Origin of the sequence: Mucilaginibacter robiniae, assembly GCF_012849215.1 — a bacterium.
GTDB lineage: Bacteria > Bacteroidota > Bacteroidia > Sphingobacteriales > Sphingobacteriaceae > Mucilaginibacter > Mucilaginibacter robiniae.
Genome location: NZ_CP051682.1, coordinates 2,535,944 through 2,766,629, shown reverse-complemented (window position 1 = coordinate 2,766,629; position 230,686 = coordinate 2,535,944). Strand labels below are relative to the sequence as shown.

The 230,686-nt window shown below is 40.5% G+C and carries 194 protein-coding genes, 1 tRNA gene and 1 riboswitch; of the genes, 82 read left to right on the top strand and 113 right to left on the bottom strand.

The genetic code is table 11. The features are described 5' to 3' along the window. Positions 1–121 precede the first annotated feature (121 nt). Positions 122–1,465, bottom strand: coding sequence for an APC family permease (locus HH214_RS12305; protein WP_169608081.1), 1,344 nt, complete (start codon positions 1,463–1,465; stop codon positions 122–124). A gap of 372 nt (positions 1,466–1,837) precedes the next feature. Between HH214_RS12305 and HH214_RS12300 the strand changes: the two genes are divergently transcribed. The 3 genes from HH214_RS12300 (at position 1,838) to HH214_RS12290 (ending at position 6,397) form a co-directional block, all read left to right on the top strand. Continuing rightward, positions 1,838–2,644, top strand: a complete 807-nt coding sequence (locus tag HH214_RS12300) for an SGNH/GDSL hydrolase family protein (protein WP_169608079.1) — start codon at positions 1,838–1,840, stop codon at positions 2,642–2,644. A gap of 193 nt (positions 2,645–2,837) precedes the next feature. After that, on the top strand, positions 2,838–4,799 hold the full coding sequence (locus HH214_RS12295; protein WP_169608077.1) for a sialate O-acetylesterase: 1,962 nt from the start codon (positions 2,838–2,840) through the stop codon (positions 4,797–4,799). A gap of 44 nt (positions 4,800–4,843) precedes the next feature. Continuing rightward, positions 4,844–6,397, top strand: a complete 1,554-nt coding sequence (locus HH214_RS12290; RefSeq protein ID WP_169608076.1) for a glucuronyl esterase domain-containing protein — start codon at positions 4,844–4,846, stop codon at positions 6,395–6,397. A gap of 158 nt (positions 6,398–6,555) precedes the next feature. On the opposite strand, the gene HH214_RS12285 is transcribed toward HH214_RS12290, so the two are convergent. Together HH214_RS12285 and HH214_RS12280 are read right to left on the bottom strand one after the other, a co-directional pair. After that, positions 6,556–7,473 carry a helix-turn-helix domain-containing protein gene (locus tag HH214_RS12285; RefSeq protein WP_169608074.1) on the bottom strand — a complete coding sequence of 306 codons (918 nt, stop codon included), beginning with the start codon at positions 7,471–7,473 and terminating at the stop codon, positions 6,556–6,558. Between the two features lie 35 nt (positions 7,474–7,508). Then, positions 7,509–8,249, bottom strand: a complete 741-nt coding sequence (locus HH214_RS12280; protein WP_169608072.1) for an SDR family oxidoreductase — start codon at positions 8,247–8,249, stop codon at positions 7,509–7,511. 262 nt (positions 8,250–8,511) lie between these two features. Here HH214_RS12280 and HH214_RS12275 point away from each other — a divergent pair, with 262 nt between their 5' ends. From HH214_RS12275 to HH214_RS12265, 3 genes are all read left to right on the top strand, one after another. Continuing rightward, positions 8,512–9,090: a Crp/Fnr family transcriptional regulator gene (locus tag HH214_RS12275; RefSeq protein WP_169608070.1), complete on the top strand. Its 579-nt coding sequence runs from the start codon at positions 8,512–8,514 to the stop codon at positions 9,088–9,090. A 98-nt stretch (positions 9,091–9,188) separates the two neighbouring features. Then, complete coding sequence (locus tag HH214_RS12270; protein WP_169608068.1) at positions 9,189–10,085, top strand: SDR family oxidoreductase; 897 nt, start codon at positions 9,189–9,191, stop codon at positions 10,083–10,085. 207 nt (positions 10,086–10,292) lie between these two features. Beyond that, a complete protein-coding gene (locus HH214_RS12265) occupies positions 10,293–11,093 on the top strand; it encodes a polysaccharide deacetylase family protein (protein ID WP_169608067.1) in 801 nt (266 codons plus the stop codon). Between the two features lie 93 nt (positions 11,094–11,186). Here the strand turns inward: HH214_RS12265 and HH214_RS12260 are convergent, their stop codons facing one another. Continuing rightward, positions 11,187–12,176, bottom strand: a complete 990-nt coding sequence (locus HH214_RS12260; protein WP_169608058.1) for an amidohydrolase family protein — start codon at positions 12,174–12,176, stop codon at positions 11,187–11,189. 143 nt (positions 12,177–12,319) lie between these two features. Between HH214_RS12260 and HH214_RS12255 the strand changes: the two genes are divergently transcribed. From HH214_RS12255 to HH214_RS12240, 4 genes are all read left to right on the top strand, one after another. After that, complete coding sequence (locus tag HH214_RS12255; RefSeq protein WP_169608056.1) at positions 12,320–14,203, top strand: M61 family metallopeptidase; 1,884 nt, start codon at positions 12,320–12,322, stop codon at positions 14,201–14,203. Position 14,204: 1 nt separating this feature from the next. Then, positions 14,205–15,500: a M28 family metallopeptidase gene (locus HH214_RS12250; protein ID WP_169608054.1), complete on the top strand. Its 1,296-nt coding sequence runs from the start codon at positions 14,205–14,207 to the stop codon at positions 15,498–15,500. Positions 15,501–15,655: 155 nt separating this feature from the next. Next, positions 15,656–16,321: an HAD family hydrolase gene (locus tag HH214_RS12245; protein ID WP_169608052.1), complete on the top strand. Its 666-nt coding sequence runs from the start codon at positions 15,656–15,658 to the stop codon at positions 16,319–16,321. A gap of 116 nt (positions 16,322–16,437) precedes the next feature. Further along, positions 16,438–17,154, top strand: a complete 717-nt coding sequence (locus tag HH214_RS12240; protein WP_169608051.1) for a 3-ketoacyl-ACP reductase — start codon at positions 16,438–16,440, stop codon at positions 17,152–17,154. 93 nt (positions 17,155–17,247) lie between these two features. Here HH214_RS12240 and HH214_RS12235 read toward each other — a convergent pair whose 3' ends face one another. From HH214_RS12235 to HH214_RS21955, 5 genes are all read right to left on the bottom strand, one after another. Then, the gene (locus tag HH214_RS12235; RefSeq protein WP_169608049.1) at positions 17,248–17,649 is read right to left on the bottom strand and encodes a GlcG/HbpS family heme-binding protein; all 402 of its coding nucleotides are present in this window, start codon (positions 17,647–17,649) and stop codon (positions 17,248–17,250) included. 124 nt (positions 17,650–17,773) lie between these two features. Continuing rightward, positions 17,774–20,110, bottom strand: coding sequence for a tetratricopeptide repeat protein (locus HH214_RS12230; RefSeq protein WP_169608047.1), 2,337 nt, complete (start codon positions 20,108–20,110; stop codon positions 17,774–17,776). A gap of 461 nt (positions 20,111–20,571) precedes the next feature. Next, positions 20,572–20,916, bottom strand: coding sequence for a four-helix bundle copper-binding protein (locus tag HH214_RS12225; RefSeq protein ID WP_169608045.1), 345 nt, complete (start codon positions 20,914–20,916; stop codon positions 20,572–20,574). Positions 20,917–21,135: 219 nt separating this feature from the next. Further along, positions 21,136–22,662: an IS1182 family transposase gene (locus tag HH214_RS12220; RefSeq protein WP_169608043.1), complete on the bottom strand. Its 1,527-nt coding sequence runs from the start codon at positions 22,660–22,662 to the stop codon at positions 21,136–21,138. An 86-nt stretch (positions 22,663–22,748) separates the two neighbouring features. Continuing rightward, positions 22,749–23,849: a DUF6515 family protein gene (locus tag HH214_RS21955; protein ID WP_211166214.1), complete on the bottom strand. Its 1,101-nt coding sequence runs from the start codon at positions 23,847–23,849 to the stop codon at positions 22,749–22,751. Positions 23,850–24,051: 202 nt separating this feature from the next. Between HH214_RS21955 and HH214_RS12210 the strand changes: the two genes are divergently transcribed. Continuing rightward, complete coding sequence (locus tag HH214_RS12210) at positions 24,052–24,375, top strand: hypothetical protein (RefSeq protein WP_169608042.1); 324 nt, start codon at positions 24,052–24,054, stop codon at positions 24,373–24,375. A gap of 82 nt (positions 24,376–24,457) precedes the next feature. Further along, the gene (locus HH214_RS12205; protein ID WP_169605910.1) at positions 24,458–25,984 is read left to right on the top strand and encodes an IS1182 family transposase; all 1,527 of its coding nucleotides are present in this window, start codon (positions 24,458–24,460) and stop codon (positions 25,982–25,984) included. Between the two features lie 166 nt (positions 25,985–26,150). Here the strand turns inward: HH214_RS12205 and HH214_RS12200 are convergent, their stop codons facing one another. Genes HH214_RS12200 through HH214_RS12190 form a run of 3 tightly spaced genes read right to left on the bottom strand, consistent with a single transcriptional unit; the run spans position 26,151 to position 31,748 of the window. After that, positions 26,151–27,005: a BT_3987 domain-containing protein gene (locus tag HH214_RS12200; RefSeq protein ID WP_169608040.1), complete on the bottom strand. Its 855-nt coding sequence runs from the start codon at positions 27,003–27,005 to the stop codon at positions 26,151–26,153. 14 nt (positions 27,006–27,019) lie between these two features. Further along, complete coding sequence (locus tag HH214_RS12195; protein ID WP_169608038.1) at positions 27,020–28,465, bottom strand: SusD/RagB family nutrient-binding outer membrane lipoprotein; 1,446 nt, start codon at positions 28,463–28,465, stop codon at positions 27,020–27,022. A 43-nt stretch (positions 28,466–28,508) separates the two neighbouring features. After that, entirely contained in the window at positions 28,509–31,748 is a 3,240-nt protein-coding gene (locus HH214_RS12190) for a SusC/RagA family TonB-linked outer membrane protein (protein WP_169608036.1), read from the bottom strand. A 178-nt stretch (positions 31,749–31,926) separates the two neighbouring features. Here HH214_RS12190 and HH214_RS12185 point away from each other — a divergent pair, with 178 nt between their 5' ends. The 12 genes from HH214_RS12185 to rpiB all read left to right on the top strand — a co-directional run bounded on the left by HH214_RS12185 (position 31,927) and on the right by rpiB (position 43,049). After that, entirely contained in the window at positions 31,927–32,259 is a 333-nt protein-coding gene (locus HH214_RS12185; protein WP_169608034.1) for a PadR family transcriptional regulator, read from the top strand. Between the two features lie 29 nt (positions 32,260–32,288). Further along, the gene (locus HH214_RS12180; protein ID WP_169608033.1) at positions 32,289–32,993 is read left to right on the top strand and encodes a PspC domain-containing protein; all 705 of its coding nucleotides are present in this window, start codon (positions 32,289–32,291) and stop codon (positions 32,991–32,993) included. Next, positions 32,978–33,931 (top strand): hypothetical protein, encoded by a 954-nt coding sequence (locus tag HH214_RS12175; protein WP_169608031.1) that lies wholly within the window; start codon positions 32,978–32,980, stop codon positions 33,929–33,931. The genes HH214_RS12180 and HH214_RS12175 overlap by 16 nt, the downstream gene beginning before the upstream one ends. Positions 33,932–34,289: 358 nt before the next feature. Continuing rightward, on the top strand, positions 34,290–36,770 hold the full coding sequence (locus HH214_RS12170) for an outer membrane beta-barrel family protein (RefSeq protein WP_169608029.1): 2,481 nt from the start codon (positions 34,290–34,292) through the stop codon (positions 36,768–36,770). A gap of 187 nt (positions 36,771–36,957) precedes the next feature. Next, positions 36,958–37,470, top strand: coding sequence for a YceD family protein (locus HH214_RS12165; RefSeq protein ID WP_248282084.1), 513 nt, complete (start codon positions 36,958–36,960; stop codon positions 37,468–37,470). 16 nt (positions 37,471–37,486) lie between these two features. Further along, complete coding sequence (gene rpmF, locus HH214_RS12160) at positions 37,487–37,681, top strand: 50S ribosomal protein L32 (RefSeq protein ID WP_169608026.1); 195 nt, start codon at positions 37,487–37,489, stop codon at positions 37,679–37,681. An 18-nt stretch (positions 37,682–37,699) separates the two neighbouring features. Next, a complete protein-coding gene (gene plsX, locus HH214_RS12155; RefSeq protein WP_169608024.1) occupies positions 37,700–38,638 on the top strand; it encodes a phosphate acyltransferase PlsX in 939 nt (312 codons plus the stop codon). Between the two features lie 10 nt (positions 38,639–38,648). Further along, entirely contained in the window at positions 38,649–39,638 is a 990-nt protein-coding gene (locus HH214_RS12150; protein ID WP_169608022.1) for a beta-ketoacyl-ACP synthase III, read from the top strand. 75 nt (positions 39,639–39,713) lie between these two features. After that, positions 39,714–40,193: an acetyl-CoA carboxylase biotin carboxyl carrier protein gene (accB, locus tag HH214_RS12145; RefSeq protein ID WP_169608020.1), complete on the top strand. Its 480-nt coding sequence runs from the start codon at positions 39,714–39,716 to the stop codon at positions 40,191–40,193. Between the two features lie 93 nt (positions 40,194–40,286). Beyond that, complete coding sequence (gene accC, locus HH214_RS12140) at positions 40,287–41,627, top strand: acetyl-CoA carboxylase biotin carboxylase subunit (RefSeq protein ID WP_169608018.1); 1,341 nt, start codon at positions 40,287–40,289, stop codon at positions 41,625–41,627. 75 nt (positions 41,628–41,702) lie between these two features. Then, positions 41,703–42,572, top strand: coding sequence for a twin-arginine translocase subunit TatC (tatC, locus tag HH214_RS12135; RefSeq protein ID WP_169608016.1), 870 nt, complete (start codon positions 41,703–41,705; stop codon positions 42,570–42,572). Between the two features lie 42 nt (positions 42,573–42,614). Further along, positions 42,615–43,049 (top strand): ribose 5-phosphate isomerase B, encoded by a 435-nt coding sequence (gene rpiB / locus HH214_RS12130; RefSeq protein WP_169608014.1) that lies wholly within the window; start codon positions 42,615–42,617, stop codon positions 43,047–43,049. Positions 43,050–43,181: 132 nt separating this feature from the next. Here rpiB and HH214_RS12125 read toward each other — a convergent pair whose 3' ends face one another. The 4 genes from HH214_RS12125 to HH214_RS12110 all read right to left on the bottom strand — a co-directional run bounded on the left by HH214_RS12125 (position 43,182) and on the right by HH214_RS12110 (position 48,785). Beyond that, entirely contained in the window at positions 43,182–44,984 is a 1,803-nt protein-coding gene (locus HH214_RS12125; RefSeq protein WP_169608013.1) for a cytochrome-c peroxidase, read from the bottom strand. Between the two features lie 99 nt (positions 44,985–45,083). Beyond that, positions 45,084–46,475 carry an alkaline phosphatase family protein gene (locus tag HH214_RS12120; RefSeq protein WP_169608011.1) on the bottom strand — a complete coding sequence of 464 codons (1,392 nt, stop codon included), beginning with the start codon at positions 46,473–46,475 and terminating at the stop codon, positions 45,084–45,086. Between the two features lie 165 nt (positions 46,476–46,640). Next, on the bottom strand, positions 46,641–47,915 hold the full coding sequence (locus HH214_RS12115; protein ID WP_169608010.1) for an ABC transporter ATP-binding protein: 1,275 nt from the start codon (positions 47,913–47,915) through the stop codon (positions 46,641–46,643). Positions 47,916–47,939: 24 nt separating this feature from the next. Beyond that, positions 47,940–48,785, bottom strand: coding sequence for an ABC transporter permease (locus HH214_RS12110; RefSeq protein ID WP_211166213.1), 846 nt, complete (start codon positions 48,783–48,785; stop codon positions 47,940–47,942). A gap of 627 nt (positions 48,786–49,412) precedes the next feature. Here HH214_RS12110 and HH214_RS12105 point away from each other — a divergent pair. Beyond that, positions 49,413–50,351, top strand: a complete 939-nt coding sequence (locus HH214_RS12105; RefSeq protein WP_169608008.1) for a glycosyltransferase family 2 protein — start codon at positions 49,413–49,415, stop codon at positions 50,349–50,351. A gap of 80 nt (positions 50,352–50,431) precedes the next feature. Here the strand turns inward: HH214_RS12105 and HH214_RS12100 are convergent, their stop codons facing one another. Genes HH214_RS12100 through glf form a run of 3 tightly spaced genes read right to left on the bottom strand, consistent with a single transcriptional unit; the run spans position 50,432 to position 53,390 of the window. Then, positions 50,432–51,295: a glycosyltransferase family 2 protein gene (locus tag HH214_RS12100; RefSeq protein ID WP_169608007.1), complete on the bottom strand. Its 864-nt coding sequence runs from the start codon at positions 51,293–51,295 to the stop codon at positions 50,432–50,434. Positions 51,296–51,333: 38 nt separating this feature from the next. Continuing rightward, positions 51,334–52,281, bottom strand: coding sequence for a glycosyltransferase family 2 protein (locus HH214_RS12095; RefSeq protein ID WP_169608005.1), 948 nt, complete (start codon positions 52,279–52,281; stop codon positions 51,334–51,336). Next, the gene (glf, locus tag HH214_RS12090; RefSeq protein ID WP_169608003.1) at positions 52,278–53,390 is read right to left on the bottom strand and encodes a UDP-galactopyranose mutase; all 1,113 of its coding nucleotides are present in this window, start codon (positions 53,388–53,390) and stop codon (positions 52,278–52,280) included. Before glf ends, HH214_RS12095 begins: the two co-directional genes overlap by 4 nt. 354 nt (positions 53,391–53,744) lie before the next feature. Here glf and HH214_RS12085 point away from each other — a divergent pair, with 354 nt between their 5' ends. Then, the gene (locus HH214_RS12085) at positions 53,745–54,005 is read left to right on the top strand and encodes a hypothetical protein (RefSeq protein WP_169608002.1); all 261 of its coding nucleotides are present in this window, start codon (positions 53,745–53,747) and stop codon (positions 54,003–54,005) included. A 143-nt stretch (positions 54,006–54,148) separates the two neighbouring features. On the opposite strand, the gene HH214_RS12080 is transcribed toward HH214_RS12085, so the two are convergent. Both HH214_RS12080 and HH214_RS12075 read right to left on the bottom strand, forming a co-directional pair. Further along, a complete protein-coding gene (locus HH214_RS12080) occupies positions 54,149–54,667 on the bottom strand; it encodes a DUF4142 domain-containing protein (RefSeq protein WP_169608000.1) in 519 nt (172 codons plus the stop codon). A 29-nt stretch (positions 54,668–54,696) separates the two neighbouring features. Beyond that, on the bottom strand, positions 54,697–55,701 hold the full coding sequence (locus HH214_RS12075) for an SDR family oxidoreductase (RefSeq protein ID WP_169607998.1): 1,005 nt from the start codon (positions 55,699–55,701) through the stop codon (positions 54,697–54,699). A gap of 362 nt (positions 55,702–56,063) precedes the next feature. Here HH214_RS12075 and HH214_RS12070 point away from each other — a divergent pair, with 362 nt between their 5' ends. Continuing rightward, positions 56,064–57,068 carry a hypothetical protein gene (locus tag HH214_RS12070; RefSeq protein WP_169607997.1) on the top strand — a complete coding sequence of 335 codons (1,005 nt, stop codon included), beginning with the start codon at positions 56,064–56,066 and terminating at the stop codon, positions 57,066–57,068. Positions 57,069–57,085: 17 nt separating this feature from the next. On the opposite strand, the gene HH214_RS12065 is transcribed toward HH214_RS12070, so the two are convergent. The 18 genes from HH214_RS12065 to HH214_RS11980 all read right to left on the bottom strand — a co-directional run bounded on the left by HH214_RS12065 (position 57,086) and on the right by HH214_RS11980 (position 76,386). Next, the gene (locus HH214_RS12065; RefSeq protein ID WP_169607995.1) at positions 57,086–57,856 is read right to left on the bottom strand and encodes a hypothetical protein; all 771 of its coding nucleotides are present in this window, start codon (positions 57,854–57,856) and stop codon (positions 57,086–57,088) included. A gap of 142 nt (positions 57,857–57,998) precedes the next feature. After that, positions 57,999–58,514 (bottom strand): hypothetical protein, encoded by a 516-nt coding sequence (locus HH214_RS12060; protein ID WP_169607994.1) that lies wholly within the window; start codon positions 58,512–58,514, stop codon positions 57,999–58,001. 35 nt (positions 58,515–58,549) lie between these two features. After that, entirely contained in the window at positions 58,550–59,146 is a 597-nt protein-coding gene (locus HH214_RS12055) for a hypothetical protein (RefSeq protein WP_169607992.1), read from the bottom strand. A 9-nt stretch (positions 59,147–59,155) separates the two neighbouring features. Further along, a complete protein-coding gene (locus tag HH214_RS12050; protein ID WP_169607990.1) occupies positions 59,156–61,915 on the bottom strand; it encodes an OmpA family protein in 2,760 nt (919 codons plus the stop codon). Positions 61,916–61,920: 5 nt separating this feature from the next. After that, the gene (locus HH214_RS12045; protein ID WP_169607988.1) at positions 61,921–62,397 is read right to left on the bottom strand and encodes a DUF4280 domain-containing protein; all 477 of its coding nucleotides are present in this window, start codon (positions 62,395–62,397) and stop codon (positions 61,921–61,923) included. 6 nt (positions 62,398–62,403) lie between these two features. Beyond that, positions 62,404–64,221, bottom strand: a complete 1,818-nt coding sequence (locus HH214_RS12040; protein WP_169607986.1) for a type VI secretion system Vgr family protein — start codon at positions 64,219–64,221, stop codon at positions 62,404–62,406. Between the two features lie 18 nt (positions 64,222–64,239). After that, positions 64,240–64,842 (bottom strand): hypothetical protein, encoded by a 603-nt coding sequence (locus HH214_RS12035; protein ID WP_169607984.1) that lies wholly within the window; start codon positions 64,840–64,842, stop codon positions 64,240–64,242. 4 nt (positions 64,843–64,846) lie between these two features. Beyond that, positions 64,847–65,749: a hypothetical protein gene (locus HH214_RS12030; protein ID WP_169607983.1), complete on the bottom strand. Its 903-nt coding sequence runs from the start codon at positions 65,747–65,749 to the stop codon at positions 64,847–64,849. A gap of 91 nt (positions 65,750–65,840) precedes the next feature. Continuing rightward, a complete protein-coding gene (tssD, locus tag HH214_RS12025; protein WP_169607981.1) occupies positions 65,841–66,233 on the bottom strand; it encodes a type VI secretion system tube protein TssD in 393 nt (130 codons plus the stop codon). 77 nt (positions 66,234–66,310) lie between these two features. After that, positions 66,311–66,712 (bottom strand): type VI secretion system tube protein TssD, encoded by a 402-nt coding sequence (tssD, locus tag HH214_RS12020; RefSeq protein ID WP_169607979.1) that lies wholly within the window; start codon positions 66,710–66,712, stop codon positions 66,311–66,313. 112 nt (positions 66,713–66,824) lie between these two features. Beyond that, positions 66,825–67,394: an NAD(P)H-dependent oxidoreductase gene (locus tag HH214_RS12015; RefSeq protein ID WP_169607977.1), complete on the bottom strand. Its 570-nt coding sequence runs from the start codon at positions 67,392–67,394 to the stop codon at positions 66,825–66,827. Between the two features lie 114 nt (positions 67,395–67,508). Continuing rightward, on the bottom strand, positions 67,509–68,897 hold the full coding sequence (locus HH214_RS12010; protein WP_169607975.1) for a DUF5458 family protein: 1,389 nt from the start codon (positions 68,895–68,897) through the stop codon (positions 67,509–67,511). 37 nt (positions 68,898–68,934) lie between these two features. Then, the gene (locus HH214_RS12005; protein WP_169607973.1) at positions 68,935–69,375 is read right to left on the bottom strand and encodes a type VI secretion system contractile sheath small subunit; all 441 of its coding nucleotides are present in this window, start codon (positions 69,373–69,375) and stop codon (positions 68,935–68,937) included. A 99-nt stretch (positions 69,376–69,474) separates the two neighbouring features. Beyond that, positions 69,475–71,952 (bottom strand): ATP-dependent Clp protease ATP-binding subunit, encoded by a 2,478-nt coding sequence (locus tag HH214_RS12000; RefSeq protein ID WP_169607971.1) that lies wholly within the window; start codon positions 71,950–71,952, stop codon positions 69,475–69,477. Positions 71,953–71,970: 18 nt separating this feature from the next. Continuing rightward, the gene (gene tssR / locus HH214_RS11995; RefSeq protein WP_169607969.1) at positions 71,971–74,352 is read right to left on the bottom strand and encodes a type VI secretion system protein TssR; all 2,382 of its coding nucleotides are present in this window, start codon (positions 74,350–74,352) and stop codon (positions 71,971–71,973) included. A gap of 15 nt (positions 74,353–74,367) precedes the next feature. Next, positions 74,368–75,327, bottom strand: a complete 960-nt coding sequence (locus tag HH214_RS11990) for a PKD domain-containing protein (RefSeq protein ID WP_169607967.1) — start codon at positions 75,325–75,327, stop codon at positions 74,368–74,370. A 40-nt stretch (positions 75,328–75,367) separates the two neighbouring features. Next, on the bottom strand, positions 75,368–75,862 hold the full coding sequence (tssO, locus tag HH214_RS11985; RefSeq protein WP_169607965.1) for a type VI secretion system TssO: 495 nt from the start codon (positions 75,860–75,862) through the stop codon (positions 75,368–75,370). Positions 75,863–75,867: 5 nt separating this feature from the next. After that, entirely contained in the window at positions 75,868–76,386 is a 519-nt protein-coding gene (locus HH214_RS11980) for a hypothetical protein (protein ID WP_169607964.1), read from the bottom strand. A 196-nt stretch (positions 76,387–76,582) separates the two neighbouring features. On the opposite strand from HH214_RS11980, the gene HH214_RS11975 reads away from it, so the two are divergent. Beyond that, positions 76,583–77,017 (top strand): GPW/gp25 family protein, encoded by a 435-nt coding sequence (locus HH214_RS11975; RefSeq protein ID WP_169607962.1) that lies wholly within the window; start codon positions 76,583–76,585, stop codon positions 77,015–77,017. A gap of 3 nt (positions 77,018–77,020) precedes the next feature. Beyond that, positions 77,021–78,868 (top strand): type VI secretion system baseplate subunit TssF, encoded by a 1,848-nt coding sequence (locus HH214_RS11970; protein WP_169607960.1) that lies wholly within the window; start codon positions 77,021–77,023, stop codon positions 78,866–78,868. On the opposite strand, the gene HH214_RS11965 is transcribed toward HH214_RS11970, so the two are convergent. Beyond that, positions 78,858–79,802 (bottom strand): type VI secretion system baseplate subunit TssG, encoded by a 945-nt coding sequence (locus HH214_RS11965; RefSeq protein ID WP_169607958.1) that lies wholly within the window; start codon positions 79,800–79,802, stop codon positions 78,858–78,860. The two genes, HH214_RS11970 and HH214_RS11965, sit on opposite strands and share 11 nt — an antisense overlap. A 118-nt stretch (positions 79,803–79,920) precedes the next feature. Here HH214_RS11965 and HH214_RS11960 point away from each other — a divergent pair, with 118 nt between their 5' ends. The 12 genes from HH214_RS11960 (at position 79,921) to HH214_RS11905 (ending at position 93,103) form a co-directional block, all read left to right on the top strand. Beyond that, entirely contained in the window at positions 79,921–80,814 is an 894-nt protein-coding gene (locus tag HH214_RS11960; RefSeq protein ID WP_169607957.1) for a TssN family type VI secretion system protein, read from the top strand. Between the two features lie 48 nt (positions 80,815–80,862). Continuing rightward, complete coding sequence (locus tag HH214_RS11955; RefSeq protein WP_248282083.1) at positions 80,863–81,981, top strand: hypothetical protein; 1,119 nt, start codon at positions 80,863–80,865, stop codon at positions 81,979–81,981. Positions 81,982–82,678: 697 nt separating this feature from the next. After that, positions 82,679–82,990 carry an STAS domain-containing protein gene (locus HH214_RS11950; protein ID WP_169607953.1) on the top strand — a complete coding sequence of 104 codons (312 nt, stop codon included), beginning with the start codon at positions 82,679–82,681 and terminating at the stop codon, positions 82,988–82,990. Position 82,991: 1 nt separating this feature from the next. Next, the gene (locus HH214_RS11945) at positions 82,992–83,357 is read left to right on the top strand and encodes a response regulator (protein ID WP_169607951.1); all 366 of its coding nucleotides are present in this window, start codon (positions 82,992–82,994) and stop codon (positions 83,355–83,357) included. A gap of 1 nt (position 83,358) precedes the next feature. Then, positions 83,359–85,275, top strand: a complete 1,917-nt coding sequence (locus tag HH214_RS11940; protein ID WP_169607949.1) for a chemotaxis protein CheA — start codon at positions 83,359–83,361, stop codon at positions 85,273–85,275. Beyond that, the gene (locus tag HH214_RS11935; protein ID WP_169607948.1) at positions 85,269–85,739 is read left to right on the top strand and encodes a chemotaxis protein CheW; all 471 of its coding nucleotides are present in this window, start codon (positions 85,269–85,271) and stop codon (positions 85,737–85,739) included. Before HH214_RS11940 ends, HH214_RS11935 begins: the two co-directional genes overlap by 7 nt. 36 nt (positions 85,740–85,775) lie before the next feature. Further along, on the top strand, positions 85,776–87,422 hold the full coding sequence (locus HH214_RS11930; protein ID WP_169607946.1) for a methyl-accepting chemotaxis protein: 1,647 nt from the start codon (positions 85,776–85,778) through the stop codon (positions 87,420–87,422). A 15-nt stretch (positions 87,423–87,437) separates the two neighbouring features. Further along, entirely contained in the window at positions 87,438–88,283 is an 846-nt protein-coding gene (locus HH214_RS11925; protein WP_169607944.1) for a CheR family methyltransferase, read from the top strand. After that, positions 88,284–88,784: a chemotaxis protein CheD gene (locus tag HH214_RS11920; protein WP_169607943.1), complete on the top strand. Its 501-nt coding sequence runs from the start codon at positions 88,284–88,286 to the stop codon at positions 88,782–88,784. It begins immediately after the preceding gene. Between the two features lie 2 nt (positions 88,785–88,786). Further along, entirely contained in the window at positions 88,787–89,857 is a 1,071-nt protein-coding gene (locus HH214_RS11915; protein WP_169607941.1) for a protein-glutamate methylesterase/protein-glutamine glutaminase, read from the top strand. A 182-nt stretch (positions 89,858–90,039) separates the two neighbouring features. Further along, positions 90,040–91,827 (top strand): mechanosensitive ion channel family protein, encoded by a 1,788-nt coding sequence (locus HH214_RS11910; RefSeq protein WP_169607939.1) that lies wholly within the window; start codon positions 90,040–90,042, stop codon positions 91,825–91,827. Positions 91,828–92,122: 295 nt separating this feature from the next. Then, positions 92,123–93,103 (top strand): nucleotide kinase domain-containing protein, encoded by a 981-nt coding sequence (locus HH214_RS11905; protein ID WP_211166212.1) that lies wholly within the window; start codon positions 92,123–92,125, stop codon positions 93,101–93,103. A gap of 17 nt (positions 93,104–93,120) precedes the next feature. Here the strand turns inward: HH214_RS11905 and HH214_RS11900 are convergent, their stop codons facing one another. After that, positions 93,121–93,768: an alpha-ketoglutarate-dependent dioxygenase AlkB gene (locus tag HH214_RS11900; RefSeq protein WP_169607937.1), complete on the bottom strand. Its 648-nt coding sequence runs from the start codon at positions 93,766–93,768 to the stop codon at positions 93,121–93,123. Positions 93,769–93,910: 142 nt separating this feature from the next. On the opposite strand from HH214_RS11900, the gene HH214_RS11895 reads away from it, so the two are divergent. Beyond that, positions 93,911–94,099, top strand: a complete 189-nt coding sequence (locus HH214_RS11895; RefSeq protein ID WP_169607935.1) for a hypothetical protein — start codon at positions 93,911–93,913, stop codon at positions 94,097–94,099. 255 nt (positions 94,100–94,354) lie between these two features. Here HH214_RS11895 and HH214_RS11890 read toward each other — a convergent pair whose 3' ends face one another. The 3 genes from HH214_RS11890 to metG all read right to left on the bottom strand — a co-directional run bounded on the left by HH214_RS11890 (position 94,355) and on the right by metG (position 97,887). Continuing rightward, complete coding sequence (locus tag HH214_RS11890; RefSeq protein ID WP_169607933.1) at positions 94,355–95,113, bottom strand: hypothetical protein; 759 nt, start codon at positions 95,111–95,113, stop codon at positions 94,355–94,357. A 547-nt stretch (positions 95,114–95,660) separates the two neighbouring features. Continuing rightward, positions 95,661–95,732: transfer RNA gene (locus tag HH214_RS11885), tRNA-Arg, on the bottom strand. An 85-nt stretch (positions 95,733–95,817) separates the two neighbouring features. Beyond that, positions 95,818–97,887 carry a methionine--tRNA ligase gene (metG, locus tag HH214_RS11880; protein WP_169607931.1) on the bottom strand — a complete coding sequence of 690 codons (2,070 nt, stop codon included), beginning with the start codon at positions 97,885–97,887 and terminating at the stop codon, positions 95,818–95,820. 41 nt (positions 97,888–97,928) lie between these two features. On the opposite strand from metG, the gene HH214_RS11875 reads away from it, so the two are divergent. Beyond that, complete coding sequence (locus HH214_RS11875) at positions 97,929–98,828, top strand: S66 peptidase family protein (RefSeq protein WP_169607929.1); 900 nt, start codon at positions 97,929–97,931, stop codon at positions 98,826–98,828. Between the two features lie 69 nt (positions 98,829–98,897). Here the strand turns inward: HH214_RS11875 and HH214_RS11870 are convergent, their stop codons facing one another. The 6 genes from HH214_RS11870 to panC form a co-directional block, all read right to left on the bottom strand. Continuing rightward, positions 98,898–100,358, bottom strand: a complete 1,461-nt coding sequence (locus HH214_RS11870; RefSeq protein ID WP_169607927.1) for a RagB/SusD family nutrient uptake outer membrane protein — start codon at positions 100,356–100,358, stop codon at positions 98,898–98,900. A 19-nt stretch (positions 100,359–100,377) separates the two neighbouring features. Next, positions 100,378–103,536 (bottom strand): SusC/RagA family TonB-linked outer membrane protein, encoded by a 3,159-nt coding sequence (locus HH214_RS11865; RefSeq protein ID WP_169607925.1) that lies wholly within the window; start codon positions 103,534–103,536, stop codon positions 100,378–100,380. Between the two features lie 467 nt (positions 103,537–104,003). Beyond that, positions 104,004–106,823, bottom strand: a complete 2,820-nt coding sequence (gene carB / locus HH214_RS11860) for a carbamoyl-phosphate synthase large subunit (RefSeq protein ID WP_169607923.1) — start codon at positions 106,821–106,823, stop codon at positions 104,004–104,006. Between the two features lie 220 nt (positions 106,824–107,043). Beyond that, entirely contained in the window at positions 107,044–108,042 is a 999-nt protein-coding gene (locus HH214_RS11855) for an energy transducer TonB (protein ID WP_169607921.1), read from the bottom strand. Between the two features lie 30 nt (positions 108,043–108,072). Continuing rightward, a complete protein-coding gene (gene panD / locus HH214_RS11850) occupies positions 108,073–108,423 on the bottom strand; it encodes an aspartate 1-decarboxylase (RefSeq protein ID WP_169607919.1) in 351 nt (116 codons plus the stop codon). 35 nt (positions 108,424–108,458) lie between these two features. After that, complete coding sequence (gene panC / locus HH214_RS11845; protein ID WP_169607918.1) at positions 108,459–109,298, bottom strand: pantoate--beta-alanine ligase; 840 nt, start codon at positions 109,296–109,298, stop codon at positions 108,459–108,461. A gap of 154 nt (positions 109,299–109,452) precedes the next feature. Between panC and HH214_RS11840 the strand changes: the two genes are divergently transcribed. From HH214_RS11840 to HH214_RS11825, 4 genes are all read left to right on the top strand, one after another. Next, positions 109,453–110,277, top strand: a complete 825-nt coding sequence (locus tag HH214_RS11840) for a glycogen/starch synthase (RefSeq protein ID WP_169607916.1) — start codon at positions 109,453–109,455, stop codon at positions 110,275–110,277. An 18-nt stretch (positions 110,278–110,295) separates the two neighbouring features. After that, positions 110,296–111,693, top strand: coding sequence for a DUF4270 family protein (locus HH214_RS11835; RefSeq protein ID WP_169607915.1), 1,398 nt, complete (start codon positions 110,296–110,298; stop codon positions 111,691–111,693). A 118-nt stretch (positions 111,694–111,811) separates the two neighbouring features. After that, positions 111,812–113,653 (top strand): glutamine--fructose-6-phosphate transaminase (isomerizing), encoded by a 1,842-nt coding sequence (gene glmS / locus HH214_RS11830; protein WP_169607913.1) that lies wholly within the window; start codon positions 111,812–111,814, stop codon positions 113,651–113,653. A gap of 102 nt (positions 113,654–113,755) precedes the next feature. Further along, entirely contained in the window at positions 113,756–114,691 is a 936-nt protein-coding gene (locus HH214_RS11825) for a hydrogen peroxide-inducible genes activator (RefSeq protein ID WP_169607911.1), read from the top strand. Between the two features lie 12 nt (positions 114,692–114,703). Here HH214_RS11825 and HH214_RS11820 read toward each other — a convergent pair whose 3' ends face one another. From HH214_RS11820 to HH214_RS11790, 7 genes are all read right to left on the bottom strand, one after another. Beyond that, positions 114,704–115,714 (bottom strand): ferredoxin--NADP reductase, encoded by a 1,011-nt coding sequence (locus HH214_RS11820; RefSeq protein ID WP_169607909.1) that lies wholly within the window; start codon positions 115,712–115,714, stop codon positions 114,704–114,706. 6 nt (positions 115,715–115,720) lie between these two features. After that, positions 115,721–116,716, bottom strand: a complete 996-nt coding sequence (locus HH214_RS11815; RefSeq protein ID WP_169607907.1) for a zinc-binding dehydrogenase — start codon at positions 116,714–116,716, stop codon at positions 115,721–115,723. Between the two features lie 9 nt (positions 116,717–116,725). Further along, positions 116,726–116,899 (bottom strand): hypothetical protein, encoded by a 174-nt coding sequence (locus HH214_RS11810; RefSeq protein WP_169607906.1) that lies wholly within the window; start codon positions 116,897–116,899, stop codon positions 116,726–116,728. Between the two features lie 126 nt (positions 116,900–117,025). Further along, the gene (locus tag HH214_RS11805; protein WP_169607904.1) at positions 117,026–117,640 is read right to left on the bottom strand and encodes a superoxide dismutase; all 615 of its coding nucleotides are present in this window, start codon (positions 117,638–117,640) and stop codon (positions 117,026–117,028) included. Positions 117,641–117,719: 79 nt separating this feature from the next. After that, the gene (locus HH214_RS11800) at positions 117,720–118,196 is read right to left on the bottom strand and encodes a nucleoside deaminase (RefSeq protein ID WP_169607902.1); all 477 of its coding nucleotides are present in this window, start codon (positions 118,194–118,196) and stop codon (positions 117,720–117,722) included. 2 nt (positions 118,197–118,198) lie between these two features. After that, positions 118,199–118,570 (bottom strand): SdpI family protein, encoded by a 372-nt coding sequence (locus tag HH214_RS11795; RefSeq protein ID WP_169607900.1) that lies wholly within the window; start codon positions 118,568–118,570, stop codon positions 118,199–118,201. 6 nt (positions 118,571–118,576) lie between these two features. Further along, entirely contained in the window at positions 118,577–118,912 is a 336-nt protein-coding gene (locus HH214_RS11790) for a tRNA-binding protein (RefSeq protein ID WP_169607898.1), read from the bottom strand. Between the two features lie 66 nt (positions 118,913–118,978). On the opposite strand from HH214_RS11790, the gene dinB reads away from it, so the two are divergent. The 3 genes from dinB to HH214_RS11775 all read left to right on the top strand — a co-directional run bounded on the left by dinB (position 118,979) and on the right by HH214_RS11775 (position 122,012). Then, positions 118,979–120,079 carry a DNA polymerase IV gene (gene dinB, locus HH214_RS11785; protein WP_169607896.1) on the top strand — a complete coding sequence of 367 codons (1,101 nt, stop codon included), beginning with the start codon at positions 118,979–118,981 and terminating at the stop codon, positions 120,077–120,079. A gap of 98 nt (positions 120,080–120,177) precedes the next feature. Further along, positions 120,178–120,750, top strand: a complete 573-nt coding sequence (locus HH214_RS11780) for a hypothetical protein (protein ID WP_169607894.1) — start codon at positions 120,178–120,180, stop codon at positions 120,748–120,750. A 74-nt stretch (positions 120,751–120,824) separates the two neighbouring features. Beyond that, complete coding sequence (locus tag HH214_RS11775) at positions 120,825–122,012, top strand: class I SAM-dependent rRNA methyltransferase (protein WP_169607892.1); 1,188 nt, start codon at positions 120,825–120,827, stop codon at positions 122,010–122,012. 22 nt (positions 122,013–122,034) lie between these two features. Here HH214_RS11775 and HH214_RS11770 read toward each other — a convergent pair whose 3' ends face one another. From HH214_RS11770 to HH214_RS11755, 4 genes are all read right to left on the bottom strand, one after another. Beyond that, positions 122,035–122,499 (bottom strand): DUF4920 domain-containing protein, encoded by a 465-nt coding sequence (locus HH214_RS11770; RefSeq protein WP_169607889.1) that lies wholly within the window; start codon positions 122,497–122,499, stop codon positions 122,035–122,037. Positions 122,500–122,566: 67 nt separating this feature from the next. Further along, the gene (locus tag HH214_RS11765; RefSeq protein ID WP_169607887.1) at positions 122,567–123,673 is read right to left on the bottom strand and encodes an acyl-CoA dehydrogenase family protein; all 1,107 of its coding nucleotides are present in this window, start codon (positions 123,671–123,673) and stop codon (positions 122,567–122,569) included. Then, complete coding sequence (pnuC, locus tag HH214_RS11760; protein WP_169607885.1) at positions 123,670–124,296, bottom strand: nicotinamide riboside transporter PnuC; 627 nt, start codon at positions 124,294–124,296, stop codon at positions 123,670–123,672. Before pnuC ends, HH214_RS11765 begins: the two co-directional genes overlap by 4 nt. Positions 124,297–124,410: 114 nt before the next feature. Beyond that, positions 124,411–126,804: a TonB-dependent receptor gene (locus HH214_RS11755; RefSeq protein ID WP_248282082.1), complete on the bottom strand. Its 2,394-nt coding sequence runs from the start codon at positions 126,802–126,804 to the stop codon at positions 124,411–124,413. Positions 126,805–127,267: 463 nt separating this feature from the next. Between HH214_RS11755 and HH214_RS11750 the strand changes: the two genes are divergently transcribed. After that, on the top strand, positions 127,268–128,617 hold the full coding sequence (locus HH214_RS11750) for a M28 family metallopeptidase (RefSeq protein ID WP_211166211.1): 1,350 nt from the start codon (positions 127,268–127,270) through the stop codon (positions 128,615–128,617). A 244-nt stretch (positions 128,618–128,861) separates the two neighbouring features. On the opposite strand, the gene HH214_RS11745 is transcribed toward HH214_RS11750, so the two are convergent. The 5 genes from HH214_RS11745 to HH214_RS11725 all read right to left on the bottom strand — a co-directional run bounded on the left by HH214_RS11745 (position 128,862) and on the right by HH214_RS11725 (position 132,134). Further along, positions 128,862–129,659 (bottom strand): ABC transporter permease, encoded by a 798-nt coding sequence (locus HH214_RS11745; protein ID WP_169607883.1) that lies wholly within the window; start codon positions 129,657–129,659, stop codon positions 128,862–128,864. Positions 129,660–129,677: 18 nt separating this feature from the next. Continuing rightward, positions 129,678–130,577, bottom strand: a complete 900-nt coding sequence (locus HH214_RS11740) for an ABC transporter ATP-binding protein (RefSeq protein WP_169607882.1) — start codon at positions 130,575–130,577, stop codon at positions 129,678–129,680. Beyond that, the gene (locus tag HH214_RS11735; RefSeq protein ID WP_169607880.1) at positions 130,571–130,780 is read right to left on the bottom strand and encodes a hypothetical protein; all 210 of its coding nucleotides are present in this window, start codon (positions 130,778–130,780) and stop codon (positions 130,571–130,573) included. Before HH214_RS11735 ends, HH214_RS11740 begins: the two co-directional genes overlap by 7 nt. A 406-nt stretch (positions 130,781–131,186) precedes the next feature. Then, a complete protein-coding gene (locus HH214_RS11730) occupies positions 131,187–131,585 on the bottom strand; it encodes a cell division FtsX domain-containing protein (protein ID WP_169607878.1) in 399 nt (132 codons plus the stop codon). Between the two features lie 3 nt (positions 131,586–131,588). Next, entirely contained in the window at positions 131,589–132,134 is a 546-nt protein-coding gene (locus HH214_RS11725; protein ID WP_169607876.1) for an RNA polymerase sigma factor, read from the bottom strand. 103 nt (positions 132,135–132,237) lie between these two features. Between HH214_RS11725 and HH214_RS11720 the strand changes: the two genes are divergently transcribed. Both HH214_RS11720 and HH214_RS11715 read left to right on the top strand, forming a co-directional pair. Next, the gene (locus HH214_RS11720) at positions 132,238–132,582 is read left to right on the top strand and encodes a DUF6249 domain-containing protein (RefSeq protein ID WP_169607874.1); all 345 of its coding nucleotides are present in this window, start codon (positions 132,238–132,240) and stop codon (positions 132,580–132,582) included. Positions 132,583–132,598: 16 nt separating this feature from the next. Next, positions 132,599–133,771, top strand: a complete 1,173-nt coding sequence (locus tag HH214_RS11715; RefSeq protein WP_169607873.1) for an alpha/beta fold hydrolase — start codon at positions 132,599–132,601, stop codon at positions 133,769–133,771. A gap of 20 nt (positions 133,772–133,791) precedes the next feature. On the opposite strand, the gene HH214_RS11710 is transcribed toward HH214_RS11715, so the two are convergent. Together HH214_RS11710 and HH214_RS11705 are read right to left on the bottom strand one after the other, a co-directional pair. Next, a complete protein-coding gene (locus HH214_RS11710) occupies positions 133,792–134,487 on the bottom strand; it encodes a response regulator transcription factor (RefSeq protein ID WP_169607871.1) in 696 nt (231 codons plus the stop codon). Positions 134,488–134,497: 10 nt separating this feature from the next. Further along, on the bottom strand, positions 134,498–136,336 hold the full coding sequence (locus HH214_RS11705) for a sensor histidine kinase (protein WP_169607869.1): 1,839 nt from the start codon (positions 136,334–136,336) through the stop codon (positions 134,498–134,500). Between the two features lie 141 nt (positions 136,337–136,477). Between HH214_RS11705 and HH214_RS11700 the strand changes: the two genes are divergently transcribed. Further along, positions 136,478–137,314, top strand: coding sequence for a T9SS type A sorting domain-containing protein (locus HH214_RS11700; protein ID WP_169607867.1), 837 nt, complete (start codon positions 136,478–136,480; stop codon positions 137,312–137,314). A gap of 73 nt (positions 137,315–137,387) precedes the next feature. Here the strand turns inward: HH214_RS11700 and hflX are convergent, their stop codons facing one another. The 15 genes from hflX to HH214_RS11625 all read right to left on the bottom strand — a co-directional run bounded on the left by hflX (position 137,388) and on the right by HH214_RS11625 (position 160,420). Continuing rightward, positions 137,388–138,590 (bottom strand): GTPase HflX, encoded by a 1,203-nt coding sequence (hflX, locus tag HH214_RS11695; protein ID WP_169607865.1) that lies wholly within the window; start codon positions 138,588–138,590, stop codon positions 137,388–137,390. 553 nt (positions 138,591–139,143) lie between these two features. After that, positions 139,144–141,306, bottom strand: coding sequence for a xanthine dehydrogenase family protein molybdopterin-binding subunit (locus tag HH214_RS11690; protein WP_169607864.1), 2,163 nt, complete (start codon positions 141,304–141,306; stop codon positions 139,144–139,146). Positions 141,307–141,319: 13 nt separating this feature from the next. After that, the gene (locus HH214_RS11685; protein WP_169607862.1) at positions 141,320–142,309 is read right to left on the bottom strand and encodes an FAD binding domain-containing protein; all 990 of its coding nucleotides are present in this window, start codon (positions 142,307–142,309) and stop codon (positions 141,320–141,322) included. Beyond that, entirely contained in the window at positions 142,306–142,953 is a 648-nt protein-coding gene (locus HH214_RS11680; RefSeq protein ID WP_169607860.1) for a (2Fe-2S)-binding protein, read from the bottom strand. Before HH214_RS11680 ends, HH214_RS11685 begins: the two co-directional genes overlap by 4 nt. A gap of 223 nt (positions 142,954–143,176) precedes the next feature. Continuing rightward, positions 143,177–144,241, bottom strand: a complete 1,065-nt coding sequence (locus HH214_RS11675; RefSeq protein WP_169607858.1) for an SGNH/GDSL hydrolase family protein — start codon at positions 144,239–144,241, stop codon at positions 143,177–143,179. Between the two features lie 47 nt (positions 144,242–144,288). Beyond that, positions 144,289–145,425, bottom strand: a complete 1,137-nt coding sequence (locus HH214_RS11670; RefSeq protein WP_169607857.1) for a glycoside hydrolase family 26 protein — start codon at positions 145,423–145,425, stop codon at positions 144,289–144,291. Between the two features lie 15 nt (positions 145,426–145,440). After that, positions 145,441–147,411, bottom strand: a complete 1,971-nt coding sequence (locus tag HH214_RS11665; protein ID WP_169607854.1) for a sialate O-acetylesterase — start codon at positions 147,409–147,411, stop codon at positions 145,441–145,443. Positions 147,412–147,437: 26 nt separating this feature from the next. Then, positions 147,438–148,712 (bottom strand): glycoside hydrolase family 27 protein, encoded by a 1,275-nt coding sequence (locus tag HH214_RS11660; RefSeq protein WP_169607852.1) that lies wholly within the window; start codon positions 148,710–148,712, stop codon positions 147,438–147,440. A 77-nt stretch (positions 148,713–148,789) separates the two neighbouring features. Further along, a complete protein-coding gene (locus tag HH214_RS11655; RefSeq protein WP_169607850.1) occupies positions 148,790–149,998 on the bottom strand; it encodes an AGE family epimerase/isomerase in 1,209 nt (402 codons plus the stop codon). An 8-nt stretch (positions 149,999–150,006) separates the two neighbouring features. Beyond that, positions 150,007–151,203, bottom strand: a complete 1,197-nt coding sequence (locus HH214_RS11650; RefSeq protein ID WP_169607848.1) for a glycoside hydrolase family 130 protein — start codon at positions 151,201–151,203, stop codon at positions 150,007–150,009. Positions 151,204–151,211: 8 nt separating this feature from the next. Beyond that, the gene (locus HH214_RS11645; protein ID WP_169607846.1) at positions 151,212–153,044 is read right to left on the bottom strand and encodes a sodium:solute symporter family protein; all 1,833 of its coding nucleotides are present in this window, start codon (positions 153,042–153,044) and stop codon (positions 151,212–151,214) included. Between the two features lie 187 nt (positions 153,045–153,231). After that, on the bottom strand, positions 153,232–154,107 hold the full coding sequence (locus HH214_RS11640) for an AraC family transcriptional regulator (RefSeq protein WP_169607844.1): 876 nt from the start codon (positions 154,105–154,107) through the stop codon (positions 153,232–153,234). A gap of 200 nt (positions 154,108–154,307) precedes the next feature. Then, complete coding sequence (locus tag HH214_RS11635) at positions 154,308–155,573, bottom strand: IPT/TIG domain-containing protein (protein ID WP_169607842.1); 1,266 nt, start codon at positions 155,571–155,573, stop codon at positions 154,308–154,310. A 17-nt stretch (positions 155,574–155,590) separates the two neighbouring features. Next, complete coding sequence (locus HH214_RS11630) at positions 155,591–157,210, bottom strand: RagB/SusD family nutrient uptake outer membrane protein (RefSeq protein ID WP_169607840.1); 1,620 nt, start codon at positions 157,208–157,210, stop codon at positions 155,591–155,593. Between the two features lie 18 nt (positions 157,211–157,228). After that, on the bottom strand, positions 157,229–160,420 hold the full coding sequence (locus HH214_RS11625) for a SusC/RagA family TonB-linked outer membrane protein (protein ID WP_169607838.1): 3,192 nt from the start codon (positions 160,418–160,420) through the stop codon (positions 157,229–157,231). A gap of 875 nt (positions 160,421–161,295) precedes the next feature. Here HH214_RS11625 and HH214_RS11620 point away from each other — a divergent pair. The 4 genes from HH214_RS11620 (at position 161,296) to HH214_RS11605 (ending at position 167,554) form a co-directional block, all read left to right on the top strand. Continuing rightward, a complete protein-coding gene (locus HH214_RS11620; RefSeq protein ID WP_169607836.1) occupies positions 161,296–163,647 on the top strand; it encodes a S9 family peptidase in 2,352 nt (783 codons plus the stop codon). Between the two features lie 197 nt (positions 163,648–163,844). Then, the gene (locus HH214_RS11615; protein WP_169607834.1) at positions 163,845–165,401 is read left to right on the top strand and encodes a M28 family peptidase; all 1,557 of its coding nucleotides are present in this window, start codon (positions 163,845–163,847) and stop codon (positions 165,399–165,401) included. 168 nt (positions 165,402–165,569) lie between these two features. Further along, positions 165,570–166,958: a lactate utilization protein B gene (locus HH214_RS11610; protein ID WP_169607832.1), complete on the top strand. Its 1,389-nt coding sequence runs from the start codon at positions 165,570–165,572 to the stop codon at positions 166,956–166,958. An 8-nt stretch (positions 166,959–166,966) separates the two neighbouring features. Then, complete coding sequence (locus tag HH214_RS11605; RefSeq protein WP_169607830.1) at positions 166,967–167,554, top strand: dihydrofolate reductase family protein; 588 nt, start codon at positions 166,967–166,969, stop codon at positions 167,552–167,554. 98 nt (positions 167,555–167,652) lie between these two features. Here the strand turns inward: HH214_RS11605 and HH214_RS11600 are convergent, their stop codons facing one another. Then, positions 167,653–168,240 carry a DUF4142 domain-containing protein gene (locus tag HH214_RS11600; RefSeq protein WP_169607828.1) on the bottom strand — a complete coding sequence of 196 codons (588 nt, stop codon included), beginning with the start codon at positions 168,238–168,240 and terminating at the stop codon, positions 167,653–167,655. 139 nt (positions 168,241–168,379) lie between these two features. Here HH214_RS11600 and gcvH point away from each other — a divergent pair, with 139 nt between their 5' ends. The 5 genes from gcvH (at position 168,380) to HH214_RS11575 (ending at position 172,512) form a co-directional block, all read left to right on the top strand. Continuing rightward, the gene (gene gcvH / locus HH214_RS11595; protein ID WP_169607826.1) at positions 168,380–168,760 is read left to right on the top strand and encodes a glycine cleavage system protein GcvH; all 381 of its coding nucleotides are present in this window, start codon (positions 168,380–168,382) and stop codon (positions 168,758–168,760) included. 74 nt (positions 168,761–168,834) lie between these two features. Further along, entirely contained in the window at positions 168,835–169,152 is a 318-nt protein-coding gene (locus tag HH214_RS11590; RefSeq protein ID WP_169607823.1) for a VanZ family protein, read from the top strand. A 372-nt stretch (positions 169,153–169,524) separates the two neighbouring features. Next, complete coding sequence (locus HH214_RS11585; protein WP_169607821.1) at positions 169,525–169,743, top strand: FeoA family protein; 219 nt, start codon at positions 169,525–169,527, stop codon at positions 169,741–169,743. A gap of 8 nt (positions 169,744–169,751) precedes the next feature. Further along, the gene (gene feoB, locus HH214_RS11580) at positions 169,752–171,866 is read left to right on the top strand and encodes a ferrous iron transport protein B (RefSeq protein ID WP_169607819.1); all 2,115 of its coding nucleotides are present in this window, start codon (positions 169,752–169,754) and stop codon (positions 171,864–171,866) included. A 34-nt stretch (positions 171,867–171,900) separates the two neighbouring features. Next, the gene (locus tag HH214_RS11575) at positions 171,901–172,512 is read left to right on the top strand and encodes a SprT-like domain-containing protein (protein WP_169607817.1); all 612 of its coding nucleotides are present in this window, start codon (positions 171,901–171,903) and stop codon (positions 172,510–172,512) included. A gap of 7 nt (positions 172,513–172,519) precedes the next feature. Here the strand turns inward: HH214_RS11575 and ruvC are convergent, their stop codons facing one another. The 4 genes from ruvC to HH214_RS11555 all read right to left on the bottom strand — a co-directional run bounded on the left by ruvC (position 172,520) and on the right by HH214_RS11555 (position 177,858). Then, positions 172,520–173,128 carry a crossover junction endodeoxyribonuclease RuvC gene (ruvC, locus tag HH214_RS11570; protein WP_169607815.1) on the bottom strand — a complete coding sequence of 203 codons (609 nt, stop codon included), beginning with the start codon at positions 173,126–173,128 and terminating at the stop codon, positions 172,520–172,522. A 27-nt stretch (positions 173,129–173,155) separates the two neighbouring features. Further along, positions 173,156–173,791, bottom strand: coding sequence for a leucyl/phenylalanyl-tRNA--protein transferase (aat, locus tag HH214_RS11565; RefSeq protein WP_169607813.1), 636 nt, complete (start codon positions 173,789–173,791; stop codon positions 173,156–173,158). A gap of 202 nt (positions 173,792–173,993) precedes the next feature. Further along, on the bottom strand, positions 173,994–175,940 hold the full coding sequence (locus HH214_RS11560; RefSeq protein WP_169607811.1) for a DUF3857 domain-containing transglutaminase family protein: 1,947 nt from the start codon (positions 175,938–175,940) through the stop codon (positions 173,994–173,996). A gap of 4 nt (positions 175,941–175,944) precedes the next feature. Beyond that, positions 175,945–177,858: a DUF3857 domain-containing protein gene (locus tag HH214_RS11555; RefSeq protein WP_169607809.1), complete on the bottom strand. Its 1,914-nt coding sequence runs from the start codon at positions 177,856–177,858 to the stop codon at positions 175,945–175,947. 289 nt (positions 177,859–178,147) lie between these two features. On the opposite strand from HH214_RS11555, the gene HH214_RS11550 reads away from it, so the two are divergent. The 3 genes from HH214_RS11550 (at position 178,148) to HH214_RS11540 (ending at position 182,022) form a co-directional block, all read left to right on the top strand. Then, positions 178,148–179,530 carry a DUF1800 domain-containing protein gene (locus HH214_RS11550; protein WP_169607807.1) on the top strand — a complete coding sequence of 461 codons (1,383 nt, stop codon included), beginning with the start codon at positions 178,148–178,150 and terminating at the stop codon, positions 179,528–179,530. Between the two features lie 118 nt (positions 179,531–179,648). Continuing rightward, a complete protein-coding gene (locus HH214_RS11545; protein ID WP_169607805.1) occupies positions 179,649–180,848 on the top strand; it encodes a DUF1501 domain-containing protein in 1,200 nt (399 codons plus the stop codon). Positions 180,849–180,951: 103 nt separating this feature from the next. Beyond that, positions 180,952–182,022 (top strand): PA0069 family radical SAM protein, encoded by a 1,071-nt coding sequence (locus HH214_RS11540; protein ID WP_169607803.1) that lies wholly within the window; start codon positions 180,952–180,954, stop codon positions 182,020–182,022. 62 nt (positions 182,023–182,084) lie between these two features. Here HH214_RS11540 and HH214_RS11535 read toward each other — a convergent pair whose 3' ends face one another. Continuing rightward, positions 182,085–182,819, bottom strand: a complete 735-nt coding sequence (locus tag HH214_RS11535) for a tyrosine-protein phosphatase (protein ID WP_169607802.1) — start codon at positions 182,817–182,819, stop codon at positions 182,085–182,087. A gap of 234 nt (positions 182,820–183,053) precedes the next feature. Between HH214_RS11535 and HH214_RS11530 the strand changes: the two genes are divergently transcribed. Together HH214_RS11530 and HH214_RS11525 are read left to right on the top strand one after the other, a co-directional pair. Further along, entirely contained in the window at positions 183,054–184,679 is a 1,626-nt protein-coding gene (locus tag HH214_RS11530; protein ID WP_169607801.1) for a carboxylesterase/lipase family protein, read from the top strand. Between the two features lie 343 nt (positions 184,680–185,022). Next, positions 185,023–187,614 (top strand): M1 family metallopeptidase, encoded by a 2,592-nt coding sequence (locus tag HH214_RS11525; protein ID WP_248282081.1) that lies wholly within the window; start codon positions 185,023–185,025, stop codon positions 187,612–187,614. 62 nt (positions 187,615–187,676) lie between these two features. Here HH214_RS11525 and HH214_RS11520 read toward each other — a convergent pair whose 3' ends face one another. The 9 genes from HH214_RS11520 to HH214_RS11480 all read right to left on the bottom strand — a co-directional run bounded on the left by HH214_RS11520 (position 187,677) and on the right by HH214_RS11480 (position 196,485). Continuing rightward, positions 187,677–188,489 (bottom strand): TerC family protein, encoded by an 813-nt coding sequence (locus tag HH214_RS11520; RefSeq protein WP_169607800.1) that lies wholly within the window; start codon positions 188,487–188,489, stop codon positions 187,677–187,679. 159 nt (positions 188,490–188,648) lie between these two features. After that, entirely contained in the window at positions 188,649–189,611 is a 963-nt protein-coding gene (locus tag HH214_RS11515) for a hypothetical protein (RefSeq protein ID WP_169607799.1), read from the bottom strand. A gap of 9 nt (positions 189,612–189,620) precedes the next feature. Next, on the bottom strand, positions 189,621–190,730 hold the full coding sequence (locus tag HH214_RS11510) for a toxic anion resistance protein (protein ID WP_169607797.1): 1,110 nt from the start codon (positions 190,728–190,730) through the stop codon (positions 189,621–189,623). 67 nt (positions 190,731–190,797) lie between these two features. Beyond that, on the bottom strand, positions 190,798–191,412 hold the full coding sequence (locus tag HH214_RS11505; protein WP_169607795.1) for a TerD family protein: 615 nt from the start codon (positions 191,410–191,412) through the stop codon (positions 190,798–190,800). 7 nt (positions 191,413–191,419) lie between these two features. Further along, entirely contained in the window at positions 191,420–191,974 is a 555-nt protein-coding gene (locus HH214_RS11500; RefSeq protein ID WP_169607793.1) for a TerD family protein, read from the bottom strand. 99 nt (positions 191,975–192,073) lie between these two features. Beyond that, positions 192,074–192,748 (bottom strand): TerD family protein, encoded by a 675-nt coding sequence (locus HH214_RS11495; RefSeq protein WP_169607791.1) that lies wholly within the window; start codon positions 192,746–192,748, stop codon positions 192,074–192,076. Positions 192,749–192,753: 5 nt separating this feature from the next. Further along, entirely contained in the window at positions 192,754–193,329 is a 576-nt protein-coding gene (locus HH214_RS11490; RefSeq protein WP_169607789.1) for a TerD family protein, read from the bottom strand. A gap of 287 nt (positions 193,330–193,616) precedes the next feature. Next, on the bottom strand, positions 193,617–195,881 hold the full coding sequence (locus HH214_RS11485) for a response regulator (protein ID WP_169607787.1): 2,265 nt from the start codon (positions 195,879–195,881) through the stop codon (positions 193,617–193,619). A gap of 7 nt (positions 195,882–195,888) precedes the next feature. After that, positions 195,889–196,485 (bottom strand): DUF6436 domain-containing protein, encoded by a 597-nt coding sequence (locus tag HH214_RS11480; protein ID WP_169607785.1) that lies wholly within the window; start codon positions 196,483–196,485, stop codon positions 195,889–195,891. 276 nt (positions 196,486–196,761) lie between these two features. Beyond that, a riboswitch (cobalamin riboswitch) is annotated at positions 196,762–196,953 on the top strand. Between the two features lie 98 nt (positions 196,954–197,051). On the opposite strand from HH214_RS11480, the gene HH214_RS11475 reads away from it, so the two are divergent. The 4 genes from HH214_RS11475 to HH214_RS11460 all read left to right on the top strand — a co-directional run bounded on the left by HH214_RS11475 (position 197,052) and on the right by HH214_RS11460 (position 202,291). Then, positions 197,052–199,127, top strand: coding sequence for a TonB-dependent receptor (locus HH214_RS11475; RefSeq protein WP_169607783.1), 2,076 nt, complete (start codon positions 197,052–197,054; stop codon positions 199,125–199,127). Positions 199,128–199,139: 12 nt separating this feature from the next. Beyond that, positions 199,140–200,252, top strand: a complete 1,113-nt coding sequence (locus HH214_RS11470) for a DUF5074 domain-containing protein (RefSeq protein WP_169607781.1) — start codon at positions 199,140–199,142, stop codon at positions 200,250–200,252. 21 nt (positions 200,253–200,273) lie between these two features. Further along, positions 200,274–201,386: a YncE family protein gene (locus HH214_RS11465; RefSeq protein ID WP_169607779.1), complete on the top strand. Its 1,113-nt coding sequence runs from the start codon at positions 200,274–200,276 to the stop codon at positions 201,384–201,386. Positions 201,387–201,451: 65 nt separating this feature from the next. Next, on the top strand, positions 201,452–202,291 hold the full coding sequence (locus HH214_RS11460) for a cell surface protein (RefSeq protein ID WP_248282080.1): 840 nt from the start codon (positions 201,452–201,454) through the stop codon (positions 202,289–202,291). 28 nt (positions 202,292–202,319) lie between these two features. Here the strand turns inward: HH214_RS11460 and HH214_RS11455 are convergent, their stop codons facing one another. The 3 genes from HH214_RS11455 to HH214_RS11445 all read right to left on the bottom strand — a co-directional run bounded on the left by HH214_RS11455 (position 202,320) and on the right by HH214_RS11445 (position 206,117). Next, positions 202,320–203,012, bottom strand: a complete 693-nt coding sequence (locus HH214_RS11455) for a response regulator transcription factor (protein WP_169607775.1) — start codon at positions 203,010–203,012, stop codon at positions 202,320–202,322. Then, positions 203,012–204,601: a sensor histidine kinase gene (locus tag HH214_RS11450; RefSeq protein ID WP_169607773.1), complete on the bottom strand. Its 1,590-nt coding sequence runs from the start codon at positions 204,599–204,601 to the stop codon at positions 203,012–203,014. Before HH214_RS11450 ends, HH214_RS11455 begins: the two co-directional genes overlap by 1 nt. Before the next feature lie 64 nt (positions 204,602–204,665). Next, positions 204,666–206,117, bottom strand: a complete 1,452-nt coding sequence (locus HH214_RS11445; protein WP_169607771.1) for a TlpA family protein disulfide reductase — start codon at positions 206,115–206,117, stop codon at positions 204,666–204,668. 222 nt (positions 206,118–206,339) lie between these two features. Here HH214_RS11445 and HH214_RS11440 point away from each other — a divergent pair, with 222 nt between their 5' ends. Together HH214_RS11440 and HH214_RS11435 are read left to right on the top strand one after the other, a co-directional pair. Next, positions 206,340–208,079, top strand: coding sequence for a M14 family zinc carboxypeptidase (locus HH214_RS11440; RefSeq protein WP_169607769.1), 1,740 nt, complete (start codon positions 206,340–206,342; stop codon positions 208,077–208,079). After that, positions 208,080–208,703 (top strand): rhomboid family intramembrane serine protease, encoded by a 624-nt coding sequence (locus HH214_RS11435; protein ID WP_169607767.1) that lies wholly within the window; start codon positions 208,080–208,082, stop codon positions 208,701–208,703. A 17-nt stretch (positions 208,704–208,720) separates the two neighbouring features. Here the strand turns inward: HH214_RS11435 and HH214_RS11430 are convergent, their stop codons facing one another. Both HH214_RS11430 and HH214_RS11425 read right to left on the bottom strand, forming a co-directional pair. Next, on the bottom strand, positions 208,721–209,644 hold the full coding sequence (locus HH214_RS11430) for an AraC family transcriptional regulator (RefSeq protein ID WP_169607765.1): 924 nt from the start codon (positions 209,642–209,644) through the stop codon (positions 208,721–208,723). A gap of 40 nt (positions 209,645–209,684) precedes the next feature. Further along, a complete protein-coding gene (locus tag HH214_RS11425) occupies positions 209,685–210,674 on the bottom strand; it encodes a hypothetical protein (RefSeq protein ID WP_169607763.1) in 990 nt (329 codons plus the stop codon). 89 nt (positions 210,675–210,763) lie between these two features. Between HH214_RS11425 and HH214_RS11420 the strand changes: the two genes are divergently transcribed. Next, positions 210,764–211,774: a dipeptide epimerase gene (locus HH214_RS11420; RefSeq protein WP_169607761.1), complete on the top strand. Its 1,011-nt coding sequence runs from the start codon at positions 210,764–210,766 to the stop codon at positions 211,772–211,774. A 219-nt stretch (positions 211,775–211,993) separates the two neighbouring features. Here the strand turns inward: HH214_RS11420 and HH214_RS11415 are convergent, their stop codons facing one another. Together HH214_RS11415 and HH214_RS11410 are read right to left on the bottom strand one after the other, a co-directional pair. Further along, entirely contained in the window at positions 211,994–212,188 is a 195-nt protein-coding gene (locus tag HH214_RS11415; RefSeq protein ID WP_169607759.1) for a DUF6358 family protein, read from the bottom strand. A gap of 4 nt (positions 212,189–212,192) precedes the next feature. Then, the gene (locus HH214_RS11410; RefSeq protein ID WP_169607757.1) at positions 212,193–212,507 is read right to left on the bottom strand and encodes a rhodanese-like domain-containing protein; all 315 of its coding nucleotides are present in this window, start codon (positions 212,505–212,507) and stop codon (positions 212,193–212,195) included. Between the two features lie 129 nt (positions 212,508–212,636). Here HH214_RS11410 and HH214_RS11405 point away from each other — a divergent pair, with 129 nt between their 5' ends. Next, the gene (locus HH214_RS11405) at positions 212,637–213,755 is read left to right on the top strand and encodes a DUF4407 domain-containing protein (protein WP_169607755.1); all 1,119 of its coding nucleotides are present in this window, start codon (positions 212,637–212,639) and stop codon (positions 213,753–213,755) included. 78 nt (positions 213,756–213,833) lie between these two features. Here HH214_RS11405 and HH214_RS11400 read toward each other — a convergent pair whose 3' ends face one another. After that, complete coding sequence (locus tag HH214_RS11400) at positions 213,834–215,516, bottom strand: ArnT family glycosyltransferase (RefSeq protein ID WP_169607753.1); 1,683 nt, start codon at positions 215,514–215,516, stop codon at positions 213,834–213,836. A 155-nt stretch (positions 215,517–215,671) separates the two neighbouring features. Here HH214_RS11400 and HH214_RS11395 point away from each other — a divergent pair, with 155 nt between their 5' ends. Further along, positions 215,672–215,953, top strand: a complete 282-nt coding sequence (locus tag HH214_RS11395) for a hypothetical protein (RefSeq protein ID WP_169607751.1) — start codon at positions 215,672–215,674, stop codon at positions 215,951–215,953. Between the two features lie 149 nt (positions 215,954–216,102). On the opposite strand, the gene HH214_RS11390 is transcribed toward HH214_RS11395, so the two are convergent. Genes HH214_RS11390 through HH214_RS11370 form a run of 5 tightly spaced genes read right to left on the bottom strand, consistent with a single transcriptional unit; the run spans position 216,103 to position 222,957 of the window. Further along, a complete protein-coding gene (locus HH214_RS11390; RefSeq protein WP_169607750.1) occupies positions 216,103–216,963 on the bottom strand; it encodes an N-acetylglucosamine kinase in 861 nt (286 codons plus the stop codon). Beyond that, on the bottom strand, positions 216,960–217,343 hold the full coding sequence (locus HH214_RS11385; RefSeq protein WP_169607749.1) for a response regulator: 384 nt from the start codon (positions 217,341–217,343) through the stop codon (positions 216,960–216,962). Before HH214_RS11385 ends, HH214_RS11390 begins: the two co-directional genes overlap by 4 nt. A 48-nt stretch (positions 217,344–217,391) precedes the next feature. Next, positions 217,392–218,720, bottom strand: coding sequence for a TolC family protein (locus HH214_RS11380; RefSeq protein ID WP_169607748.1), 1,329 nt, complete (start codon positions 218,718–218,720; stop codon positions 217,392–217,394). Positions 218,721–218,728: 8 nt separating this feature from the next. Further along, the gene (locus HH214_RS11375; RefSeq protein ID WP_169607747.1) at positions 218,729–221,854 is read right to left on the bottom strand and encodes an efflux RND transporter permease subunit; all 3,126 of its coding nucleotides are present in this window, start codon (positions 221,852–221,854) and stop codon (positions 218,729–218,731) included. 14 nt (positions 221,855–221,868) lie between these two features. Continuing rightward, a complete protein-coding gene (locus tag HH214_RS11370; RefSeq protein ID WP_169607746.1) occupies positions 221,869–222,957 on the bottom strand; it encodes an efflux RND transporter periplasmic adaptor subunit in 1,089 nt (362 codons plus the stop codon). Between the two features lie 347 nt (positions 222,958–223,304). Between HH214_RS11370 and HH214_RS11365 the strand changes: the two genes are divergently transcribed. From HH214_RS11365 to HH214_RS11345, 5 genes are all read left to right on the top strand, one after another. Beyond that, positions 223,305–225,056 (top strand): M61 family metallopeptidase, encoded by a 1,752-nt coding sequence (locus HH214_RS11365; protein ID WP_248282079.1) that lies wholly within the window; start codon positions 223,305–223,307, stop codon positions 225,054–225,056. Between the two features lie 75 nt (positions 225,057–225,131). After that, a complete protein-coding gene (locus HH214_RS11360; protein ID WP_169607744.1) occupies positions 225,132–225,314 on the top strand; it encodes a hypothetical protein in 183 nt (60 codons plus the stop codon). A 92-nt stretch (positions 225,315–225,406) separates the two neighbouring features. Next, complete coding sequence (locus HH214_RS11355) at positions 225,407–226,258, top strand: dienelactone hydrolase family protein (protein ID WP_169607743.1); 852 nt, start codon at positions 225,407–225,409, stop codon at positions 226,256–226,258. Between the two features lie 90 nt (positions 226,259–226,348). Continuing rightward, the gene (locus tag HH214_RS11350; protein WP_169607741.1) at positions 226,349–227,320 is read left to right on the top strand and encodes a lysylphosphatidylglycerol synthase domain-containing protein; all 972 of its coding nucleotides are present in this window, start codon (positions 226,349–226,351) and stop codon (positions 227,318–227,320) included. Further along, the gene (locus HH214_RS11345; RefSeq protein ID WP_169607740.1) at positions 227,304–228,434 is read left to right on the top strand and encodes a glycosyltransferase family 2 protein; all 1,131 of its coding nucleotides are present in this window, start codon (positions 227,304–227,306) and stop codon (positions 228,432–228,434) included. Before HH214_RS11350 ends, HH214_RS11345 begins: the two co-directional genes overlap by 17 nt. A gap of 27 nt (positions 228,435–228,461) precedes the next feature. Here HH214_RS11345 and HH214_RS11340 read toward each other — a convergent pair whose 3' ends face one another. Continuing rightward, positions 228,462–228,713, bottom strand: a complete 252-nt coding sequence (locus HH214_RS11340; RefSeq protein WP_169607738.1) for a hypothetical protein — start codon at positions 228,711–228,713, stop codon at positions 228,462–228,464. A 120-nt stretch (positions 228,714–228,833) separates the two neighbouring features. Continuing rightward, positions 228,834–230,372, bottom strand: a complete 1,539-nt coding sequence (locus tag HH214_RS11335) for a S53 family peptidase (protein WP_169607736.1) — start codon at positions 230,370–230,372, stop codon at positions 228,834–228,836. Positions 230,373–230,686: the final 314 nt, after the last annotated feature.

Genomic DNA, 230,686 nt, shown 5'->3' with positions numbered 1-230,686 from the left:
GTAGATTTTTTATTTGATAGAATAACGGCTATATACCCTCTGAGTTTTAATTATTTATTAACATTTGTTAGTAAAAAGAAAAAAAACATTTATACCCATGCAAACCCCTACTCATATTTGCTTAATTATTTATCGGTAAAATACTACGCTTGCTTTGCTTAATTACCTGCCAACCTACCTCGGCCGTTAGTAAAGCGGCAATAGCGAACAAAGCTGGTTTAATACCCTGCCCTTCTGACAAGAAAGCGCCCGCAAGAGCTACCACATACACACTGAATGGTAACAAGAGTAACCAATACAACCCTGTTGTGCTCAGCGGAATTTTAAATGGCCGGTTAGTTAATGGCTCTTGCCGGCGCAGCTTGATTAATGTAAGATACTCTAACGACAAACCAGCACCATATACTGTAACATCAATAATCAGCAGTTCTGAAAAACTCCATAATACCATCAGACTTACTACCACTGAGCAAATGATAATAGAAACGTATGGCGTTTTAAAACGCGCATGCAAACGATTAAGTTTAGTAGGCAACAATCCATCCTCCGCCATTACTTGTGGTATGCGGGATACGGATAATAGTACAGCCGAGTAAATACCCAAGGCACTAGCCATTCCGCCTGCTGCCAGCAACGCTCCTAGCCAATAGCCTGCTGTTTTTAAACCTAATACCGGAAAACCTTCTTCATTTAAAACCGTGGCGCTAATGCCGGAATACTGTGCTACCGCTATAGCCAATGCATACACCACCAATACTAATAAAAAAGCAGCGATTACCGCCACCAAATAGGCGCGCACAGGTTTTTCAACCTCCTGCGCATAAGTAGTCACATTATCCCAACCCAAGCAGTTCCACATTACGGTATATAAAGCCATACCCAGTGAAGAAAAACCCATAGAATGTGCATCAGGCGTTACTGTTACAGTATGAGTACCTTGATGCCCAATAGCTATTATAATTAAAATTACAAAAGGCGCTAACACCAGGATGCTCAACAACAGAGAAGCTTTACTAACCTGTACAATACCCAAGATGTTCAACCCGGCCGATCCCCAGATGATGAGTAAGCAGATAGGCATTTTGTAAGCAAGTAATGCCGGAAAGAAAAAAGAAGCATATTCTACAAATAACACTGGATATATAGCTAAATCAACAAACGTATAGAGCCAGGTCCACCAACCTTCATAAAAGCCCCACCGCCGGCCTAAAGCATACTTTACCCATTGGTAATAGCCTCCAGTAACAGGCATCATGCTATTCAGTTCTAATACAGTTAATATAGCGGGCACATCCCAAAGCATAGGAGTAAGCAGCAACAGCAGCATAGCATAATGCTGACCTGCATAAGCCAGCAAGGGTTCCAAGCCATAGGGCCCGCCTGATACGGTAAAGAAAATAATAGCAATAAGCTGTAGGGAACGTATCTTTTTTCGGGGTGCAGCAGAGTTATCAGGAAGGTTCATGCACAGGTAAAACTAACTTTTAATTAGTAAAAATTAAAATGCCTGAGCAATCGGCAACGTGGCATATAATCCCCACAAACAGAATAATTTTGCCTGATAAAATAAGCAGGAGCAGGTATAAACTAAAATTCCCAATTGATTACCTTAAACTTGAAAATAAATACCTAACCTCATTTGCTTTTTTGGCAAGACTATTCCTGAGAAAAGATACAATTACTCGTTTTTAAGGGCATTATTACTCCACTTCTTTTAGTTGTGAAATATTTATCATTTAAGTTAAATATAGGATGGTATTTATTTTGCAATTCAAGTAATTGTAATATTTTTGTTATCCAATAATCCCTAATTAAAAAACTCGTGTACCCTAGTTTAATGATGAACTATTGCAGGCAATGGTGTTTATTTTTTGTTGTTGCCTTATCTGTTGGTTTCACCTCTTGTAAAAAGGAAGAAGACGCTGCTAGTCCGCTTCAAACCCCTACCAGCACAGTTACCGGAATTTTGTATCAAACCAAGGTTGTAAGTCAGGATACCACATGGATGCCTATTGATACAGAACGAAAAATGATTGTTGTTTTAGGATCCTCAACAGCAGCGGGCTATGGGGCAAGCCAGATAGACTCCAGTTGGGTAAACCGCTTGAAAGCTCGGCTAAGAAACGAGCAGAAACCTGTGCACGTGATTAACTTAGGGGTTCCGGGTTATAGTACCTATCAACTTCTGCCTAAAGGTTCAATTGTACCTAACGAACGTCCGAAAGTTGATTCCTGCAAAAATATTACAGCAGCTTTCAGATTCCATCCTTCGCTGGTTATTATCAACCTACCTAGTAATGATATTGGTAACAATTATAGTGATGGTGAAATATTAAACAACTATGCTCAAATCACCCATAAATTAGATTCGGCCAAAGTACCTTACATTATTACCGGAAGCCAGCCACGTAATTTTGCGACTGTAGCACAGCGGCAACGCCTGAAAACTTTAAATGACGAACTACTGGCAGCTTACCCTGGCCATATAGATAGTTATTTAGCGCAACTCAGTACATCAACATGGTCTATCCAAAGTACCTATATGGCTGGTGATGGAATCCATCTGAACGATAAAGGCCACTATGTAATCTTTCAATCGATATTTAACTTCCCGATATTTAAAAGTATTATAGGCTATAATTAACAGCCAATTTTTTGTTATTTGAAACAGGCATTACAGTTTATGTAATGCCTGTTTTGTTTATAGCGCATTACATAAACTACCCATCCAAACTTCCTCTTATAACATTTCCTTTACAAGCAATGTAATCGATTGCATTTGTAGTTTATAATAAATAGATTTGAACACTACTAACCATTGCACCAAAAACCTGTTTATGAAAATTGCTAAATCTGCAGCGGCTTGCTTGCTTTTATTTTCATGTTTAAAAACCTATAGCCAGGTACGCCTGCCACAACTCATTAGTGATGGCATGGTATTACAACGTGATGCCAAAATTAACGTTTGGGGATGGGCTTCTTCTGCCGAAAAGGTTACAGTCAAGTTTAATAACAAAAGCTATAAAGCTACTACTCATAGTGATGGCAAATGGATGTTGCAATTATCTCCAACCAAAGCTGGCGGACCTTACACGATGCAAATTGATGCCAGCAATCATATTACCTTGAGCAATATTTTAGTAGGCGATGTATGGTTCTGCTCTGGCCAATCCAATATGGTTACGCCCATGGAACGTGTGAAGGAAAAGTACCCGGAAGAAATTACCGGAGCTCACTATCCGCAAATCCGCAATTTTTTTGTGCCTACCGTATCAGATGTTAGTAAGATACATGCAGACTTGCCACCGGGAAAATGGACAGAAGCCAACCCTAAAGACATTCTGAACTTTGGTGCAACATCTTACTTTATGGCTAAGCAGCTTTACTTAAAATATCATATCCCGATAGGTATAATTAATTCTAGCGTAGGCGGTACACCTATACAGGCCTGGATGAGTGCAGAAGGCTTTACAGGTATGCCGCAGTACATGAATCGGCTTGCGCAGTTTAAAGATACCACTTACATGAACCGTGTTATGCAGCAAGCAGCTATGCAAGCTGTAGCACCGCGCCAGCCCGTTAAAGAAACGGATAAAGGCTTAACTGGCGCAGTTAAATGGTATGAAATCAGCTACCAGCCTGAAGGCTGGCATAATTTCTGGCTGCCCGGTTATTGGGCCGATCAGGGCGTAAAAGGCTTAAATGGCGTAGTCTGGTTTCGTAAAGAGGTAGAAGTACCGGCATCTATGGCGGGTAAACCAGCTAAGCTATTTGTAGGCCGTATTGTAGATGCAGATGAAACTTACGTGAATGGTGTGAAGGTAGGTAACATTACCTACCAGTACCCGCCAAGGCGTTATGATGTACCCGCAGGTTTACTTAAGACAGGCAAAAATTTGATTGTTGTACGTATCACCAATACATTCGGTAAAGGAGGCTTTGTGCCTGATAAACGTTATGAGCTTACCGGCGGAAATACCCACATTGATATACGTGGCGACTGGCAGTACAAGGTAGGACAGGTATATGCACCTCGTCGCGTGAGTATGGGCGACCGGGAAAGCGGTTATGCGGTATCCGCCCAAAATGAACCGGCCGGATTGTATAACACGATGGTTGCACCAGCTATCCAATATACTATTAAAGGTTTTGTGTGGTACCAAGGTGAAACTAATACCGGTAATGCAAAAGAATACGCAAACCTCTTACCAGCACTCATTGCCGACTGGCGCAGCAAATGGCAGCAAGGCAGTTTACCTTTCCTCTTGGTACAATTACCTAATTTTATGGAAGTACAGTACTCCCCTTCCGAAAGCCAATGGGCCGAACTTCGTGAAGCTCAACTTAAAGCCTTATCTGTACCCAATACAGCTATGGCGGTTGCTATTGATGCCGGCGAATGGAACGATATACACCCGCTTGACAAAAAAGATGTAGGCAACCGATTGGCCTTAGCTGCTGAGCATATAGCTTATCATGACAGCAAAGTGGTAGGTTCCGGACCTATTTACCAGTCAGCAAAAGTGGAAGGCAATAAAATCATCATCAGCTTCAACAGCATTGGTGGAGGGCTCATGGTAAAAGGTGGCGGCGCTCTGCAGCAATTTGCCATTGCAGGCACCGATAAACACTTTGTGTGGGCCGATGCTAAAATTGAAGGTGATAAGGTCATAGTATCCAGCCCGGAAGTCACTAATCCCATGTATGTACGTTATGCCTGGGCTGACAATCCGGAAGGTGCTAACCTGTACAATAAAGAAGGCTTACCAGCTTCTCCATTCCGAACGGACAATCCTTAAAACTCAATCGTACTAAGCACGCTAAACATTAACAGCATTCGGGCATGAAAAAGACCTTGTTTTTAACTTTCCTGGCCATGAGCACACAGGTGATAGCTCAGCAAATGCAACCTGCTGCCGGTCATTATCCACCACCAGTTACCTTTACAGCCGAGCAGGATCATGATAACATGATGAAGCAGTTAGGCATTAAAGCCTTAAGGCCAGGCCCGAGTGGGGATGAAAAAGCGCCTAACCATGCTAATTATGATGAAGCATTAGCTAATCCCTACCCCAATCTGCCGGATGTACTCACCTTGAAAAATGGCAAGAAAGTTACTACACCTGCCCAATGGTGGAACCAACGTCGACCTGAAATTCTGGAGGACTTTGAACGTGAAGTATATGGCCGTATTCCAAAGAATGTACCTTCAGTAAACTGGCGGGTAAAAGTAACTGATCGCGAGTTTGTAGGTTTTACACCGGTAATTGCCAAACAACTGATTGGTCATGTAGATAATTCAGCCTACCCGCTTATTGATGTCAACATCAACATGACTTTAGTAGTACCGGCTAATGCTAAAGCACCAGTACCCATACTCATGATGTTTGCCCCAAGTGCCTTACCAGCTCCGGCTCAACCACCTAAAGAAGATTTAGAAAAAATTAATGATGCGGTAAAAGAATTATTAGTCAAAGCACATCCGGAACTTAAAGAAATATTTGACCGCTATCCGGCCTACAATCCTATTGCGGCACAAACCAGCGGCTTTAACCCATTTGCTCCTCGTCCAGCTGGCGATCCACCTACTGCACAGCAACTCATTGCTGATGGTTGGGGTTATGTTCTGATTGATCCATCCAGCATTCAGGCTGATAATGGTGCAGGTTTAACACGTGGCATTATCGGGCTGGTCAATAAAGGGCAGCCCCGTAGGCCTGACGATTGGGGCGCATTGCGTGCTTGGTCGTGGGGAGCGGCACGTGCCTTGGATTACCTGACGGTTAATGAGCCTATGGTAGATGCGAAGCATGTAGGCATTGAAGGCGTATCACGCTATGGCAAAGCAGCATTAGTAACACTGGCCTTTGAACCTCGCTTTGCTCTAGGGCTTATCGGCTCATCAGGCGAAGGTGGCGCTAAGTTGCACCGGCGTAATTGGGGCGAAGCTGTAGAAAGCCTCACTGGTGGTGAATACTATTGGATGGCAGGGAACTTTATAAAATATGGCGCCTCCGAAGCCAGCTTTGGTTCTAAAACATCTAATGATTTGCCGGTAGATGCACACGAGCTGATCGCCTTATGTGCCCCGCGTTTAACCTTTATCAGTTATGGCATACCCGAACAAGGTGATGCGAAATGGCTCGATCATCAGGGTAGTTATATGGCTGCAGTAGCGGCAGGACCAGTGTTTAAGCTACTAGGCGCAAAAGATTTGGGAGTATCTAATGATTACCATACTGAAAAAATGCCGGGTGTTAACATCGGCTTACTAAATGGCGAATTAGCCTGGCGGCAACATGATGGTGGACACACTGATGCACCAAACGTTAAGTATTTTATCAAATGGGCAGATCAGATGATAGGGGATAATACCACAGCCCGCACAAAGCGATAAGTAATTTACAAAACACAACATAAACCTTAATGCTCTGCAATAGCCGGCAGTGTCTCATTTTAGTTTCAAGATAGATATCATATAATAAGTATGACTACAGGAACAGTCTACTGAGTTTATTATATCATCGGCTTTACTAATTCTTTTAGGGAAATTATTTAGTTCACTTGTTGACGAAATACAGCGGGCGATACTTTTGTCTTTTGTTTGAAAAGCTTGCTGAACGATTGCGGATGCTCAAAGCCCAATTGGTAAGCAATCTCAGCAGTAGTCAACCGGTTATGGCTGATCAGCTCTTTGGCCTTTTCAATCAGCGCCAAGTGTATATGCTGCTGTGTAGTTTTACCGGTCAGTGCTTTAAGCATATCTGAGAGGTAGCGGTGAGAGACGTTTAAATGCGCGGCTACATCCTTAGGGGAAGGCAAACCTTGAAGCAAAGTCTCTGAATGATCAAACTGCCTGCTCAACCATAAGTTCATTCGGTCAATTAGTTCGTGATGTTGATTCTTCCGGGTGAGGAACTGCCGGTTATAAAAGCGATTGCTGTGATTCAGTAGCAGTTGAAGCTGCGAAATGAGCACATCATCGCTAAACTGGTCAATGTTGTTCTCCAGTTCAGCAATATTAGCCTGAAAAAGTAGCTCCATTGTATCCTTCTCTCGCTTGGACAGGAATAATGCCTCAGAAACGGCGTAAGAGAAAAACCCATAACGGTGAATGCCCTGCTCCAGGGGATAATTATGCATCAGATCTGGGTGAAAGTACAAGGCGAATCCCTGGTAATCCTTCTTGTCGGCAGACTTTTGTACCAGTTGGTCCGGTGCCAGAAAAGCCATTCCACCTTCCTTGAAATCATAAGTGCCATACCCATAGTTTATGTTTCCGTTGAAGCTTCTTTTAAAAGTAATCTTGTAAAAATCCAACACGAACCAATTACCGGCATCACTGAGATTCATAGCTGTTCGGTCATAGTTGATTAATGCAATCAGCGGGTGCAACGGCGCTGGCAGCCCTGAATGATGCAGGAGGTCGGAGATATTCTTAAACCGTAACGCTTTATCCGGAAGTGGCTTCATAAGTGTTGGTGTTTAGCTCAGGTGAAGATAGAAATTTAGCTTTGGATTGTCGGACGAATAACAATGTCGCCGACATCAACATTATCCGGCTGGTCTATAGCATAAGCCACGGCTTGCGCTATGGCATCTGCAGAAATTGAGATTTGATCAGCTTTTTCCTGAGTGGCGTTTCTAAGCGCTTCGTTCTTGATATTGCTCACAAATTCTGTTTTCACATACCCCGGCGAGATACCGGTTACTCGCCATCTGCCCTCAGATTCCTGACGCAATGCTTCAGTAATAGTGCGGACTGCGTTTTTGGTCCCGGCATAAACACCCATTGTAGGCACTATGGCAATTCCGGCAGTTGATATAATATTGATGATATGCCCGAAGCCCTGCTTTTTGAATTCCGGCAACGCTGCTGCTATTCCGTAAAGGGTTCCTTTCAAATTAACATCAATCATCTGCTCCCATCCTTCTATATCCAGTTCCTCCATACGATAGAGTTGAGCTATACCGGCGTTATTGATCATCACATCCACTTTGCCATATGTATCAACGGCAAGATTTAAAAGTGCCTGCACCTCATCCCTACGAGTGACATCTACCTGCATGTATATGGCCTTTCCTCCTTTTTCCCGGATCGCGTTCACAATTGTTTCAAGTGCACCGCCTCGGCGGGCTGCCAAAACTACCTTGGCCCCTCTTACCGCCAGCAGTTCGGCGGTTGCCCTGCCGATTCCGCTGCTAGCACCAGTAATCGCGATTACTTTGCCTTCAATTCTGTTGTTCATAATATTATCGTTTACAGAATACAAAGTTCTTGAAGCGATGTCGGTGTGACGTAGCCAATATGGATTAATTTGTAGCCAATTTGGTTAATGGTATGAATCAGCAAAAACTGATTTCTCGTATTATGATATTAGTTAAATGGGCAAATCATTACTAAAAACTAATGCCTCATTTGGAAGCAACGTTGGAAATTAAATATTAAACTGAGACACTACCCAATAGCCAGCATTTTATCTTATATTTTCTATAATTTTGAGATAATCTATGTTTGCTGAATTCGAAACTTATATCAAGGAAAAAGCAGAGTTATCTGATGCAGCTATTAAATTAATCAGCTCAGCAGCTACGTCAAAAACTTTGCGCAAAGGTCAGGTACTACTACAGCAGGGTGAGATATGCCGATGCAAGATATTTATTTTGAACGGTTTGCTGCGGGCTTACCGTACTAAGGAAGATGGCAGCGAGCACGTTATGCAGTTTTCGCCTGAAAGTAGCTGGACTACTGAACCTGAAAGCTACAATAATCTTACGCCATCGAGTTATACCATTGATGCATTGGAAAACAGTGAAGTTATTTTATGGACCAAACGAGATTTTGATAACTTGTTTGAGCAAATTCCTGAACTGAGGATTTATTCAGAAAAGCTGATTTTTAATAATCTTAATCTAAGCAGACAACGCATCTTTAATGCAATCAGCTTAACTACCGAAGAAAAATATGACGATTTTATAAGAACCCATCCGAGCATTCTTGCACGTGTGCCATTGCACATGGTGGCTTCTTATTTGGGTATTTCCGTTAAAACACTTAGCCGCATCAGGCACGCTCAGCTTAAACGATAAATGAAAAGAGGGACAAATGTCCTCGTTTTACACAAGAGTTCTGATCAATTTTGCTTTGGATAAAAACTAAGCATTTTGTTAACTAAATAATCAGAAACATGCGTGTATTTGTAACTGGCGCTACGGGCTTTATTGGCTCTGCCATTGTTCAGGAATTATTAAGTGCAGGGCACCAGGTATTGGGCCTTGCCCGTTCAGATGCATCAGCTAAACTACTTACTGATGCCGGTGCCGAAGTACATCGGGGTTCCCTTGAAGACCTTGACAGTTTAAGAAGCGGAGCCGCTGCTGCAGATGGCATTATTCACACGGCCTTCATACATGATTTTTCAAAATTTAAAGATAACTGTGAAATAGACAGGCAGGCTATTGAGGCACTTGGCTCTGTGCTTGTGGGTACTGAACGCCCGTTAATTGTTACTTCAGGAACCGCATTAGTTAGGCAACCGCATTTGGCTACTGAGGAGGATAAACCTACTTTAGACTCCAGTTCAATTCCTCGTGTAGCTTCAGAAGAAGCGGCAGTTTCACTTATAGAACGTGGCGTACATGCATCGATAGTACGCTTAGCGCCATCAGTACATGGCGAAGGCGATTATGGCTTTGTTCCTATAATTATCAACACCGCCCGTCAGAAAGGTGTTTCGGCGTATATCGGCGATGGACTTAACCGCTGGCCGGGCGTACACCGGTTGGATGCGGCTCGACTTTTCAGATTAGCATTAGAAAAAGGTGCTAAAGGAGCTCGTTATCACGGTGCGGCAGAACAGGGTGTACCCATTCGCGATATTGCTGAGGTTATTGGCCGGCATTTGAATATACCCGTTGTTTCACTATCGTCAGAAGAAGCTACTAACCATTTCGGCTGGCTAACACATTTTTTGGCGTTAGATAATCCAACATCAAGCGAGTTAACTCAAAAACAACTAGGTTGGCAACCTACCCAACTGGGGCTTATTGCCGATCTTGAACTAGGTCATTATTTTAAGTCTTAAAAGAAGCAACAGGTGCTTCTGCCCGAGTTGTTGGCAGAAGCACCTGTTTCAATACCTGTCCTATTCTTAAATCAGCCAAAAAGAGTTAGTTAACTACTGTACATTATCACAGGTTGAATCTACCTTATTTTCTGCAAAATCCCGTTCTGCTCCGGTGATGACATAACAGCATTCTTTCCTATCTTTATGCTTTTATATCACCATTTTATGAAATTCAAACACCTGCTACTCTCCGCTTCATTACTCTTCAGTATTACTCTATTGCATGCACAAACTGCACCTTTGTGGAATGGTAAACAATGTGCCGTGGTACTTACTTATGATGATGCTATTGACGTTGATTTAGATAATGTGGTACCCGCATTAGATTCGGTAAAACTCAAAGGCACTTTTTACCTGATTGGTTCTTCACCGGTAATTACCAAACGGATGAATGAGTGGCGTAAAGCAGCTAAAGAAGGTCATGAACTAGGTAATCATGCTTTATTTCACCCCTGCGACGGCAGCAAACCCGGTCGCAGCTTTGTATCGCCCGACCATGATTTAAGCAAATATACCGTAGGCCGTGCAGTTGATGAAATCCGCTTGAATAACACCTTACTAAAAGCTATTGATGGTAAAGAACGTCGTACCTTTGCCTACCCTTGCGGCGACCTAACTATTAATGGTGAATACTTCTATAAAAGTCTAGCTAATGATTTTGCCGGCGCACGTGGTGTAAGCGGTGGCATGCAAACAGCTACTCAGGTGGATTTAAGCAACATTGATTGCTACGGTATTAATGGCCAGAGTGCTGATTACATGATTGATTTGGTAAAACAAGCCCAGCAAACGCATACTTTATTGGTCTTCCTGTTTCATGGCGTAGGTGGCGGTCATAATATCAATGTTGATTTGGGTGCTCATAGCAAACTATTGCACTATTTGAAACAACATGAAAAAGATATCTGGATAGCACCTATGGTAACTGTAGCCGATTACATTAGCAGCCAGCAAAAGAAAAGTTAAAGTGTAACTTTTTGTACATAGCTATTAAAAACTAATAAGGGAGAACTTAGCTGATGTTCTCCCCTATTAGTTTTAATTTAAACAACGTCCTGCTTAAAGCTTCAGTAAACGATCGGCATTGCCATGCAATAGCTTCTCTTTATCCTCCTCATTCAAGTCCAATCCATCCATAAAAGCTTTTCCTTGCTCGTTAGGACTGTAGGGGTAATCAACCGAAAATAAAATACGGTCAATGCCAAAGGTAGCTATAGCTGCCTGGAGTGGTGGGTTGGTAAAAATACCACTGGTAGTAATATAAACCTGCTGTTTCAACACTTCACTTACCGAACGACTGGTTTTCGCATCAGTTGCCTTAAACATAACATCGCAACGGGCCATCATCACCGGCAGCATTTCACCCATGTGCCCAATAATAAGTTGTAATTTGGGATAACGATCAAAAGTACCCGATACAATCAGGCGCAGTATATGTATAGCTGTTTCCGCATGCCAGCCAAAACCCGCCGTAGCTAGTACAGCTGCTGCTTTTTCGGGCAGGTTACTATAATAGGCATTCACTACGGTTTTAGGCGGTATACCCGGATGCAAATATAAAGGCACTTCTAATGCTTCGGCCTTAGCCAGCAATGGCGCAAATTTAGGATCATCCAAAAATTGGTCTTGTGTAAGGCCGTTAATCATGGCGCCCTTAAAGCCATAGGTATTTACGGTGCGTTCCAACTCTGCGGCAGCAGCTTCGGGGTTAGTTAAAGGTGAGTGGGCAAAAGCAGCAAAACGCTTTGAATAAGTAGTAGTAGCCTGTGCTAATGCATCATTATACTGCCGTGCTAAAGCTGGCCCTTGCTCAGCGGATAACAACTCGGCTCCCGCTCCTGATACCGATAGCACCTGCACACTAATCCCGTTCTCATCCATACTGTTCAACCGCTCGGGGCCAATTTCGGCTAATTGGGGCTCCACCTTTTTTATGGTAGGCACCAAATCGGGCGGTGTGGTCAGGCTATGCTTAGCAATAGCTTCAGCTGGTATCTGCTTTACTAAATCTGGCAGACTAATATGTTCTTCAAGAGCAACAACGCGCATAAGTTTTCATTTTAAATAGAATTTATAAAGCTGCCCAAACCAGCATTTGTTTTTCTATAAATGCTTCATGATAAAAGAACTACAAACTTTTTACTTTGGCCCTCCTGTTTTTATCTTAATTTCAGCGCTGCTAAAATGCGGATATGAAAAAATTGTACTTAGCTGCCGCAGCCCTGTTTATATCGGCTGCTACTTTTGCCCAAAATGAAATAGTTTATACGGTATCTTTCCCGAATGCCGTACATCACGAAGCCGAAATTAATATGCAGGTACCGCAGGTACCAGCTGGTGTAATGCGGTTCAGAATGAGCCGTTCATCGCCAGGGCGTTACGCAACACACGAGTTCGGTAAAAACATTTATAATGTAAAAGCTTACGGGCCAGGCAACCAACTGCTTACTGTTAAACAGGTAGAAGGCGATGTGTATGAAATAGCTCAGCATGGCAGTACGGTAATTATCAACTATACTTTATTCGGCAATTGGATAGATGGTACTTATGTAGGAATTGATGCCAGTACAGCACACCTGAATATGCCAGCTGCTTTTATGTGGGTATTAGGTATGGACCAACGTCCTATGCGCTTCAAGTTTAACAATTTGGATAAATACGGCTGGAAGGTAGCTACCCAGTTGAAACCCGAAGCAGGCGGCACTTACTATGCCCCCAATTTGGAATACATGATGGATAGCCCAACCTCGTTGGCTAATTATAAAACATATAGTTGGGAGATTAGTAACCCGGATGGTAAAAAGCAAGCCCTACATTTAACCAGCCATAGTGATGATGACCAAACCGTAGTTGATAATTTCGGTAAAATGGTACAACGCATGAGCTTGGAAGAACAAGCCGTATTTGGTGAGCTACCGGCGTATGATTATGGTAACTATACCTTTTTGCAGGATGTGTACAGTACCGATGCTGGCGATGGTATGGAACACCGCAATTCTACCAGTATTGTACAAACCACACCTAAAATAGCAGGTTTTGAAAACCGCCTATTAGGTACCTTTGCGCATGAATATTTTCATAGCTGGAATGTAGAACGCATCAGGCCTAAAACGTTGGAGCCTTTTAATTTTGAGCACGCCAACATGAGCAACGAATTATGGTTTGCCGAAGGCTTTACTCAATATTATGGTGAAATGCTACTGGTGCGTGCTGGGTTGAATGATGTTAACAACTATACTCGTACCATGGCTGGGCTAATTAATACAGTTCTTAATACACCAGCAGCGGCACATTATTCGCCGGCACAAATGAGCCGCTATGCTGTTTTTGCCGATGCAGGTGTATCGGTTGATCAAAACAACAATGCTAATGTGTTTACCAGTTACTACACCTATGGTGGCGCTACCGCATTGGCTTTAGATTTGCGCCTGCGCAGTGAATTTAACCTGACGTTGGATGATTACATGAAAGCAGTTTGGCTGGCTCATGGTAAACCACAGGCTACTATTGGCTACGTAGCCAAGCCTTACACCATACCTGACCTACAAAACGTATTAGCATCCCTTACCAAAAGTCCAACATTCGCCGCTGATTTTTTCAAGCGTTACATCTACAATGCAGAGAAGAATGATTATTACAGTTTGCTAGATAAAGCAGGGTTTGTGTTACGCAAAGCACAACCTGGTAAACCGTGGGCTGGCCCGCTTAGTACAGAAACAGGTCGTAACCGTTCTGGCCAGACTCGGGGTAATGATAATGAAGGATTGCTGATTCGTACCAGTACGATGATGGGTACTCCTGTTTATAAAGCTGGACTGGATGCTGGCGACATTATTTTAACTGTGGATGGTAAAGAGGTAAAAGATATGCAGGCTTATGCTGATGTTATTGCCAGCAAAAACATAGGCGATAAGGTGACCTTTACTTATAAAAACCGAACTGGTAACCACGAAGCTGTAGTAACCTTAGAAGAAAACCCAATGCTAGAAGTGGTTACTTATGAAACAGCCGGTAAATCACTTGCTGCTAAGCAAGAGGCTTTCCGTAAAAACTGGTTATCTACTAAAGTAAAATAAGATGAAAAAATATAGTATATGTGCTGCTTTAGCCTTATTGAGCTTCAGCAGCTTCGGGCAAGATGTAAACAAGCTGATTAAGCAAAAGAATGTAGAGCACATCATTCAGACCTTAACTTCTGATGATATGCAAGGTCGGGCAACCTTTACGCCAGGCATTGAAAAAGCAGCTCAGTTTATTGAAAATGAATTCAAGCATATCGGTTTACAACCTTTACCTGGCAATCCTGATTTTCGGCAGAACTTTACCATGTTGCGTACCAAACCCGGAACTACACAGGTAACCATTAACAATGAGGCTGTACCAGCCAACCGCGTCATTGTGCAAGGTAGTGATGCCTTTAACTGGACTAGTGCTGCGGATGTAGAAGTGGCGAGTATAGCTGCTGGTCAAAACTTACAGAACCTGTACCGCACGTATGCGCGTTCCAACAAAAAGATGCTGGTGTTGGTTGACCCAAGCTTTGAGCCCTTATTCAGCCGTTTGCATGATCGCATACAGCAGGGTAGCATTAGGTTTGATGCAGCTGCCAGTCAACCTATAGTGTTTGTTCTAGGTAACTTTGACAAGGTAAATACACTAAGCGTAAATTATCAAACTAAAACAGACCGGCCAGTGCTGTTTAACATTGCCGGTATGATTCCGGGCAAAACCAAACCTGATGAGTACGTAATATTTGCAGGGCATTATGACCACTTAGGTATTTTAAAACCAATGCAAGGCGACAGCATTGCCAATGGTGCAGATGATGATGCCTCAGGCACAACTGCTATGATTACGTTGGCTAAGTACTACAAAAAGCTCAACAACAATGCCCGTACCCTCATATTTGTAGCTTTTACCGCTGAAGAAATTGGCGAGTTTGGCTCACAATATTTTGCCAAGCAGATAAACCCGGATAAAGCGGTAGCCATGTTCAATATTGAAATGATTGGTAAACCTTCTAAATTTGGCGAGAACTCCGCGTTCATAACTGGTTATGAGCGGTCGGACTTTGGTGAGATTTTGCAGCGTAACCTGAAAGGTACCCAATTCAAATTCTACCCTGACCCTTATCCTGCACAAGACTTATTTTACCGTAGTGATAATGCTTCACTGGCACGGGTAGGTGTTCCGGCCCACACAATATCTACCGACCAGATTGATGTAGATCAGTATTACCATACCGTAAAAGATGAACTGAGCACACTGGACGTTGCTAACATAACCAGCACCATTCGAGCTATTGCGCTAAGCTCACGCAGTATTGTTGATGGTACAGATACACCTAAGCGTGTAGCCAAGCTAGAGCGATAAAATCCATTATAGCAGCTGCTATAAAAGCGTTACAGTAAATCAGGATGTAGTTTTATCTATACTGCGTTTCTATTTACTGTAACGCTTTTTTATTTCCGGTCAGGAAATCATCAAAAACATTTGTCTTACACCAGTATTTTAAGTTTCTTGCCAGCATGATAGCTACACCACAAGCCTTGATTTTCGACCTAAATGGTACCATGATTAATGATATGGATTACCATACCCGTGCCTGGCAGCAGATTTTTAATGAAGACCTAGGCGGCAACTTCACTTGGGAGGAAGTAAAAGCCCAGATGTACGGTAAAAATCAGGAAGTATTAGTACGGGTATTTGGTCCCGAGCGCTTTACCGAACAAGAGATGCAAGCCCTATCACTGGAAAAAGAGCGCCATTATCAACAAGCCTTTTTACCTGAACTGGCTTTGCTACCTGGGCTACCTACCTTTTTGGAACGTGCCTGGCAGCACCAAATACCGATGGCTATTGCATCAGCGGCTATTCTGTTTAACATTGATTTTGTACTAGATAATTTAAACATCAGGCACTACTTCAAAGCTGTGGTTAGTGCCGATGATGTTACCTTAAGCAAACCGCACCCGGAAACGTTTTTGAAAGCAGCCGAACTCATGGCTATTGAACCTACCAATTGCCTGGTTTTTGAAGACGTATCTAAAGGTGCCGAAGCCGCTTTAAATGCAGGCATGCAAGCCGTTGTTTTAACCACTACGCATCAACCTGCTGAATTTAATCACCTGAACAACATTATTCATTTTAGTGCTAACTTTCAGGACGGCTTTTTTGAGAGCTTAATTAAGTAGTCACTTAGCATGAGCAGTTGGTTTGCTACACTTAAGTCATGTTTTTTGCAGATAGTTTAACACGTTATCACCTAAACAACGTATGCTGTAGCTTTGAGGTTTTATTAATTAACCTTATGGAATCATTACAAGGAAAAACCGCTTTAATAACTGGTGCTGGCAAAGGTATAGGTAAAGCATTGGCTATTGCCCTGGCACATGAAGGTGTAAACGTAGGCTTACTGGCTCGCACAGCTACCGACCTGGAACAACTGACTGCTGAACTACAACCCTTAAATATTAAAACCGCTATTGCTACTGCCGATGTAGCCGACATGGAGGCTGTAAACATTGCGGTACAGAAAATACAAGCTGAACTAGGCTTTATCGATATCTTGGTTAACAATGCCGGTATATCTACCTTCGGTGGCTTTTTAGATTTGGAGCCAACCCGTTTTGAAGAGATTATTAAAGTAAACTTGCTAGGTGTTTATTATACTACTCGCGCCGTTTTACCAGCTATGATTGAGCATAAAACAGGTGATATTATCAACATATCTTCTACAGCTGGTCAGCGTGGTGCCGCAGTAACCAGCGCCTATAGTGCGTCCAAATTCGGATTGATTGGGTTATCCGATTCGCTGATGCAGGAGGTACGCAAACATAATATTCGCGTAAGCACTTTAACACCAAGCACTATAGCTACTGATTTAGCCATCAATTTAAAACTAACAGATGGCAACCCTGACAAGGTAATGCAACCGGAAGATTTTGCTGAATTTATTGTAGCCAATTTAAAATTAAACCGGCGAGTATTTGTGAAAGAAGCTGGATTGTGGTCTACTAATCCGTAATCAACGCGTAATGTATTCTGCTAACTCGAACACGTATTATGGTGTTTAATGCAAAGCTACTATTACGATAATAGTAGCTTTGCATTGTTTAATTTATTTGAATGCCGCTAAACCTGCTGTGGCTACTTCATGATCTTGCTCTACCGAGCCACCAGATACTCCAATAGCACCAACAATTTCACCATTTGCATTTTTAATAGGAATACCACCTGGAAAAGAGATCAGCCCGCCGTTTGATACTTCAATGTTATATAATGAACCGCCCGGTTGCGACAATTTTCCTATTTCGCCGGTTGGCATATCAAAAAAGCGTGCTGTTTTAGCTTTCTTAACAGCAATATCTACCGAACCTAGCCAAGCATTATCCATACGGTGAAACGCTTTTAAATTAGCTCCCGCATCTACTACAGCGATGTTCATCGGCACCCCAATTTCTTTTGCTTTTTGCTTAGCAGCTGTTGATACCGCTTCTGCCTGTTCTAATGTAATATCCATTTTGCTTATATTTAGTTTGTTTGGGAATTACAAACAGCATAATGATAAGTTTGATTATCAGAGCAAACAGTTGTAAATGTTACTCACTAATTTATTCTGGTGATAAGCAGAACTGCAACAAGGCTTAATTACAATATTTACGGATAGCCTCGTAAGCTTCCTTCATGCCTAGCTCTCCGGCCTTACTTAAATCCAGGCAACCGCTATTTTTGTCGATAGCATTACTGACCCGCGCCATCCCGCGCCTGAAATAAGCAGCCCGATTACGCGAATCCAGATTAATGGCTTCTGTATAATCGGCTATTGCGCCACGCACATCTTTACTGCCCATTTTTGCATTGGCACGGTTCAAATAAGCTACTTTGTTACCAGGTAACATTTGTATAGCAATGTTATAATCTTGTACTGCCCCACGGTAATCCTGCTCCTTAAACTTGGCTATACCACGGTATAAATAGGCATCCGAATTATTAGGGTTCAGGTCGATAGCAGTATTGTAATCTCGTATGGCGCCAATAGAATCTTGTAAATTAAGTTTAGCGGTTGCTTTAGCCACAAAAACCTCTTCATTGTTAGGCTCTATTTCCAGGGCTCTGGCAAAATCATCCATTGCGCCTACCGAATCAGGAATCATACTCTTGGCAATACCACGTGCATTGTAGGCCTTTACACTAGTTGGGGTAATACCTAATGCTTTATTGTAATTATCAATAGCACCCAAGTAGTCATTCTGGTCAGCTTTTAAATTACCTAAAAACAGGTAGGCTTCCTCATTAGCTTTAAGCATTATTGCTCTGTTAATATCATCAGTAGCTCCTTCATAATCGCCATAGCCTGCTTTTAGGTTACCCCTGTTCTGGTAGGCTTCATTTGAGGCAGTATCTAGCTTAATAGCAGCATTAAAATCGCGCACAGCACCTTGCGTATCTCCCAGGTTGCTCTTAGCCACCCCTCGTCTTACATAAAAAGAGCTGTTTTTAGGATTGATTCGTATGCCTTCATTATACACCTGTATGGCGCCCTGATAATCACGAAACAAGTTCCTGGCATTACCTAAACGTACGTAAGCTTCTTCGTTTTTAGGCGCTATATCAATCAGGTGCTGGTAATCTTCAGCAGCGCCTACTAAATTGCGTGTACGCATACGGGTATTACCCCGGTTCAGGTAAGCATCTGCGTTATCAGAACGCAATTCAATAGCCTTGGTATAATCTGTTACAGCACCGGCATAATCTTTCAAATCACGTTTTACATTACCACGTGCATAATAAGCATAATCGTCGCGAGGGTTTAAGCCAATGGCCAAATCAAAATCATGCAACGCATTTAGTGTATCTTTCAAACTAGCCTCGGCACTACCCCGTACCACATAAGCCCGCTGGCTTTTTGAATCTAGTTTAATCGCTGTATCTGCATCGGCAATAGCCCCTTCAAAATTGCTGGCATCATTGCGGGCATCGGCACGATTACTATAAGCAGCTGCATAGTCGGGCTTTAAGGCAATAGCTTTATCAAAATCAGCCAATGCCGTTTTCTTATCTCCTGTTCGGTTACGGGCTACGCCGCGTAATAAATAAAGTTCCGCATTATCCGGATTGCTGGTAATCGCTTTGGTATAAGTTGCAATAGCGCCGCGATTGTCTTCTACGTTAATTTGAGCATTACCCAAGTAATGGAATAAACCAGCCAATTTAGGATTCATTTTGCCAGCCTGATTGTAATCTAATATGGCACCTGCATTATCGCCTGAATTAGCTTTAGCATTAGCCCGGTAGTAAAAGGCTTCCGCATTCTGCGGATTCAAAGCAATCGTTTTATTAAAATCATCAATAGCGCCCCGATAGTTTTTTATGGAAGCTTTCGCATTAGCCCTAAAGTAGTATACCTCACTATCGGTTGGTCGTAAATGTAAAGCATGGTCGTAATCCAGTATGGCCCCCATATAATTACTGATATTGCTTCGGGCCACACCACGGTATTTATACAAATCTGCCTCGTTGGGCTTAAGCGCAATGGCTTTATCAAAATCTTCAATAGCGCCGGCATCATCCTTCATGTTTGCTTTGGCATTCGCACGAAAATGATATAAATCGGCTATATTAGGTTTCAGGCGTATTGCATTGGTATAATCGGCAATGGCATTCATGTACTGCTTTAAATTACTATAAGCATTAGCTCGGTAATAAAAAGCCTCGGCATTGCCTGGCCGAAACTCTATGCTTTTGGAATAATCAGTAATGGCATTCTGATAATCACCAGCATTAGTACGCGCATTGGCCCGGTAAAAATAAGCTTGTACGTTATCAGGTTTTAGTTCAATAGCTTTGGTAAAATCATTAATAGCGCCTGTATAGTTTTTCACTTTAGCTTTTGCGTTACCGGCCTGCAAGTAAGCATCAGATGTTTGGGCAAATGCCCAAATGGGTAATAGAAGCGTTAGTATCAGTAAAAACTTCCCCATATATAAGGAGCATTCTGTTGCTGAACAAAGCTTTACAATGTTTTTCAGCATTTGCCTTTAATAATTTTCAATGATCAAATCTGGTTCAAATATCTTCTAATATAGCTATTTCCTTAAACTTAATAGCTTAAGCTCATAAGCAATTCACTCGGTCTAAATAAATTATTATTTACAAAAAACTCAGACATTATAGTTTAACAAGCAATAATCGTGCTTGTTCACCTTTTCAAATGCAAGTACAAATTTATATCAAAATCAGCATTTCATAACTTAAACTAAAAAGGTTTTTAGCATAATCTGCTTAGGCGCTGTTGTCAGTAAGTTACTTTCTGACTATTTTAAAAAATTGTGAGACAAGCTTAGTACTACATAAAACAGCCTATAAAAAGATTAAAGCCCAATGAGGCCGATCTTTTTATAGGCTGTACATAACTTAACAGTTTTCCTGCGAACTATACAATTTAACTTTGTGTAATTTGCTGGTGATGAGCATGACATGCTTCTGCACAGGTACGGCAGGCTTCTGCACACTGCTGGCAATGGTCATGTTCATGCTTACCGCACTCATCACCGCACATACGGCAAATTTCTTCGCATAGCAGTAAGTATTGCAATGCAATATCTGATTCACGTTGTAATAGGCGGGCAGCCTGCAAGCACATGTCGGCACAATCACGATCTAGCTTGATGCAACCTGCCATAGGGGTTACATCGGCCTCCTGTAAGCAGGCGGTAGCACAGTGTTCACAAGCCAAAGCACAATTCCATAAAGTTTGTATCAGGCTTTCATATTTAGTATTTTCCATAATGGTATGTGTTTTAATTCTTATTAAACAAGAAATTATAACTATGATATGTTTAAACAATTTGAATAAACTAAAGAGGCCGTCTCATAAGTCAAATATGAGGCGGTTTTTTATTTAGTTATGATTTTTGGTTGGAAGGTTGAGTGAAAGATGTCAGCAGCCGTTTAAGAACCGGGGATTGATTCTAACAGGTTCTAAAAGTCTATAAAAAGCTTGTTTTCAGGTTTTCCATTTTCTTAGGTTATGTGCGATGGATAATAAGCCGATTTCGACCTCGGCCTTGGACATCCCTTTCAGCAGGAATCGTCTGAAGCCATGGTTATGCTTTAATTGGGCGAATACCGGTTCCACATCGGCCGGCCTTCGTTTCCTGAGGTTGATACCCTGTTCTGTATTCAACCGTTCTTTGGCTGCCTGTTTATGTTGTCTTAGGCTGTGGTTGATCTCAACGACCCGGTTACCCTGTGTAGTATGGCAAACACCACGCATCGGGCAACCTTCACAGTTCTGGGCACGGTAACGGCTGATCAGTTGTACAAAACCAGATGAAGTGACTCGCTGACCGTTACCGATATGCGCCATCCATTGACCTATCGGACAAACAAGGTAATTCTCCGCTTCGTTATAATGCAGGCTGTCGTTACTGAACGCTTTGATACCGTCCTTTTGTTCCTTATCGAACGTATTGTATTTGATGTAAGCCTCAATGCCTTTTCGCGCTAACACACCGTAGTTCTCATCCGATCCGTAGCCGGTGTCGGCAACAATGGCTTTGGGCAGGTCTTTATATAAGGCTTGGTATTGTTCAATATGGGAAGACAAGGTTTGGTAATCGGTTGAGGTTTGATGCAGGGTATAATTAAGGATGAATTGCTCCTGGGTGGATATCTGCAGGTTATAGGCCGGCTTAAGTTGTCCGTTCAGCATATGGTCTTCCTTCATCCGCATGAAGGTGGCATCCGGGTCGGTCTTTGACATGCTGTTACGGCCGGCTAATAACTTTTCCTGCTCGTCATACCGTGCCAGGCTCTCCGGCCAGTGCTTCTTTGCGTAGTTCAGCTTTTGCTTTACTTTTTTGTCTACGTCTTCTTTATCATCTAAGGCTGCATTGATCTTTGAGATGGTTTCCTTTACTTTCTCCGGGTTGATCTCACTATATTCCAAGGGCGCTGTATCTTTTAGTTCTTCGGCGGCAATGCTTTGCGCATAACCCCACAGTTCATCAAGCTGGGCTTTCATCTTATCTTTATTCGCCTTGATGTTTTTGCCCCATACGAAGGTGTACTTGTTCGCCGCTGATTCGATCTTGGTACCATCAGTAAAAACGGCTTCTTTCAAGGATACGATACCTTCCTGCTCGAGCAGCAACACGATTTGTGAGAAGATCTGCTTTAAGACGCCTGACAACTTCTCGCTGCGAAAACGGTTGATGGTGTTGTGGTCGGGTTTTTTCATCCCTAAAAGCCACATGAAGTGTACGTTCTGTGCCGCCTGTTCTTCCAGTTTGCGTGAGGAATAAGTATTGGTCAGATAGCCGTAAACCAGCAGCTTCAGCATCAGCCGGGGATGGAAACTTGACGCCCCGCCGCCTTTGTACTTCCGGTTGATCGGTTTGACATCTACCGCGTCCACGACCTGTTTAACGATACGGACCGGATGACCTGTCGGTACCAGTTCCTCCAGTTTGTACGGTAAAAACGTTAACTGGTCTGGATCATATTCCTTAAAGACTATCTTGCCTCCCATGCCTTTAAGATACCAAAAATATCCTAAAACAACAAGAGACTGTCCCTTATGAGACAGCCTCCTAACTATTATATCAGAAATATTATTTATTGTTGACCACCATCACTTGGAAGGCTGGCTACTACATATATCTTTTTACCGCTGGCATCACGTTGCTCATGGAAATAGATACCATCGGGCGATACGAAATATTTTTCACCATTTACACTCACTTTACGGCTGTTGTTAGGTAACTCGTTTATTACGTCACCTACTTGCGGATAATCAGCTGGGCTGCCCTGATCCATTTGTCCACCTTGTTGAGGCTGGCCATATTGACCTTGATCTACCTGACCATTATATGCATAGGTACCACCTTGATCGGTATTTAACTCGCCATCTTTACCCACTACACGGTAAACTACACGGCCGTTATTGTTTTGAACCGGTAAATAATACACACCGTTCAACTCATAATATTGCTCACCATCAATAGTGATTGGTTGTGCATCAGCTGGCAATTCATTTAACTCAGCACCCACTGGAGGGGCTACTACTTGGTAACCACCGTTGTAAGGTTGATAGAAATAACCACCGCTATAATAGAACAAATCAGAACCGTAATAGAAAGGATAATAGCCGTAAGGTAGTACATTTAAGTAAAAGCCTAAACGCGGACCATAGTAACGGCCATAAAAGCCTCTATAATAATGATTGAAGCCTCCTCTGTAACCAAAACCACCATATACACCACGTACACCATTACGGAAGTAGCTACGACCAGCATAAATATTACCTCTTGAACTAAACCCGCCACGACCAGCAAAGCCTCCACGTGCACCAAAGCCGCTAAAACCACGGCCAGGACCTGTAGCAAAGCCTTGACGACCTGCAAATCCTGAGCGCCCAGCAAAGCCGCCTCTCACTCCACCGCCATTACTAAAGGCACCACGAGAAGCAAAACCACCACCACGCTGGGCAAAACCGCCGCCATTACTGCGCCCAGCAAAGCCGCCTCCACCATTACCGCGGAATCCACCACCAAAGCCACCGCCTCCTCTGGAGGAGAAACCACCACCACCTCCGCCGTGAAAGCCACCACCACCATGAGAACCTCCACCACGTTGAGCCTCGGCTGGAACGGTAGCCAGCAAACCAGTTATTGCACTGATAACTACGTAAACTAAATATCTATTTAACTTTTTCATCTGCTGAATTTTTGTAACTTATATTGTGTATAAGCTTTTGTTGTTATTTGGAAGATTTGACTATAAATCTTATCAACAGTTTAACATAGGTTGAAAAAATTTATCATGGAATTAAAAATATATCACAACTACAATGCCAGCAAATTAACTATTCATTAAAACCGCTAGAGATATATGCCGTTTAGTATATAAACATAGAAGCATGACAATACCTGATAATGATTTAAGCAATCAGAGTGATTACTTAAACACTGACCACGACAAAATACAAGATGCTGCTAATAGTGACGCCGCTAAGTTTAATACTGATGAGCAGGAAGAAGCAGCTAATAACATTGTAGGTACAGCCTTTAATGATGTAGGCAATATCAATCCGGATACTGCGGCAAACCGTAATGAAAATTCGGCTCCACTAACCACACAAGGCAGTATTGAAGAAGTAGAAGAAGATTTTAGTGGCACTACCAACCTGAGTTTAGATCAGCTGAAAAAAGAACGTGACCCGGAAGGGATGGATGGAGAGTAACTGTTATAACGTAAATAAAAAGAGGCTGTCTCATAAGGGACAGTCTCTTGTTGTTTTAGGATATTTTTGGTATCTTAAAGGCATGGGAGGCAAGATAGTCTTTAAGGAATATGATCCAGACCAGTTAACGTTTTTACCGTACAAACTGGAGGAACTGGTACCGACAGGTCATCCGGTCCGTATCGTTAAACAGGTCGTGGACACGGTAGATGTCAAACCGATCAACCGGAAGTACAAAGGCGGCGGGGCATCAAGTTTCCATCCCCGGCTGATGCTGAAGCTGCTGGTTTACGGCTATCTGACCAATACTTATTCCTCACGCAAACTGGAAGAACAGGCCGCGCAGAACGTACACTTCATGTGGCTTTTAGGGATGAAAAAGCCCGACCACAACACCATCAACCGTTTTCGCAGCGAGAAGTTGTCAGGCGTCTTAAAGCAGATCTTCTCACAAATCGTGTTGCTGCTCGAGCAGGAAGGTATCGTATCCTTGAAAGAAGCCGTTTTTACTGATGGTACCAAGATCGAATCAGCGGCGAACAAGTACACCTTCGTATGGGGCAAAAACATCAAGGCGAATAAAGATAAGATGAAAGCCCAGCTTGATGAACTGTGGGGTTATGCGCAAAGCATTGCCGCCGAAGAACTAAAAGATACAGCGCCCTTGGAATATAGTGAGATCAACCCGGAGAAAGTAAAGGAAACCATCTCAAAGATCAATGCAGCCTTAGATGATAAAGAAGACGTAGACAAAAAAGTAAAGCAAAAGCTGAACTACGCAAAGAAGCACTGGCCGGAGAGCCTGGCACGGTATGACGAGCAGGAAAAGTTATTAGCCGGCCGTAACAGCATGTCAAAGACCGACCCGGATGCCACCTTCATGCGGATGAAGGAAGACCATATGCTGAACGGACAACTTAAGCCGGCCTATAACCTGCAGATATCCACCCAGGAGCAATTCATCCTTAATTATACCCTGCATCAAACCTCAACCGATTACCAAACCTTGTCTTCCCATATTGAACAATACCAAGCCTTATATAAAGACCTGCCCAAAGCCATTGTTGCCGACACCGGCTACGGATCGGATGAGAACTACGGTGTGTTAGCGCGAAAAGGCATTGAGGCTTACATCAAATACAATACGTTCGATAAGGAACAAAAGGACGGTATCAAAGCGTTCAGTAACGACAGCCTGCATTATAACGAAGCGGAGAATTACCTTGTTTGTCCGATAGGTCAATGGATGGCGCATATCGGTAACGGTCAGCGAGTCACTTCATCTGGTTTTGTACAACTGATCAGCCGTTACCGTGCCCAGAACTGTGAAGGTTGCCCGATGCGTGGTGTTTGCCATACTACACAGGGTAACCGGGTCGTTGAGATCAACCACAGCCTAAGACAACATAAACAGGCAGCCAAAGAACGGTTGAATACAGAACAGGGTATCAACCTCAGGAAACGAAGGCCGGCCGATGTGGAACCGGTATTCGCCCAATTAAAGCATAACCATGGCTTCAGACGATTCCTGCTGAAAGGGATGTCCAAGGCCGAGGTCGAAATCGGCTTATTATCCATCGCACATAACCTAAGAAAATGGAAAACCTGAAAACAAGCTTTTTATAGACTTTTAGAACCTGTTAGAATCAATCCCCCGGTTCTTAAACGGCTGCTGACATCTTTCACTCAACCTTCCAACCAAAAATCATAACTAAATAAAAAACCGCCTCATATTTGACTTATGAGACGGCCTCATTTTATTATTTCAGTTTCAATTACTGCATTTTTATTGTTTCTGATATGGTACGATCACCTGATGCACCTACATATTTATAATTCAATGTAAATGTTTTGGTTGATGGATCATATTTACAAGTACCATTGTTTTGCAAAGTTTGGTTAGCAGAAGATGGTGAAGGCGTTACAGTAACTGTATTATCAGCATTAACTTTCAAACGCATAATATAGCTGCTGGTTCCTAAATCAGCTGCTTCAGTTTCACTTGTAGTAGCATCAATGGTTGCAAGCGTTTTAGAACGGCTTGACCAAGTACGTGATGTAGATGGAGGAATATTAATAGTTCCGTTTGCTAAGTAACTACCATCGTACTGGTTTTTTACCTTAATAGCATACAATATAGTATTGTACTGATCAGGAGTTGCACCAGTAGCACTTGATATAACCAAAGGTAATACATAGTTAGCTGTAGATGGTATTGCAGATGTATTAACATTAACTGTTAATGTACCTGTACGTGAATTAGCAGGAATTGTTAAAGTTAACCCTGAAGTTGTATAAGCTGTTGAAGGTAAAATAGTGTAAGAGGTATTATTAGCTTTGTTATAAGCATCCAAAGCAGTTTGACTTACGGCTAAATTAACGGTAACAGGAGTTGAAAGCAATGTTGGTGATGCTAAGTTTACAGTTACAGTAAATGGCGTTGTAGAAGTAGATGCAACTAATCCTACAGTATTAAATGTACCAGAATATGCGGCTACCGGAAACTCAACTAAGGGCTGACTGCCACCAAAGTCTACATACCGATGATCTTTCAAACACGAACTTAACAAAGACATAGCTGCTATCATAACTGATAACGCAGCTGTTTTTATGTATATTTTCTTTTTCATTTTTGCAGAGTTAATTATTTAGCCCAAAATATTTTAGAAGTAAACCTGTCAATATTACCTTGAGCAGCTACGTTAGCAGCATTAGTTTGATACTCAATTGCAGGATACAAAATACGGGTAACTTGATTTGGTGCATTAGCGCCAGGGTAAACAGATAAAGGAATATTATCAGGATAACCAGTTCTGCGGTATTCATTATATGCTTCTAAAAACCCATATCCATTTAAAGCAGCCCACTTCTGTACGATAATAGCTTTTTCTTGTGCTGCGGCTCCAGTTGTTGGATAAGCAATTGCTGATTGCGCATAATAAGTAGCAGCAGCAGCAGAAGCATTCGTAACACCAAATTCAGTGAAAGAAGCAGTAATACCAGCTTTGTATAAAGTAGCGGCGTCACCACTAATATACCCAGCATTTACGGCCTCAGCTTGCAAGAATAATGCTTCAGATGAATTCATTATAATAGCATCCATAGTAGGCGATTTTAGTAAACCTGGCCCAAATTTACTACCTGTCTGTCCAGCTGGTGTAGTTGAGGTGGCCCCAAAAGGAGTAGCTACGATGTTGCCACTTGCATTAGCCTGATAAGCTAATGTTAAACGCGGGTCATTATCATTTGAATAAAAGCTAACTGCATAGGAGTTGGCCTGATATTGCAAATTGTTAGTTTGCCCTGTACCTGACTGAGTATAGCCATAAGAAATCCAAAATGGACTTTGTTGCCCACCATTAGCATCAACACTTAAATATCCTGGATTTACAGCAGCATGGAAAGTAGCATCTATATAGCCGATTGAAGAAGTAGCTGCAATAGCCGTTTTTAAGGCAGATGTTTTAGAAGAAATATTGCTTTGTCTAATAGCTAATCTTAATTTTAACGTATTGGCAAATTTCAACCACTTGGTCATGTTACCCTGAAACATTACATCTGATGTACCTGGATTTAAAGCAGAACTTGATGCTTTTTGAATTAAGCTTATGCTAGCGTCAAGTTGTTTAAGCAAATCATCATATATAGCAGAGCCGCTATCATAAGTTGGCGTAAGATTACTTGTTGCCTGTATAGCATTAAAATACGGTACATTGTTATAGTTATCAACGAGTTGCTGATAATCATAAACAGTCATGATTTTAGCTATAGCCTGAAAATAAGGTTCAGTAGTAGATGATGTCAATGCTGAATAGTTAGAAATATTAGCATATAGCGGAGTAAACACATTATAATCAGCAGTGGTAAAAGTGTATTGCTCTAATGCCACATTAGGCTGATAACTTGTGCTCCAGCTTAAATAGCCCATCCAGTTACCATATTGTGTATAACCAGTACCATTAATGATACCAGCACTAGTTTTTAACGCTCCAGTTAGAATTAACTGCGGCGTAGCAACTGATGGCTGGTTAGGGTTTGTACTTAATTCTAGAAAGTTTTTTTTGCAACTGCTCTCAGCAATAGCAAGCATAATAAATATTATTGATAAATACTTTTTCATAACTCCGTTTTTTTTAGAAAGTTAAGTTCAGGTTAGCGCCGAATATACGGGTTGGCGGAAGCTGGCTACCATTGTTAATCCCGATGGCGTTACCTGTTGTAAATGAAAATTCAGGGTCTGCCCATGTGTTGGTTTTTGGTCTGAACATTAATAAGTTTCTGCCTGTTAAAGCAAAAGATGCTCTTTTAATAAATTTTGATTTTTTAACAAAAGATGAAATATCAAAATTTAATGTTGCTTCTCTTAATTTCCAGAAAGCACCACTAGCTACATAACTACTAGCAGCACTGTACCAGGCACCACTATCCCAGAAACCTATATTACCATCATTAACCGCTACACTGGTATTTGGCACATAAGTATTGGCACCGGTTTGAATAACTGAACCTGGGAAAACAAAACGTTGGCGGCCAGCACTAGCAGAAAGCTGAGAAATACCGGCAGCAGTAGCTTCAGATAAACCTTCATTGTAAATCACGTATCCTGTACGAAACTCACTCACTAAGGTTAAAGTCATGAATTTATAGCTTACGTTTTGAGTTAAACCTAAAATGTATTTAGGTGTAGTACGGCCTAAAATTACTTGACTGGTTGCAGATGACGGTAAACCTGTGGTAGGACTAACTACTACATGACCTTGTGGGTCACGTACAACATCAGTACCATATAACACAGGATAAGGCTCACCTACTATAGCTTGAGAAGAAAGTGTGGTATACCCACCTAATGAAATTTGTTTTAAATCTCCATATAGAGATAATACTTTAGAATTTTGGATAGCTAGGTTACCACTTAAATTCAAACCAACTTTGTTTTGTTGTTTGGTAAGTGCTTGTATGTCTAATTTTAACTCTACACCTGAGTTTTTCACCTCGCCTACGTTAATAATAGCATTTTGATAACCTGTAGATGGAGATGTACTGATATTAAGGGTTTGGTTACGGGTATGGCTATCATAATAAGTTGCACTAGCATTAATACGATTGTTAAAGAATCCCAAATCAGCACCAAACTCAACCTCACGGGTAAGCTCAGGCTTTAAGTTTGGATTATTTAATTGCGTAGCCAACGTTAAACCACCAATATTGCCGTATGGAAAACCTGATGTTGCAGTATAATAAGGAACAGTACTGTAAGCAGGAGTATTTACCTGGCCAACCTGGCTGTATGATGCCCGCAATTTACCATAGCTTAAAATTCTATTCCCTTTCAAAGAAGATATGGCATCTGTAAATAAGAATGAACCTTTAACTGACGGATACCAGAAAGAACGATAAGCAGAACCTAATCGAGAATCATGATCGTTACGTAAAGTTGCTTCTAAGAAAGCATAATCCTTGTAGTTAACGTTAAGGGATCCAAAATAAGCAATCTGGCGGATTTTTGCTTCGGTAGTTGCAGTACTAGGTACACCTAAAATGCTGCCAATGTTATAAAAACCATTAATCAGCAAGTTTGTACTACTGTTAGATGTTTGCTTGTAATATTGTTGCCAAATACTATTACCTAACAGTAAATTAGTTTTAAAATCTTTAAAGAAAGTGTGGTGGAAATTAGCATAGATATCTTGCTGTATGCGTGAATATCCCTGCGGACCAGCTCCTGTAGAACCACTGCCATCACCAAATTGCGAAATATTTTGAACCTGGCCAGGAATTTTACCAGAACTACCACCATATGAAGTAGCTTCATTGCCATAACCGCCAGTTGGATCACTCATAGCATAAGGGCTAAAATCAACCTCTGCCCGGGTATACTGCTGCTGAAAACTTCCAAAGTTGGTAGCTATACGATAGTTGGCATCAACCCAATCAGCTGGTTTAATATTACCATTGAAGCTGGCATTAAGTGCATCGGTACGTGAGTTATACCTGGAGTTATTGACAGTCCAATAAGGGTTAACGCTATAAGAGTTATAAAAAGTGTTTACATCAGCAAACGGCTGTGTAATATTTTTAAAATTGGTTAAGGGCACCCATCCTGGGGTGTTCATAATTTCTGAATATAATGTTCTACCACCATCTAATGACGTACCATCATATCCGTTACCATAAGTACTGGTATGAGATTGTGTATAACCAGCTGTGAAATCGGCACGGAAGATGCCGTAAGTTTTAGTAGCTGATACACGGGCCGTAGTACGTGTATACTTATCATTAGGTACAATACCTGTACGATACAGATTATTTGCTGTTAAATTAAAATTGTTATTTGCGTCACCTGAATTGTAAGATAAGTTATTCTGATCACTATATCCTGTATTAAAGAAAGCTTTGCGAGGATCCTTTTTGAGTGCCGCATAAGGATAAGTTTGCACTGTACCATCAGCTAGTGGAACACCTAATTGGATAGGCTGTCCGTTGTAAGCCGGGCCATAAGATTGATTTTCGAACGTTGCAGGTTTTATAATAAAGCCAGTTGTTGGATCCTGGTATTCACCACCTTCACCACCGTAACCGCCAAAACCATTTTGCAATTTTGGAAAATACGAAATTGTTTCCAATTGAAATGAGTTGGAGTAGTTGATTTCAGGAACACCGGTTGAACTACCACGCTTTGTAGTAATAATTAATGCACCATTTGATGCTTCTGAACCATACAATGCTGCAGCACCCGCACCATTTAAAACGTTCACACTTTCAATATCATCCGGATTGATAGTATTTACCGCATCTGGTGAAATAGGAACGCCATTTAATACAACTAATGCATAGTTATTTCCTGTTACATGTCGGTTGCCTCGTAAAGTAAAACGGGTAGAAGGGTTAACACCATTATTTACGGTACTTAATACCAAACCCGGAACTTTAGCTGTCAAGCCATTTGTAAAGTTGGTAGGATGAGTTTGCGTTAAAGACTGGCTGGTAATATTAGTTGCTTGGTAGCCTAACTCTTTAGCCTGCCTTTTGATACCCAAAGGACCAGTTACAACCACCTCACCCAATTGCCGGGTTGATACCTCAAGCACTGCGTTAATTGTATTACCGTTACCCCTAGCTACGATATCTTGTGATACATAACCAATAAAGCTAAAAGTTAAAGTAGCATTATTGGGCACACTGGATAGTGAGTATTTACCGTTGGCATCAGTTTGCGTACCGGTATTCGACCCACTCACCTTTACAGTTACACCCGGCATTGGTTGTCCATCATCTTTAGCCGTAACCGTACCGGTTATGGTACGATTTTGTGCATAGAGCTGCATAGCAGAAAGCAGCAACAGACACAAACTTACGAGTAGAAGTTTCTTCATGTTCTTTAAATAAGATCAGTTAATAGTTAATTATCAATAAAAGTAGACTTAGAATTTTATAAAATCAAGAAGAAGGTTAAAAAATGTTAAAATTTATAACAATTCTAATCAAAATTTAATTCAACAAAATTAGTACTATGTATTGCATAGTACATTACAAAACATATATCTTTGTTATATGATTGTAGAGAATACGCAAACACAAATGCGCAAGGGCATTTTGGAATATTGCATTCTATGTATTATAGCAAGTGGCGAGATATATGCTTCAGACATAATTGCTGAGCTGAAACGGGCACAGTTGCTGGTAGTAGAAGGCACGCTTTACCCCTTGCTTACCCGATTGAAGAACAATGGCTTACTTACCTATAATTGGGTAGAATCCACATCGGGACCTCCCCGAAAGTATTACACACTATCGCCCGAGGGACGTAATGTGCTGGAGCAATTAGATAAAACCTGGCAAGAACTGGCATTTGCCGTACAAACCTCTATAGAAGGCAGAAAATAAAACACCAACACCCATCACACCAAATCATCATGAATAAAACAATCATTATCAACATAAATGGCATCATCTTTCATATTGAAGAAGACGCTTATGAAGTATTGCGAACTTATATGACTGAAGTAAAGCGACACTTCTTTAACTCGGCCGATAGTCTAGAAATCACTACTGATATTGAAAACCGCATTGCTGAAATGTTTACTGAAATACTAGCCCGCGAACACCGCCAAGTAGTTACCGAGCAGGATGTAAAAGCAGTAATTGAACAAATGGGCTCAGTACAGGATTTTGATTATGAAGAAAGCGGCACATCAGCTGCCTATACAGATACAACCGGACGACGCCGATTATTTCGCGACTCTGATGATCACTTGGTAGGTGGTGTATGCGCCGGCATTGCCAACTACTTTGATGTAGAAACAGTTTGGATACGTTTAATTTTTGCGATATTTTTTGTAGTAGGTGGTACAGGCTTGCTATTATATATCGTATTATGGATCATTGTTCCGCAAGCTACCACCCGGGCCGACCGTATGGCTATGAAAGGTGAACCTTTAGACTTACAAGGCTTTAAGCGAAATTTTGAAGCAGAATTGCATTCGGTAAGCGGCCGCTTATCAGCCATGCACCATGAAGCACGACCACTTATGTACAAAAGCCGTGATTTTATCAGTGATTTTACCCACCATTTAGGCACCTTTTTAGGGGAGCCGGCAAAATTTTGCTTAAACTTATAGGCATTGCCGTTATATTAGCCTGCGCAGGCGGCATTATTGGTGTAATTATAACCTTAATTACAGGTTTAGTATTCAATCAATACCATTTTAGTTTGCCCATCAACTTTTTTGAATACCACTATATCAATCAAGTGTATGTGGTAATTAGCTTGGTCGTTATTATACCGTTGGTAGGCTTAATTATGTTGGTATCGCGCTTAGTTTTTAATACCGGCAAGTACAACTCTACCATAGGTTATACTTTACTCATGATCTGGATATGTGCGTTTGTGATGCTGATTTATCATGGTTCGAGAGTGGCAACAGAGTTTAATGAATCTGCTAGTTTTACGCAAACCATCAACATCAAGCCCGTAGCTAAACAAACTTATTATTTAAGGTTGAATGATGTAATGTTTCTAACTAAAGAAGACAGTGCCAGGTTGGACATTGAGAATCGCTTTAAAAACATGACGCTGACTGATGATCCGGATGAAGATAACCGGGAGCCTCGCAGTTTAGATATCGACATTGTTAAAGCCGAGGTAAGCCACCCGGTATTAATTGAAAATTTCACCTCACGTGGGCGCGACTATGACCATGCTTTAATTAATGCACGCAACACCCGCTACATATTTTTACAGCAAGATTCCATTCTAAAATTTGATCGTATAGTTCGCCGAAACCAGCATGACTTATGGCACAATGAACGAGTGAAGCTAACATTGCAAATACCACTAAATGCTACCATTTTTATTGATGATCGTATCAATAACTATATCAACAACAGTATAAATATTTACGAATGCAACATTGCACAAAATCATGGCAAAGAGGCCTCATCTATGGCCTTCATCATGACTGATAATGGCTTGGAATGCAAAACCGATAGCATTATGGATAACATCCAACACAAGAAAGACAGTGTAGCAACATTGTCACCTATTTCCAAACAATAAGTATTTAACCTATACTCTATCCATATCACTTATTCATCATAGCCAGCCGGCCTTTAATTTATAATGTTTTATATTTAAAGGTCGGCTGCATAACTCTTGCTTTATCTTTTTCTTACCCATTATTTTTATTGATCTGATTAGCTTTTAACCAATCATACGCTTTGGCATTTTGCATGGTACATCTTTTTTTAAATAATCTGTAACCCAGTACCTCTTTGATGCATCCTATAAGCAAAACAGGCTGCAAGTAACTGATCACTCGAAAGCCTAAAAAAGCTCCCGGCTTATTATTAATTACTTTTTAAAAAGATCAAAAATCTTTAACAGGATAACTATTGCCTAATTTATTCAACCAGCCATGAACACAATCAATTATAAATCAACTTTGTATTGCATAGTAATTTTAATATTATCTATTTCAACTGGCACCCAATATAGCTTTGCTCAGGGTAATCTTTCATCCTCTAAAGTCTCTGGTCATGTGGTAAAAACCAACGCCCAACCCATTGATTATGCCAGCGTAACCTTAATCAAATCAACTGATTCGAGCTTAGTAAAAGGCACTTTAACCGATGCCGATGGTAAATATATATTTGACCACTTGCCTGCCGGAAATTACTTGGTAAAGGTCAATAACATAGGCTATGCAAAATGTTATAGCAATACGGTTACACTAACTGAAAACACTACAATTGAATTACCTCCCTTACAACTTGTAGCCAGCACACAGCAGTTACAAGAAGTTACCGTGGTATCGGCCAAACCACTTATTGAACACCAAACTGACCGTACAGTGATTAACGTAGAAAACAGCACCCTAGCAGCTGGCAATTCGGCATTGGAAATTCTGCAAAAAGCGCCTGGCGTAACTTTAGATAAAGATGATAACATCAGCTTAAATGGAAAGCAGGGGGTTACCGTCATGATTAATGATAAACTTACGTACCTCTCTGCTACACAATTAGCCGCATTGTTACGCTCGACTGATGGAAATACTATTCAGTCGGTTGAAATCATTCCTAACCCTTCCGCAAAATACGATGCGGCTGGCAGTTCAGGTATTATTAATATCAAGTTGAAAAAGAATAAACAATCAGGAACCAACGGCAGCCTAAATACCACTATAGCACAAAGCACCTATTTTAGAGACAACTTCAGTCTCAACTTGAACCACAAAACGGGTAAACTCAACCTATTTACTAACCTGAGTCATAATGATGGCAAAAACAAGCACAAACTAGATTTAAAACGCACGGTAGATAGTGCAGGCAAATCAAACACCTATTTCAATCAGGATTACAAAATGGTGAACGTTCGCCATAATAGTCAATTCAGGATAGGTGCAGACTATGATTTATCATCCAAAAACACCATTGGGGTAGTAGCTAGTGGTTATTATAATACCGAAACAGGAAATAACAATGGTATAACCTATCTGGGTACACAACCTGATGTTTATACATCATACCAGCATCTAGTATCGCGTGAAGCTCAAACTTATAAAAACATAGCTTTCAACATCAACGATCGTTATCAGATTGATACAGCCGGACAAAGCTTGAGTGTAGATATGGATTATTTGTATTATAAGAACAATGGCAATATGCAGTATAACACCTATTTTTATGTACCCAGCAAACCTAGTGCTTATGATTCTTTATTTATCCGCAACCTAATACCGTCTTCTATACGCATCTATACCTTAAAAGCTGATTATGTATATCCTTTTAGCAAAACATTAAAGCTAGAAACAGGCATTAAGTTAAGTGATGTAAAAACAGATAATGATTTACAAGCACAAACCAAATCAGGCTTACCCGGCGCTATTTACGAGAACGACGCTACTCGTACCAATCGCTTTATTTATGATGAAAAAATAAGTGCAGGCTATGCAAACCTTAGCAAAAACTATAAAAACACCTCTGTACAAGCAGGTTTAAGAGCCGAATATACACATTCAGAAGGTGAACTATTAGGTGGAGGATCTGATATTAAACGGCATTATTTGAATTTCTTTCCTAGCGTATTTGTTAAACAAACCTTAAGTAGCAAAAATGAAATAGGTATATCTTACAGTCGCCGTATTGATCGGCCAAGTTATGAATCACTTAATCCTTTCGTGTATTATGTTGACCAGTACACCTATCAACAAGGAAACCCTTTTTTAACGCCTCAATACACCAATGCCTACAATTTAGATTACACTTACAACCATACCATCAATGTAAGTATAGGATATAGCCATACCCATGATGTGATTACCGAAGCCATATTAACCAATGTTGAAAAGAAAACCACTTATGCTACCAACCTTAACTTAAGCACACAGAATTATTATAATATCAGTTTCAGTTCGCCATTCAAATTAAATAAGTGGTGGAATGGTAATTTCAATGCTGTAGGCTTTTACTTAGTTACCAAATCTGATACCTTACTAGGCAATCAACTAAATAGAGGCAAGGCCGCTTACAACCTGAATTTAACACAAACTTTTACACCAGTAAAAGGCTATAAGTTGGAAGTATTAGGTAGTTACGAATCCTCATTAGTATATGGCTTATATGATGTAAAGGCTCGCTATTTTGTAGATGCAGGTATTAGCCATTCTTTTGCTGACAAGAAGGCCAACATCAAGTTTGCCGTAAGCGACATTTTTAACACCCTCCTTTCAGGAGTTAGCAGTAACTATCAGACCAATCATTTTACCCTGCGCCAGAAAAATGATACCCGTGTTGCACGAATAACTTTTACTTACAATTTTGGGAACAGCAAGTTTAAAACACAGCAGCACAATACCGGATCTGACGACGAAAAAAACCGGGTAAAAGGCGGCAACTAATATCGTGCATATACCGCTTTGTCTAATAAGTCAAAGCAGTATATTTATATTACACTCTTTTCTTTTAAATGCACCTGCATTTATTGTTTTAACTAACCTATACCCTATTTTTCTAATTTCAAAAAACGCTTTCCCTTTCAATAAATAATCTCTACATTTGCGGGCTAATTATCGCTCATTGAAAACGTTGCGAACATATGCAATACCTTTTACAGGCCTTAAGCTGGGCAAGCACCAGTTTGAGTATGTAATTGGTAGTGATTTTTTTAACGATTTTGACTATTCGCTAGTTAAAAAGGTTAATTTGCAATGCCAGGTAGAGCTGGAAAAACAGGAAACTATGTTAATCCTGAATTTTCATATCAACGGCACTATTGACCTGACCTGCGATCGTTGCCTTTCTGAATATCCACAACACATTGATATTCGGGAACAACAAGTAGCTAAATTCAGTGAAGAAGAAATTGATGCAGATGAAGAAATTATCACCCTGACTAAAAATGATACAGAAATCAATATAGCAGGGCTGATTTATGAATATGTAACTGTGGCTGTACCGTTTATTGCGGTATGTGATAATGAGGGTAACACCCCTTACTGTGATAAAGACATGCTAGATCGCTTGAATAAGTTATCCAGCAGTGACGAACAAGAAAAAAGTACAGACCCACGATGGGATGCACTTAAAAAATTAAAATGATATAATTTAAAAGGTTATGCCAAATCCAAAACGCAAATTCTCCAAATCAAGAAGAGATAAACGCAGAACACACTACAAAGCTGAAGCACCTACTTTAACTACCTGTGCTACTACAGGTGCTGTGCATTTGCCTCATCGGGCCTATACTGTTGATGGTAACTTATACTACAACGGTAAATTACTGATTGAGAATACAACTGCTACAGCCTAAGCTAGGATTTTCGCTGAAATGAAGATTGGCTTAGATATTATGGGCGGTGATTTTGCACCCCAAGCGGCAGTTTTGGGTGCAATCGAAGCTTATAAAACCTTATCGGCAGGGCAACATCTGGTGCTGGTTGGCGATAAAGAAGTAGCGGTAAAAATTCTTCAGGAAGAGAATTTTAATCCTGATCATTTCGAGTTTATTCATACCACCGAGGTGATTGGTATGGGCGAACACCCAACTAAAGCTATCGCACAAAAGCCAGATTCCAGCATTGCAGTTGGTTTTAAACTGCTTAAAGAAAATTATATACAGGCTTTCTCATCGGCCGGTAATACAGGCGCTATGCTGGTGGGCGCTATGTTCAGCGTAAAAACTATACCGGGTGTATTACGCCCGGCCATGACAACCATTGTACCCAAACTGAAAGGCGGTTTGGGTATTTTGTTGGATGTAGGTGCCAATGCCGATTGTAAACCCGATATGCTGGTGCAATTTGGTATGCTGGGTAGCTTGCTGGCACAATCAGTATATGGCATTGATAACCCGCGTGTAGCCCTCATGAACATTGGTGAAGAGGAAGAAAAAGGCAATATGCTTTGCCTGGCTACCTACCCGCTCATGAAAAGCAACACCCAGTTTAACTTTATAGGTAACATGGAAGGTCGCGACCTTTTTGGTGAGTTTGCCGATGTATACGTATGTGATGGGTTTACTGGCAATGTGATCATCAAAATGGCCGAATCATACTATGTTATAGCGCGTAAAAAAGGCATTAACGATGAGTTTTTTGACCGCTTTAATTATGAACAGTATGGCGGAAGCCCGATACTAGGTGTTAATGCACCGGTTGTAGTAGGCCATGGTATCTCCAGCCCTGAAGCCATCAAAAACATGGTGCTTTTATCCCGCAATATGGCTGAAAGCCATTTGGTTGAAAAAATTAAACAAGTTTTCGTATAAAACTATAAACATGCATAAACTACAGGCTGCAATTACTGCCGTAAATGGCTATGCACCCGATTATGTACTGACAAATCATGAATTGGAAACATTGGTTGATACCAATGATGAGTGGATCACCTCGCGTACTGGCATTAAAGAACGCCGTATATTGAAAGGTGAAGGCTTAGCTACTTCTGATTTGGCCGTACCAGCTGTACAAGGGCTGCTGGAAAAGCGCGGTATCAGTGCTGAAGAAATTGAGCTGATTATTTTTTGTACCACAACTCCCGATATGCCTTTTCCGGCAACAGCCAACATACTGGCTGATAAGGTAGGCGCAAAAAATGCTTGGGGATACGATTTACAAGCTGCCTGCTCGGGCTTTGTTTATGGTTTAGCTACCGGCGCCAGCTTTATTGAAAGCGGCCGTTATAAGAAAGTACTGGTAGTAGGTGGCGACAAGATGTCGTCTATCATTAACTATCAAGACCGGGCTACCTGTATTATTTTTGGCGATGGCTGCGGCGCAGCGTTGCTTGAACCTAACACAGATGGCTATGGCATTATTGATACAGTGCTGAAAAGCGATGGCTCAGGCCGTGAGTTTTTGCACATGAAGGCAGGCGGTTCGCTTAAACCTGCCACCCATGAAACCGTTTCTGCACGCGAGCATTATGCTTACCAGGAAGGTCAAACCGTATTTAAATTTGCTGTAACCAACATGGCTGATGTAGCTGCCCAGATTATGGAACGCAATCAGTTAAGCGCTGATGATGTGGCTTGGCTGGTACCTCATCAAGCCAATAAACGTATTATTGATGCTACTGCTAACCGGATGGGCGTGAGCGCTGATAAGGTAGTGATCAATATTGAGCGTTATGGTAACACAACTAACGGCACCATACCGCTTTGCCTGTGGGAATGGGAAAGTAAATTTAAAAAAGGTGACAATATTGTGCTGGCTGCATTTGGTGGCGGCTTCACCTGGGGTTCACTATACTTAAAGTGGGCTTACTAATTTGCACAACAATTTTAGTTTATTTTGTTATAACTTAGGCTTTTAATCAATTATCCAAAACTACATACCTAACTCATGGATATTAAACAAATTCAGGACCTGATTCGCTTCGTGTCCAAATCGGGCGTAAACGAAGTATCGATTGAACAAAACGATTTTAAAATCACTATCAAAACCAATCAGGCCCCTACTATTGTTAATGCTACCATTCCGGGACAGCAACCTATATCTGCGGCTGCACCTGTATCTACACCAGTAGCTGTAGCCCACACACCGGCTCCAGCCGAAGCACCAGCAGCTGCCGATGTTTCCAAATATGTTACTATCAAATCGCCGATGATTGGTACCTTCTACCGTTCATCATCTCCTGAAAAACCATCGTTTGCTAATATAGGCGACGAAATACAAGCAGGTAGCGTATTGTGTATTATAGAAGCCATGAAACTGTTTAATGAAATTGAATCAGAAGTTTCAGGCCGTATCGTGAAAATATTGGTTGATAATTCTTCACCAGTAGAGTACGACCAACCGCTGTTTTTAGTAGAACCGATGTAATTGTGTGCGATTACTGCGTTGTCAAAAATAATCTTTATGGATAATATTTACTTTATAACCGTTCAGTAATCAGCCGCCCAATAATCAACAATCATGTTTAAAAAAATATTAATTGCTAATCGTGGCGAGATAGCCCTACGTGTTATACGTACCTGTAAGGAAATGGGCATCAAAACGGTAGCGGTATATTCCACTGCCGACCGTGATAGTTTGCATGTGCGCTTTGCTGACGAAGCTGTATGTATTGGTCCGCCGGCTAGCCGCGATTCTTACCTGAACATTCCTAACATTATATCCGCAGCCGAGCTAACCAATGCTGATGCCATCCATCCAGGCTATGGTTTCTTGTCTGAAAACGCTAAATTCTCTGCTATTTGCGCTGAGTACGGTATTAAATTCATTGGTGCCACTGCCGATCAGATTAATGCTATGGGTGATAAAGCTTCGGCTAAAGCTACCATGAAAAAAGCTGGCGTACCTACTATTCCAGGTTCTGAAGGCTTATTGCATGATGTAAAAGAGGGTATTAACGTAGCTAATAAAATTGGCTATCCTATCATCCTGAAAGCTACTGCAGGTGGTGGTGGCCGTGGTATGCGTATTGTATGGAACGACTTAGAGTTTGAACCCGCATGGGATTCGGCCCGGGCTGAAGCTGGCGCTGCCTTTGGCAACGACGGTATTTACCTGGAAAAGTACGTAGAAGACCCACGCCACATTGAAATACAAGTGGTAGGCGACCAATATGGCAAAGTATGCCACTTATCTGAACGCGACTGTTCTATTCAGCGTCGTCATCAGAAGTTAGTAGAAGAATCACCTTCACCATTTATTACCGAAAAGTTACGTCGTAAAATGGGTGAAGCTGCTATTAAAGGTGCTAAAGCTGTAAATTACGAAGGTGCAGGTACCATAGAATTTTTGGTGGATAAGCATCAAAACTTCTACTTTATGGAGATGAATACCCGTATTCAGGTAGAACATCCGGTGACAGAAGAAGTGATTAATGTGGATTTGATTAAAGAGCAAATTAAAGTAGCTGCAGGTACGCCTATATCGGGCAAGAACTATGAGCCTACTATGCATGCTATTGAGTGCCGTATTAATGCCGAAGATCCATTCAATAACTTCCGTCCATCTCCGGGTAAAATCACCAACTTCCATTCGCCGGGCGGTCATGGTGTGCGGGTAGATACTCACGTGTACAGTGGCTATGTTATTCCGCCTAATTACGATTCGATGATTGCTAAGCTAATCTGTGTGGCACAAACCCGTGAGGAAGCTTTAAATACAATGGAACGCGCCTTAAGCGAATTTGTAATTGAGGGTATTAAAACTACGATTCCTTTCCATTTACAATTGCTGAAAGATCCGAACTTCAGAGCCGGTAATTTTACCACCAAGTTTATGGAAAGCTTTGAAATTGTTGCTTAATTTCAGCGTTCAATAAAATAAAAATATAATACCATTCTAATTTCATCGGAATGGTATTTTTGTTTGTTATACAACATGAGCGATAATAGAATAGTAAAAGCTATAAAAAATAAAACTAAGGATTTAGAGGTGGAAATGTCGTTTTTCGACCACCTTGAAGAACTACGCTGGCATTTAATCAGGGCATCTATCGCCATTTTGATATTTACCAGTTTAGTTTTTTACTATTACGATTTTATTTTTGACCGTATAATCATGGGGCCAAGTCACTCCGACTTCTGGACCTACCGTACCTTATGCAGCATAGGTAATTACCTGCATCGGTCGGGCTGGTGTATGGGTACTATCAACCTACATCTGATGAACAATGAGCTGGCTGGGCAATTTACATTGCAGATCAATTCTTCATTAATCATTGGTATCACTTTAGGTATACCTTACTTGTTGTGGGAAATATGGCGTTTTATTAAACCTGCTTTGCATGAGAATGAACGTAAAGCGGCCAGCGGCTTTGTAATTTATGCCAGTTTCCTGTTTATACTGGGCGTATTGTTCGGATATTTTGTAATTACCCCGATGTCGGTTAACTTTTTATTAAGTTATCAGGTAAGCTCCAGTATCCAAAACTTAATTTCTATTGATTCATACTTATCATCAGTATCAACATTAACCTTAGCAACAGGATTGGTATTTCAGTTACCTATACTCGTTTACATATTATCTAACCTGGGCATTTTAACGGCTAAGTTTATGCGTAATAGTCGTCGGTATGCTATTGTAATTATCTTAATTGTGGCCGCGGTAGTTACTCCAACTCCCGACATGATTACCATGACGGTAGTAAGTATTCCGCTGTTTATTTTATACGAAGTAGGTATTGTTGTAGCTGGGCAGGTTGAAAAACGTAAGCTTAAAAAGCATACTGACTTACTGGCCTCAAAGTAAAAGAAATTATACGGATAGTTAACTAACCATAATACATCCCCCATGAACACAAATCTAAAAATAGCTATCGGTTCTGACCATGCCGGGTTCAACTATAAGCAAGCTTTGTTAGGCTGGTTGCCTCAAGCTACTATCAAAGATTTTGGCACCTACTCTACTGATTCTACCGATTATCCTGACTTTGCCCATCCGGTAGCCTCAGCTGTTGAAAGTGGTGAGTTTGACTTTGGTATTCTGGTTTGCGGTAGCGCAAATGGTGTGGCTATTACAGCCAACAAGCACCAAGGCATACGTGCAGCTATTTGCTGGCAAACTGAATTAGCCAGTTTAGCCCGTCGGCATAACAATGCTAACATCATCTGCATACCTGAACGCTTTGTATCATTAGATGATGCTAAAAGCATGGTAGAAACTTTTCTAACTACTGATTTTGAAGGAGGCCGTCATGCTAACCGCGTGGGCAAAATGGCTTGCTAAACAGCTTCTCTTTCTCTTATAACTTATAAAAGCCTGCTTATGCAGGCTTTTTAGTATACTTTAGTAATATTACTTGTACTCTAAAGCTGTTAGAGAAAGTTTAATAAAGCCAATTGTACATCGTAACTGTATTTAAAGTACCACTTTGCTATCCAAGCTTTTGATAAAAGCAGTAATTTCATGACTCTCTTTTTGGCTTAGATGTAACTGATCAAACGGCAAGGTTTGGTTATCTACTTTCAAACCTAAACCAGCCCCTCCTCCTTTGTTATAAAAATCAACTACTTCATCCAAGGTAGTAAATACACCATTGTGCATGTAGGGAGCTGTACGTGCAGCATTGCGTACAGTTGTAGTTTTAAAGGCATGTTTGAAAGCATCTATCTTTACGAAACTAAATCGACCCATATCTTGATCTAATGCTTTGTTGGCTATAGTTTGGGGCACACCAATTACTTCAGTCTCAATTTTGGTAAACCGCGGCGGGAAAGTACCATTAAATAAAGGCATATAATGGCAGGTACCGCATTTAGCTTTTCCCATAAACAAGTTAAAGCCATTTACCTCTTCTTGGGTCATAGCCGCTTTGTTCCCTCTCATATATTCATCAAACCTGCTGTTCAATAAAGTTAAGCTACGAACATAGGAGCCTAAAGCATTTACTACTTCATTAGAATCTATGGATGTTCTATTCTTTTTGGGAAAAGCGTTTGTAAACAGTTTTCTATAAGTTGCATTTTGCCAGAGCAGATTAGCAGCCTTACTAACTGAACCATGCATTTCCTGCTTATTCGCTACTACATTCAAAGCTTGATCTTCCAGCGAGATAGCTCGTATATCATAAAATAGTGAAGGTTGCAAGGCTGCATTCAGCAAAGTGGGCGTATTCCTGCTGAGTAAAGCATTTCCTTCTACTACAGTATTTTTGGTCAATCCATCAGTAAAAGCCTTTTCAGGCTGATGACAGGACTGACAGCTGCGGGTTCTACTTCCTGATAATATGGGATCGGCAAATAACTTTTTACCCAAAGCAATCTTCTCCTGAGTCATGCCGAAAGAAGCATCCGTAGTATAAGCGTTCACGTTAAATGCATTCTTATCAAACAATGTTTTAGCATCCTGATTTAGCAAACGGTTGTATTGGATAACATGAATGTGCAATTGCTGTTCTAAGTTGCTTAGGCTAACGGTAACCGGATTTCCATATTGCGTAATAAACTCGGCCCTGTTAAACGTATTGAAATTGTTATGCGTTTTCAAGTACATAGCTGCTGAAATAATACTATTTAACAATGGAGCAGTATCGTCTTCATTACCGTAATAAGCGAGGATAGGCTTCAAACTTTCTAAACTTACTGCTGATTCGGCCAGGCTATTTTGCAGCAAAGGCGTATCAAACCCGGTAATACCCAAAGTGAGCACCCGAAATACCTGCAACTTGGCCGCATCAAATACCTGCCCATCTATAATATCTACATTATTAAAATGACTTTTATATTGATCGCAGCCTGTTTGCAGTAATTTGAGCCGTTGTATGAGTTCCTGTTTCTTGCTAATGTTGTACTTAGGAAATAGCAGACTTTCTATCACCTGCAAACCTTGTGGATCCAGTACCAGCGTTCCGGCCATTTCTACTTCTGGTGTTGGTGCTCCATTAATAAACCGGGTAGTTTGCGGAACAAAATACTCAGCGGCCCATTCAAACTTTTTGTATGATAACCGAACTTGTCTGAACAACTGCTGCAGTTGCTGATCGGTAGTCTTACCACTTTCTACTGCATCCAGCAAGGTATTTTTTATTGCTGCAAAGCTATCCACCTGAGTAACCAGTGTTTGTGCAATAGATTTTTCAGGTGTTACCTTTTCACGAAAACAAGAAAAGGCATATCCTGCAACAGCCATTACCAATGCTGATATGAATAAAAGTTTTTTCATGGATGCATAATTATATCAACAAGGCTTAGTATCGGTTAACTAAGCCTTGTTAATGAAAAAATATGAGAAGTCGGTTTGCTGCTTAAAGCAGATGATCTCTTAATTGAAATTAAATACGTTTTGTAGCGGATTTGCATTTTTATCACGATCAGTCAATGGCTTTAGCCCCCATCTTTTTTCAATGAAAGATAAAATACTTACTGTTTCGTATTGGGTATGATCAACATAACCTTGTTTAGCAAATGGCGAAATGATGATAGTCGGTACACGAGTACCAGGTCCCCATTTCTTGTCAATTACCGGAGGCGCTACGTGATCCCAGAAACCACCGTTCTCATCATAAGTTATAATGATTACGGCATCTTTTCCGTTAGGTCCGTTCATCACATCGTTTATCAACTCCACGGTATGGTTTTCACCAGTAGTTAAATCAGCATAACCTGGGTGCTCATTGTTTAAACCTAAAGGTTTCACGAAGGATACACTAGGTAAGGTACCGTTTTTAGCTGCATCAATAAATATAGTTTCATCTTTTAAGTGATCTTTTTTGGCTTGTGTACCGTCAGCATATTTGGCAAAGTAAGCAAATGGCTGATGGTGGAATTGGAAGGTAGCATCAGGTTTACCAGCTAAAGCATTATCCCATCCGCCTGAATACCAAACCCATGATACATTAGCATCACTAAGACGATCACCAATGGTCGGCATAGTTTGATTAGGCACCAAGGTAGTAGTAGCAGCACTAGCCGGGTGTGGTGCATTTACGGTATAACTGGTATTGACTACATAACCGTCAGGCGTTACATTGCCATCTTTTACCACATTGCCTGATGCATCAACAGTAGCTACCATGCTTGATGGCGCATTTGGAAATACCGGGCTGGCAGCTGCAATAAGCCATTGGTGATTTAAGAATGAACCACCGAATGCGCTATGAAAGAAGTTATCGCAAAGGGTATATTTTTGTGCAAAGTTAAGCAAAAGCAGTAAGCTGGTTTTGTAATAGCCCATGGACAAGCCTGCCGAGGTGTTGTATAAAGCAAACTTGTCCATTTTGCCGCCATCAATTTGCATTTGCTCCTGATAATAGCGGTGCAGTACATCCGGAATTTCCTGATCGGCCGGCACATACTGGTCAATGTTAAAATAGTTATTAGGCAGGTTGGTTGGAAATGCGCTGGTACCCGAAATAGCTGGCAAATAAGTGTAAGCTTTACCCGTAGCATCTAACTGAGTAATGTTAGTAGATTGGGAATTTGACAAGCCATTAACTCCCGAAAGCTGACCATACAAATTATCAAAGCTATGATTTTCCAGATAAATTACCACCACGTGTTTTACCTGGCTGATATCGCCTGTTGTATCAACCTTGTCTTTCTTTTTACAACTGAATAGGCTTAAACTTAAAAGTAATACCCCGACAGTTCGCACGGTAGGCCGATAAACGTTAAAGCGCTTTTGACCTTTGCTAAATGCGTAAATTTTGTTCATGCTGTTGTGTTTTATATACCAAATTTCGGTAACCAACATCAACACAACATTATGCTCAGATAACGGAATAATGAAGCCTGCATTAACACAACATACCCTTTTTAATCTTAAATTAACCACAAGTTTATGAAAGGTGACTAAATAAGATATTTAAGCTAAATATCGCTATGACTTTTGTGCCCAATCCGGCCTGAACACGCTTACGCGACCGCGGCCCTCTAAAGCAAACTTTCTTCCGATACCGTCCAAGTTGTTTAAAGTAAAAAAGATGTCGCACTCATTATGTATTACACGCTTCACATATTGGATGCCTATATCAAATTCTATTCTGTACTTTCCTAAAGCAAGTGAGTTTGCCGGTATTCGAAATGCCTTTTTAAATTTTTGCGGTTCAAAGGTTTTTATCTTTTCTTCCCGGTCATCATACAACACGTAAGCTAACTGGTAATCAAATTCCGACCACAAAGTAAAGCCCATAATTAAACCCAGTACAGGGTTAAGCACTTCACCTTCCATTTCTACAATTAAATCATTAGTAGTTAAAAAACCTTTCTCCTTATCGCCCGGGTACACTACACATTTATAAAGCCTCACTTTGTCATCACCAGAATCCCCTATCCACAACTCCGATTTAGGTTTACTATTACCCTCATTAAAATAATTAGTAACGATGTTGTCAATCTTTCCAAATTCTGCCATACGGCCATTTTTCAGATACAAGCCTGTTGTGCAAAGTGCTGTTATAGCTGCCATATTATGGCTAACAAATATTATGGTCCGGCCTTCACTTTTACTCACATCATCCATCTTGCCGATACATTTCTTCTGGAACTCTGCATCGCCTACGGCTAAAACTTCATCAATAATTAAAATTTCAGATTCTAAGTGGGCGGCTACCGCAAAAGCTAGGCGGATGTACATACCGCTACTGTATCGTTTTACAGGTGTATCGATATACCGTTCAATGCCCGAGAAATCAACTATTTCATCAAATTTTTTCTTGATCTCCCATTTCTTCATGCCCAAAATAGCACCATTCAAAAAAATATTTTCACGGCCGGTAAGCTCTGGATGAAAGCCGGTACCTACCTCCAGTAAACTGGCAATACGCCCCTGCCCCATGATGAGCCCTGTAGTGGGTGATGTTACTTTAGTAAGAATTTTCAGTAAGGTACTTTTCCCAGCTCCATTACGTCCTATAATACCTAAAGCTTCACCTTTCTTAATTTCAAAACTAATATCTTTTAAACTCCATACATAGTTACCTTTTCCCTTGGTTGTACGGTCGTTAGTTTCGCCAATGGTCGAAAAAGGATCTTCTTTACCCCGTATTCTGGCCCACCACTTTTCAAAATCTCGGTTTAAGGATCCGGTACTAAACTCTCCTATCTGGTATAATTTGGAAATATTTTCTGCTCTGATAGCTATGTTATCGTTCATCCTGACTATACTAACCCTGAATTGTTATACCGTGTCAATAAAGTTTTTTTGAACTTTATTGAACACAATAACTCCTACTAATAAAATTATCAATGTAACTACTGTTGTATAAGCCAACATGCTCCAGCTAAATGTTGCCGCCCCTAAAAAGCCCATTCTGAATGTTTCAATAATGCTGGTCATTGGATTACACTTAACAATACTGACAAACCTTGCAGGAGTAGCTGACAACGGATAAGCAACAGTAGTAGAATACATGAGTAAAGGCACACCAAAATTAACCAGAAATGCCAAGTCGCGGTATTTGGTAGTTAGGGCGGATATAATCATGCCTAAGCCTAAACCTAAACCTGCCATTAGCATGATCAATAATGGAAATAAAATCAGGTATTGTGTAATGTGATACTGCATACCTGTAATATAGTAGTACAGCATCATTAGTATAAACAACAGCAACTGTACGCCAAACCTTACCAGGTTTGAAAATATAATACTGAGTGCCATAATTAACCGTGGGAAATATACCTTTCCAAATATGTAAGCATTGTCTCTGAACACGGCTGAGGTTTTAATGAGGCAATCAGAAAAGTAATTCCAGGTAATTACACCTGCCAAATAAAACAAAGGTTTAGGAAGCCCATCAGTTGATATACCTGCCACACCACCAAAAATTAAGGAAAAAATCACAACGGTGAAGATGGGCTGTAAAAAGAACCATATCGGTCCTAATATGGTCTGCTTATAAAAGGAAACAAAATCACGCTTAACCAATAGCCATAGCAAGTCGCGGTACTCCAGTGTTTCTTTAAGCTTAACATCAAATAACGAAGTATCAGGCTTTATCTCCCAGTATTTATCAGATTCATGCATTATTTCACTTTCTATACTTGTAACTAGCTATTATGCTTTCTTACTTGAACAACAAAAAGTAAATATAGTAGGTGAAAATACTTTCAGGTAGCAAACTTCTACTAATAAGTAAAATGCAGTTCACTCAATATTATACCTTTTAAATATATTGTACTTCACTAAAATAGCAGTTTCTACATGTACATTGTTGCTATTTAAAAATAAATCGGGTTAAAATATTAGTTCATTGATGATGAACATTACTAGTATCAGCAGAATAGGAGAAAGCTTAAAACAGCTGTGTAAACATACAGTATTTATCATTATTCTGATTTAATACTGTGTAAGTTTTTCGATGCAGTAATGTAGTTTTCTAATCAAACTTTGCATATTTACAACCTGTTGCCAAGCATTATCTTTTCTATAGGGTTGTAAGGCTACAAAATTTACATTCAGATCTGGCTCATTTTTTACTTAGAGCATTTTTTTAAGCATTAAAGCCGTTACTTTTACTTCTATACTAAAAGGTATAACGTAAGCTAAGCGGCATTAAATTTCAATGTACAGCTTTAAGCTTTTGAATCTGTTCAATATCAGATAACTGGCTATACATACATTTTTTAATTTTAATATACTTTTCAAACCGAGATGAGAGGATCATTTGTACTGGTAAACTATAACCGCAGGGAAGAGTTGTTAATAACGCTCGCTAAAACCAAGGCGATTATTGCGCAAAGCCGAGGCGAGTATGAGATTGTGGTGGTGGATAATGCTTCTACGGATGGCAGCTCAGCAGCAGTGAAGGCGCAGCATGATGATGTGGTGCTGATTGAAAATCCGGTCAATACCGGAGCACCAGCCTGGAATTTGGGTTTTGCAAGAGCCAGGGGAGAATACTTTATTATTATTGATGATGACAGTCATGTAGTTTCGGGCTTGCAGGAGGCTTTAGATCACATGGATGTGCATCAGGATATAGGCGTGCTGGCTTTGAATGTGCTGACGGGTCCGTACACAAGTGCAGGCTGGGGCTGGCAGGATGGGCAGAACATTGTAGGCTTTATTGGCTGCGGAGCTATTTATCGTAAAAAGGTGTATGAACAGGTAGGCGGTTATGCAGACTGGATCTTTTTGTATGCCAATGAATGGGATTTAGGTTTGAGGGTGATAGATGCGGGTTATCGGGTGTCGTACTTTGCTGATTGCACGGTGGATCACCGAACCAGTGCCCTCAACAGGACCAATAAACGCCTGCGCATTTTATGTACTAAACATGAAATGGGTATTATTTACAAACACTTTAATACTTCCAGATGGAAGTATATATCCCGTTTAATTTTAAACAACTTAAAGCCCCTTCAAAGAGGGCATTTCAAGGAAACATATTATAACATTCTTGGCTTTTACGAATTTTTTAGGTTTCGTAAATCATTAAAGCAAACGCCTGTTTCCATGGCTACGCAAAACTTCTTTTTGAATAATTTCACAACCGCACGCTTTGCTTTTGGTTTCATAAAATATAATGCTACAAGAGTAGCCAGAGTTTTAAAAATAAAGCCTGCACATACTTTTATTAAAGCTAAATAGTGGTTTTTCTAACTAAGATTTATAAAAAAGTTACTTACTAACTCTCTTACAAAAGGTATAGTGTTTTACCTTTTATATTCTTAAACTATTTTATAAAAACGCCGGGTTGCCCAGCAGCTAACGCTGTAAAAGTCTTGTACGGCTTTATTAACTGGTGTATTTTCTATGCTTTTTCGCATTTTTAAAAACTCTCTTAATGCAGCAATGTGCCAAGGAATAACTTTCAGCCCGTTTGTAGGAATAGTTTTTAAATGGTTGAGGTAAACTCTGGTTACATAGCGAAGACGATCTTTCTTGTTAAAAAACTTGTACACTATAGCCATTTCATTTCGGATAGAAAAAACTTTAAGCCGTTCAGAAGTACGGTTTATACTGCTGGTACGATGGTTAACATGGCAATTTTCGAAATACCTGATTTTATACCCAGCATCCAAACACCTAATAGCGTATTCCCACTCATGCGTATAAATGAACAGCCATTCAGCAAATCCACCTATCTTGTTATACACTTCTTTACGAATAATAGCTCCGCAACCAATAAAGTCAATACTATCACGTAAATGGTAAAGGTAATGTGTTGTAAATGCCCCATTAACAATATTTAAAGCTACAATTCCTACATCCAAATTAGTATCTAAAACCTCAATAGCACAATCTAAGCCGTCTTCAATGTTACTGTCGTCATCCAGAACTATCAAATACTTACCTTTAGCCACCTCAAAGCCATCATTCCAGCCTGCAACTCCATTGTTTACTTTTCGCTCAACAATAATTACATCAGGAAATTGCTTTTTAACAGCTGCTACTGAATTATCAGGCGATGCATTATCCACTACAATAATCTCATAATCGTCTTTGTCAGCCATTAGCTGTTTTGTTTTTTGTATTGTAGTTAATAATTCTTTTTCCCGATTATAATTTAAGATGACGAACGAAAGTTTCATACAGATTTATGAAGAAATTAGGGTTTTATTTGTGGGTATTATTTCTTAATTAATAAGGTTGGCTTATCTGCTTTAAAGGTGTTGGTTATACTTTTAACAATGCTTAATAAGTCTCTTTTGATAAAGTTAAAAGCCGGATTAGTGTGCTTAAATATTGATAAAAACATATCCTGACTTCTTTTATTGACAGGAGTACGAGTAAGCGTTTTTTTAATTTTAAAAAACTTAACAGCTCCTAGAAAATGATACCACGTCAGTTTGAATTGTGCCTGCCGGAGTCCTTTCATGTTATTAAAAAATATTCTGCTTATATACTTCCACCTGTTTTCTGGGAAATGTTTATAAACAATGCCCATTTCATGACAGGTGACAAACACACGCAGGCGTTTATTAGTTCTGTTGAGGGCACTGGTTCGGTGATCCACCGTGCAACCAGCAAAATACGACACCCGATAACCCGCATCTATCACCCTCAAACCTAAATCCCATTCATTGGCATACAAAAAGATCCAGTCTGCATAACCGCCTACCTGTTCATACACCTTTTTACGATAAATAGCTCCGCAGCCAATAAAGCCTACAATGTTCTGCCCATCCTGCCAGCCCCAGCCTGCACTTGTGTACGGACCCGTCAGCACATTCAAAGCCAGCACGCCTATATCCTGATGCACATCCATGTGATCTAAAGCCTCCTGCAAGCCCGAAACTACATGACTGTCATCATCAATAATAATAAAGTATTCTCCCCTGGCTCTTGCAAAACCCAAATTCCAGGCTGGTGCTCCGGTATTGACCGGATTTTCAATCAGCACCACATCATCATGCTGCGCCTTCACTGCTGCTGAGCTGCCATCCGTAGAAGCATTATCCACCACCACAATCTCATACTCGCCTCGGCTTTGCGCAATAATCGCCTTGGTTTTAGCGAGCGTTATTAACAACTCTTCCCTGCGGTTATAGTTTACCAGTACAAATGATCCTCTCATCTCGGTTTGACCTGAATTTGATCTTCAAAAATTTTTAATGAACGAGCTACAACCTGATCCATATTATAATACTTGTAGTCTGCAAGTCTGCCGCAAAATACTACATGGTCTAACTTATCAGCTTCTTCTTGATATTTCCTGAATAACAAATGGTTATCTTCCTTAGGTATCGGATAATACTTTTCCATACCACCTTCGGCAGGCATAGGATACTCACGGGTAATTGTAGTTACCTGGCTTTTTTGCTGCGTAGCATGCTTCCATTCAACAACCCTTGTAAAATCATAGTCATTCGGATAATTGATTTGCTGATGGCTTTGATACTGTTCTTGGTTTAAAGTCTCATGCTCAAAACGTAAAGACCGATAAGGAAGCTTACCATACTTGTAATCAAAAAATGAATCAATAGGTCCGGTATAGATAAGCTTTTTATGGGAAATCTCATTAATTATGGTGCGATAATCCGTTTGCAACATAATAGAGATGTTTGGATGTGATAACATTTTTTTAAACATGGCAGTATAACCATGCTTAGGCATACCCTGATAACTATCCGTAAAATACCGATCATCACGGTTAGTGCGTACTGGTATACGTCCGGCAACACTTGCTGCTAATTCCTTAGGTGGTATTCCCCACTGCTTTAAAGTATAACCTTTAAATAGCTTGTTATATAAATCTTCACCAACTTGGCTAGTTACCACTTCCTCCGAATTAGTTGGTGTTTTTACTGGAATTTTGACCTGATCGTAATAAGCCTGCACTTCTGCTGGTGATTGAAGATTTAAACCATACAGCAGTTTTAAAGTATCTAAATTTATAGGTATAGGAACTAAAGTGCCATCAACATAAGATTTTACCCGATGATAATGATAATGCCAGTCTGTAAATGCGGACAGATAACTAAAAACACCTTTATCGTTAGTATGGAACCAATGCGGGCCGTATTTATGAATTAAAATACCGGCTTCATTATAGTAATCAAAAGCGTTTCCGCCTATATGATCTCTTTGGTCTACAATTAGAACCCTTTGGTTAAGCTGTGAAGCTATACGTTCTGCGAAAACACTACCCGAAAAGCCAGCCCCCACAATTAGGAAATCAAACATTCAAAAACTAGTTTTATAACTTACTCTAATGATTACTACTAACAAAAAGTGTATATATGGTGGATCGGATGAGGACTCTAATTTAATAAGATCAGCTGTATTTAACTATAAAAATATTAATTTAATTAGATTGTAACTACTTTTTTATAAAGCACTGCATAAAGTTTATACTTTATCCCTATAAAGAGCTTTATTAAAGCAATTACTACATTAAAATTCTCATACCTGTTGAATGCAGTTGGATATTCTAATCTTATTAAGTCCCTAAGCACTTAGCTGAATTGTTCAATAGATGTTTATCTATACTAACCTGTAAATAATGTTTACCTTGCCTTAAGCATACTATTCATACTCATGAGCAAAACCAACACTATAGGCTTTTCATACAAAGTGGAACACATAACTTTACAAGGCTTTGATGATACCTTACAGGTAACCAATAGCTTTGTAACAACCGATGTTATTGAGCAGATTAACCAAAAACTAAAAGATAAAAACTTTAAAGTTGACGAAAGATCGTTACATATTAAGTATGTAGCAGATCAACTTTATATTGATGGCTTTGCTTTAGAAATTCAAGAGCCTAAAACAGTTGGCTTTCTATCAGGTAGGTAAAAGCCATTTTGGAACAAACTCTAACATTTTTGCAAACAAAAAAGCCTACTTGATTAAATATTCAAGTAGGCTTGATTTTTATCTGTTTCCGCTTTTAGTATCAGCTTATTACTTATAGACTGGTTCTTAGCTGATGATAAAAACTACTTAGCTACATCTTTAATTTGAGCATCAAGAGCCATAATTGCAGCCAGATGTTGCTTTAATATGGGCAAGGTTTGCTGAACAAAGGCTTTCACTGCAGAATCTTTTCCTTTGATAGCATAATCTTGAAACAAGATAACAGCTTGCCGGTGGCTAGGCGCCATCATATGTACATACATCCGGTCAAAATCTTTACCGGATGCTTTGCTCAACATCGGATCGTTTACCGGGGGAGTTGTGGCTTGTGATGGTACTTGGTAACCTTTAGCTTTGGCCAGCTGCATTAACTGCGTTTGTGCCTTAGTATGATCAGTTACCATACGCTGACCATAAGCTTTTACGTCTGCTCTGGCAGCTTTTTGTGAGGCTAATTTACCTGAAGCAATTTCATGTAAATTGGAAATGCTGGCATGCGTAATAAAGTGCAGCGTTGCAGTATCAGTATTAGCACTTTGTGCCCTTGCGTTGTTTAGCACCGCAACACTGATAAGGGTAATTAGAATGATTAATTTTTTCATAGATTTTTTAATAATAATTAGTGTAAATATTAAGGCTGACCAACACCTCCGGCCGCGCCATATATTTGCCCATTAGCATAGCTGGCATCACTAGCCGCCAGCTGCACATAAATAGAAGCCAGTTCGGCTGGTGCACCAGGACGGCCAAGTGGCGTCCAGCTGCCAAAAATTTGCTGCTTTTCTCCAGTGGTTCCGCCACTTACCTGTAGAGCCGTCCAGATAGGGCCGGGCGCTACACCATTTACGCGAATACCTTTTGGTCCTAACTGCTTAGCTAGTGACTTTACGTAGTTCATGGTAGCTGCTTTAGTTTGTGCATAAGCATACAACCAGGGGTCCGGGTTATAAGCCTGTTCTGAAGTAGTCCCAATGATAGCCGATCCCGGAGGCAGATGTGGCAAAGCTTCTCTGATAATCCAGAATGGGGCGTAGATATTCGTTTTCATTATAGAATCGAACTCCTCACTGGTTACATCTAAGATAGAACTGGCTGCTTGTTGCCGGCCTGCATTGCTTACAATAATGTCTAATCCGCCTAGTTCAGTTAAGGCTTTTTGTACCAATTGCTTACAAAAAGCTTCATCCCGTAAATCGCCAGGAATAGCTACAGCTTTACGACCTTCCTTTTTGATTAATGCAATAACCTCACGAGCATCAGGTTCTTCAGTAGGATAATAGTTGATAGCGACATCGGCACCTTCACGGGCATACGCAATAGCAGCTGCACGCCCCATACCTGAATCACCGCCGGTAATCAGTGCTTTTCTGCCAGCTAAGCGGCCAGAACCCTTGTAGCTAGTTTCGCCACAATCAGGTACCGGGTCCATTTTGCTTTGCAACCCTGGCCAGGGTTGAGGTTGACTTTTAAAAGGTGGTTTAGGATATTTTCCTTTAGGATCTTCAAGCTTCGGAGAACTTGGTAAGTCAATTTCAGAGCCAGTTGCTCCCAGAACTGGCGACACCGCTGCTACAGCCATTGTAGTGCCCAAACCAGCAATTACCTGGCGCCTGGTTAACTTATTTTCTTCATTCATAATAGGTAGTATTTGGATGAATAACTAACTATCTGGTAAATAGATTTAATTAAATTTGCTTTCCTGATAAATTAGCTTAAAACATTAATTCTTATTACCGTCGCTTCGGCTTAAGCATATCCTGTTTTCAAGGCAACCATATTTAATTTTTTCATCAGATGATTCGACTTTAATTCTGCTTGAACTATTGATTTAGACAAGCTTCTGAAATTGAGTTTTCAAAATAATTATTACTGTAAGTTCAGCATCTACTAATATTAATCATGTTACTTTGAAATCTAAAGGGAGTTTTAATTGTTAATCGATAACATAATACAATGCCTTTTTTTAATCAAGTAGGATAAAGAACTGGTTACAGCAAAATGGACGTAGAAAACAACTTTGAACCTAATAAAAAAGTTTCCTTTTCCAATAGCTTTTCATTGCTTTTGAAACTGGCACCAGCTAATTTTAAAAGAAGTTATGGCTATTTACTCACCGTAAAAGATGGAGAGCACGAAAATACCTTAAAATATGAAGTAGATATTACTTACATTAAAACTATTCCTGAAAAAGCAAGGCTATTTGAGCTTAAACGAACTTCTAAAGTTTACATTAATGATATGGAGCCCGATCTTTTAATTGATCAATTGGCTTATGAAGCTGGCTCGGTTATATATCCTTTAGTAGTAGAAATAGATTTTGATGGAAAATTTTTAGCTATACATAATTATGAGGAAATAAAAAACCGTTGGCAGGTAAAACGAAAACAAATTACTTCGTATTTTACTGGTGAAGAAGCAGAAAAATATTGCAAACTGATGGATAAAACAATAGCATCAGAAAGCAAACTTAACTGGAGCCTTGCTAAAGACTACTTAATTAGTACGTACTTTTCTCCCATTTATAAATCATACACCTCAAAGCTTGAGATTACTGAACCAAATGCATTTCCTTTAGCTGGTAAAGCACAGCCTGTTGCTTTTCAAATAACGCAACAAGTACAAGAAAACCTTAATGAACTCAATGCAATAGAACTATGGCATGGAGGAGTAACTTCAGATGAAAGAAGCGCTCTTGATGTAGAGCAGGAGCAAGATTTTCCATTGAACAGGGGCGTTGATGAAAGCTTGAATGCAGTGGAAGGACAATACACAGCACGTTATTTATTACATGCAAATACAAAAGCTATACGGTCTATCAATGCCGAATGGAAATTGAGTTTAAGAATGCCGTTAATAATTACTTTAAGCTTATACGAAACTCAGCCCAATAATACACCTACACAATCACAAAATAATGACAGTTACAATAGTTTATTATTGTTAGACAAAGAAGAACCAACAACTTTATTAGGTTCTATCTGGAAGTCACTGTTTGGCGGCTAATATCAACAACCTAATACTTAAATTACCTCCATTGTTGTTTTACCTTGCGGCAAATAGACGGAGAGTTCAATTGTTAATTCTTCACCTGTTTTCTTATCTATTAGAGTTAATGCTGATTCTCCATTAGGCTTCTTTAGGGCAGCTATTTTACCATTTGCATAAAGATGTACAACTGCATCAAGCGGCAAAGCCTCTACTTTGAATCCTGATTGAAAATCAGTAATTAGTTCTTGTAATCTGGCATCAGATTCTTGTTTATTAAGATACATAGTAGTGGACATAATTTGTTCACGGTTAGCCAAAGCTGCCTTAAAACGGTCGTACGCTGCCTGATCGATTAAATCAGCTACTTGCTGGTACGCTGCTCTTACCTGTTCTTTAAGATCGGGCATTGTTCTTAAATCTGTAGCATTTTGAAAAGCTTGGATGGTATAAGGTACATCAGCCATAAAAATGCTTTCATGTGTAAGAACAGGATAATACTTGGATGCATCTACCGGAGGGAATTCATATCCTGGAAGTTGTTCTTTGAACGTAAAGCTATGATTAACATCAAAGACTTTAATATTGTACTTGAATTCGGCGTTAGGGCTCACTGACAATTCGCCTGGTAAAGGCAGTAACTTAATACTTAATTTTTGTTTGCCGCTTTGAAATATACCGGGGTTAATAGGAACCATGGTAGAAGCTTGCCCTGCCACACTTAAAGTAAATACTGGTATGTCGTTCACGCTAGCTTCAAATTGACAGGAAGCTGCGCTAAAATCTATTTGATAATAAGGCTGCATTATTTTATAGTTTTTACTTTTCTCAATAGTTATAGGTTGAGCATTTATGTCCTGACCGCGTTTAGGCGTACATGATATGCAGGTGCTTACACCTACTAGAAATGTTATAATTCGTATGAGAAATTTCATCAACTAATCTTACTCACTGTTTTAAAACTTTAACCTCAACAAGGTTTAAACGCCTTTTTAATCGTTCTGCAATAAAATTTACCTGTTGCTTATAAGAACCTGCATCCGACCAAATGATGAAGAGATATTTATCTTTTGTAAAATACCTTCGATCCAATTTTGCAGTTAGCTTTCTTATTTCATTTTTTAGTAGAGGTAAGGATTTGTAGCCTACAATATATACTCCTAATTCCTGATCGTGATGCGGCTGTACATACATAGCCATCAATACACCACTAACTGCTTGAATGTTGACACCATCATAAATACTACTTATTATATTAGCATCAGTTACCACAGCCGGATTAGAAGTGATACCCATTGATTTGGCTTCTTGACTAATTGGCTGGATTACAAACCCTGATGGAATTTCACTGGCAAGTAGTTCAAATGTATTTGGAAAAAGAGTTGAATTCTTAATTTTATTTGATTGTGCAACACAAGTTATTATCGTACAAATAAGTATAGTACTTAATCCTAGTCTTTTCAATGAATTTAATCTTTTTTGGGGACTGTCACTCAAATTTATGGCTTGTATGTTTTTATTACTCTGTCCAATACAGTTTTAAAGTTGGTTTCATAACTTGGCTTCACCATGTTATTAATGAGTACTACATTTGTATTTTCAACAAGCTTTCCGTTTTCTATAGGGTGGCTTTTGGACAACAAAAGTGATAATCCTGGTTTTACATTTCTCCACAAATAAGCCGAACTGCTAGGGTAAAGTTTATTGTTCCTGTCTTTCTTTTGTACTTCCGGCTCAAGTACAACGGGCTTGCTATAATGACTAAAAATATATTTATTAATAGCCTTTGAGGTAGCATCGGTTTCGAAACCGATAATTAAGCCTACTAATTTTTTATCCTCTACAGAATTTAATAAGTAAGAAACGAAACAATCTTCCGTAAGCGCAACTGGGCCAAAGTTATAACCAGCAATATCATAGGTGGTATAGGCCGGTAAACTGGTTAAAGGTTCTGTCCGATCGGCAGATTTTTTCCGGTTTTTAACTAATACGCGTGGGTCTTCCTTAAATGTCAGCTTTTCTAAATCAACCTTTTCTTGTGCGGTACAAGAGTAGCTCATAAAGCTTGCAACCATAATTATTAATATTTTTCTCATATTTACTGTTTAATCATTTTTAATCAGCATAAAGTTTGCACTGATACCAGATACTTCCTCAAAGCTTTTAATCACATCAAACTTCGGTATCAAATCGCGATACTCACCTTTTTTCTCATAAAACGTGTGGTCTTTAGAAACACTTGGAACTTTTTTCGAAGAAATTCCCGCCTTTACAACAATTATGTATTCTACATCTAGTCCATCAAAACCAAGCACAGGGCGATAATAAATGCCATCATCTACGCAGTTCAATTTATGCCCAAAGGTAACCGAGCCGCTGCTTTTAGCACTCATTTCAAAATAGCCGTTGGCTTTAACAACAACTAAAGATACTTGTGCCTTAACATACATGCCGGCTTTAATCTCTACCTTTAGTCTTGCTGTAGTTTGTAATTTTAATGCTGTGTCTGATCCGTCACTTACCGTATTAAATGAAAAATTAATATTGTCAAGGTTAATGATACCGCTTACTACCAAATCAATATACACATCTGCCTGCGTTTTAAACCCGAAATCGTCGTCACCTACATCAACACCCTTGTTCATCATATCTTTTATTTTTTGATATAGTTCAAGTGCAGGTCTTGATGCAGCGCCTTCGCTAAAAGCACCTGCAACAGCCGAAATTGTCAAACCCAGCAAATCCACCGTCATCTCCAATCCTATGAGCGGCGTTGCAGATATATTAAATTCAACTTGTGTGCCAATCTTCTCTATGGCCTGCTTTGCTTTTCTGGCTCGTTTTAAATACCAACTGGCATCTATCGTTAAATTGGGTGGTTTTACCTCAAATAAAACAGGTGTGTTTTTAAATCCAATGTTTCTGATGAATCCTTTAGTTCTGTTGGTGATCGCATCAGCCATATTACCCATGGAGGCAAACAAGTCATACAGTTTCTTGAGCTTTATATCATAATCTTTGGTTTGATAAAGCTTTTTCTTTTGCCCTTTGTTCCATTCACTTTGGAGACTCATTTTCCAACTGGCTTCCTTTTGCTCCCACCGCCGTTCAGCGCCAATTTTACCAGCTTTTTTCTGCAAATCTTTAAGCTTATCTTTTGATAAGTTTTGCCCTTTGATGCTTAAATCGTTCGTAAGGTTCAGATGGAAGGCAAATATCCATTTGATATCAGGATATGCCTTAACTAAAATACTTGGCTTATTTTTATCAGAAAAATAACGGCAGGTATTTACATAGTACAAAAAGTTGTTAGTCTGGTTATAGATAGGCCATATATACCTGAACGGGAAAACTTCTACATTAGCTAAGTTAGCAAAAATTTCTGCCGGTAAAACTTCACCTTGCATGGTAACGCTGGTAGCTGGTTTTGATTCTTGTGCTGAAATATGGCTTACAACTTTGATCTTTTTGTTATCGTGCACCTTGGGTGTGCCTTTGTATAAACATCCGGCTACATTGAAGTCTTTAATGGTAATATTAAGCTTCTTCTTGAGGTTGATATCTGGCGATATGGTTTCATAAATCAAGCTTTGTGCATCACTCGAAAATATCTTGAACTTTATAGTAGTTCTTCGATTTTGTTCATGCTGTTCTTTGGTAAGATGCTCGCCTTTGATGAGCAGCATAGTTTTTCCATAGCCTTTTGCTGTTATACGGTTTGCTGAAATGCCTTTTGATATCAAATAATCAACAGCGGCTTTAGCCCGTCTTTCAGATAGGGCCATGTTATACTCAGGCTTGCCTCTATCATCAGTGTGCGACCCTAATTCAACCGGCACATAAGGCGATTCCAGTAAAAAGTCTCCTATTTTATTGAGTATAGGTTTGGCATCTGCCCTAATAAATGATTTATCAAAATCATAATGAATCATCTCTGAAATGATAAAATCTTTATGAATTTCACCTTTCAGGCGCAGCTTACCTTCATCAAACAATACAACTCTATCCTGGTCATCAGCAACTTCAATACGGGTAAAGCCACACAGCTCATAGCGTTTAATATTAAGCTCGTTTGCACCAAGCTTAACCGGACTTAAATTGGCTGATGGTAGAACTTTAGGCGTATTAATCAACTTATGCTTAACCCTCAAATACCGTGCATGATACACATCACCATTAGGGGTAGTATCTTTGATAAGACCGTTAACCTCTTTGGCTGTAACTGTAATATAAAATTCGTTATCCTCGGTAGCATACTTCATTTTGCCGAACCAGGAAAACGTGTTACGAATAAATAAATTAACCTGCCCATTGGTGCATTTAACACCATTATAGGTGTGCACTAATACATCAGGCCCCCATCTGTGGCTATAAACGTTAACAACAAGCTCGCTGTTACATAAGCCTACTGTATCAATATGTAGTTTAACATCATCACCGTAATAAATAGGATTCGCTACTGTAACGGGTTTGCCATCAGCCCAGCTCCAGCTCGACTTTACTATAGCCGGTGGGCAATATCCTCTTACTAAAAGACCAGTATCTTTACTTTTATCAATTTGCCCAGTTAAAGTAGCTTCTAGATAATACTGATTATAAACTCCGCACTTTTCTGGAGGAATGCTTAATTGGCTAACTACAGGCCCACGATTACCAAATTGCATGAGTATTTTATTTCTACGCCCATCCTCAAGCAACCATTTAACAGCCTTTTTATCTTCATCCTTAGTGCCTGTAACCCATTCAGAAACCTCAAATTTGTTTGGCTGATTAGCAACTATAACTAAACATGTTCCATTACCCATTTTGGGATAATATTTACCTCCGGCATGTTTAATTTTTAATACTCCTTTTTGGTTAGACATATCAATCACTGAAATATTAAACCTTCAATATCTTCTTCTGGCTGATCCATTTCTTTAAGATCAACAGCCGGATTTAAAGCATTAGCAACTGCTGGTTGGGCATTTTTAAAGTTCTGCTTACTTAATTCGGCAGATTGTCCGTGCAAAACAATCCTGATGCATTCCGGACCACCAATAGGGCAAGTAGCTTTGCTGTTCTCTAACAAAATTTTGCCACCATTACTTAAAACAACCTCTTCAAAATAATGCTTCCATTCACTAACCACGGCTGTACAAACTCTATTGTTTTGTTTACTGCATGAGCCGAAAGTGTTTTTTTCGAAAGTTGTACCAAGATCTTTTGTGTTAGCTATTAATTTAAAAGCTGAATTTTGGTCATTTGCGTATTCCTTTTGCTGTGATAGCACCTTTAATTTATCTGTAGCTGTGCCAAAATTACATTGACAGGTAGCGCCTTGTACAACTAAATGTTCTTGTGCCATAGCTTTTTAAAATAAATTGACCTTTTCAGAGCTTTGAATATTTACCTTCTTAGATGAAACGAGCTCCATATCTTCATCAGCACTATGGGCTGTTACCTTGCCAGCAATCGTTTCCGACAGTTTGGCCCGGTGTGTAGCGCTATCATCAGCTGTGGATAGGATATCTTTAGCGGTAATTGTATGTGTTTTAATTGCACTTTCACTCAATGTATCGCCGGCAGTAGTATAAACATTTTTACCTGCAGTGCTGGTTAAATTTTCTTCAGCACTAATAGTTATATTTTTAGCAGATATATTAATATTTTCAAGTGCAGTAATAGTAATATTGTTGCCAACCGTATCAATTTTAATCACATTATTGTTACGATCGGTGATTGTGATAGCCTGTGTGGCAGCACTATCATCAAAACCTATGATATGCCCACTACGTGTAGCAATGCTCTTTAAATGGTTATTAACTTGACGTATGCTATCGCCACTATTTCCGTGATATACACTACCCATAATTACAGGACGTGCTATATTCCCCTCTTCAAAACCAACCAGCACTTGGTCATTAACTTCAGGTATGGCAAAAAATCCTCTATTATTTTGACCTTGATCGTCATGTCCGGCACTTGGAGTAACCAACCTCAACCATTCTGTTGGGTCGTTGGAAGTACATTGCCATTTAAATTGAACTTTTATGCGCCCTTGCTTTTCAGGATCATTATTGTCGAGTACCGTAGCCAGTTGCATATCAGCAAGTGGCTTTTCAACTTTACGTACTGGCAACTTTTCAGAATCTGCTGACACACCCTCAAAAGTATTTTGGTAATGACCCACGCCATCCAATTGATGATAAACTGCAGTAACCAAAAATTTACCAAAATCCTGAACCTGAAAACCTATTTCGGCACGCATACTAGTACTAATGCTTACTATTCCTCCAAGTTTCACTTGCGGGTTATCACCATTTCCCATTATACTCAACAACTCAGATATTAATGCTTTATGTTCATTTGTCACAAAGTTATCTATCTCTTTTTGCGAATTCACCCTAACATCTAAAGGCTCATTGTATTGTTTACTATAAACCTGGTTAGATGCTGCAATAGCATGAGAAAGATCGGGCGAAGAAGGATTGCTGCGTGATGGTTGTGCGCTCAATAATTGATCTTGCTGTGAATGATATGAAAATTTCTGATAATTAAGCGGCGCTATTTGCATGCCGTATTGCAAACTATGCAGATCACGTCCGTAGATAAGCGTTACTTCATCCAGCTTGGCTGGCTTTCCAAAATTAAGCTTAACACCATCGTAATAAAACCATTCATGATATTCTGCCGAAAGACGATTAATGAACTCAAAATCACTTTCTCGGTACTGAATAATATAATCTATTGGTGAGGTATAGGTCGGAGCAATATTCATGCTCAGATCATTCTGCGGTGCATCAGCTGTTGCTTTCTCTACAATAGTTTTAAGATCTTTATTTAAATATGAGCCTAAATCTGGCCCACGATCAATCAATATACTCGGACTAAATCCACTTACTACTATATCGCCCTGGAAACCATGACTTTGAGCAATCTCAACCCGGGTTATTTTACCTATAAACTGGTGCTCATAATCTTGACCCCGGCCAAACTGAACCGTCAAATTTTTCCCTATAAACTCTTTAGATTTTTCGAGGGTAACTTTATTAGTATTTTCTATCTGGTCGTGGTTAAAACGCAATTGAAAAGTGTGGTGTTCATTAAAGCGTTGCGCCAGGTTAAAACTCGAAAAGTGTGTGATGGATGTACCTTCTATACTAATATCAATTTTTATCTTGGTTTCCATATTATAAGGCTTAATGTGTTATTTCAAAGGCCAAGGACGGTAGTAGCTAATTATCTTATAGATACCTCCAACTTTTCCAAATACAAACCCGAATGAGGTTTCTTCTCCATTATCCTGCGTATATTGTTTTTGCAGCTCGTATAGTGTACTACCTTTATCGGTTACTTGTTGCAACATCTTATAATAATTTTCAGGAGTGGCTTTGTCTATTTCTGATAAATCATCCTCTTTACTTGCTGGTATAAGCTTTATTGCATCTTTAGTAAAAATATCATCGAAATACTGTAAGAACTCTGCTTGTTTAATCAAACCATCCTGCGGTTTTATATTTGAACTTTTCAATTCATCGTTCGTCCACTGGGGTGCCGTTTGCAATGGAAAATAAAAAAACGCAGTGACTGCGACTTTGTTCTTGACCTTCACAGCACTTTTAAACTTTACTAAAGTGTTTCTAAACTGTTTTTCATCATTTGATGACGTAGCATTAATATCTGCCTTTTGATCGATGATCGTACTTGTATCAGCCGCTACATGAGTATGCTGCTTGTTGGTGCAGCCTTGTGCCGTTTGCATTAAAAAGAGCACAACGATGTAATAACCCAACTTTTTAAAAGGCTTCATGGGTTTAATTTCTAGGTATATGAATTAAAGCTCGCTGTTCCATTCTTTTTAAAATAACAGCTGCTCCTAACTGGCTTGATACTGCATTAGCATCATAAATACCATCTTTAACATATTTACCTTTGGTGTAATGATTGGAATAGCTCCATAAATAAGGTGTGCGTATACCTTTTCTATTGTAACCAAAACCATTATAACCTTCTAATTTTAAAAGTATAAAAGGCAAACTCCAGTTGGTAACTTGATCATATTTCATCAGCTTTATGGCATCTACTGCACTTTCTTCAAAAGTAAATGGCGGTGCATGTCCAACTTTAGGTCGGTGAGCCGGCACATGTACTGTATAACCGGTTAGCGGATCACCATTGTGTAAATGCTTTTTAAAACTAAGAGAACATTCAAGATAATGCACACAGGCAATAAAATACCAAGGCACACCTGAACCGCTTATAAATGCAGTATCTGAAAATATATCTCTGTTTAAACCGAATGCACTGCTGTTATCAGCAAATTTCCCCTGTAGCAAATCCTGAGTTCTGCTAAAATAGGAACTTTGTACAGGTTTGGAATTGTTAAATAAATTGTAAGCTGCTACTGTACTTGCTGTAGTTGGTAGCGAATTAAAGCGATTGTAAAAAGGAATATAAGAAGATTGAAATAAAGGTTGGCTATTAAATATTGACCCGTTATTAACTCCTCCACCTCTTACCAAGTTACTGATCCCTTCATATCTTGCTCGGTTGACTACAATCTTTTCGTCAATTACTTTGTCTATTTCGGCAACCTTTCCTTTTGTTATTTCGCAAGTATTAAAAAGCATAATGTACTCCATAGATGTTGGTGCTATGGAACTTACTTTTTTATTTACTGTTGGTGAACCGGGCTTAATTATCTTTTTCTTCTTCATAAAAAACAAAAAGAACTGATCGGAAAATAAAAACGGAGAAGATTCTTTCCATCCTCTCCGTTTTACTAAATAACTTAATGTTATTTATTTTTTATTTAGGCCAATCATTTTCATGCTCGGCATTACCAATTTTTAAGGTACGTGCAGAAATCACAAAGCTTAGAGACATTGGTGCATTACCAACAATTGATAATCCTTCATTATACTGAATTATGTAGCCATCCTGAAAAGTTAACTCCTTCATTTTGGCATCCTCTTCAGATTTTTTAAAGGTGATAGTACCACTAAGCGGCTTATATTGATTGTTCACCATTGATTCAATTACAGAAGTATCTTCTGTAGATTCTACTTCAACTTGGATGGTACCACCATACACACCTGAAGATGGACGCCCTTTAGCATCAACATCTCTGCTTAACGCAAAACTGCATTGCAGTACGTCAAATTCTTTTGAACCTATATTGATTCTTGCTTTGAAAGCCATAATAGTAAATGTTAAATAGTTTATAAAAAAGCCAAATGCTTGCAAGCAGGGCTTATGCTCAATAAAAAATAACTAACTTAGGCCTTAACACCTGGCCAGTCGTTCACATGCTCTGCATTGCCTAACTTTAATTTGCGAGCAGATATGGTAAATTTATAACTCATTGGCGTATCACCAATGATACTTAAACCTTCAGAATACTTGACAATGTAAGCATCCTCAAAAGAGAGTTCTTTCATTTTCGAATCTTCTTCAGATTTTTTAATCAGCAAGGTACCAGTTAGTGGTTTATACTGATTATTTACCATTGATTCTATCACAGAAGTGTCTTCAGTTGACTCCACTTCAATGTCGATAGTGCCACCGTAAACTCCTGAGGACGGGCGTCCTTTTGAATCCACATCACGGTTTAAGGCATAAGAGCAATTAAGCACATCGTACTCTTTGCCCGAAAAATTTAATCTTGCTTTGAAAGCCATAACGATAAATTTTGAGGTTAATACTTTAAGCCAAACGCTGGCTTATTTTATATTAACTACAACCAAGCAGATATATTGTTTCAGATAAATAACATTGCGTTGTAATTGTTTTTTACGACAACTTTTTACCAAAATTGAATAGCTTGTTTAGCCACTTTTGAGCATACTCATTCTCTATAGAGTAGAGGTACCCAATAGTACTTGTATGTACAGGGTTTATGTTCCTTTTTGCCAGTACTGACCGTTTAATGGATAAATAAGTGGCCTTTTGCGTGGTCCGCCAATCTTTCCATGCCTCTTCATCCAATATAGATATAATACGTGCAGAGCGTCCGTAAAAATCGCTGTCAAAATTGTCCTTGCCGGAAACGAATACACGATGAGGCAAAAATACCCGATCAAAAAAACCTTTAATTTTAAAATTGATAGACTGCTTAAAAACCGGGCAAAAAACAACTATATGGCTGGCCCACTTCAGCTTTTTTACAGCGTCAGCCAAATCAGGTTCTATGTCGGCAATACGATCAGGAAGTTGCTGATTAGGGTTAAACTTTAAATTAGCAATTACAATCTCTTTAACTATAGCTTGCGCACTTTCAGCTCCCTTACGATAAATATCAATAAGCGTTTGGGTTATTTCACCCTTGTTATTGTCTGCATTTATAATTACTACCTGTTTCATTTTGCCATACAAAATTACAGATAATAACAATAAAGGCAACAACTTGCTAACCTACACCTAATTAGTAGAACACCCCATACTATTTAAGTATGAGGTGTTCTACTAAATGCAAAACTACTGCTGCTTGTAGTCTGTATTCCAAGTTGCACCACCATCATCTCCCTTGTGGCCATCCAGCTTTACCACAAAACTTTTGGCAGGAAAATAAGGTGTAATATTTATATCTAAATGAATTCTGTCTTTCTGCACTTCGTCACGCTCAAATTTTATAATTTTAAAACGTTCTATAAGGCGATCAGGCCCCTGAATACCATCTAAAAACTTGACAATTTGTGAACGTAGATCTTGCTCTGTTTTAGAGTTCCAATTTTCAAATGCGCGCCTATTCAGAAAATCGAATAAAACTTTGGTTATATAATCAAACACTCTAACTACAGAGTAGGTTTGCAAACCTATATTATCGCCATTGAACAAAGTTTTAGCCGAGAAAGCCATTACTTTGCCGTATTCGTTAACCATAGGTACTAAGCCTATTCTCTCCAAATGGGAAATTTCACTCTTTTTCAGATCAAAACGTACACCATCTACTTCATTTACCGCACCATGCTTTTTACCCGCAGTAACTTGCGACATTAAAGTATAATACATTTTACCTGCCAATGCGGCGGAACCCGGAACAAATAAATCGTCTTCTTCTCCTACTTCAGCTACTTTACCACGCCCAACCATCCAGTTACACGTCATGATAGTATTTGATTTGAAAGCCTCTCCGCCAGTCAAGTTAGCTGATGTAAACAAATCAATTACATCATCTGGTTGATCAAGGTCTGCAAAGTCGGTTACCAACATCACCTTATTCTCAAACGCCATTTTAGACCACCGTTCTACCACCTTGTTTGAACCTAGATAACCAGGCACAACCATTATAGAGTAATTTTGGCGCAGATCTAAACGGTCATAATTTTGCTTAAGCTCATCGCTTACATACTCTATAAATCTGGGGTTATCCAGCTCTTTCAATTGATCAAGCGAGGCGTTCATGATAACCACATTTTTAACTTTGTCCGCTTCCGTATTTTTGTAAAACAAATGTAGAGAGCGATAAGCTTGCTCTAATTCACGGGTACCTTCAAGTACAGTATTAATATTCTTATTTAAATTCTCTTCGGCAAGTTGAAGATTTTCAGTGCTTTTTTCAACCATTTCACCAACAGAGCTACCTGTTTCCAAAGCTTCAATCCATTGGTTTAATTTTTGTTTAAGCTCTTCACGCTCCTGCTTCTTTTCATCATCAGTTAAGAATATCTGCTTACGAGCCTTACGCACCGGGTTCAGGTTTTGTAAACCATCAATTGTGGTTTCTAATAAATCAAATCCGCCAACTCTCGACAGTTTATCTAAGCTTTGCGCCAAGGTAAGTTCTTGCTCGGCGGTCTTTTCAGCAGGTTTAAACCCTTGAGCCGATGAGGTTCCGTTTAAGGCTTGCTCGTTTGGTGTTGCCATGTTAATACGTGTTACTGTTTAGGGTAATATCGAAATGTTATTGATCAAGTTCCTTAACAAAGTTTTTAAGTGCGCTCACGAAGGCAGCTCTTGTTTCTTCATTATCAAGCGTTGTTTTTAATGTTTTATTGGTTTTCAGCTGCTTAATAATATTCAGATACATTTCGCGTTCGATATTGAGTTTACGCAAATAACTGCTTTGCTGCACCAAGTTTTTAACTCCGAAATCACCTAGGTTTTTAAATTTTAGGTTTTCAGTAATCACTGAACCATCCTGTTTGTCAAGTGTTACATTAACATTGGGATTATAATGTTCAAAAACTTCTTCAACTGTTTTTAAACCTTCTACCTTTTCAGGCCGAAGAGGTTCGTTGTCTGTAAGCTTTTGTATGAATAATGTTTTATTGGGAGATATCTCACCAAATGCTTCTGAGGTATCGACTTTTCTTTCGTTTCCTCCTATTTCATAATTAAACATAGGTATGGGATCAAGTGTGATATATGCTGATTATTTTATACTAAATGCTTTTGATGCAAAATTGTTTTCACAAGCAGCAATGTATCAAACGGTTAATAATTAATTAATTTTCCAAGCGAGTTCATCGCTTCCTTGCTGCTTATCAATACTTATGGTATGTCCTTTTGTTAGTTCGCCCGAAATAATATACTTTGATATTGGCCGCCTTAACTGGTTACGGATTACACCAGATAACTGCCTTGCACCATATTTAGGAGTAAAGCCTCCTAAAGCTAGCATGCTTTTGGCATCGTCGCTAATGGAAAAGCCAATACCCATTTTCTCTAAAGAATCTATTAAGCTTTTTAATTGAATATCAAATATCTTAACCACATTCTCTTCCGCAATAGGCTTGAAGGGAACTATTTCAGATATTCTGGCTAAAAACTCGGGTCTGAATTTGTGAGCCATTACTTCCATTAACTGGTTGGAGGTAGGCAAATGCCCTTGGTTTAATTGTTCGGCAATCCATTCGCTACCAATATTAGAAGTAAACAAGATTAATGAATTGGAAAAATCACCCTCTTTGCCGAGCCTGTCGTGCATGTGGCCTTCATCAAGTATTTGTAAAAAGATATCGAACACCGAGGGATGCGCTTTTTCAATCTCATCAAAAAGCAGTACTGAATAAGGCTGCTGACGTATTTTATTGACCAGCAGGCCACCTTCTTCGTAGCCTACATAACCCGGAGGCGCACCATACAGCAATGCGGCAGAATGCTCTTCCTTAAACTCTGACATATCAAATCTGATCATCGCCTTTTCATCATTAAACAAGAAATCGGCAATAGATTTAGCCAACTCAGTTTTACCTGTACCAGTTGGGCCGAGCAGGAAGAATGAGCCTATGGGCTGGCCTTTTTTGTTTAAACCACTACGCGATTCAAGTATCGCATCGGCAACTGCTTTTAAAGCTTGATCCTGACCAACCACACGTTTTTTGAGGAATGCTTCCATATTTAAGAGCCTTTCCTTTTCATGAGCTTGTATCTTGCCAAGTGGGATACCAGTTTTGTAAGATATAATAGCGGCAATATCCTGCTTATCTACTTCGCTTGTTTTATCCTGAGCTAATCGCTCCAGCAATGGCAAATTCCGGTCAAAATATTCAATGTATTCATCAGCAGTTTCAAAACTGCTCACCTGCGCTTCATCTTCTAATTTTCCGAGTAGTACTGCGCTGGTTTTATTTTGCATTAAACTGTAAAGCCATTTGTACTCGCTTGTTCCGGCTCCACCTTCAGTATCTTTAAGTGTGGCAAACTTTTCTTTCAACTCCGCCAATGTCATACCTGAGGTATCATTCATCAGCCGTATGGCAGCCATAGTACGATCCATCAGATCAAAGGCAGAATCGGGCAAACGACGATCTTTCATGTAACGCTTAGCTAGGCGTACGCAATCTTGCACCGCCTCATTGCTGATTTGCAACCCATGATGCTCTTCATAGTAAGGCACCAATTTATCAAGCATTTTAATGGCCGTATCAACATCAGGCTCATTTACCTGTAATACTTCAAAACGACGGCTAAAAGCCTGTTCTGGCTCTATAATTTTGCGGTACTCATCAATAGTAGTTGCACCAATCACAGTAATCTCTCCGCGAGCGAGCTCTGGTTTAAGTAAATTCCCTACGCCTCCACCAATAGGACCTTTACTATCTAATAGCGTATGTATTTCATCTATAAATAAAATGGCTTTATCAAACTGCTTGATTTCGCGCAAAATACTTTTAAGCCGATCTTCTATTTCTCCTTTGTAAGATGCTCCGGCAATAAGAGAACCGAGATCAAGCTCAAATAAATTTACATTGAGCAAGGATTGTGGCACCTGATTATTTACTATTTCTAAAGCAAATCCATCCACCAACGCAGTTTTACCTACTCCAGCATCGCCAGTTATGATTACGTTTGGCTTTGTGCGGCGACTTAAAATTTCCATAATCATCCGCGTTTCTTTATCGCGTCCTATAATAGGATCTATTTTACCTTGACGTGCTAAATCAGTACGCTCCACACAATATTTCAACAACGCAGTGGTACTTCTATTACCAGAGCTGACAGCACCTCCATTATCTGGTGCTGATGCTACAGCATGTTGAACACCTTCATCTTGTATATATACATCCAGCAACTCTTTTTCCTTTAAGGGGAACGATTTTAACTGTCCGGCATTAAAGCCCACGTTAGGTTTCGTAAGCGCAATCAGGATACATACAGGTGTTATAACATCAAGTCCGAACTTTACACGCACATTATCTGACTCATCAAATACAACTTTAACAGCATCGTTACCCAGCATTTCATCAGGTACAGTAATAGACTGTGGATATTCTTCCATGCGGATATCAGCCCAATCGCTAATGTAAGCAACATCTTTATCAATAGAGGTTAAAAAGCTTCTCAGCCCCACTTCTTGATGCATCAAACCTTTTAACAAATGGGCTGGACCAAACTCTTTATGATGACACTCTTTTGCCAGAGACTGGGCTACTCTTACTGCGGTTTTAACCGATTCGCTTAAACTAATTACGCTCATAATATTAAAGGTTGAACACTAATTGTTCCAGTTTGCCTGGGTCACATAATAATACATTTTACCATTAGATGTAAAGTGCTGCTGAAGTAAAGCTTGCTGTTTAATAGTATTACGACTTTTAATGAGATAATTAATGTAAGCTTCAAACTGCGCCTGTGGCATAGTGCCACTACGCTTTAAATGAACTACCTTATAATTGAACTGCTCTTTAACACTTGTGGGAACGATCATACCAGTAGCTTTTTGAATATAATCACTTAGCAGCATGTTCTTAATCTCTGACCTTGATACATTCTTTTGTCCCATGTACTCACGCAAAATCTTCAGGTAATTTTTAAACAGCTTTCTGCGGTAATTACTGGCATCCTGCTCCAGGTTTTCACCAATCATCATTGAAAGAATATCAGACATCTGCTTATACTCCGATTCATTTAAGATAACCAAGTACTGCAACTGCGTAGGGTTGTCAGCTACTAAATTGGTTGGTGCCTGTGCGGTCAAGTAATACTTGAAAGCATTATGCGGCAAGTTATTACCCAAGTCGGTAGATACTGGTGCCTGAAACTGAGACATGACTACTGGGGTCACATAACGATACTCCCGCCCGGTTAGCCTGAACGCACTATCTAATGAATGTACTTGCGTATAAATATCGGCTTGGGTTTCTTGCATCAAGCGTTTAAGTGCACCATCCATCGCTAAATTGGATTTAACTACTCCTTTGGGTGGAAAAATTACCGCACCCTGAACTAAACTGTTTTTAGGATAATCCAAGTAAAAAGAAATAGAGTCAGATAATGAAACGTTGAATTGCTGCGTATTACTTAAACCTTCACCAACTACCATGCGGTTTTTCTTGCGCTCGGCCAACTGCATAGCTGATTCGGATACCAGTTTACGTGCCTGTATTACAAAATCGTTATATATGGGATTATAATCGCTATAAACTTGTATAGCCAGCAAACGTGCATCGGCGTTAGCCACTTCTGTAGCCATATCGTACACTGTTGTAGTTTCCATACTGTTACCAGTGCTGCCAATAAGTACGACTAAATTAGTTTCGTGCTTGTGATTGCCAAACATATTTAATGAGGCATGCAGCCCTTCAAATACGGGTTGACTATTAGGTGCTGTAATACATGATGACGTAGTTATATTAGCTTGTTTATCCAAAAAAGCAACTACTTTCCTATAATCTGCATCAAAAGCCTGCCTTTCAATACCACTAGTTGAACAGTTGTTAGCGCCGCGGTAAACTACTGCTCCATAACTAATTTCATTGCCTTTGTTATAGATGTTAAATACATTTTCGAAAGACTGTATAGTACTAGTTATTCCCGGAAAGTAATTACGCATGGAACTTCCACCATCTACCACAAATACTACGTTAACCTTCCGGATGTTCTTGCGAATAGCAAGGTATTCTTTATAGCTTATATGCCCGCCTTTGATATTCAGGATACTGTTGTGCGATTTATCATAAACATCGGTAGCAATGCCTAGCTCCATGTTACTTGTTGTTGAACCTACTGTCGGATAAGAAATTACCGGGATGCTACGCATTAAAGGTTGATCTTGATCTATAAGCGGATCGAAAGTAAAAGAAGCTTTACCAGGACCAGTAAACTGCAGAGACTTATTGATGGTTGCGGCTACAGAGTCATCAGCATCAAAGCCTGTTTTTGCCGAACTAATATAAAGCCTATTGCCCCAGTTATGTACAGCATCAGCGGGTACCCAGCCATAAACACTTCGGGCTGCACTATCTGCAATCAGTTGAGGTTCAGAACCCACTAGCAAGGTTTTACCATCGGCCGACTTCTTGAATATATACAATAATTGATGTAAAGCCAACTTTGATTTTTTATGCTCCATTTCAGGAGAGTCAAAAACATAGAGAGAATCGGTACGATCATAGTAAGTGGCTGGCGAAGTTAAAGGCCCCTTTCCAGATACCAGCGTTATAGCTTTTTCGGGATAACTGCTGCTGGCACTTACATAAGCCGACTGCCAAAGCAATACTTTGTCTTTACTAATCCAGCCGTAGCTTTGCGCACCTTTTTTGTTGGTTAGCTTGCGCCCTTGTACAATGCCTGGCTGGTACTTAATCAACTTAACATAACCGTCACGAACTCTACTTACATAGAACGGCTCCATAAATTTCACTTTTTTCATTACCAATGATCCGCCTGGTGCGGTATAGGTATAATTTTCATCACGATCAGAGAAAACTATCCAAGGCAATGATGTGGTTTTACCATCATCGTACACATTGGTTTTGCTGTTTGGCTTTTCAAAAGCTTTAGGCAGGGTAGCTACCTTTTTTTTAATAGATACCGGTGATTGTGCATTAGCCGCTAAGGTAAAAAGCAGAATGGTAACAAATGATATATTTTTCATGATTGGATAGGCTAGTTATTTGGTGCGTTTGATACCGGTTGTTGTGGATGAATGCTGCTTAACGGTGAGCAAGTTTGAGCAAGTTGATTTAGCTTTTAATGCTACTTCAGCTTCATCAATAGTTACTCCACCCCCAAAGGTTAAGCGCATACAGTATGAATAAAAATCGGTTTGCTTACTGTCGCCGTTATTCTCTATGTTCACAGTTACCTTTTCATCACCACAGAAGTATTTATTTACCAAATAATAATAATGATTATTGAAATCGGATCCATTGGCTATGGCCTGCAAGTGTGCGCGTATATCATCTACAACTTTTTGTTCACTTTCACCAGGTGCTACAATGGTGTTAAAGGTAGAGTCGGGATTAGTAATTAATATTTTATGGTAAATAGGCCGACTGTTATTATCAACCCTTAACCTTACAAAATAAGTACCGGGGTTGTGATACACATACAAAGCAGTTGGCCCTTTAATATCCACACGACCGGTTTCACCAAAAGACCACTCGTAAATACGGGCGTTGCCTTGCGCTTCCAGTCTCACCTCTTCGTTAACAATACCGCGAGTTGGTCCATTGATGGTTAAAAGGGTATCTCTAACAGCCGTTGCCACAGTATCTTTTACATTAATAGGAAACTGCTGCTGAAGATTTCCATCAACCGTTACTCTAACAATATACGCACCTGGCTTTTTAAACCGGTAACTGCCGTTCTGTTGCTTAGAGCGGTCTCCATTACCGAACTCCCACAACCACGATTTTGCGCTAGCTGTGTTGTCCGAATAAACAAGATCTTCATTTAAAAAAATCTCATCTTTTAAAATACGAGCGTTAATGGTTCTTTTGTCAAATAATGAACTTTTAAGTAAAAAGATAAGGCCAGCCAAAAGCAGGATAGTGACTATTATGTAGAGAAACAAATAACTTTGCCTGTTAGTGTTAATTGGCCTGCCGCTGTTGTAATCGTCTTGCATGGTTTAAGGTGAGGTTATAGTACAGAATCAATTGTTTATTTTAACGTCCGGGAGTACTGAGGCTTTGCTGTAGCTGCCGGGTAGAAAGCTTACAATCATCTAAAAGTTTATTGAGCCGAACAATGTCGTTGTAAGAATTTCCCCTAAGTTCTCTTTTATCATAAAAAAGATCTTCTTGTATTTTAGATGCATAAATAAAGCTCTTGTACCTGCTATCATAAGGCCGTGCATTGTAGTAGGACCTTATAGCTGTAATAGAATTTTTAATATCATTTTCCAAAAACAAAGCCTGCACATTAGGATTAAATTTTACTATACGTGCATAAGTAGTATCAATAGTGGGTAAGGCTTCTTCAACAGCTGTTTCAAACCGATTTTCTTCTTGTAACCGTTTAGAAAACTCGCTCTTCGAAATAGAGCTACCATTGCTATAATTGTAAAATATAGCCACACATAGTACAGTAGCAGTAAACAAAAACATGCCTAGAAAGAGTAGAAACTTTTCTCGCCTTTCTTTAACACTAAACTTCATCATAATGGTTATCGTCCGAAACGCCCTTTAATTCTGTTAACTGCTGACTTGTTTGTTCGGTTGCAAGATTCGAGTTGCGAACGCAAACTTTCTATTTGAAACCGGGTGGTAAACAAAGAATCTTTAATATTAGCTTCTGTTGATATATTATCACTCAGCTTTTTATACAGTTCGAAGCTTTTTAAAGCAACAGGATTTTGCTGTAGCTTACCTTGTATTTTCAAGTTACATTCCTGAATGTCGTTCAATAACAAAGTTTGGTTATTCATCTCCTCGGCATTCATCTTCGTGTATTGCGACAGCTGTTGCATACGTTGTAATATAATGTCAAAGTTGTTGTTGATATCGCTACGTATCGCAATCAGGTTGTCGGATTGTTTTACCCGTTCGTTAAGCATGACCACTTCACGGTCTGAAGTAAGGAAAAAGCAGTATAACGTTAATATACTAAAAGCAATTAAAGTTGTGAAGTACAATATAAACCTTATATAGGCATTGCGCAGATCGCTACTATTTTCTGGCTTCATTCAATTTATCAACAAAGTTTAAAGATTCTTTAAGACTTCTTCACCACTATCAAGCATTATTAATGGAACTTTAATGCTTAACTCCCTGATCTGCTAAGTATTTTTCAACCTGCGAGATTGTGATTACAACTATTTAAGAAATGATTTGTTTATTCATAAATGAAATTTAACCCACAGTTACACGCCTTTTATAGCCATGCCTTCACCATTATATAATAAGCCGTTTAGATTAAGCAAAATATTTAGCGGACAAGATCTTGATAAACAAGATATTGGATCCTCTATTTCTCAGTATATAGAACTTATAATTTTTACCCGCTACGGTGAGCACCGTTTTAAACCCGATTTTGGATGCGAAATCTGGGATCTAGATTTTGAGTTGATTATTAGTGAAAGTATATGGGAAGAAAAACTCAGACAGTCACTTTTACGATCAATAACCCAATACGAAAAACGTATTTATGATATAAATATTAATGTGCACATTAAAGAAGTAAACAAATTTTACCCATTAAGAAATGTAAGCGAAATTAAAAAGAAGGTAGAAATTGTGGTAAGCGGGAAAATGCAGCAAACCGGCGAAAATTATGTATTCACTACTTCTTTGTTTTTAAGTCCGTTATCTGCCTAAGCTATGAGCAATATACTTTTTAATACTAAAGAAGACATCAGGACACGGATGCTGCGTAATGCTATGGATTACTGGGGAACCACCAATATAAATGACATGGACCCCATGGTAAGGCTTTTAGTAGAGGCTTTAAGCATTGAACTTTTTAATGTATCTAACGATGTAAAAAACTTAGAAAATAGGGTACTGAGTAAAATATCACGCATCTTAGCCTCCGATTATCTTACCTCAGCCTTGCCTGCCCACGCGGTGCTTAAAGGCCAGCCTGTAGAAACCCGGGAGTTTATTAATATAGATAACTACTTCTTTTATAAACGACAGTCTTCAAACGACATTGCACGTACGGGAGAACCTACAGTTTTCTTTTCTCCTGTGGGAGAGGTAGCATTGTTTAATGCTAACATACGGTATACTTACAGTGGTGTAAACTTATATGAATATGATGAGCTTATGCGACGTAATACCGTGTTAACAACATTGTCTAAATTAACTACGGAACACAATACATTATGGTTAGGTATTGATTGTGCGCCAGCATTAAACAATCTGCAAAATTTGTCTTTGTTTTTTGAGTGGTCTGACTATGCAGCTAATGATGATTTTTACAAACTACTTTCTGTTGTAAAATGCTATGTGAACGACGAGGAGATTGAAACGGCTCCAGGGCTAACCTATAAAGAAGATCAAGATGCCGGAAGCCGACCAGTATTTTACGAACAAGATATAATTAATCTTATTACCCGCGACATTAAAGAGTATTACACTAATCGATTTATTTCTTTAATTGACAATAAGTTAACAGACATAAGTAGTTACCGTCAAACTTTTCCGGATGCCTTTACAACCATGTTTAATCCATCCGAATTAAGCAGACTTCAATCTTGCGTTTGGATAAAGCTTACTTTTCCGGCGGCTATATCGCCGGGGATAATTGAAGATTTGCAAGTATCTGTAAATTGCTTTCCGGTATTGAACAGAAAAAAACACGAGCAGAAATACCGTTTAAGGGAAGTAAATAACATCATACCTATCAAAGTAACAGATAAGGATCACTTCTTATCTGTAAAAGAAGTACACGATGACAGAAACGTATTTTACAGCGAAATACCTTACACTCAGGCAACTCACAACTTTGAAGGGAGCTACTCTATACGCAATGGAGGTGCAGAACGGTTTGATTCGCGCAATGCACGACAGATGATTGAATATCTTCTTGAATTACTGCGCGATGAAAAAGCCGCTTTTGCGAGCTACGGCACCGATTTTTTAAATAGTGTGTTAAAAACACTGGAGCAGAACTTAGCTATAATTGAAAAAAAGTCTCGCCTTGCAGAAGAAGGGCATGAGCCATTTAATTACCTTATAGTGAAGCCCGGAGATAAAGCAACTATGCTTTACCTGCAATACTGGACCACCCTGGCCAATGCAGCTAACAACATACGCAGAGGTGCGCGCTTACAGCAATTTGAAACAATTAAAATTAAACCAGATAGTTTACAATTAATGACTTCGACCCTGGGAGGACGTGATAGCCTTGGAGCAACCGAACGTGTACAAGCCTATAAGTATGGCCTAACCACCAAAGACCGTATTGTGACCCAAGCCGATTTAATTAGCTATTGTTTTTATGAGCTCGGCAATAAAATAACCGATGTTAAAATTAGTAAAGGCCTGACAGTATCAAGCAATCCTAAAGAAGGATTTAAAAAAACAGTCGATGTGTATTTGAAACCCGCTGATGAAGTTAAGCTATCAACAGAAGAATGGGATACTTTGTTAACCCTGCTGGAATCTAAGTTAACCAGTAGAAGCGTAATCAACTCAAATTACCGATTGTTTATTAATAATTAATAGTACCCAGATAAGTGGTAAAACCTAAACATGAATTTTCCTGTTCCAAGCCCAAAACTGTTTTTTGGCATTCAGCCCCTACTACAAATTTGGTATTCACTATGGTTTGTAGCGGTATAAAATATGATAATAGTACATCTAGTGCTTGAGCAGCACGCGTGCCGGGTAAGTAGTTAAGCATTTGGTTTGCGGTAACTGGCCCAATGGTAATAGTTAATTCTTCTTCAGGCTCATAGACCTGGCCTGCAATAAAGTTGACACCTAATATTCCTATTCCAAGTTTTGTTGCAAGGTGTTCGCTTTCTACAGTTGATGAACTTGTTCTTTTTAGTTCATACTGCAACTCAAAATGACTTTTAAACATAATGCTTAATACATTACCGATAAAAGCTAGATTATTACGTTGTTCATGTATAACTGGAAGCACATGCATCAAGATAACCATTTGCTCGTTGGTAAAACACTTAAACTCTCGCCATTCCTTCAAAAAAATGTTTACTAACTCGTCGTAATCACTTTTTTTATCAAGGCGGTTTTCATAAAGCTCAACAACAGTACGAATGTGATATAATTCTGTTTCCAGCGGTGCAAAAAGTAACCGGGCCTGCTTTTCTTCTTCTCTACGAGCGGCTATATCCTTAATCATCTCCTCTTCAGTAATCATTACACTTGAAGCCGGTGATTGATGGAATAACCCTTCGGGCAGCATGTCATACAAACCTTCCCTGTTGATATTTATAACCAGCATTGGCCGATTACGGTAAATGGAAGTATAATTGGTTACATTCTCAATCTCTTTAGCATAGGCCCTTTTTTGAGGGCCAACTGGTAATATAACAATATTGTCGGCAGCTACACTACCCTGTTCAATAAGCTCCGCAGCTAAAGTTACTGCTTTAAAGTCTGTATCAAGTTGGTTGAAATTGACATTCATGTAACTTGTTTTTTGTGCTGGTTTATGAAACAATAACCATAATTAATGGTAATTGATTAAACAAAGTTCACATTTAATTAAGTGGGCTTTTTTTTATCTATACAGACCTATAACTTTTATGGACGTTAAATCCTTTTTTATCCGCTACCTGCTCTTTCCGGTAATGTTTTTAATTGCAACGGCAATAATGACCATTATCAATAAAAAGAACAAAGTATTAAATAATAAAAGGCTTATAGTTATTATGTTGCTCACAGCTATAACCCTTGGCTTACCTGGGTTTTTAGGCTTTCTTGACCTACATTTTATGCCTTGGGGCTATATTATTTGCCAGCTATATTATGTAAGTTTAGGCATTGTCTTCATATGGCTAGCCGGCATCTATTATGAAAGCGAATTGTTGGAGCGCAAGGGTTTCTTCTTCTTATGCAGTTTGATAACCTGCTTGCTTGGCTTGTTCTTATTTAGGCTGGCGTTTGATTGGCTGAATGATCTTAAGTATGGAATTTGGGCGGCTTCTTCAATTTTTGCTTTTTTACTGCCTACTTTGTTTTGGTGGGCTTACATCGCATTTTTAAACATCCCGCTAGAAATTTATAAAATATGGCAATATCCGGTAGTTCCTGCTGATATAAGTATGGAACATCTTGATTTTAACCGCCTGTTGGTTTTAGAAGTAAATTTATATAAAAATATTAAGGATGTTGAACCATTAAAAGTTAAAGCCAAAGCACCGCGCAATATGAACTATGGTTTGTGGTTTCAAAAGTTTATTGATGATTATAATCTCAAATTTCCAGAAGTGCCTATACAATATCAGCAAAGCAACGGTGAATACTACAAATGGATATTTTACATTAAACCATCGTTTTTTAAACAAAGGCAGTTTATTGATCCCGATTTAGATATTGAGCAAAATCACATTACAGAGTCATTTACCATTTTTGCCAAACGAGTTTCGGAGGTTGCCAGTGTAATCGAGCGCCAAGGGGATGAAGCCGTTTATTTATAAGTACTAAAAGCTTTTAACGTTATGTATTTACCTTTAAAGTATAAATCCGTGAATTGGGTTGACGGCATGAAGATATCAAGCGGTCATTTCGTACAAACAGATAACTTTATTCAGGATATTGTAAGAGACAGTAATTCCCTTGCATTAAACAATAACAATTTTGGATTATTGGCTCCTTTCAACGGCGAAACTTCATCACTAGATATACAAATTAGTGAGCGGGCATCTAACCATATACAGGTAAAAATAAGACAGTGTAATGCAGTTACTTCAGAAGGCTACCGTATCCACATAACGCCCCAGGTACTTGGCGAAGAACTTACCTTTACCCACTATTTTACCCAAGATACCATAAACGATTCGGTAGAAACTTATTATATTGTACTAACTGTTAACCCGCACGAGAGAGTACCTGGCGGCAAACCTGACCCAGAAGAAACACCATTAAGGTATCCAGAAGTGAATAGCTTTTATAGCATCAACATATTATTGGCATCGCAAATAAGTGCTAAGAACAACCATTATTTAGAAATAGGCAAGTTTACACGAAACAGTTCGGGCGTACAACTTATCAGTAATTATATCCCTCCATGCAGTACTTTGCTGAGCCACGTGGATCTGATTAGATATTATGAAACTTTTAGCAATCAGCTAAACGATTTTCAACTGTTGTCTTTCCGCATCATTGATAAAATTACGTCTAAAGATACAATATCGCCTATTGGTAAAAACGTAAAAATGTTATGCGATAAAATGCTGGATTATATTGCTCGAATATATTTTTCTTATCGTAATGTGGCTTACCAACAACCACCTATTATATTGGTGGGTTATTTCTCGGAAATGGCACATATTTTCTTTAGTTCTATTAAAAGTATAGCTGGCAATGAACGCGAAGAATTACTTAAATATTTCTACGAATGGAAAGATGTTACGCCAGGAAATTTTGAGGAGTTACTGGCCCGGCTAATTGAGGTGGTTTATAATCATCATGATATCCGCTCATCAATGAATGTAGTTGATGAATTCTTAAGGGTTATTATTGCACTTTGGAACAAATTAAGCACCTTAGAATATATTGGACAACGAAAAGAAAATATCGTGGTTGCCGAACAGCAGCTGGTACAGACTGTTCAGGCTAAACGTAATTGGACTTTATTAGATTAAAATATAAGGCGTTTTCTATAAAAAAATGCTTTTTCTTATAGGTATTTGATAGAAAGAAACAAAGGCTTAAAGAAATTTTGTTTATTCAAAAATTTAATTTTTATCAAGAGTTAAGTAGCTTGTATATAGTGTATGAGAGCGGCTTTATGATGAAGTTCATACTTTGTTTAATCTTTTAATTTCAGTATTAAAAGATAAATTACATCTTCTCTGTCTTGTCCAAAAATTCATTTTTCAAACTTTCAACCGCACTTTGCTCACTAGCTTTACTTAACATGATTTACATCCTTAACTTTAGAATACCAGTTGTTTAAAAAGTCTTGAATGACCAAACATCTTCTTTATTTCCCAAAGTACGGTTTGCATAGACTTCTAGTAAGGAGATAAAGTATAATGATAGTTCCTGTAAGCTATTTCATATATAGTTAGCTCCTTGCTTGATCACCCTCAATCTAATTCATATACACAAAGTTTTTAATTGAATAAAACTCAACTGACCAATAAGTTCATCTTTTAAAATTTCCACTCTTGTATAAAGTAGCCTAGACAAAGCAACTAGCTTATTACCTGTATTTTTCTTTAATGACTTTAATTAAGAACTTGAATTCTTAAAGCATGTAAATTAAAGCTTAATATATGATGGTTATCAATGTAACATCTTTGCTATCTATTCGTAAGCAGGTTAATAATTTCTATCATGAGTTTTAACGTCCGTGTCGTTACCACAGATAATGTACAGGCTTCTGTGCATCTTACAGGAAAGCTGTTGGTTAACCATGCGGCATCATTGCAGGGGCAACTTGCATCTGTCTTAAACCGCTTTGCCGGCGGCACTATACATTTAACCGACGTCTCCCGCATTGATATTGCCAGCCTGCAGGTACTTGTAGCATTTAAAAAAAGTGCTGAATCATCATCTAAACCTTTTCGCTTTTCGTTCGATTTCTCACCTTACCTGCAAAACATAATTGCGCTGTCAGGATTTGACCAGCTTTTTAAAGTTAAGTGATATGAGAGGAAGGATTTTGTTGGTTGATGATTCTGATATGGTAATCAGGCTTGTTGCGCACACATTGAAAAAAGCGGGTTATGAAGTTACTCCTACAAATAATGGTGATGAAGCCTTAGCGCAACTTAACGGACAAGATTTTGACTTACTTGTTACTGACCTCAACATGCCTGTTAAAGACGGCATAACCTTAATCAGAGAGATGCGTCACCTTGATGATTATCGTTTTCTACCTGCTATGCTGTTTGTGAACAACCCGGATGAAAACATAGCGGAATACATTCATAATCAAGGAGCAACCTTACTTTTTAGTAAAAATCATCTTAAAGATAAGCTGGTAATCACTGTAGATAAACTGATAAGCTAAGATGGATTCTTACAAAGATAATTTTACAGATGAAAGCCTTGAGCTGATTACAGAGCTAGAAAAATGCTTGCTGCTGCTGGAAGGTTCTCCTACAGATAAGACACTGATTGAACAGGTGTTTCGTGCTATGCATACTATAAAAGGTAATAGCTCTATGTTTGGCTATCAGGTTATAGCTGATTTTACGCATCATCTGGAAACGATTTATGAATACATTCGCAGCGGTAAACAGCAGGTCACTAAAGAAGTATTAGACATAACACTTACGGCAACCGACCATTTATCATGGATGGTTCAGCATGCAGAAGATGAAGGATTGTCAACAAACGAAAAGCATCAAGCCTTATTACAGACTATTGCAGCAGTTGCCAGCAAGGCAGAAGGTGTAGAGCCAAGTGTAGAAACCAACACCTTTATAATTAATTTTCAGCCACATCAGGATTACTTTTATAATGGTGCCAATCCATTAGTGATATTACATGAGTTAGCTACCTTGGGCGAATGCCAAGTGCAAAATAATTTAACACAGCTTCCAGCACTAGAAAATTTAGACCCAACACGCTGTTATACTTCATGGCAAATAACGCTAACAACTAAAGCAAGTATAGAGGAAATCAAACAACCTTTTGTTTTTGTAGAAGGACGTTGTGCGCTAAAAATTGAGCTACAAGCAAAACCGATTCAAACTGATATAGTAAGTTCTCAACCGACTATTACATCTTTGTCATCGGCAGAACTTTTGAGTAAAAAGGTAATCTCCAGCATTAGGGTACCCTCAGAAAAGGTAGATACACTCATGAGCCTGGTAAGCGAGCTAATTACGCTGCAAGCCAAGTTAGGTGTACTGGCCGAGCAGAATCCTTATGCTGAGTTAATAGGTGTATCGGAAAACTTAGAAAAAATACTTACACGTTTAAGAGACAACGCATTTAGCATCAGCTTGGTGCCGTTAAAAACTATTATAACGCCTTTTAACAGATTAGTAAGAGATTTAGCCGCACAACTTAATAAAGAGATAAAATTTATTACTGAAGGTACTGAAACCGAATTAGACAAAAACATCATGGAGGGGCTGTCTGACCCGCTGATGCATGTGCTTAGAAACAGCATTGACCATGGTATTGAAGATGCAGTTACCCGCCAGAAACTTGGAAAGAATCCTTGTGGTACCATTTTACTGAAAGCCTATTGTGCCAGTAACCATGTATTTATTGAAGTTCAGGATGACGGGAAAGGCCTGGACACGGAAAAGATTAGAAACAAGGCCATACAACGTGGTTTAATCAGTAGCGATGATTATTTAACACAAAATGAAGTATTAAACCTGATTTTTTTACCCGGATTTTCTACTGCTGAACAAATCAGCCAGATTTCTGGTCGGGGTGTTGGTATGGATGTGGTTAAACGTAGCATTGAAGATGTACGTGGCCGAATAAAAGTTACTTCGGTTATCAACCAAGGTACAACCATTACTATCAAGCTTCCTATTACTATATCTATTATTGATGGCCTGCTGATTAAAGTTAACCAAACGTCTTATGTAATTCCCCTATCATCTGTTGATAGATGCTATGAAGCTCCAGCTGTCCGCCAGCTTAACCGTTTTAATAATATAATGATTTTAGACGGACAGCAGATTCCATTTATCAGCTTAAGTGAAGAGTTTGAAAACTATAGCAATTATTCAGACACTTCAGAAATCGTACTGGTATATGTAGAAGAGAAACGGGTTGCCTTTATTGTAGATCAGGTGCTCGGTAAATTTCAGGCTGTTTTAAAACCATTGGGCAAACACTTTCAGGGCATGGAAAATATTTCGGGCGCTACCATTCTCGGCGATGGCAGCATTGCACTTGTTTTAGACCCTAATAAAGTAGCTGAACAGTACTTACAAAATAAAAAAGCTGCATTATGTTAACTGTAGAAATACCTTCTTACTTAACTTTCAAACTGCATAATGAGCAATTTGCCATTAATGTAAGTCAGGTACTGGAAATATTGGAAATGAAGGCAATCACCAAAATCCCAAAGGCTCCAGATTTTATGCTAGGCGTTATTAACCTGCGCGGCAACATTCTGCCGGTTATTGATACCCGTAATAAATTTGGAATGCCATCAGCAACATTTACTATTGATACCTGCATTATTGTGCTTAGTATTCAAACCGGAAAAGACACGGTACTGGCAGGTGCTGTTGTTGATGCCGTACAGAAAGTGATTGACATACCCACCGAACAAATTCATCCATCATCCAGCCTGAAAACGATGTACCGCGAAGATTTTATCAGCGGCATCAGCAAGATAGATGACGATTTTGTCATGATTTTGAATATAGATAAAGTATTCTCGGCTAATGAGGCTGAAGCACTGATAGTGAACTAACCTCATATCCAATATATAATAATCCAAGTAAACGATATGAATAACATTAAAATATCCACTAAGCTGATAATTAAATCTACACTTACGGCGCTGATTCTGGTTGCCATGGGTATTTATGAGCTTAATAACCTAAAAAAGGTTAATCAATCTTTAGAAATAGAGTATAAGGATCGCGTAACCAGCCTTAAACAGCTTAAAACCATATCAGACATGTACGCTATACATATAGTTAGCGCTACGCATGATGTTATCAATGGTGATATCGATTTTAAAACCGCTAATCGGGACATTACTCAAGCTGAAGGCTCTATTAAAACCAACTGGAAACAGTATATAGAAAACGCTAACATGGCTGAAGAGCGGGAAGTTGCTGCAGAAACCGAGGAACTGATGCACAATGCCGACGTATCGATTGCATCTCTTCACACCATCCTTTCTACTGGCGATAAAGAAGCATTAACCACGTTTGTTACCAAAAATTTGTATTCACAAATTGATCCAATTGTTAGCAAAGTTGCCGAGCTTACTAACATACAGCTTACCGGAGCTCAACAGCAATATCTGAGCGGTAGAGATGTTTATTCATCTGCCATTACCGGTTCATGGATGTTTATCATTGCTGGTATTGTTTTTTTAGTTACAGTATCCACTTTAATAATCAGAAACATACATCGTGAAATGCGGGAAGCTACTGCTATAGTTTCCAAATTAGCTGAAGGAGATTTAACTATTTCTATTAAAGATACTGGTAAAGACGAAATAGGTTTATTGCTTGCTGATCTTAAAGCTATGATTGATCGCACTAAGCAGATAATCAGTTATGTGTATTCAGCCTCAGATACCATTGTGGCAGCAAGTCAGGAGTTAAGCTCCGCATCTCAGCAAATGTCGGAAGGCGCCAATGAACAAGCTGCTGCAACAGAACAGGTTTCTTCATCAATGGAAGAGATGGTAGCTAGCGTGCAGCAAAACAATGATAACGCTTTACAAACCAAAAAAATAGCTGTAAAAGCTTCCGGGGATGCTATTACGGGCCATGAGTCCATTAAAGAAGCCGTTATTTCTATCAAAGCCATTGCTGACCGTATCAATATCATCAGCGACATTGCTCGGCAAACTAATATTTTGGCCTTAAATGCAGCCGTTGAAGCAGCACGTGCCGGCGATCAAGGCCGTGGCTTTGCAGTTGTTGCAGCCGAAGTCAGGAAACTAGCAGAAAAATCGCAGGCAGCAGCAACAGAAATTATTGAACTTTCTCATTCTGGAGTTTTAATTACCGAAAAGTCAGGTAATTTATTTGGGTTTATTGTACCTGATGTTCAGCATACAGCCAAGCTGGTTGAAGAAATTAGTGCATCAAGCAGTGAACAAAACCTGGGTGCTTCACAAATTAATAATGCACTGCAGCAACTTAACCAAGTTACTCAGCAAAACGCTGCCACCTCAGAAGAGGTAGCCGCCAGTGCCGAAGAACTGGCTACTCAGGCCGACCAGTTAAAGGAACTAATATCCTTCTTTAAATTTGAGGAAGAAGTTAAGGCTAAACGCCCTGCTCCCCTGCAAGTTCAACCACTTAAAACTCGAAAAAACGTAGGCAGAAGTATACCTGTACGCAATAGCCAGTACAATAAGGGTATTAGCATCAATATGGATGAATTGGACAGCAGCTACGAAAGATATTAAGAAACTTTCAACACCATGAGCTTTTTAAATATGGAACAGCGGGGTACAATGTCGGCATCAGATTTTACGCGGCTTAGTAATTTTATTTATAATAATTACGGTATAAAGCTTCCATTGTCTAAAAAGATTATGCTGGAAGGAAGGCTGCAAAAAAGGTTAAAGGCTCTCAACATGTCGTCGTTTAAAGATTATTGCGACTACATTTTTAGCCACGAAGGTCAGCGCGAAGAAATTGTAACGATGATTGATATGGTAACCACCAATAAAACTGATTTCTTTCGTGAAGCTATTCATTTTGATTTTTTATCCAACCAAGTTCTGCCATCGTTTGAATCAGCCAGCAGTCGTTCATTTAAGTTATGGAGCGCAGGGTGCGCAACTGGTGAAGAACCTTACACCATAGCTATGGTTTTAGAGGAATTTAGTGAAAAGTCTGGCAAGATTGATTACCAAATTTTAGGTACCGACATTTCAGCACAGGCATTACAGCAAGGCATAACTGCAGTTTATGCAGAAGAAAAGGTTATTCCTATTCCTATAAATCTAAAAAAGAAATACCTGCTACGCAGCAAAAATCAAGTAAAAAAAACGGTGCGGATAGTGCCACAGTTGCGCCGCAGAATAGAATTTGAAAGATTAAATTTTATCAATAATGATTTTGGATCGTTACCTATGTTTGATGTTATCTTCTGCCGTAATGTATTAATTTATTTTGACCGTAAAACGCAGGAAAAAGTTATAGGTAAATTATGTTCAAGATTGATGACCGGAGGTATATTATTTCTGGGCCACTCAGAATCGATCACTACCATGGCGCTGCCGCTAGTACAAATACACCCTACCATATTTAAAAAGATTTAAGTGACAGAACTTAAAAAAATTTATCTGCTGCCTGGCTCAGTATTTATTGATGAATTACCTCATGTAATTGAAATGGTATTAGGTTCTTGTATTGCAGTTGCACTTTGGGATGTAGTGCTTCAATATGGCAGTATTAACCATTATATGTTACCTGAGTGGAGTGGCGAAGGCAATCCTACTTATAAGTATGGTAGCGTTGCTATCCCCTACTTAATAAACAAAATGCTTACCCTAGGCAGTAAGCGTACAAACTTACAGGCAAAAGTATTTGGAGGTAGTGTTTTGCATACCACCAGTGGAATTTTTAATGTTGGGCAGAGAAACACACAATTTGCATTTAACTTGCTGCAACAGGAGCATATACCTGTTGTTAATCAAGATGTAGGTGGCACACAAAGCCGTAAAGTAATTTTTAATTCAGCTAGCGGAGAAGTATTTGTCCGGATGATTCAGCCTGTAACCAGCCGCAGCTTGAATAATAAACCTAAATTTAATCAGTAGTTATGGTACCTAAAATCAAAGTACTCATAGTTGATGATTCAGCTTACTTTAGGCAGCTGTTACACCAATTATTGTTAACTGATGAGTCATTTGAGGTTATAGCCACTGCTGCAGATCCGTTCATAGCAGCTCATAAAATGGAGCGGCAAGCTCCTGACGTCATCTTGCTGGATAGTGATATGCCACGTATGTCGGGGTTGACGTTTTTGCGTAAAATAATGCATCAGCATCCCATCCCAATTATACTTATGTTGGATGCCACAGAACCAGAAACTACTACAAATCAAGCCAAAGAGTACGGTGCGGTAGCCGTATGGGAAAAGTCCCATTTGGAACATATGCAGCTACAACACAAGCTTTACTTTTGCGATGCTATAAAAACGGCTGTACAAAATAAACTTAAAAAAAGCTTAACGGCAGATATTTCTATTGTTAAACCTAAATTATCTGCTGATGTTATTATAAAGCATACCTCTTTTTTTACTAACCTGGCAACTCATAACAAAGTCATTGTGGTAGGCGCTTCTACAGGTGGCACTGAAGCTATCCGTACATTTTTGAAAGGTTTACCTGTTAATTGCCCTGGCATTGTAGTGGTGCAACATATGCCCGAAGGCTTTACCCGCTCTTTTGCAGAGCGCTTAAATGAGCTATGCTGCCAGCAGATTAAAGAAGCTGAAGAAGGTGACCAGGTTAAGCCAGGAACAGTTTTAATTGCACCCGGCAATCAGCACATATTGTTGAAAAGGAATGGCAGCCATTACTTTGTTACGCTTAACAGTGGCCCCTTAGTAAACCGGCACCGACCTTCAGTTGACGTACTGTTTCGATCAGCAGCAATTGATGCGGGTAAAAACTGCCTGGGAATTCTATTAACAGGTATGGGCAATGACGGTGCACAGGGTTTGCTGGAGATCAAACAAGCTGCAGGTCATACCATTGTTCAGGATGAAGCTTCCAGCGTGGTATTTGGCATGCCTAAAGAAGCCATTCGGCTTTGTGCTGCAGAGATAATTTTGCCGCTAAAAAGTATTGCATCACATGTAAGTAAACTATATTCCACTACAAAATAGTGAAACCGCAGCTTATTTGAATATCACAATCAATAAACAATAATCTTATTTTGATGCTCCTTCCGCTTAATTTTAAAGACAAACTGACATCATATTTAATAGTTAATCTTCTGTTTATAATAATTTAGTTGCCAACAAACTTTTTACAGCTACATCACTTAAGTTAGTTCGGAACCAAGGTGATGATCTATAAAAAAGTACTGATATTTGTTTTAACTTGTTTGCTCAGCGGTAGTTTGCTAGCCCAGCATCATACTATTTCAAATCATCGTGATTCTCTGAAGAACAGCCAGCTCATCAAGCAGACAACCAAGCTTCAGGAGATAGCTTCTGTACATCAGAGCGACTCTATTCAGAAAGCTGTGGTGCTACAGCTACAAAATTTGAATGTTCAGGATAGTACTAAAATTCGACTGCTGGTTACTACTCTACAAGCCTTGAAATTGTCCGACTCGCTGGAAAAAAGCCAGTTACCACATCATATTGATTCTTTAAAGCGACTGGTTACCGGCTTTCAGGTCATACCATTTGATCAGCCTCTATTTACCATCCGCAGTCCTTTAGGTGCTTTCTCACCACAAGAAAGGGCAAAAGCCATTACCGAAAAGCTTAAACAGCTTGCTCGTGATTATGTATTTCATCAGGATTCTCTTGTTATTAGTAGCCAATATGCAATACTTCAAATTCAATATGCACATCAACCTATTTTAAGCATTGACACTACAGATGCCTTGTGGATGAATTCTTCCAAACTCAAGCTGGCGCAACATTACCGCAATCAGATAGCTTTAGCAATGGCTAGTCATCAGCAAGCTACCAGTTTACAATCCCTTTTAAAAGAAGCTGGCCTTGCCATTTTAGTTATACTTGCCGTAACTTTACTGATTTACTTCATCAGAAGACTAGCCAAGAAACTCAGCCGTAAAATTACTGAGCAGCGTGGGAAAAGAATTAACGGCATTAAGATCAAGAGCTATGAACTTTTCAACGCCGGCCAACAAATAAGTGTACTACTGTTCTTCAATAATGTGATTAAATGGTCCCTAATTATTTTGTTGGTCTATTTGGCTTTGCCAGTACTATTTGGCCTATTCCCCTGGACTAGGGGTATTGCAACTACTTTGTTTGGCTTGGTGTTAAATCCAGCTAAGAAAATCATCAAAGCTTTCTGGAACTACATGCCCAACCTCTTTACTGTGCTTCTAATAGGCGTCGTTTTCTGGTATTTTCTCAAAGGCATTCGTTATTTGAAGCGGGAAATTGAAAAAGGGAATCTTACTATTCCTGGTTTTTACGCAGACTGGGCCGCACCTACTTACCAGATCGTCCGGGTGATTGTACTTGCTTTTATGTTCATCCTTATCTTCCCCTATTTACCTGGTTCAAATTCACTGGCATTCAAAGGGGTATCTGTTTTCTTAGGTGTGTTATTCACCTTTGGCTCGGCAGGTCCATTAGGTAACCTTATTTCTGGTATGGTACTCACTTATATGCGTTCCTTTAAAGTGGGTGACCGGGTTAAGATAGGTGAAGTTACGGGTGACATTATGGAAGAAACCCTACTAGTCATCCGCATCCGGACGATTAAGAATGAGATTATTTCTATTCCAAATTCCAGTGTTTTGGCCAGTCATACCATTAACTATAGCAGTGAAAGTGCGCAAGAAGGCTTAATCATCAACACTACTATTACCATGGGTTATAATACGCCATGGAAGCAGGTGCACGAACTGCTCATTCAGGCTGCGCTCCAAACGGAATATATTCAGCCCTCGCCAGCACCTTACGTTTATCAAACCAAGCTGGATGATTACTACGCCAGTTATCAGATTAATGCCTACACGCGGGAAGCCAATCAACAAGATCTTATTTATTCCAACCTTCATCAGCACATACAAAACATATTCAATGATGCCGGATTAGAACTGGTGTCTCCACATTACCGGGTTATTAGAACTGAACGGACTTAGTTGCATACTTGCTTTCTATACATCCAGATATAAAGCTGATTAAATATTTCGAGGCAAAGCATACAAATTTCTTTTTCTATTTCCATTATTCTGCAGAATAGCAATAATAGGTCAGTAATACTTATAGCTTTATAAAAACATTCAATTAGATTTAATGCAAGAGCAAATCCATCAGTACCGCCTTTGCACTTTTCGCACCATTTACTTCTGATATAAATTAAAGTTTTTTGATACGAAATGCAGGCTTAACGTCTACACTGAAAATGGTATAGAACTTTTGCTAACTTCGATGCTGATGATTACGGTTACCAAACAGCTTCCCACTCCTACTTATGTACTAGACACCTACTGGAGGTTTGCAGCAGCAAGGCAGGAAATCTTCTTTAACCGAATCAGCGGAAAAACGCTACTAACCGCCGACCCCATCTTGCTCAAGCACAAGTTCACGAACGCTTACCGCGCTGCCGACCGGGTTAGTCAGTACCTTATCAGCGAAGTTATTTATAAAGGTAACCAGTCGCCAGACGAGCTTCTTTTCCGCATTTTATTGTTTAAGCTGTTTAATAAGATAGAAACTTGGGAACTCCTGCAACATGAGCTAGGCGATGTGACTTGGGCTAACTACTCTTTTAAAACCTACAGCCAGGTTCTATATCAAGCTCTGCAAGCTGGTGAGCCGATCTATTCCGGCGCTTACATGATGGCTTCCGGCAGTAGTGCCTACGGCTACGCCCGAAAACACGAAAATCATTTAAAGCTGATTGAGCACATGATGCACGCGCAATTGGCAGACCATATCGTCAATGCCAAATCACTGGAAGCAGTTTATGAACTTTTATTAAGCTTCCCTACCATCGGAAAATTTTTAGCCTATCAATATGCTATTGACATCAACTACAGCAACCTGACTAATTTTAGCGAGATGGACTTTGTCATGCCCGGCCCCGGGGCAAAAGATGGGATCCGCAAATGCTTTAGCAGCTTAGGGGATTACTCCGAGGCTGACGTAATCCGCTATGTTACCGACCGGCAGGAACAGGAATTTGAGCGCCTGGGCATTTACTTTAAAAGTTTATGGGGCAGGCGCCTCCAGCTCATTGATTGTCAGAACCTATTTTGCGAAACAGATAAATATGCACGTGTTGCGCACCCTGAAGTAAATGGCATCTCTAAACGGACGAGAATAAAGCAGCTTTATTCCATGATTGACCGTAATATTGACTATTTCTTCCCACCCAAATGGGGCCTGAATTCCCGGCTGAACATTGTTCCCTAATCATCAGCCGATTAGGCTTAGCTTAGCTGCGCTATAGCTTCAGGGCTGATGTTAAACTTCTCTTGCAGAAGTTTAGCCACCTTGCCTTCCGGGTTAATAGGATGTACTTTTTTCGGTTTCACTTTACGGTAAGTAATTGATACGCGTCTTTCTCTGTGGTGTACGTTCCCGTCCACTTTATCTTTTTTTCGGGGTGGTATGCCATGTTTCCACTTCTTGCGGGCGTCATCCTGCATTACATATATAGAGCGCCTTGGTATCTCTATATCAATAACCTCTTCATTCTTTCCTTTAATGAATCGCATTACACAGCCACTGCCTAGGTTCACACCACAGATTTGATTCTCGTAATACGCCCTATCCTTATGCGGTTTGAGGCCTTCTCCTGGAACATACTCGTTAATAATCACTTGGTCTGGCTGAAGGTCTATAATTTTCTGTTCTACGAGTTCTTGTGATAGCTGGTATATCATCGGCGGCATGGCAACCGGAAAGGGTATCAGATCATAAGGCTTGTCTAGCTCATTGCGATAGCCGTAGTATTGCAACCGCCTTAAGTAATCCACTATCCAAGTCTGGCTGTCAATTTCGCTCAATAACTGCTGCTCCCGTGTCTCGTCAATAAAATCGGGATATAAATATAACCCAGGTAGTGCTGTTTCCATTTTCGAATATTGTAGATGTTGGTGCTAAAAATCAGGTGCATAAAGTTCTTGAGAGCAACAAGTATGATGGGATTAGGTTTGAAAATTTGACAGCTAGTCTTGAGTGCTCAGCTATATTTTGATCCTCTACTGTTTTAAGTACATGACTAATATTTTTGAGCAAGTTTCTTACTCTATTGTTGTGAAATATTCAGAGCAGGATTGTGAAAGCTTACTGATTAAGCAGAGCCAAATTAAAGGGGAGTTTTGTGTCATCATCTTATCCTTCACCATTACTGAAATGTACGCTAAAGAACAAGGTTGGAGCAGTACTCGGTTGAGCAAGGCGTAACGGTGATCAACAAGGTGGTTACCTAAAACGCAAGATGGAAGTGTTAACTGCTAATTATCCGTTTGAATAGAAAGAAGCACTGACGGACAAGTGTTTTGCGAACATTCATTAGAACAAACTGCCCAAAAGCAGCTGTCTCCGAGCTTGTACCTATAATGGGTAAATAAAGCTTGAATAGTGGTGTTTTAATAAATTGCGCGTGGCGGAGATATGGAAAAATATACTACTTATGCATGTCTATTAAATAAATAATTGCTATGTTAATAGTTTAGTCAATATTTCTCCGCGATTACTTTTTGTAAACAAGTCAAAGTTGCATTTAATAAATTGATGTAACTCATTGTAGAGTTCTAATAGTTCATCGTTGTTGTACCTGATTTGATGTGATAGCATTCCGACTGTAACGCTGATCTCTTTCCATACAAATGTATTTTTAGGCAAACTTTTCAAAAAGCTATATTTAATAAAAGGAGTCTCAAGGCCATCAGCATGTGAGGCAGTATTTCTTAAGATATAAAGCATTATGTACCAATCTTTCATCTGTAGCCTATTTCTTAAATGGGTTCTACGAGATATTGATTTTTCAAACTGTTGCTCATATTTTAATATATATTTTTCTAAAATTTCATAAATGGAATTTATAAATTTTGTTCGTATAAAATGAAAGTTTTGGAAGTTTAAAGAAGCAAGGGTACTTTCGATATCAACTGCTCCAAATCGCGTAAGTTTATTAAAATTATCCTGTATAATATCTTTCTGTAGTTCCACTGTCCTAAGTGAATTTGGATCTATATATGCTGTGTCATGCAGCTTTTGAATTTCAGCATGACCGGCTCTATAAAATTTGACTACTCGATCATATGTACTATCAGAATAACCTTTATAAATTTCTTCGCTTAATAGTAGTTGAGCAAAATTTAGAGTAAAGAAGTTGATTTTGTAATCTTCTAAAAAGGATAATAAAGTATAATAATTTAAAGGTATATCTCCATTTTTTATAACGATTCTTTTCATTGTGTAAAGTTTAAGTACACACAAATATAAACTTCGTTAGGTCTTGATACGTGATTGGCTTGTCCTTTTTTTTTAAACTACATTCTCTACTATTTGCATAATGGAAAGTGTAAAAGAGTGGCTTAACAGTAGTCGAGAATTTGATGTTGGTATTAAGTTGTTTAGGACTAATGGTGGCAGCCAATTCTACTATCACATGTTTATTAATGTTGGTGTTACTAATTTTTTAACTAAAAGTTGGTAGTTGAACTAAAAAGTTAGCAGAGCAGTTGCCGCAACAACAATCCGCGCCTCTTTCTACACCATCCCCCATTAAACAATCAGCACCGAGCCAGCCACAGCTTGCAACTGTTCAGAAAGTGGATAATCGCAAATACCTCAACCTAGTTAAGCAAAACATATCTTTGATCAAATTCTGCCTTTTTTATATTACTAAACAGCACAAAACCGTAAAGCTTCATTTTCTTGCAAAAGCAAAAAAGTGCAAAAAAACAAAACCGCTTCTATTTGATAAAAAGCGGTTTTTGAACTCAAAATTTAATGATAGTAGCCCCGACGCGAATCGAACGCGTATCTAAAGTTTAGGAAACTTCTATTCTATCCGTTGAACTACGGGGCCATTCAAATGTTAGGCTATGCAAATGTGCAAATTTTAATTAAATCATCTGCACATTTACATATTTACTTATTTCTGCACCTGCTTGCTAGCGTACTACTGAACCGTTGTGCATTCCTTCTCCTGGCGATACAAAGCTTAGTTTACCTTCAGCATTCTCAGCCATTAAAATCATTCCTTGTGACAGGATACCTTTAATTTCACGCGGTTCTAAGTTAGCCAAAATGCTTACTTGCTGACCAATAATAGCATCGGGTTCAAAGTGTTCAGCAATGCCTGACACTACCGTACGCTGGTCTAAACCGGTATCAATGGTGAGCTTTAACAACTTTTTAGTTTTGGCTACTTTCTCAGCCGTCAGAATGGTACCGATACGGATGTCCATAGCGGCAAATTGTTCGTAGTTAATATTTTCTTTAGCCGGCATTAAAGTTGGTGTGGTAACTTCTATAGCTGGTGCTTCCATTGCTTGTTTTTTATTAATTAATTTTTGTATCTGTTTTTCGATGACCTCATCTTCCAGCTTCTCAAACAATAATGAAGCTGCATTCAACTGATGCTCATTGGCAAATGCGATTTGCTGATCGAAATGGATTATATCAGTCGGCCAGTTCAACATAGCTAATAGTTTTTGAGCAGTACCCGGTAAAAAGGGCTGCAAGCAGGTAGCAATATGGCCAATTAGTACCAAACAGTTATGTAAAGATTTCCGAGCAGCTTCCGGGTTGGTTTTAATAGTTTTCCAAGGCTCCTGCTCGGTTAAATACCGGTTACCCAAGCGAGCCATATCCATCACAATCTGCTGTGCCTGCCTGAACTTATAGCTTTCAAAACTTTGCTCCAAATCGGCATACAACTGCTTTAATTGCGTTTGTAAGCCTTCATGGGTCAAAGTAATCTCTCTAGCATCGGTTTGTACCTGCCCATTAAAGAACTTATGCATTAATATCATTACCCGGTTTACCAAGTTACCCAAGATAGCTACCAACTCGTTATTCACGCGAGCTTGATAATCTTTCCAGGTAAACTCACTATCACTGGTTTCAGGAGCAATAGCAGTCAAGTAGTATCTTAATTCATCTACTTTGTCGGGGAAATCTTCCAAATACTCATGCATTTCAATACTCCACCCTCGGCTGGTCGACATTTTATCACCTTCCAGGTTCATGAATTCGTTTGCCGGCACATTTTCAGGTAATACAAACTCGCCATGAGCTTTCAACATAGCCGGAAATACGATACAATGAAACACAATATTGTCTTTACCAATAAAGTGCACCAGCTTAGCATCCGGGTCTTGCCAGTAAGGTTTCCAGTCATTACCTGTATTGATAGCCCATTGTTTGGTAGCCGATATATAGCCAATAGGTGCATCAAACCAAACATATAGTACTTTACCATCGGCACCAGGTACCGGAACTTTAATACCCCAATCTAAATCGCGGGTAACGGCACGTGGGTGTAAGCCGCCATCAATCCAGCTTTTACATTGCCCGTAAACGTTAGTTTTCCAATCCGTAGCATGACCTTCCAGTATCCACTCACGCAGCCAGTTTTCATATTTATCTAATGGTAAATACCAGTGTTTGGTTGGGCGCAGTACCGGTTTGTTACCACTTAGGGTAGAGCGTGGTTCAATCAGCTCTTCCGGACTTAACGAGGTACCACATTTTTCACATTGGTCTCCATAGGCATTTTCATTGCCACAAACCGGGCAAGTTCCTATAATATAGCGGTCAGCCAAGAAAACACCCGCTTGCTCATCAAAATATTGTTCTGATTCCTGCTCGGTGAAAATGCCTTTATCATTCAGGTTAATAAAAAACTCCTGAGCAGTTTCATGATGTATAGGTTCACTGGTGCGATGATAAATATCAAACGAAATATTCAGCTTACCAAAGCAATATTTAATTAGTTCATGATATTTATCAATAATGGCGCGCGGAGTAGTATGCTCTTTCATAGCCTGATTAGCTATAGCCGTTCCGTGCTCGTCAGAGCCGCACACGAAAACTACATCACGTCTTTTTAAACGTAGATAACGGGCATATAAGTCGGCCGGTATATAAGCGCCTGCTAAATGACCTATATGTTTAGGACCGTTGGCGTATGGCAGAGCTGCCGTAATAGTGTAACGTTTATATTTTTGAGTTTCCAAAATTCAGTTTGCTTGTTGTACTTTGGCAAAGATAAGTCAATATGAGCATAACTCCTCCATTTCTGCGTAAAGGCGACCGTGTTGCCATTGTTTGTCCGGCTAAAAAGTTACCTCATCCTATGGATGATGCTGTAAGGCTATTGCAATCTTGGGGATTGGAAGTGGTTTTAGGTGAAACTGTCACCGCCTCTCACCACCAGTTTGCCGGCACCGATGAGCTGCGGACACAAGATTTACAACAGTTTATTAATGATGACAGCATCAAAGCTATCTTTGCCGCCCGTGGGGGTTATGGCACTGTCCGCATAATTGATTCACTCCGTCTTTACCACTTGGTTACTCATCCTAAATGGATTATTGGTTTTAGTGATATTACCGTATTACATGCTCATTTATATAGCATACATGAGCTAGTTACCATTCACGGTCAAATGCCCATTAACTTACCCGATGCTTCGCTACCATCACTTGAAACTTTACGCAAGGCTTTGTTTGGCGAACCTTTAAGTTACCAAATACCTCCCCATCCACTAAACCGATTGGGGCAAACTGAAGGCGTACTGGTTGGCGGTAACTTAGCTATTTTGGTTTCTATAGCAGGCTCCGTATCGGACTACCAATATGATGGAAAAATATTGTTTATTGAAGATGTAGGGGAATACCTTTATGCTATTGACCGTATGATGTATAAAATGAAACGAGCCAGCAAATTAAAAAAACTGGCCGGCCTGATTGTGGGTGGCTTTACTGATTTAAAGGACAATGACATTCCATTTGGGCAAACAGCACAGGAAATTATCTTAGATGCCGTAAAAGAATACAATTATCCTGTTTGTTTCGATTTTCCAGCCGGGCATGTGGCTGATAATAGAACTTTGCTTTTGGGCAAATTAGTACAATTAAATGTTCTGAAAGATAGAGTAACTGTTAATTACCTTTGAATGTTATAAAAAAAGCCTCATCAGAACTGCTTAATCTGATGAGGCTTTTTTATGATCAAACTTTGTAGCTTACCTACCTATAAGTTTGTTATACAATTGCTCATTACCGGACATTGGCCAAATGTAAGAAGCATCTGTAGGGTTAACTTGTGGAACGTTTGATTTTGCAGGGATCGGCAAATTAAGACGCATCAAATCGGACCAGCGCAAACCTTCACCTAAAAACTCGATATTTCTTTCTTTCAGAATCGCATTAATCAAGTCATTAGCTGAACTGAAACTAGAGGCCGTATATACTGTTGTTGCATCATTTCTACCACGAATGGCGTTCAGTAAAGCTATAGATTGCGCATCAATACCTGAGGTACGTGCACGGGCTTCGGCTAAGTTCAAAACAACCTCAGCATATCGCATTACAGGTACCCAGTCAGTATAAGGTGAAGAAGTTGGAAACTTCAGTTGATAGCTACGGCCACTTTTCACAGTAATTAAGCTTCTGCGTGTATCAGTACTTTTCCAGGTAGCATCAGCAATAATACCATTCGGATTTAAATAAAACTCAGATGAACCCAAACCACTGAAATAAGTAGCTATTTGGTTTTGTGTTCCAGGAGTTTCATTAGCATTAAATGGCATGGCCAAAATGTATTCTGTGTTGGTATAATTAGCCTTAAACATATTCACCTCATTGGCTTGTAAAGCGTTAGGATAGCCTGTAGTAGCTGTAAAAGGCGCGGCGCTGCTTACAATTTTGTTAGCTTCGGTAATTACATTAGCATACTGCTGCATGCTCAGGTAAACTCTGGTTTTAAAAGCTATAGCTGTATTACGGTGTGCTCTGGTAGTATTGGAGGCTGCATCAATTGTAGTGGTTCCTGTTGTATAATATACCAAAGGCAATCCAGTTTCAGCACCATTTAAATCACTGATGATTTGCGCATAAACCTGAGCTACAGTAACAGGCGCTAAATCATAATTACCATATGCAGAATTTCCGGTAAGGCGTAATGGCACGCCTGGACTAGCACCGTTATTAACTACATAAGGCTGGCAATAAAACTGCAATAAAGCGTAATAAGCAGCAGCTCTGATAAACTTAGCTTCGGCTACATACTGTGCACTTGTTGCAGCACCTACTACAGCGGTGCCTGTAGAAGCCATACCATCAATAAAAAGGTTACAATTATTAATGGTTAAATAAGCTTGTGACCACAAGTTTAAAACTTCCGAACTGGTACTGCTTACCGTTTCTGTCCAAGTCTGGTAAGCGGTTACCGAATTTGAGGTAGAATTAATCCAATTTTCACCTTTTACATCTTCATACACTTCATACCGACCTCCATATAATTGTCCGCTTCTCATAGTGGCATATAAGCCTAGCACCTGACTTTGGATACGAGCGGAAGTGGAAAATGGCTGCCCATCTTGGTTGGAAATAGAAGTTTGCGAAACTGGATAGAGCTTACTTTTTTGGCAAGCCGTACTACCCAATAATGCTATACCTAATATAATTAAAAATTTCTTTTTCATTTCATTTTCAAATTAATGATTAAAACTTAATTGAGAAACCTGCAGTAAAAGACCTGCTGTTCGGGCTGGTATTTCTATCAACACCCGAAGTACTGTTACCGTTAATAGAATCACCATTAGAAGAAACTTCAGGATCAGGTCCAGGATATTTGGTTATTATAAACAGATTTTGTGCGGTTACATAAACTCGTAAGCTTGATAAGCCTGTTCTGCCTAACAAAGATTTGGGCAGCGTATAACCCAAATTAACTGTTTTGAACTTTAAGAAATCTCCGCGATAAGTATTGAAATCTGTTGGGAAGGAAGTACCGTTTGAAACGTTATCACCGAATACTACTTGTGGGTAACGTGCTATCTGGCCTGGAGTAGTCCAATGATCTAAAATAACAGTAGAGTTATTCCAGAAACGCTGATCGGTTAAAGTAGATTGAGTACCGTAGTATACATAAAAGCCTAATTGGTAAGTAAATAATACATTCAAATCAAAATTTTTGTAATGGAATGAGTTGCTGAAACCGCCTGTTTCTTTAGGTACAGTATTACCTTGATTATGCGCATCGGCCGCTTGGCTGATAGCAGGGGCATTGCTACCATCCATATAGTACCAATGCTGTGTACCTAAAAAGGTATATTCCACTTTCTGACCTTTACCATTAATGAATATTCTTCGTCCGTTAGTAGGATCCACACCAGCTGAATTAACTAGATATAAGCTACCAATTGAATGGCCAACCTGATTAATATTGCTCACCTCGAGTGATGATGTAGAATAAGTAAAGTAGTTAGTACCTGGAATTAAAGAAGTGATTTTGTTTTGATTGAAAGCAATGTTAAAGTTAGCGCTCCAGCGGAAATTTTTACTTCTTACAATATCAGCATTTAAGTCAATTTCAAGACCTTTGTTGAACATAGAACCAACGTTTACCGGCGGGTTAGTAGCCAAACCGGCAGAAGGAGCTAAAGGCACGTTAAGTATTAAGCCGGATATATCATTTTTGTAATAAGCCAACTCACCTGTAATACGATCACCGAATATACCAAAGTTTAAGCCCACATCTGTTTTTCTACTAGTCTCCCATTTAAGGGCGTTATTACCTGCTTGTGTAGCAGCCAATGTTGGGTTAGCGTTGTACAAACTGTTGCCATAAAAACCATAAGAGGCATAGTTATTCAAGCCTGCATTATTACCTACTTGTGCGTAACTTCCTTTTAACCGAAAACTGCTAAATAGTTTATCTGCACCAATTTTACTCCAGAACTTCTCACGGGTAATTTCCCAGCTTACACCTACACCAGGAAATATACCGTACTTATGATCGGAACCGAAAGCTGAATAGCCGTCTCGACGAACAGTAGCTGATAAAAAATATTTTTTATCAAAATCATAATTTAATCTTCCAAAAAATGAAACTAGATAATTTTCTGTATTAACTAAATTACTGGTAGCAACATTAACAAAACCAGCTTGTATCTGATTAAAAGCAATATCAGATAGTATAGAGCGTGATAAACCAAAACCATATTGCGTGGTGCGTTGCTGCTCATTACCCAATAAAAATGAAAAATTGTGCTTATCAACAATGCTACGATCTAATTGCAAGGTGTTACTCCATACATAACGCTTATATTGTTGATAGTTGTCATTAGCATTGGCGTTATTAGTAACTACTCCTCCACTAACTGTAAAGTTACTTATTGGATTAGTAAAGTTATCATTCACACTATTTATATAGTCAATACCATATTGTGTTTTCAAAGTAATCCATGATAATGGTTTTACTTGTAAATAAACATTTGCTGCGGTATGAAACTGCTCATTATTAGCCCGGTCCAGATCTAAAGCTGGTTTAGGATTTGGATAGCTATTACTATAACCTTTGTTATTTTGTAAACCTATAGCACCTGTAAGTGGGTTTAAATTGTAACTGCCATCAGCATTGTAAGCACCGATATTTGGAGGAAGTAATAAAGCCAAACGACCTAAACCTGCTGTAGCATACGCCTCTCCCGATAATGAACCTGAAGAAGTAGCTGCCAAATTTTGCTGATCAACATAAGATAGCTTTGCTCCTAGTGAAATGTATTTATTAGCTTTATGATCTACATTAAATAATAAACCTTTGCTAATGAAATCATTTTTACGAATAATACCTTCTTGTTTGCTGTAATTAGCAGAAGCGTAGTAATTAGTTTTTTCAGTGCCTCCTGACACGCTCGCTGTAGTATTGTAAGTGGTTCCGGTTCTATAAATTAATTTTGCCCAGTTCGTATTAAAAGGTACACCATTAGCATCTGGTGTTGTAGTTACATAATAACTATTAGCATTGTATAATCCTGCATTAACTAAAGCTTCATTTTTTATAGATATATACTGATTAGCATCCAACACTTTAGGCAACCGAAATACATGATTTTGACCAATCCAGCTATCTAAACTTACTATAGCATTTCCCTTTTTACCCCTTTTTGTTGTAACAAATACTACACCATTTGCAGCACGACTACCATAAATAGCTGTAGCAGCACCATCTTTAGCAATGGAGATGCTTTCTATATCATCAGGATTAATATTAGCTAAAGCATTACCCCCAGACTCGCCACCACTTAAATCACCTGTAATACTTACCACACCATCAACCACAAACAAAGGTTGTGAACTTAATGATATGGAGTTTACACCACGAATGTGAATTACTGGAGGCGTATTAGAAACACCATTAGGAATGGTAACCTGCACACCCGGAGCACGTCCGGCAAGCGCTTGCTCAAAGTTTTGAACAGGTTGTTCAATTAGGTCGCTTCCCTTTACTTGGGCTATAGTACCTACAGTAGCCCTTTTTACCTGTGTACCGTATCCCACAACTACCACTTCATTTAAGTCACTAGATCTGCCCGTTAATACGATATCCTGACGATTACCACTTGGCGTAATTGTTTGCGTATTAAATCCTACAAAAGTGAAAACCAAAGCTTGACCGGGTGATACTTTAATGGTATAAGAACCGTCTGGTCCTGTTTGTGTACCCGTTTTGGTACCTTGAATGGTAACACTTACGCCTGGCAGCGGAAGACCATCATCTTTTCCGGTTATTACGCCGGTAACTGTACGGGTTTGTGCATAGACCTGAGCGCCTAGCAACATGAACACCCCTAAGAAAAAGAGTAAAGTTTTTTTCATGCGTTGATAGTTTAATTAATTGGGCTTAAATTATAACATAAAATTTACATTGCAACTTTTTATGAAAAAAATTTAATAAAAAACCTTTTATCATGTAAATAAAACATTAAACCTTTATTATTTTACCATTAATTAAAATAAACTCACTATTTATAACTCACCTTCTATAAAATAAATTTACTCCTATTTCATATTTACTGTTTTATAACATATAAACTTTAAAAATATCTAATACAAACACCCAAAAAAACATTACCACTAAAATAAATTTATTATTTATATTAAAAAACAACTTAAATACCTCGAAAAAGCAATTATCAACCACTTTCATGCTATTTCTCAAAAGTTAATTATTAAAATACTTATAGGCTAGTTATTCCAACAGCAAGTACTATTCCTAACAAAAACGCTATAAAATAAAAAGAGGCGCAACATGTTGCGCCTCTTTTTATAAGATTGTATTAAAATTATTTACTTAAGTACATAGATTTTTCCCGATATAAATGACGGAAGTAAGGATCTTCCAGATTCGGGATAAAACGAATAGCTTCACCGGTTGACTTCATTTCTGGGCCTAATTCTTTGTTCACTTCCGGGAACTTATCAAACGAGAACACAGGTTCTTTAATGGCATAGCCTTGTAGTTTACGTTCAATTTTAAAGTCAGTCAGCTTATTTACCCCCATCATTACTTTAGCAGCAATATTGATGTAAGGCACATCATAAGCTTTGGCAATAAAAGGTACAGTACGTGAAGCACGCGGATTAGCTTCAATTACATACACCTTATCATTCTTGATTGCAAATTGAATATTCAATAAGCCTCTTACATTTAAAGCCTTAGCCAGCTTTATGGAGTATTCTTCCATTTGCTGCAATACAGTTTCAGATAAGTCAAACGGGGGTAATACAGCATAAGAATCGCCGGAGTGGATACCTGCAGGTTCAATATGCTCCATCATGCCAATAATATGCACATTTTCGCCATCACAAATGGAATCTGACTCTGCTTCTGCCGCACGATCTAGGAAGTGGTCAATCAGTACGCGGTTACCTGGCAAGTTTTTCAGCAGGTTTACTACAGCACGCTCTAAGTCTTCATCGTTAATTACAATGCTCATGCCTTGTCCACCCAATACATAGCTAGGGCGTACTAGTACCGGATAACCTACTTGATGAGCTACTTCCAATGCTTCTTCAGCACTTTCAGCTACGCCATATTTAGGATAAGGAATATCCAAATCTTTCAGCAGGTCGGAGAAACGTCCACGATCTTCGGCAATATCCATATCATTATAAGATGTACCGATGATTTTGATACCATATTCATCCAGCTTTTCGGCCATCTTTAACGCCGTTTGCCCCCCTAGCTGTACAATTACACCTTCAGGTTTTTCCAGGTCAATAATTTCACGTACATGCTCCCAGAACACCGGCTCGAAATATAGCTTATCAGCCATATTAAAGTCGGTAGATACTGTTTCTGGATTACAGTTAATCATGATGGACTCATATCCCGACTCCTTAGCTGCTAGTAAGCCATGTACACAGCTATAATCAAACTCAATACCCTGACCAATACGATTAGGACCAGAACCTAATACAATTATTTTCTTTTTATCAGACGGAATTGATTCATTCTCCCCTTCGTAAGTAGAATAGTAATAAGGGGTTTGTGCCTGAAACTCAGCAGCACAGGTATCTACCATCTTATAAACGCGGTTAATTCCTAATGCTTTGCGGCGCTGGTATACTTCTTCTTCGGTAGTATTTGCACCCAATATCCAGGCAATCTGCACATCCGAAAAGCCTTTTTGCTTAACGGTACGGAATATATCTTCAGGAATATTGTTTACTGAATAACGACGCAATTCAGTTTCTAAACTAACTACTTCCTGTATCTGGTTTAAAAACCAACGATCAATTTTGGTTACTTTACGAACTGACTCAACAGGTACACCCAAGCTCAAGGCATCATACACATGGAAAAGGCGGTCCCAGCTTGGATGTTCCAGACTGCTCATAATTTCATCCAGGTTCCGGCTTTGGCGACCATCAGCACCTAAACCGGCACGGCCAATCTCCAAACTCTGGCAAGCCTTCTGTAAAGCCTCAATAAAACTACGGCCAATACCCATTACCTCACCTACCGATTTCATTTGCAGGCCCAACTCACGGTTAGCACCTTTAAATTTATCGAAGTTCCAACGAGGAATTTTGACAATCACGTAATCCAATGTTGGCTCAAAATAAGCTGATGTGGTTTTTGTAATTTGATTTTCTACCTCATCTAGGTTATAACCAATAGCTAACTTGGCTGCAATTTTAGCAATTGGGTATCCGGTAGCTTTAGAGGCTAAGGCTGATGAACGCGACACCCGCGGATTAATCTCAATAGCGATAATCTCTTCATTAGCCGGATTAACCGAGAACTGCACATTACAGCCACCGGCAAAATTGCCAATAGCCCGCATCATGCGGATAGCCTGGTTACGCATATCTTGATAACAGCGGTCGCTTAAAGTCATGGCTGGTGCTACAGTTATGCTATCACCAGTATGAATACCCATAGGGTCAAAGTTTTCAATAGAGCAAATAATGATTACGTTATCACGATTATCACGCAACAACTCCAGCTCATATTCTTTCCAGCCCAAAACAGCTTGCTCTACCAACACCTCATGAGTTGGCGAAGCTTGCAACCCCCGGCTTAAGGCTGCATCAAAATCTTCTTTTTTGTGTACAAAGCCTGCACCTTTACCCCCTAAAGTATAGCTTGGGCGTATTACCAACGGAAAGCCAATTTCCTGAGCTGCTTCTTTACCCTCTAAAAAGGAGTTAGCAATTTTTGATTTTGCTACACCTACGTTGATGTCTACCATCAACTGGCGGAAAGCTTCACGATTTTCAGTCTTTTCGATAGCGGCAACATCTACCCCAACTACCTTTACGCCATACTTTTCCCATATACCGCGCTCAGAAGCTTCAATACACAAGTTAAGTGCAGTTTGCCCGCCCATGGTAGGCAGTACGGCATCAATTTGCTGTTCACTTAAAATATGCTCTATACTTTCGCAGGTTAAAGGCAACAGATACACATGATCGGCAATTACCTTATCCGTCATGATGGTGGCCGGGTTGCTGTTAATGATAGACACGGTAATGCCTTCATCTTTTAAAGAAAGAGCTGCTTGTGAGCCAGCATAGTCAAATTCGCAGGCCTGTCCAATAATAATAGGGCCAGAGCCGATAATCAGTACCGATTTAATGGAGGTATCTTTGGGCATAGTTTTATATAATCTGTAGTATAAAGTGAGTAGCTTTTAATTAGTTAGCACCAAGCTAAAGCTTGCGAACTACTAAATATCAACTTACCAAAAATCTATGCGCTGAAAACAAAAAACCCGACTTCAGCGTCGGGATGCAAAGATATAATTTTAAGAGTTATGTACTTTAAAAAAGTGACATTAAATCAATAAGCTTTATGAACACTAACTTAAATTAAACTTACTTTCCTGTTTTTGCTTTAGCTGGTGCTGCAGGTGCAGTACCGAATACTATAGGCATTCCCCATGAAGTTTCTACCGGCAGTCCGTTAATCAAACGCGGCTTCCAGGCAGGTGATGCATTAACAGCGGCAGTAATGGCTTTATCAGCCTCAGGCGAAACACTGCCTAATAATAGCGGATTACCTACAGTTCCATCTTTACGAATAGTAAAAGACACAAAAACCTGGGTACTTTTATTTTTTAATGTAGCCGGAACTTTTACTTTCTTTTTTAATAATGCGATAAATGCAGTATTTCCTCCAGCAGGAAACTCTGGTGATTGCTGTTTACCGGTGTACGTATATTTAGTACCTGCAGCTGTTACACAGTAGCCAGAAATAAATTTACCATTCTGGTAAGTGTCTGTATAGGTAACCTTTTCGGCAGGATAACTGCCATGCCACTCGCCTACTCGCTTACCATCTTTCACATCACCCTCTTCACTAATAGCATAAGTTAAATTATTGTAAACTACATAATGCCCGTTACCATCAGTTACTAAAGCTTTACCAGTAGTATCCATACAGCTCATTACGCGCATATTTTCTTCAAACGACTGGTTTCTTAAGGTATCCATGGTAAAAATCAGGTACATTTTACCATTAGGATGATAAACATAGTTAGTACCCGTAATTGCTCCATCAGTGTAGTTTAGCAGCATTTGCTTTTTACCCGACGGGTAAAAGGTTAAACACTGCCCATCATAAGTAGCCGGATTGATAGTTGACGATTTACCAATCAACTTAGCCTTACCATTACGGTAATATTCAGCTACATTAAACAATACAGAAGAGGAATCTGGCGGACGCACAACTCTGACATAATCTGAGCTATCAGGTTCTTTTACCTGCAAACCGTTATTTTTAAAATAAAATAGCTGCTGATTTTCGGCAGGCTTGTTTTGCGCCCATGCTGCTGTAACTGTTATAATCAGGAACAGGCTTAGTAAAAGTTTCATTTGTAGGTTGAATTAATTCGGAGTACTAATTTAACGAATTAATTTATTATCCGTATCCGGAAATATCAAAATAGGTTCATAACGGCGTGCTTCCTCCATTTCCATAGAGGCATATGACATGATAATCACAATATCACCCACCTGTGCTAAACGGGCAGTAGCACCATTCAGGCACACAATACCACTACCACGTTCCCCTTTTATTACGTACGTTTCAAAACGTGCTCCATTGTTATTATTTACAATCTGCACTTTCTCGTTCGGGATAATGTTAGCCGCCTCAATAAGGTCTTCATCTATAGTAATGCTGCCTACATAATTCAGTTCAGCCTGCGTTACTTTTACTCGATGAATTTTAGACTTTAAAACCTCAATAATCATAAAACAAAATTAACAATTAATAGCCGTAAGGCTTATCAGCGAATTATCACATTATCAATCAAACGGGTGGCACCGGCTTTAGCAGCTACCAACGCTACCACATGATGAGTTTGTTCAGTAGCCAGATGCAAAGTATCCCCATCAACCATTTCAAAATATTCTAACACCATCTCCGGCTCTTGCTCAATCAACTTCTTGGCTTCTTGTTCAATGTCAGCAATACTTTGCCCTGCTGCAAAGTTTTCTTTAGCCTGGTACAATGCCTTAGAAAGCACTAGGGCATGCTGATGATTACTCTCAGTTAAATGTATATTTCTGGAACTCATAGCTAACCCATCAGGTTCGCGCTCAATCGGGCACATTACTAATTTAACAGGCAAATGCATTAACGTTACCATTTGGCCAATTACCATAACCTGCTGATAATCTTTCTGACCAAAAAAGGCAAAGTCGGGCTTTACTATCGTAAACAGTTTATGAACCACCTGCATCACACCTTGGTAATGCCCCGGCCTGAACTTACCTTCCAGCAGATGTTCCAGATCGCCAATATCTAAATGCCAATGTTCATTATCGGCATACATTTCAGTAACTGGTGGATTGAATAGTACATGGCAACCGGCTTGCTGCAATTTGGCAATATCAGCCTCAATAGGTCGTGGATAGCGTTCTAAATCTTTAGGATCGTTAAACTGCGTAGGGTTAACGAAAATACTGCATACCGTAATATCCGTTTGCTGCTTGGCCTGGGCCAGTAATGATAAGTGCCCTTGGTGTAAAGCACCCATGGTAGGTACAAAACCAACTGTTTTGCCGGCCAAATGCAGTTCACTTACGTACTGCTGTAATTCGGTTTTATTGGTAAAAATTTTCAACTAAAAAATAATTTTACAAAGTGGGCAAAGGTGAGCAATTGCCTACTTATTACCAAAAGTACTTGCATAATTCATTGATAGTTCATAAGATAATGCTTATATTTGCACACTCAATTTTTTGACGTATATACATAAATTTTAATATTGATTAGTGATGGGTAAATCTAAGCTTTTGTTTATAACTCATGAAATGTCGCCTTTCCTTGAACTCACTAAAATTTCTGAAATAACCCGTCAGCTACCCCAGGCCATGCAGGAAAAAGGCTTCGAGATACGCATCTTGATGCCCCGTTTTGGAAATATTAACGAGCGCCGGAACCGATTGCATGAGGTTATTCGATTGTCAGGCATGAATATCATTATTAATGACAATGATAACCCTTTAATTATTAAGGTAGCCTCTATACCTGCGGCACGCATGCAGGTGTATTTTCTGGACAATGAAGAATACTTTCAGCGGAAGCATGTTTTTACAGATAAAGAAGGCAAATTCTACGCAGACAATGATGAGCGTATGATTTTCTTTTGCAAAGGTGCGCTGGAAACTGTTAAAAAACTGGGCTGGTCTCCTGATATTGTACACTGTCATGGCTGGATGAGCGCGTTGGTACCAACATACATCAAAACCACTTACAAAGATGATCCTACTTTCAAGAACTCAAAAGTAGTGTACTCTATCTACGAAAATGGCTTTACGGAACAGCTGAATGCTGACTTTTCACAAAAAGCTGTTATGAATGACATGACAGAAAAGAACACAGAAATATTTAAATCAGGTACGAACGATGCGCTCCATATTGGTGCTATTCAGTACTCTGACGCTGTTGTTTTAGCTACCGATCAGATTGACACGGAAGTGTTAAATAATGTTAAAAACAGCCAAAAACCTGTTTTAAGCTTTGATTCGACCGCTGATTTCGAAAATTATTACAATTTTTACGACGAAATTACCGATGATGAATTGGTGAACGTTGCATAAGATTTGAGAATACACAATATGAAATTTTTCAGACTAGACTTGTTAACCCTGTTAATAAGTCTTTTTATTTTAGGTAGTTGCAAAAACCAGAGTACAGTTACCCTGCCATTAGGCAACCAACAGTTAAACGGTACTTTACTGGTTGATGATAATATTACCATTAACACTACAGCCGAAGATTCGGTAATTACTTCCGGGTTAACTAAAACACCGTTAGCTTACTTTAAAGATAATATTTTAGGCACTACCGAATCAAATATTGCTACTGCTGTTAGCTTGCCAGGTAGCAGCGCATATACATTGCCTACTGGTAGCTTAAGTATTGACTCAGCTGTTCTGGTTATGCGTTATGCTGATGGTTTCTATGGAGACTCTTTATCATCCAACTATAAAGCTAATGTTTATCAGCTAACAGAACAGCCAACCAGTAGCTCGTATTATTATAATAATAAAACCTGGGCACATGCAAGTAGCCTTATTGGTTCACGCTCATTTAATGTGCGCCCTAAAACTATTATAAGAATTAGGGACATTGTAACCGGAGCTGCAGACACCCTGAAAAAAGTACCAGCACAGTTAAGAATAGCACTTAGTTCAGATTTTATTCAGAAAAACCTGTTCAATGCAAGCACAGCTGCATTAGCTAACAATGCCATTTTCCAGAATGCCATTAAAGGCTTGTATGTAACTTTAGATAAAAACCAGAGTGGTGCTGGTGGTGCTATCATGTTTAACCTTGATTCCAGCAACATTGCTGTTTACTACAAGGCTACCACAGCCAGTGCTGTAGATACTGCAGTAACAACGCTTTCCTTAGGTACACATGCTGCTGAAATAAAGTATACACGCAGCATAGCTGTTACTGCGGCTTTAAACAATACCAGTTCAAACAACTTGGTTTACCTACAAGGCTTAGGTGGTTTAAGAGCCAAAATCAGCTTTCCTAGCCTTAGCTCCTTGTTTGGCACAACCGATGTAAGCACAGTAACCTTAAACCGTGCCGAACTGGTACTTACGCCTAACCCAGGCTCGGATATTCCTTATACGCCACAGCCGCAAATATATATGTACCGGTATAATATAGCTCATCAGCGAACGGTATTGCCTGATGCTAACGGAACCTCATCAGGGGCTTCTGATTCCAGGTATTTTAGTACTGCCATATTTGGCGGAGGTTATGATAAAACCGAAAAGTCATATCACTTTATAATTACTGGCTATTTGCAGGATCTACTTCGTGGCAAAACAGTTGATTATGGTACTTTTATAGGCCCAATTGATACTACTAGCCGCACTAACGCTACAGATGTATTAGCTACGGCACAAACTGCTGGACGTACTGTGATTGTAGGCAGTGATAAAACATCAGCTTATCGTATCAAGCTAAACATTATCTATACTAAAACCACTTTGTAATACACAAGCCCACCCTGCTTGTAACACTTTTTGCTGCTAATATATTTGATATATTAGCAGCAATTTTTTTATACTGCCACCAGTATAAATCCGTTTTATAATTTTAAATCTTTCACACATGTGCGGAATTGTAGGATATATTGGTTATCGGGATGCTTATCCGATAGTAATAAAAGGACTGCACCGACTAGAATATCGTGGATATGACAGTGCTGGTGTAGCCATTGTAAATCAGGAGAATGACCTTAAAGTTTATAAGAAAGCCGGTAAAGTACGTGATCTGGAAAACTTTGTTCAAAAAGTAGATTTAACCGGATCGTTAGGAATGGGGCATACCCGCTGGGCTACACATGGTGCCCCAAGCGATCGTAACTCCCATCCGCACTCATCAGGTGATCGGAAGCTAACTATCATACACAATGGTATTATTGAAAACTATGCCGTTCTGAAAGAAGCTTTACAAGCCAAAGGCCATATATTTAATAGTGATACTGATACAGAAGTATTAATACATTTTGTAGAGGACATACAACATGAAACCGGCTTAGATTTGCGTGAAGCTGTACGCGTTGCCTTAAATAAAGTAGTAGGTGCTTATGCCATTGTTATCATCAGTGTTGATGATCCTGACCAGATTATTGCGGCCCGCAAAGGCAGCCCTATGGTTATTGGCGTTGGTGAAGGCGAGTACTTTATCGCTTCAGATGCTACACCCATTGTGGAGTACACTAAAAATGTAATTTACTTGAACGATAATGAAATTGCCTATGTACGCCGTAATGATTTGCTGATTAAAAACATTGACAATACTGTACAAACACCATACATACAACGGTTGGATTTACAGTTGGAAATGCTGGAAAAAGGCGGTTACGAGCACTTTATGCTCAAAGAAATTTATGAGCAGCCTCGTTCTATACACGATTGTATGCGCGGACGCATCTATCCGGAACAAGGCAAAGTACAGTTGGGTGGCCTTAAAGAATACACGGAAAAGCTGAAGAATGTTGACCGGATTATTATTGTGGCTTGTGGTACTTCATGGCATGCTGGCCTGGTAGGTGAATATTTAATTGAAGAATATGCCCGCATACCTGTTGAAGTAGAATATGCTTCAGAATTTCGATACCGGAACCCTATAATTTCTGAAAAGGATTTAGTAATTGCTATATCACAATCAGGCGAAACGGCTGATACTATGGCTGCTATTGAACTGGCTAAAGAAAAAGGTGCTACTATTTTTGGCATCTGTAACGTGGTAGGCGCTTCTATACCCCGTATTACCCACGCTGGTGTATATACACATGCCGGGCCTGAAATTGGTGTAGCTTCCACCAAAGCTTTTACGGCACAGGTAACCGTACTTACCTTAATTGCTTTTTACACTGCCCAGCAACGCGGTACCATTACGCAAAGCAAGCTGATTGAATACTTAACTGAACTCAACACCATACCTCAGTTGGTGGAGCAAGCGCTACAAGTAAACAATCATGTACATGCTATAGCTCAGAAGTTTAAAGATTCTGCCAACTGCTTGTTTTTAGGTAGAGGCAGTTCTTTCCCGGTGGCTTTAGAAGGCGCCTTAAAGCTAAAAGAAATATCTTACATCCATGCGGAGGGTTATCCGGCTGCAGAAATGAAACACGGGCCAATTGCCTTGATTGATGAAGACATGCCGGTTGTTGTTATTGCTACTAAACATTCTTCTTACGAAAAGGTAATCAGCAACATTCAAGAAGTAAAAGCCCGTGGCGGTCATATTATCGCTATTGTGTCGGAAGGTGATAAAGAGGTACGTGAAATGGCCGATTACGTGATTGAAATACCTCAGGTATCCGAGCCTTTTGTACCATTGCTGGCCACTATCCCGTTGCAACTCTTGGCTTACCACATAGCTGTAATGAGAGGCTGTAACGTTGACCAGCCACGTAACTTAGCCAAATCAGTTACTGTAGAGTAATACAGAGCTATCAATAAAAAGGGAGTTATTAATTAATAACTCCCTTTTTATTGATAGCTTTTTTAAATAGATAAACTACTTTTGTATAAATACTTCTTATATATGACTATTACACAACTGGAATATATTGTAGCAGTAGATACTTACAAAAGCTTTGTGCTGGCTGCCGAAAAATGCTTTGTAACTCAGCCTACTTTAAGTATGCAGATACAAAAGTTGGAAGACACCTTGGGCCTCAAAATTTTTGATCGTACCCGACAGCCTATTGCGGCTACTGAAACTGGTGCCGATGTAATAGCCCAAGCCCGCATTATGCTGGCTGAAGCTTATAAGATTAAGGAAATTGTAACAGATCGTCAAAAAGACTTAGCAGGCGAATTGAAATTAGGTATTATCCCTACTATTGCGCCTTATATTTTACCTAAAATTATCGCCCGGTTTATTGAAAAGTACCCGTTAGTGAAGCTTTTGGTATGGGAGCAGAATACAGAGCAAATTATTCAGCAGCTTAAACTGGGCACGTTGGATTGTGGCATTATGTCGACCCCGCTACATGAAAGCACATTAACTGAAATACCTGTTTTTTACGAGAACTTTGTGGCTTATGTATCTAAAACCAGTAAGCTTTTTAAAAAGAAACACATTGCGGCAGAAGAATTAGATCTGGAAGAATTATGGGTGTTAAATGAAGGCCATTGCATGCGCGAACAGGTGCTTAATATTTGTCAGCGTCGCCGCTCTACTAAAGGTTTTCAGCATTTCGAGTATAATACCGGCAGCATTGACACGCTGAAACGTATGGTTGATCAGAATAGTGGGGCTACTATTCTACCTGAATTAGCTTTAGCTGATTTGCACGACAAACAATTGGAAAAAGTACGCTACTTTAAAGCCCCTGAACCCGCCCGCGAGGTAAGCTTGGTTATACAACGCAACTTTTTGAAACGCCGCATGATAGAAGCTTTAAAAAACGAAATTTTAGATTTCGTACCGAAAAAGCTTCGCACCAAGAAAAAGAAAGAGATAATTGATATTTAAGATTGCGGTAGTTTATTCATAGTCTAACTGCACGCCATCACTTACAGCATAACCCGTACAAGTAAGCACCCAACCTTGCTGTATTTCACTATCAGTTAGTACTTCGTTTTTAACAATGGTTACCTTACCACTTTTACACTTCACGGCACAAGCGGCACATACCCCATTTCCACAGCTATAGGGCAGATGTAATTGATTTTGCAGTGCGGCCTGTAATATGGTTTGATTTTCGCCAGCCATTAAATCGTGCCACTCATCTTGAAAATGAATGCGGAGTTTACGAGGTGCAAAGTTGGTGGCATTGCTATTCACCGGAACTGTTTCCAGCACGAAATTTTCTTTATGGATATGCTCAGCCTTAACACCCATGTATAATAGCGTAAGCCTCACCATACGCATGTAGGTGAACGGTCCGCATAAATAATACTCGGCAGCTTCAAAATTAGTGGTATGCTTTTTCACCAGTTGCTCCACCATGATATTGTTTAACCTTTTGCCTTCATCGCTAATCAAATAATGCACATGTAGCTGATTAGGATAAGAGGCTGACAATGCATCCAGTTGTTGCTTATAAATTATGGTCGAGGCGCTCTGATTACTGTAAAACAGGGTGATAGTATATTTTTCATAATGAGCCAGAATATACTTTAGTTGTGCAAACACAGGTGCAATGCCACTACCTGCCACAAAGTAGACTAACTCTTTGGAGATTGCTGTATTGGGCACAGTAAACCTCCCGGCAGGCTCAACTACATTCCATATATCACCAATACGCGCATGGGTTAACAGATACCTTGATATTTCTCCATTTTGTACCCGCTTTACCATAATAGAAAGCAAATCCTCATCAGGTGATGAGCTAAGCGAGTACGAACGCCTAATTTCCTCACCATGATGATCAACCACCAGGGTAATAAATTGTCCGGCTTGGTACAATACCTTTTGGCCTGATACAGGTTTTAGATAAAACGTAGCTGTATCAGGCGTTTCAGGTTTAATAGCTTCTACCTGTAACTGAAGCATTCGGAATTATAGGGTTAATACCAGTTTACCAAACTGTGATGAGTTCCCCATCTTATCTACCGCTTGCTGCGCATTGGCTAGAGGGAATACCTCATCGATAACAGGTACAATTTGATATTCATTAATCAGGTCCAGCATAGCTTTAAACTCATCCGCAGTACCCATGGTAGTACCCAACAGTTGTATTTGCTTCCAAAACAAAACACGGGCATTCAATTCTGGAATGCTACCTGCTGTGGCACCAAAAAACACGACGCGAGCGCCAGGATTACATAAATCGATTACTTTGGTAAAATCTTTACCTAAGGCACTATCAATAATTACATCAAAGCCACCGGCCATATGCTTTAACTCGTCGGCCCAATCCTGAGCTTTATAGTTTACGCCAGCTGCTGCGCCCATTTCACGAGCACGTTCAATTTTATCACCGCTACCTGATGTGACAAATACTTGGCAACCTGCCGCTACAGCCCATTGTAGAGCAAAGCTTCCTGTACCAGAACCTACGCCTACAATCAGGACTTTATCTCCTTTCTTGGCCCTACCTTTTGTGAACAATGCCCGGTAAGCTGTTAAGCCTGCCAGCGGAATAGCAGCCGCTTGTTCCCAATTTAAATGGGCTGGCTTAGGTTGCAGATACTCGGCTTTGGTTTTTACGTATTCCGCCATTGTGCCGTATTCAGGTAAGCCTAATATTTTGAAATCTTGAGATTGATACTCCGTATGCTCTCCCCAATCGTGTGAAGGATTAATAATAACTTCTTTATTCAACCAAGATTGATCTACACCTTCACCTACTTCAGCTACGATGCCAGACCCGTCAGAACCTAAAACAGAGGGGTATTGAATACCTGCATACTGTCCTATGGTAATCCAGTAATCGCGCCGGTTTAAGGCTGCGGCTTTAACTTTCACCAACACTTCGCCCGCTCCTAAAGTGGGCTTATCAATATCTTGTAATTGCAAAGGCTGATCTTTGCCTACTAAAACTACTGCTTTCATACTATTTGATTAACGGTTACTGCCGCCCCTAAATTTGGAAATGAAATAAATGATAACCGCAATAATAACAACCACTACCGTTATACCTGCATAAAAACCAGCTTTAAAAATATCGCCAACTACCCGGCAGCTATCCAGCAGGAACAGCATAGAAATTAAAGCCGGAATTATCATCTTTTTCATACCTGAATAAATAAAAAAACGGCAGGATTTGTTTATATCCTGCCGTTTTAATTTTCATGCAATTGCAACAGAGAGCGATTACAGACTTTTGCGTCTGACTCCTTTCTATTGCCTGTATTTTTCTGCTTAAACTGCTTTTTTATACAGTTCAGCTACGTGGTTCCAGTTAACTACATTCCAGATAGCTGATAAGTAATCCGGACGACGGTTTTGGTATTTCAAGTAATAAGCGTGTTCCCAAACGTCAATACCTAAAATTGGGGTACCTTTTACTGTAATTTCAGGCAAATCCATCAAGGGGTTATCTTGGTTAGGCGTTGATGTTACGGCCAGTTTTTTATCTGCTGTAACTACCAGCCAAGCCCAACCTGAACCGAAACGAGTAGCACCAGCCTCGTTCATTTTGGTTTTTAGCTCATCTAATGAGCCAAAAGTGTTTTTAATAGCCTGAGCTAATTCGCCGGTAGGCTCGCCACCACCATTAGGTGATAACAAAGTCCAGAACAGGGTATGGTTATAGTGGCCACCACCGTTATTACGTACGGCTGCCGGATATTTAGAAATATGAGTGATGATCTCTTCAATGCTGCTGTTGGCCTCTGGTTTGCCTTCCAGTGCTTTGTTCAGGTTGGTTACATAAGCCTGGTGATGCTTACCGTGGTGAATTTCCATGGTTTGCTTATCAATGTGCGGTTCCAAAGCGTCGGTAGCGTAAGGTAACGCCGGTAATACGAATGCCATAGTGCTATTTTTTAAGGTTAATGAATGTTGTATGGTTGCAAATATAATCGCGTTGGTTACATATTTGTTCTAATAAATGTCAACTTTTCAGACGCTTGCTTCTGAAAAACTCGCGTACCAATTCAGCGCATTCAGCCTCACGTATGCCACCAGTAATTAAAGTTTTAGGATGTGTAATCTTTTGATTAAGTCGGCCGAAGCCTAATTTAGTATCATAAGCGCCAAATACAATTTTGCCTACCTGAAACCAATAAGAGGCACCGGCACACATTACACAAGGCTCAATAGTTACATACAGCGTACAATCTTTCAGGTATTTGCCGCCTAAATAATTGGCTGCTGCCGTAAGCGCCTGCATTTCGGCATGGGCCGATACATCATTCAGGCGTTCGGTTAGGTTATGCCCGCGGCCTATGATTTTACCCTGGCAGGTTACAATAGCACCAATCGGTATTTCATCTTCAGCTAATGCCAAGCGAGCTTCGCGCACGGCTTCATTCATAAAGAACTCATCCGGTGATACCGAACTTTCATTATCAAAACTTATAAAACGCATGTTTAAGATTCAAGGTGGTTACCGAATACTTTTTTCAGGTATTTTTCGGTAAAATAAATTAACCCTCCAGCTATACCAAAGGTAGGTACTAATACCAGAACTAATTGAATAATGCTTTGTGTTGTTTCAGCAAAATGAAAGAAAGTCATCATCCAGGTAATCAATAGCCCTGATGCTAAGGTTATTCCTCCTGCTTTAATCATCAGCTGCGCACTATAACGGTTCGCTTCATTCCAGCTTTGCGAGTTACGCATAGAGGAAGCTGTGCGGTAGCCGTAAAGACCATTGATGGTTTTGGGAGGGAACCGCTTTTGTATTAAACCAGCTAGCAAAATAATAAAACCAATCAGTTGCGGACCTACTATCCAGTTCATACTTTGTTAAATCAGCTTGCTACCATTGGGTACTACCCGCTCTACAGCAGTTAATACAATATCACCGTTTTCATCGGCTAAACCAGTTACCAAAAACTGCGACATAAATTTACCAATCTGTTTCTCCGGAAAATTAATTATGCCTAATATTTGTCGACCTACCAACTCCTCCTTCATATAATGCCTAGTAATCTGCGCACTTGACCACTTTACGCCAAATGGACCAAAGTCAACCTTCAGTTTGTAAGCAGGCTTTCGAGCTTCCGGAAAGTCTAATACCTCCAATATGGTACCAGCCCGTAGCTCTACTTTCTCAAAATCGTTCCAAGTAATGGGTTGCATAAAAGTAAAGATAACAAGGGCGAGACAGGATAGTGCTTAAATTTATCACATCTCTTATCTTTGTATATGCCCTCCGCTACACCATACCGCAAAATCATCCACATTGATATGGATGCCTTTTATGCATCGGTAGAGCAACGTGATGAGCCGGAATATCGCGGTAAACCTATTGTAGTAGGTGGCTCGCCGGAAGGTCGGGGCGGGGTGGTGGCTACAGCCAGCTACGAGGCGCGTAAGTTCGGCATACGCTCGGCTATGTCGGCTAAGCAAGCGAAACAGCTGTGTCCGCAAGCTATATTTGTACGTCCACGGTTTGCGGTGTACAAAGAAGTATCGCAGCATATTCGGGAAATTTTTCGACGATATACGGATTTAATAGAGCCGCTATCGTTAGATGAAGCTTACCTGGATGTAACTGAAGATAAATTAGGCGTAGGTTCGGCCATTGAAGTGGCCAAGCAGATTAAACAGGCTATTCAGGAGGAACTGAACTTAACCGCATCAGCCGGTGTATCTATTAATAAGTTTGTGGCTAAAATTGCTTCAGACATCAATAAGCCTGACGGGCTAAAATTTATCGGCCCGTCTGCTATTGAAAAGTTTATGGAGAACCTGCCGGTCGAAAAGTTTTTTGGTGTAGGTAAAGTAACAGCCGAAAAGATGAAAAAGATGGGTCTGCATACCGGTGCAGATTTAAAAACACTGACAGAGCAGGAACTCACACAACACTTTGGTAAAGTAGGTGGCTTTTATTACCAGATTGTACGGGGCATTGACAATCGGCCGGTACAGCCCCATCGTGAAACTAAATCCATGGGGGCTGAAGATACTTTTGCCTATGACCTAACCACCACCGAAGATATGCACGAGGAATTGGATAAAATAGCGCAAACAGTAGCTGCCCGGCTAGATCGCTACCAACTTAAAGGCCGCACTGTTACGCTTAAAATAAAGTATAGCGATTTCAAGCAGATCACTCGGAATCAATCTTTTAACCATCCAGTAAGAGATGCTGATACATTAACCCAAACCGCTAAACAACTGTTAGCCGCCACCAATCCTGAAGATGCCCGAATACGACTACTAGGCATTTCAGTTTCCAACTTTGGAGAGCAACCTATTAAAGAAAAAAAGACAGTGATAGGTGAACAGCTTAGTTTGTTTTAACTACCATAGATAGTAAGAAGGCAGACGGTTTTTTATCTATTGGTTAAATAATTCTACCTTTCATAAATTTTAATTACAACCCGTTGAACCTAATCATCATGAAGAAGCCTATTTATATCACAACTGCTATCATATTTCTATTATTAAACCTGTGTTTAACACAAGTTTACAGTCAAGCCCGAACATCTACCAGCTTAGGGTATGATGTTAACTTACCACTACACTCGGGTTACAAGTTTGGTTACGGTTTCAATTGGCAAACCAATATTAAGGTAAGCAATAAGGTAGCTATCTCGCCCGTATTGGGCTATGACAGAATTAATAGCGATGGTGGCATTATTTATAGCAACGATGGTTACGGGCACTATCGCTACAGAGATAATATCGATTTATTCTATTTAGGCTTAGGCGCTAAATATTATTTCGATAAACAGTTTTTTGCCCGTGCAGGAGCCATGATTTACATAGGCGGCGGTAACGAAGATTTGGTTACCGGCGGTATAGGCGGAACCGCAGCCGTAGGTTACGATTGGACTATAGATAAGCGTAGCACATTTGAACTTACCTTACGTACAGATATTATCAACTTCAAAACTAACCATCGTGAAGTAGGCGCCATAGCAGGGTTGGGGATTGCTTATAAGTTCAACTTTAGAAAACTAAAAGAGTAAACTAATTTCATGCTATTAACAAAAGTCTAGTTAGTCAGGGCAGATTTACACAGGGCTGCGTATCTTTGCAGCTTATGGTGGATGTTATCCTGAAAAAAGGTAAAGAAAAAGCAGTACTACAGCGTCATCCCTGGGTATTTTCAGGGGCTATTGAGCGTGTAAAAGGCAAGCCTGCAAATGGCGATTTGGTAAAGTTAGTAGATGCCCAAGGCAAATTTATGGCTTATGGCTTTTACAACAATCAATCGCGTGTGGCTTTGCGTTTGCTAGAATGGGATGAACATACGCCAGTTGATGAACAATGGTTCCGCACTAAAGTAGCAACTGCGGTACAAAGCCGAAGCTATATTTTGCAGGATGGTCGCACCAACACCTGCCGCTTGGTTTTTAGTGAAGCCGATTACCTTCCTGGCCTCATTGTAGATAAATATGCAGACTACCTTTCGCTGCAAATTCTGACCTCGGGTATTGAAAACAACAAAGCAATTATTATTGATGAGCTACAACGCTTGTTACAGCCTAAAGGAATATTTGATAAAAGTGATGCATCATCACGCGCCCATGAAGGCCTCGACACAGTTAATGAAGTACTGGCCGGCAGCCCACCACCTGAACTGGTAGAGGTTAAAGAAAACAACCTGACTTACGGCATCAACATTGCCGAAGGTCAAAAATCAGGTTTCTACTGTGATCAGCGTGATAACCGCCACTTGCTAGCTGCTCATACGGCAGGTAAAAAAGTGCTGGATTGTTTTTGCTATACGGGTGGCTTTACCCTGAACAGCCTGCAACAAGGCGTAGCCTCGGTAATCAGTGTAGATAGTTCCGCCTTAGCCATAGAAACTTTAAAAAAGAATATTGTACTAAATGGGCTGGATGCCACCAAGCATGCGGCCATTCAATCAGATGTTAACAAACAGCTACGCAAGTTTAAAGAGGATGGGGAAAAGTTCGACGTGATTGTACTGGACCCACCCAAATATGCCCCATCACGCTCAGCATTAGATCGCGCTTCACGGGCTTACAAAGACTTGAATCGTATAGCGATGTTATTGCTGAACAGCGGTGGCTTACTGGCCACTTTTTCCTGCTCCGGCGCTATGGATATTGATACTTTTAAACAGGTATTAGCTTGGGCAGCACTAGATGCTGGTAAACAAGTACAATTTATTTACCAGTTTTGCCAACCTGAAGATCATCCGGTACGAGCTTCATTCCCAGAAGGTGAGTACCTGAAAGGGTTACTTTGCCGGGTATATTAATTTATCCGGCAAACGTACGCTGCTACTTATTAACAAACAACCCGGTTACTTCATAAGTAAGCTGCGGCGGTTTGTTTTTGGAAGATAACGTATTTTTATCTGTTTTACGGTTACCGGCCAGTTGCTGATGATCATCAGCAATGAACTCTTTTTGAGCCACACCGGCAATTACCACCTGCCTGCCTTTTAAATCTTCGGGCAAAACAACATTGTAGTTTCTAAAATGGGCTTGGATGGTTTGTCCGTTGCCAGCATCTAAAATAAACCAGCCCCCTTTAGGCTTGGTTACTTTAATAACGGTACCAATAACCGAGGCCGTAGTACGCGTACGCTTGCCCATAAAAGTTTCTAGCTTTGAAGCCGGCATCAGGCTTACATGGCTGGGTGCCGAACCAAATACCATACCATGCGGTAGTGGTGTATGTTTTTGTGCCTGCGCAGTTACCAACAAGCAGCAATATATCAGGGATGTGATTATAAACTTCATTTGCCTGCATTAACAGCCAATTGAAAGGTTGGTTTGCTTTGTTTTGAACATCCAGATTATAGCATGATTATTCAGTAAACGTAAGTAGCGAGTGCTGACTGGCCGTATGTAAATCGCGCCACACCAAATTTAATTCTGTATCAGGCGATGCTGCCCATAAGCCACAATAAGGATATAAGGCATCTACACTTTCGCGGGCTATCTGCGCCAGTAAACGGCTTGAATTGCTTACAGCCTTTAGGTAGTGGTCATCTATGTTTTCTGCTGATACACCAGCCTGCCACGAAGCATCCAGTGCATGGTAAAACTGGGCACGTATGCCTTGTAGATTATCTTTCACCTCCTGCAACGTACTTTTAAGTACATGGTGTTGCTTTTCTGTTAATTTAGGCTGCTGCATCTTTTCCATCAGCACAGGCTCGCATAAATCTACAAAGTGTATCGCCATACCTGATAAGTTGGCAGCCAGCGTAGCTTCTGCCAATTGCAAAAAGGGATAACGATACAGTGGGGTATTCACATAAGCAGCTGCACCATCTATTTTAAAGCAGCGATTGGCTGGCACCTCTACATTCTCAAAACGAAAAGCATGGCTCCCCGTGCCCATCATGCCTATATATTTCCAAGCCGGAATCAATTCAGCCTTTTGTGCATCTACAACAAAGGATTGCACCAACGGATTGTTGTTTGCATACGACAAGACTTCCTCATCTTGTTCAACCAAGCAATTAGCTGTAAAATGAGTAGCATGACGTACGCCACTGGCATATTTCCAACTACCATTAAGCAGATAGCTATTTTCGGTTGAGTTAGCAGTACCTGTACTGGCACCACTACCTGCTAAGCATACTTTAGGATTGGCAAATATTTCTTTCGCAGCATCAGGCGCTATAAAGCCGCCGAACCAGGCTGCACCAGCACATAAGGTAATTACCCAGCCCAAGCTACCATCGGCCCAGCTCAAGGCTTCTTCTAAACGCACCATATCAGGCAAGGGCAATTCAGAACCGCCGTAAACCGTAGGTACCAACATTTTAAACCACTGCTGTAAATAAATCAGTTCCAGTTGTTCAGGCTGCAACTCGCCCTGCTGCTCGGCTGCAAATGCATGGATACGAATAATGCTTACCCATTCCGGTTTTAATAAGGCCGATGGATGTGGTTCAGTTCTCATGCCAGCAGATTAGAAGATTTAATAATTTGTTCCCGATATAATTTTCGCCAGTCGTAATAACCCAAAATTGCAATCACAAATAAAAACAACGTTAATAAGGCAAACAGCGGCAAATGCTTGTAAAACAGTAACGGTATGGCAAACAGATTAGATATATTGAGTACCACCCAATTTTCAATACGTCGCCGGGCCAGCAACCAGGTACCTGCCCACGCTGATGAGGATACCCATGCATCAGAAACCGGCACTGTTGATGAAGTATAATTCTTCAGAATGAAATAGATTACACCCCATCCAACAAAAGCAATCAAGGCTGTAATTAACCATTCCCGGCCATTGGCATGTGCTATTTGTACCGGCGGCTCGTTTTTACGACGGCTCCAGATTATCCAGCCATACAAGCTCATCAGCACATAGTAGCCGTTTAAGCTGGCATCGGCAAATAAACCGGCTTCAATAAATAGAAATATAGAAATAGCTGAACCGGCTATACCCGCAGGATATAACAACACGTTATTTTTACGGGCTAGTAATACTTCGGCTATACCGAATATCACTGCCACCCATTCTAACCCAGTAGTTTGCCGTATTTGCTCCAGCAAAAGGTCTGCCCAGTGTTGCATTACTATTCTCCTTTAATGTCATTGCGAGTGTCAGCGTAGCAATTCCGTTGCTTCATTGATAAACCAATGAGATTGCTTCGTTGTTGATACGCCTCGCAATGACAAATCTTGTTTTTAAAACCTTAAACTCAATGACCCTAAAAAGTTGATTGGAGCTTGCGCGAACCAATAGTTATAGTTCACCACTTTGCCGCCTTCAAGGTCTGGATAGGTGGCTCCGTCAGATTGATATTTTTTGCTGAACACGTTATTCACCAGTAAACTCACACCGATGTTCTTGATAGAAAAAGCACTGAAACTATAGCCTAATCTTACATTGCTTACAAAATATGGGTTCAGTGAACGGCTTTCGGTTGAGGTATTGTCCAGATACTGCCGACTTACATATTTGCTGATAAAAGCAATTTCGCTATTCTTGATAGGATGGTAGCTAATTTCGCTAGAAGCTACTACACTTGGTGAAAAAGCAATATTGGTTTTGCCATATTGAGCATATAAATCGGTGTTATCGGTATCGACGTTATACAAGTACTGTTGAAAGTTTTTCACCCTATTGGCACTAAATGAGGCGTTAGCTGCCCAACTCAATTGCTCTATAATTCTTACCCGACCATCCAGCTCAACACCGGTACGGTAACTATCTTTGATGTTGGTGCGGATAGCTTCACCCACATCGTTTAAAGAGCCTGTTAACACCAACTGATTTTTGTAAAGCATATAAAAGCCATTAATGCCTGCTGTAAAATTGGTACCACGTACACGGTAACCTGCTTCAAAATCTTTCAGGTTCTCAGATTTTGGGCGACTTTCGGGTGATGAATTTACATAATCATCACGGTTGGGCTCATGGTTACCTACCGCAAATGAGGCATATACACTGTTGTGATCGTCGATCAGGTAGGTAGCTCCAACTTTCGGATTGAAGAAGTTAAGCTGCACAGCTTGCTGTACGTTGTTCAGATTCCGGTCATAACCCAGAAACGAGTAATTAATGTGGCGGTACTGCATATCGCCATACAATAACACTTGCCCTATGCGGTAATCTATCCGGCCAAAAAGGTTGAAATCTTTCTTCACCCCTTTATTGCGCGAATATTCATAATCGGGCAAAATATTAGTGCTTTGTTGGGTCCATTCAATATTGTTAAAGTGATCGCCGCGGTATTCGTTGTAAGCACCACCCAAAGTCAGGTTCAAGTTATTTTGCGGCTGATATTTAAAGTTGTAAGTAACCCCATAAAAATCATTCTTCAACCACAATCGGCGTACTAGGTCGGTAACATTCAAGGTATCACCTCCAACAATGGCTGGTGTAACACCATAACTGGTTAGCTTAGCATCATTCTTATACTCTTCATAGTAACCTTCTCCTCTGGTATAATGCAAGGCACCCGCAAAGGAAAGCTTCGGCGTAATTTGCTGATTGTAGAGCAACTGGTAATGGTTCTGCGTATAATTATCCGTTTGATTAGGATAATACGTTCCAGTACGGTTAATGTAACCTAATTCATTGTACCGACGGTTGCCTTTGCGTACACTATCTTCCGGTACGCCATCCCAAGCTTGGTAAGTTTGTTCGTAACCTGAAAATACGTTTAGGCGTACTACGCTGCTTTTACCATAATAAGCACCGCTCACGAAAAACGATTTCAGCTTAGAGAATGCCCGATCAATATACCCATCGGAGTTCACGCGCGATAAGCGGCCATCTACCGTGAAGTGCCCACCCAGCAAACCAGTACCCAGGCTAACGGTATTTTTTACCGTTCCGTACGAACCGGCCGAATTATCGAGCTGCGCATAGGCTGTATCTTGCCGGGTTGTAGTTTGAATATTGATACTAGCCCCAAAAGCACCAGCGCCATTGGTTGAGGTACCTACGCCACGTTGTATTTGAATATTATCTACTGATGATGCTAGATCAGGTAAATCAATAAAGAAAGCGCCTTGACTTTCCGCATCATTTAATGGGATACCATTTAATGTTACGTTGATACGGGTAGCATCAGAACCCCGTATGCGAATACCAGTATACCCCACACCAGCCCCTGCATTGGAAGTGACTACAGCCGAAGGCGTCTGATCGAGTAGAAATGGCAAATCCTGACCTAAGTTGTTTTTCTGTAAGTCTTTTTTGCGGAGGTTGGTAAAGGCTGTTGGCGAGTTAGCTGATGCCCGGGTAGCACTTACAGTTACATCTTCAGTCATTAAATTACTATGCATTAGGGCAAAGCTAACCGTCATGCTCCCCCGAACTGTTACACTTTTGGGCAAGGCCTGATAACCCACATAACTAACAAGAACAGTATAGTTACCGCCTTTAACATTGCTAAGCTCATAGCTACCATTGGCATTAGTTACGGTACTTTGCAGGTTAGCAATACTCACAGTAGCACCAGGCAATGGCTGTCCGGTTTGCTGATCGGTTACTTTTCCGGATACGGAAAACTGGGCTGCAGCCACTACAGGCAACAGCAAGGCTACAAAAGCCAGGTAAAAATTTTTCAAAATGTAAATAAAAACATTACGTTAAACCATCTGCTCGCTAAGGGTGTAAATTGCGTGCAGTACACTTAACTTGTTACCTCTCCCTACGCCGGCATTACCCGGATCAGGTGCTGGGGGAGTTGAAAGTGAAAGATTGAAAGTTTAAAACATCTTTTAACTTTCAACTATAGTCTTTTAACTCCTCTCCATGGGTATGATCTCAGCCTGTCTTTCAGTTTGATTGCTCAAAGCAAGGCACCCCTTAAGAAATTATGCCGCAAAGATAGGTTTAGGATTCAGATTTAAAGAATGGATTTGTGATTTGTGCTAGAATTGACGATAAATGATCCATGAACAAGCTAAAGAAAGGTTCATTTATCTTGCTTTTTTATTAAAATCGTTTCAAAAGTAAAAATCTTGTTCCTGTAGAGCCTGTTCTTGAGGTTTACAGTATATTGGCGGTACGCAACAACCGCTAACGCTCATGAAGTTTAAATTTTTACTCCCTTTATTGTTTGCCGTTCCGGCTATGGCACAAACTACCATTAAGCCAGATGCTCAGATCACCCAGATGACAGATGAAATATCTGTTCAAAATATTGAAGGTATTGTACGTAAACTGGTCAGCTTTAAAACCCGCCATACGCTAAGTGATACCACCAGCAAAACTACAGGTATTGGTGCTGCCCGTAACTGGATTAAAGCTGAAATGGAGCGTTATGCCGTTGCCTCAAACGGGCGCATGCATATAGAGTTTGACACCTTTACCCAGCCGGCAGGTGGCCGCGTAGGTAAGCCTACGGTATTAAAGAATGTACTGGCTATTTTAAAAGGCACCGACCCTACCGATACACGGGTTTACCTGGTTTCAGGTCATTATGATTCGCGGGTGAACAACGTGATGGATTCAGCTTCGGTAGCACCGGGTGCTGTTGATGATGCTTCAGGTACCGCTGTATCTATGGAACTGGCCCGGGTGATGTCTAAGCGTTCGTTCCCATCTACCATTATATTTATGGCGGTAGCAGGCGAGGAGCAAGGGCTGAATGGTTCGGCCAACGTAGCTAAACGAGCTAAAGCGGAGAAGTGGAATGTAGATGCCATGCTGAACAATGATATAGTAGGTAACACCTATGGCATGGAAACCGGCTTGAAAGATAACCGCAGCGTACGTGTATTTAGCGAGGGGGTACCTACGCCTATAGCTACAGAGCAACGAGCTTTAGCCGCTTTAATTAATAATGGTGGCGAAAACGACAGCCCATCCAGGCAGTTGGCCCGTTATATTAAAGAGGTGGCCGAGCGTTATGTAGGCCAACTGGATGTGAAACTAATTTACCGTCGCGACCGCTTTTTACGCAGCGGCGATCATGTACCATTTTTACAGCAAGGCTTTACCGCTGTGCGGTTTACCGAGATGAACGAGGACTTTAACCGCCAGCATCAAAACATACGCAAAGAAAAGGGAGTAGATTATGGTGACTTACCTGAATTTGCCGATTACCCATATATACAGAAAGTAGCCCGCATGAACCTGTCTGTATTAGCTAACCTAGCCTTAGCACCGGCAGAGCCACAAAATGTAGGCGTAACTACCAGCGGACTTACCAACCGTACTACGTTAAAATGGGAGACACCTAAAATGGGTAAAAAACCAGTTGGTTACTACATACTAATGCGTGAAACCACCAGCCCTTATTGGGAGCGTAAATACTACGTTACAGGCAATGAAGCTACACTGGATTACTCGAAAGATAACTACTTCTTCGCCGTACAATCGGTAGATGATCAGGGACATGAAAGTTTGCCGATCTATCCAAAACCGATTAGATAAAGCTTATACTTGATCTGTTTTAGTACTGGAAGCAGTGTTACAGGTGTTACATGTTTCAGTGTGTAACACTTGTAACACCCTGTAACACTGACAAACCATTGGCAGTGGTGGCACTGTTCTGTCAGTACGTTATGGGTAAAAAACGTTCCATATAGGTTTACAAAGGAACATTAACCAGATTTTTTAACAAAAAAAGAGACGCCCATTGGGGTGTCTCTTTTGGTTTGTCAGTATGTAGATAAGGTTATTTTATGCTTTTACGTTGTACAATAAAGTACCCCATAATAAATACCACTAAGGCTATAGCCAGGCTCACTAATGTCGCATTAGTAAAAAAATCAAAGCTCACCTGCTCTAAGGCTCTTGACTTAGGCTTGTCATTGTTAGCCATAGATAGCAGTGGTTGCGCGTACGGAAACATATAGGCATACTCCCACTTACTGCTAAATAATACAACACCTACAATAGTACCTACAAAGCCAATGCCCATAGGCTTCAAAAAATCGCTCCATAAAATGCTTAGCAAAAATTGTATAGACAGAATGGCCAATGCACCCAAAAACAGTTTAAAATAAATTTCATATAGTTGCTTTTCCATGTGGAAGCCACTAAACTTCAGCTCGGGTTTAAGCACACCTAACAAATTACCAAAACCAACAGTTAAGGTGGGGAACAGCATCAGGCACAGTAAAACCAATAGTAAGGCATATAAGTACTTGGCACTATATATAGCCCACTTAGAAATAGGTAAGGTAAACAACGTTTTCCAAGTATCTGCCTTATGTTCTATACTGTTTACTGAATAAGCTACAAATATCACGAACATAGGAAGCAGTAAAGAACCCATAATACCCAGCATAGGGGTGGCAAAATCAATCCAGAGCAGTTGAGGAGGTAGATGAGCTAGCTTGGCACTTTTAATAAAAAAGCCCAATGCCACAAAAAAAGTTAATAAAAGTGGCAGTAAGATAGCACTCCAAAACCCCAATGTTTTTCGGCTTTTATAAAATTCGGATTGCAGCGAGAGGAAAAATCCTTTCATAAATAACAGTGATAAGGTTTAGGCTTGTTGTGTAATATTCAGGAAAAGTTCTTCCAAATCTTTCTGCACTTTAAAAATGCTATATACCTGATGACCTTGCTGGTGCAGTAATGCATTCATAGCCGCCATGTTTTCTTTAGAAGTATAAGGCACAGAAAGATAAGTTTCGTAAGCATCTGTAACGCTAAAACCCTGGTTTTTTAGCAAGTTGGCGGCATCGGCAGTCTGGTCGGTTTCGATATGAACTACCGGCTGACTGATATTTTTCAACTCACTAATGCTGCCCTGAAACAGCATAGCACCGTGATTGATAATGCCCACGTGTGTGGCAATTCGTTCAATCTCAACCAGCAAGTGGCTTGATATAAACACGGTTTTACCTTGCTGGGCCACCAGCTTAACTAGCAATTCGCGGACTTCAATAATCCCATTAGGGTCTAATCCGTTGGTAGGTTCATCCAGCACCAGTAGTTTTGGGTCACCCAATAAGGCTAAGGCTATGCCCAAACGCTGCTTCATGCCTAATGAATAGTTACCGGCTTTCTTATGTGCGGCATCTTTCAGGTGCACCAAAGCAAGCATATCTTCAATCCGGCTTACGGGTACCTGCAATAAACGGGCTCGGTTAACCAAATTTTCTTTGCCGGTTAAATGCGCGTAAATAGCAGGCTGTTCAATCAATGAGCCAATTTGTGACAGGATGGATATACGGTTACCAGGCAAATCGTGGCCAAAAAGCTCAATCTGGCCTTCTTGTATTTGCAACAGGCTTAACAACAACTTGATCGTCGTAGTTTTTCCGGCGCCGTTAGGGCCCAGAAAACCGAATATACTGCCTTCGGGCACTTGCAGCGATAGTGATTTAACCACTGGCTGCGACCCAAAGTAATGTGTAAGGTTTTCGGTACGGATTACCATACGTTCAATTTAGAAACTGAACATACTGTTTTTACCAATTGTACGCCTTTGTAAAACAACGAGGTAGCCTGCACAGTGCTAAACTGATGCTGAGAAAACTCGCGTGCTTGCTGTACCTGATAGCTGATACCCATAATTAAGGCAAACAGTACTGGAACTAACAACAGAACAAAAGGGCTTTGGTTAAAAATCAACTTTTTCATTGTGACTGACTTGATGAAACAAAAGAACATCAAATTGTCATTTCTCTAAAATGATTTAGACTAACGGTCAGTAATCATAGATAAACGGTTGTTTACACCGACTAAATCATTCATCGACTTTAAAGTGGGTTTCGTCGACACAATAAACGCATATACTTCCCGTATAACAACTTTGCATAAATTTTATCAGCAACACTGGAGATAAGAAATTTTGCTTTTCAGGTAACCTTAACTTGACTAACTACGTACAAGACAGTATTCTATTAAAAGCTAAAACCGCTTTAAGGTAGATAAAATTTTATGCTGATAGGTTTATATATTTGCCGATACCCGCCCGCTTTTAGCGGGCTTTTTTTATGCTTTATTTTAGAGATTCCAATTATTACTCCACTATTTTCAGCATAGGTTACTTTATATTATACCACTTTATAGCCCATTGTTTATCCAGCACCTCTATCACAACTAACAGTCCCAATAGAAGTAAGATTAACCACTTGTAAGTTACAATTACGTTTAAAAATTTATTTATCAATTGAACATCTACTAAGCCGACTCCAATAACCAAGACCGCCGTTCCAAGCAGCAGTATACCAGCAGCTATCATTAACGATTTAAAGAAACCACCCCACTCGTGATGATGTTGAATTTTTTGTATTACCTGAGTAGATAAATCCTCTACTTGTAGCCGAGGCTCTTGCTCTAGTTGTTTAAACACTTGCTGGTAAAGTTCAGCATCAGGGTTATGCTTTACCGGCAAACCATTTTCCAGCATTTTTTGTAAATATTCGTCGCTTAATTCTTTCATAACTTACCTATGGTAATAACGCGCTAAACGCTCTTTCAACAGCTTTCGCGCTCTGAATAAATAACTTTTTACCGTACCTTCCGGCATTCCTGTTATCTCTTCGATTTCCTGATAGGAAAACTCGTTTAAATGATATAAGGTTAACACCGTGCGGTATTGTAATGGTAGCTTACTAACTTGATTGTGTACAAATTCAGCTTCATTCTTTATATGTAACAAGTGTTCGGGCGTTGTATAATCAACTAATTGCCGTTTCAGCTCAATATCTTCTGTAACCCCTTGTTTGTTGTACTTTTTCACATAGTTAATAGCGGTACTGTAAGCAATTCTGGCAATCCAGGTAGATAGCTTGGCTTTGAAGTGAAACTTGTTTAGGTTATGGTATACTTTAATAAATACTTCCTGACTTACATCTTTAATATCTTCCTCATTATTAATAATTCTGCCTACCATATGTATAACCAGTCGTTCATGCTGGCTGATTAACTGCTTGAAGGCAGATAAATCACCAGTAACAACTTTTTTAATAAGGCTCTCTTCAGATTGCATGAGGCTGTTAGACCTGTATTCTGCTACAAATGTTGCAGAATTTTTTTTGCAACATCTGCTTTCCATGGCTTGTCTAATGCAGCAAATTAAACAAACCAAGCTTATGGATAGTAATTCAAGTGTCGCTGTCATGTTTGTATCTGCTTTTGCAGCTACTGCATTCATCATTCACACCATCCTCTATTACCGATTAAAATCCAGGTTAATTAAATCGGGCTTAATGGATGCAGAAAATTTGAAACTACTTAATCAACTTCATGGCGATAACAAGCAAAAGTCGTTAAAATGGGCATTACTGCTATTTTTTGGTGGTTTGGGCCTTATCCTACTACAATTTATTCCTTATACCATAAACAACCCTTTGCCGTATGGCATCGAAGCCATTTTTATAGCATTAGGTTTCTTCATTTACTATAACATGGCTTACAGAAAAGCCGACAGATTTTAACGACTTACATTACATCATGAAACATTTGCATTGTACTATCCTGCTGCTTGTTTTAGGGTTCACTCGTTTGCATGCTCAACTAAGTGAATTGCAGCCGAAGTTAACCGTAACCTTACATGCAACTGCCAGCAATACTGATTATAGTATTTACCTGCAACTGCCTCAAAGTTATGGTAAGCTCAATAGCCACTATCCAGTTATTTTATTGTTTGATGCACAGGACCCAACCTTGTTTAATTATACCTCAAGCACTGTTGATCGGTTGATGTACACCAACGATATACCAAACGCTATTTTGGTAGGTATTGTACAAAACGACAGGAGTAAAGAACTAGGGGTTGAACGCAATGATACAACTGCCAAGCAGTTTTTAAACTTTGTGAAGAATGATTTGATAGCCTACCTGCATAGTCATTACCGAATTAATGATTATTTTACCTTTATAGGCCATTCCTTAGGCGGGCAATTTGTAACCTATGCCCTAACGGTTGAACCTAAAGTTTTCCGGTCGGTAATCAGCATTAGTGGCGCACTGAATTATCCATCTGAGTACACTTTTTACCAGCGGAAAGTATTAACCGCATTGCAGAATTATGTAAGCGTACCGCATATTAACTTAGCCAAACAGAAATACTATTTTTCGGTAGGTAATGAAGGTTTTCAGGATAGCGGTTTCAAGATAGGTGCATTAACGGCAGACAGCTTGCTTAAACAATATCCTACACCCTGTTTAAACTGGCATTTTGATAAAATGAGAGGATTCAATCACATGACGATGCCTCTTGTAAGCATACCAGCCGGACTCACCTTTATATATCATGACTGGCATTTTGCAGACAGCTTGGCTATGGATGTTTTACTTATGCACCAAACAGACCCCATTGTAGCTTTACAGAAGCAAAAAGAGAAAATCATAAATGATTATGGTGTTGATATAGCACTACCTTATAGTGTGTATTACCAGTTTGCCAAAATGTGCCTGAGTACTAATAAAATACTCCAAGCCAAGCAACTGGCTGAAATGATTATCAACCTATATCCTAATGATGATGAATCATATGCATTGATGGCCGATGTGCTGCACAAACAAGGTAATATTAAAGGAGCTATTCAGTATTTGCAATTGGCACAAGCTAATTCGAGCATAGCAAAATACCAGGAGAAAATAACACAATTGCAGCGTAACTAACCCCTAGGCTACTGCTATCCTTACGCATTTACCAGCAACTTATAGCCGCGACCATGCACATTGATGATTTCTACACTCGGATCGTCCTTCAAATACTTGCGTATTTTACTTAGAAAAACATCCATACTGCGACCGTTGAAATAGTTGTCGTCGTTCCAGATGTTCAGTAGGGCTTCTTCGCGGGTAAGCACTTCGTTTTTATGCAGGCACAATAAGCGTAGTAAAGCAGCTTCTTTGGTGGATAGCTTTTGCTGTACCCCATCAGTTGTAATGGTTTGCTGCATAAAATCGAAATCGTAACGGCCTACCTTAAAGTGAGTGGGTTTTTCTTCTTCTTTAACAGGGTTTGTGCCGGCACGTTTAAGTAAAGCGTTAATTCGCAACAGCAATTCTTCAATGCGGAACGGCTTGGTAATATAGTCATCGCCACCTAAAGTAAATGCCTGGGTTTTATCCTCAATCATGCCTTTGGCTGTGGCAAAAATAATAGGTACCTGCTGGTTCAGTTTACGGATTTCCTTGCCTAAGGTAAAGCCATCTTTTTTAGGCATCATTACATCCAGAATCAGTAAATCATAGTCGCGCTGTGTAAACTCTCGTAAGCCAGCATCGCCATCTTTGCACAACGTTACATCAAACTTACCTTTCAGCTGCAAATACTCCTGCAACAAAGCTCCTAAGTTAGGATCATCTTCAACCAGCAAAATTTTCTTCATATATTTTAGTTTAGGCAACGGCTAAGCCAAACTTTAATTCAAACTCTGAGCCTTTTTCTTTTTCTGATTTTACGCTGATCATGCCATTCAAGCGCTTCACAATGGTATTCACATAGCTAAGGCCCAAACCAAAGCCTTTTACATCATGCAGATTGCCCGTTGGTACACGGTAAAACTGTTCAAAAATTTTAGCTTGCTGGTCGCGGCTCATACCAATACCTTTATCGGCCACCCGAATTACCAGCTGGCTGTTCCTGTTCAGGGTACTAATGGTAATTTGCGGCGCTTCACGACTGTATTTGATGGCATTATCAATCAGGTTGTACAACACGTTTGAAAAGTGTAATTCATCAGCTTCCACCACTGGATTGATAGCATCCAGATGTAATTCAACCTGTGCGTTATTTTTTTGCAGCTTTAAAGCCATGCTATCCAACACATCCGAAATTAGTTCATTTACATCCAGTGGCTTTTTATCCAACTTGAAATCGTCTTTTTCTATACGGGCAATGTTCAGCACCCGTTCAATATGACTGCCCAAACGTTCATTTTCTTCAAAAATGATATCGGCTAACCTACCTACCCGGCTTTTATCCTGCGCCACTTCCGGATCTTTCAACGCCTCACTAGCTATCATGATGGTAGATACCGGCGTTTTAAACTCGTGCGTCATATTGTTGATGAAATCCGTTTTCATTTCCGATATCTTCTTCTGCTTCAGGATAGAAAATATGGTATAACCAAAACAAATCACTAACACTACCAGCAATCCACCGCTAATAGCCATCGTGTACGTCATGCGGTTTAAAATGAGCGTGTTTTTATCTGGAAAGGTAACCATGATCTTTCCAGGATCATTAATTACATCATGCGTAAATATCGGTGTTTGGTAAGAAGATTTGGGATCAAATACAGGCCGCTCACCTTTCAAATCATACGCTTTGGAGTAAATTACCGAATCATTGTTCGCCGTACTGACCTCATAGCTGAAAGGCAGAGAAATACCTTGATTTTTCATCTCAAAGCGCAACAATGAATCAATCCACATCAGGTTAATACGTTCAATCAGCGGCTTGCCTGCTTTTTGGTATTCTTCGGCCAAAGCCATAATAGTAACCTGATTGCTGCCGGTTTTAGCATTAGCAATTGAGTCGGCTGTTTCAGCAGCCAGCATTTTTTTAATTTGGTTTAGTCGGCGTGTTTCCAATTTGTGCTGCTGTTCTTGCGCCCACAAAGGGTTGATATAAGTTTTAGTGAGCACCTGCCTACCCAATTGCGGATCGAGGTAGTAAAAATAGGCCGTATCGTACTTGCGCAGTTTGGGTTTGATTAACTGATTTTTTGGAAGCGCAGGAAGCGGGGTAAAAGATTGCCGCTGATGAATAACACCAAAATCATCTGTATATTCTTCCAGTTGCCAGCGGCCGCTTACCGTAGTAGCTTGGGTAAGGCTTTCCAGTTCATTATTTAGCCGGGTACGGTCTATCATCCGTTTCAGGCTATCGCGCAGCTTGGCAATTTGCCGGTTATGCTGTGTTTGACCTTTGGCCGGCACCTTCCGGTTACTTACTGGCGGTGGCACATCATTTTGAATATGCTGATGGGTAATAACTACCTGTTGGCGGTTAACCACCACATTCATAGCGTTAGCCTTTTTGTTCAAAAAACGGTTTGCATCTTGTAACGATAGTTTAGCCACTACGGTATGCAATGCCTCACTCACATCACGGTCAAACATGGCCGATTGCATCAGGTACGATTGATGCAGAAAATACAATTGCATGGCCATTACACCCAACAATGCAAATCCCATCAAACCTACAATAAAGCCAATACTTCTTTTCTTCATACCCAATTCAACAAAAATACTTTAAAAGCCAACCTTTATCGAGTGTTTAACAAAATTTAACAATTTTGCATACACCAACTTAACCTACTGATTAATAATAGCTTTAGCTTTGCAAAACAATCCAGTTAACACTTATCTATCATGAAAAATTTAACCCGTAAACTTAGTTTGGAGTTACTGTTTTCGGTCAGCATTATAGCGATTATTATTATACCGCAAATACTGATGGCACAAGACCATAAAAACATGGAAATCAGTATTCATGGTCAGGACACCCTTATTAACGGCAAAAATTTGAAGGACTTACCTGCTAACGACCGGCAAGAGGCGGTAACTGAAATCGAAAAACTCAGTCACCTGGCGCCGGGAGGTGTGGCCCGCATCAACTACTTACGGCACAGCAATCCTATGATGCCTGCACCAGCTGATGATTCGGCACACCTGCAGGTAAACATAGATCATTTCAGAAACGATAATATCAATGGCTTTGGCTTAATGCACCATCGCCCGTTTAATCCGGATAGGAATGGCCCTGAACGCATGGGTAACTTTCCATTTCCTAACAGTAACCCTGCCGGGGTAACAGGCATACGTTATTTTAAGCGCCGTAACATTCAAACTTTTGATTACAGCAACACCGATAATAATGGCATTAATACGCAGGTCAGCTTCCAAATTTCAGACCCGATGGAGAATGAAGTGCAGCAACTAATGGGTACAGCTAAAACTGGTTTGGAGCTAAAAGATATTAGCCTGGTGCCACAATTTACAGCAGGCAAAACATTACTTACCTTCGGCCTGCCTGCTAAAACATTGGCTGAAGTAGAGCTGACTGACAGCGAAGGGAAAGCTATTTGGAAAGAGAAAGCCAATACGGAAACCTTCAGCAAATCATTCAGCTGGACGCTGAATGGCATTTACTTTTTAGTGGTAAAGCAGGGCAGCTTAACTGCAATGAAGCGTATTGTAAAGGAGTGAGGACTAGAACCAAGAATATAGAATCAAGAGTTTATAAACACAACTTCTTGATTCTATATTCTTAACAACGTATTTACTCTTGTTCAGGGATGGTGTACAGCAAATGATCGTACGGGTACCTTTCGGTATGAATAGCAATTACTTTATCATACAGCATTTTCCTGAACTCGTTAACATTTTCCTTTTTCAAAGCCGAAATAAAGATAGCAGGGCTGTTATTAGCTGCCATCCAGCTATGTTTAAAATCTTCCAGGGTTAAAGGTTCAGCCACATCTTCGGGATGAGTTTGAGCAGGCTGGTACGCATCAATCTTGTTAAATACGGTAATTACCGGTTTATCAATAGCACCTATATCTTTCAAGGTTTCGTTAACAGTGCGTATCTGGTCTTCAAAGTTTGGGTGAGATACATCTACAACGTGTACTAATATATCAGCCTCGCGCACCTCATCTAAAGTAGATTTAAAGCATTCTACCAAATGGTGAGGTAATTTGCGGATAAAACCTACCGTATCGGATAGCAGAAAAGGTAAGTTTTCAATCACCACCTTACGTACGGTAGTATCCAGCGTAGCAAACAATTTGTTCTCAGCAAATACTTCCGATTTGGAGATCATGTTCATGATGGTAGATTTACCTACGTTGGTATAACCCACTAAGGCTACACGTACTAGCTGATGTCGGTTTTTACGTTGGGTTTCATTTTGTCGGTCAATACTTTTCAGCCGATCTTTCAGCAATGATATTTTATTCAGGATTAAACGGCGGTCAGTCTCAATCTGCGACTCACCCGGTCCACGCATACCAATACCACCTTTCTGGCGTTCCAAGTGGGTCCATAAACGGGTAAGGCGAGGCAACAAGTATTGTAGCTGGGCCAACTCTACCTGCGTTTTAGCTTGCGCCGTTTGCGCACGCCCGGCGAAGATATCCAATATCAGGTTGCTACGGTCTAGTATTTTAACCTGTAGCTCATTTTCAATATTACGCAGCTGTGAAGGTGATAGCTCGTCATCAAACACCACCATATCAATCTCTTCAGCAATTACATATTCTTTAATTTCTTCCAGCTTACCGGAGCCTACAAACGTAGCCCGTTCTGGCCGCTGCATACGCTGCGTAAACGTTTTTACTGTTTTACCACCAGCAGTATCCACCAGAAATTCTAACTCTTCTAAGTATTCTTTTTCCTGTTCGTCAGTTTCATTAGGGGTAATGATACCGACCAGAACAGCGGTTTCCTGCTTTACCGCAGTATCATAAAATTTTTGCTTCATTACGGGTACTATTGCAATAGCAGTGCCAAGTTAAACCAAGGTTAAATATTTGATTTTGAAGTGCCAAAATAGCAGAAAAGCTTTACTAATTGAATAGCTAGCTGCATTTGTGTGAATGATTACTGTGCTTTATTCTACGCTGGTTCTTCGTGAGGATGGGTAAAGTGCTATCTCAAAGTTAGTGGATGTTACTTTTCTTTTATACAAAAGAAAAGATAACCAAAAGAAAACTTGCGGCTACGTTATGTTGCTTTGTAAGTGAGTGCTTTTGCTATCTAATGCTATCCGCAACATTCCTGATGCCGCCTAAAAAGGTTATTGGTGGTTCTGTGTTTTTTTATGTTGTTTTCTGCCCACCATTGTCTGTGTCCTCACAGACAATAATATTTACTGGATTGCAAGTAGCACTTCCGCCTTGTTATTAGCAAAATTATCTGTGAGGACACAGACAATGGCGAAAAGCTACCATAACGTACACCTTCTAAAAGAAAACTAAAAAGCCGTAACGAGTACAACTCGTTACGGCTTTCTTTTACTATTATCTGTTTAAGATTTACCCCAGCAATTTATCTGGCGTAATAGGTAATTCTCTAATCCGTTTGCCGGTGGCGTTGTACACCGCGTTGGCTACTGCGGCCGACATACCAATTAGGGCAATTTCGCCCATACCTTTGGCACCTATAGGGTTCACCTTGTAGTCGGGTTTGTTTACAAACAAGGCATCAATCTGCGGAATATCAGCATGAACAGGTACGTGGTACCCGGCCAAGTCGGCATTAACGTAGCGGCCATAACGATGATCCATAACGCCATCTTCCATCAAGGCCATACCAATGCCACCAATGGCACCACCTATTACTTGACTACGTGCCGTTTTCGGACTTACAATATGACCTGAATCAGCTACTGACACTACTTTATTCACCCGCACCACACCGGTTTTGGGGTTTACTTTTACCTGCACAAAATGCACCGAAAAGGAATACATTGAGTAGTTACGCATTTCGGGTGAACCTTGCGAAATTAGCGTTACATCCAGTTGCGGCAGGTTTTTATCTTTTAATATTTTTACATAATCGGGGTCATCCGTTCCACCATTGCCTAATAGCTGCTGAAACTTTTCGCGCAGGGCCACGCAGGTATCATGCACGGCTGAACCTACCGTTGAGGTAATCATCGACCCACCTTGCGTTGGTGAAGGCGGCAATGAGGAATCACCCAGTTCAATTTTAATGTTTTGCGCAGGTATACCCATTACTTCGGAGGCTACCTGCGTCATGGCAGTACCCGTACCAGGGCCAATATCGCTTACAGCTGTTTGCAGGGTTAACCTACCATCAGCTGTTAAAATAGCTTTTACAGTAGCTTGTCCGCGGCCAGCACCAAACGTACCCGACCCCATGCCGTAACCTACCAGCCAGCCATCTTGCATCAACGTGCCGGCTTTAGCAGGGCGGTCTTTCCAGCCAATTTTATCAGCACCTAATTGGTAAGCCTCTTTCAGGTACTTACTACTAAAAGGTTTGCCATTCTCCGGGTCAGTATCGGCATGATTACGTATGCGGAACTCTATAGGGTCAATGCCTAACTTATCCGCTAGTTCATCCATAGCCGATTCCAACGCAAAAGCACCCGTAGCCTCTCCCGGACCACGCATCCAGGTGGGCGTGTTTACATCAACCGGCGCAATTTTATAAATGGTACCTACACTAGGGCAGGCATACATAAAGCGGGTTAGGTTCACGGTGCCTTCGGTAAACTCTTCAAAAGTGGAAGTTTGCCCGGTAGCCTCGTGTATCATAGCTGTTAATTTACCATCGGCAGTAGCCCCCATACTCATTTTTTGCCAGGTATAAGGGCGATAACCTACCGAATTGAACATTTGCTCGCGGGTAAGTACCAGCTTTACCGGGCGTTTAACCATTTGGGCAGCCATTACCGCAGCGGTTTCATGAGGCCAGGTGCGCAGGGCTGCACCAAAAGCACCGCCTACAAATTTCGAGATGACCTGCACGTTTTCGGGTGGTAATTTAAAGGCTTGGGCGATGCTACGTTGGGTTGATTTTACACCCTGCGTTTTATCATACACCGTTACTTTATCCGGTGCATCCCAATTGGCAATAATAGCGTGCAGTTCCATAGGGTTATGCACGTTGACAGGTATAACGTATTCTGCCTCTAATTTTACCTGAGCGTTTTGCCAATCGTCAGGCGTGCCACGTTTGTAATCGGAAAAACGTGGGCCATGAGGCGTAGCCGCCTGATTTAATTTTTTAGATGTATCAGTTTGAAAAGATTCCTGCTCATACTCGGCCTTTACCAACGATGCAGCATAGGTAGCACGTTCAAAGCTATCGGCTATAACCAGCGCTATGGGTTCGCCATTAAACTTGATGGTATTATCAAAAAACAACCGAAGCGGTCCGCCAGCAGTTGCTGGCTTTGATGGATCTTTACCCGTTTCATAACCTGGCAATTTGGGAGCATTCTGGTAAGTAATAACCGAAATAACGCCGGGCGCCCTTAGGGCAGCTTTAGTATCGAGCGTTTTAATAGTGCCTTTGGTAATATTACTGGTAGCAAATACGGCATAGGTCATGCCCGGCAAGGTAAACTCAGCCGAATACTGGGCAGCGCCCGTTACCTTCAGGCGCCCGTCAACTCTGCTGATCGCATCTGTTTCGGGCGGTATATTTAGAAGTTCTTGTGGTTTCATGATGGTAGAATAATTAAGCTAAGCCTGCAGCATGGGTTAAAGCCTCTGTAATAGTAGCCGGAGCCAGTTTTAACTTGAAGGCATTGTCTTTATAAGCTTTGGCACCCTGCATAGCTATTTGTGCAGCCTGCTCAAAGCTGGCTTTATTGGCAGGTTTGCCCACAAGTGCCTTTTCAGCCTCATGTAAGCGCCAAGGCTTATGAGCTACGCCGCCCATAGCTAAACGTGCCGAACGGATAGTACCATTATCAATATCCAAAGCAGCCGCTACCGATACCAGTGCAAAAGCGTAAGAGGCTCGGTCGCGCACTTTCAGGTAATAGCTATTTTTAGCAAAATTATTGGTAGGTACAATAACGCGGGTAATCAATTCATCATGCGCCAAATTGTTATCCAGTTCAGGTGTATTACCTGGCAACCGGTGAAAATCAGCAAACTTAATATAGCGTTTTCCTTTACGGCTGGCCACTTCTACGGTTGCATCCAACGCCACCAATGCTATGCACATATCACTGGGATGTACAGCAATACACTTATCGCTGGCACCAAATATAGCATGCATACGGTTAAAGCCTTCCAATGCACCACAGCCCGAACCTGGGTTGCGTTTATTGCAAGGCATCGCAATATCATAAAAGTACGGGCAACGGGTACGCTGCATCATGTTACCACCAACGGTAGCCATGTTACGCAACTGCGCCGAAGCTCCGGCATTTAAAGCTTGTGATAATAACGGTAGTTCCTGTTTAATTAAAGCATGTTCTGCAACGGCGCTGTTCAGTTCTAGTGCACCAATGGATATAGAACTTGTATTTCCTAGCGACTTACTGATTCCTCTTAACGGCAGCTTTTGAATATCGATCAATTTATCAGGGGACATGACGCCATGTTTCATTAAATCGACCAGATTACTACCACCGGCCAGAACTTTGGCGCCGGGTTTGGCTATAGCATCCAGCACGCTTTGCTGCGTGGTTGGGCGTACGTATTGAAACTGTTTCATACCTGCTGCCCTCCTGCTTTTACTTCCTGTATAGCATTTACAATGTTGGGGTAAGCGCCACAACGGCAAATATTACCACTCATATACTCACGAATTTCAGCTTCTGAGTTAGCGTGACCTTCACGAATACAAGCCACCGCCGACATGATTTGCCCTGGCGTGCAATAGCCGCACTGAAAGCCATCATGCTTAATAAAAGCCTCCTGCATCGGGTGCAATTCGTCGCCATTAGCTAAACCTTCAATAGTGGTTACTTTTTTGCCATCTACTGTCATAGCCAAAGTCAGGCATGAATTTACGCGATGTCCGTCAACATGCACGGTACAAGCACCACATTGGCCATAATCGCAACCTTTTTTAGTGCCGGTCAGGTGTAATTGTTCGCGCAATAAATCCAACAAGGTAACGCGGGGTTCAATAGAAAGGCTTTGATTTACGCCATTTATTTCTACATGCAACGGCATTTTTTCAAACACAGCCGCAACAGCTTCGTCCAGGTGATTTTCGGCTGCTTTTACCGCTACGCCGGGCGTTAAAGCCACTGCGGTAAGCAGCGATGTTTGTTTCAGGAAATTTCTTCTCGGGTTCTCCTTCGGCTCATTCCCATGATGATGAGGACAAGCATCCTTATTCAGGTCTTCCATCAGTTAATTTAAATTGTCTATACCAAGCTACCTGTTTTATGGCACAGCAGGGCAATAAAATGTTTATTTATACTGATTCCAAGAGGTTTTAAATGGCAGTTATAAAACCTTCCATTTTTACATATAAGTCTTCAATTTTTAACTAACAAAAAATAGCTTGTTGAATACCATTAAATTTATTCAGCAAGCTATTTTTTGCTCTAAGTTTTTTTCGATTAAAAGGCTACCAACCTTTCAGCTTTTTGAGATAACTACCCAGTTCGGCAGCAATCAACCCGTGTTCTTCCAAACTCGGGTGACTATCACAACCACTATGATATTGGCGGCTAAAGAAGTAATGATGCACTTTAGTATCTCCATTTTTTTGCCGATCAGCCTCAATGCTCAAAATGTATTTTTTAAGAACAGCAGTAAGTTTTTCATCTCCCATCGGACTGGTTAAAGCAACAATATCAGCTTGCGGATAGTGCTGCCTAAGCTGCCCTATAAATTTCACATAAGCACTGCAAAATGCGGTAGAATCTTGAATACCATCATTCTGACCCAAGCAAACCGTAACTACATCAGGCACGTACTTATTGAAGTTCCATTTCAATGAATCCTGCAACAAGTTGGTACGATCAAAAATGTCAGGCATCGTGAATTTTATATCGCAACAGCTATGAATAAGGCCAATGCCGGAGTAAGAGGTTAAGTTCCATTGGGCATTCAGCATACGTGCTACCCGCGGGCCATAAGCCATATAGGCATTGTGCTGATCTTGCCACACGCCTTTACCGCAAGGCACTACCGACTGATCGCTTCCTGTACCGCAGGTAATAGAGTTGCCAATGAATTCAATTTTATGTTGGGTATGCTCTACCCAGGGTAACAGCTTAGCACATTGCAGCCCTACCATTTCCAGATAGCCGATATTAGTTTCTGTGTCTTTACAGATGGTGGCTGTATGTATGCCTGGCGATAAATGTTCTGCTACAACAATATGGTTGCTTTTACCCGTGGTTTGAATACGGTAAGGTACACGCTGATCAACCGCTATCTCGATATAGTTATGATTTTTATTGTATAGTACTTCATCATTCAAATCCATCATTAATGAAGTGCCGCTGAAACGTACCTGCATATATACGCCGGGTGCCCAGAATTTAGGTTTGGCTGGATTAGTAAAATCAATACGCCCTACGTAATGGATGCTAGAATTATTGGCTTTATAATACTTTAAAGCTACTGGCTTGGCATGTGCCCAAACGCCGAGCAGAGTAAGCATAATGAGTAATTTATATTTCATAAAGTGATAGTTTTTATGATCGCTTTATAGCTTTTGTAAATGCAATGCTACTCTTCCTTGTTGGGCACGATGTATTTACCATACACTGCCAGTGCTGTCAAACGATTCTGAAAGATATTGCTTTGGTTATTGAAAAATCGTTTAAAATCATCCGCACTGATTTGCCCGGCGTAAGGAACATAGTAATGATCGGTACGGCCATTACGCCAGGTAAGCACGTAGGCTGTTTTATAGTTCTTTTGCAATTCGGGTTGTAAAACAGATGTCCACCAATTAGCCAAAGGTATTTGCTCGTAACCCGTTTCGGCCAGGCAAGCTACTTTGTGGTGCTCCGTTGCTATTTCCTGTTGTAAAGCTAAACGCTTGCTGAGGTTACGCTGATAATCAGGGATGCTTTTGGTGCAGTAATTATCAAAACCCATAAAATCCACATATTCATCACCGGGATAACGGCTCAGAAAATCTTCTTTGGTATTAAAATCAGCAACAGAATATACGATGAGTAAGTTATGCAGCTTTTTCTTTGTACGCAGATAATCTACAGTAAAGCGCCATAAAGCTTTAAACTCTTCTGGGGTACACGTGTTGCGGCACCACCAGAACCAGTTACCCGTAAGCTCATGAAAAGGACGAAACAAGATAGGAATAGCTTCGCCTTCATCACCTTTCAAGGTGTGCATATAATGGGCCGCCCTATCTAGCCATTGTACATACCTCGCGTGAGCGCTACCGTTTGGCAACAACTCTTTTACTGAGTTGTGAGTAGTATCCCATGCCGTTTTATTATTAAACGGATTATCCATGTGCCAGCAAAAAGTATTAATGCCACCACGACGATAAGCCTGCTTTACCAGCTTACGTTGCAGTTTAAAAGGAATGCCATTGATATCTTTTGCACTTTCATGTTCTACCCGGGCTAAATCCCAACCGTATAGGGCCGGGTAGGAGCCGGTTACACTTTTTACATCCGACCGGTTTTTATCAAAGCGCCAGCCTACGCCATAAGCAGTATCATCATGGTGCCCAAATAGCACACCGGCACCCTGCAACCGTTGCATGCTACTGTATAGCCAGTGGGTTTCCGTGGTAGCTTGATTGTCGCACGGGGCATAAAGCTGAGCTTTTGCATTAAAACTGCTTGCAAATACCGCAGTAGTCAATAACCATTTGATATAGTTTTTCATGCACTAATTGTCGGTTTATTTATCTACCGTATTATTGTCTGATAAGCCTTTCCACGCATCTGTTCGGAAAGGGAATAGTGGCAAATTCTCGCTATTGTAAATGTTGGCATCTGCTGGGTTATCTTCCCAGGCATAACGCACGGCAACCGGAGCAGACACTTCCTTAGCATAAACCTTTATGGTGCTTTTACTTACTATCTTAGCCTGTGCCCAGTGAAATTGCTGATCGGCACCTGCTATCTGAAAAGCGCCGGGTTCGCCATTAGCTTTCAACCCGTCACCTGCATTTTTAATGTTTACCAGTATGTAATCACCTTTTACCTGGTAAGATGCCAATCGTGGCTCTTGCCCTTTAACCGGCAAATTGTACACTTGCTGTTCGGCCAGCAACACCAAACGATGACCTACAGCCTGCTTGTTTTTAGGATGAATATTTCCGGCATCGCCCACATCAATAGCGGTAACCATGCCGGTATTTTTTAGTTTTAAGGTCCTATCTTGCGCTTCGCGCACTTCGGCCCAGTAAGAACCGTAGGGTGTAGCTGATTTACGCTGATAATTGGCTAATTGTACATACAAGAACGGAAAATCGTCCTGTTTAAACTTTTGCCGCCAATCTGTAATCAGGCGCGGAAACAAATCACGGTACTGATGCCCCCTAAACCAGTTCGACTCACCCTGATACCATAATACCCCTTTAATGCCATACCGTGTCAATGGGTTAATCATGCCATTGTACAGCAACGTTGGTGCATTATTAGGGCCGAATTCTTTAGCTGGTCGGTCGGACTTAGTCAGTTTATAACCTATTTTAAACTGCCATTCGCCTGCTATGTCTATTTTCCGGCTAGCTGTTTTCAAATAAAAGTTTTTGGCAGGATCGGTAAAGCCGCCATCGCCGCCGTAGTTTTCTACCTTAACGGCAATTACATTTTCCCCTTCTTTCAACACGGAAGTTGGAATAGCGTACGAACGGTATTTGCCCCAAGCTTCAGGTATGCGCCCAACCTCAATACCATTTACATAAGTTACATCGGCGTTTTGTATCACACCTAAGCTTAACATAGCATTACCTTGTAAATCCGCTTTGGTCAGGGTAATCTTTTTACGGAACCATACTGTACCATCCATGTTCCATAAATCATCTATGCCTGTCCACTCCCATATAATGGGTAAATTAATTGGCTTCCAATCGGCTGTGTTCAGCTCGGGTGCAGCCCATATTGCTTGGCCGTTTTGCGTACCTGTATCCTGTTGCTGAAAGTTAGCTATCCAAGCGGCATATTGCTGCCGGTGTGTGGTGTTATAAGATAACGTATCTAAACCAGCTACCTGCGTTGCTGACTGGGCAAAGGTGGGTTCGCCAGCTAAACCTTCGGTACTAATCCAGGTTTCTACCACCGTACCGCCCCAACTGGCATGAATTAAACCGATAGGAACATGCAGCTTTTGTTGAATCTCACGAGCAAAGAAGTAACCGATAGCTGAAAAGTTAGCTACTGTTTCGCTATTGCATGTCAACCATTGGCCTTGGGTATCATCAACTGGCTTTAGCGCTATCGTTTTGTTAACTGTGTATAAACGGATGTTGGGGTAATTGGCATTTCGTATCTCTTCGTCAGCATTTTTAGCTATGGATAAAGGAAACTCCATGTTGGATTGCCCGGAACATACCCATACATCGCCGATTAATATATCGCTAAGCACTATCTTGTTACTTCCCTGCAATACCATCTGGTATGGACCACCAGCCTGCATTTTGGGCAACTGTAAACCCCACTCGCCTTTTACGTTAGCAGTGGCTAGATAATTATAATTATTGAAGCTTACAGATACCTTTTCGCCTGCATCAGCCCATCCCCAGATATGAATAGGTTTATTGCGCTGCAATACCATATGATTGCCAACCAAATGCGGCAACCGGATAGTGGCTTGCGCTGCTAAACTGACTAAAAGCGTTAAAGCTAAGCCTACAAAATTTTTCATGTAAAAACGATAACGGCTTACTGCGTTTAAGATTGTTTTAAAGTTAACAGCACCACATCATGCGCAGGAATGGTTTGCTTAAAAGCTTTTTTGGTAGTGCCGATATCTTTCTTATCCCATAGACTATGCAATTTGTAAGTAGTTTTGGTAAAATCAGCATCCTGCTTTGTTTGAGCATCATGCAGTGCATTTTTGGTCCAGTTATAATCTACCGTTTGTGGTTGTGCACTCCGGTTTAAAAAGCATATCGCCCAGTTTTTATTACTTAACGGCTTTATCCAAATCTCAACCCCATCAGCATTACCCGAAATACGGTAAGCAGCTACACCCATAGCATCCTGATTGATTGCTATAGCTTCCTTGTCAGTTAAAATACCACGGGTTTGAGCCGACATTTTGCGCAGATCATTACCAGCTACTAAGGGAGCCGCTAGCATACACCACATGGTAAAATGCGCTTTATCTTCGCCATAGCTCATGCCATTACCCACCTCCAACATATCAGCATCATTCCAGTGGTTGGGCCCATTATATTGCCTGATGGCTGGTTGTTTATCCACAATGGTTAGTACACTTAAGGCCGTCCAGGTACCCATGTGCTTGTCTTTATCAAAATTGGCGGTAATATCACCAGTAGCCCGGTACATTTCGCCTACACCATCAGCCCAAAGCCAAGGCTGGTGATTACCCCACTCGCACAAGCTGAACAAAATAGGCCGGCCGGTGGCCTGTAAGGCACGAGCCATTGTGATGTAAGCCTCACGAGCGTTTAAACTATCGGTATTGCACCAATCGTACTTCAACAAATCTACGCCCCATGAGGCGTACAAACGAGCATCTTCATACTCATGTCCGCGTGTACCGGGGTAGCCAGCACAGGTTTTATCACCGGCGCAGTTATAGATGCCGAATTTCAATCCTTTGCTATGCACATAATCAGCAAAAGCTTTCATGCCGGATGGAAACTTTTTAGGATCGGCCACTAATTGCCCGTTCTGATCACGCTCCATCGACATCCAGCCATCATCCAGCGTAAAATACCGGTAACCGGCATCCTTCATGCCTGATGATACATATACATCTACCATATTACGCAGCAATTGCTCGTTGATATTGGTTTGAAAAGTATTCCAGCTGTTCCAGCCCATAGGTGGTGTAGGTGCCAGGTTGGTTACTTTATTAACGCGACTTGCTTTTTCAACTTTCACAGGCGCTTCATTGCCGGTTTGCGCTAGCAGAGATGAGGTAGAGAGCAGCGTAAATACGCCCATCCATAAAATTTGACCAACTGTTTTCTTCATAGTATAGATAGTTATATTGGTGCTATTACGCTAAAATTACAGACCAGACCAACCTTCAATTTTAACAGCATAGCTATTTATTTAATTCGTTTAATAATTTCTAAACAAGTACGACTGTTATGGTAAGGGCATTTCCATAAACCAGCTTTATCTTCACCAAGCATTAAGCTGCCATCGGCCGTTATGCCCCACACCCATTCTCCATTTTCACGATCCAAAATATGTTGCTTAACAAAGTTCCAATTGTTTAATGCCAGCTCAGCATACTTCACATTGTCTGTAATTTGCCAGGCATTGTAAAAACCTACTATGGCTTCGGCTTGTACCCACCAGTGTTTTTCTTTAATCAGGTGCTGCCCGGCAGGTTCATATTCGTACCATAAACCACCATCGGCATCCAAGCCTTCAGTAGTTGCCTCAGCCATTTCAACAGCTAGTTTTTTAAGCTGAGCTATACGACTTTCATCACCAATAATTTCGGCAGCTTCCAGCAATAGCCAAGAAGCTTCGATATCGTGCCCGTATGATATTGTATCGGATCGTTGGTTCCAGTTCTCATCAAAAAACAAGATTAAATGATGCGTTTGTGCATCAATAATATGGTTAATGAAATTATCGAGCAGGGTAGCTATCTGTTGCTTTAAACCTTTATCTGGCCAAATGCGGTATAGGTTAGCATAGGCCTCCAGTACATGCAAATGGGTATTCATGGTTTTCTTCTCATTAGCATCTTTAGCACTCAGGCGCAAGTCGCTAATAGGTTGCCACTCGCGGGTAAAAGCTTCCAGATAACCGGCTTGCGCTGTATCATAGCTTTTTTTAACCAACAACCGGTACAAACTAATAGCTAGCTGCTTTGCATCCTCATTCCCGAAAGTCTTGTGGTACTCGGCTAAGGCATAAATAACAAAAGCATTAGCATATACCTGCTTTTTGGTATCTAGCGGCTTTCCATCGTAAGTAACCGTCCAGTAAATTCCACCATAGGATTTATCTATAAAATTGCTTAGTAGATATAGATAGGATCTTTCTGCTTGTTGCTTGTAACTTTCATCAGAATATAAGTTATAAGCAGCCGAAAATGCCCACAAAATTCTGGCATGTAATACCGAACCTTTAGGTGCATTGGCATATACATGATTTTGATGGTCTATTTTGCCATAAAAGCCACCATTTTCCTGATCGGGCGTATGGGTAAGCCAATACGAGAGTATTTGGTGCAACTCTGTTGTGACTTCCTCTTTAAAAGTAATAAGTTGTTGCTCTATTGTAGATTGTAGCAGCATTCTGACACTTAATTATGATGTGAAAGGCTTAAAGCAGCCTGCTTATTGCTTTCTATCAATTTATAGATGCTCTGTACCGACACTGCCGATTTAAAACCATCGGCCGGTGTATGCATTACATAATCCACCAGCTGCTCAATAGAAGATACCGCTACATGCATACGGGTGTCAGATGAAGCATAATAAATATATACCGTGCCATCCTCATCCTTAATCCAGCCGTTTGAGAAAGCGACGTTAGATACATCGCCCACACGCTCTATACCTTCAGGCGCTATAAAATAACCGGCAGGCTTGTATATTACTTTAGTCAAATCATCCAGCGATGTCATAAACATATACAGCACATAACGCAAGCCGGCAGCCGTATTACGTACACCATGTGCCAGGTGCAGCCATCCCTTTGCGGTTTTAATAGGGGTTGGCCCTTGTCCGTTTTTAGCTTCATAAACGGTATGATAAGCTTTATTATCAATAATGGCTTCTTTACCGATATAGGCATTCTCCATACTGGTGCTTAATCCGAACCCAATACCACCACCTGTACCAGCGCTAATAAAACCATCTTGCGGACGAGTATAAAAGGCATATTGCCCATCAACGAACTCCGGATGCAGCACCACATTGCGCTGCTGCGGAGAATTGGTTTTCAAATCTGCCAAACGCTCCCAAGTCATAAAATCTTTGGTACGTGCTATACCACAGGCGGCAATAGCCATTGATTGGTCGTACGCTGGCGCTTCGGGATCACGACGCTCGGTACAGAATAAGCCATATATCCAACCATCCTCGTGTTCAGTCAGGCGTATATCATATACATTCACGTCAGGATCATCAGTTTCCGGTAAGGCAATAGGATAATCCCAAAAGCGAAAATTATCTACCCCATTCGGACTTTCGGCCACAGCAAAAAACGATTTGCGGTCAGCACCTTCTACACGGGCCACCATTAGGTACTTGTTATTCCATTTAATGGCACCTGCATTAAAGACAGCGTTTACGCCAATCCTTTCCATAAGATAAGGGTTGGTTTCAAGATTAAAATCATAACGCCAGGTTAATGGCGCATGAGCTGCCGTAAGCACCGGGTTTTGATACCGCTGGTAAATACCATTGGTATGAGGTACGGCCACATTGGGTTGCTGTATCAATTGCTCATAAGCTTCGGTTAGCTGTTGCAATCTGGCTTCAAAATCCTTTATCATAATTATTATCAATAATCTTTTAATTTATCCCACCACGTTTTTTTCAGTATCAGTATAATTATGGCTAGCAGAGCTACAGTAATTAGCAGAGGCATTTTCTGCATCAATATCAAATACATGGGTAGTATGGTGAGGCATAGCTGCGCTATGGTACCCAGCACAACATTGAACATATTTAGTTTGAAGTTTCTGTTGGGTTGGAAGCTTGGGTCATCAATCATCACCTGCGTTCTTACAGGTTCCCAAAAGCCCCAAGGACGCACATTGACATAAAAAGATTTTAACACCGCAGCCTCCGTAGGGGGCGTGGCGTAAGAGCCAATAATAGAACCGGCTAAAGACAAGCCAAACAGTACCGGAAAATAATAAAGTAATTGATTGTCGGTAACTAATTTGGATAATACCATAGCCGAAACAATACCAGTAAGCATTCCCCAAAAGAAGCCATTGGCATTGAAACGCCACCAGTGCCATTTTAATACATTAGCTGCTATGTAGCCGCCATACAGGGCCGACACGATCCAGTTGAGCATCTGGTTTACATCCCGAACAAAAAAACCTAAAATTACGCCGATGCCAACAACCACAATGCCTACTAAGTAATTCATGTAAATTACCTTTTTGGTAGAAGCATTAGGGTTGAAATATTTCAGGTAAATATCATTTACAATGTAAGCTTGTGCAGCATTAACAGTACCGCTGAAGGTACCCATAAAAGCACCCAATAGGCCGGTCAGCAGAATACCAATCAATCCTACAGGCAGAAAGTTATTGATTACCTCAGGTAATATACGCTCAAAATCTATACTGCCATTGGCACCATGCAAGTCCATTTGTTTATAGTACAGCAAACCTAATACAGTAAGACTAATTACCAGCGAATAACGAATAGGTAACAGAATAAGGTTCACAAAACCACTCATCTTACTGGCCTCCTCTGGCGAACGGGTAGATAAGATTTTTTGCATATCGTAGTTGGGAGCGGGTCCAGCTAGTGCTGCAAAAAATCCCTTAAAGGTCATCATCATAAAAAACAAAGCGAATAATGAGTAACCGTCGCTCTTGATTTTTCGATTAACCTCCGGTATAATTCGAGTCCAGTCCAGTTGCAAGTGAGTACCGAAAAACGGACTATACCAGCCGCCGGGTACGTGTATAGTACCACTTTGCAGCTTAATAATTGCAATAACTGCTACCCAAATGCAAGCCACCGTCATGATGATATACTTAATTACATCGCCTACTACAATACTGTGCATACCACCCAGTATAGAATAAAACATGGCAAACAGGGTAAATACAATACCATATACGTGCGGTACATATTGCGGCGCTACCTGAAAAGGCACATACGCTTTTACATAGCTCCACGGAATAAAAATTTCAATGAACTTACCTAAGCCGATAAAGCCATACGCTAAAAAGGCGAGGCAGCTTAGTAAAGCAAAAACAATTACAATTTTATGAGAACTGCTTACACCAGGGCCTTTGATCCCAAACCTCGTTTCTAACCATTCGGCACCGGTTGTGGCATTGGAACGGCGCAACCAGCGTGATAAGTACATCATTAAGAATATTTGGTTAAACACCGGCCATAACCAGGGTACCCAGATACTTTTCATACCGTAAGTAAAACACAGGCTCACCATCCACATGGTACCGCTTATGTCGAACATATCTGATGCATCACTCAGCCCCAGCATATACCAAGGCAAACTTTTGCCACCCAGCATGTAACTCTCTTTGTTTTGGCGCGCTTTTTTACGGTACCAAAAACCAATAAATACTGTGGCTAATAGGTATAAAACGATTATAGTTATATCTATGAAAGATAACTTCATACTAAATTTTCAGCAAGGATAATTTATTTACAACACGGGCTTATTAATGAGTAGCCGGATAAATCATCTACCAAAAGGTGCTTATAATTGATAGCTCAAATATATTTTCTCAAACAGCAACAAACTAATACTATTTTAACTAAAAGCTATGTAATTACACTTTAATAAGACATTACAGTAAGGTGGTTTATATAAAAATTCGGCTACCTATGTAAGTTTCTCTAAACTCTTTAGGAATGCATAGCTTTTTGCGCTTGAACAATCTATTAAAGTTTGAAATATTATTAAAACCGCACTTATAAGCAATTTCAGCCACAGTATAAGTGGTGTCAATCAGCATTCGGGAAGCATGGCCTAAGCGAATTTCATTTAAGCTATCAATAAAGGTTTTATTAGTTCTCTTTTTTATAAAACGACTAAATGAAGCTTCAGGCATATTGGCAATTTTAGCCACTTCGGCCAAGGTAATATGCTTGCTATAATTAGCATTCATATATTCAAATACCTTTTCAATACGACGGCTATTGTAAGTAGGCTTTTCGTTAGCAAAGAAAGGTTCTGAAAGTGTTTTAATATTACGTGATATGGATAAATCATGCAGTATAGACATTAATTCCAGCACTGAATCAAAGCCGCTTTTTTGACTCAAAGAAATAATTCGATCTTTAATAACCTGTATGGTTTCACGCGAAAATGCCACTCCACGCTGTGAACGATCAAGCATGTTTTTAACAAACCCTAATTGATTTCGCCTCAAGAGTTTCTCATCAAATAAGTCATGGTGAAACTGTATAGTTACTTCGGTAATAGCCTCACTCTGGCACTGATGCGTCATCCAGGCATGGTATAAATTAGGCCCTACCAACACCAACTCCAAATCCTCAATTACTTCCATGTGGCCGCCTACAATGCGCCGCGCACCCGGTGCATTTACAATCAGGTTCAATTCATACTCATCATGATAATGCAGCGGAAAATCAAATTTCTGCTTAACTCTCGAGAAAATAGTAAAACAATCGCCGGGTGTAAGCGGCGTAATTTCATGCATCACATTTGCGTTCATGGGAAGGCAATAATTGGTTAGCAGGTGTTTACCCGACTATGATACAAATTTAACAATATTGCTAATTTATCAAACTAATTCATAGAAAAACATGGCTATACGCCATACTTTATACTAGCTGGAATTATTCTATTAAGCCATATAAAAATAAAAGCCATCCTAGTACAGGATGGCTTTTATTTACAAGATATGAATAAGCTTTATTTCACAAACATCACTTCATCAAAGTAGTAGGTTTCATTAACATCGCCAGATTGCCCCATCAGGAAGAAACGCAATGTAGTTGCTGTATTTCCTTTAGCCCAATAGTTCAATTGATTTACGTTAGTTGAACTTTGTGAAGTAGTTAACGGGATTTTGAAGTAGGTCCAAACTTTCGCTGGCACTTTAATCAACTGAGCTGCATAAGCATTAGCATTTTGCACCTGCGCATCTCCGCCAGCCATTTGGTCACCAACCAATACCAGCGTGTGATCTACCGTTCCACCTTTTACCCAGAAAGTTAAGTATTTGTAAGAAGCATCATATTTAAAGCCTCCTGAATAATTAGCGAAGCCTTCAATTTGCCATCCACCTGCAGGATAGGTAGCCACAAATGAACCCTGACCTGATATAGAAGGTGCAGTTGGTGTTGCTCCTGATGGATTTGCCCAAGAATTATTTGTCCAGTTATTTTGGTATTGACCGTTTGTAAAAATTGAATAAGCCAAATCTATGTTAACAAACTCTTGTCCTGAAGCTGTTTGTACTGTACTAGAACCAGAAGTGTAAGTAAACAACAAAGTTGATCTGGTAGCGGTACTCTTAGGCATAGTAACTACCAACTGCGTATCAGCTTTAGTCACTATAGTTACGGCCTCATTGCTTGCTCTAAGCTTTATGGCTGTTACTGCACTGAAGCCAGTACCCTTAAGGGTAATTTTTGTACCTGATGTAAAATTATAATCTGATGCTGCAGAAATACTTGGCGCTGGTGGCAATGTAGTAAAACTGTAAGTCACCGTTCCATATAAAGTAACAATAGTTAACGTATTAGGCTGCGGCTGTACATAAGGAATACTGCTTGGTATGTTGAATATTACTGAATTATCAGAATTCAAAGCTCGGTTAAATGGGATAGATACATTATTAATCATGACCTTGGTTGCGCTACCTAAATGATCCCCCATAGCTGCATAGTAGTTACCCAGCTTACCAGTAGTGGTTGTAGAATCAAACGCTGATATTTGCGGGTTATAGTTAGAGACGGTGGTGGAAGAAGAAGTACCGTTACTAGCAATAGTCGTATAAGTTTCAGTTTTTGAAGAATCAACTACTGATTTGCTGATGGTACGTACGCTGCTGATGGTTGGCGTTCCTTTACTACCCTCCAACTGCCCGTTACTATCCTTTTTACAGGACGAGAAGCCTATTACCAGCAGAACTGCTGATAATAGGTATTTTATTAAGTTGTTAGTCTGTTTCATATTACTTACTTAATGTCTTATTTAAATGTGTATGGAACCGGTGCCTTTAACAGGTTTGGATCAGACGTAGTTTCGCTTACCGGAATTGGGAACAAGAATAACGCATCGGTTATAGTTGCCTTTTTGCTATAGATGGTATAATCACGATAATAAGGAGAAGTACCACCACTTGAGTCACCCCTTTCCTGATTATTGATGATAGCTGTAGCTACCGGATGCGAAGTAACATTGTATCCATCAATACGGCCCAAATCAAACCAGTAATCTTGTTCTAATGCAAACTCGCAACGGCGTTCCAATAACAAATCACTATAAGTAAACTTAGTTACACTTGGAATATGAGCGCGTGTTCTAACCGCATTAAAGTATTGCAATGCTGTAGCGTTAGATGTGCTGGCAGTTAAAGGAATACCTTTACCTGCACTAACACCAGCTTCCTGACCTAATATGGCCTCAGCTTCAATCAACAAAACATCAGCATAACGCATAATGTAGGTATTATTACCAGATGCCTGAGCGGCACTTTTACCACCGTTATCAGCTGGCGAGCCTACTACATACTTTTTAGCTTGAGCATGTGTGCCTGCCGAACTGGCATTGAAAGGCAAAGTATAACCTCCACCAGCTTTATTAAGTTCAGGATAATAGCTTCCGCCTACCATGTAAGTAGCATGGCGGCGAGTAGTGTCTGAGCCTTCTGCTGCAAAAGCGCTTTGCAAGTCAAACGATGGCGCTAACACACCGTAGCCATCACCAGTTTGTGTGATAGCACTACTGAATGCCCATGATGCTTGGATAGTGTTACCATAATCGTAACCACCATTATAAATCCACTGCATAGCCAAAATAGATTCTTTGTTATTATTATTGGCTGTCAGGAAAAGATCACCAAAGTTTGGCAACAAGGAGAATTCGCCGCTGGCAATTACTTTCTCAGCTTCTTTACGAGCATTGGCATAATCCTGCATGTACAAATACACTTTAGCCAATAATGCCGATGCTGAACCGCTTGAACCATGGCCTGTAGTGGCAACACTAGCAGAGCAGTTAGCTTCAGCAAATTGAAGATCACGTACCATGAATTTATAAACATCAGTTACCGGGTTAGGATATACGCTTTGAAAGTTGCCTACATAATCTAACGGGTTTTCAATGAGGGGCACATTACCAAATACTCTTACCAGATAAAAGTAAGCGGCAGCTCGCATCAAATGCGCTTCGCCCAAAGCATTGTTTACCGCAGTTTTTGATACCGAAGATGGTACCGTAGTGGGTAAATTGGTTAATATACCATTAGCTTGCGCGATAACGGTAAAAGGTGAATCCCAGGCAGCAAGTATTTCAGGGTTAGTATTGGAAACGTTTAAGTTTAAAAATGCTACCACATCTGATGAGTACGTACGACCATTACCGCCGGCTAATTCAGTAATAGCCCAACCAGCTTTATTATTCCAACCAAACCAAGGTGAACCATATAATCCGTTAGTACTGGCTCTTACCTGATCTTCGGTTTGGTAATAGTTACCTACAGTAACACCCGATTCAGGCGTACGATTAAAAAACTCTTTTTTACAACCGGTAGCTGTGATACCCACAACAGCTGCCATGCTGAATAAATATTTTATATATTGTTTCATATTGAAAAATCTAAAGGATTAAAATGATGCGTTAACGCCAACGGTTAATACACGAGGAATAGGATATCTGCCCAAATCAACGTTAGATAAGGTAGGGTTTTGATTCAATGAACCTACCTCCGGATCTAAACCTTTGTATTTAGAAATTACGAATATGTTTTGACCACTTAGGTACACCTTTAAGGTTCTTAGTTTAGCATATTTAGCCCATCTTATTGGTAAGTTGTAACCTATGCGAGCATTTTGCAAACGCAGGAAAGAGGCACTTTCTAAAAACCGGTTAGACATTACCAAGTTCGGATTATCAATACCGGCACGTGGTGCCGGCGTATTGGAGTTCGGGTTGGTTGGTGTCCAGTAATTAGCGGTTGATGCTAATTGGTTCAGGTACAAACTTGATAAACCTGCAGTTTGATATTCCAACACGTTCAGGATTTTACCACCGTAAGAACCATAGAAGAAGATAGATAAATCAAAATCTTTGTAGTTAAAGGTGTTAGTAAATCCATAAGTAAAGGTTGGGTTAGGACTACCTAATTGTGTACGGTCATTAGCATCTACTTTACCGTCTCCATTTACGTCTACATACTGTAAGTCACCCAACCAAATAGAATTTGACACGTTTGGATCATTAGTAACCGCTTGCGGAGTAGTACCAGTTACGTTTTGCGGGTGAGCAGCCAAGTATTGTAATTGTGCCTGAGTTTTAACTACACCCTGCACTTTATAGCCGTAAAATTCACCTACAGGGAAACCTACTGATGTTTTGGTAGGTGCAATGCTAATATAGCTGGTAGTTACTGAAGTATTGATTTCAGGAGCACCGTTAAGTGAGGTTACTTTATTGTTGTAATGGCTAAACGTTAAACTAGTTGACCATTTAAAGTTTTTAGTAACAATGTTACGGCTGTTTAAAGTAATATCAATACCACGGTTACGAATTTGACCAGCATTAATATAAGGAGGATTAATACCAGCAGGGTTATCACCATACTCGTTTGGACCACCTAGCAAGAAATAAGGAAGCGGTTGTTGGAACAGGAATTTGCTTGATGTTTTGTTGTAGTAATCTACCGATCCATCAATACGATTCAACAATGTAAAGTCAACACCTAAATCGGTTTGCTTAGCATGCTGCCAGGTTAAGTTAGGGTTAGCTACATTATTAATCAGGAAGCCTGTACCGAATGCAGTAGCTACTGCTCTAAGTGAGGCACCATATACATACTGACCTACGTTAGAATTACCTACTTCACCATAACCGGCTCTGATTTTAATATTATCAGCAAATGATTTTATACCAGATAAAAACGGTTCATCAGACAATCTCCAGGATACAGCCACACCAGGAAAATAACCTACTTGGTGGCCTTCTGCAAAGTTTGAGCTTTTATCACTACGAATATTAGCCGTAATGCTATACCGGTTATTGAAAGTATAAATTACACGAGCCAGATATGACTCCATAGTAGTAGTTCCTTTTGATTCAGCAATAGTAGAACCTACTGTATTAGCCAAGGCAATGCTTTGCACGTTATTACCAGCCACAAAGTTTGAACCTGACAATGGAACATTATCATATTTGGATTCCCAAACCTCACGACCAGCCAATGCACTAACACTATGCTTGCCAAAAGTGTGAGAATAGTTGAAATACTCTTTCCAGCTCCAGTAACTTGAGTTACTGATTAAGCGGTTTAAAGTAGCTAGATTATTACTGATTGGATTAATGCTGCCCGGAGAACCATAAGAATAAGTTGGATTAAAGGTTTGCGCATCGTTCCAGTTAAAATCACCGCTAACTTCTGATCGTAAATTTAAATCTTTAAAGAATTTTACTTCAGCATAAAGATTACCGTTTACGTTATTTCTAACTGTATTATTAGTAATACTTAAGGCTTGCTGAACTGGATTAAGACCACCTAAACGCTGACCAGACGCATCTTCTTGAGGACCTGCATAAGTACCATCAGCATTATAAACTGCTTGGTCTGGTGCAGCTAATAAAGCATAATAAATTACACCCGAGTTATTACCAATTACTGAACTTTCGTTGCTTCGGCTTGCACCTAAGCTAGTACCCAGTTTCAACCATGATTTGGCTTGCGAGTTAACAGAAGTACGGATAGTATAACGATCATATTTACTACCGATGATAGTACCATTTTGCTTAAAGTACCCTCCCGAAACGTAATAGTCAGTATTGTTGTTAGCGCCAGAAACGGCAATATTATGGCTTTGCTCTAGTGCGGTACGGAAAATAGCTTTTTGCCAATCGGTACCAGGGCCTAAAACACTTGGATCAGAAAACTCAGCACGAGGTTGAATACGGAAAGCAGTAGCCAGTCTGTTTTCTAAAGTAGCATATTGCTGCAAATTCATCATATCCAGAAACTTGCCTTGTTGCTGCATACCTACAAAACCATCGTAAGTAACAATTGGCGTTCCGGTTTTACCTTTTTTGGTCGTGATGATTACCACACCGTTTGCGCCACGGCTACCATAAATGGCAGTTGCTGAAGCATCTTTCAAAATGTCGATAGATTCAATGTCATCAGGGTTCAGCGTAGCTAATGCACTCACACCGGTTTCATCCTGACCACCACCAGGCCTCCCCAATACAGCAGTTGGTGCAGAACCTGATCTTTCCACCCCATCAATTACATACAGCGGCTCGCTGTTACCAAACGCAGTAATACCACGTATGTGAACTGAAGTTGCACTACCCGGCGCACCTGAGTTTTGAGTAACCGTTACACCGGCTGCTTTACCTTGCAACATCTGGTCAACACTGGGTTGTGGAATGTCGGCTATTTGCGTAGCTGTTACTGAAGCTATTGCACCGTTTACGTCGCCTCTTTTTTGGGTACCATAACCAATCACCACTACATCATTTAATGCTTTAGAGGATTGCCCAAGCGTAGCATTAATTACTGTACGGCCAGCAATATTTTCCACATGCGTTTCCATACCTACGAAAGTGTAGGTTAAAGATTTTGCGCCGGCTGGGGCAGTAATAGTGTATTTACCATCTAAGTTGGTTACTACTGCATTCGAGGTGCCGGTTACCTTAACGGTTACACCAGGCAGAGTAACACCTTTGTCGTCTGATACTGTTCCAGTAATTCTCGTACCTGCATCTTGAGCAAAAGCCCTGATACAAGCAAAAAAACACACAAACAGCATAGCTATTCGTAGAAATTTTCCCATAAATTATTATATAATTGATTAGTTCAAAAGTAGTTGAGCACTCCGCTGCCTGCATAATACTATTTTAACATTATGCAATACATAATTGCCTATAGTATTCTTTATTCTATTGAACAAGAAAGTAGGAATTAGAGTGTAAAGGCAAAATAGTATCAGCTATAAAACCTAACATTCATCATAGTTGCACGCAGGAGTACTTTAACACAATATTTTGTTATTATAAATTCCTTCGCTTAATTATTATAGGCTGCGGTGTGTTATTAATTTTCTTATTAATAGATACTAAACATAGGCACCTTTACGAAGACTAACCTATAATATAGCCTACGCCTATGTTTCAACCGATTGCAATTGTTATTAAACCAACGCTCAAAATTTATTTTCAGTTAAACAGTTTATAAGAACTCTGTTATAAAACCTCCCAATAACCTCTTATAAATACATCTTACTAATTTGAAGTGGTAAGTGACTCCAGCTAAATCCATTTACTATATTTCGTGTTAAAATGAATTATATAGCATATATAATATCAAAAAAACTATCAGGAACATTACAACTTTGTAAATATTTATTAAAGTTGATATTATTTTAACTACACCTGTATAGTTGACACTTAAAAATCAACTAAACTCAATTAGTTGATTTTACACGTTAGGTTAGTCAAGCTTAAACTATCAATAAGAGCATTCAAATTTTATACAGCTTGATTAATATGTACAAGTATTAGCAGATCATTCATGGTACAGGTTAGCTATAACAAATAATTTACTATCAATAACGGGCAAATAACTTTCTAAAAATGTTACTTTGTTGTTTATTGATTTTTTTGTTCAAACACGTACTATATCCAATACTCATAACATATTTGGCCAGCTATGCATAAAATTTTACTCCCGGCCTTGGTTGTAGCCACTACCCTGAGCGCACAGGCTCAGCAGAGCAATACTTTAACCACCAAGGACTATGAACATGCAGAAAGTTTCATGACCTACAACACGGCACCGTTAATTGATCATGCCAACGTACGCCCCAATTGGCAACCTAATGATCGTTTTTGGTATCGTGATCTCACCGCTCAAGGAAGCGAGTACATTTTGGTTGATCCGGTAAAAAAAACGCGCACTGTAGCGTTTGATCATCAAAAATTGGCTATGGCGCTTTCAACAGCTACAGGGAAAAGCTACCAAGCAGCTATGTTACCTTTTCAAACCATTAGCTTTTCATCTGATAACCGGTTTGTGAAATTTCAGGCAGAAGGTAAGTCATGGAAATACAACCTGCAAACTCAACAAGTAGCTGAAGATACAGAACCGGCAAGCAACGAAGCAGCAACCGGCTTTGGACGCAGACGTGGTGGTGCCGGTAATGAAGTTTTATCACCTGATGGCAAACGGGCGGCTTTTATTAAAGATTATAACTTGTGGGTACGCGATACTAAAACTAATCAGCAAACCCAACTTACTACTGATGGTGTAAAAGATTTTGGCTATGCAACTGATAATGCCGGCTGGTCGCACAGTGACCGGGCTATATTGCGTTGGTCACCTGATTCTAAAAAGATTGCTACTTTTCAACAAGATCAGCGCAAAGTGGGCGACATGTACTTGGTTACTACTAACGTAGGGCACCCAGAATTACGCAGCTGGAAATATCCACTACCTGGCGATAAAAATATTGCCATGATTCAGCGCGTAATTATTGATGTAGATCAGCCCAAAGTAGTACGATTGCAAGTACAGCCCGATCCGCACCGCGCTACCTTGAGTGATGATATATCCAGCAGCGGTACTTTTGATGATATAGATTGGAACGCGGATGCTTCACAATTAGCTTTCGTATCTACCTCACGCGATCATAAGCAGGAAAAATTCCGTATTGCCAACGCCACCACTGGCACTGTGCGTGAGGTGTTTGAAGAAACCATACCTACACAGTATGAGTCGGGCTGGGGCAGCATTAACTGGCGCTATCTGCAAAAAACCAACGAAATTATCTGGTTCTCGGAACGTGATAACTGGGGCCACTTGTACTTGTACAATGCTTCAACCGGTAAACTAAAAAACCAAATTACCAAAGGCAACTGGTTAGTAACCCAACTACTCAAGGTAGATGAGAAAAATCGCTTAGTGTACTTCCTGACTACAGGTCGTGAATCAGAAAACCCTTACTTTAGTCAACTATGCCGGGTAGGTTTTGATGGCAAACACTTTACGGTGCTTACTCCAGAAGCTGGCACCCATCAGGTCACCTTCTCACCTTCAGGTAGCTACTTTGTTGATACTTATTCTAAACCAGATATGCCGCCCGTTACAGTTTTGCGTAACCTAAACGGCAAGCTGTTGACTACTCTTGAAAAAACCGACGTTTCCAGATTAACTGCAACTGGCTGGAAGGCACCTATACCAATTACAGTAAAAGCTCACGACGGCAAAACTGACCTGTATGGGTTGATGTTTGTGCCTACTCATCTGGATCCCAACAAAAAATATCCAATTATTGATTATATCTATCCTGGCCCGCAGGGAGGTAGCATCGGTACTGGTGGTTGGTCTTTTGGTGCTGCTACTCGCGATAACCAATCATTAGCTGAATTAGGCTTTGTTGTAGTAGCCATTGAAGGCACCAGCAATCCGCTGCGCTCTAAGAGTTTTCATGACATGAGCTACGGCAACATGTCTGAAAATACCTTACCCGATCAGGTTACCGGCATACAGCAACTAGCACAGAAGTACGCCTATATCGACATTAACCGTGTGGGTATTTGGGGGCATTCAGGCGGCGGTTTTGCTACAGCAGCAGCTATGTTCCGTTATCCGGACTTTTTTAAAGTGGGTATCTCTGAATCGGGCAACCATGATAATCGCAATTATGAAGACGATTGGGGCGAACGCTATGACGGTTTAGTTACGGCATCTGACTACGCAGCACATGCCAACGAGATTTTTGCCCAAAACTTAAAAGGCAAACTCATGCTGGCCCATGGCTTGATGGATGATAACGTTCCGCCTTCCAACACACTATTAGTAGTTGAAGCTTTAGAGAAGGCCAACAAAGATTATGATTTAGTTATATTCCCGAATAGCGCGCATGGCTATGGCACCTATTCCTATTACATGATGCGCCGTCGCTGGGATTATTTTGTTAAAAATTTATTAGGTGTTGAGCCTCCTCATGAATACCGGACGAAACCTAAATCTGATCCCAGATTAGGCAACCGACCGCAATAACATATAATAACCCCTAAAAAAAGCTGCACCAAAGAACAGAGTGCAGCTTTTTTATTTATAAAATGTAGTGCATAAGCCATCTACTACAACATTTTACTATATTATCTGCATCCCTATAATGCCTCTCAAGATTGTTACCTTTTGAATTTTCAAATTTTTCTACCTTTCAGCCTTTTGTTAATATGTATCTCCTGAACATGAAAAAAACTTTATTGTGCACTGCGGCCTTAACAGCTGCCGTGGGTGCTTTTGCGCAAAAAAACGCTACGGCGGTTAAATATGCGCAGGTAATTACGGCCGAAGATGCCAAAAAGCAGTTAAGCGTAATAGCCTCTGATGCCATGGAAGGCCGCGAGACTGGCAAACCCGGTGCTGATCGTGCAGCTAACTATTTAGCCGGCGAGTATAAAAAGATTGGTTTACTGCCTGCTAATAAGGGTTCTTACTTTTTAGATGTTCCATTAACTAATACCGCGTTTACCTTTAAGTCGTTTATGGTGAATGGCCACGAACTGGCTTATGGTAAAGATTATGTAGCCATGGGCGGTTCAGGTACTAAAACTATTAAAGCAAATGAAGTAGTATTTGCCGGCTATGGTACTGAGGCCGAAGTAACCAATGCCGATTTAACCGGCAAAGTAGTATTGATTATTGGCGAACCTAAACCCGGCACACAAACAACAGCCGATCCACGGCAACGCGCTAACTTTGGCAGCCAGGCTTTACGTAGCAAAAACCCCGCTTTGATTTTACTGGTGGGTAATGTACGCCCAGGCATGACAGGTAAAGTAAGCGAACGTTTGGCTTTAAAACGGAATGAGGAGACCGCATCAGCGCCACGCCAAGGTATGGCAAGGCCGCTAATGTTAACGATTACTCCTGCAGTTGCTGATCAGTTACTGAAAAGCAGCGGTAAAACTTTTGAGCAATTAAAAGCGGCTTCAGCCGAAACCACTACCGCTCAAACTATTAAAGCTGATGTTAGTGCTGATTATGCTACGGAGGTAAAAGATGCCAAAGCGGTAGATATTGTGGCTTACATGCCAGGTTCAGACCCGAAATTAAAAGACGAAGTGCTGGTGTTTTCAGCGCATTATGACCATATAGGCATGTTACCTGAAGGTACTCCTGGCGACCGCATTAACAACGGTGCTGACGATGATGGTTCAGGAACTACTGGTATTCTGGAAATTGCTCGTGCTTTCGCCCAAGCCAAAAAAGATGGTAAAGGCCCACGCCGTACCTTACTATTTTTAGGCAACGTAGGTGAAGAAAAAGGCTTACTAGGTTCTGAATACTATTCTGAACACCCGGTGTTCCCACTGGCTAATACCGTTACCGACTTAAATATTGACATGATTGGTCGTCGCGACCCGGCACACAAAGATTCGCCAGATTATTGCTACCTGATTGGTTCTGATAAATTGAGTACTACGCTGCATAAAGTCAGTGAAAATGCAAATAACACCTATACCAACCTAGCAATTGATTACAAGTACAATGACCCGAAAGATCCTGAGCGCATTTACTACCGTTCAGATCATTATAACTTTGCTAAGCACAACGTACCTATTGTATTCTATTTTGATGGAGTACATGAAGATTACCACCGTGTAAGCGACGAAGTAAGCAAGATTGACTTCCCTTTGCTGGTAAAACGTGCGCAACTGGTATTTTTTACCGGCTGGGATTTAGCTAACCGCGATATCCGCCCGGCTGTTGATGTAACCAACGACATGCCTAGCAGCCGGTAGTTGAACAAAACCGCTCCTGCTACAAAAACACCCATTACCAACCTTTAATTGTTAAAACAGGGTTAATAATGGGTGTTTTTGTATTTTATTATTTATAAACCTGCTCCAATAAAGCCATAACAGCACATCAACTATTGATTAAATACTAAAAATACTATCTTCGCCCTTATGAGCAGCACTGCCGAAAAGTTTTCCGCTGAATCAGCCGCACAGGCGTTTAATTTGCCTAAACGGGATGTGTTGCAGGAGAATCTGCAAACTCAGGAAAATGCTATTGGGCTGGGCACTTATCAACTAGCTAATTTGGCAACGGCCAAGCGCAAAGCGCACGTTATTAAATGGCGGGCCATAGAAAACCTGGATAAGTTGTTACCAGAGTTTGAAGCCAATTTTCAGCGGCGGGGCGGCAAAGTAATATGGGCTAACGATGCAGAAGAAGCCCGGCAAGAAATACTCAACATCATACAACGTGTTGACGCTAAAACAGTCATCCAATCGAGAAATATTGTTACCAGCGAGATTGATTTAAAGCCGGCATTACAAAATGAACAAGTAGAACTACTGTCGGCTAACATTGGTGAGTTTATAGTAGATTTATTAGGGCAGAAACCCACACACTTGGTTAAACCAGGCATGCACCTTTCTGCCGAAACCATTGCCCAACTATTTCATGAACGCTTTGGCTTACCAGCCCAAGCTACACCAGAACAAATTACAAAAAAAGCCCGCGAGTTGCTTCGCAATAAATTTATACAGGCCGATGTAGGCATTACGGGCGCTGATTTTTTAATAACAGATACGGGCAGCATAGCCTTAAGTGAAAATGAAGGCGACGCCCGCTTAACTACCAGTTTCCCCAAAATACATATCGCTATAGCAGGTATTGAAAAACTGGTTCCCTCATTAACCGACCTAGATTTATTTTGGCCCATGCTGGCTACACACAGTACCGGGCAGGGGCTAATGCGTTATAACACCATCATCAGCGGTCCGCGACGGGCAACCGAAACTGATGGGCCCGATGAGATGTACATTATCTTGCTGGATAACGGGCGCACCAACCTACTGGCGCAAAAAGAACAGCGACAAGGCTTGTACTGCATTCAGTGCGGAGCTTGTTTAAACGTATGCCCAGTATATCAAACCATTGGTGGGGCCGTTTACAACACCACTTACAATGGCCCTATTGGTTCTGTAATCACCCCACACACGCAAGGTATGGATGAGTTTAAACACCTCAGTTACGCTTCAACTCTTTGCGGGGCCTGTACCGAGGTTTGTCCGGTAAAAATTGATCTGCATAAAATGTTGCTTCTTAACAGGCGCGATGCAGTAAAGGAGAACCTGGTTCCTAAAAAAGAAGTATGGGGCTGGACGGCCTGGAAACGCGTAATGCAAAGCCGCAAATTGACCGACTTTTTAGGCACAGGCATTAAAAACTTCTTTTTGAAAACCTTTTTTAAAGATTCGTGGGGGCAACGCCGTGAATTGCCACAGGTGGCTGAAAAATCTTTTGCACAACGTTGGGCCGAGCAGAAAAGCCAACCCGAAGATTAAACATTAACATGAGAAAAGTAATATTGAACCTGGCCGTGAGCCTAGATGGCTATATTGAAGGCCCAAATGGTGAATACGATTGGTGTTTCACCGATGAGGATTATGGCATGTCTGACTTTTTTAGCACTGTTGACACCATTTTCATGGGCCGCAAAAGTTATGAACTGATTGCCGGGCTAGAGGAGCAAAGCTTTCCGGGCATGAAAATAGTTGTATTTTCTGACACGTTAACTGCCGATCTAGAACTATCCAACGTTAGCCTTATCAATAGTGCCAACTTTATTGATGAGGTAAAAGCTATACTATCACAGCCCGGCGATAATATTTGGCTTTTTGGCGGAGCTACCTTGTTATCATCATTTTTAGAACACAAACTTGTTAGTGAATTTTGGCTTTCCATACATCCGGTTGTATTAGGCGGCGGCAAACCATTGTTTCAGGCCGTACAAGATCGTCTTAATTTAATGCTTACCGATACCCAAACTTACCCTAGTGGTCTTGTTCAGCTCCGGTATGTGCCCAAACCTGAATTTGACTACTCACTTCTGCAAAATGACTTTACAGATTCAGAGTTAAAAAGCAGCTTAGGGCTGTAATATGCCAGCATAATCAATAGAAAATATATAAAACGAAAACGAGGCAGACTGTTTGAACAGCCTGCCTCGTTTATTTTAAGCAAAAATTTGCTTTTATTTTATTTCATGCTTTTTTGAATGCCTTCAATAGTTTGCAGGTGCATTTTCAACACTGGCAACGTTTTAGTAGCAAAGGCTTTTAAATCAGCATCTTTACTGTCTTTAGAAGCTTTCTCAAACAGATCAACGTCTTTCTTGTGATCGTCAACCATGTCGCTTACATAAGCTTTATCAAAATCAGCTCCTTTTTTCTGGTTCAGATCAGTCATTACTTTTTGCTCATCATTACCTAAAGTAGTTGGCAGTGTAATATTTTTGGTTTTAGCTAAAGCCATTAATTCATCATTAGCTTTAGTATGATCTTTAATCATCATATCAGCAAAGCTTTTAACTTGAGGGTTGGTAGCTTTAGCTTGTGCTACTTTAGCCAGTTCAACTTCTGCCATACCGCCATTAGCTGCATCAACTGCAAACTTTGAATCATCTTCTGCTACAGCAATACCACCAGTGTTTAAAGCGTTGGTTGAGGTATCTTTAGTGTGGTTAGCACTATCGGCATTGGCAGTGCTATCATTGCTCGGACCTTTACAAGCCTGAAACATACAGGCTGATAAAGCCATCATACAAACGAAACTTAATTTTTTCATAGTAGTAAATGTTTAATTCACCTCATAACAGTAAAAAGGCCATTAAAGTTTTACAGATCACCTATCTTGGTGTATTTCTGGTAAACGATTATTGTTAAACGCTTAGGATTTATTATTTTTGGACCAAACATATAACTGTATGAATTTTCCGGCCAATTTAAAATACACGAAAGATCACGAATGGATCAGGGTTGAAGGAACTGAAGCCTATATAGGCATTACTGAATTTGCCCAGCGCGAATTAGGTGATATCGTTTATGTCGATATCAACACTATAGGGCAGGAGGTAAGCCAAGAAGATGTATTTGGTACAGTTGAAGCTGTTAAAACAGTATCAGACTTGTTTATGCCGGTAACTGCTACCGTGCAGGAAGTTAACGCCATGCTGGATAGCCAACCGGAGCTGGTAAATACTGATCCTTATGGTGATGGCTGGATGGTTAAAATTACCTTAACCGACCCAACTGAGGTAGATAGCTTATTATCGGCCGACGATTACCAATTACTAATAGGCGCTTAATGCAAGATTTTTTCAGATATCAAAAGCTCACTATATTGTGGGCTTTATTTGTTTTAGTAATGTGCTTTATGCACATGAGTGCAGAAACACACTCCTCTCTCTTTTTTCCAGGCTTTGATAAGCTGGTACATTGCGGTTTCTTTTTCGTATTTGCTACTTTAGCTTGTAATGGTGTTATCCGCAGAAAGGGTGCACAAACTATTTTAAATGCCATCAGCATAGTTGTTATCTCCATCGGTTTTGGTGCGATGATTGAAATTATGCAAAAATTTATTTTCACCTGGCGTGATGGCGACTGGGGCGATTTATTTGCCGACAGTACAGGTGCAGCTATGGCTGTTTTTGCTATATTGGTAACTGTTTTTTCTGCTACGCGATATGAAAAGAATTAAACACGCAACCTTAATTATTGCCTTAATGGCAACTGTTTCTTCCTGCGGTATTTTTAGGAAAGGCTGCAAATGCCCGCATTTCGGAAAAGTTTCTGGCCGTTCTGCTCCTATACATAATGCTGTGTAAGCTTCTGTAAACAAAAGGTAAGATAATTTTTATGGAAAATTTGAATGCCTAAGTTCATTCCTATGCTAGTTATCCTTATCAGTCTTGGCTGCGCCCATGTTCATTATAGGTTATAGGCAAACAGCATACTACTGCTATGATAAAGAAGTTTACTTTAAATTAACACTACCACAAACATATTCTATCATCCACACTGTATTTATTTGGAATTGATATAAATAAGAACTACGTTTGTGCTCTTGATTATGAAAAAGTTATCGCAACTGCAAGTAGGAAAAAAAGGGGTTATCAAGGAATTTACTGATCTGGAAATGTCGGTAAAACTGATGGAGATGGGATGCTTGCCGGGTGAAGAGATTAAGGTAGAACGCGTAGCCCCACTGGGCGACCCAATAGCCATTAATGTTTCCGGCTACATGCTGAGCCTACGCAAGCGTGAAGCTTCGACTATTATTTTACAATAGTTTATCCATTGAAGGCTGAGATTAAAGTTGCGCTTGTAGGAAACCCCAACACCGGTAAATCAACCCTATTTAACCTTCTTACCGGGCTTAATCAAAAAATTGGAAATTTTCCGGGTGTAACCGTTGATAAAAAAACCGGTTATTGTACCCTTCCTGACGGCCGTCGTGCTGAAATTATCGACTTGCCGGGTACTTACAGCTTGTATCCCAAAAGCCGGGACGAATCTATTGTATTTTCAGTATTAGCTAACCGTGATGCGGCTTTGAAGCCCGATTTAGTGGTCATCATTCTGGATGCTTCCAACCTGAAGCGAAATCTACTTTTATATACACAGGTAGCTGATTTGAAAATACCTGTTATTGTGGCCTTGAACATGATGGATATGGCCCGCAAAGATGGTATAGAGATTAACGTAAATGCTTTTTCCAAAAAGCTGGGTGTACCTGTAGTACCTATATCAGCCCGCCGCAATGAGGGTATTGATCAGCTGAAAACACAAATTTCTTACGCCAATCAGTTTGCACTGCAACAAGATACAATTGATATTGAAGCTATAGCTCCTCAATTAATCAGCAGCATAGGCGAAGAAATGCAGGTGGATAACCCTTATTATGCCCTGCAACTGGCCCATCAGCATGAAACACTGACCTTTTTATCAACTGATGAAAGTAACCGCATTGAGGAGCTGGAGCAAAAATTCAGCTTTCATTCGCAAAAGGCGCAGGCTACCGAAACTATAGCCCGCTATAACTTCATCAACGATTTACTGTACGATACGGTTAAGAAAAAAGAAAACGCTCAGGAAGAAACCTTGAGTAACCGGATTGATAGATTTTTAACACACCGGGTATTTGGCTTTGTTTTTTTCTTTGCTATTTTGTTATTCATGTTTCAGGCTATTTTCTCGTGGTCGGCCTTACCTATGGAACTGATCGAGAACCTGTTTATATGGATACAAAGTACCCTACACAGCACTTTACCCACTGGGCCATTAACTGATTTATTAGCGGATGGTATTGTGGCAGGCCTAAGTGGTGTCATGGTGTTTATACCTCAGATTGCTATTCTATTTGCTTTCATTTCCATATTGGAAGATACTGGCTATATGGCTCGTGTTACCTTCATGATGGATAAGTTGATGCGCAAGGTGGGTTTGAACGGCAAATCGGTTGTTCCGCTAATTGGTGGTTTCGCCTGTGCTGTGCCATCTATCATGAGTACCCGTACTATCGAGAACTGGAAAGACCGCATGATTACTATTATGGTAACGCCCTTGGTTACCTGTTCTGCACGGTTGCCAGTTTATACTTTATTGATTGCGCTGGTGGTACCTAACCGCAATGTGTGGTGGATTTTTAACATGCAAGGGTTAGCCTTAACCGGGATGTACGTACTCAGCCTGGTATCAGCCATTGTAGTGGCTTGGGTAATGAAATACATATTGAAAGCTCGAGAGCGTGGTTACTTTATTATGGAACTGCCGGTATATCGTATGCCTCGTTGGAATAACGTGTTTTTAAGCATGTTTGAGCGGGCTAAAACCTTCGTACTGGAAGCTGGCAAGGTAATTATTGCTGTATCTATTATTTTATGGGTACTAGCCTCTTACGGACCGGGGAACCAATTTCAGCAAATTGAGGCCAAATACCAGCAGCCTCAATACACCCAGAACATGAAACCGGCTGATGTGCAACATGCCATAGCTTCCGAAAAGCTGGAAAACTCTTATGCCGGGCATTTGGGGCATGTGATTGAACCTGTTATACGTCCATTGGGCTTTGACTGGAAAATAGGCATTGCTCTCATAACCTCGTTTGCGGCACGTGAAGTATTTGTAGGCACCATGGCTACTATTTACAGCGTAGATGGCGATGCTGACCAGATACAATCGGTAGAACAAAAAATGCATAATGCCCGCAATACTACCACAGGTCAGCCGGTGTTTACGTTGGCAGTAGCCGTTTCACTCATGATGTTTTACGCTTTTGCTATGCAGTGTGCCAGCACTGTAGCAGTAGTTTATCGTGAAACCAAGAACTGGCGCTGGCCTGCTGCACAATTTGCGTATATGACTGTACTAGCCTATTTGGTAAGCTTTATTACATATCAATTGCTAAAGTAAGCAGCTCACGCGTATCTTTGGCCAGAGGATTTTTGTGGATAAAACCAAAGTTTTAGAGAAGTACCTGCCGCCTGATGCAGCCCCATTAATTAGCCGGTGGATTGATTATTTTAAGTGCGAGTTTAAAATATCGCGTAGCCGTAACAGTAAGTTTGGCGATTACCGGCCACCGTTTCAGGGCAAAGGGCATCGTATATCGGTAAACCATAATTTAAACCCTTATGCTTTTTTGGTGACTACCGTGCACGAGTTTGCACACCTGCATACCTGGAACCAGCATCAGCATAAAGTAAGGCCACATGGCAACGAATGGAAATTGAACTTCAAAGCCATGATGCAGCCTTTTTTCGAGAAAAACGTTTTCCCGCCTGATATTACCCATGCGATTACAGCTTACCTGAATAACCCGGGTGCGTCTAGTTGTTCTGATTTAAACTTATATCGTACTCTGCGGGCCTACGACGTAGTAAAAGAATCGGTTACTACTGTCGAGAAACTTCCGCTTAATGTATTATTCAAGTTGAAAGATGGCCGTGTATTTCGCAAAGGCGAACAGCTACGCAAGCGTTTCAGGTGCACTGAAGTAAGTACAAAAAGAATTTACTTATTTAGTCCGGTGGCCGAAGTAGAATGGATTAAAGATTAACCAGCTACTAACTACTACCCGAAGGCTTTTTGATTTTTAAAGGTGAGGCTACCCGTTTAGTATTCTCTTTTACAAAAGACTCCCAACCCGAGTAGGTGATTTTGCTGCCCCGACCAGTCGTGATTTTTTGAAAGCTGTGGCAAACGGCTACAGCCAAACCATCAGTGGCATCCAGAAATTCGGGGGTTTCCTGAAAGTTGAGCAAACGTTGCAACATGGCGGCTACCTGCTCTTTAGTAGCATTACCGTTACCGGTAATGGCCTGCTTAATTTTACGTGGCGAATATTCATTTACCGGAATATTACGAGATAAAGCTGCGGCAATAGCTGTACCCTGTGCCCGGCCCAACTTCAACATTACCTGTATATTTTTACCATAGAAGGGTGCTTCAATAGCCAAAGTATCGGGGTGGTAATTATCAATCAGCGCAATGGTTTTTTCAAATATACGCTGCAGTTTCAGCATGTGATCTTCGGTGCCACCGGGTATCTTAACCACGCCCAAACTGATTAGTTCCAGCTTCGTACCTGTTTCTTTAATCAAACCGTATCCCATCACTGCTGTACCGGGGTCAATACCCAGTATTATCCTTTCCTTTACCGGCTGTTGTATCATGCTATAAACAAAGGTACGCTTTTTCCATCAGGCATTAGCTTCCAGCACCTGCATATAAGTTTGCCGGCTGATGTGCCGGGATCCCATACTTTCCAAATATTCGGTATGCAATTGGCAATCTATTAAATCATAAAGTCCGCTTTGGCATACTGTAATTAAAGCTGCTTTTGAAGCATTACTCTGCTTGCTGAACATGCTCTCGCCACAAAACACCCGGCCTACCTGCACCCCATATAAACCGCCTACCAGTTCCTTGCCAGTCCAAACTTCGTAAGAGTGTGCATATCCTAACTGGTGCAATGTAATATAAGCTTGCTTCATGTCTTCTGTAATCCAGGTACCATCCTGACCATCACGCGGCACAGCCGAGCAAGCTTCAATAACCTGTGCAAAGCTTTGGTTTACGGTTACGGTAAACCTCGCTGACCGCAGTACCTGCCGCATACTTTTACTAATTTTCACCTCATCAGGGTACAGTACAAAGCGTTCGTGAGGCGAATACCATAAAATAGGCGTTTCATCACTATACCACGGGAAAATACCATGCCGGTAAGCCAGCATCAACCGGTTTGCTGATAAATCGCCCCCTACAGCCAGCAGTCCGTCTGGTTCGGCCAGTTCAGGATTAGGAAAAATCAGGCGTTCGTCTAACCGAAAAATCATGCGTGTAAAGGTAAGCGAAGCAAGAGAGCTTTAGATAACCGAAGGACACAAGAACATTTATTTACAGGTGTTCATATTAAAGAGCCTATGCCTTCCAAGCAAGATTGCTCTATTCACGATGACTTTATATAACATAGGGAACTCTGTTTAGAATTCCCTATGTTAAATCATTATTTAATAAATTTCTTTTCTTACTAATAGCCTAGACCGCCTTACGATGAATAATTAGTTTTTTACCCTGCGCTCTGGCTATATTATCCATATACTGCTGCATTTCGGTATAACGGGCTGCTGGAATTACATGTTGATTTAGCAGGAATTTTACCGTGCTTATTACTTCGTTTTTAACAGCATCGTACTTATAGCTTGCTTCGTAGTTGCCATAACTAAATTTTAGTTTCACATCGGCCGGTACAGATTCTGCTTCAAAACCTGCTGGTAAATCAATCACCGTAGTACAAGTTTTTTGCATTGGATGATCAAAGTAGTAGTCAGCTTTACGCTTATCGACGGGCGGAAGAGTTAAGCGCCATAAATCAAATACATAAGGACGATAAAACTTCTTATTGCTAGCCGATACATCGCAGAAACTATCATAATCTACATCAATATCTACCTCTTTTACTCCGGCACTATCTGCTGATTGTTTAAAGTTAAATTCGGTAGGTTGCTTGAAGTTATAAGCACGTATCAAATACTCTTTTTGCTTTTCCTGATTAAGTTCCGGAAAACCAGCCACAAACAAGTTACGATACTCACCAGTACTTAAAATTTTAACCTGGGCTTTAGCGCCGCCATCTGCATCAAGCGTTAGGTGTACCTGGCTGTTAAACTGGTTATCATTAGCTGTACTACGTGGAGTATTTACCAGTTGACCGCCATTTTCGGTAATTAACAAGGCATTACGGTTTTCAGTAAAAGTACCCAGTTTACCATAAGGCTGTGTGTTACTGGTACACTCCAGCCAAGTGGTATCTCCCTTAAACGGAACACATAAAATAATATGATTAAACGGATCGGCCGGAAAAGAAGGGTCAGCGGGTTCTTCGTTTGTACCGGCATTTACAATAGCGTAATGTGATCGGATACCAGCCGCCTTTAACATAGCATACATATAGTTCACCAGCGCTTTACAGTCACCATACTTTTTCTGATCTACAAAGGTAGCCGAAAAAGGCTTTAAACCTCCGATTCCTAATTGAACACTTACATAACGGACATTTTGTTGCAGATAGCTGTACAAAAAGCGTGCTTTCTCCTGATCGGTTTTCAGGTTAGCAACCATTTGTTTGACCTCAGCTTCGCGTTGCGGACTTAACGTACAAACATCAGCATTTAATTTTTGGTACCACTTGCCATAATTTTGCCATGAACTAATATCACCGGGCAAACCATCGTAAGAAAATCCATTGGTAGCAAAAGTTATGCGTGGTGTAACTCGCCATGCAGGCACATCATCTTCAGTATTTACAGCCTTTAAGTTATTTACCTGCCATGTGTAAACGTCCATACCATCTACCAACTGCTTTTGTGGTATTAAGCTGGTATTTTTATTTTTGTATCGAAAGCCTGCATTAGAATTTACCGTGATTTTATAAACTGAGTTTTGAACAGCCGTTTCTTTAGGTTGTATCTGCCATTCTGATAAATCCAAATAGCTGTTCGTGCTGGTTTCATAAATCACTTCAATAGTTGTAGGGTAAGTACTAATTTCATGACGAATACCTAAAAAGCGGGCATCCGTAACAATAGATACACCATCGGTAGCTGAACCATCATAAGCATCACTTTTGTTGTACTTTTTCAGCAGTTTGCCTTCAGCATCATAAACCAGCATTTGCATGCTGTTTACACTCCTGAACTTTTTATCGTATCCCAATACCAGCGTACCATTACTATCACCTTTTTCATCCAGCACAGTAACTAAGCTATGATGCTTGGTAACAGTTTTACCAGGCGCTAGTACTGTTACCTCGTTTATAGTATAACGTATTACAGCATGAGCATCCTGCTTTAAGCAATCAGGAATACCAGTAGCCTGATACAATTCTTTGGAAATGCTTTTATCTTGTGCATGTGTAGCGCCGCTTAAGAGCAATAGAATAGCCAAAGTATAAACCAAGCCATGCACCTTATTTTTAATCTTCATAAGATTATGACTTCTTTAACACAATCTGTTCATCTAGCAATTCGTGCATCTTTTTGTTAAAGGCACGGAAATCGGGGTAATCTTCTTTAAAAAACTGTGATTTTTTATAATTAACTATATAACGAACACTAATCACACCATCCTCCTCGGCCATTACCCGCCTGAATACAATACTCTGATTGGGCATTACAATACTGATGCTTTTGGGTAAAGCATCTACTTTATAACCAGCCGGCACTTTATAAGTAGCAGCAATAGCATAATCATTGCAGTAACCAAAATCGATATCACAGGCACGTGTTTCACTGATAAATGGGTTAGTACGCAAACCGCTGAACAAGTCAGGCTTGAAATACATGTAATCCTTATCACTGCCTGAAATATCTAAACTAAAATTAACATCCTGGTTTAAAGGCAAGCTGTCAACCTCCATATTCAACATTTTGAGTGATGTAATGCTGAAATTATTGTCATTATTGCGTAGGTTATCAATATACTTTTTCTCACCATCAGTTTTGTAACGCTCAATATTATGATATCGGTTGTAGCTGGAATTACTTATTTGCGCAATGCCGGTCATTTTACCTTCTGGGCTAATTTCAGCGTTTACATAAATTGCCTGCTTAGCTGGTTCACTGCGTTGCAGAAATACCATGTTATATTTTTTGTTTTCTTTATCAATGTAAAGGCCTGCTGAGTTTAACAGGTTATCAGGCACCTCACGATAACTATTGTATTTATTAGTTGCATCTAAAACATAATGCTTAATACTATCAACAGGTATATATACTACTGCACGGTTAAACTGGTACAAAAATGTAAAAGCCGGATTCACCGCCCCGTGCGATCGTGTACTTACGACCATTGGATAAGCCTTTACGCCCGATTGTTTAAGTAAATGATACAGAATAAGGTTTACTTCGGCTGAGTTACCTGTTTTTTTCTCCCAAGCTTTGGCTGTACCTTCATTGGTGTACCAGTCATCCGAACCATTCCACTTTACATCATTTTTTACTTCATTGAATACATAAGCTATTTTTTCTTCATTCGTTTTTAAAGCTTTGGCTTTGCTCACGATAGCTTCTTCATTTTGCAGCTTGTGCCTTAATTGCAGGCCAAAATCTTCATCATCAGCTAAAATACCTCCTACTTTATCCCAGCTATCTGAATAACTTTGAGTAAAACCTCCTTGCGGCATAACATGAGTAAGCTGAAAATGCAGGCTCTGCCTGTTATCAGCAGCCGAACGCATGTAAGGCTCTTCCGTTAAAGAGTGTACATTAGCCGTTGCCCGGATTTCTACATTTTCAATAAATTGATATGGGTTAGAGCCACCACCAATACTGCGCGATTCAGTTGAAGTAATGTACTTAGTTAATGGGCTATACACGCGCTGCTGTTTGGTAAACACCAGCATTTCAGGTATAGATGTTTTTAATTCGCTATACCGTACAGGAATTTCTTCTTGAAAGTACCAGATTGGAATGGCGTAGAATGAATTAATAGTTTGCCTGTACTTATATTCAATAACAGATCCGGGTTTTACATTAGCAAATGAAAACACTATAGCCATTTTATTTTTATCAACTACCTGAGTATATAGTTGTTTCTTATCCAATTTGGTGTTTTCTATATTACCATTGTTCAGGTTGAAAATTTCACCTTGCAAATCAGTAATATATTCAAAACGGTTACCCCCATAATACTCTAGGCGTATATCAGCCTGCTTTTTACCAGCTTCGTTAAAGATTTTGATCCGTTTATGGTGTTCTACAATAATGTTGAAGTCATTATCATAATAAATATCGCCTTTATCAAATAAAACCATAGCATTAGCTCCCTTTTCAAAAGAGCATTCAGTAAGTGCTAAATCAGCTTTGTCAATTTTACCATAAGGCTGTGTAGTAAGTGCTACCAAATCTTGAGCTCACACTGGTGTTGCAGCTGCCACCAGCAGGAGTACTAAAGTATATATTTTATTCATGTGACAGGTTTACTGTGCTATAAAAATAGTAACATTTCATCTCACAACTGCGCACTTTTTTGTATAATTTTCGTTACTCCAAAACAATAACCTCATAGAAAAACACATAACTAATTAGCAACTAATTTTAATCTATAGCATTTTTTTATATCAAAAGTTAAACTCCAATAAACCATTGATGATTATTTACGTCTGATAGTAATTACCGAAAGGAGGGTTCCAGATGAACAACGCCAGGCAAATTAAACATTTGTATGCACGGGGAGGCTTCGGCATAGCAATGGGCGAGTTGTTGCAGCGTAAGAACTGGTCGGTTAAAAAGGCGGTTAAAAAGCTTTTTGCAGTTTCTGAGCCCATTGTGCCCTTAAATGTTTTGACAGAGAATCTGGACTTACAATCCAGAGCCGATTTAACAGAAGATCAGCGCAGGGCTTTTCAGGAGAAGCGCAACCAGCAGGAAAGAACATTGAATAAGGCATGGATGCAGCAACTTAGCACCACAACGGATCAGTTGCGCGAAAAGATGACCTTGTTTTGGCACAACCATTTTGCCTGCAACATTGGTAATGCTTACTACCAACAGCAATTGAATAATGTGCAACGCACTCATGCTTTAGGCAATTTCAAGACGCTACTACTAGAAGTATCACAAACGCCGGCTATGCTGCAGTTTTTAAACAATCAACAAAATGTTAAAGCCCACCCTAACGAGAACTTTGCCCGGGAGCTGATGGAACTGTTTACCTTAGGTAGAGGCCATTATACGGAGGAAGATATTAAAGAATCGGCACGGGCCTTTACGGGTTGGGCTTTCAATGGCAAAACCGGCGAATATGGCTTTCGGACAGGTACACATGATAACCGAACCAAAACTTTTATGGGCCAAACAGCCGATTTTTGTGGCGAAGATATCATCAATATTATTCTGCAAAATAAGCAAACAGCTATTTTTATCAGCACTAAGCTGTACTGCTATCTGGTAAACGAAACACCAAACGACACCCATATTGCGCAGATGGCTGATTTATTTTACAGCTCAGGCTATGAAATTAAATCTTTGCTGGAACTGGTATTTACTTCAGATTGGTTTTACGAACCGCAGAATATTGGCAACCTGATTAAATCGCCGGTGGAGTTGCTGGTAGGTTTAAACCGACAGTTTGGTATCCGGTATGATAACTTGGATGTCTTGTTGCAATTTCAACGCACGCTGGGGCAGGTGTTATTTAAACCACCCAATGTAGCAGGCTGGCCAGGTGGCCGTAATTGGATTGATAGTTCATCCTTGATGTATCGCATCAAAATACCATCAACCATACTCAATGCCGGCGTTATTGATTTTACCGGCAAGGCTACACCTGATGACGAAGCTTATTTAGCTTCACAGCGAAAACAACAGTTTAATGTAATTAACCGCGTACAGGCGCAACCAGACTGGAATCGTTTTTTGCAGGAAATACCTTTACAGTTCCCACATTTGGAAATAGCTAGTTTATTGTTAGAACCGCCATTGAACGCTCGGGTAACTACTGAGGTTAATAATGCACCAGATATTAAAACGTTGGTAATTCAACTGGTTTCTACACCCGAATATCAGTTATGTTAATATAAGCATTGAATGATAGGGTGAGTAGTCAGCAAGTGAATAGTGAATGATTGAGATTTTCTATCCACAAATTACTATTTACTATTTACCAATCCATCCTTCATAAACACCTTTGCATATGAAAAGAAGAGCTTTTATAAAAAGTAGCAGCCTTGCATCGGGTGCATTTTTAATACCTTCATTCTTAAAGCCTTTTGAGGCAATGGCTAAGCCGGAGCTAACGGGTTATAAAAACTTAGTTATCATTCAGCTTTCGGGTGGTAATGATGGGCTGAATACCATAGTGCCTCACGGTAATGACATTTACTATCAAAAGCGCAAAACGCTAGCCATTGCTAACACCGTTATCGTAAAGCTTAACGATATACAAGGCTTAAACCCTAACCTGGCGGCTTTGCAGGAAATTTATGACCAGGGTTGGATGAGCATTATTAATTCAGTTGGCTACCCCAATCCCGATCGTTCGCATTTCCGGTCGATGGATATTTGGCAAACTGCCAGCAATGCCGACCAGTTTTTATCTACCGGATGGGTAGGCCGCTACCTGGATGCTAATTGCCAAAGTTGTCCAAACCCTTACACCGCTATTGAGGTAGATGATACTTTATCATTAGCCATGAAAGGCACCCAAATGAAAGGTATTGCTGTGCAGGACCCTAACAAACTGCTGCAAACCACGCGCGAACCTTTCTTTAAGGATTTAGTGCACCAACCCAACAACGAGCACCTGAACGAAGACAACTTAGGTTATTTGTACAAAACCATGATTGAAACCTACTCTTCGGCAGATTATATTCAGAATACCTCTAAAACTTACAAGGTTACTGCTGAATACCCGAGTACTGGGTTTGCCAATCAGCTCAAAACGGTATCTAAGTTTATTAATGCCGGTTTGCAAACCCGCGTGTATTATGTATCGCTTAGTGGGTTTGATACACATACTAATCAGCAAAACCAGCAAGGCCGCCAGCTAAAAATTTATGCCGATGCTGTAGCTGCTTTTATAAAAGACTTGAAGCAAACCGGAAAACTGGATGATACGCTGGTGATGACTTTTTCTGAATTTGGCCGCCGTGTAGAGCAAAATGCCAGTAACGGCACCGACCACGGTACAGCTAACAACGTATTTGTTTTTGGTGGAAAACTGGCCAAAGCAGGGTTTTATAACGATGCTCCAGATTTAACCAATTTGGAAAACGGCGATTTAAAATATCAGATTGATTTTCGAAATGTATATGCCACAATGCTAGATAAATGGCTGAATGTGAATAACAGCCAGATACTGAATCAAAATTTTTCAAGTCTGAATTTCATATGATGTTGCCAAGTTGCGTTGCGGCTCTTTAGTGTAGCCCAGGGTACAATTGTAAAATTATTTTTTTGCCTTAGCATCCTACTAAATTATTTAGCAAATTTGTTGTATGGCATTTGAGGCGAATCAGGATTTTTTCAAAGGACGGGGAGCGCAGGTAAATACGCATAACAAATACCTGAAGAATCAGTATGTAGCACAGCATATTGAAGCGCTGGACGAACCTTTGCTGCAAAACGGCAAAACCCGTTTTTTTGAAGAAACGCCGCGCAATATTGTTAGCAAAAGTAAAAGCCCGGATATAGCCCATACCGATTCCATTAACCCCTATCAGGGCTGTGAACATGGCTGCGTGTATTGCTATGCCCGTAATAGCCATGAATATTATGGCTTTAGTGCTGGGTTAGATTTTGAGCGAAAAATTATTGTTAAGCGCAATGCGCCTGAACTATTGGAAGCGTATTTTAACAAGCGCAAATACAAACCCGAACCTATTGTATTATCGGGCAATACTGATTGTTACCAGCCGGTAGAACGTGAGCTGGAACTCACCCGCAAAATGCTGAAGCTGTTTTTACAGTACCGTCATCCGGTTAGCATCATCACCAAAAACAACTTAGTACTGCGCGATATAGATATTCTGACAGAACTGGCCAAGATGAACTTGGTTCACGTGAATATATCTATCACTACGCTGGATGAACAGTTACGGCAAAAACTGGAACCACGTACCGTTACTTCCATTGGCCGGTTAACTACTATACAAAAGCTTTCAGAAAAGGGTATACCGGTACGGGTAATGACTGCGCCTATTATTCCGGGACTCAACAGTAATGAGATACCCGACATTATTAAAGCTGCCGCTAACCGGGGTGCTGTTGATTCGGGCTTTACCATGGTGCGCCTGAATGGAAGCATTGCCGAACTATTTACCGATTGGCTGCAAAAAACCTTTCCGGATCGGGCTGAAAAAGTATTGAACCAGATACGCGAATGTCATGATGGTCAGCTAAACGATAGCGAATTTGGACGCCGCATGGTAGGTGATGGTCAAATAGCTGAATCGATACATCAATTGTATTATATCGCTCATAAACGCTTTTTAGCAGGGCGCGAAATGCCAGCTTACAATTTGTCACTTTTCACACCAAAAACAGGGCGGCAAACCACCCTATTTTAAACTATAGATTGCAGATTGCATTAGTGATAAGCCTTAAGATCAAACGTAACTGCTTCTACTGTTTACAGCAATTGTTTGTTCATTAAATCACGTTCGGAAAGCATCTTTACATACGGCAATTTTAAGGCTTGCTGTAAAGCGTCTGCATGCTTCAGGTGATGCATATCGCTGGAGATGAAATCAATCAGCCCCGCATCGACCAACTTCTCTGCACTTTGGCGAACCTGTTTGCCGTAATAGCCAGTTAATGAAATGGTATTTAACTGAATCAGGCAGCCCCATTCTCGCATTTCTACTACTTCAGCCAGAGTCAAATACGGGTATCGTTCAGGATGTGCCAATATAGGTGTTAAGCCTTTACCTGTTATTTTCTGCAAAATAGGTACTACGCTAGGTGGCCGGTTGGTGAACGAAAATTCAAACAGCACATATTTATTCTTCATCAGCATCAGCTGATCGGTTTCAATCAAATCTAAAAAGTGCTCATCAAAGTAATGTTCGGCAGCGGCTTCAATAATCAAGTCTGAATATACTGGGGCAACATGTTCTTTAAGCACCTGCAAAGCATTGCCAATAGTTTCAGCATTGTTCCGGAAATAATCAGCCATAATATGAGGTGTGGCTATCACTTTTTTGATACCCATAGCTACCATGCGCTCAATTAGCAGCATAGAATCTCCCACGGTAGCTGCGCCATCATCAATTCCAGGCAAAACATGCGAGTGTATATCTACCGAAACGAAATCGTAATTGGGCAAAGGTTCTGCCTCTTTATTTTTTTTAAACCATCCAAACATGACGTACTGAATAAGCTTATTTCTAAGCTAAAAGTTTTAACTGCTTACAAAACAACCAATACGGGCATTTACGGTCTTAACCACCAACATAGTTCCCTCTAACGCTTTACTTAGCAGTAATTATACCATTATCTACGTGCCGGCTCACCTAAAACCAAATGCTTTTCAAGATTTACAGTAGCATAGGTCTGAATATTTTATCTAATTTCAGGCTTTAATTATACAACCTACTTTATGAAAAAACTAAATTTAATGTTGCTGGCTTTGCTAACAGCAAATATAACCTTTGCACAAATACGCACTACCCAGAAGGTGCAAACAGCCAATGGAGTGCTGGAAGGCGTTGCCGATACTGGTCTGACTATTTTTGAAGGTGTCCCTTTTGCACAATCACCAATTGGGCCACTGCGCTGGGTAGCGCCACAGCCGGTAAAAAACTGGACTGGCATACGCAAAGCCGATCATTTTGGCCCTAGCGCCATGCAAAAGAATGTGTTTGGCGATATGAACTTCCGTGCGCCGGGCATTAATGAAGACTGCCTATACTTGAACGTTTGGACACCGGCTCAATCGGGCAATGAAAAGTTGCCAGTACTGGTGTACTTTTACGGGGGCGGCTTTGTAGCCGGCGATGGTTCGGAGCCGCGTTATGATGGTGCCAGTTTGGCCCGTAAAGGCATAGTAACTGTTACGGTAAATTACCGCTTAGGCGTATTTGGCTTTTTAGCTCACCCTGAACTAACCAAAGAATCATCTTACCATGCCTCAGGAAATTACGGCTTGCTGGACCAAAATGCGGCTCTACGCTGGGTAAAGCAAAACATTGCCGCTTTTGGTGGCGATGCAGATAAAATTACCATCGGTGGCGAGTCTGCCGGTTCCATTTCTGTTTTTGCACAAATGGCCTCTCCTCTATCCAGAGATTTGATTGCAGGTGCAATCGGTGAAAGCGGTGCGATGATTAAGCCCACCCTTCCAGCTATTTCACTAACTGATGCCGAAAATAGAGGTGTAGCTTTCGCCGGAAAAGTAAATGCTAAAACCATTGCTGAGTTGCGGACCATACCAGCCGATCAGCTATTGGATGCAGCCTCTCAACCCGGTGCATTTGCAGTTGCTGCGGCTATTGATAACTATTTCTTACCTAAAGCCCCGGTTGATATTTTCGCGGCTGGCGAACAGGCGCATGTACCTCTGCTGGCAGGCTGGAACTCGGCCGAAATTAACTATATGGCCGTACTGCAAGGAGCCACGCCAACACCCGAAAATTATGCGCAAAAAATCAAACAGCTGTATCCTGAGCATGCGGATGAGTTGTTGAAACTATATCCCGGTAATACTACCGAAGAAGTTTTAAAATCGGCTACTGAACTGGCCAGTGACCGCTTTATTGTTTACAGTACCTGGAAGTGGACTGATTTGCAAAGCGAAACCAGTGGCAAACCGGTTTATCGTTATTTGTTTTCAAAGCCCCGACCAGCCATGCGGCCTGAAATGGGTAATGCTACAGCAGGTTTAGCTGGTGGAGTAATCAAAAACAATAACACTGCGCCTAAACCAACACTGGCTACCTTCACCGGTGCTTCCCACGCTTCAGAAATTGAGTTTGCTTTAGGTAACTTGGCTACCAATAAAGTTTATGCCTGGACTGCCGATGATTATAAAGTATCGGCCACGATGGAAAATTACTTTGCCAATTTTATTAAAACCGGCAACCCTAATGGTAAAGGCTTACCACAGTGGCAACCTAACACTAAGGGCAGTAGCATAAAGTTGATGAACATCAATGTAACCAGCCGCCTTGAACCAGATCATACCCGCAACCGCTATTTGTTTTTAGATCAGGAATATAGAAAATAAGCTAATGGTTCTATAGAGCTATGTAGGCCCAATTTATAGCTGCTCAACCGGCAGCATAAATTGGGCCTGCCTGTTTATAACTATTTTGAATTGTACTATTTGAAATTCATTTTGCTAGTCCGATTTTATCATCCGAAGTCCAAATAGTTTGGCTAGTAAACTCTTCGATTTGCAGCATTATTTATAGTTTAACACCTTATTATTAAATAAGATGTTCATAACAGCTAATCGTACCAAAATTGTTGCTAGTGATACACAGCCAAGCGAGTTAACTTTGGCTGGCATAGGCAGCAGGGTTAGTAATGCTACATATGGGTCATGGAGCTATAATATTACTACGACAATGCTTAAACTTTCAATGAAAAGTACAGTAAAGACATTTTTCCAAACCCTATTATTTATAGGTCTGAGTAGCTTGAGCCATGCCCAGCAAATAGGCAAATTTGTTACGGTTGAACCTGGCGTTTCTTACCCATTGGCAGTGTACCGGCATTCGGTAATCAGCGATATTCAATACACGCTTGATTTTATTATACCTGCCGAAAAAAGCCAAGCCATTGCAGCTACAGAAAGCATCAGCTTCAATGCAAAGCCCTTTAACCAACCTCTACAATTAGATTTTAAACAAAGTCCCGATTATGTAAAGAACGTTACTGTTAATGGCAAATCAGTTCCTGTTGAGTTACAGGCTGAACACTTGCTGATTCGTCAGCAGTATTTGCATGCAGGACAAAACCAAATAGCTATCCAGTTTACAGCTGGTAATGCTTCTCTGAACCGTAACGACGATTACTTGTATGCCCTGTTTGTACCCGATCGTGCCCGAACCGTATTTCCCTGCTTTGACCAGCCCGACCTGAAAGCCCGCTTTCTGCTTACATTACGTGTGCCAACAGGCTGGAGGGTTTTGGCTAATGGTACCAAGAAAGACTCGGTAACCCAAGGTGCACAAACAGTTTACCATTTCAACAACTCTGATAAATTGAGTACTTACTTATTCTCCTTTACGGCGGGTAAGTACAGTGATGTAGCACAAACTATTGGCCATCGGCAGGCTGAGTTCTTATATCGGGAGAACGATCCTAAAAAGATTAAGCTGAGTGTTGATTCGGTATTTAAAGCGCATCAGGATGCTATTGCTTTTCTGGAACAATGGACTAATATCCCGTTTCCGTTTCAGAAAGTAGGCTTTGTGGCTATTCCCGATTTTCAGTTTGGCGGCATGGAACATCCGGGCGAGGTGCAGTATCAGTCATCCAGCTTGTTTTTGGATGATGGTGCTACTAAAGACCGGCTAATTGCCCGTTCTAATCTAATCTCGCACGAAACCGCACACATGTGGTTTGGCGATTTAGTGACGATGCAATGGTTTAATGATGTATGGATGAAAGAGGTATTCGCCAATTTCATGGCCGATAAGATAACCGAAAAGCTGATGGGTACAGAAACTTTTAACCTGAAGTTTTTGCAAGACCATTATCCTACAGCTTATGGTGTTGACCGTACGGAAGGTGCTAACCCGATCCGTCAGCAACTGGATAATTTGCAGGATGCAGGTTCTTTGTATGGTAACATCATCTACCACAAAGCCCCTATCATGATGCGGCAATTGGAAAGGCTGATGGGTAAAGATAATTTTCAGCAAGGCATACAAGAATACTTGAAAAAGTACGCTTATCAAAATGCGACCTGGAACGACCTGATTACTATTTTAAACCGCCACTCCCAAACGGATTTATATGAATGGAATAGAGTTTGGGTAAACCAGCCTGGCCGGCCTGTATTTGATTATGACTTTATTTATGCAGGTGATAAAATTAGTCGCTTAACCATTACCCAACATCCTGAAACCGGGCAACCGCGTATATGGCCGCAGGCATTTACAGTTACCCTGTTTTACGCTGATCATCATCAAACTATTCCGGTTAACATGACGGGGGCGCAGGTAAGTTTAACCACTGCTTCAGGCATGGCTAAACCTAACTTCATTTTGTTTAACTCGGATGGTATGGGTTATGGATTGTTTCCAACAGATAAAAACATAATAAGTCAGTTGTACGGTTTGCCAAATCCACTACAAAGGGCAACGGCTTATATAGCTGCTTATGAAAACATGCTGGCTGGACGCTACTTTAAACCAACAGAACTATTAACCTTGTTTACCCAAGGCATAACGCAGGAAAAAGATGAAATGAACCTACGCCTGCTAACGGGTTATTTAGGTACCATTTACTGGGAGTTCATCCGTCCAGCCGATCGGCAAGCACAGTTAGTTAAACTGGAACATGCTTTATGGAGCGCTATGCAGCAGCAAACTGCAGCCAACAACAAAAAAATACTATTTGGAGCTTACCAGAATGTATTTGTAAGTGTTGAGGCTCGTCAAAACCTGTATAACATTTGGCAACACCAGCAAGCTCCCGAAGGGGTGAAACTGGCAGAAGATGATTACACTTCTCTAGCCTTGTCATTAGCACTAAAAAGCGATACGGTTACGCATATTTTACAACGACAAGAAAACCGCATTACCAATCAGGATCGTAAAAAACGCTTGGCGTTTTTAATGCCTGCTCTATCCTTGAACGTACAGGAACGAGATGCCTTTTTTGAAAGCCTGAAACAACGGCAAAACCGAGCCAAGGAAGCTTGGGTCGTAGCTGCTTTAGGTTACCTGCACCATCCGCTACGGCAAAGCACCTCTGAGAAGTATTTACCAGAAAGCTTAAACCTGCTGGAAGAAATACAACGAACTGGGGATGTGTTTTTCCCACAATCATGGTTGGGCGCTATTTTCAGCAATTACCAAGATCAACAGGCGGCACAAGTAGTACGCAGCTTTTTACAAACTCATCCTGATTATAACCCCAAGTTGCGCGATAAGCTATTGCAGGCTGCCGATAACTTATTCAGGGCGCAGAAGTTGCTGAATAATTAGAGCTAAAAAAAGGTCATGAGTTTTAACAATCATGACCTTCTTTTTTATTGTTTTCAATACGCTTAGCTTTTATCTAATACTTTTTCAGCCTGCTCAGCCACTTCAGGCTTTTGTATTCTTTTACGTGGGAAGTTAAATAGCAAAGAGCTTAATACCGGCAAAATAAAAATGGCTACGGTAAAGGCTGATACAAAAATATCGGTCTTTTCGCCATCCAATATTTCGGTAGCGGCTGTGTGTGGATAGAAGTGCGTGTATAAGGAAGCCGACAATTTGATGCCCAATACGCCAATTACAATAAAGGCAATGGTTTCCAAAAAAGTAAATTTTTCCATCAGCTTCACAAAGGCCTGAGCTACAAAACGCATAGCCAATATACCTATAAACACACCTGTGTAAATTAAAAACACATGGTCGGTAAAGGCTACGGCTGCAAATACGTTATCAATAGAAAAAGCAATATCCATTACCTCAACCAAAGCTACAGTAGCCCAGAAAGTACCGATCAATCCTACAGTTGATTTATAAATCCAGCTTTCGTTTTTATCTACCGACTCATCTTCATCACCCTCGCTGGCTTTACCTTTAAAATAATCAAAAGCCAGGTATAATAAGTACAAACCGCCTAAGGGTTTTAGCCACCATATTTTAACCAGCCATGCCGCTAAAAACAAACAGGCACCGCGTAGTACATAAGCGCCAATAATGCCATAACGCAAAGCTCTATTACGTTGCTCTTTAGGTAAATCGAGCACCATAGTAGCCAGTACGGCAGCATTATCTACTGATAATAAACTTTCAATTACAATTAGGTTGAGTATGACCAGCAAGCCGGCTTTAATATCATTACCTAATAGGGTATGCAATAAATCCATAATAAGGGGTGGGTTAATCTTTACCCGTAAAAATATAAGAAATTTTAAAGTTGTGTTTGATAAATAGAAAATTGCAGGAACGCATTTAATATTTAAAACTTAAATAGCTGTTTATGAGGACATAGACGATGGCAAGAAAAACACCATAGCTATATTCACTTACAGCATATTCGTATTTAGCATAGCTTTGAGCATATTGGCTTGTACATCTACATCGCTGATCTGCTTTAGAAAATTCATATCATTCAACTTATTATAATTTTCTACCAGCAGGCTCTTAATTTCTGCTGGGATGGTAGATTTTACTATATTAATGCTGTTTTGCAGTTGATCGTTTTTTGCAGTTAGTTCCTGCACAAACTTCTCCTTCCGAGAAAGCTCGGTAGTCCAATCCACATGGCTGATCTGGGTCATATCGCAGAACAAAAACAAATTTCGGGCAGGCACATACAGGTAATAGCGTTCAGTTTCGTTAAATTTATACACTTCTACTGCTAAATCGCCGGCTCGCAGACCACAAAAAAAGCTGGTGCGAAAGTCGTATTTACACAACTGCCCAAGTAGCTTTCGATGAATGGTAGCATAAGCATTTTTATACGTTTCAGTCGCATTGTACTGCAACAGATCGGTCATGAGTTGCGGCGGCACTTCATAATAAAAATCCGGTGCAAAGCGGACGCTGAATGCATTGATATTCTTAGAGAATGGATACTCCGCCGAATCATCAGACAGCACTTGATAGAGCTTGCGCAATGAATTATTCACTTTAAGTGCCTGCCGTTGCTGCTCCAGTTTAAAGTCTTGCTGCGTGTACAAGCCAGCCTGAATTTTATTGATTAGATCACGGTTTAGCTGTATTTCATCCAGCAGCAAACTAATGCTTTTTTCGTTGTTCTTTTTAATTTGCCGAAGCAAATCAACCAACGTTTGGGTAAACTGTAGGTGAAAAAGCTCCAACTTATTTATATCTAGTTCCGCGTTGTTTTCGAACAATTGATGAATAACCTGGCTGCGCAGATAAATTTTGTAAATGATCTCATCTCCGAAAAAAACAGAAAGCAATTGTAACTTACTGATAATGCGGTTTGAGTTATTTAATATCGCAGCACGGTTTTCATCCATTATTCAAATTTAGCCAACATTCGTCACATTCTTTCGCAACTCAGTTTCTAAATTCTGTAATTCTCCATTTAATACTTTCCGGTTCTGCGTACCTTCATCATGAATCCGCTTCACTTCGTTTAATGTTTCAATTAATGATTGGGTAGTCTTTTTCAGCGTATCTATTGATACAACAGTTTTTTCATTCTCACGGGCCACATCAATGCTGTTCTGCTTCAGCAATTCGGCATTCTTTTGCAGAATGGTATTGGTGGTATCCGATATTTTTTTCTGCATTTCTACATTAGCCTTCTGCCTTTGCAGTGCTACAGCTATAGTAAGCTGATTTTTCCAAACCGGAATAGTAGTTGATACGATAGATTGCGCCTTTTCGGCAATGGACGTATTATTATTTTGTACTATCCGGATCTGTGCAAGCGATTGCATCATGATGAAACGAACCGTTTTCAAATCGGCTAAGCGTTTATCTAAACGGTTTACAAAATCGCGCATATCGGCAATTTCATAATCCTGGTAATCGGCTGGCCTGCCCTCCATCTCTGCTAATTGCTGATTTAATTCATTGTACTTTAACTGGCCGGAAATAATCAGCGATTCCATCTGCTTAATATACTCCACGTTGCTATCGAACATGGTTTGCAGCGAGCTATTATCTTTGATAGAGTTTACCCGACCGGCTTTAATTTTATTAACAATCTTGTCGATGTTATTTATTACAGTATCATACTTGGCAAACAGCTTTTCGGCATCAACCACCAGTTTTTTCATGAACGGAATGTGCATTAAAAAGCTTTTCACCGGACTGGGGTTCAGCTCATCCACATCAATATAATTCAACTCGGTAAGCAGATTGGTGATTAGCCCGCCTACTTCGCCAGAATTATAAGTACGCACGGAAGTCAGGAACTGGTTGCTATAACGTTCCATACCTTGCTGCACATCGGCACCATAGTTCAGGATAGCATTAGCATCGCCAGGCTTTAAATCTTTGCTCAGCTCACTATATTTTTTTTCATCTTCGGGCGTAATCTGGTTCAGGTTTACATTACCTTCTTTATCCAGTTTCAGCTTTGAAGTATTATTATCGTTATTGCCAACCGGCAGGTTATCATTTTCCATAACAGGATTATTTTCAAAATTTACTATTTCTTCCAGCTTTCATTACTGCCAGAAGCGGTATGAGCTTTTATAAATATTGCTCAGCAACTGTTTTAACGGTGTGTTGTAAATCACGATCTTTAGTGGGTTCGCCAACGGCATTAAACTTCCACTCGCCGTTACGTTTGTAAAAAACGCCCATCACCATAGATACGTGTCCGGCGAAACCAGCACCATGCGCAATATCGTACTTGGCAAATACCTCATTCACCATTTTAGATGTACCTTCATAAATTCGAATAGAAGCGAACGGAATTTTACTAAAATCATGCCCGCGAAAACTATTCAGTACAAAGGCTGCATAGGTAGTACTTTCATCCAGTTGCGATAGGTTTAAGGTAATTACCTCATTATCTAAACCATCATTACCGTTTAAATCGCCGGTTAGGTCATCACCGCTATGTTTTACGGCACCGTTTGTAGATTTCAGGTGACCGAAATACACCACTTCTTCCAACTGTTTGTTCGCATTAAACAGTGCACAGCTGGCATCCAGATCAACGGCTTCTTTACTGGTACTCAAACCCAAAAATCCTTTCTTTTCAATAGCACCCCAGTTAATGCCCACACATACATTTTGCAGTTTGCTGCCGTTGCTTTTTTGCAGGTTAATGCGCTGGCCTTTTTCTAAGTTAATTGCCATGATAAGGTTAGTTGTATTTGTTTAAATATTCTTGCAGGCCGCCTTTCATACCAGAGCCCATAGCTTCAAACTTCCACTCGTTGTTGCGTTTATAAATACGACCAAACTCAACAGCCGTTTCAATTGAAAAATCTTCTTCCAATTCGTACTTCAACATCTCGGTGTTGGTATCGGCATTAAAAATGCGCATAAAGGAGTTACGTACCTGGCCAAAATTCTGACGGCGGCTGGCAGCTTCATGTATCGTTACCACAATGCATATCTCGGTAGCACGCGAGTCAATTTTAGATAAATCTACTTTAATCTGCTCGTCATCACCATCACCTGCACCAGTCAGGTTATCGCCGGTATGCTCAACTGCGTTATCTGGTGAAACCAGATTATTGTAAAAAACAAAATATTCGTCGGCGAGTAGCTTTTTATTATCGCCCAGTATAAATATGGAAGCATCCAGATCAAAGCCAGTGCCGGTAGTGGCGCTGTTAGTATCCCAGCCTAAGCCAATCACAAATTTGGGTGCGTTGATAGCTTCACGCTGACCTTTTTGCAAGTTAATTGCCATGTTGTGCTAATTTTTAGTTTCTATTTAACAGATCGTGTTTAATCTCATTCAGTTCAACAGATAGCTCTTTATTAAGGAAGCATCTTACTTTATCATCTGCTAAGCCAGATAATTTCTTTCCATAATTTCCACAAAGCTATCGGTAGGGTGCGGCTCGCCGATGGCACGGAACTTCCAAGTGCCTTCTTTGCGGTAAACTTCGGCAAACGTCATGGAGCACATCCCATTGTAGGTAGCATCGCCCGATAAGCTGAAACGGGCAATCTTTTTTCCTTTGTTATCTTCCGCCCGGATAAAAGCATTCCTAACCATGCCAAAGTTTTGATTATTTTGCCGCCCCTGGTAAATAGATACGGCAAAAACAATACGATCATACTTCATATCCAGCGAATCTAGTTTTACAATAATCTGCTCATCATCACCATCGCCGGCTCCGGTGCGGTTATCGCCGGTAAGCCAGATATGGCCTGATGGATGTCGCATGGAGTTAAAGTAAATCACATCACCTTCAAACATACTGACATTACGGCCATTACGCTGAATAGATCGCCCCAGATTAGCTACTTTACCGTTGTTGTTTAATAAAAACGCTACTGCATCCAGATCATATTCCTCCTCTTCAGCGCTACCGAACAGTTTGCCTAAAAAGCCGCTACTCGGCTTTTGCCGTACATCCCAGCCTAAGCCGATGGTAACAGATGATAGGTCGAAAGTTTCACCTTTATCATTCTTCCGAAGATCAATAGTTTGACCTTTTACCAAATTGATTGCCATAATAATTATTTGATAATTTGTCCTTTAAAATATTTTGCCAGAAAAAAAGCCAGATCTTCACGATAGCCAATACCTGAAGCCTCAAACTTCCATTGTCCATCGCGTTTGTACAAGCGGCCAAACTCTACACCGGTTTCAATCGAGAAATCTTCACCTAACTCATACTTGGCTATTTCCTGACCGCTATTATCATCCACCAAACGAATGTAAGAATCTCTTACCTGCCCGTAATTTTGCTTCCGGATTAGCGCTTCATGTATAGTTACTACAAATAGTATCTCGGTAACGCGGCTATCTACTTTAGCCAGATCAATGGTAATGGTTTCATCATCGCCACCATCGCTGTTACCACCGGTGGGGTCATCACCTGAATGATGAACAGCGCCATCCGGCGAATCGGTATTACCGTAAAAAATAAAAAACTCTTCGGCAGGTATCAACCGGTTTCCGTCAATCATGAATGCCGAAGCATCCAGGTCAAAAGCATAGCCGGTTCCTTCGTTCGGGTTCCAGCCCAGCCCAATACTGATTTTAGAAAGCCCGATATTAATACGTTGCCCTTTTTGCAAATTGATAGCCATAATAACTGCTAGTAGTTCGTGTTATTTAAACAGTAATTAGACTTGCATACCGGTTAAATATTACAAGTTTCATCATTTAAATATTTTAAATTGGTTGTGTTATGTGCCGGTAAGGTAAAGTATATTTTCTTGTTTAGCAAGAGGACGCAAGGACTCCATAAAGGATATAAAACACAAAACCTGAAAGTATCAGGATAAGTTTATCCTTACACTTTCAGGTTTTAACGTAATTATAAAAGATGATACCTTTACTAAGCTCTTTTAAAGAAGCTGACTGAGTGAGAGTGTTAAATCATTTCATTTGCAGGTTCAGTAGCCCACTTTTTAAGCACGCTCAACAATTCGGCAGGGCGTACAGGTTTACCTAAATAATCGTCCATACCAGCTTCCAAACACTCTTCCCGGTCGCCGGCCATTGCATTGGCAGTGAGTGCAATAATAACAGGCTGCTTAACATCCATTTGCCGGATAGCTGCCGTAGCCTCTAACCCATCCATAAACGGCATTTGCATATCCATAAAAATCAGGTCGTATCGCTTTGCTGCTATTGCTTCCACAGCTTTTTGACCATTTTCAACCACTTTAGTCTGGTAACCCAGCTTGCCCAAAAGCTGAGTAATTACTTTCTGATTAATCTGGTTATCTTCAGCAATCAGTATGTTTAAAGGGTTATCTGTAGCAAAATCAGGCGGCAGGGTTTCTTTAAGCGTTTTAACCTCTTGCGGTTTTTTGTTTTTAGCTTTTAAACCTTCAAATACATACTTACCCAAAGCAAGTTGCTTGATGGGTTTGGTAAGCACGGCATTAAACAAACTCCCTAAATTAGACCGTTGCTCATCACCAATAGAACTCAGCAGAATGATAGGTATGTTTGGATAATTCACCCTTACATGGCCAGCCAGTTCAATGCCATCCATGCCCGGCATATGAGCATCAGTAATAATTAAATCGTATGCCGAGTTTTGCGCCAGCATGATTAAAGCTTCATCACCCGATGCGGCAAGTGTTGGTATTAAATTCCAGCTTTTAAGCTGTGCCTCCAGTATCAATCTATTGGTTTCATTATCGTCAATAACCAATACCTTCTTACCGGCATACTCAGCCAAATTGTAGGGCTGGTAAGGCTGTTCTACATTCAGGCTTTTTTGTGCAGCAATAGTAAAGCTGAACACAGAACCTACATGTGGCGTACTGCTTACTACAATTTCACCATCCATTAAAGTAACCAGCTTTTTCGAGATTACCAGCCCTAAGCCAGTACCGCCATACTTGCGGGTAGTTGAAGAATCGACTTGGCTAAAAGGCTTAAATAATTTTTCCAGTTTATGGGGCGGTATACCAATGCCAGTATCATGAATAGCAAAGTTAATTATGTGTTTATCCTGCTTATTCAGCCCCATGGTTGTCACTTTAACAATTACCTCCCCTTGTGCGGTAAATTTTACCGCATTGCCCACCAAGTTGGTTAATATCTGTTGTAAACGAACTTTATCACCAATAATCTGCAAGGGAGTGCCTTCTTGTATATGATAAGCCAGTTCGATACCTATTTGGGCGGTTTTAGTAGCAAAAATATCCAGCACTTCTTCAATGCTTTGGCGCAAGTTAAATTCTTCTTGTTCCAGTTCCAGGTTGCCGGCTTCAATTTTTGAGAAGTCGAGTATGTTATTGATAACACCCAGCAGGTTTTCACCGCAGGTAGTTATCGTCTCGGTGTACATACGCTGGTTATCAGTAAGCGGCGTTTCAGCCAGCAGAGCCGACATACCAATCACCCCGTTCATCGGGGTTCGTATTTCATGGCTCATGGTAGCTAAAAAAACGCTCTTGGCCTGATTTGCTTTTTCAGCTTCTTTACGGGCTACATCCAGCTGCTGGTTTTTTATTATTAAATCTTGATTTAACTGCAGCAACTTTTCCGCATTCCGCTCGCGCTCTTCGTGCATTTCCACTTCCTTCTGCATTTCAGAAACTTGCCAAGCCTGAATAATTTGTTTTTTACCATAAACATGCAGCTGGTAAGCCCATAAACCACATATAAAAAATATGACTGTAGTAAAAAACAAGTGTATAATCAGCGTTTGCAGGTCAAAATAAGATAACTGTGTAAAATAAACGTGCGGTACGCCTATATCTTGCAGATAAGCAAAAGTGGCATGATGAATACCCACTACAATGAGCAAAGGTATTTGCAGCTTCCATTTCTGATAGGTAATAAGCACAGCACTACCAATGAAAGCAAAAAAGTGCATCTCGAACATACCATGCATCTGGTAAATGAATTGCGCCAAAAAAATACCAAGAATGCCACTTAATACGTATTGATACCAGTCTGACTCGGGCATGAACCCCTTAACTGAGTAATAGGCCAACAATGATATACCGCTTAAAGTTAAAGCAATAAACCAAGTATCATAAAACCAGGCAAAAACCAAGCCCATAACAAAGCAGCCTGCCAGAAAGTAGTTAATGAATTTATCGGAGCGTTGTTTTACCTCCTGCTCCATTTGTAGCTTTTGTAATTGGTATTCGGTATTTTGACGGTGCGGCATATATAGGTTATAATTTACAACCTGGCAAGCTACACCCATAAGCACGGGTAGCAAACAGGCTGAATCGGATCGGATCGTGTTGTTTTAGCAAGTTTTCGAGCGCTATGCGCGCGTAAGCGGTTTGGCTATCGGTACAGTAACGGCTGTTATTGTAATTACCCCGGTAGTAAAGTTGTCTGCTGCTATTCAGAATAGCCGCCTGCGGAGTTGAATATACGCCGCAAGCTATTGCCAGTTGTGGCGCTACAACAACCGGGATATGCAAATCATACTTCTGCTTTACTTGGGCAGGGGTATAATATTTATCGGTCAGTAACACTACGGCAAAGTTTACCTGGTTACCGTATTGTGTAATTAATTCTTTTACGTGTTTAATATTGAACTTGGAACAAGGGCAATCCGGATTGAAGAAATGCAGCAATACAGGCTTATGATTTTCAAAACTAAATTGAAACCCTAAGTTTATAGCTGTACCATTTTTAACAGGAACATAATGATCAGGTACCGGCGTAGGCAAACTGTATTTATATTGGTTGTACCACAATATAGAAGCAACTGCGCCGAACAGCACAACAAGCCACGTAAATACAATAATTTTTTTCAAAACGACAGAAGCAACAAGTAATTCTAAATAAATCAGGATAAAGGTTTACGCTGGTAGCTTAACTGAGATTTCAATTGACGGGAGTTCCGGAAGAAAATACCCGGTTCGGGAATTAAAGATCAAAGATTGTTGTACCGTATTCTGATTACGACAAATACATTCCATCAGTTTCGTTACACTAATGTTACATTCTGCTTATGACGATAAAATGGCAAATAATACTTTTTAATTAATTGCTATACCCATAAGTTAATCGGCTTTTAAGTAATAAAATTTTATCTTTGCACCGCTTTTGGTTTCCGGCACATGCTCGGAATTAAAAGGGAATCTGGTGTAAGTCCGGAACTGTCCCGCAGCTGTAAGCTCTTTTAACTAAGGTTCATTCTGTAGTCACTGTATGCGGCAAGCACACGGGAAGACGAACCCAGGGGAGCAAGTCAGAATACCTGCCTCAGGCACTTTATAATTCATAGCTTTCGTGGATTGAAGCTGGAATAAATTACTTTTCGTGTATTTCATTGTTGGTGTACAAAATTCGGGCTGCTGTGGGTAACTGCTCACAACACATGAAATTAGCTGTGCTTTACGCGCACTATAAGCGCACAGGCCATTGTGTAACTTTTTGGAGGCTGCTGACGTTTTTTGCCGCAGGGGCTTGTTGCTGCCCTCAGGCTTCGGCCCAAATATTACCGACGGTGAAAGACACGTTGAAAAATAATCAACTACAGGAAGTGCGCGTACGTGCCATCAAACCCGATATTCGGGCCGCATCGCCTACACCTGTACAAATACTTAAAGGTACAGAACTAGAGCGTCTGAACAGCTTTTCGGTAGCTGATGCCCTGCGTTACTTTACCGGGGCCGAACTGAAAGATTATGGCGGTATAGGCGGATTGAAAACTGTAGATGTACGTAGCCTGGGCACTAACCACACTGGCGTGTTTTATGATGGTCTCCCCATCAGCAACGCGCAAAATGGGCAAGTAGATTTAAGTAAATTCTCGTTAGATAACATTGAAGCTATTGAGTTATACAATGGGCAGAAGAGTGCCATTTTTCAGCCAGCTCAGGCATTTTCGGTAGCTAGTTCTTTATACCTGCAAACTAAACAGCCACACTTTGCAACTGATGAGCACACGCATATCAAAACCACTTTGAAAGTGGGCTCGTTCGGGTTGTTTAACCCGGCCATATTGTGGCAGCAAAAGTTATCAGCAAAAACTTCCAGCACTATAAGCGTCGAATGGATACAAGCTAATGGCCGGTATAAATTCAGGGAAACAAATGGCACTTACGACACCACTGCGGTACGACACAATGCCGACATTAGCGCTATCAGAGCAGAAGCCAGTTTGAACGGTACGCTGGCAGATAGCAGTACCTGGTTGGTAAAAGCGTACCTGTATCACTCCGACCGCGGACTGCCCGGGGCGATTGTAAAAAACCGGTTTGATTATGACGAACGCCAATGGGATGGCAACTACTTTACACAAGCTACTTATCAAAAAAATATAGCCTCATGGTATAGTCTTCTGCTGAACGGCAAGTATGCATTGGATGATACCCGCTATCTGAACCCACACTATGCCAACCTGCAAGGTTACCTAGACAACCACTATCAGCAACAAAATGCTTACCTGTCAGCAGCCAACCTTTTTCATGTTACGCCGCAATTAGATGTAGATTTTTCGGGCGATGTGCAATGGAGCCAGTTACGCAAGCTGGATAATGATTTGTATCGCTTTGTTTATCCTACCCGATATACAACACTCACCGCTCTATCGGCAGATTATCATTTAAGCTGGCTAAAAATACAAGGTACGCTGTTAGGTACTTTTATTAATGAAAAAGTAAAGTTGTATGAGGGTGCAGCCAACCGGCAGGTGTTGTCGCCTTCTTTATCAGCCATATACCAGCCTTTGGCTTCTGACTTTGCTATACGAACCTTTTACAAGCACACTTTCCGAATGCCGACTTTTAATGATTTGTATTATACCTTAATTGGCAATACCAGTCTGAAGCCGGAATATACTACGCAATATGATGTAGGTTTTACTTACAATAAAACGATACCTATAGGCATTCTGCAACAATTGTTGATTACTACTGATGCCTACTACAACCGTGTAAAAAACAAGATTGTTGCCATACCTACCACCAACCTTTTCCGGTGGACGATGCTGAACCTGGGTTTAGTAGATATCCGCGGATTGGATGCAAGTATCAAATCAGGCTGGCAAATTGGAGCCGCTACCTTATTACATGTCAACCTTAATTACACCTACCAGCGTGCGCTGGATGTAACGCCTCCACCAGATAACTCACCTTATCAGGGACAAATCCCTTACGTGCCTAAACATAGCGGCTCAGCAGTTTTGGGAGTAGAGCACCAGCAACTTAGCTTTAATTACAGTTTTGTATATACCGGAGCGAGGTATAATGCAAAAGATAACCTGCCGGTTAATTATGTACAGCCCTGGTACACACATGATGTATCAGCTACTTATAATTATCCTTATCATAAAAGTATGATCAAACTCACCGCAGAAGTTAATAATTTACTAAATCAGTATTATGATGTAGTGCTTAACTACCCCATGCCGGGTCGATCATACCGGGTTACACTAAGTTTTAATTATTAAAAGTATTTATCTATGACAATAAGCAAACCTTATAAAAAATTCCTATACTTTATTTTGCTATTACTCGTACTAGTTGGTGCATGCCGTAAAGATCCCAAGCAAACGGACAGTGAAACCGAAAAGGTATCCTCCGGCAGTAGCAGTACCATTAAAGGTTTTTACCTGGTGAATGAAGGCAATATGGGTTCTAATAAAGCTTCTTTGGATTATTATGATTACACAACCGGCAACTATACCCGTAACCTTTTTGGCAGCGTAAACCCCGATGTAGTACTAGGTTTAGGTGATGTAGCCAACGATGTTGCCATTTACGGTGCTAAAATGTATGTAGTTATCAATAACTCTAATCAGGTTGAAGTCATGAATGCTCGTACAGCCAAGCATATTAAAGAAATTAGTGTACCCAATGGCCGTTATATTACTTTTTACCAGAACAAAGCTTATATCACTTCTTACGAGGGCTATGTTGCTGTAGCTGATACCGGCACATTAACCGTAGAAAAAACTATTAAAGTAGGCCGTCAGCCTGAACAATTAGCCGTGGTTAATCAAAAGTTGTATGTAGCTAATTCTGGCGGTTATGATCCAGCTAATTACGAGCATACGGTTTCGGTCATTAACCTTTCTACACAAACCGTCACTAAAACTATTGATGTAGCCATTAACCTGGATAAAGTAGTAGCTGATAAGTATGGCGATATCTATGTCACCTCGCGCGGTAACTATTACGATATTTCCCCAAAGCTGTTTGTAATTGATACGCAAAATGATGTAGTGAAAAAGCAGTTTGATATAGCTGCTGGCGGCTTAACCATTAACCAAGATATTGCTTACCTCTATACATCATCCTACAACTACAATACAGGCAACAGTACCATTACTTACCGGATGCTCAACGTAAAAGATGAAACCCTTTTAAACCAAAGCTTCATAACTGATGGTACCGACCAGCAAATTAAAACCCCTTACGGGATAGCAGTCGATCCTGTATCGTTAGACGTATATGTAACTGATGCGCGCGACTATGTAAGCTCAGGCATACTATACTGTTTTGATAAAACCGGCAAGAAAAAATGGTCGGTTACCACCGGCGATATACCAGCACACTTTGCATTTCTTTATTAACTGTTCTATATAATTAAAAACATGAAAACAAATTTACCCCTTACTAAAAGCGCACTTGTACTGCTCCTGAGCGTAGCTGTACTTTTTAGCGCTTGTAAAAAAGACCACGCCGATCATCCACCTGTAATTAATGGCACAGCCGGCGTTTATGTACTATGCGAAGGCTCGTACGGCAAAGCCAATAGTGCTATTACTTATTACGATATCAATACCAACACCGCTACTGCTGATATTTTCCAAAAAGTAAACAATGCAGCCCTAGGTGAATCGGCTAATGATTTGCAGCAATACGGCAGTAAAATGTATTGCGTTGTATCAGGAATTAAAGGCAATCAGCAATCGTTTGTGGATGTACTGGACTTGAAAACCTGTAAACTGATTAAACAAATTTCTTTTAACGCTACCACAGGTGGCGCTTTACCGCGCAGAATAGCTTTTTACCAAGGCAAAGCTTACATTTCAAGATATGATGGCAAAGTAAGCCGTTTAGACACTGCTACTTTAGCTGTTGATGGCGAAGTAACTTTGAGTGAAGGTTTAGAAGGTTTAGCTGTAGCTAATGGTAAGCTGTATGTAGCCAATTCAGCCAACTTTCAGTATACTAATGGTAAAGGCAACGTTATATCGGTAGTGGATTTGAACACATTTACCAAAACCAAAGACATCAAAGTAAGCTATAACCCAATTAGTGTAGCTGCAGCATCTAGCGGTGATGTTTACAACGTAGCCGCTGGCGATTATTATACTATTCCAGCCGCTTTAACCCGTATCAGCAGCGCTGCTGATACTTTAGTAAAAACTTATACCACTTACAGCAATTACAGCTTGTTAAGCATTTCAGGAACTGCTGGCTATGTTTTAACCGAGCCATACAGCAATCCGGTTATTCGTACCTTAAATGTAAGCAATGGCACATTAGGCAGCAGCAACTTTATTACTGATGGCACTAAAATAACTACCATTTACAGCTTAACCATCAACCCGTTCCAAAACGATGTGGTTATTACTGATGCTAATAGCTATAGTGCTACAGCCGGTAAGGTATATTACTTTAGTGCCGATGGCAAAATAAAGTATAGCTTTGCTAGCGCCAGCTTTCCGCAACGCGCTGTATTTGTTTACAAATATGAATAAACTTGATAATGACAAACATTCGTCATCAATATAAACTATACAATCAAATGTTGCTCATTTTAATTATGAGCAGCATTTGGTCATCTTGTAAAAAAGATAAAGCGGATCATACTTCAACCAGCACCACGCATCCAGTTACGGCGCAAAGCAGTGCTTATGTTACTCAAATGCTGGAATATAAACCGGCACCAGGGCAATTTATCAATACCAGCACGGGTAATGCAACAGCTGCTCAAAGTGTATTAAATACTAACGCTGGTTTAGTAAGTTTGGGAGCTTTTGGTGGCTATATTGTGTTAGGGTTCGACCATACCGTAATTAACCAAGCCAATCAAAATGATATAATTGTTTATGGCAATGCCAGCACCGGTTTTGCCGAACCAGGCGTAATTTGGGTGATGCAAGACACCAACGGTAACGGCAAAGCTGATGATATTTGGTATGAACTGGCAGGAAGTACTGTAAACCAAACCGGATACCGGCGTAATTATAGCGTAACCTACACCCGCCCTGCTAATGGTACCGGCGATGTAGCTTGGACCGATAATTTAGGCAATAGCGGCACTGTTAAAGCTAACAGTTTTCATACCCAAGCTTATTATCCTACAAGCATAACCAGCAATACTTATACCCTAGCCGGAACCCTGCTGCCTAGCACCAACATTGACAGCAGCAACAGTACTTATGTAACCAGTACCGCCTTTGCTTATGGTTATGCCGATCAAACGTCTGGCGGTGATCAGATAGATATTGCCCGGGCTGTAGATACTAACGGCAATGCTGTACAGCTTACAGGTATCGATTTTATAAAAATACAAACCGGCATACAGTACAACTTGGGTTGGTTGGGTGAACTATCAACCGAGGTGGCTGGCGTGGCCGATTTAAGTTTACTCAAGAAATAAGATAAATTAGTAAAGTTTTACTTTGTGCCTACCAAACTAATTTATAACCTACGCCTCTGATAGTAACAATTTGCACTTGTGCATCGGCTTCCAGGTGGCGGCGCAGCTTGGTAATAAAAACATCCAGACTACGGGCATTGAAAAAGTTATCGTCGCCCCAAAGGTTGTTTAGCAAAATTTTACGCTCTACTACCTGATGGGAGTTCTTACAAAACACTCTTAAAATATCGCTTTCACGAGTTGTAAGCGATATGGTTTCAATCTCGTTTTGCAAAATGCCCTTATCAGCATTAAAAACCATACTACCAATATAGTATATTGATGATGCGGGATGTGACTTAATATCCAGCATCCGGTAACTACTTAGCAGCACTTTAATGCGTACAATGAGTTCCTCTACACCGAATGGCTTTTTCAAATAATCATTAGCGCCCAGTTCAAATCCCGTTACTACATCTTTAGATTGTGAGCGGGCTGTTAAAAAGATAATAGGCGTTTTTAAATCTTGCACCCTGATTTGCCGGGCTACCTCAAAACCATCCAGCTTGGGCATCATTACATCCAGTGCTATTACATCTGGTTGGTACTTACGGTAACATTGCAAAGCTTGTTCACCGTTGTTGCACAGCATTACTTCAAAATTTCGCTCCTCCAGGCTTTCACGAATAATGTGGGCAAGCGCCGGTTCATCTTCAGCCAGCAAAACTTTTATCCTGTTCATCACGCTAAAGGTATAGAAACGATAAACTCACTACCTACACCATCTAAACTTTTAACCGTTACATTTCCGCCATGAGCTTCAGCTACGGTTTTTACATAGCTTAATCCTAAACCCGTTCCTTTTACCTGATGCAGATTGCCGGTGGGTACGCGGTAAAACTTATCAAAAATTTGATGAAGGTATTTTTCAGGAATGCCTATACCATCGTCTTTAATACTGATCACCGCATTACTCTTTTCAATCCGGCAGGTAATAGTTACCCAAACGGGTTCGGTAGCGTACTTAATGGCATTATCGACCAAGTTAGCCAGCACGTTCCTGAAATGCACTTTGTCGGCTTTAATGATTTCTATTCCTTGATTTAAGTATTCAAAATGCACCTTTTTACCCGACCGCACCTCTTCACTAGCTATCACTTCCTGAATCAACGTATCTACGTTGATATCTTCTTTATGCAATTTTACACCCTGTTTTTCGTAGGTGGCTGCGTTCAGTACTTTATCAACCAGCTTGTTTAAATGGTTAATCTGATCTCGTGAAGTTTGCAAATACCGTTGTGTTTTGTCTGGGTCTTTCAAGGCATTGAAGTTTTGCAAGCCTTCAATGGCTACTGTCATGGTAGCCAGCGGGGTTTTCAGCTCGTGCGTGATGTTATTGATAAAATCATCCTTCAATTCTGATATCTTTTTTTGCTGCCGGATAGTTCGGATGATATAAAAGAAGCAGAATAGGGTAAACAACAGCAGCAGGCCAGAGCATAACAATGATAGCCACATACTTTTTAAAATGCCATACTGCGGATAGTTGAACACTGCTTTCATGTAATAAACTGGCCCTACAATATCTAAAAACACAAAGCCATGATACTTATAAGGGTATTGCAGTGTTTCACTATACCTATCAGTAGCAAGTATAGGAACATCAAGTTTGTCAGTGATAATTAATTGAAAGCTTTCATAGATTTTCAGCTTATTTAATTCCTTCTCAAAATAATGAGTCAGCTTTAAACTATCAGCAGCTTTAGTACGAGGTGGTAGTGCATAGATACCATTTCGAAGATGGCTGGATAATTTAAAACAAGAGCTGTTTGATGCTCTTTTTGTATTAAGCAACAAGCCGTTGCCATGTGTTAAATCATAGGTCCCTAATAACATTGTAAGCCCATGTAGCAAGTTCGGTTGATAAAACGACATCTCAGTAAATAATTCAGCGTTAGTAGCCGGATGTCCTATCTTGCGCCTATAATAATCAATAACTGACCTTTTAAATTGGTAAGGCTCAAAGCGAAACATGGATTGATTATTAAATGAAACCTTAATAGGCTCGTTCAAGCTATCAGCTTCCGAAATAGTATCCATCTGGATTTGCATTTCAGGTGGCGATAGCCGTTTCACCATAACATGACGTATAGAATCAAAATAATCCTTTTTGCAATCGTTCATGGCCCGCAACATGGCGGTATCAATGTTATAGTCAAACTTGGCTTTGTTGAAGCGATAGGCATTAAACGTCCAGTATAATTGAAAAATGATGGTTCCGGTAATGGCTACCGCAATTAAAGCCATAACGATTGCAAGCTTTTGTTTCATTATGTAAGTGGATAGGCTATAAATCTATAATTAAGATATGATTTGGTATCGGTCTGCAAGTTGCTTATTGCAGCACTGCTTTTAAGGCATTTTCGAACCCTTTTTCATCTTCCAGCAAATTCGGGCCTCTAAAGGTGTTTAGTTTACCCTCTTTATCAATAATCAGGTAGCGCGGTATAGTTTTAAGCTGTGCAAAATTGGTTAGGGCATCATCTTGGATAAGGTAATGCTCGCCCAGGAAATTTTTATCTTTTATCGCTTTCAGCCAATCAACCTCTTTGCCCTTCTTATCTACCGAAACAAAGCGAAACTCAATCTGATCTTTATAAAGTTCCTTGTAGTGCTGAAGGATAGGAATTTCTTTCATACACGGTCCGCACCAGCTCGCCCAAAAATCAATAAACACAGGTTTGCCTTTTTTAATTACATCGCGTAAAGTAAATAACTGATAATTATTGCTCATCAGCGGAGCATTTAAAACAGCTTCGGGCAAAGGTTTATTCAGCACCGAAGGCTGATAAATAGCCATTACCCCATCTACATAAGCTTTATTGGTACAAATTTGCTGGTAGCGTGTCATCAACTCAGCAAAGTTGCCTACCTGATCTTCCATCTTTCGCGATATAATATCTGTCAAGAAGAAATTACGCACCGAATCATCTTTCAAATTAGCGGCCCGAACAAATGCAGCAGCTAATCTGGCTTCAGGGCTGGGCCGAACACCACCTGGATTGTAATTATAATACATCACATAGCTATACCCAAAACTCAGATACGCATTTGATTTTCGTAACTTTTTCCAAGTAATATTTTCCTCCTGAATTTCTTTAAAATAAGCAGGATCATGTTCTGGAGTAGATCCTATGAAAACAGCCATCAACAGGTTATCTAAATAAATACCTCTTATTTCATTAGCAGCAGCCTCCACAAAATCGGGTTTAAAATGATGAACTTGAGCAGCATCATGCAATAATTGCAAACGTTGGTTATAGGTATCGGTTACCCTGGTTTTTAAAATCTGCAGGTAATTAGCATTATCCTTACTCAACATAAACCCTGGCCCTTCTAAAGAACCTGTTTTTCGGGCAAGCATCGAAAAAAAACCGATACGAGCGGCATCATTCCCACTATATTGGTTATTCTCTTTAAACGCCTTGTAATAGGTAAGTATCAAGTTATTGATAGTATCAGGTTTATCTATTTTTTGGAAACTAACGTGTACCGAATCACCTGGATAAACGTACAGACGTTGCCGTTCATTCATATAGCTAACAATAATAAATTGCGCCCTACCAAGCTTTAGCTTGTAACTAAAGTGCGCACCAGAATCTACTGGTATATGAGCCAGATATACAAATTGGTCGCCAACAGGATTCTTTTGTGGCTCCAGTATGTTTATTGTATTGAACTTATTTTTAAACTTGTAAGCTTCGCCACATAAAATAACAGGCTTTTGGGCCAGCAGCGTGGTACATATATTAGTGAGCAATGAAAGAAGTAGTAGCTTCCGAATCATAACATAACGTTTATGACTTAAAACTACAGCTTACTTTATCGGGTGGCTTCTAATCTTAACATTCGTTAACATAAAATAACGATTGTTAACGGTGTTGAGTAATATTGATATTACATCGGCATTTTAACTTATTTAAATGATGAGGATCAAGCTACTCCTCACCAAGGATAAAGCAAATACATCGTTTATAAACCTTTATATTTGCCACAACTCCTTAGCTGCATGAAAAAACTTCTATTGGTATTATTGCTTACACTGGCAGGTCATGCTTATGCCCAGCTTACGCCTTTTGAACGCAGTACCGACCATAACTACACCGCTACCTACGCCCAGGTAATGGCTTACTACCCCCAATTGGCTAAACAATACCCGCAGCTTAGGTTATTTAACTATGGCACTACTGATGTAGGCAAACCTTTAACACTAGCTGTACTATCGCGCGATCGTGTTTTTGACCCATCCCTCATCAAAAAACAAAACAAGCGTGTAATTCTCATTAACAATGGTATACACCCTGGCGAACCGGAAGGTATTGATGCCAGCATGATGCTGATACGAGATTTGTTGAAAAATAACAAGTTGCCTAAAGACGTAGTAGTCTGCTTTATTGCGGTGTACAATATTGATGGTTGTCTGAATCGTGGACTGTCGCGCATTAGTCAGAATGGCCCGCGGGCTTATGGTTTTCGGGGCAATTACCGCAACCTGGACCTGAACCGCGATTTTATCAAGGCGGATAGCCGTAATGCACTGGCTTTTATACAAATATTGAACGCCTGGCAACCGGAAGTTTTTCTGGATAATCATACCAGTGATGGAGCCGACTATCAGTATGTGATGACGCTTATTGAAACACAAAAGGATAAGCAGAACCCTATATTAGCCGATTATACAGCTAAAGTATTATCACCCGAACTGTACAAGCGTATGGCTCAAAGCGGTTACGAGATGATTCCGTACGTAGAGAGTGAAAAAGGCACGCCAGATTCGGGCATTGTGGCTTTTCTGGAAACACCACGTTTTTCAAGCGGCTATACGGCACAGCATAATATTATCAGCTATATCACCGAAACGCACATGCTGAAACCGTATGATAAGCGCGTATACAGCACTTACTACTTTATGCAGCACCTGATTGATATTTGCCAACGTGATGCTCAACGTATTGGTCAGTTAAAACAGCAGGTTGACACACAAGTAAAGCAGCAGAAAACCTTTGCCTTAAACTGGGATTTAGATGAGACGAAATATGATATGCTCCAGTTTAAAGGTTATGAAGCCGGACACAAACCCAGTGATATTAGCGGCTTGCCACGTTTATACTACAACCGCAACAAACCTTACACCAAAAACATTAAATATTACAACACTTACAAAGTAACCGCCACAGCCAATAAGCCTGCGGCCTATGTAGTACCACAGGCTTGGGGTAAAATTATTGATTTATTTAAGCTGAATAAGGTTGCCATGCACCGCTTAAAGCATGATACTACCTTAAGCTTGCAGATGTACTACATTGCTGATTATAAAACCAGTCCCCGCCCGTATGAAGGCCATTACCTGCATAGCGATGTTAAACTGACGCCAACTAACATGCCGATTAAGTTTTATGAAGGTGATTACGTGGTCTATACCAACCAGCCTATTAATCGTTATATAGTGGAAACTTTGGAACCGCAAGGGGTAGATTCATTCTTTGCCTGGGGCTTTTTTGATTCTATGCTAGGTCAAAAAGAACATTATTCTGATTATGTGTTTGAAGATATTGCGGCTACTTATCTGAAACAACATCCTGAACTGGAAAAACAACTGGATGACGAAAAAGCTAAAAACCCGCAGCTAGCCAAAAGTGCTTCGGCACAATTAGAGTATGTGTATCACCATTCACCTTATTTCGAACCAACGTATCTGCGCTATCCGGTAGGTCGTTTATTAACCGACATTCAATTGGATTTAAATTAAATGGAAGAGTACTTATTACAGGCTCCGGTAGCCTCAGCCATATTTGCCATCACCATTGCGACTACGCTTTATGCTTTCTCAAACGATACAGCCTATCGCAACATGGCGCTGCATCCTTACAGCGTTTATCGCGGCAAACAGATTTGGACCATATTAACCAGCGGACTTATCCATGTAGATTGGACACACCTGATCTTCAACATGTTTTCTTATTTCTTCTTTGCTTTTGACTTGGAGAGATTATTAGGTCACTGGCAGTTTGCCATACTTTACATAGCCAGTATTTTATTGAGTGATATGCCTTCCGTGTATAAGCATAAAGACGAATATCGGTATTACAGCTTAGGAGCATCAGGTGCTATTAGCGCTGTGGTATTTAGTTCTATTCTGTTTATTCCGTTTAATTCTATCTATATTTTCCCCATACCTTTTGGCATTCCGGCTATTATTTATGGCGTATTGTACCTGATTTATTGTGTGTACGCTTCACGCACTTCGCATGATGCCGTTAACCATGATGCCCACTTTTATGGTGCTTTAAGCGGCTTGGTAATTACCGTATTGCTCAACCACCAGGTAATTAATCTATTTTTGCAGCAAGTTAAAACCGCGATAGGCCATTAATACGGATAAAGGTTACTTTACCTAACTGGAATACACAAATCGACTATGAACTTATTTTCGGGATGTGTACGATAGTTATTATGATGAATTTGAAAGCAGTTTTGGCCGGCTACCTGGTAACCTTGTTTGTTAAGCCAAACAAACAGCTTGCTCCAAGTGCTGGCAAATTCATCACCCGGTATTTCAAAATAACCAACTACGCATTTGCTTTTCGCCAGAGTTATTAAGCTTACTTCGCTTTCTGTTGCTAATGGCTGGTCAACCAACAAACAGGCACTAATCCTGATTTTGTCCGGCGCCGTTATCTTAAAGCTATCATGGAAAATGGTAAGCATTTTCACATCCGGTTTATTCAACAAGCCTTTGGGCTCAGCCCAGGCTAGCAAACGGCTAAAAGCATCATCAATATAGTCGTGCCCAATGTGGTTGATACAGGCCAAGTGCATTGTGGGCATTTCTTTTACTTCAATATTTGCATTCACATTCACTCCTTTTATAAGTTGAAGATTACTGCAAATATCTTGTTCAAAAACCACCGAAACTTGCCCATTCTTGCTATATATCTTCTTAACCTTACTAAACCGGCTTGAACAAGCATTACGAAAATGCACCGGACTTAAGCCATAAAACTTTTTAAACGCTCTGGTAAATGATGAGTTGCTGTTAAAACCGTAAGCAAAAGCTATTTCGGTAATAGGCACCTGCTTTTGCCGCATCAACACAGAGGCGGCCTTTTCAACTCGCCTACGGTTAATATAAGCATTCAGTGGTTCTTGCGTAACAACCGAAAACACCCGGTGAAAATGGAAAGGAGAATAACAGGCCGTTTTGGACACCGTAGCCAAGGATAGCTCCTGATCCAGGTTGGAGTCAATATGTTGTATTGCTTGGTTTACTCTTTTTCTGCAATCAGGCTTTACCATTGGAAAACTCCTTGTCATAAAGCCAAATTACTAATTAAGTAATTAACAAAAGCACGCTTTACAAAGGTAAATCAATACTTGCAGCACTAATTTTTTGCCCATCCCGAGTAAATAAAAAACTCATCGGATGATCTGGATTTTTGATAATTTCAAACAGCAGCAAGCCCCACTTTTTCCAAAAATTTTCCAGCACCTGCCCATAAGTTTTCCCCATCCAATCATCAAAGGTAGGCTTGCTGCTCATACCGCGCAGGGGCATTGATTCAATGTAGATCTCATCACCTACCGGTAAAACATCATATTCAGGCAAACGGTTAAACAGATAAGCCGAGTAGAATACGCGTGCGCATATTTCCTCAAATTGTATTGGGTGCAAAGTATCACCACTTACTTGCTCCAGTAATTCTTTGTGGTAGCGCCGGTTAGCGCCGTTATCCTGTAAACAGATAATTAATCCGAAATCCTGAACGCGGATAGAAAAGGTTAGTGTATTGATTTCATCGCGGTAAGCAAACTCATTTTCTGGATTATTCACCTTAAATAAGAACAAACTAAAGGGCTTAAAATCTTCAAATGTTAAAGGCAAATTGATGCTTTGCAGCATGAGGTGCAAATGGCTGAACTTGTGAATTAAAGCCTGCGATATATTGAAACCTTCGCCTTGTGCATGTTGCTGGCGTATGCCAGCCTGCATTTCATTAAAAATAATGCCGTACAGTAACTTGCCTGCCCACTGAAACAATATAGTTTCATCCAGCTCTCTTACTGCCTCATACCCTTGGTCAAAAGCATTAGCTACTGTATTTTCTAACGGAATTAGGTATTGTTCATTTACACTGGCAGCACAAGGCACTTTCAGGTCTTTGTAGCCCACGTAATTTTCATCCAGTAGCTTAATTACCTTATCTTCCAGATGGTAACGGCTCATTAACCAGGCTGGAAATACTTGTACTTTCTCTTCTTCGGAAGTTAAAGCCTGTCCGGTTAAAAAACAGGTACGATTGCTAAAGTTAAGACGGGTAAACGGGTTGTAAATACTGGGCGACATAGGCCGGCAAAGATACACAGCCTTTATGAAAGCCCTTTGTGCAAGGCAGGCTTTTTAGTGCTGTAAATTCCTTAGCTTTAATTTTTGATATGAAACTGACATTCACACGGCTGGAACTTCAACTAAAACATCGGTTTACCATAGCCCGCTTTTCGCGCACATCCACCCCGGTAATACTGCTGCAATTGGAGCACGAAGGGTTTACAGGTTATGGCGAAGCCTCCATGGTGCCTTATATGGGCGAAAGCTTTGCTTCGGCTACTGCTTTTTTAAACCGGGTAGATGTTTCGCAGTTTCAATATCCGTTCAACTATACGGCAATTACAGCCTACCTTGACAATCTTGAACCGGGCAACCCAGCCATTAAAGCGGCTATAGATATTGCTTTGCATGATTTGGATGGCAAAATAAGCCAGCAATCCTGCTGGCAACTATTAGGCAGCCAGCCCGATCACATGCCGGTAACCAGCTTAACCATCGGCATGGATACACCTGAGGTAATTGCACAAAAAGTGCAGGAAGCTATAGGCATGAAGGTAATTAAGGTAAAATTAGGGAGTCAGAATGATCAGCAGTTAATTAAAATGATACGCCAGCTTACTAAGGTGCCTTTGTATGTAGATGCCAACCAAGGCTGGATCGATAGACAGCAGAGCTTAGATTTCATTTATTGGCTGCAGGAGCAAAACGTACAGCTAATTGAACAACCTATGCTCAAAACCGACCCGGATAGTAATGCATGGCTTACTGAACGAAGCCCTATACCCATTATTGGCGATGAAGCCGTGCAACGTTTAGCTGATGTGGAACGCGCGCAGGGAATTTATCATGGCATTAATATCAAGCTCATGAAATCGGCAGGGATGCATGAAGCGAAACTAATGATTGATCAATGTCGTAAAATGGGCTTAAAAATACTAATTGGCTGCATGAGTGAAACCAGTTGCGCTACCTTGGCTGCCGCAGCTCTGGCGCCACAATGTGACTGGGCCGATCTGGACGGACCTTTTTTAATTAGCAACAACCCTTTTCAAACACCGGGCTTTGAGAATGGTAAATGGATATTAAACCGAATGCCCGGACTAGGATTATCAATATAATGTGTAATCATTGATAGTTACCTATCCCTTTAAAAGTTTGAACGATGAACGCCAAAAACGCAATTGTTAAAATTATAGCCACTTTGCTGCTTATCGCAGTAATTCTGCACTGGCAGGAGGTAAAAAAAGGCTTTACAAATGCTTGGAATAAAGTAACGACAAAAACCACTACAAAATAGCTGCTGTAGCTTTTGCCGTTACTTTATTTAATATATACCCCTATTTTTTAACTGGGTTTTCCATCGCTCTAACTTCTTTTAACAGTTTTATTTTCAGCATAATTAGTATGCCGCCTATAAATACCGCTCCCATAACAAACTCATAGCGTTGGTGAGTAGCCCCCCAGTAAATAGTATATAAGCTGAGTACTACACCAATGGTGTACAATACATTCAGCAACATTTTAAGCTTCATAACCTTAATACACGCTTATGGTCGGGTCAATCTGATCGGCCCAAGCCAAAATGCCGCCTTTTAGGTTGTACAGGTTGGTAAAGCCCTGCTGCTCCAGCTGCATAATAGCCATAGCGCTGCGTTTGCCACTGCGGCACATTACTACTACCGGCTTGTTTTTATCAATTTTGCCAGCCTCAATTAAAATGCCACCTAATGGTATTAACTCACCATCCAGGTTTGACATTTGATATTCAAAATCCTCACGCACATCCACCAGCTGAAAATCCTCACCTTTATCGCGCATTTTTTTCAGGTCTTCTACTGTTATCTCTTTCATTACAAGTTAAATTACGCTGCAAAGTTAGCTATTTTATACTACATAAATATTACGTCAAGTTACTGTAACAATCCCCCTACAGCGGCGTTTTACTTAGGAGTTTACCTCCATTATTGTAAATTAGTATTGATGAGAAAAATAACCCGTTTTTTCTGGTTCTGTTCCGGGGCACATATTGATACACTCAAGAAGTATCCGTTAGAACATAATAAGTACGTTGGCATCGGGGCTACCATATTTTTTACCGCATTGTTTGCCTGTTTAGCGGGCGGCTATGCTATGTACTTTGTGTTTAGCGGCAGCGCACTGGCCGTTGTATTTGCTGTACTGTTTGGCCTGATTTGGGGATTAGCTATTTTTAATATGGACCGGTACATTGTATCGAGCATCAACAAGCAAGGCACCACCAACCAACAAATCTTACAGGCTTCCCCGCGTATTTTGCTGGCTATCATGATTGGTATTGTGATTTCGCGTCCGTTGGAGCTGAAAATTTTTGATAAAGAAATACGTGAAAAGCTAAAAACTGCTTACCTAAAAGGTCAGAACCGGAAGATAGATACGCTGCAAAAAACTTACACGCAGAAGTACACCATGGAAATGACCAAGAACAATGATCTGAAAAGAGAAAAAGATTCATTGGAGCGTGACATTAACCGTTCAAGGGTACAATTGAACGAAGAAGTATTCGGCAGCAAAACTGACCAAACCTCGGGATTAGCTGGTTATGGTACTTATGCCAAGCAAAAGGAAATCATTTTACAGGAAAAAGAAGCCCGTCTGAAAACTGTAACAGACGATATTGGCAAGATGGACCAGTACCTGGCACAACGTAAAGACTTTGAAGGTTTGAATAATACGCGCTTGTTTACCAATGAACAGCTGGACAGCCTGGCAAACATAGCCGGCTTTGCCGATCGTAACTGGGCATTGGGGCAACTAGCCTTCAGGCAGGATGGTACGAAAGATTTAGATACTTACTTAGCGCAATCTTTTATAGGCTATTTGTTTATCTTATTCGAGTGCTTACCGGTATTTGTAAAACTGATGTCGCCTAAAGGGCCGTATGATGTGGCTTTGGCCCGCTTATCGGAAGCTGAAATTCACTTTGCCGACCGGGATAAAGACCGGGAGATGTCTTTAACCGATCAGGTATTTGATCATCAGTTAGATACTGATGTAGTAAAGCGCAAAAAAATCATTACCGCTCAATCTGACTATGATTTTGAACGCCATAGCTATGAGTAGGTTTTAGTTTGAGTAGCAATGACAAGTAAGATATTATCAATTGATGCCGCTTGCTAATGCTATTTAACTTATCTAACACTATTTAATCTTCACCAAGTAATCAGTAGTACATACTTGATAACGTGTAGTCGGGTTCAGGAACCTGCCGGTAAGGCGGGTAATGCCGTAGTTTAAATCATGATAACTAGCATCAAACTGTAAGCCCGCTTGCTGAAGCTGCGCTTTAGCTTCGGCTGTAGTTAACACCCAAACGGTCTCTCCTTTAGCTCGTCGGGCTTTAATTTCATCAATACCGGTATAATGCGTTTGGTGTTGAGTATAAAAGTTAAATGCCGAGCTGTGTTCTTGGTAACCGTAAATACTTTCTGTGGGAATGTGCTGATGGTTTACTATCTGCGCCAACCCAATACCACTCTGGTAGCGTAACAATTGCTGATAAACGTTTCCGTTCAACAACACATTAGTTAATGCCGCCATTAATGCCGATACCACCACTAACCTAACAATGGTTGTTCTTTCAATAACTAACGTATAAATTATAGCAGCCAGCATCACTATAGCTACTATACCTACCATCCAAAAACGGTTAGGAAAACACCAGAAGTTGAGCAGTATTAATATAATACCGACTACGCTAATGGTGAAATACTGTACCCGCTGGTAATTAACTAAAGTTTGATCCTGGCTTTGCTGCCATTTCAGCATAAGCTGCCCAGCCGTTATGATACCGAAGAATGGAAAAAGCACGTTCAGGTAATGCGGTAACTGGTAGCCCGATGAAGAAATAATAGCAAATATGATAATGATCGTACCTACGGTTAAAAACTCAGCCGACCTGAAATAACGGAAACGATTTTTGATAAAAAAAGCTGCTCTGTCAAAAAAGGCAATATACGTGAGCAGGCACCAAGGCAGAAAGGCCCATAAAGTAGTGTGAAAGAAAAAGAAATAATCTTTATGACCTTTACCCCAATGCTTACCTTCCAACCTCTCAAAATTTTGCGACCATAAAATGAATTTTACGCCCGATACATGCCGCATGTTGCGTACTACTTTTTCGGGATGCAAATCATACTGCAAGTAATAACAATATACACAGGGGCTGATAAAGATTGCCCACAACACACCTACTACCAGCCATCGCCAATCAAACATACGCTGCCAGTTACGCTGATACAACAATAAGAGAAACAGGGCTACACAAGGCATTACAAAGCCGATCATGCCTTTCGTAGTAAAACCCATAGCTAAGCCTAATGCTCCCAATACATAATGGTACCAGCGTTGGGTATAAGAAGCCTCTACCAGTTGCCAGGTAGCAAAGGCAATGCTGCCGGTTAGCAGGGCATCCATCCGCACATCATTGTTGGCTAAAAACTGGGCTTGTGCAGTGGCATACATCAGGGCGGCTAACAGGCCGGTTTGTGTATCATATAAGCGTTTAGCTAAGCCAAACGTAGCAAATACCCCCAGCAGGGTAACTAGTAAAGCCGGTATTTTATAAGCGAGGGTATTTACCCCGAAAATATTGAATGACAAAGCCGACAACCAGAAATGCAAATGAGGCTTATCCAAGTAATCTTTACCTAAATCATCTACCAGGTTTACATAATCATGGTGTTGTACCATGTGCAAAGCTATATTGGCATGGTGCGAAGCATCCTCATTCATGAGTGGCACAAAAAGGCCAAATACATAAGCTACCAGAACCGAAAAGAACAGCCAGAACCAGGTTTGCGCATTAATAGGATTTTGCTTCATGAATTACAATTTACCAACGGAAGCCAGCAGCATTACTGATAGCTTGTAGTTGGCAAAAATACTTATTTTAAAATTAGGCCAGCAGGTTAATCGCATTCAGCTAAAACATTAAGTAAAACCCGGCTGTTGAACAATTTAACAAACAAAACTAACCCATGAAAAGTATTAAATATATAGCGGTTGTAGCCCTGCTAGCCGCTTCATTAACTGCATGTGATAGCAGCCGTAATTCGGCCACTATTGGCGGTTCTCAAGATACTACAAATGCCGTGGCAGGCTCCAATGCTGGTGGTGTACAAGCTGGTGATTCGGCTGATACTTCTAACAATGGCAACAAAAACCGCGGACAGGATTCAACCAGCCAAGGCAATGCTAACCCAACCGGGCACGTTGAAAATGATACTACCAACCAGAACAAGTATCATCGTCCTAAATAATTAAGATACGTAAGCTGTTTTGCAGCTTTTTCAAGAAGAGTATAAGCAAGAAAGCAATTCAGGCACACTTATTTACCCAGTGCCTGAATTGCTTTCTTGCTTTTTAGGAATATTTATTCTTGTAATTAGAAAGATTAGGCCAGCTTTAATCAGGTATGCAGTTGATTACGTTTCAGTATAAACTGCATTAAATGATCAATAGGATGCTGCATGATTTTGCCTACGCTGATGCCATGATCGGCGCATAAAGCTTTTAATTCATCATTAAAAAAGTAGGCAATGGAACCTACAAAATGGCAGTTATATTGGTGATATTCAGGATAAGACTGAATATTGGTTTTGATAAACTCCAGCAAACCCTGCCTGATTAAACTTTGTCCGTATTCGGTATGCCGTATAGCACTTAAAAACTTGGCAAAAGAAGCCAGGTAAGAGTTAGCCCCACGTTTTAAATATACATTTTTAATAACGGCATCTTTGTTAGGCTTAAAGGTCGTTTCAAAGGCCTCTTGAATCTCCGCAGGCATGTTACCATACAGGTAATCCGTAATCAGTATTTTGCCAAACCACGTACCCGACCCTTCATCACCCAATACAAAACCCAGCCCATGTTTACCATCATGCGTTTCCTCACCATCAAAAAAGGTAATATTTGAACCGGTACCTAATATGCAACAAAGCCCTTTATGGTGCCCGCAGGTGGCATAAGCCGAACCCAGCATATCGCTATCTACACTAATAAAAGCTTTGGGGTAAATTTGGCTGAGTGCGTTCGACACAATCTCTCGACGGTCGGGGCTGGAGCAACCCGCACCAAAAAAATAGATTTCTTCAACCTGCATATTCAAAGCCGCCATTTGTGGCGCTTGTTCTTGAATAATGCGGGCAATTTCTTTATCGGTCAGAAAATAAGGGTTCAGGCCACCTGTGTTGTATTTAACCGGCTCTTGGTCAGCCACGGCCAGTAACCAGTCGGTTTTTGAAGATCCGCTGTCGGCTACTAAAATCATGCGCTTAGCTCTTCCAGTATTTTTTGAGTAAGTGGTTTATGAATAAATTGCGTGATATATTTATTCTGGCTGGAACGTTTAACATCTACCGGATCAAGAGAAGAGGAGAGCATAAAGATTTTTCCGGCACTTTTATACTGACCTTCCAGCTTATCATACTCCTGCAAAAACTCAAACCCGTTCATCATTGGCATCCGTAAATCTAAAAAAATTACATCCGGCCGCAGTTCACCCTTTTTAATATGCTGAATAGCCTCGGTGGCAGACTGATGCACAACTATTTTTTCTGCAAAGTGACTGCTTTCCAATAGCCGCCGCGTAACGAAATTATCAATGTAATTATCGTCAATGAGCAGACAAGTTTTATAGTTCGAAGACATCAATCTCAAATTTAGGCGTTTACCAACAAAAAACAAATTACCACAAAATTATTCTAAACTAATAGAGCTGGTAATTTGCTTGAGCATAATTTCAGCCATCTTAGATTGATATTGTGCATTGAAGAATACGGATTCCGCCTCCAAATAGTTTCGTTGCGCTTCTCTTATTTCTAAGGGTGTAATGGTGCCTAAACGGTATTTTTCAAGTGATATGCTTAAACTTTTGCGGGTAAGCTCTACGTTTAACTGGCCTAATTTAATCAAATCTATACCCGAAAGGTAGCTACTAAATAGTGTATTAATTTGTGCATTTATGTTGTTCTTGGCTTGTGCATAATTGAGGTCTGCATTGTCAATTTGCAACTTGGCATTACGTTCACGCCGCCATTGGTTAAAGCCATCAAAAATATTAATACTTGCAGCCAAGCCATAATTTAACCCGTTAGAACGTTGTACACGGGCAAAGCCTGCAGGTGTATTACTGTTGTTAAAACTATAACCTGATGTTACTGATACTTGCGGATAGCGGGTTGAACGTATAGATCTTAAATTTAACTGCGCTATACGTTCCAGTATAGAAGCCGACAGGATAGTAGGGTTTTGAACTTGTGCCTGGTTAATTACATCAGCCAAGATGATATGGTTATCTACCAGAATAGTGTCAGATACAGAAAAATCCGTTTGCGGATCGCGAACTAGTAAACGATTTAGCTCAATTTGCCCTGATTTAAACTGCTGTATCTGGCTTACCAGGGTAGCAGTATCAGTATTTAAAGCTACCTGTGCGTTGTACACCTCTAGCCTGGATACTGAACCTACATTGAATTTATCATTAGCATAGCGCAACTGGGTACGTGAAATATCAATTACGCCCTGCAATGCTTTTATCTGCTCATTTTGATTAATCAGGTTGTAATAAGCGTTCATTACATTAGCTACCGTTTGCTGCACTGTATCCCGCAGCCTCACATCACCCAACTCACGGCGTTGTTTCAGGACATTGTAAGTAGCAAACATGTTTAACCCGTCAAATATGGTCCAGTTTAGATTAACCCCATAATTGCTGCCGGTATTATTGGCATTGTTAATACGGGTAATGGTACTATCGGCCCGGGTTTGTGTAGTGCTTTGTACACTATTGCTTAAGCTATAGTTGCCTGTAATGGTAGGCAGCATTCGGGCGTTACCTGGCGTAACGTTATTTTTAGCTATAGTGGCATTATTTTGCGATAGCTGTATGTTGTAATTGTTTCTTAAGGCAATAGCCACAGCATCCTGTAAAGAAAGGTAGGGTGCGGAAGGCTTATTTTGTGCTTTCACCTGAAATGACAAAGCCAGGCAACAAAAAACAAGGTAAATATTACGGAGTATCTTCATTTCGGGGCTTACAGGTTTTCAATCAACAGCGGTTTCTTTTCAGGTACAGGGGTTTCTTCAGGCTCATCATCAGGGTTGTGGCGCACTTTGGCTGCAAACAATACGTACATCATCGGAATCACATACAGCGTAAGCACCAGCGAGAACATCATGCCACCCATAATTACAATACCTAAGGATACACGGCTTTTAGCACCAGCACCCAAAGCAAACGCAATAGGAACGGCACCTAAAACTACGGCCAAGCTGGTCATCAAAATAGGGCGGAGGCGAGCAGTAGCAGCTTCTACAACCGCTTCGTACTTAGCCAAGCCATGTTCCATGCGTTGGTTGGCAAATTCTACAATCAAAATACCGTTTTTAGTTACCAGCCCTACCAGGGTAATCATACCAATTTCGCTAAAGATGTTCAAGGTTTGATTAAACAACCATAACGACAGGAACGCACCGGCAATAGCGAGTGGCACGGTAAGCATTACAATAACCGGGTCAACAAAGCTTTCAAACTGCGCAGCCAACACCAGGTAGATGAGCAACAAGGCAAAGCCAAAAGCGAACAAAATATTGGATGAACTTTCAGCATAATCTCGCGATGGGCCGCTCAGGGCTGTACTGAATGTTGGGTCAAGCATTTTCTTGGCTATGCGCTGCATTTCGGCAATACCATCACCTACCGTATGGCCCGGTGAAAGACCAGCCTGAACCGTAGCTGATTTATATCGGTTAAAGTGATAAATAGCCGGCGGGGTAGCATTTTCTGCTATTTTAACTACGTTATCTAACTGTACCAAGTTGCCTTTGGTGCTGCGCAGGTAAACTGATTTTAAATCGAGCGGCTGGTCTCGGTTGGCGCGGTCAACCTGGGCTATAACCTGATATTGCTTACCATTGATTAAAAAGTAAGCCAAACGTCCAGAACTATAATACAACTGCAAGGTTTGTGCAATACTTTGTACCGATACGCCCAAATCACGTGCCCGGTCGCGGTCGGTAGTAATACTCAGCTGGGGCTTAGTAAATTTCAGGTTCACATCGCTGCTTGAAAAAACAGGGCTTTTGGCTACTTCGGCAAAAAACTGCGGCAGCACTTTACGTATCTTTTCAAAATCCTGATTTTGAATAACAAACTGTACCGGTAATGAGGTACGTGAACCACTACCACCACCACTAATAGTTTGCTCCTGAACTACAATAGCTCGGGCATCAGGATAACGACTCAACTTTTTGGATAACCAATCGGCTATTTGCTGCTGGCTACGGCTCCGCTCATCAGGTGGTACCAAACCAACACGACCAAAGCCGGAGTTAGCCGAACCGCCACCACCACTACCGGGCGATATAACCGATATATTTACGTTTTCTTCAGGGATAGAGTCGCTAACTAATTGCGATACCCGATCCATATACTTGGTCATGAACTCGTACGAAGCACCTTCAGAGCCAGTCACCTGAAAACGCAACAAACTACGGTCATCTAACGGCGCCAATTCAGAAGGAATAACTTTTACTAAAATACCAATCAAGATGAATGAGGCCACCAAGATTACTACAGATACCCATTTGCGCTTCATGAAGCTTACCAGCGTTTCGGTGTAAGCATTAGTCATCTTCACGAAGAACGGCTCAGTCCACTCGTAAAAACGTGATTTCTTCTGATTTTTACGAATAAGCTTTACGTTCAGCATTGGTGTTAACGATAATGATACGAAAGCAGAGATTAATACCGCACCGGCTACTACTACCGCAAACTCGCGGAATAATCGCCCGGTAAAACCTTGTAAGAACACGATAGGCAAAAACACAGCTGCCAGCGTTACCGATGTGGAAATTACCGCAAAAAATATCTCGGCCGAGCCTTCAAAAGCAGCCTTACGGATTTCCATTCCTTCCTCAATCTTTTTATATATGTTTTCGGTAACCACAATACCATCATCCACCACCAAACCTGTTGCCAGTACAATGCCTAGTAGGGTAAGGATGTTGATAGAGAAATTAAAAACATACATAATAAAGAATGCCCCGATCAATGATACCGGAATATCAATTAACGGACGGAAAGCAATCAGCCAGTCGCGGAAGAATAGGTAAATAATGATAACCACCAGCACAAACGATACGGCTAGTGTTTCTTCCACCTCCTCGATAGACTGATTGATGAACTTGGTATTATCGAGCGCTACCTTTAATTGAATATCAGGTGGTAAATCTTTTTTAATCTGTTCTAAACGCTTGTAAAAATCTTTGGCAATCTGCACGTAGTTGGCACCAGGCTGCGGCACTACCGCCAAACCTACTTCAGGCACGCCTGACTCTTTCAAAGCCGTTTCCTCATTGGCAGAACCCAACACAGCATACCCTACATCGCTGAAATGGATAACCCGGTTACTGTCTGACCGGATAATCAAATTATTAAAATCCTTTTCGGTTGAAAGTTTACCTAAGGCACGTACTACCACCTCGGTGTTATTACCCTCAATTTTACCGGCAGGTAACTCTACGTTTTCCTCGTTCAGTGCAGCACTAATATCTGTAGCCGTTAAACCTAAGGCTGATAATTTGTTAGGGTCAATCCAAAGGCGCATAGCATACTGGCGCTGACCCTGTATGTTAATCTGGCTTACGCCTGGAATAGTTTGTAGCCCTTCCTGCAATACGTTTTCCGCATAATCATCAATCTGCGTAATATTGCGGGTATTACTGCTAACGGTTAAAGTAATAATGTTATCGGCGTTGGCATCTGCCTTGGTAACTACGGGTGGCGCATCAATATCCTGAGGCAACTGGCGTTGCGCTTGCGATACTTTGTCGCGAACGTCGTTAGCCGCTGTTTCCAGATCGGCATCCAAATTAAACTCTACCGTAATGTTACTTGAACCTACGGAACTGGTTGACGAAATATTACGGATTCCCTGTACCCCATTAATCGCTTTTTCAAGCGGCTCAGTAATCTGCGATTCGATTACATCGGCATTGGCGCCCGAATAGCTGGTGGTTACGGTAATAATAGGCGGATCGACTGATGGAAAATCCCGGATACCTAAAAACTTGTAGCCGATAACACCGAACACCACGATAACAACTGACATTACCGTGGCCAGTACCGGCCTTTTTATACTGGTTGAGGATAAACTCATGAATGCTTATTTAGTTATTGAATAACTTTTACAATTTTTAATGGCACATCAGGGCGCATCTGGATGATACCTGACACAATTAAGCTATCGCCTGGGTTTAAGCCCTCCGTAACTTCGATGCGAGTATCTGTACGCAAATCTGTTTTTACCGAACGTGGTTCAGCTTTGCCGTTATGTGCAATGTAAACCTTGCTCGATTTCAAATCGGGCAATACACATTCGGTAGGTACCATAATCGTTTTAGGTATTTGATCAAGCGTGAGGTTAATTTTAGCAAAACCGCCCGCTGTAATTTCATTGTTGGGGTTAGGTGCTTTAGCCCGCACCGTAATGGTGCGCGAATTCTGATCAACCGCCGGGTCGATAGCATAAACCGTAGCCGAATAGCTTTTGCGTGAACTGGCTATGTTAAAGCTTACTTTACTACCGGGCTTAATTAATGGTTTGTAGCGTTCAGGCACCGAAAAGGTAATCTTCATTGGGTCGGTGCTTACCAGGGTAGCAATAGGAGTAGCTGCCGACAGGTAAGTACCCGGACTTACATTACGTAAACCAATAACTCCGCTAAACGGCGCCGTAATTTCAGTTTTGGCTATCTGCGCCCTGATTACGTCACCCTGCGCTTTCAATGAATTGTAAGAAGACAAAGAAGTATCATACTCCTGCTTACTTACCGCTTCTTTTTGTAATAAAACACGACTACGGTATTCATTCTCTTTAGCCAATGCTACCTGATAGGCATTTTGCTTCAATGAAGCCAGTAAATCTTGGTTATATACCTTAACCAGCACCTGACCTTTTCTTACTCGGCTCCCTTCCTGAAAGTATATTCCGGTAATATTGCCTGCAGTCTGACTAATCAGGTTTACTTTTTCGTTGGCATCAATAGTACCGGTCAGGTCAATATTATTATTAACGCTCGTATCTTTTACAATCATCAGCCTAACAGGCACCGGACCGTTCTTCTTTTTGCCGCCTTTAGCGCTGCCGCCACCGCCACCAGCTTGCGCCTGACCATCTTTGGCATTGCCATGCAATTTGTTATATACCAGGTAACCTATTAATAAAGCAATAACAAGGTAAACAATGTATCTGATTCTCATAAAAGTTTAATGGTTACCGTTATACGGTTTTAGTAAAGTTAAAAGCTGCTTTTGTAAACTATTATTCATGGCATGTGGGTACTACAAGGTAACTTGTGTACTTAGCTTAATTTGCAAGGTTTATAAATTAACATTAATGGGCTATAAGGTAACTAATACAACCAGAGTGATAAAGTTGAACGTTGAACGGCAAAATTACAGGCTTGCTTATAATCAACCCTGTATGTATCAACCATGTTACACCCATTGTTTTACACCGGCTATATTAAGCACTTTTATATTTTCTTTAATTTGCCGGCATGAAAATAAAGGGTTCTTTGATTGTTATTTTATTTTATCTATTCTCTATGACTGCTGTTGATAGCCAAGCGGCCAGTGCTGCTCAAATTTATTATACGGTTACCTTCCCTGAAGCACAAGCCCATTATGCCGATATTGAAATGCGTATCAGCGGCCTTGCACAAAACCAACTGAACCTGAAACTACCGGTTTGGACGCCCGGCTCTTACTTAGTACGTGAGTTTTCCAAAAACATTGAATCACTTAGCGCTGCTACTAACGGCAAGCCTGTTGAGGTAACTAAAACCCGCAAAAACATCTGGCAAATAAATACCCAAGGGTTAACGGATGTTACCGTAAAATACCGGATATATGCCTTTGAAATTTCGGTACGTACCAGCTTTATTGATGCTTCCCGTGGCTTTTTATCTACCTCAGGTATGTTTTTGTACCCTGACGGAATGCTGCACCAACCCTCTACCATTCATATTACCCCTTATAAAAACTGGAGCAAAGTATCTACCAGTTTGGAAATGGTAAACAACGATCCATTCACCCGGTATTCACCCGACTATGATATTCTGTTTGATTCGCCTATCGAGGTGGGTAACCAAGACATCTTTACGTTTGATGCAGGCGGTGTAAAGTATGAGGTAGCCATGGTAAACCAAGGCAATTACGACAAAGAGCGTTTAAAAAAGGACATGGCTCATATTGTCGAACTGGAAACAGCCATTTACGGTGAAAACCCCAATAAACATTACACCTTCATTGTACAAAATTATGCCAAAGGCGGTGGCGGCATTGAACACCTTAGTTCAACTGTATTGGGTGCAGCCCGCAATGCCTATGGCACCGAAACTGGTTATCAAGGATTTTTAGCCTTGGTAGCGCACGAGCATTTTCATTTATGGAATGTAAAACGTTTGCGCCCTATAGCTTTAGGGCCGTTTGATTATGATAACGAAAATTATACTACCGACTTATGGATAGCCGAAGGCTTTACGGCTTATTATGACAACATGATAGTACACCGCACCAAGCTGTACTCTACCGAAAATTATCTCGGCGTGTTGGCTGCCGATATTAATACGGTAGAAAATCAACCTGGCGCTAAAGTACAACCACTGTCACAATCAAGCTTTGATGCCTGGATTAAATCTTACCGTCCGGACGAAAACTCTATTAATACCACGATATCTTACTACAACAAAGGCTCATTGATTGCCATGATGCTGGATTTGGAAATTATTAACGATACCAAAGGCGCACAATCATTAGATGACGTAATGCGGTATATGTATCAGGAGTATTATAAAAATAAAAAGCGTGGTTACACTGATGCTGAATTTAAACAAGCGCTTGAAAAATTTGCAGGCCGTAACCTGGATGATTTCTATAAAAAATACATTAACGGCTTAGCTGATATCGATTACAATCACTATCTAGGTTACGCCGGCTATCAAGTGGTTAATGATTATGCCAATACCAACAACCCAACTTTAGGCATCAAAATGGTCAGCTTTAATGGTCGGCTTAAAGTAGCTGCTGTGTTGCGGGGTTCGGCCGCCTGGATAGATGGAATTAACGTAAATGATGAACTTATGGCTATTGACGGAAACCCTATTACCGATGCAAACAACCTTTTGCCCGGCAAACATGTAGGCGACAAAGTTACCGTAAGCTTGCTGCGCGATGGCCTACCTATGGAAGTACCCATAACCTTACTGAAAGACCAGCAAGTAAAATACCGGATCATTTCGGTAAACAACGTGACGCCACAGCAATTAACTGTAAGAAACAAGTGGCTTAAAAATTAATACAGTATTCAAAATAGTATAGTAACTTATCTGAGCAGGGTACCGTAAACATGGCCCAAACCAGATAAGTTATCTATGAAAGCTTTATTTTTTCTGGCTGCAGCTGTGTCTATTATAATTTGGGGAATAAGCGTATTTGCTTACGGTGCTACCGATCTAATTCATTCACTTATAGCGTTTGCAGTCATTTTCGTTATGATGGGCGTTATGAAACCTGAGCAAGCTACCCTGTCTGCAGCTCAAAAACAAGTATTTTAAGCCAAGCATCCTTTCATATAATGTTTGCGGCAGTTAAGCCACAAACATTATATATCCTTGTTCGTTATTATCCCGTTCATTTCCATCTTATCATGAAAAAACTTTCATTGTGGCTTTTGCTGCTATTAAGCACGTTTGTAGCTTTTGGTCAAAGCAAAATGGCTTGTTGCCAGAAAACCGAACCGAGTGCTACCCGGCGCTTTGCTATGCTGGCTTCTAATCCGCAGTTTCGTATGGCGCACCTGAATCCGGTACGTATTCGGTTTCAAAGCAGTATTGGCCACGCCATTACTTACAAAACTGATGATGGCACTACGGCTAACGCATACGAGTTAAAAGCGAAAAAGCCTACTCGTAATTATTTGCTAGTTATACATGAGTGGTATGGTTTAAATGATTTTATTAAGCGTGAATCGGAAAAGCTGTATAATGATTTAGGCAATGTAAACGTAATTGCCTTAGATTTATATGATGGCAAAGTAGCCGATAACCGTCAGGATGCCGGTAAATACATGCAGGCTGTAAAAGAAACCCGTGCACAGAGTATTATTAAAGGTGCTATCGCTTACGCTGGCTCGCAGGCTCACCTTGCTACTTTAGGCTGGTGCTTTGGCGGAGGCTGGAGCTTACAAACTGCCCTGATAGCTGGTAAAAAAACCGTAGCTTGTGTAATGTATTACGGCATGCCTGAACAGAATGTAGATCGGTTAAAAACTTTAAACTGCGATGTGCTGGGCAACTTTGCCAACAAAGACCAGTTCATCAACACCAAAGTAGTAGCCCAGTTTAAAGAAAACATGGAGAAAGCCGGTAAAAAGCTGTACCTGCACCAGTTTGATGCCGACCATGGCTTTGCTAACCCTAGTAATCCTATTTACAATAGCGAAGCTACCAAAGAAGCTTATGGCTATACACTGACTTATTTAAAGTCCCGTTTAAAATAATTTAACCCGCTGTAAACATAAATTACAAAAGGCAGGCTATAAGCCTGCCTTTTTTGCATAACATTGCACACAAAATAGTACGATATAGTTTTGACAGGTACGGCTAAAAAATGGGTATCATGGTTGGTTAAGGCCGTTATACTGGTACTGGCATTTACGTTTATTTACCGGCGGCTCAGCAATAACCAGGAGCTTAAGCAATTTACAGCGCTTATTACTACAGTAAGCCGTACAAAAGCAATACTGATATTAACGCTGATTTCCCTGCTCATGATAGTTAACTACTGGTTTGAGGCTGTTAAATGGCGTTATTTAACCAGTAAGTGGGCGCCTATCACATTATGGCAAAGCATTGAATCAGTTTTTTGCGGGTTAACACTGGCTATTTTCACGCCTAACCGTTGGGGCGAGTTTGGGGGCCGTGTAATGTTTTTACCCCCGCGCCGGCGCATACATGGTGTATTTGCTATGGCCGTAGGCACCTTTGGGCAACTGGTTATTACCAGCGTGGTAGGTTCAGCCTCATTGCTGTGGTTTATTTATTATTTTTTACCAGTGAAGCACTGGCTGTATATTGGTTTACTGACTATTGGGGCAGGCTTTATTATCCTAATGCTGATTTTCTATTTTAATGTAAGATGGATGGTCTCTCTATTCAACAGCATTCCGTTTCTAAAAAAATACCACCGCTTTTTTGATGTCATGAAGCGGTACCGATTTCCGGAGTTGTTACGCATTATGGGTTATTGCCTTATTCGGTTTGCTACCTATTCTTTTCAGTACTACCTGATTATTCATTTGCTGCTGCCCGAAATTCCGATATTTAAAATCTTGCTGCTGATCTTTTCCTTTTTCTTTATTCAGTCGGTATTACCTACTATTGATGTGGTGGATATTAGTGTGCGTGGCGCCACAGCCGATACGTTGTTTGAGCATGTTACCCAGCAGCATATTGTAATTATTGCCGCTGTAGCACTGGTTTGGCTAACCAACATCATTGTGCCGGCCATATTAGGTTCTGTATTTGTTTTAAAATTGAAATTCTTTGATAACGCTGTATAGTTATATTTCCCTGTTGCTTACAGGCATTTACCTGTTTGTTTTGGTTTATTTGATTAAAGGATGGGCCGCATTACGCCGCCCTGCTCTGAAAACCGATGCACCGGTTACGAAAATAACCTTAATGATTGCGGCCCGTAACGAGGAAGAAAATATCGCTCATACTATTGAGGCTGTTTTAGCGCAGGATTACCCTAAGCACCTACTGGAAGTTATTATTGTTGACGATCACTCTACCGATCGCACAGCAGAAATTATTCGCAGCTATGCCCCGCAAGGTATTAAGCTATTGCAGATGAATGAGGCCGAAAGACTGAACTCTTACAAAAAGAAAGCTATTACAGAAGCCATTGCCCTATCTACCGGCGACTTGATGGTAGCTACTGATGCCGATTGCCACATGGGTCCACAATGGCTAAGTACCGTAGTAGGCTACTTTGAAACTTACAATCCGGTCATGATTTCATCGCCGGTTACGTACTTTAAAGAAGTCTCTTTGTTTGAACGCCTGCAAACATTAGAGTTTTCTTATTTAATTGGCATTGGGGCAGCCTTTATTGGTAACGGACGGGCATCTACCTGCAATGGAGCTAACTTGGCTTACCGTAAAGATGTTTTTTATGAGGTGGATGGCTTTAAAGGTATTGACGATGTAGCCTCAGGCGATGACGAGTTGCTGCTGCAAAAAATAGCCGAACGTTATCCTGGGCGCATAGGTTTTCTGAAACACCGTGAAGCTATTGTGTATACGCAAGCCAAGCCTAATCTGAAAGAGTTTTTACAGCAGCGCCGCCGTTGGGCTTCCAAGTCTACCAAATACAAAGATAAAAAGGTGGTAGGCTTGGCGGTAAGTATCTGGTTATTCAACCTTACTGTATTGGTTAATGCCTGCCTCAGCTTTTACAAATTGTACTTTTTTGAACTCTTTTGCATTCAGCTGTTTTTTAAATACTTGTTTGAGGCCGCATTTTTGTTGCCTATAATGCGCTTTTTTAAACGCACCGGCTTATTGATACTGCTTATTATTTTGTCGCCTATTCATATCCTGTATTTTGTATATGTAGGTTTGATAGGCAATACTCGAAAGTATGCCTGGAAGGGACGGGTAGTACGTTAACAACCTATTGGCTTAACTTTTAATTGGTTATTGATGTAATGCTTCTAAGGCTTGAGCAACCGCTTGTAACAAGTCTCTTTTCAGCTGACTGCCTTTGCTTTCTACCTGTTCGGGACTAATCAGCGCCCGATAGTTTCGTTCCTCATCGGGTTCAAAAAGTACCGGTATACCGTTAACATTCACCTCTATCCGGTATATATAGCCTGATAAAATCAAACGCGACTCAAACTCTAAATCCTCATTCCGGTAAGGTACGGTTAGCAAGAAAACATCATCCATAATATACAGTGAAGCAAACGGGCTGCCAATTATTCACTCATATTAGTTATGCACAACTTACGTTCAATTTTAATCGCGCTTAAGTTGTGCATAACCTTAAAACAGTAAAGGGCTGTTGATTTATAATTTGTATAGTACACCCCAGCCTGTACAAGCATCCCACCCCTTACCAGCACTGTAGCCTGTTTTTTTGCTAGTAGTTTTATTATCACCGCTGGTTACATCATGGCAAAAGCTACTGGCATTAGCGTACAATTGCGCATGTATAAAACCTACTGGTTTCTTCTTTTGCTCGTTAATTCTGGCTATCAGGCCTGCCATTAAAGGCGCTACAGCACTGGTGCCACCTATTACCATTTGCTGTCCATCTACCAGTACTTTATAGCCCGTGTTCGGGTCGGCATCAGCAGCTACGTCAGGAACACCCCGGCCTTTAAATTGGGTATCAATAGCAACCGGCACATTGGCTTTTTGCTGATAATCGGGTAAAGCAAAATAATCACTCACGCCTCCGCCTGTAGCCGAATCTGCCGACTCGTGCCAAACCGTTTCAGAAGTAATTTCATTATTGCTGGCCACCAGCTTGGTACCGCCGCAAGCCAGCACATAAGGGCTGGAAGCCGGAAAATCTACATGTACCTTACCATCCGTTTCACCATCTCTTGAACCACTATCACCGGCAGCCACGCAAATCGTAACGCCTAAGGCAGCAGCTGTTTTAAAAGCTTCGTTAAAGTTATCTAAAGCCTGTTTAGTCCAGTTTACTTCGGCAGAGCCCCAACTAATCGATATAACCGACGGTTTGTTTTGTGTATCGTGTATAGCTTTGGTAATAGCATCCAAAAAACCCTGATCGGTGTTGGGCGCAAAATAAACAGCAATGGTAGCGCCGGGTGCTACTGCGCCGGCTACTTCAATATCCAGCATCACCTCACCATCGGCCCCATCAGCAGTTGAAGGATTGTTTTTACCACCATCAACCGCTATGGCTTTTACAGATGGCACTTTTATACCTAAGCCTTTGAAATAATTGGTAATATCTGCTGTACGAAAACCGCCACCTAGTTCAATAATAGCAATGCACTGTCCATTTCCGGTTACACCGGCCGGGAAGCCATAAATAGTAGCCAGCTGATCGGGCGTAAAAGCCTGGGGAGCGGCAGCATGCGATACAATTTTATCCTGCTGTTTAGCCACCTGAAACATAGGCCGGGCAATAGGCCGGTTATCTAAACCGAACACACCGGCAATTATATTTTCCAGGTTAGATGGAATGTGTACTTCATCAGTTAAGGCTCGGAACTGACCAGCTTCTGTTTGATAACCTTTTAATTCTACCTGAAATGCTTCTTCGAAATCGCTGATTTTGCCGGTTAATATTACACTGCGTCGGGCTAAATTAACATCTGCGGTTGTTAAATGATAGCTTTGAGCAAAAGCTTCTATGGCATCCACATCTTTGGTTGAAGCCGCATAACTTCGCTCATAAGTAGTCCGGGTAATCTGGTGGCTGGTAAATGACTCGACAGGCAACTGCTTTTTGCGTCGCAACCTTACGGTTACTTCAATAGTTTGTTCTTTATCCAGATCGTGCAGGGGTTCACCAGAGGATATTTCTTTGTAGCTTCCGGCTAATTTAATGTGGGATGGCTTTTTCATAGCTGCATATTTACCTTTTAGTTAATAGTAAATAACCCGATAGTTAAATAAAGTTTTACCACATAGCAGTATTAATTATTGCGGTCTGTTTTTCATATATTCAAGCCCGAAACAATGGTGCATCCTAAGCAAATTTTCTCAGGCATGCACCTAATCAACAAACCATTAAAGTTAACTTTTTTACGGCGAAACATAACTTATCTCACAGTAGTATAAGTACTTACCTAATTGATTCACTAAAATGAAATGCCCGAAATGCAAAAAGGAGTTCAGCGACCGAATTCCGCGTAGCTTTTTAGTTAAAAACGCATTAT

Coding starts and splice junctions, on each gene's coding strand:
- HH214_RS11730 (WP_169607878.1), bottom strand. CDS start 131,585: ATGAAAGAATTAAGCGACGAATATTTACAAAAAATGCTGGAAAATGGT.
- HH214_RS11590 (WP_169607823.1), top strand. CDS start 168,835: ATGAGTGCAGAAACACACTCCTCTCTCTTTTTTCCAGGCTTTGATAAG.
- HH214_RS11625 (WP_169607838.1), bottom strand. CDS start 160,420: ATGGGAAAATTTCTACGAATAGCTATGCTGTTTGTGTGTTTTTTTGCT.
- tssR (WP_169607969.1), bottom strand. CDS start 74,352: ATGAAAAATATATCATTTGTTACCATTCTGCTTTTTACCTTAGCGGCT.
- HH214_RS11415 (WP_169607759.1), bottom strand. CDS start 212,188: ATGAAGCTTAAAATGTTGCTGAATGTATTGTACACCATTGGTGTAGTA.
- HH214_RS12295 (WP_169608077.1), top strand. CDS start 2,838: ATGAAAATTGCTAAATCTGCAGCGGCTTGCTTGCTTTTATTTTCATGT.
- HH214_RS11825 (WP_169607911.1), top strand. CDS start 113,756: ATGACTATTACACAACTGGAATATATTGTAGCAGTAGATACTTACAAA.
- HH214_RS12015 (WP_169607977.1), bottom strand. CDS start 67,394: ATGAAACAGGTAGTAATTATAAATGCAGACAATAACAAGGGTGAAATA.
- HH214_RS11540 (WP_169607803.1), top strand. CDS start 180,952: ATGGCATTTGAGGCGAATCAGGATTTTTTCAAAGGACGGGGAGCGCAG.
- HH214_RS11450 (WP_169607773.1), bottom strand. CDS start 204,601: ATGAAACAAAAGCTTGCAATCGTTATGGCTTTAATTGCGGTAGCCATT.
- HH214_RS11385 (WP_169607749.1), bottom strand. CDS start 217,343: ATGTCTTCGAACTATAAAACTTGTCTGCTCATTGACGATAATTACATT.
- HH214_RS11810 (WP_169607906.1), bottom strand. CDS start 116,899: ATGAAAAAGATGATAATTCCGGCTTTAATTTCTATGCTGTTCCTGCTG.
- HH214_RS11725 (WP_169607876.1), bottom strand. CDS start 132,134: ATGCAATCTGAAGAGAGCCTTATTAAAAAAGTTGTTACTGGTGATTTA.
- HH214_RS11585 (WP_169607821.1), top strand. CDS start 169,525: ATGAAAAAGTTATCGCAACTGCAAGTAGGAAAAAAAGGGGTTATCAAG.
- HH214_RS11790 (WP_169607898.1), bottom strand. CDS start 118,912: ATGCAACCCATTACTTGGAACGATTTTGAGAAAGTAGAGCTACGGGCT.
- HH214_RS11375 (WP_169607747.1), bottom strand. CDS start 221,854: ATGAGTTTATCCTCAACCAGTATAAAAAGGCCGGTACTGGCCACGGTA.
- HH214_RS12070 (WP_169607997.1), top strand. CDS start 56,064: ATGGACGTAGAAAACAACTTTGAACCTAATAAAAAAGTTTCCTTTTCC.
- HH214_RS11440 (WP_169607769.1), top strand. CDS start 206,340: ATGAAAAAACTTCTATTGGTATTATTGCTTACACTGGCAGGTCATGCT.
- HH214_RS11795 (WP_169607900.1), bottom strand. CDS start 118,570: ATGAACTGGATAGTAGGTCCGCAACTGATTGGTTTTATTATTTTGCTA.
- HH214_RS12100 (WP_169608007.1), bottom strand. CDS start 51,295: ATGAAACTTTCGTTCGTCATCTTAAATTATAATCGGGAAAAAGAATTA.
- HH214_RS11895 (WP_169607935.1), top strand. CDS start 93,911: ATGACTAATATTTTTGAGCAAGTTTCTTACTCTATTGTTGTGAAATAT.
- HH214_RS11495 (WP_169607791.1), bottom strand. CDS start 192,748: ATGGCAATCAATTTGGTAAAAGGTCAAACTATTGATCTTCGGAAGAAT.
- HH214_RS12050 (WP_169607990.1), bottom strand. CDS start 61,915: ATGTCTAACCAAAAAGGAGTATTAAAAATTAAACATGCCGGAGGTAAA.
- HH214_RS12065 (WP_169607995.1), bottom strand. CDS start 57,856: ATGCAGCCTTATTATCAAATAGATTTTAGCGCAGCTTCCTGTCAATTT.
- HH214_RS11735 (WP_169607880.1), bottom strand. CDS start 130,780: ATGAAAAAGTTGATTTTTAACCAAAGCCCTTTTGTTCTGTTGTTAGTT.
- HH214_RS11510 (WP_169607797.1), bottom strand. CDS start 190,730: ATGGAAAATGATAACCTGCCGGTTGGCAATAACGATAATAATACTTCA.
- aat (WP_169607813.1), bottom strand. CDS start 173,791: ATGATTTTTCGGTTAGACGAACGCCTGATTTTTCCTAATCCTGAACTG.
- HH214_RS12205 (WP_169605910.1), top strand. CDS start 24,458: ATGGGAGGCAAGATAGTCTTTAAGGAATATGATCCAGACCAGTTAACG.
- HH214_RS11800 (WP_169607902.1), bottom strand. CDS start 118,196: ATGCGTTTTATAAGTTTTGATAATGAAAGTTCGGTATCACCGGATGAG.
- HH214_RS11410 (WP_169607757.1), bottom strand. CDS start 212,507: ATGAAAGAGATAACAGTAGAAGACCTGAAAAAAATGCGCGATAAAGGT.
- HH214_RS11645 (WP_169607846.1), bottom strand. CDS start 153,044: ATGAAGTTATCTTTCATAGATATAACTATAATCGTTTTATACCTATTA.
- HH214_RS12010 (WP_169607975.1), bottom strand. CDS start 68,897: ATGGCAACACCAAACGAGCAAGCCTTAAACGGAACCTCATCGGCTCAA.
- HH214_RS11925 (WP_169607944.1), top strand. CDS start 87,438: ATGAGCTTTTTAAATATGGAACAGCGGGGTACAATGTCGGCATCAGAT.
- HH214_RS11950 (WP_169607953.1), top strand. CDS start 82,679: ATGAGTTTTAACGTCCGTGTCGTTACCACAGATAATGTACAGGCTTCT.
- HH214_RS12200 (WP_169608040.1), bottom strand. CDS start 27,005: ATGAAAAAGAAAATATACATAAAAACAGCTGCGTTATCAGTTATGATA.
- HH214_RS11940 (WP_169607949.1), top strand. CDS start 83,359: ATGGATTCTTACAAAGATAATTTTACAGATGAAAGCCTTGAGCTGATT.
- HH214_RS11990 (WP_169607967.1), bottom strand. CDS start 75,327: ATGCAAGACGATTACAACAGCGGCAGGCCAATTAACACTAACAGGCAA.
- HH214_RS11750 (WP_211166211.1), top strand. CDS start 127,268: ATGAAGTTTAAATTTTTACTCCCTTTATTGTTTGCCGTTCCGGCTATG.
- HH214_RS11500 (WP_169607793.1), bottom strand. CDS start 191,974: ATGGCAATTAACTTGCAAAAAGGTCAGCGTGAAGCTATCAACGCACCC.
- HH214_RS11680 (WP_169607860.1), bottom strand. CDS start 142,953: ATGGAAGACCTGAATAAGGATGCTTGTCCTCATCATCATGGGAATGAG.
- HH214_RS12000 (WP_169607971.1), bottom strand. CDS start 71,952: ATGAGCGTAATTAGTTTAAGCGAATCGGTTAAAACCGCAGTAAGAGTA.
- HH214_RS11960 (WP_169607957.1), top strand. CDS start 79,921: ATGGACGTTAAATCCTTTTTTATCCGCTACCTGCTCTTTCCGGTAATG.
- HH214_RS11685 (WP_169607862.1), bottom strand. CDS start 142,309: ATGAAACAGTTTCAATACGTACGCCCAACCACGCAGCAAAGCGTGCTG.
- HH214_RS12235 (WP_169608049.1), bottom strand. CDS start 17,649: ATGGATATTACATTAGAACAGGCAGAAGCGGTATCAACAGCTGCTAAG.
- HH214_RS11470 (WP_169607781.1), top strand. CDS start 199,140: ATGACAATAAGCAAACCTTATAAAAAATTCCTATACTTTATTTTGCTA.
- HH214_RS11560 (WP_169607811.1), bottom strand. CDS start 175,940: ATGAAGATTAAAAATAAGGTGCATGGCTTGGTTTATACTTTGGCTATT.
- HH214_RS21955 (WP_211166214.1), bottom strand. CDS start 23,849: ATGAAAAAGTTAAATAGATATTTAGTTTACGTAGTTATCAGTGCAATA.
- HH214_RS11935 (WP_169607948.1), top strand. CDS start 85,269: ATGTTAACTGTAGAAATACCTTCTTACTTAACTTTCAAACTGCATAAT.
- pnuC (WP_169607885.1), bottom strand. CDS start 124,296: ATGCAACACTGGGCAGACCTTTTGCTGGAGCAAATACGGCAAACTACT.
- HH214_RS12185 (WP_169608034.1), top strand. CDS start 31,927: ATGATTGTAGAGAATACGCAAACACAAATGCGCAAGGGCATTTTGGAA.
- HH214_RS11770 (WP_169607889.1), bottom strand. CDS start 122,499: ATGAAGTTTATAATCACATCCCTGATATATTGCTGCTTGTTGGTAACT.
- HH214_RS11700 (WP_169607867.1), top strand. CDS start 136,478: ATGAAAAATTTAACCCGTAAACTTAGTTTGGAGTTACTGTTTTCGGTC.
- HH214_RS12285 (WP_169608074.1), bottom strand. CDS start 7,473: ATGAAGCCACTTCCGGATAAAGCGTTACGGTTTAAGAATATCTCCGAC.
- dinB (WP_169607896.1), top strand. CDS start 118,979: ATGCCCTCCGCTACACCATACCGCAAAATCATCCACATTGATATGGAT.
- HH214_RS11400 (WP_169607753.1), bottom strand. CDS start 215,516: ATGAAGCAAAATCCTATTAATGCGCAAACCTGGTTCTGGCTGTTCTTT.
- HH214_RS12170 (WP_169608029.1), top strand. CDS start 34,290: ATGAACACAATCAATTATAAATCAACTTTGTATTGCATAGTAATTTTA.
- HH214_RS11715 (WP_169607873.1), top strand. CDS start 132,599: ATGAAACATTTGCATTGTACTATCCTGCTGCTTGTTTTAGGGTTCACT.
- HH214_RS11615 (WP_169607834.1), top strand. CDS start 163,845: ATGAAAAAAACTTTATTGTGCACTGCGGCCTTAACAGCTGCCGTGGGT.
- HH214_RS11335 (WP_169607736.1), bottom strand. CDS start 230,372: ATGAAAAAGCCATCCCACATTAAATTAGCCGGAAGCTACAAAGAAATA.
- HH214_RS12040 (WP_169607986.1), bottom strand. CDS start 64,221: ATGGAAACCAAGATAAAAATTGATATTAGTATAGAAGGTACATCCATC.
- HH214_RS11525 (WP_248282081.1), top strand. CDS start 185,023: ATGCTTAAACTTTCAATGAAAAGTACAGTAAAGACATTTTTCCAAACC.
- HH214_RS12150 (WP_169608022.1), top strand. CDS start 38,649: ATGCATAAACTACAGGCTGCAATTACTGCCGTAAATGGCTATGCACCC.
- HH214_RS11620 (WP_169607836.1), top strand. CDS start 161,296: ATGCATAAAATTTTACTCCCGGCCTTGGTTGTAGCCACTACCCTGAGC.
- HH214_RS11690 (WP_169607864.1), bottom strand. CDS start 141,306: ATGAAACCACAAGAACTTCTAAATATACCGCCCGAAACAGATGCGATC.
- HH214_RS12085 (WP_169608002.1), top strand. CDS start 53,745: ATGAGCAAAACCAACACTATAGGCTTTTCATACAAAGTGGAACACATA.
- glf (WP_169608003.1), bottom strand. CDS start 53,390: ATGTTTGATTTCCTAATTGTGGGGGCTGGCTTTTCGGGTAGTGTTTTC.
- HH214_RS11965 (WP_169607958.1), bottom strand. CDS start 79,802: ATGAATGTCAATTTCAACCAACTTGATACAGACTTTAAAGCAGTAACT.
- HH214_RS11655 (WP_169607850.1), bottom strand. CDS start 149,998: ATGCTGCTACAATCTACAATAGAGCAACAACTTATTACTTTTAAAGAG.
- HH214_RS11915 (WP_169607941.1), top strand. CDS start 88,787: ATGGTACCTAAAATCAAAGTACTCATAGTTGATGATTCAGCTTACTTT.
- HH214_RS11765 (WP_169607887.1), bottom strand. CDS start 123,673: ATGAGAACTGAACCACATCCATCGGCCTTATTAAAACCGGAATGGGTA.
- HH214_RS11505 (WP_169607795.1), bottom strand. CDS start 191,412: ATGGCAATTAACTTAGAAAAAGGCCAGCGCATTAACCTGCAAAAAAGC.
- HH214_RS11535 (WP_169607802.1), bottom strand. CDS start 182,819: ATGTTTGGATGGTTTAAAAAAAATAAAGAGGCAGAACCTTTGCCCAAT.
- HH214_RS12210 (WP_169608042.1), top strand. CDS start 24,052: ATGACAATACCTGATAATGATTTAAGCAATCAGAGTGATTACTTAAAC.
- HH214_RS11355 (WP_169607743.1), top strand. CDS start 225,407: ATGAAAAAACTTTCATTGTGGCTTTTGCTGCTATTAAGCACGTTTGTA.
- HH214_RS11975 (WP_169607962.1), top strand. CDS start 76,583: ATGCCTTCACCATTATATAATAAGCCGTTTAGATTAAGCAAAATATTT.
- HH214_RS12250 (WP_169608054.1), top strand. CDS start 14,205: ATGAAAAAATATAGTATATGTGCTGCTTTAGCCTTATTGAGCTTCAGC.
- HH214_RS12265 (WP_169608067.1), top strand. CDS start 10,293: ATGAAATTCAAACACCTGCTACTCTCCGCTTCATTACTCTTCAGTATT.
- HH214_RS12055 (WP_169607992.1), bottom strand. CDS start 59,146: ATGAGAAAAATATTAATAATTATGGTTGCAAGCTTTATGAGCTACTCT.
- HH214_RS11370 (WP_169607746.1), bottom strand. CDS start 222,957: ATGAGAATCAGATACATTGTTTACCTTGTTATTGCTTTATTAATAGGT.
- tssD (WP_169607979.1), bottom strand. CDS start 66,712: ATGGCTTTCAAAGCAAGATTAAATTTTTCGGGCAAAGAGTACGATGTG.
- HH214_RS12230 (WP_169608047.1), bottom strand. CDS start 20,110: ATGGGGAAGTTTTTACTGATACTAACGCTTCTATTACCCATTTGGGCA.
- HH214_RS12080 (WP_169608000.1), bottom strand. CDS start 54,667: ATGAAAAAATTAATCATTCTAATTACCCTTATCAGTGTTGCGGTGCTA.
- rpiB (WP_169608014.1), top strand. CDS start 42,615: ATGAACACAAATCTAAAAATAGCTATCGGTTCTGACCATGCCGGGTTC.
- tatC (WP_169608016.1), top strand. CDS start 41,703: ATGAGCGATAATAGAATAGTAAAAGCTATAAAAAATAAAACTAAGGAT.
- HH214_RS11465 (WP_169607779.1), top strand. CDS start 200,274: ATGAAAACAAATTTACCCCTTACTAAAAGCGCACTTGTACTGCTCCTG.
- HH214_RS11365 (WP_248282079.1), top strand. CDS start 223,305: ATGACTGCTGTTGATAGCCAAGCGGCCAGTGCTGCTCAAATTTATTAT.
- HH214_RS11490 (WP_169607789.1), bottom strand. CDS start 193,329: ATGGCTATCAATTTGCAAAAAGGGCAACGTATTAATATCGGGCTTTCT.
- hflX (WP_169607865.1), bottom strand. CDS start 138,590: ATGAAGCAAAAATTTTATGATACTGCGGTAAAGCAGGAAACCGCTGTT.
- HH214_RS11520 (WP_169607800.1), bottom strand. CDS start 188,489: ATGGATTTATTGCATACCCTATTAGGTAATGATATTAAAGCCGGCTTG.
- HH214_RS12275 (WP_169608070.1), top strand. CDS start 8,512: ATGTTTGCTGAATTCGAAACTTATATCAAGGAAAAAGCAGAGTTATCT.
- HH214_RS11420 (WP_169607761.1), top strand. CDS start 210,764: ATGAAACTGACATTCACACGGCTGGAACTTCAACTAAAACATCGGTTT.
- glmS (WP_169607913.1), top strand. CDS start 111,812: ATGTGCGGAATTGTAGGATATATTGGTTATCGGGATGCTTATCCGATA.
- HH214_RS12075 (WP_169607998.1), bottom strand. CDS start 55,701: ATGAATGAAGAAAATAAGTTAACCAGGCGCCAGGTAATTGCTGGTTTG.
- HH214_RS11815 (WP_169607907.1), bottom strand. CDS start 116,716: ATGAAAGCAGTAGTTTTAGTAGGCAAAGATCAGCCTTTGCAATTACAA.
- HH214_RS12300 (WP_169608079.1), top strand. CDS start 1,838: ATGATGAACTATTGCAGGCAATGGTGTTTATTTTTTGTTGTTGCCTTA.
- HH214_RS11775 (WP_169607892.1), top strand. CDS start 120,825: ATGGTGGATGTTATCCTGAAAAAAGGTAAAGAAAAAGCAGTACTACAG.
- panD (WP_169607919.1), bottom strand. CDS start 108,423: ATGATTATTGAGGTTTTAAAGTCTAAAATTCATCGAGTAAAAGTAACG.
- plsX (WP_169608024.1), top strand. CDS start 37,700: ATGAAGATTGGCTTAGATATTATGGGCGGTGATTTTGCACCCCAAGCG.
- HH214_RS11605 (WP_169607830.1), top strand. CDS start 166,967: ATGAGAAAAGTAATATTGAACCTGGCCGTGAGCCTAGATGGCTATATT.
- HH214_RS12280 (WP_169608072.1), bottom strand. CDS start 8,249: ATGAACAACAGAATTGAAGGCAAAGTAATCGCGATTACTGGTGCTAGC.
- HH214_RS12240 (WP_169608051.1), top strand. CDS start 16,438: ATGGAATCATTACAAGGAAAAACCGCTTTAATAACTGGTGCTGGCAAA.
- HH214_RS11780 (WP_169607894.1), top strand. CDS start 120,178: ATGAAGAAGCCTATTTATATCACAACTGCTATCATATTTCTATTATTA.
- HH214_RS11910 (WP_169607939.1), top strand. CDS start 90,040: ATGATCTATAAAAAAGTACTGATATTTGTTTTAACTTGTTTGCTCAGC.
- HH214_RS11545 (WP_169607805.1), top strand. CDS start 179,649: ATGAAAAGAAGAGCTTTTATAAAAAGTAGCAGCCTTGCATCGGGTGCA.
- accC (WP_169608018.1), top strand. CDS start 40,287: ATGTTTAAAAAAATATTAATTGCTAATCGTGGCGAGATAGCCCTACGT.
- HH214_RS11455 (WP_169607775.1), bottom strand. CDS start 203,012: ATGAACAGGATAAAAGTTTTGCTGGCTGAAGATGAACCGGCGCTTGCC.
- HH214_RS11405 (WP_169607755.1), top strand. CDS start 212,637: ATGAGAAAAATAACCCGTTTTTTCTGGTTCTGTTCCGGGGCACATATT.
- HH214_RS12225 (WP_169608045.1), bottom strand. CDS start 20,916: ATGGAAAATACTAAATATGAAAGCCTGATACAAACTTTATGGAATTGT.
- HH214_RS12270 (WP_169608068.1), top strand. CDS start 9,189: ATGCGTGTATTTGTAACTGGCGCTACGGGCTTTATTGGCTCTGCCATT.
- accB (WP_169608020.1), top strand. CDS start 39,714: ATGGATATTAAACAAATTCAGGACCTGATTCGCTTCGTGTCCAAATCG.
- HH214_RS11890 (WP_169607933.1), bottom strand. CDS start 95,113: ATGAAAAGAATCGTTATAAAAAATGGAGATATACCTTTAAATTATTAT.
- HH214_RS11900 (WP_169607937.1), bottom strand. CDS start 93,768: ATGGAAACAGCACTACCTGGGTTATATTTATATCCCGATTTTATTGAC.
- HH214_RS11435 (WP_169607767.1), top strand. CDS start 208,080: ATGGAAGAGTACTTATTACAGGCTCCGGTAGCCTCAGCCATATTTGCC.
- HH214_RS11390 (WP_169607750.1), bottom strand. CDS start 216,963: ATGATTTTAGTAGCCGACAGCGGATCTTCAAAAACCGACTGGTTACTG.
- HH214_RS12255 (WP_169608056.1), top strand. CDS start 12,320: ATGAAAAAATTGTACTTAGCTGCCGCAGCCCTGTTTATATCGGCTGCT.
- HH214_RS11340 (WP_169607738.1), bottom strand. CDS start 228,713: ATGGATGATGTTTTCTTGCTAACCGTACCTTACCGGAATGAGGATTTA.
- HH214_RS11640 (WP_169607844.1), bottom strand. CDS start 154,107: ATGAACGCAAATGTGATGCATGAAATTACGCCGCTTACACCCGGCGAT.
- HH214_RS11805 (WP_169607904.1), bottom strand. CDS start 117,640: ATGGCATTCGTATTACCGGCGTTACCTTACGCTACCGACGCTTTGGAA.
- HH214_RS11445 (WP_169607771.1), bottom strand. CDS start 206,117: ATGATTCGGAAGCTACTACTTCTTTCATTGCTCACTAATATATGTACC.
- HH214_RS12195 (WP_169608038.1), bottom strand. CDS start 28,465: ATGCTTGCTATTGCTGAGAGCAGTTGCAAAAAAAACTTTCTAGAATTA.
- HH214_RS12095 (WP_169608005.1), bottom strand. CDS start 52,281: ATGAGAGGATCATTTGTACTGGTAAACTATAACCGCAGGGAAGAGTTG.
- HH214_RS11980 (WP_169607964.1), bottom strand. CDS start 76,386: ATGAAGCCAGAAAATAGTAGCGATCTGCGCAATGCCTATATAAGGTTT.
- HH214_RS11650 (WP_169607848.1), bottom strand. CDS start 151,203: ATGATAAAGGATTTTGAAGCCAGATTGCAACAGCTAACCGAAGCTTAT.
- HH214_RS12110 (WP_211166213.1), bottom strand. CDS start 48,785: ATGCATGAATCTGATAAATACTGGGAGATAAAGCCTGATACTTCGTTA.
- HH214_RS11530 (WP_169607801.1), top strand. CDS start 183,054: ATGAAAAAACTAAATTTAATGTTGCTGGCTTTGCTAACAGCAAATATA.
- HH214_RS11865 (WP_169607925.1), bottom strand. CDS start 103,536: ATGAAAAAAACTTTACTCTTTTTCTTAGGGGTGTTCATGTTGCTAGGC.
- HH214_RS11660 (WP_169607852.1), bottom strand. CDS start 148,712: ATGAAGAAAACAGTTGGTCAAATTTTATGGATGGGCGTATTTACGCTG.
- HH214_RS11930 (WP_169607946.1), top strand. CDS start 85,776: ATGAATAACATTAAAATATCCACTAAGCTGATAATTAAATCTACACTT.
- tssD (WP_169607981.1), bottom strand. CDS start 66,233: ATGGCTTTCAAAGCAAGAATCAATATAGGTTCAAAAGAATTTGACGTA.
- HH214_RS12115 (WP_169608010.1), bottom strand. CDS start 47,915: ATGAACGATAACATAGCTATCAGAGCAGAAAATATTTCCAAATTATAC.
- HH214_RS11705 (WP_169607869.1), bottom strand. CDS start 136,336: ATGAAGAAAAGAAGTATTGGCTTTATTGTAGGTTTGATGGGATTTGCA.
- HH214_RS11635 (WP_169607842.1), bottom strand. CDS start 155,573: ATGAAACAGACTAACAACTTAATAAAATACCTATTATCAGCAGTTCTG.
- HH214_RS11875 (WP_169607929.1), top strand. CDS start 97,929: ATGAGCATAACTCCTCCATTTCTGCGTAAAGGCGACCGTGTTGCCATT.
- HH214_RS11840 (WP_169607916.1), top strand. CDS start 109,453: ATGGGTAAATCTAAGCTTTTGTTTATAACTCATGAAATGTCGCCTTTC.
- HH214_RS11600 (WP_169607828.1), bottom strand. CDS start 168,240: ATGAAAAAATTAAGTTTCGTTTGTATGATGGCTTTATCAGCCTGTATG.
- HH214_RS11675 (WP_169607858.1), bottom strand. CDS start 144,241: ATGAAATATAAATTACTCATTATGCTTACTCTGCTCGGCGTTTGGGCA.
- HH214_RS11425 (WP_169607763.1), bottom strand. CDS start 210,674: ATGTCGCCCAGTATTTACAACCCGTTTACCCGTCTTAACTTTAGCAAT.
- HH214_RS11630 (WP_169607840.1), bottom strand. CDS start 157,210: ATGAAACAATATATAAAATATTTATTCAGCATGGCAGCTGTTGTGGGT.
- HH214_RS11665 (WP_169607854.1), bottom strand. CDS start 147,411: ATGAAAAATTTTGTAGGCTTAGCTTTAACGCTTTTAGTCAGTTTAGCA.
- HH214_RS11855 (WP_169607921.1), bottom strand. CDS start 108,042: ATGAAACTTTTACTAAGCCTGTTCCTGATTATAACAGTTACAGCAGCA.
- HH214_RS12180 (WP_169608033.1), top strand. CDS start 32,289: ATGAATAAAACAATCATTATCAACATAAATGGCATCATCTTTCATATT.
- tssO (WP_169607965.1), bottom strand. CDS start 75,862: ATGATGAAGTTTAGTGTTAAAGAAAGGCGAGAAAAGTTTCTACTCTTT.
- gcvH (WP_169607826.1), top strand. CDS start 168,380: ATGAATTTTCCGGCCAATTTAAAATACACGAAAGATCACGAATGGATC.
- HH214_RS11970 (WP_169607960.1), top strand. CDS start 77,021: ATGAGCAATATACTTTTTAATACTAAAGAAGACATCAGGACACGGATG.
- HH214_RS11380 (WP_169607748.1), bottom strand. CDS start 218,720: ATGAAGATACTCCGTAATATTTACCTTGTTTTTTGTTGCCTGGCTTTG.
- HH214_RS12125 (WP_169608013.1), bottom strand. CDS start 44,984: ATGAAAAAACTTTTATTCATATCAGCATTGGTAATGGCTGTTGCAGGA.
- HH214_RS12120 (WP_169608011.1), bottom strand. CDS start 46,475: ATGAACAAAATTTACGCATTTAGCAAAGGTCAAAAGCGCTTTAACGTT.
- HH214_RS11515 (WP_169607799.1), bottom strand. CDS start 189,611: ATGGATGAAAACCGTGCTGCGATATTAAATAACTCAAACCGCATTATC.
- HH214_RS11485 (WP_169607787.1), bottom strand. CDS start 195,881: ATGCCGCACCGTCAAAATACCGAATACCAATTACAAAAGCTACAAATG.
- HH214_RS12005 (WP_169607973.1), bottom strand. CDS start 69,375: ATGTTTAATTATGAAATAGGAGGAAACGAAAGAAAAGTCGATACCTCA.
- HH214_RS11870 (WP_169607927.1), bottom strand. CDS start 100,358: ATGAAAAAGAAATTTTTAATTATATTAGGTATAGCATTATTGGGTAGT.
- HH214_RS12030 (WP_169607983.1), bottom strand. CDS start 65,749: ATGAAGAAGAAAAAGATAATTAAGCCCGGTTCACCAACAGTAAATAAA.
- HH214_RS11835 (WP_169607915.1), top strand. CDS start 110,296: ATGAAATTTTTCAGACTAGACTTGTTAACCCTGTTAATAAGTCTTTTT.
- HH214_RS12190 (WP_169608036.1), bottom strand. CDS start 31,748: ATGAAGAAACTTCTACTCGTAAGTTTGTGTCTGTTGCTGCTTTCTGCT.
- HH214_RS11720 (WP_169607874.1), top strand. CDS start 132,238: ATGGATAGTAATTCAAGTGTCGCTGTCATGTTTGTATCTGCTTTTGCA.
- HH214_RS11905 (WP_211166212.1), top strand. CDS start 92,123: ATGATTACGGTTACCAAACAGCTTCCCACTCCTACTTATGTACTAGAC.
- HH214_RS12045 (WP_169607988.1), bottom strand. CDS start 62,397: ATGGCACAAGAACATTTAGTTGTACAAGGCGCTACCTGTCAATGTAAT.
- HH214_RS11610 (WP_169607832.1), top strand. CDS start 165,570: ATGAGCAGCACTGCCGAAAAGTTTTCCGCTGAATCAGCCGCACAGGCG.
- HH214_RS12245 (WP_169608052.1), top strand. CDS start 15,656: ATGATAGCTACACCACAAGCCTTGATTTTCGACCTAAATGGTACCATG.
- HH214_RS11670 (WP_169607857.1), bottom strand. CDS start 145,425: ATGAAAAACTATATCAAATGGTTATTGACTACTGCGGTATTTGCAAGC.
- HH214_RS12105 (WP_169608008.1), top strand. CDS start 49,413: ATGAGAGGATCATTTGTACTGGTAAACTATAACCGCAGGGAAGAGTTG.
- HH214_RS11740 (WP_169607882.1), bottom strand. CDS start 130,577: ATGGTAATCCGTACCGAAAACCTTACACATTACTTTGGGTCGCAGCCA.
- carB (WP_169607923.1), bottom strand. CDS start 106,823: ATGCCCAAAGATACCTCCATTAAATCGGTACTGATTATCGGCTCTGGC.
- HH214_RS12290 (WP_169608076.1), top strand. CDS start 4,844: ATGAAAAAGACCTTGTTTTTAACTTTCCTGGCCATGAGCACACAGGTG.
- HH214_RS11820 (WP_169607909.1), bottom strand. CDS start 115,714: ATGCTTCAGTTACAGGTAGAAGCTATTAAACCTGAAACGCCTGATACA.
- HH214_RS11550 (WP_169607807.1), top strand. CDS start 178,148: ATGAACAACGCCAGGCAAATTAAACATTTGTATGCACGGGGAGGCTTC.
- HH214_RS12305 (WP_169608081.1), bottom strand. CDS start 1,465: ATGAACCTTCCTGATAACTCTGCTGCACCCCGAAAAAAGATACGTTCC.
- HH214_RS11710 (WP_169607871.1), bottom strand. CDS start 134,487: ATGAAGAAAATTTTGCTGGTTGAAGATGATCCTAACTTAGGAGCTTTG.
- HH214_RS11745 (WP_169607883.1), bottom strand. CDS start 129,659: ATGAAAGGATTTTTCCTCTCGCTGCAATCCGAATTTTATAAAAGCCGA.
- ruvC (WP_169607815.1), bottom strand. CDS start 173,128: ATGATACAACAGCCGGTAAAGGAAAGGATAATACTGGGTATTGACCCC.
- HH214_RS11475 (WP_169607783.1), top strand. CDS start 197,052: ATGAAATTAGCTGTGCTTTACGCGCACTATAAGCGCACAGGCCATTGT.
- HH214_RS11430 (WP_169607765.1), bottom strand. CDS start 209,644: ATGACAAGGAGTTTTCCAATGGTAAAGCCTGATTGCAGAAAAAGAGTA.
- HH214_RS12220 (WP_169608043.1), bottom strand. CDS start 22,662: ATGGGAGGCAAGATAGTCTTTAAGGAATATGATCCAGACCAGTTAACG.
- HH214_RS12035 (WP_169607984.1), bottom strand. CDS start 64,842: ATGAAGCCTTTTAAAAAGTTGGGTTATTACATCGTTGTGCTCTTTTTA.
- HH214_RS12260 (WP_169608058.1), bottom strand. CDS start 12,176: ATGCGCGTTGTTGCTCTTGAAGAACATATTAGTCTGCCAGATTTAGTA.
- HH214_RS11395 (WP_169607751.1), top strand. CDS start 215,672: ATGAAAAGTATTAAATATATAGCGGTTGTAGCCCTGCTAGCCGCTTCA.
- HH214_RS11945 (WP_169607951.1), top strand. CDS start 82,992: ATGAGAGGAAGGATTTTGTTGGTTGATGATTCTGATATGGTAATCAGG.
- rpmF (WP_169608026.1), top strand. CDS start 37,487: ATGCCAAATCCAAAACGCAAATTCTCCAAATCAAGAAGAGATAAACGC.
- HH214_RS11460 (WP_248282080.1), top strand. CDS start 201,452: ATGAGCAGCATTTGGTCATCTTGTAAAAAAGATAAAGCGGATCATACT.
- HH214_RS11360 (WP_169607744.1), top strand. CDS start 225,132: ATGAAAGCTTTATTTTTTCTGGCTGCAGCTGTGTCTATTATAATTTGG.